Origin of the sequence: Phocaeicola dorei (assembly GCF_013009555.1) — a bacterium.
Taxonomy (GTDB): Bacteria; Bacteroidota; Bacteroidia; order Bacteroidales; family Bacteroidaceae; genus Phocaeicola; species Phocaeicola dorei.
In genome coordinates this window covers 1,161,884-1,392,569 of record NZ_CP046176.1, presented here as the reverse complement: position 1 = coordinate 1,392,569, position 230,686 = coordinate 1,161,884, and the positions used below count along the sequence as shown (strand labels likewise).

Below are 230,686 nucleotides of genomic sequence, written 5' to 3'. Positions count from 1 at the left end.
TGGTGACGATTCTGAAGGCGCATATGATGCCAGAAGTCTATGTCATAAAGTGATTGTTCCATTTGAACGAGAGTACTATCCTAATAGCATTGGAGGTTCAAATGAACCTTTCCTTAATAAGCCAGCCAGGTTTACAAGATTATCAGAAGATAATGCTGTTAGAAGAGGTAATGATATGGAGATATTGAAAATAGTCATAAGAATACTTTCTTCAATCAAATCCTCAAAGTCTGCCTTTTTATATCTTTCTTCTGCCATTTATAACATTGCTCAAATATCTAAAGAAGAAGCAGATAAGTACACACTTCCTGACTTGGATATACCACAGGCTGAATTACCACAAACCACATTGGATTATATCATTGACCTCACAAGGCAATCATTTGAAGGAGAAATATGTCCATTGGTTGTGTCTGCTTTGGAGCATCTATACTACGAAGGTGCAAATAAAGTGGTTCCTCATAAAGTTAATGAAAGCGGCTCTTCCTCTAAGGAAGTGGGAGATATTGATGTATTTACTTCTTCTGATAAATTGCTATCATCTATAGAAGTTAAGGATAAGGACTTTACTAAAGAAGATGTTGAGCATGCGATTCATAAATTTGCATCAAGTAAAATTGAGAAGAGTCTTTTCATTTTTGGTCGTAAAGTCAATTTTGATAGAGATAATGTATTTGAAACTGCTGCAGAACTTGGCAAGCAGGGTTTTTACTGTACAGTTATCTCCATTGAAGATTATGCCAAGATGCGGATATATTCTATAAAACGCAACTTCTCAATTAACGAGTTTGTGAAACTCATGCTTCATTTCGCGCATAAAATAAATGCAAAGGATGAAACAATACAATGGATTAAAGATTGTGCTATCGAATTTGCTTTGTAAGAGAAGATATGTATTACGACGAAGAATTTAACTCGGACACATTGTTGAGAGAGAACGTTGATTTCTATCTAAAACGTGCTCATAATGAAAATATGCTTTACAAGGTAAAAGAGATACTATGTGAAGCCTATAACCATGACATCATTTGTCTATCTCGTTTAATAGAACTTGAAGGCATTCTTGGCTTCGGAATTAGGGAGTACATGTTAAGAGCACCTGGGTATTTTATTTGTGAGGATGCTGAGTATATCAAGACTCTTCCAGAAGTAAATAAGTACGTAGCAAAACAAATTGGGATAAGGCAAAACAAATCTAAATACCCCAAGATTGGTTACGAAAATGTTAGGAGAGCTATTTGTAATTCACGTTAGTAAGTATGCTTTTCTATATTGTTATAAATTGATAATTTTTCAGATATTTTTACCTCATAACAACAGTGGACTCAGTTAAAGAAGAAATGTATCTTAAAAAAGAGATAGAAAAAATATGTGCTGATGCATTTCAAACTGTCGATAATGCAAGGCAAGATTGGGAGCTGCAGAATAATAATATCCCTGAAGCTTTCATGATTGCGCAATGCATCGTCCAAATGATATGCTTGAAGGCTAAAACCATCCTATCAATGACGGAAGGTGTTTGTCTCATCAAAGGAACATGTCGAATAATAGACTTCTCATCGATGCTACCTCTGGTGCGAACCATGTATGAGCTATGTTTCATATTGCGCTGTTTCTTTGTATTACCTGAAACGAGAGAGGAAATGACGATATTGCTTGCAATATGGAAGATTAGAGGTCTTGCTTGTCGACAAAATATGTGCGATATTCCAGATAAATTTTTACAGAAACAGAAACAAGAGAAAGAGGATATTACAAAATTAAGGAATGATGTTAATACGCTTCTTTCAAACTTGGATATTTCAACAGAAGTTAAAAATGACATTAAGAAAATCTTGGAATACAACGGAGATAATCTAAAAGGATTTGTTTTCGTAAAAGAAAATAATAGAATAACGAGAATAGACGATATACATTTTGCAGATGGTTTAAAAATTCTTCCAGAACTACAAAATACTTCATCTTTATATAAGTGGACATCAATGCATACGCATGCATCATTCTTGGGCATATTACAGTTCGGACAGGCATATACATCAACTGGAAAAGAAAGGATTATGAGGTCAATTATCGCAAGTACTTATCTGATTTGTAATACTGTTTTATCTGACTTTAAAATGCTGCTTAACAAAAAAGAGTGCCCATAATGGGACACTTGAAAATTAAGTATGTGTTTCGCATATTACCTTGTCCTCCCAATATCTTGCCTCGGCATGTCGCCCACTATTTCGTCCAGTTCCCTATCCACCTTGGACAGTTCCTCTTTGGACAAAGCATATATGCAGTCAATCGCCAGTCGGTTGGCTGCTATTTTTCTGCGTGCAAGGATGGCTTCTTCACCACCTATGGAGGGGCGGTTTGCACCGCTTGCCTCCAGATAGTTGTTTACTGCGTCACGCATGGTGAACTGTTGCCAGCCCGTTTTCGCCCAATGGATAAGGGCTTCGGCTGCTGCTTCCCTTGTCTTGCTATATTCGTTGTCTGTCATAATGGTATAAATTTGTGTTTACTAAACCAGTTTGATACATATCCAAAGAGTTATTTCCATGAAGATTATTGCCCATGCCACAAAAGCGAAGCCGAACATCCATGCGTAGGTACGTCCGTTGAAGTAAGCACCTTCCTCGATATTGCGGATTCGTTTGAGTTCCTTCTGCTGGTGAGCGAACAGGTCATTTATCCGCTTCTCGTGCTCGTCAAGAGCTTGCTTGAAGGCAGAAATGGCGTTGTTGTTCCGCTCGTCCAACTGGGCAAGTCCTTCATCGTTGATGCCAACTTTGAGGTTGCTTTGTTCAGCTTTGACTATGGCATGGCAGATTCCATCAACGATGTTGTCTGTGCTTCTGTGGGCAGCCATAAGTGCCACTTTCGTTGATTCCAACCTCCGATAGACATTGTACAGTTCTTCCTTTGCCTCATTGAGCGCTTTCTTGGCGGTTTCTATCTCCTCCAGAGTTACCTTGATTTCGTCCTTGCCACTCTCGATGTTCTCGTCCTCCTGCATCTGATTGTACAGGTTGAGCACATCCTGTGTGGCATCTTTCTTGTTTCTTCCCATACCGTTCTTGTCTGAAAAGTTATCGTCTCATGCCTCTCTTTATCGGCTTGCAGAGTGTGTTTGCTTGCATTGCGCAGCGTCTTGCCCATTCACGGTCATCATCGTCCTTATCACGTCCCCAACCACTGCCAGGACTGCCACCGCCACCACAGGACTCAGACATCGATGTGGCAGCATCAAGGTAGTCCATGAAGAGCAGCATCGCCACATTTAGAATGTCATTGTGGCTTGCAGATCCATTCTCAGGTACTTCGATACAACCGTTCATCGTGTCGTATGCAGTTCTTGGCATGACTATGTTGAAACGCTCGCCATCGACTTCAATAATCTTCCTCAATCTGGCTGGAAGGACATGTTTGCCATCATCGACTGTTCGGGACTTACCACTTGGCATTGCCGTGTTTCTGCTGTCCAATGTAGTAGCGTTTGGAACAGGTGACGAAGGTCTTTGACCAACTGCAACAGGGGTTGTCTGTGGGTGCAGTTTACGGAAGGTATTCCCGATTTTCGATGCTGTGAGATTCCTGCCTACACCAAGTTCTGATGCCTTGATGGTCGTTCTGCCGAACTTGAAGCGATAGCCACGCACCCTGCCTTGACCAGTCTTGTCACGGATAAGCTCGATGTCATATCCCTTTGCCTTCAACCGTTCGGCATATTCATCCCAGTCAAAGAACGGCATTGAGCGCAGCACATCCATACATGCTTTGGTCACCTCTGCAATACGCTCCTGACGAATTTCCATGGCATCCTTCCATCCATGATGCTGATTGACGGCTTTCGCAGCCATCACGGCACGCTCACCAATGAACTTCACATCATTGAGATTGCCATCCATGTCGATGCGGTTCACCACCAGATGCAGGTGGGGAATACCACTCTTGGAGTCACGGTGAAGGGCGGCGAAATACTGCGAGTTGGCTATGTTGGTAGGCTTGACCAAAGTTGCAGCCTTGCCCTTCTTCTTCCCGATGTGGTTCACCTTGGAGATGCCATCCATCTCACGGATGAACTCGTCAAGGAATCTCCTCCAGTCTTCCATCGTCCAGTTGCGTGCCTCTTCCTCAGATGGTGAAAGCTCAAAGCGGATGGACGTCAGTTCGATGGGCTTCTTGGCATACCTCTGCTTGAACATGGACTGATGCAGCACCATTTCGTCCCACATGCCCATAGGCGGCAGACCCTCGCTAAGATGGTTGGTCTTGACGATGTCCGCACGGTTGTTCTTGGTTGCGTAATTGGTCATTGCCTGCCCATGCTGAATCGCTGATGCTTTTGCTATCATAACATATCTAAGAATTTGTCCCTAATGCGGCTCAGTTCCTCTATCAGGGTGTTGATGCCTTGAAGCCAACGCTCCATGAAGTCAGCTCTCTTGAATAGTTTCAGTCTCTCAGTCTGTGGCAGGGCATGAAGTGCATTGCGCACATAAACCAGTTCAGACCTTGCCCCGATTAAGCCCTTCAAGGCTTCCTCCTGCCCTTCGGTCATGGGTAGGGAAGGTTTGTGTCCGATGCCTAAGTCATGGAGATAGGTGCTCTTGCTCCTGCCTGACAATCGGGCATTATGCACTACCTCATTGTATTCTTCTTCTGTGAAACGAACGTCAATGTGTCTGGTCTTCGGAGGTCTCTTCTTTGAGGTCTTCTCCGTGGTGTTATTCTTGTCTTTTGCCATTATAGATGGGGATTATAAAGTTTATACTCTGATATAACAGGACAGCCAATGTGAGCCTGCGAACATTCAAGAATGCCAGTAGGAAACGGTGGGCGAAGCGAAACCGTCTGACACTGGTACTTCTTGTTTAGACCTCCGAAAAAACTACGGCTAATAGAAGTGGCGGCTCCTGGATAGCGTGTCTGTCAGGACAGTCAATAGTTGAAATAAGGGAAAAGGAGAAATGACATCATGAGTGCCTTGGGGAGTTGTGTGCGTCTTACTGCTCCGTGTTCTCCTCAAAGAGTCTCTCATCGCCTGGAGGCTGCAAGAGACAGCCCTCGTCATCATAGACAGGAGGCGGCAGCAGTTCAACAGATGGAGTCTCTCCGCCTTGGTTGTAATCATCTTCTGACGGCTGTCCAACCTCATACTCAAAATAGGTATCACCTTTCTCTTCCCTTTGTTTGAAGTCTTGTGGTATCGGAGAAAGATCTGAAAGTCCGTCCCCGATGACACATGGATTAACGGAAGGGGAAGCAGTATTATAAGGGGCATGAACATGGGGCTGCTGAATGTCATTAGTGGCAGGATTGACACAGCTGTCTTTCTGCTGCCCTGTGCCATTGGAAAGATTGCCTCCCGAAGAGTAAACGGTATCGGATGGGACATCGGACACCGGTTTCTCTTGGGTGGCGGAAGTCACGGCTTGACGGTTATAGAAAGGGTTCTTGATGGCTTCCTTGATGCCGTCAACGTACCAGAAGGCGATGCAGAGTATCGTATGAATGGAGGTGCGGTTGTTCCTCTCGGTTGAGAGAATACCCACCTGATTGAACAGTTCCACCACCTTTGCCGCTGTCTTGCGGTCACACTTCCAGAGGGCAGACAACTCAACGGTTGAGATGGCAAACTGCCCGATGGAGAGTGAAGCGGAGAAGCCTGTCTTCTGATAAACACTTGGCTTGATGGAAGCCATAGATACAAAAGTGTCGAAGGCGGTCATGCGGTGGACGCCCTGCCTGTCATCCTTCAAGAAATCGAGCTGCTCCTTGGTCAGCAGGATTCCGTATTTTATGCTTTGGTTACTCATCTTGAAAAACTGGTTATAAGTGAAACGGATTACTCAGCAAAGAGAAAATGAATGTTTATTCTTTTTCCCTTTCGTAAAAAAGTAGATTCCGTGGTTCTATTGTCCATCATGTCATTCTTCTCCATTGGGTAATCTCTCATCCTTGTCCCTCTTAATGGAGGAAGGCTTGTTCTTCTTGCTCTTCTGCAACATTGCCAGATGAGCCTCGAAGTCTGCCTGTTCCTCCTGGGTCGGTTCGTAAGGCTTGTCCCAAGAACCGCCTGACTCAATCCATTTTATCAGCTGGTCTTTGAAGAAGTAGAGCGTGTTGCCTCTCTTGTAGAAAGGGATGCGCCTCTCGGATGTGTAAGCATAGAGCGATGAGACCTTCTTTCGGACAAAGGCACTTGCCTCTCTGATGTCCATAAGAACATGGTTATCCTCGTTCGGAGCATTGCCTATTCTCTGACCAATGTCATCAAGACGAGTCATCATCGTATTGACCTTCGTCAGAAGTTCGCCAACTGCACTGGGCAGTTGGTCGAACGATAGTGATTTGTTATCTTCCATTTGTTATCCTGATTTTGTTATTCACTTATGTCTGGTCACTCTCTGCTTTGGTTGGCATTTTGAGCGAGATACGTTCTGCCGCATCACGTTTGAGTTCGTCCACCACATCGGCATACACCTGTGTAGTGGCAAGATTGCTATGGGTAAGCAGCTTGCTCACGGTGTAGATGTCTGTTCCCTCTGCCAGTTGCAAAGTGGCGAAGGTATGGCGGAAGCAGTGGAAGGTGATGTGCTTCTCAATGCCAGAGGCCTTTATCCACGGCTTGAGGTACAATGCCACTGTACTGTTCGTGAGGTTCTTGAACACCTGTCCTGTACCTCGCTCACCACATAGTTGCAGAGCCTCTTCACTGATTGGGAGGATAGCAGCGGTGGACGTCTTCTTTGTGATAATGTCCATTCCCCAGCCGCCATCAGCCAACTTGACGATGTTCTCCCACTGGAGTCTGATGCAATCAGAGAGGCGAAGACCAGTGAGGCAGGAGAAGAGACCTGCACGGCGAAGGACATCACTCTTGCAAGGAGTCTGAGACAACTGCAACAACTCTTCCTTGGTGAGGAACTGCCGCTTGTTGCCATGAGCCTTGGCACGCACAAGTTTCTTGGCTATGTTCTCTTTGAGCAGTCCGTCTTCGTATGCGATGGCAAGAATGCACTTCAACTTGGTAAGGTTGTTGTTGGCAGTCGTACCCATCATGCGCTTGCCATTGTGCATACAGGCATCCGACAACAGGTAGTCGAGAAAGCCCTGGCAGTACTGAACGGTAAGGTCACAGAAGCGGCACTCGCCATGCGTGTAGTTGTGGAAGTGCATGTAGGCTGTTGCCCAGTTCTGGCTGCTTCCACGTTCAATCATGAGGTTCTTGAAGTATTCCAAGAAACTCTCCTTGCCCTTGTTGCGGTCGAGGAAGCCATATTCCTCATTGATGATGGACTCAGTCCTGCGGCACTTGATGATTTCCGCTTTCTGAATCATACTCTTGTTATACTCCTGCTGGAAGCGTTCAACTGGGTTGGTGTAGATGTAAAGACCAAGGTACTCCCTGCGTGAGAGCTTGCCTGTCTTCGGGTTGCGGACTGGTGGATAGAAATCCAGATAGAGGGAAGTCTGTCCGTTCTTGATAGGTCGTCTCCGCACGGTGACCTTTGTACAAATGTTTGTCATATTGTTACTATTGTATTATTGTTTATGATATGTATCTGTGGATGCGAATAGCCTTCGCTGCAACGCTTTAACTCTCAAATCCGATGCAAAGTTAGATTGCCGTGAAAAGAGAAAAGTAATGATGGCTTCAAATACTGTCTGAATTTAACCTGAATTTGCTTTTGAGTATGATTTTACGCTAAAAATCGGACTTAAATAGGGTTTCAGAAGTGCTTTTTGTCTTATATCCGTTACTCTGCGTTGTGGGTTTGTTTCGACCGACAAAGAAGGCTGTTTCAGACCATTTGCAACGGCATGGGTAGTATATGAGTTTGTTTGTGCTTCACTTCCGCTTAGCCTTGGTTGAAGCACTTTGTTTCTCTGCCTTCTTGCGTGCAGCCTCCCAGTCTGCTTTTAGATAGTAGTTGGCTCTTCCACCTTTGAATTTACGGATTCTCACTCCATGAGTTTCTGCAAATCTGCGTACCTGTGTCTTGCCCAATCCGTAGAGCTTCATAATGTCGAAGCAGGTGTACCAGTCATCGGAAATGTTCTTTCCCTGTTCTTCATTGTAAAGTCCGATGACCCTCTCCACATCTTCTTTCTTGAAGCAGGTCGTTCCCCATGCGTGGACTGATTGTAGTTGGTAGCGGTTGCGGACTTCATAGAATCTGCCATACTTAATATCAAAGGTGCTCAACACCTCTGCCATCGTGTAATGGGTGTCGTGGCTTACTCCATCAGGTGCTATCTCCCCAGCCTTGGGGGTCTTGCGACACTTTGCCAACTTGTTGGCTGAACCTGTTTCGGCATCTTTCAACCTTTGTGCCTTCTTGGGAGTTGTCCCTTCCAACGATAGGGAAGAAGGGAGAACCACCCGATAACCTTGTTCCTTGGCTATTTCAAGGAGGTCTTGTAAATAGATTCTTGTCATGCGCGTACCCAAATTTACGGCTCTGAGTCTGCCTTGGCGAATAAGGCTGCGTACTGTCTTGACGCTGATGCTTACTGCCTGTGCTGTTTCCTCAACGGACATCAGCACGATTGGAATGCGAGTTGTTGTATTCATTTTTACCGTTATTATTTGAATTTTGTAGTGACTCATGGGGGATGGTCCTTAACGGAAACTTTTAAGAGGAAACAAGGGGAAATAAGAGGAAATAAGAACCCTCATTACGAACCGTGTGTCCCTCTGCCCATGGTACAACCGTGGTACAAAATTACTCTAAACGGATGGAACTCGCAATAGGCGTTTGGAGCGTTATGTTAATGAATATATATTGAAAATGAGCAATTTATGACGTTTAGGTTAGTTTTGTTTGGAGTTCTTTTCGATGCGTTTTAGTCCATATGACATGCATGTGGAACGACTTGCCGCTGCCCGAAGGACCCAAACAAAAAAAGTTCGAGTTGTCGGTCAGCTTCTCCTTTCCCTCCTTTCCTGTGATGTCGATGGCTACGGGCACACCTTGGCGGTCGGTATAGTATATCTTCAGCGGGGTGTCCTCATTATGCACGATGCGCTCCTTGTACATCAGACAGGTGGCGGCATCGCCGAGGGTGAGGAATCGGTCGTAGTCGGCATTCATGCCATAGCAGTTGCCGGGGAAAGAGTTGACGAACAGCTCCAACTGGTTGTAGGCCCGCTTGCTGATGTGGATGCCCATGCGCGAGAAGGAGTTTTCGAGATGGTTGGTGCATTTCTGTATGTCGGTGTCGCCGCTCACTGCCACCACGAGGTTGTAGTGGGTATAGACGAGCTGCTTGCTCTCACGGGCTATCACCTCCTGCACACGCTTGATGTCCTCTACAGCCATCAGGTTGCTGGGGTTGGGCATGGAGGCATGGCGGTTTTTCTTCTTGTCGAGTAGGGCAAGCTCACGCTTCTGGTTGGGCACGAACACCATCTGGTTGAACACCACGCAGTCGGCTCCGGGCACGCTATCGACGATGCTCACGAGATCAACGGGCATACTGGTGTTGTTCACCTCGATATTTGCGTAGGGACGGATGACCGACGGCAAGTTGGCATAATCCACATCCACAAGGCTATACACCTTGCAGCTACGGTCCCCCATGCCGATGGTCTCGTCATCGACCTTGAAGTTGGTCATCGACACCACCTTGTCACGGAAGTTCATGGAGAAGAAACGGTCCACATACTCGCAGGCTTCCGTTTTGCCGAGGAATCGGGACTTCACGCCGGCATCCCTCAGCTGGTCGTGCACCTTGCGTATCTTCACCAAGAAGTCACGCCATTTCTTGTTGTCGAACGACATCAGACGGCTCTTCTTGTTCTCCTGTGTGATGGTGAGGTAGCAGACGCTGTCGGTAAAGGGTCTGCCGTTGAAATAGCGGAAGTAACTCTCGCTCAGGAACTCATGATTTCCACCGTTCTCTTCCTTGAATGCCTTCCTCACAAACACGTCCTGCTTGTGCAGCGCATAGCCTTCGCCCAAGGTCTGGGCAAGGGCGGCGAAGAGGTGGGTGAACTCATAGTAGGCCTCGATGTTGGCGGAATACTTCTGCACAGGGTTCTCCATCTTCAGAACAGCGGAGTATTCGCCCGTCTTGGTATAGAGCACGCCGATGCCATCCACTTCCTCGATGGAGAAGTAGATGTCCTGGAAGATGCGCTTGCGCTTCCCTCCCGTGCCGAATGCCTTGACACTGATGGCCATGCCCACGCAGATGGCTGAGAATATGAGTATGATGTATAGGGTCATTGTTCTTTTTCTTTTTTAATCGCAAAAAGGCGGGCGCACCCTCATGCGTGATGCCCCCACCTCCATTCACTTACAATCATTGATAGCTTTCCACTTGGACATAATGGATTCTCTTTTTTGTTTTACACTTTCTTTGAATAGGCATAGATGAATATGCCGTTGTCACTCTTCTTGCTGTGCAAGCCCTTGCGCTGCTTCATGACGATGAGAACGCCACCGACAGCTACGGCGAGGACTAGCAGCACGAGTCCTGCCACGAAACCGAAGATGCAGTAGCCGAGGATGAAACCCGCAACGGCTCCTCCTGCGGTGGCTGCCGCCCAGTAGATGTAGCGTCCCTGCAACCCGAAGAACTCCAATGGACGTTGCAGTCCCTTGAAAATGGGATAATCCGGAAAACGCTCTTGCTTTGTATCTGCCATAACTGTCAGTGTTTTAACGTTCTACATACTCACAATCTCACGCTGCGTTTAACCTCCAATGCCGAAGAACAGAGGCAGTGCCTGGGCTGCTGCAATGAGGAAAATACATGCGCCGACGACCATCATGATCTTCTTTTTCACGTCCTGTTCCTCGTTGTTCATGGCGATGTAAACGCTTATGGCTCCGACAATTGCAACGACACCTGCAATGGCATAGCAGAGCTTCACCACGATAGGTACATACTTGGCAATCTCCTCCGTCACTGTGGTAAGCGCGGTCGTTCCTGCCGAGTAGTCGCCGGCTGCGTTCTGTGCCATTGCTGCGGTGGTGCCGACAAGCAACATCAGGGCGAGCGTTTTCATGCGCTGTGAAGAGAAGAATCCCTTCACCTTCTTGTTAATCCTTTCAAACATTCTTTTTACCTTTTAATTTGTTACACTTTGAGTTATCTTATCTCGTATCACCTGTATCTCAAATCTGATAACCGAAGAAAGCGGGGAAGACGATGGTCGCTCCTATGAGGAACAGGCAGGCTCCCACCAGCATCATGATGTTCTTCTTCACTCCTTCTTCGCCCGTATTCATCTTTATATATATCTGCAAGGCGCTGACTATGACCACGATGCCCGCCACTGCATAGCACAGATAAACGATATAGAGCATCATCGTCACGGCATAGTCATGGGCACTCGCAAGTGCGTCCGCTCCCCAGCTGTAGTCCACGTTGCCACACTTAGCACTGGCCAGAGCTGGGGTTAAAGCGGCATATAATGATAGAAATGCACTTCTTGTTTTTGACATCATATCTCATTATTGAGTGATTCCACCTTGACCATGTCACGTCCATTGTGACGAAGACCGCGGGCGATGATGGTGTTGTTCAATTCTTCCGAATACATGGGGTCGGAATAGGTGGTATTCACTTCCTCCATCTTCTTCTCGATTGCGCTTTGTATCTTTTCAAGCACATGAGGCTTGCTCTCTTCCGCAGTGGCGGCTGCCTCCTCTGTAGGCTCTGCAAGCTGCTTCTCCTCGTAGGCTGTCTCATATTGGTTGTCGCCTACGCTGAAACCACCGTCGCTCTCGCTGACCGCTATCGACTCTTCCTCGTCGGTCATGTCACTGACATCAAACGACTCGCCCTGTGACTTCTCGTCCTTGGGCTTTCCGTACAGATCCTGCACGATGATGACCGTATAGTAGATGACATAGATTATGGTCACGACAATGGCGAATATTACAAATGACTTCATATTTTCAAGTTTGATTTTACTATGGTTTGGCTTATTGCCGATGCAAAGGAACTACCTTTTCTTCAATCTTAAACCGAAATGACTTTCCGCGGAGCCAAATCTTAACTCTAATTTTGATTACACTCGCAATCATACTCAAAAATCAAACTCGAAAGGCACAAAAAAAGCCCTTCCGATAGGGAAGAGCTTGTAAAGAGGGTGGATGAAAAAAATGTGGATGGCTATATGGTCAGGTACTTGCCATGGGAGAAGTCCTGATGTTCGTTAGAGAAAACATAGCCCAACTGGTTGGACAAGCATTGGGTGTTGCCTATCCTGGCATCGATGTTGGTGTGCGAATGTCCGTATATCCAATAGTCTATGCCGCTATCGGTGATATAGTCCTCCAACTCTACGGTGAACGCCACGTTTGCCTTGCTGCCTTGAAACTTTGGGTGGAGCATACGGAACGATGGTACATGATGGGTGACAACAATCTTATGGGCTGCTTGCGAATATGCCACTGCATCCTTGATAAAGGTGAGGCAACGTTCATGCTCAGCATTGAATTGGGCATGGGTCATCAGCTCACCTTTATATAATATACGGCGGAAGTCGCTTATCACTTGCTCGGTGAAGTAAGCGTCCTCCAAAGGAATCCTCGACCAAAGGGTGGAGAGGATGATGTCGGTGTCGCCAATCCTCGCAATACCGTTGTAGTGGCTGAATACATTGGGACGTACCTCCAAGAGATAGCCGTCGGGCAGTGTCGCCACATCATAATATTTGTAGAACTCATGGTTGCCCATGCAGCAATGCACCTCCTTGTAGTTCTCCGATGCCCAGTCCCAAAAGGGATGCTTGGAGTAGTTGTCATCGCCGAGATAGCCGATGTCGCCGGCAAGCAGCAGTATGTCGCCCGTCACCTCCAAGGGGTGGGCTTTCAGATACCGCCAATTGTCGGCAAACTCCAGATGCAGGTCGGATGCGTATTGTATCTTCATATTGGTCATGCTTCTATAAACAATTCATCCAGTTGATCTAACAGTCCGGTCACAAATGCCTCGTCTTGACCGAGTGACTTTGACAATGGTTCTGCGAGAGTTGACCAGTCGGCTCTGATGGAGGCGACAAACTCCCTTATACATGCCACTATTGAAGCAGGAGCCTCAATGTTGTCCTCAGTCATTATGACCACATTTTTCAGGATGTCCGAACGGTGCTTCTTGATGTCTTTGGTGTTCACATGCTTGCCGTCCCGCTTGTCTGCCATGAGATTTAGGTAGGCTCTTGCCTTCAGTGCTATCAAGGCAGCGGAATTGGCATGGCGTATGCCATCAGTCAGTTGGCTGTGTGCGATAGTAAAGTGATAGTAATCATCGTCCATGATGATGGCACTAAGACTCGACACATCTTCATCGGTCGGGATAGGTTCTATGACAAATCCCTTTGGCTCTCCAAGCACGTCGGGGTGGCGTGACAGCAGTTCTATCATCTCGGGATAGCCGTCTTTACCATCAAGGAAACGATACATTTCATACCTTGGTGGCTCACCAGCCTCCTGTTTCCTCTTTTCAGGTCGATAGCCAGCCTCCCGCACAAACTGCCAGAAGCGATTGGCGAAAGCCTCGGTCATGTTCTCTACGATGACTATCATGTCGATGTCGTGTGTGGCGCGTGGACGCACCACGGTATTGGTCATGGTGATGTCACAGGCTGCTCCGCCTATCACCACATAGTTTTCTGAGTATTCCGCAAATGCTTCACGGAACTTGACTAATCCTTCCATTTCTGTTCACTGATTATTCGTTCTACTTCTTTTTCTACTCTCGGATCATCATCATCTCTCAACGAAAGGACAAGGGAAAGGCGATCAACCCACTGGCTTTTGTCGCCCATTTTGCTGACAACAGGGTATTTCCATACCTCTATGATATAGTTGCCGTCATAGATGTTGGGATTCTCCATGACATCAGCCGACTTGACGGCACGATATTCCTTGCTTGTCATCATTATCATCTCTTCCCGGTCACGATTAAGCATGGAATAATGTGCCAGGGCATTGATGCCGCATACGGGGTATTCCGCATCCAAGCGTATGTCATCGCAAAAGATGCGGTTCTCCACAGGTGACAGCAAGACGTTCTGAGCCTTGTCCCACAGTTCCTTGCCCTTCAACTCGAAGTGTACCACCTTGCTGCGCTGTCCGTTCTGAATCTTTTGACACAGTCCTACATCTTCAAGACAGGTGACACCCAACGTGACGCTTTCGTAAGAATATGGAAGCAACGGTGCAATATCCCTTGGCGACATTCCTTCAATACTGCCCACCTGTAGGTGATAGAGTAGTATGTATTGCGCCACAGGGGTCAATACTTCGGCAATCTTCCTGTTGCTTGTCTTCTCCAATGCTATGATGCCTGGCAGATGGGCATATTCCTCGGACATGACAAAGAAGACTCCTTTGTCTGCCAGTCTGTGTCGCTCGTAGGTGGGTCCGGGCGCAAGGATAAACACCGCAGGCAGTCCCAGGGCTTCGGTCAACCGCTTGCCCGTGATGGCGCAAGTCCGTGGAGAGGGATTGCCCTTCTTGGGCTCAACGAACAGCAGGGGCGTGCCTTGGTATGTGCCATCATAGAAACGGTATGAGAGTTTCTCGCCAACCGTGATGCCTTTCAGGCTTTCCTTGGCACGAGGTTCCACCTCAAAGCGTCTGCCCAATATCCTTATTTCTTTTTTTAATTCCATTCTGCTACATTTTAATAATGTATTAAAACGATGCAAAAATAAGGATAATAATTGAGAATCAAGCATGTTTGGGCGAAAAAGTGCAGATTTGATATGTAATTTCAATGCATTTGAGCCATTTTTGCATCAAATGATGGTGTTTTCGTCTTTATAATGTCATTCAGATGCCGTTCGTTTCTTCCTCATCAGATAGTCGTTGACATCCTTGTAGTCGGCATATCTGAAGGACTCGTCCGTCACCCTGTACTCGAATACATTGCTGATGCTCTCAACCGTCTTGCGTCCTGCCTGGTCGTTGTCGAGGAAGCAATGGATGTGGGTGTAACGGTCAAGGTAATGCAATGCCTGTTTGAGGTTGGCGACTGAGTTCAGTATCATATAGTCGCAAGGGCTTTCAACGACAAACCATCGGTCTTGCTGTTTAACGAGGGTCATATAAGCAAGGAAGTCCATGAAGCCCTCAAAGACCAGACAACCGTTTTGCCACTCGTTGAACGTATGGGCAAGCAGGGTGATGTCCTTATGCCCGATGCAGCCCTTGAAATAGGGATTGCGCACCTCATGTCCTTCACTCAGATTGCCAAAGGCAATGCCATAGTAATGTTTTTGCTCAACCTTGTAGTGTATCTCCCTGCAATACATCCTGCCAATGGTGATGTCTATCCGTCGGCTACTGAAATAGGACAGCAGAGAATGGTTGCTCAGTGGGAGCAGCTTCACATCGTTCATCTTGGTTGTCGTGTATTCCTTGGCTGCGATAGCGGTCTCGATTGCCTTATCCACAGTGGCAATACTCTTGGACGCAAGGTAGGCAAGGGCATCGGAAACGGATTGTTTGTTATACATACGCTTTACCAGCTCCACAAGGTCACCGCCCTCCTTAATGGCGTAGTCGTACCACAGGTTCTCCTTCTTGCTGACCTTGAACGATGCGGTCTTCTCGTCCCTGAAGGGTGACAGATACCAGTAGGCATTGCCCTTCTTCTTTTTCAGCGTTACATTCTCCTTGTCTAAGAAGTCTATAATGCTCAGTTTCTTCGATTGTTCAATATTCATTGTACTTTCATTTGTTCGGTTTTACTTTGTCCATGGAAACAGTTTACTTTACCCTTTCTCCTATATAGGCACACCCGTAAACTAAACCATTTGCTAAACTACTTTTCCGCTTCCCAATTCAGCCTCCGATTTCGGTTTACTTTGGCCTTATTTCTTATATATAGGTACGGACGTAAACTAAACTGGTTTCTGAACTGTTTTTATTCCTCTTCATGGAACAGGTCAATCTCGGCAGGTGTATATCCGAAATAGTAATGATTATCCCGCTTCACTATGAGCTTTTGCTCGTTAATCAGGTATTTCAGCATTTTGATGATGACGCTTCTGCCACGCTTAAAGCCAATGTCTGCATAGGCTTGCGTTAATTCCTCCACCATGCGATCGAATCCTTTGATAGGTTTCTCCTTGAATGCAGCCGTCAGCGCCTCGTTATGCTGTTCGGATGTCAAGTCTTGGTAAGTAAACCTTGACGGTTGCTTGTCACCTTCTTCCTTCTCCGGCGTGTGCTCGACAATCTCTGGCAACCCTTCCTCATTGACTGTAAAGGCAAACGGCTTGAACTCCTTCTCACGGATGTGCATCGCCTTCACCTCGCTGATGTCGGGATTGGTGGTGCTCTTGGTGATGACAAGCACCGTCTCTGCCTTGTTGTTCATCTCCGTACCGATATGCCCGCGCACGTTATTGTCGCCCTTGTTCTGATGCAATACGCAATGGATGTGCAGGTCATACTTTGATGACCATTCCATCATCTTGTTGATGACCTCGACCGATTCTCCCGCATTGTTGATGTCGAGAAGCAGGTCTCTGATTCCGTCGATGATGACCAGTCCATAGCTTTGGTCTTGGGCAAGCGCATAGTCTATGACCTCTATCCTGACGGAGGGCGTGTACTCTCTCAGACAGATAAAGTCAAGGTTCTCGTTGTCGATGCTTGTAGGTAGACCAGCGAGCTTCAGGATGCGCTCCAGCACATTATGGCAGTGATAGCGGCTCTGCTCCGTATCTACATACAGTATCTTGCGTTTCCCCTCTGGCAGACTGGCGCGATAGTTCAGTACCTTGCCGTTGGCGAGGGAAGCGGCTACCAAGGCAGACACGTTGAAGGTCTTTTTCGCCTTTGCCTTACCAGTAGAAGCACTGAAGTTGCCCAATGTGGCTATGCTGGAATTATCAACCCATATAATCTGAGGAGGTGTTTTATAAGTATCTGTTGCCTTTATCAACGATTCGCTCAATATGCGATTGAGACGCTGTACTCCTTCCTCTTTTGAGTTAGGCTGTACATGTTTGTTATTTTCTTCCATTTTCATTCTTTCGGATTATCAATTTCTATTTTCGTTACCATTCCAATGACCTCTTGTTTGTTTTGGAGCAGCCACTTGTCGATTTCTTCTCTATTAAAATACAGCATTTTTCCCCTTGGCTTATAGTGTGGAACTTCTTTTGCGGCTGTAAGTTTGTATAGCAGGCTTTCAGAAACACCAATATACTTACATGCTTCGTCAAACCCCAAGACGGTTTTGGTCTGCTTGACCATCTTCTCCAATTCCTCGATTCGCTCTATTAGTTTGTCAATAGGTCCCAAAGCCTCCAAACTGTCTTCTATTGCGACAATTCGCTCATAGAGTCTAAAATGTCTTTCATTCATGTGTCACGTACCTTAATTAAATTGTTTACAGACAGTAGCACGGTTATATTAGCCGTCTATTCTTTCTTTGTGTAGATAGTACATATTCCTCTGCTTCTCTTTGAATCTCGTTCTTCGATTTGCCCTTGGTTCCTTGAAGCCATTCATCTATCTCAGATTTGAGGAACATGATGCGTTTGCCTCTCTTGTGAAACGGTATTTCCCGATTGCTTGTCCAGCAATATATGGTATGCTCTACCGGATGTGTTGGGAGATAAGCACATAATTCAGCAACCGTAAACCATGTTTCTTCTTTTTCTGATTGAACAAGTTCATATATACCATCAATCTTGTCTTCTAATGATGACAGCTTTTTCAGTACCCCCGTTATAGCGTTGGGAATATCTTCAAATCTTATACTATTTTCTTCCATGCTAATTATTTTTTATGATTTTTGATGCAAAGTTATGGGGAGACTGTCACTAAATAGAAAAAGTAACGTGATAGTAAGGCAGTATCAACCAAACTATCACGTTTTTACTTTCATTTAGCAGAATTATTGTGATTTATTCCTCTCTTAATATCTGTTCGATGGATTTGCAGATGGCATATTGACTTGCTGTCATGGAAACGTTTCTTCTTATCCTTGAAAGAGAAGAGGAAAGACAACTTGAAGTTATGAATTTCTCTGTTCCATCCTTTTTGATACTGGTTAAGAAGCGACCTTCTCCCATGACATATTGCCAATTATTGTTTATCAAATGGTATTGAGCCATAGCGTCAAACAGTACGGCTACATTACGTACATTCTTTACACGGATAGATGCGTCCAAGTCGCACTTGAATAGGCGACACAACTCGCTACGCACATCACTGTTGTCGGCAAAATCAAATATGTCGTGACTTTGGACAAGTTCTACCAACAAATCCATCTGTCTGTCTGACAATTGGCATCCCAAAGTGAGGATGGACGATTTCTTTCGGGTAAGGATTGGCAGACCAGTACCCACATGTTGAAGAAACAACTCAATAAGTTCCTGCTTGGAATAATCTTCTTTTTTCTTGATTATTGACACACACTTAGAGTCTCTAAACAAAGTACCAATAATGCCAATTGCCATCTGTCGCGAGTTCTTACAACGTGCACAATCACAGTCAATATATTGGTGACTGCGCTCAAATAGTTCTATGAAGTACTCTGTCTTCATATGATTCTTTTCAGCTTGAAGATACCAACTTCTTGCGATCTCAAACAACTCATACAGTTCTCTGTAGAAGTCTTCTGTACACTCCACATGTTTGTGGACACGCTTGCTCTCTTCAAAAAGAGAGAAGCCAAAAAAGGCTGTCTTTTTTCATTTTTATCTGTTTATTGTTATAAATGTTTGGTTTCCACGAAAGGTTAAAGTGCCAAAACAATAGCATCATTACATAGAATGTTGAAAATGAAAGGCACTAAAAACCACCTGTACAATAAAGGACTTATTGATACAAGTGGTCTTCTATACTAAGTGCTTACAAATGATAATCACTATTCATCTATGTCCAACTTAAAAGCTTCTGTAGCTTCATCTTTCTTCTTGTCAATTACTTTTGCGTAGATTTGCGTGGTTTTTACATTGGTATGCCCTAACATTTTGCTTACGGTATATATGTCTGTACCGTTAGCCAATTGTAACGTTGCATAGGTGTGGCGGAAGCAATGAAAGGTGATGTGCTTGGTAATCCCTGATGCTTTTACCCACCGTTCCAAAGGCCTAGATATCCATGAAGGGTCAGGCAGTCCGGCAAACACCAACAGTTCTCCGTCTTTCTTGCGCTCACCGCAAAGCTTGTATGCCTGTGGCGATATAGGCATGTATTCAACGCCCTTAGTCTTCTGCTGAGTGAAATTGAGACGGTACCCACCATTGTATTCTTCAACCTCTGACCATTTAAGCTTTTGAATATCGCTATGTCGCATTCCTGTCAGTGCAGAGAACAAGGCTGCCCGTTTTAGTATATCATCACACGGAGTCTTTGCCAATATATTAAGTTCTTCCAGTGACAGATACTCTCTTCGAGCACTCTGAAACATGATATTTTTAGCCTTGGCAGCAATATCACAATTCAGATAGCCATCCACGAAAGCTTGTTTGAGTGCCGCCTTGAAGATAGAGAAGTACGTCGATGCCGTATTCCTTGAAATAGTTCCTTTCTTAGAACCACCCTGCGGTGCCTTTATCAAGAAGGAACGGAATGCCTCAATATACTTCATGTCAATCTGCGAGAACTGTATGTAGTCACACTTGGCAAACATTGACAACAGTGTGTGCAATCTGCGCCAGTTGACAACTATCGATTCTGACGCAGTTTCCTCTCTTTCTTTGATTAACTTCTCAATATACTCCAGAACATTGCATTTTGAGCGTTCGCTTTGTTCTGCCATTTCCATTTGCTGGTCAGTAAAGAGAGCCATGTTGTCGTACTCTTTTTGACGCAGGACTCGAACGCCATCCGCATAAAGGCAAGTTTCCATATCTTGCTTGGATTTACACTGAATAACGCCATTGTCATCTCGCTTGGGCTTGTACTTTATTCTACCAGCAACGGCTCGCTCGCTTCGTCGTTTATCCCATATAGGGGTAGTAATAGACCTCCTGAGATATTCACGCACTCGTTTGGGTTTGTCATTTCCCGTCTCATAAACAGGATAAGCTTCAAGATAGATGAACCACTCATCTCTCCACTCACTTTTCTTTAATTTGACGGAGACTTTAGTATAATCTAATCTTTTCATAATGGTTTTATATCTTTATAAAGTTTGTCTATTGATTCCTTGTGAGCATACACATAATTACCGATTTGCCGGGTCGGTATTGAGTATTTTCGTATATGAGCATACACGGTGCTGTCATCCAGATGAAATTTCTTGGAAATCTCACCTATTGTATAGCAATCCTCTGGTTCCATGCGGTACATGGTAACTGGTTTCCTTGGCTTGGTGTCAAGCGGAGACTGTCTTAACGGAAACAGATTCATTAGTTCTCCTTTGCATACAAGTCGTATTCCTTTCTCTGGCTCAATGAAGGAAATCTTTTTCATGTAGATGAGCCTATAAATGGTTGAGCGGCTTGCACCAAACATAGCATACGCTTCCGTTATGCTGATATACTCTTTAGACTTGGGCATATTGCTTACAATCTTGTCCAGTTCAAGTTGGCGTTTTTCTTCATCATGCTTACGCTTCCACGCCACCTTGGAGCATTTGGGTGAACAATACCAGGACTCCAAAGTCCTTGCGAAGAACTCTTCTCCGCACACAGGACATTTCCGTACTATCTTATACTTTGCTACTGCCATAATTCATTCATTTTGTAGTTCTTAATATCTATTCTTCTCATCATATCTACTTTTTCTTACAGGTACAAATAAGGTACAGATGTTTATAATAATAACGCAAAGATAGCAATATTATTGTGTACGGCCAAAAACAAGAAAAGCGTGTAACTCATTGAGCTACACGCTTTCCATTTGATATTGTATTCTTATTTCTCTATGTGCTTATTTCACCTCCTCAAAATCTGCATCCTGAATATCTTCTTTGTTATTAGAAGAAGAACCTTGATTAGCCTGTTGTCCTGCACCTGCACCCGGACCAGCCTGAGCGCCACCTTGTGCACCACTCTGAGCATACATTTCAGCGCTGGCAGCCTGGAATGCTGTATTCAGTTCAGCCATGGCAGTATCAATAGCAGCCAAATCCTGTGCCTTATGAGCATCTTTCAGTTTCTGAAGAGCAGTTTCAATCGGGGCTTTCTTATCAGCCGACAACTTGTCACCTAATTCCTTCAACTGATTTTCAGTAGAGAAAATCATAGAATCAGCTTGATTCAATTTGTCAATCTTTTCACGTTCCTTCTTGTCTGCTTCTGCATTAGCTTCAGCTTCGGCTTTCATCTTTTCGATTTCTTCCTTACTCAAACCAGAGGAGGCTTCGATACGGATAGCTTGTTCCTTACCGGTAGCCTTATCCTTTGCAGATACTTTCAAAATACCGTTAGCGTCAATATCAAACGTTACTTCAATCTGAGGAACACCACGACGAGCTGGAGCAATACCAGTCAAATTGAACTGACCGATTGATTTATTCTGTGAAGCCATCGGACGTTCACCCTGAAGTACATGGATAGTCACTTCAGTCTGGTTATCGGCAGCTGTAGAGAAGGTCTCACTCTTACGAGCCGGGATAGTAGTGTTTGCATCAATCAACTTAGTCATTACACCACCCAATGTTTCGATACCCATTGACAACGGAGTAACATCCAGCAATACAACGCCCTTGATTTCATCTGTCAAAACAGCACCCTGAACAGCAGCACCTACAGCAACAACTTCATCAGGATTCACGCCCTTAGAAGGAGTCTTGCCGAAGAATTTCTCTACTAATTCCTGAACAGCCGGAATACGAGAAGAACCACCTACAAGGATTACTTCATCGATATCAGAGTTGCTCAGACCTGCATCGCTCATAGCTTTCTTACAAGGTTCAAGACAAGCCTGAATCAAATTGTGAGCTAAAGCTTCAAATTTAGCACGGGTCAAAGTCTTAACCAAGTGCTTAGGCATACCGTCTACGGGCATGATGTATGGCAGGTTGATTTCAGTTGAAGTAGAAGAAGACAATTCAATTTTTGCCTTTTCTGCAGCCTCTTTCAAACGCTGCATTGCCATCGGGTCTTTTGTCAAATCCGCACCTTCGTCATTCTTGAATTCCTGCACCAACCAATCAATGATCACTTGGTCGAAATCGTCACCACCCAAATGAGTATCACCATTAGTAGAAAGTACTTCGAACACACCACCACCAAATTCAAGGATAGAGATATCAAATGTACCACCACCAAGGTCGAACACAGCAATCTTCATATCTTTGTGAGCCTTATCAAGCCCATAAGCCAAGGCAGCGGCTGTCGGTTCGTTCACAATACGTTTAACCTCCAAACCTGCAATCTGACCAGCCTCTTTAGTAGCCTGACGTTGTGAGTCCGAGAAGTATGCCGGAACGGTGATAACGGCTTCTGTAACTTCTTGTCCCAGATAATCCTCAGCTGTTTTCTTCATCTTCTGCAGAATCATAGCTGAAATTTCTTGCGGAGTATAAAGACGTCCGTCGATATCTACACGTGGGGTATTATTGTCACCTTTCACTACTTTATAAGGGACACGGGCTATTTCCTTCTGTACCTGATCCCAAGTTTCACCCATGAAACGCTTGATAGAAAAAATAGTACGTTGCGGGTTAGTGATTGCCTGACGTTTTGCAGGATCACCTACTTTACGTTCGCCACCGTCGACAAATGCAACGATAGACGGAGTAGTACGTTTACCTTCACTGTTTGCGATTACTACCGGTTCATTACCTTCAAATACTGAAACACATGAGTTTGTGGTTCCTAAGTCAATACCAATAATCTTTCCCATAATTATATATCTTTATTTATTTGTTTTCAATTAAACTGATTTCTTGGCGAATGGTTCACGAAGGATTTCTTTTTTTCTTTGGTGCACCAACCGCACGTCCTTCATAAAACAAACGGTATGCCAAAAATAAGAATGTGACAAAGGCTGACAAAATGACTGATTTATTTGTTATATGATACTTTTAGATGGATTTATATAAGGCAAGAATGTCAGAATTCCACCAAACAGAATACTTGTCAGCATCCTACCATAATGCCATAAATGCAATCGACCTATTTTCTCGTTTATGAGAAAATAGGCCGACCATATCTATTTGAATGTATATGGATTATCGTTTCTTCAACACCAGCAATTCATTTCCATTTTCACCTAATAAGTATACTTTATTATCTTTCATGCTGAAACTTTTTGTTTCATTCAAAGCATTCAGCACAATAGTTTCAGTTTCCATATCAGGACACATCATCATGGTAGTAGCAACATTGTCAAATCTCAAAGAATTGGGTTTTCCATCTTCCTGCGTTAATGCACCATTAATAGTATTACAGCCCATATTACCGTAAATGCGGCTTTCATCCAAATTAAAACCGATAAAAGGAGTTACCTCAGCCGTACCTACAATCTTCTTTCCATTCACCAATTCAATAACCCATTCTCCTGAAAGATCAGACAGTGACACTTCCGGAGCCGCCTTCTTTTCCAAAGTCATCAACGGCTGACCATCTTGATTACATAGAGTTATCACACTAGGCTTGTCAGAAACCGTCTGGAAAGAAGTCACTTTATCCAATGCACCCAATACCATCTGCTCAGTCTTCATATCAGGGCACATCATGCGGGTACTTCCTATCTGTCCAAACTTCAATGTACCTGGCTTCAGAGAGTCGGCTTCAAAACTTCCCATCATACGGTTACATCCGCTATTTCCATAAATACGTTTCTGAGCTACATCAAAACCAATGAAAGGCATTCTCTCTGTAGATATCTTTTGTCCATCCACCTCTGTAATATTCCATTCCCCATCCAGAGAAGAAACAGACAACATATTCTTTCCACTACCACAAGATACAATCAATGCTCCGGCACAAATAGCCATCATTTCTAATACTAGTTTTTTCATATTATTTTTTTGTTAAATCTGTTAGTTTAGTGTGCAAAACTAACCATTTTATTTTTCACTATAGCAATTATACACAAAAATTTTATACCTTTGTATCAATTTATATATACTAACACTTAAAGCGATGAAAAAGTTTTTAACCATTTTAATTGGGGCAACAAGCTGTAGCTTATGCACTTATGCACAAAACGGATATATAGTCACGACTACTTCACAACAAACAAGTATTTCCGTAGAGTCTTTGGAAAAACAGTTTATAAACGATCATTTCAAGCATTACAACCTGTGTGACTGGACACCAGGCATGAAATTCATGGTGATACCGGAACGTAAAGACATCATTATTCCTCCTTTTAAATCGACGGAGACTAATAAGGAGGTGGATACAGGAGATTTAAAACATAAAATTTTTGAATATCTAGGTTCGGAAATTACCGAACGGGGTTTTGTACATTTTAACTTTGAATGTGAAGGGCAACAATATTATCACGAACTTAAAAACACCACTTTGGAACAATATTGCCTAAAGCCCAAAGCTGGTATCCCTACCCTTGCCTACCTGGGTGATGTGGACATAGCCAAAGAGTTGCTGGAAAGACAAACCTTATATATGCGTACCAACAAAGTACGTATAGATGACCCCAACAGCACATCGGGCTATAAAGAAGTCCCGATTGGTATGAATGAAGAAGTAACTGTAACAGCTGTCAGAGTGGGCAGCCGCGCATACCCTGTAAAAATCGTATTCCAAGACAAGAAAGGAAACACCTACTATCAGCCGGTAGCTATATCAAAGACTAATTGCGGCATGGCAGACAGTGATTTTATTATGGAAAATAAAAATAAATATTTTCCAAATTCATTTAGCTTCAGTGATGCAAATACAAAAAAATCAAAGAACCTGATGAGCAAATATGGGAAAAAACCTGTCTATCTGAAAGCGGAAACGGAATGTCTGGATGAAACAGACACTCCGGTGAGACTTCCCCGATATACACAATTCACCATCAAAAATATAATCTCACAAAACAACTCCCCTTACATCTTTTTAGAGCTGGAAGACATAGATGGAAAGAATTATAAGATAAAAGCTACATTCACCCATACGAGTGTAGTTGATGTGATTTTACAATCAGACAATTATTTTACGGTTCTATTCGGCATAGGTAACTTACGAGCCAAGTATCCGAATATCACAGAAGAAGTTTGGAACATGATAAGCCGCGGTAAGGTACGGAAAGGAATGACAACCGACGAATGTCGTTTGGCTTTGGGTAATCCCATACGCATTCATATAGTCACGGGTGGCCATGAAACATGGTCCTACGAAAGAAAAACATTAGATTTCACCAATAAGAAACTAGATCGTATCAACTAATACCCAAAATATTTTGTTATCTTTGCCCTGTGAACGGTAATGTTTGCCGGGCATTTTATTTTAACAAGAATAAAAAACAGCAAATGGGTAAAGTATTAATTATCGGTGCAGGCGGTGTAGGTACTGTCGTAGCACACAAAGTGGCTCAGAATCCGGATGTATTCACTGACATCATGATCGCCAGCCGTACAAAATCAAAATGTGATGCAATCGTAAAAGCTATCGGCAATCCAGCTATTAAGACTGCACAGGTAGATGCGGACAATGTAGACGAACTGGTAGCCCTGTTTAATAGTTTCAAACCCGAAATCGTCATCAATGTAGCTCTGCCTTATCAAGATCTGACCATCATGGAAGCTTGTCTGAAGGCTGGAGTGAATTATCTGGATACAGCAAACTATGAACCGAAAGATGAAGCTCATTTCGAATACAGTTGGCAGTGGGCTTATAAGAAACGTTTTGAAAACGCAGGACTGACAGCTATACTGGGTTGTGGGTTCGACCCGGGAGTAAGTGGTATTTATACAGCCTACGCTGCAAAACATCATTTTGACGAGATGCACTACTTGGATATTGTGGACTGTAATGCCGGTAACCATCACAAAGCGTTTGCTACCAATTTTAATCCTGAAATCAATATCCGCGAAATTACTCAGAACGGACGTTATTATGAAGAAGGCAAATGGGTGACCACCAAACCATTGGAATACCACAAGGATCTGACTTATCCCAATATCGGTCCTCGTGATTCCTACTTGCTGTATCATGAAGAGCTGGAATCATTAGTTAAGAATTTCCCGACTATCAAACGTGCTCGCTTTTGGATGACTTTCGGTCAGGAATATCTGACTCATCTGCGTGTCATCCAGAATATCGGTATGGCCCGTATTGACGAAATAGATTATAACGGAGTGAAAATTGTTCCGTTACAATTCCTAAAAGCCGTACTCCCCAATCCACAGGATCTAGGAGAAAATTATGAAGGCGAAACTTCTATCGGATGCCGCATCCGAGGCGTAAAGGATGGCAAAGAACGTACTTACTATGTTTACAACAACTGTAGCCATCAAGAAGCTTACAAAGAAACTGGAATGCAGGGAGTGAGCTATACAACAGGAGTTCCTGCCATGATTGGAGCCATGATGTTCCTGCAAGGATTGTGGAAACGTCCAGGAGTATGGAATGTAGAAGAGTTTGATCCCGATCCATTTATGGAACAACTGAACAAACAAGGGCTGCCTTGGCATGAAGTATTTGATGGTGATTTAGAACTTTAAAAAGTGATTAACGGCCCATGGTAAGTAATTCATACCTGCGGCCACAATAACCATAAATCATTAACCACTAAAAAAATGAACATAGGAGATAAAGTCCCAGAAATATTAGGCTTGAACGAAAAAGGAGAAGAAATTCGTTTAAGTGATTACAAAGGAAAAAAGATAGTACTCTATTTTTATCCTAAAGATATGACATCGGGTTGTACTGCCCAGGCATGTAACTTGCGTGATAATTATGCGGAACTGCGCGCCCATGGTTATGAAGTAATCGGTGTCAGTGTGAATGATGCCAAATCGCATCAGAAATTCATTGAAAAGAACGAGCTGCCCTTTACTCTTATTGCCGATACCGACAAGAAGTTGGTAGAACAATTCGGAGTATGGGGAGAAAAAAGTATGTACGGACGTAAATATATGGGTATATTCCGTACGACTTTCATCATCAACGAAGAAGGCGTGATTGAACGTATCATCTCTCCCAAAGAGGTGAAAACAAAAGAACACGCACAACAAATTTTATAAACCAACAGATTTATGGCAAAAAAAGATAACGAAGAAATTCCATTCTCAGCAGCTCCAGGTGCCGGAAATAGTGAAAAACTGAAAGCACTGCAAGCTGCAATGGATAAGATAGAGAAAACTTTTGGTAAAGGCTCTATCATGAAAATGGGTGATGACAACGTACAGGAAGTGGAAGTGATTCCTACCGGGTCTATCGCCTTGAACGCCGCATTAGGGGTAGGCGGCTATCCCAAAGGTAGAATCATAGAAATTTATGGTCCCGAATCATCCGGTAAGACTACATTGGCTATCCATGCCATTGCTGAAGCTCAGAAGGCAGGCGGCATTGCAGCTTTCATTGATGCCGAACATGCTTTCGACCGTTTCTATGCGGCCAAACTGGGAGTGGATGTAGATAACTTATGGATATCACAACCCGATAACGGTGAGCAGGCACTTGAAATTGCTGAGCAGCTAATACGATCATCCGCTATTGATATCATTGTTATCGACTCTGTCGCGGCATTGACTCCAAAAGCTGAGATTGAAGGAGATATGGGTGATAACAAAGTAGGTTTACAAGCGCGTTTGATGTCTCAGGCTTTGCGTAAGCTTACGTCAGCCATCAGCAAAACCAATACAACTTGTATTTTTATCAACCAGTTGCGTGAAAAAATCGGTGTCATGTTTGGTAATCCAGAAACAACTACCGGTGGTAATGCTCTGAAATTCTATGCTTCCGTACGTTTGGATATCCGTCGCTCCACTCAACTGAAAGATGGTGAAGAAGTAATCGGCAACCAGACTAAAGTAAAAGTAGTGAAAAACAAAGTGGCACCTCCTTTCCGTAAAGCCGAATTCGATATCATGTTTGGTGAAGGTATCTCAAGAGCTGGTGAAATCATTGATTTGGGTGCTGATTTAGGCATCATCAAGAAAAGCGGTTCATGGTACAGCTACAACGAAACCAAACTGGGACAAGGACGTGACGCTTCCAAACAAGTGATTCAGGATAACCCCGAACTGGCGGAAGAACTGGAAGGTTTGATTTTCGCAGCACTGAAAGAGCAAGAATAAACCGTTCTCACATATATGCAATATATTACATTCATGACCAGTATATACAAAAACAATACATGTTAATAAAAAAACCGTTTTAACCATAATAATAAGGTTAAAACGGTTTTATCCTTAAACATTATTTCCAATCACAATTTTTCAACTTTTATAAAAGACTTGTATCCCATATTTTACAAAAAGCATCTACTTTTTCAATTCAAATCCTAACATCAGCCCGTCATAAGCTTCAGCTACACTGTTAAGAGTGGCAGCTGTAGAATTTACTTTGGAAGCCGCTCCAGTAATCACCTTTAGAATAGACATCAACTTATCGGCATTAAACACAAGACTCATACTATTGCCTGTCACTGTCACATAAGCTACCGTCTGTATGCCCAACTTACTTTTCATAATAATCGTCTTAGCTTCCTCATCAAAAACATAAGTGCCGCTTACCGTACGTCTTTTCAATATATATGAATAAGTACCATCCTCCTTGAAAATATACTTAATACTAGTCAAACCAATCTTATCATATATAGTCTGTAATTTTTCTTCCACTTCTTTGGCCGCTACCTCTCCACCAGCCTTTGCCAGTAACTGATCACTCTCGAACTGACATTCAGGAGCCTGATAAGACCAAGTCCCCACAATAGAATGAGCCGTAGTAGCCTTGTTACCAATTGCCGCCTTTGCCACTCCTGTCAATATAGATTTCAAATCCTGCGCCTCAGCATGAACAGAACACATACATAAGAACAAAACAACTCCCCACCATTTAAAAACATTCTTTTTCTTCATATACTTAATTACTTATAATATTCAACGACAAAGATAAAACAAAGAGACGAAAAGATAAATAACATCACATTGTAATTTAACAAAATATGCTACGTTATGAAATAGAACATATATAATAGGAAACAAACGATAAAGGACAAGTTACAGCCTTATCACCACATACTTGTCCTTTATTTCAAGAAAATACCTTTTAACAATCTCTTACCTCATCACAGTTATATTACAATAGATAATTCAATCATTCTTATTTCCATTCACTATGTTGCTCCAACATCGGATTCGTATCAATCTCACCTTGCGGAATAGGCCAAACCAAATCTTGCGCACCACGAAGATTACCCCGCGAAACTACTCCAAAGCCATAGAATGACTGGTCTTTCTGCATACGCTTTTGAGCATTTTCAAATTCTCCCCAACGGTAAAGATCTGCAAAACGCAAATCTTCAAAAGCCAATTCCACACGGCGTTCGTGACGTACAATGGCGCGCAATTCTTCTTTATTCAAATTAGTTCCTTCCACTACTTCTACCGCTGGCATACCAACACGAGCACGAACTTCATTAATATATCCTGTTATTTCGGCTTGTGGATAACCACCTTTCTCAATCATAGCTTCAGCAAGTGACAAAAGTACCTCTGCATAACGGATAACATAGAAGTCAAGACTACCGTCATATTCATTAACTGTATCTTCTGGAGTGTACCATTTACGAATACAACAGGTAGAACTTGCCGGCAAATTATTAGTAAACAGTTTTCCGTTCCATTCCATACCAGGTAACATCAATGTACCTTTCATACGAGGATCACGATTCTCATAACGTCCCATATCCGGATTAGCCTTCGTATGGGCTCCTTGAACAAGACTTCCTTTAAATAAAGGTGACTTATCGATGGGCAACCCATCTATACAATAAAAATCATCACACAAGTTCATAGAACCTTCAATAGCATTCATTGGAGCAGACCAACAAACCCCAAAGCAACTTCCTTCACCTAATCCCGGACCTTTAAAATGGACACTCAACAATACTTCTGCTGCCGTTTCATTTTGCTCTTTAAACAAATCAGCATAATTGGCAGCATAATCAGTTCCGTCACCCGACTTAAAAAGCTGCACTTTTCCTACTACATTTTTATAAGCCGTTATTGCCTCGTCCCAACGTTGATTAAAAAGAGCAATTCGTCCCATAATGGCATAACCTGCTTCTTGGGACATACGTCCTTTTTGCGCTTTCCCTATAACTGGTATTTTAGGAATCCAAGTCTTCAAATCTTCCAGCAAGGACGAAATAATCTGGCTACGTTCCGCCTTGGGAGCCTGTGCTTCAGCCAAAGTTAAAGGTTTCGTCAGATAAGGGACATCACGGAATACGGAGGTCAGATTGCAATACATCAAAGCTCGTAATGCTATTGCTTCCGCCTTGTATGCATCTATCTTTTCAGCCTCCATCGGAATACGTTCCACATTCTCTACCAACATATTACAACGCTTAATCACTTCATAATTAGCATTCCAGTACATAGAAAAGCATTCATCGGTAGTGGAAGAAGCACATTTCGAGATAGAACTTCCCAGCATCCAATCACCCCATGTGTGGTCTCCATTATCCGTACTGGTTTCACGTCCTAGAAATCCAAACTTCCAGCCATCAATATTGTCATCATATAAATTCTGGCTCTGCATGGCATCATAGCAAGCTGTCAAAGCCATCAATGCATCCGATTCGGTCTGCCAATAAGTGGTTTGAGAAGGCTGATTCGGAGAATCCGTCTGCAAAAAACTATCTGAACATGCACTGGTAACCAATAACACTCCAGAAAAAAATAAAACTCTGCATATATTTTTTGTACTTTTTACCATAATGTATATCCTCCTTATAAGTTAGAATTGAATATTTAGCCCAAATGAATAAGTGCGCATATTGGGATGTACGTCATTTCTAGCATCACCCGATGTTTTTTCCGGATCCCAGTTTTTCAAAGACGTAAATGTTAAAAGGTTGCTTCCGGCAAAATAAACACGGACACTGGAAACACCCATCTTAACAAGTCCAGGCTGACGGAATGTATAGCCGAATTCCAAGTTCTTCAAACGTAAGTAACTGGAATTTTCTAACCAGAATGAAGAATAAGAATCATTCATAGTATTACCCAATGCCGGCATAGAAGCATTTACGTTGCCGGCAGAATAACGATCCAACCAACGTTCGGTTAAGTTACCGCGAATATCGGTAGAAGTTTCCCAACTGTAACGGTAAATACCTCCCACTCCTTGCCAAAAAGTAGACAAGTCAAAATTCTTCCAAGAAGCTCCTAAATTGAAGCTATAAGAATATTTAGGAAAAGGATTGCCAATAATATCACGATCATCAGCAGTAATATTACCATCATCATTCAAATCAGCATACATAATATCGCCCAATTTAGGAGCCACACCATTTTGTTTAATGACTTCCCCTTTTGAATTAGTACGCTGTAAATCAGCTTCTGTACGGTACATACCAATCGCTTTATATCCAAAATAAGCGCCAATAGGATTGCCAATACGATTGATTGTTTGCCCACTTATTGTTTCTTCCAAACCGCCCATTTCCAGAATTTCGTTCTTCACGTGTGACAAGTTGAAACCTACATTCCAAACCCAATCGCCTTTACTATCCGAGTAATTCACATTCCATTCCCAACCACGATTGCGGACAGCACCCACATTCTGATAAGGAGCATTAAGAGAACCTAAGAATATGCCTGGCATAGCTAATTGCATCAAGATATCAGAAGTTTTCTTATCAAACCATTCAAAAGTAGTCTGTATCCTATTATTAAAGAATCCAAGATCAAGGGCCACATTGATGGAGCGGGTCGTTTCCCATTTGATGTCTTCATTTGGAACAGAAGTCTGTACCATACCAGCCTGTTTGTCCCCACCTTGGTCAAAGAAATAATTTCCGCTTGCGCCCAAAGTAGCCGCATAAGCATAATTACCGATTTCCTGGTTACCCAACTTACCCCATGATAAACGCAACTTTCCAAGGGAGAAGTTTTTATAGTCTTTCATTAATTCTTCATTCGAAAACACCCATCCTCCTGATACGGAAGGAAATGTAGCGTAACGATTGGCTTTAGGCATACGTGATGAACCATCGTGGCGAATATTGAACTCAAACAAATAACGGTCATCATAACCGTAATTCACACGACCAAAAAATGACTGGAGTTTATATTCTTCCGAATTGCCTTTTGCACCCGGATTAATTGTTCCTCCATCAAGTTCATAAATATTTTCTGTAGGAAAGCCCTGTATGGAAGCAGTCGTTTTATAAAAGCGCGAGCCAATAACAGAGTGCCCTAACAACACATTAACATTATGTTTATCAAATTGTTTGTTATAAGTCAACAGGTTCTCACTCGTCCATGTTGCATTGCGATACCAATAATCCTCCTCCTTATTCGTTTCCCCTGCCGCTTTTCTAATATTTCCTTCTGCATCATAACGGGCAGGAGATTTGGGAGAATAAGATTTCGTTGCATTTAAATCAAAAGCATAAGCAAAACTGGTCTGGAACTTCAATCCGTCCCATAAATCAATACCTGCAAAAACCTTACCGTTAAAACGCCAATACTCATTGCTGCGGTGCCCTAAAGACATTGACTCTACAGGGTTCTTCATCAGTTCGGCACTCAATGACGAACCATCTACATAGCCGTAGTGTCCGTTAGAATACATCACCGGCACAGTAGGACGAGTAAACCAGGATACATAACGCATGATTCCACCTTCGCCGGAAGGTGCGACAGCAGGAGTAGTCACATTATTCTTATTACCGGATAAGTTCAATCCAAAAGTAAAACGTTTGTAACGAGTATCAATATTCGAACGAAAAGAAAAGCGTTCTACTCCTGTCTTCATCATGATACCATCTTGATTGGAATAGGCCACCGAAGTCATAAAACGGGTATTCTCATTACCTCCTGATACAGACAGATGATGCTGGTGCATACTAGCATTACGCAATACAGCATCCAGCCAATTGGTATTTGCATAATGATCCGGATCTGATCCGTCTTGCAACTTTTGCAAAGCTTCCGGTGAAAAAGTTCCAGTGCTCACTTCGTTTTTCATCAAAGCCCAATTATAACCATCCACATAATCGGGAACAATACCTGGTGTCTGCAAAGTATAACTACCTGAATACGAAACCTTCACTTTGCTTGATGCCTGTCCCCGCTTAGTAGTGATCAAAATAACGCCATTAGCAGCACGCACACCATAAATAGCTGCCGATGCCGCATCCTTCAATACAGAAATGCTCTCAATATCGGCAGAAGGGATTTCTGCAATTTGTGAAATACTACCTTCCACCCCGTCAATCAACACCATCGGATTATTATTCCCAAAGGTACCAATACCACGAATCCTGATTTCTGGATTATCATTACCAGCTTGTGCACCGTTCTGAGTTAGTACTAAACCTGGCAAACGTCCCTGTAGCAAAGTAGTTGTATTAGCCACCGGAATATCTTGAATATCTTTTGCTGATACGGAAGCAACAGATCCTGTCAAATTCACTTTCTTCTGAGTAGCGTATCCTACCACCACCACTTCGTCCAGCTTTTTAGAGTCTTCTTCCAAAATAATTTTAAAATTATTTTTACTTCCTACCGGCAGGATCACATCCTGATATCCCAAAAAGCTAATCACTAAAGACTGGGAAGGTTGCACCTTCAACTGAAAAGCACCGTCTATATCAGTCACCACTCCCTGCATAGTACCCTGTACCATTACACTAGCTCCTATAATAGACTCACCGGATGAATCATACACCTTACCTGTCACTATACGTTCCTGTGCGTATACCATAAATGAAAATATCATCAGGACGCCTGCCAAAACCACGCGAAATAATTTTTGCCTTTGTCTTTTCATAATTTCAATTTAATTAAGTTAATAGGTTACTTATAATTTGTATTACAACAACAAATATCAGAATAGCTTTATTTCCATTGATAATGACGTACCCAGTCCACTTCCATCTCCACTGGTAAATCCGTAGAGTCCACTGGTCCTACCCAAGTACCTCCTAATTGCATATCAATCAACAAATATTGGGGAATATCAAAAGGAAATTGACCTTCTTGTTCCGTTTCGATACGAGGATAAACAAAATGTCGTTTTCCATTCACATGAAACACCAAACTGTCCGGCCAAAAATCTACCCCATATACATTAAAGTCCTCAGGATTAATGGATGTAGTGCCTCCATGTTTCGGATTATTCTCTATCCCCAATGTATAAGTATAGTGCGAATGCACGGTTTGATAAACAATAGAATCATAATTCAAACGTTCCATAATATCTACCTCTCCTCCCATAGGCCAAACATATTTATCAATTTCATAAGGCAAAGTCCATATAGCCGGCCATGCTCCTCTCGCCCCATGCAATCTAGCTCTTACTTCGATGCGTCCCCGATGAAAAGCATGCTTGTCTTTTGTCCACAATCCCCCAGTCAGATACTTCGCCGTATCTACATCCATATTATCATTCACAATTCCCTTTAATATTAAACAACCATCACGCATTTCATAACAACGATTATCAAATGACTGAGTATTTTGCCAATCAGGTCTTCCGCGAGGTATGCGGCTCCATATTGTGGTATCAGGTTCCGCACCATCAAAATTATCTTCCCACACTAATTCCCATTTCGGTGTATGAGTACAAGCAAGCATACCACATACCGACAATAATAAAAGTATAACATTTTTCATACTACATTAATTTTGGTTCACAAAACTTATTTTAAAAATTTAACTGTGCAAACTTAGTCTATTTATCAACTAAAGAGATCAGAAATTGTATAAATCAAGTCCATTTCTGTCTAATAAGGGGATATTTCTCAATTTTTATTTCTAAAATATCTTAGTATTCTTATTACTTCATACTGAAAAATAATCCTTAAATTCTTATCAAAAGAAAAAAAATGTATTTTTGCAAAAAATAAAAAATACAATGTATCGGACCTTAATTATCATTTTATTCTTATGGGCAGACACAAAATTGTTCTCTTCCGAACACAGTGTCAATTATTCGTTCACCCAGCTCTCTATAGAGCAAGGACTTTCCCAAGCTACTGTCCAATCCATCCTGCTAGACCATAAAGGTACTTTATGGATAGGTACCCAAAATGGATTGAACAGTTATACTCAAGAGGGAATCAAAACCTATCTGCACCATTCAGACGATCCCCACTCTCTACCTAGTAATTATATCAATCATCTGACAGAAGACTCATTAGGAAATCTTTGGATAGCAACTCCCAAAGGGTTAGCCCTTTATGATGCCGAACAGGACCGATTTAATACTACCATTTCCCAAGCGATCTATTCTTCTATCAAAGTAAAAGGTGGAATATGGTTTGGCAGCGAGAATACCATATATTGCTACGACTATCATAGTAAAAAAACAAAGATCATTCACATTAAAAAACAAGAAAAGAAAAAAAATATCAACATGGTAGATTATAGAATCCAAAAAATGGTTTATCTCGATAAAAACAAAATTTTAGTAGGTACCCGAAGAAAAGGAATCTACTCGTACAACTGTCAAACTCAACAATTTAGTCTTTTTATTCCAAGCAGTCCTAACCTGCTGACATCGTTATACATAACTCTTGACCAGCATATTTACACATCCTTTTATGGATCTGGACTATATTGCTATGACCAAACAGGAAAAATCCAAGAACACTATACTCAAACAAATTCCGGATTAAACAACAATTATATTTTAGACATAACAGAACACAATGGCAAACTATGGTTGGCTACAGACGGAAGTGGCATCAACCAATTTGCTCCCCATACTCAACAATTCTCACAACTTCAACATATAGTAGGAGACTATTCTTCCCTACCAGTAAACTCCATCACCTTGCTCTATAAAGACCAAGAAAAAAACTTATGGGCAGGAAGCGTACGCGGAGGCATATTCTGTATTAAAGAAACGTACATTAAGACATATAAAGATGCCGTTTTAAACAATCCCAACGGACTCAGTGAAAAATCAATCATCAGCCTTTACGAAGAAAAGAATGGAAAAGTTTGGATTGGAACTGATGGAGGAGGTATCAACCTATACGACCCTTCTACTGACAAATTTACCCATTTCCCCTCAACCTACGGAGATAAAGTTATTTCCATTGCTGAAATATCTGAATCTGAATTAATGGTTTCTTTGTATACCAAAGGCATTTTCCTGTTCAATAAAAAGACGCAGCAATATCGTCCTTTCACCATTATAGATAAAGAGACCAACTATAAAGAATGTTTTTATGGTTACCTTCCTTTGGCCAATCAAGTGGCAAACAACAAAATATATATAATCAGTCGTAATGCATATGCATATAATACACATAACCACACATTCTCAAAGATGCAAACAGATCGTCACTACGACTTCTCTAATAATGCACTTTGTCTATCATACTCCAACGATAAATTCTCTCTTTTAAAATACGCTCACCAAGCTTTTTGGGTAGATCAACAAAATGACAGTATCCGATTACTATTCGAGTTGGAAAAAAATGAAACCATCACTTCCATGTCTTATGACAACAACGATATAATATGGACCGGAACCGACAAAGGACTTGGATTCTTCGACTTGAAAAGTCGAAAATACCATCGCATACACACCAAACTATTTAATAACATATCCTTCCTCATTGCCGATAGAAAAGGACGTCTATGGATCTGTGCTCAAAATCAACTATATTCTTATATTATCAAAGAAAATAAATTTACTATCTGGAATAGTTCTGATGGTTTCCCATCTAACGAAATTTTATTCGCATACCAAAAACAATCTAATAAGAATTACATCTATCTAGGTGGATCCGAAGGATTGGTAAAAATCAACACAAACATTCCCGAAACTGAAACTCAGATACCAGAAATATACCTGTCCGACATTCTCCTTAACGGTAGTCCTTATTTAAAAAAAATCAAAGAGAATACAATAAACATACCTTGGAACTACAATTCTCTTTCCATCCACCTTCGAATAAAGAACAGAGACATATTCCAAAAATACCTGCTCCGATACATAATTGAAAGTAGAAGCAAACAATTGATTGAAACTTACGATCCAACTTTAAATTTATCCTCTCTATCCGCAGGCAACTACACAATACGGGTTTCTTGCAATACTAAAGACGGGAATCATACCACACCCCAAAAATTGATAAACATAATCGTTACTCCTCCTTGGTATAAGACCAGCTGGTTCATCGGCATAGCCGCCATCTTGTTTATTATTACCACAGCCGGTATAGGCTACATTTATTTCCGACGGAAAGAGAAATATATGAAAGGCAATATGAACCACTTCCTACAAGCTATATTGAACGACATCTTAAAAAACAAAGAAGAAAAAATACCAGTCGAAGAAAACATTCCTGCAACGGAATTATCATCTAATAGGCTAGTAAAAGAAAAAAACGAAAAAAGGATAGAAACAGAACAGTCTCAAAAGAAAAACAGTAAAGAAGATGAGGAATTCATCGCCAAACTCAATATACTTATTAATGAAAATATGGCTGGAGAGGAACTTTCCATTAAGTTTCTCACAGATAAAATGGCTATGAGCAGAGCATCCTTATATAATAAGGTAAAACTTCTAACCGGGTTGGGCGTTAATGACTATATCAATAAACTACGCATAGAAAAATCTGTTTACTTGCTTACAAATACCAACATGAATATCAACGAAATATCTTACGAGGTAGGCTTTTCCTATCCGAGGTATTTCAGTACCTCCTTTAAACAAGTAAAAGGAATGACACCTACCCGATTTAAAGAAGAAAATAAAAGAAACTAATATCAATGACGCAAATGTACGAATTGGGGGCGTAAAATAAACTGTGTCATGCGCTGTTTTTCTTTCAAGCTCATCGGTCGGGGATCGGCCAGCGCCAAGGGGGTGCACCAGCACTCCCGACGAGCGTAAAATTACAACAACTTAAATCTATCTCCAAACTTTATCGCCAGTTGTTGGGCAATGGTGCCCCAATTAGCCAGTGGCATAGTCCATTTCTTGCGTATGTTGCGATAAGCGAGGTAGACAAGCTTCTCAAGGGCGGTGTCATTAGGGAACACACCCTTGTTTTTTGTAACTTTCCGTATTTGCCGGTGGTAGCCTTCAACGGTATTCGTCGTATAAATCATACGACGTATATCGGATGTGAACTGGAAGTATTCAGTGAGCTTTTCCCAGTTGTCCTGCCACGACTTGATGACGATAGGATATTTCTCTCCCCATTTCTGATCTAAATCAAGAAGCTCCGTTTCAGCGGCATCCTTGCTGACTGCACCGTAAACCCGTTTCAGATCTTTAAGAAACTCCTTCTGGTGTTTACTGCCGACGTATTTGATGGAGTTACGTATCTGATGGACGATACAAAGTTGCACTATGGTATCAGGGAATACGCTTTGGATGGCATCCGGGAAGCCCCTCAGACCATCGACACAAGCTATGAGAATGTCGTGTACACCACGGTTCTGTAAATCGGTCAGCACATTCAACCAGAAGTTTGCCCCCTCATTCTTAGAGATGTACATCCCAAGCAAATCCTTACGACCGTCCTTATCTATAGCCAATACGTTGTAGATTGCATGGGTAATGGCACAGCCTCTCTCATCCATGACTTTATAATGAATGGCATCCATCCAGACTATCGGATAAATATAATCCAGGCTACGCGAACGCCACGCTTTTATTTCCGGAAGTACCCGGTCAGTGATGGAACTGATTGTTTCGGCAGACACACGGTTACCAAGATTCTCTTCCATCCAATCGCTTATTTCACGTGTACTATTACCAAGGGCATAAAGGCCGATTATGCGGTCAGCAACACCTTCCGCGAGAATGGTCTCCCGCTTCTTTATAAACTGAGGATCGAAGGTGGAATTACGATCACGGGGGGTAGAAACGGTCACCTCACCCATAGAAGTTTGCACCTGCTTCTGCATCTTGCCATTACGACGGTTGCCACTCATGCGTTCATCCTCGGAAAGATGGGCATCCATCTCACCTTCTAAAGCTGCATTTAAAATGCTCTCCAATAACGGGGCAAAAGCTCCGTCCTTACCCAACAAGGGCTTGCCAGCCTTGAGCTGCTCGATTGCCTTGTTCTTGATCCTTTCAAAATCAAATTCTTCACTCATAAAAAAACTGTGTTAGCAAAGTTAATACTTTATTTGTTTGCTTTGCTGACACAGTTTAAATTACAGCCTCTACGAATTTATTTTAATTTTATTCGTACCACTTACGTCATTCATATTTCAAAAAAAGATCCAAAATTTGAAGTTCTCTCTTATCATAAAACATTTCCTTAACAAGCCTTGAAGCTCATATCCAATCCTTTTACAGAATGGGTCAACGCACCAAAAGAAATGAAATCCACTCCTGCCTGCGCATAGGGTAACATAGTATCGTAAGTAATACCACCAGAAGACTCGGTTTCGCAACGTCCTCCTACTATCTCTACAGCTTTACGAGTATCTTCAGGTGTAAAGTTATCAAACATAATACGATCCACACCTTCTGCCAACGCCTGATTCAATTCGTCAAAATTACGCACTTCCAATTCAATCTTCAAGCTCTTACCCTTTGCCTTACAATATTCTTTAGCACGGGACACCGCATTGTGTATGCCGCCTGCAAAATCCACATGGTTGTCTTTCAGCAGAATCATATCAAACAAACCGATACGGTGATTGCATCCTCCTCCTATCTTTACAGCCATCTTCTCCATGATACGCATACCCGGAGTTGTCTTACGGGTATCCAGTACACGAGTTTTCGTACCTTCCAGTTTCTTCACATATTTATTGGTCATAGTAGCAATGCCACTCATGCGTTGCATGATATTCAGCATCAAGCGTTCTGTCTGAAGAAGTGACTGAACTTTACCTTCCACCATCATAGCCACATCACCCGGTTTCACGTGAGTTCCATCTTGAATGAACACCTCCACCTTCATTGTGGGATCAAAACGGCGAAATACTTCTTTAGCCACTTCAATGCCAGCTAAGATACCTTCTTCCTTAATCAACAACTTTGATTTTCCCATTGCATCTGCGGGAATACATGACAAGGTAGTATGGTCCCCATCACCTATATCTTCAGCAAAAGACAGGTCTATCAGTCTGTCTATTAAGTCTTTTACTACTAATTCGTCCATAATGTTATCGTTTTTTTATGAATTGATAGGCAAAGGTAGAGATTTTCCGTATTTTTGCAAAGTAAACCAGAAAAGAACGTATGAAATTTACATTATTAGTAGTAGGACGCACTATCGAAAAACATTATATCACCGCTATCAATGATTATGTGGAACGTACCAAGCACTTCATTTCTTTCGATATGGAAGTCATCCCCGAGCTCAAGAATACCAAAAACCTGAGTATGGAGCAACAAAAAGAGAAGGAAGGAGAATTAATTCTGAAAGCTTTGTTGCCGGGCGATGCAGTGGTTTTATTGGATGAACATGGAAAAGAATTCCGTTCCGTAGAATTTGCCAACTGGATAGAACGCAAAATGCACACTGTAAACAAACGGTTAGTATTCATCATTGGGGGGCCATACGGATTTGCACCCAAAATATATGATGTAACCCAAGAAAAGATCTCATTATCCAAGATGACCTTCTCACATCAAATGATACGCCTTATTTTCGTAGAACAGCTATACCGGGCGATGACTATATTGAACAACGGTCCTTATCATCATGAATAGAAATATATAGCGGTTAGTGATTAACACCTGCGGCATAATAGCGCAGTCCATTCATCACTAACCACCAATCTCTCCCTATTTTCCAATTTCAAAGTCCACACACACTGGCAAATGGTCGCTATAACCACCATGATATTTCTTTCCCCAATAGGTACGTGATGGAATATTACCACCATATTTTTCATCCTCTTCCAGCAGGAACGGATATTTTAAAATCTGTGCCTTATCATATGAAGTGCGCATACTATCATGCCCTTGTAACAAAAAACCGGAAACAATCAGCTGATCAAGTACTCCCCACTCACCTCGATAACGATAGGTTCCCTCCTTACGCCCGTCCATCAGATTATATAATTTCTTGGCCTGCACTCCACTTTTCGGAGCCACAGCCCCCAATACTTTTGCAATAGAATTATTAGTGGGATAATCATTAAAATCACCCATAATCATTACATTAGGATGCTGACGGATATTCATAACAGAATCTGCCGCTATCTTCAATATCTGCGCCGTAAAAAGGCGGTAGGGTTCACTCTTCTCCTCACCGCCTGCACGAGAAGGCATGTGACACACAAACACATCCAATGTATCTCCGGAAGCTACCTGCCCTGTCACATGAAGTATATCACGTGTAGGCCGACGCTCTATTTCCTTATAAGGAACAGAAATACAGTTTTTCCCTACTAATTTAAAGGTACCACGTTGATAAAGCAACGCCACGTCAATACCACGCTCATCAGGAGAATCAGTCATGACATAGCGATAACCCGCCTCGCGTAATGGCGAGTTTTCTGTCAGATCTTTCAAGCAATGATCATTTTCCACTTCACAAAGTCCCACCAAATCGGGGACATTTTCCTCACCCGTGGCAATAATAACTTTAGCTATCCTAGCCAATTTATCATGATAGCGCGCTTGCGTCCATCCTTTCGGAGCATCCGGCAAAAATTCATAATCATTTTTCAACGTGTCGTGCTGACAATCGAACAAATTCTCTACATTATAGAACATTACCCGGAACGGTTCCTGTGCATACGTCACCCCTACCAGGTAGCACAAACAAAGGAATAGAATTGTTTTCTTCATATAAATTATTTTGTCGGTATATTAACCAATACATCCAGCAAATGACGCCAGAATTTATCTACAGTAGGTATCAGCATACGTTCATCAGGTGAATGAACACCACGCAAAGTAGGTCCAAAGGAAACCATATCCAGTGACGGATATTTCTCAAGGAACAACCCACACTCCAATCCGGCATGAATTGCCTTTACTTTAGGTTCCACACCAAAAAGTTTTTTATAGCTATCTATCGCAATTTTCAAAACAGGAGAATCCGTATTCGGTTTCCATCCTGGATATCCGTCACCAGTTATTACTTCAGCACCTCCCAAAAGAAAAGCAGAACGGATCATCTCGGACATATTCTTGCGTGATGAAAGAATGGAGCTGCGCTGGCTAGTCACTATTTTAATCTTGTTTCCCTCTACCTGTTTGATGGAAGCAAGATTAGACGAAGTTTCTACTAATCCTGGAATATCCTGACTCATGGCATACACCCCATTGTGCACAGCGTAAACAGCTCTCAGAAGATGTCCGGCAGTAGTCATATCTATCGCTTCCTTACAAGGGGATTCAGAAGAGAGTTCGGTTCTCAAGTTCGGTTCCGTCGCAGCATATTCATTCTCCAGTTCTGCAGTATAGATATTCAAATCTACACGAACCGATTCCTTATCCTTCATAGGTACCGCACATAATGCCTGTGCCTCACGAGGTATGGCATTATGCAGGTTTCCACCATCAATCTCACATAAATATAAAATATATTTAGAAGCCAACTGAGTCAGAAAACGATTCAGCAGCTTATTAGCATTCGCTCTACCTTTATTAATATCATCACCGGAGTGTCCACCTGTCAATCCCTTGACCGTTACACGGAAATAGAAATAATCCTGTGGAGCAGAAACAGGCTGATAAGTAAATTCCGCTGTAGTATTTGCACCACCGGCACAGCCGATGAATAATTCTCCTTCATCTTCCGAGTCCAAATTAATCAAAATATCACCAGTCATAAACCCTGGTTTCAATGCAAAAGCACCCGTCAATCCAGTTTCTTCATCCACTGTGAAAAGACACTCTAACGGACCATGCTCTATATCAGTAGCAGCCAATATAGCTAATTCTGTCGCCACACCGATACCATTATCTGCCCCCAATGTAGTACCTTTGGCTTTCAACCATTCACCGTCCACTACTGTGTCAATGGGATCAATTAGAAAATCATGCTCCACATCACTGTTTTTTTCACAAACCATATCTATATGAGACTGCAAAATCACAGTTTTCAAATTCTCCTTACCCGGAGTGGCAGGTTTTTTAATTAATACATTGCCAACTTCGTCTGTCTTAGTTTCTAAACCATGTTTTCTACCGAAGGCTTTCAAATAAGCAATTATTTTCTCCTCTCTTTTCGAGGGACGGGGTACCTGACATATCTCTTCAAAATAATAAAAGACAGATGCCGGCTTTAAATCCTTTTTATTCATAATCATGTTGTTTAGGCAAATTCAGTTTCCAAATTTGCAAAAAATAGTTAAATAATTCTCTTAAATAGGACACTTCCTCTTTTTTAATGAGAAAAGAGAAAGTTAAATCATTGCAAAATTCTATATTTGTTCCGCAAATTTAGTCCGCAGATACGAAATGCTTCAATAAATTTGGCATTTCCCTTGCCTTACACTAACTTTGCACCACAAAAATAATAGAAATGCTTGATACTATCCTTATAACTGTGTTAATAGTTGCTATCTGTATAGCATTATTGTCTATCGGAATCTTTCTAAAAGGAAAGTTTCCAAACACACATGTAAGCGGTAATAAGGCACTCCGTAAAAAAGGAGTAGGATGTGTACAATCACAAGATCGTGAAGCACGCAAGCCTAATAAAAATGCCATAGCCGAAATTGAAAAGCAAAACAAAACGGATAATAATTAATAAACAATACGTGAAAAAGATTATGAAAAGAACAAATTTCATCCTGAATGGATTTCTAGCACTAGCCATCGTGTTAGTGTTTGCACAATGTAGCGACAACAACAACGCTGCAACTTCTTCCACTGCTCCGGCTGTCGGCGTTGCTGGTTCTTCAAACATGAAAATAGCTTATGTGGAAATCGATTCACTGTTGACTAAGTACAATTTCTGGAATGACTTAAATGAAGTGATGATACAGAAAGAAGAAAATATCCGCACTACTTTAAATGAAAAAGCAAAGAAGCTGGATGCTGATGCTAAAGAATTCCAACGCAAACTGGAAAATAATGGCTTCGCTACACGTGAACGTGCTGAACAAGAACAGATGAGACTGATGAAGCAACAACAAGAACTGCAGGCACTGCAACAGAAACTAAGCGACGAACTAGCTTCTGAAAATCAAAAGAACAGCTTGCAGTTACGTGATTCTATCAATTCATTCTTGAAAATTTATAATCAAAACAAAGGATATGATCTAATTATCAGCAATACAGGATTTGACAATTTGCTATACGCTAATCCGGCATACAACATCACACAAGAAATCATTGATGGACTGAATGCACGTTATACTCCCTCTTCTGTAAAAAAATAATAGTTCATCAACCTTATAATACAAGGAAGCGGTGTCAAAACAAAAATGACTGCTCCTAAAAGTTACAGATAATAATTATAACACTTAAAAGGGTCGTATCAAGCTCTGTATGGAGTAATGATACGACCCTTTCTTTAGTCTTTTAGGATGCTCAAATTTCAGATTATAAGTTCATATTTCCAAAAACTAATTTGGACACACCCACTTACTTTTAAACAAAAAACACACTATAAACGTTTTTATTATAATAAAAATAACGAAAGGAAAACATTATGGAAAGATTTGAAGATTTAATCACCTCAAACATCCCTGTATTAGTTGATTTTTTTGCTGAATGGTGCGGACCTTGCAAAGCCATGAAACCTATTTTAGAAGAATTAAAAGGAATAAAAGGGGAAAAAGTAAGAATTGTCAAAGTAGATGTAGACAAACATAAAGAAATTGCTGCATACTATCAGATTCAGTCAGTTCCCACACTAATGATTTTTAAAGACGGTAAGCAATTGTGGCGACAAAGCGGTGTAATGCGTGCCAATGATTTAAGCATAATTCTAGCCCAATATGAATAAAATATGAAAAAAACAATCACGTGTCTTTTATTAACTACCGGATTAACAGGATATCTCAGTGCCCAGACTCCTTTCCGAGATAAGTCAGATAAAAATGAAGGAAAAGTCATACATATGGACAAACAAATGTTCTTGGATAATATATTTGACTACACCTCCGGTTCCACTGACTGGAAATACAAAGGAGAGAAACCGGCAGTTATTGATTTCTACGCCACATGGTGCGGTCCTTGCCGTATGGTTGCCCCTCTGCTAAAAAGTCTGGCCAAAGAATACAAAGATCAAATCGTAGTTTACAAAGTAGATACAGACAAACAAAAAGAATTATCTGCTGCCATGGGGATACAGTCACTGCCCACCATCATCTTTATCCCCAAAACGGGACAGCCGCAAATCATTATAGGAGCGGCCAATAAAACTACTTTCAGGAAAGCTATTGAAGAAGTATTACTGAAAGAATGAGAAACAAGGCCTATACATCTCTAATCTAAATATAGCCAATAAAAAGAGAGGGGACAATAATAATTACTCCCCCTCTCTCCATTTATACTATAAAAATCGTATATTATTTCTTGAAATATCTGTTGTACAAACCTTCAAAACCTTTACCGTGACGAGCTTCGTCTTTAGCCATTTCGTGAACTGTATCGTGAATAGCATCCAAGTTCAAAGCTTTTGCACGAGTAGCAATACGTTTCTTGTCAGCACAAGCACCTGACTCAGCATTCATTCTCTTTTCCAAGTTAGTCTTTGTATCCCATACACAGTCACCCAGCAACTCAGCAAACTTAGCAGCATGTTCTGCTTCTTCCCAAGCATAACGTTTGAAAGCTTCAGCAACTTCAGGATAACCTTCGCGGTCTGCCTGACGGCTCATTGCCAAATACATACCAACTTCCGTACATTCACCCATGAAGTGGTTGTTCAAATCCTTAATCATTTCTTCATCACAACCTTTTGCTACGCCGATAACGTGTTGGTCTGCAAATTCCAAGCCACCTTCTGTTTCTACCATTTCGTTAAACTTAGAAGCAGGCGCTTTACACAACGGACATTTTTCAGGAGCTGCATCACCTTCATGAATATAACCACAAACTGTACAAATAAACTTTTTCATAATTTCTTTTTTTATTAGTTAGTCAATATTTTATTTATTAGTTAGTCATCTACTCTCTATCTTTCTAACTTCTTTCTTTGTCTTCTTTAGAACAAACGGGGCATATACCTTTATAATATTGGTGAATTTCATCCACCTTGAATCCATTCATATCAATTTGCTCTACTTGCTTCACTTCATTACTGTAGGGCAAATCAAATATTTTACCACATTTCTTACAAAGGAAATGAGCATGCAGGGAAGTATCACCGTCAAAACACGCATTCTTTTCATCAATTGTAAGCATTAAAGCTGCTCCATGCTCGACAAAGAGTTTCAGTGTATTATACACTGTAGTCTTGGACAAGGTTGGAATGTCCTTGCATAGCGCCAAATAAATCTCATCGATAGAAGGATGAGTTTTATGGGCCAACAAATAATCCATAATAGCTATGCGCTGTACGGACGGCTTAATGTTATAACTGATAAGATAATCGTAACTCTTCATATATTCCCTTTTTGTAACTATTACAATTTTATTTCATGTGCAAAGATAGATAGTTATTCGCAACAAACAAATAAATCACGTACTTTTTTTTATTTTTTTTATTTAGGGGTATAAATCGGGAAAGAATGATTAATTTTGCAAGTATATATAATAATTAGGTATAATATGAAATACGGTTTTGTAAGAGTGGCGGCTGCCATTCCGATAGTGAAAGTGGCTGACTGCAAATTTAATGCACAACAGATTGAAACTCAAATTGCCATAGCAGACGGGAAAGGAGTACAAATTATCATTTTTCCCGAACTAAGTATTACAGGGTATACTTGCGCCGACTTGTTCGGTCAGTCTTTACTGTTGGAAGAAGCAGAAATGGCTTTAATGCAGATTATGAATAATACCCGACAAATGGATATCGTCTCCATTGTAGGGATGCCTGTGGTTATGAATTCCACGCTGCTGAATAGTGCTGTTGTTTTCCAAAAAGGAAAAATACTGGGTATTGTTCCCAAAACATATTTACCTAATTATAAAGAGTTCTATGAACAACGCTGGTTTACCTCTGCTCTAAACCACCCAGATGGTAATGTACGTCTCTGCGGACAAAATGTACCGGTCAGCGCCAACCTGCTTTTCGACACTCCGGAAACTTGCTTTGGCATTGAAATCTGCGAAGATATGTGGGCCCCCATTCCCCCCAGTTCCGCATTAGCATTGAAAGGAGCGGAAATCATTTTCAATATGTCTGCCGATAATGAAGGGATAGGCAAGCATAATTATGTCCGTTCATTAGTCAGTCAACAATCAGCACGCTGCCTGGCAGGATATGTATTCAGTTCATCCGGTTTCGGCGAATCGACTACAGACGTTGTTTTTGCAGGCAACGGACTGATATATGAAAACGGCACATTACTTACCGAATCTGAACGTTTCTCATTCAAAGAACAGTTAGTCATCAGTGAAATAGACGTAGAGCGTCTTCGTGGCGAACGGTTGACCAATACCACTTTTGCCGCCAATATCGGCAACTGCCCGGGACGTCCCGCCATCCACATCAGTACAGAATTTGTTAACACACGCGATCTTAGTCTTACACGCAGTATAGAAGCCCATCCTTTTGTTCCTCAGGGCAAAGAATTGGATGAGCGTTGTGAAGAAATTTTTGCCATCCAAATAGCAGGGCTTGCCAAACGTTTGGTACACACTCACTGCAAGACTGTAGTAGTCGGTATTTCCGGTGGTTTGGATTCCACCTTGGCACTTTTGGTCTGTGCCAAAACTTTCGACAAATTGAATTTGCCACGAAAAGGCATCATCGGCATCACCATGCCTGGTTTTGGCACTACCGACCGCACTTATAATAATGCTCTCCATCTGATGGCTTCATTAGGCGTTACTATTAAAGAAATCAGCATTAAGGAATCCTGCATCCAGCATTTTAATGACATAGACCACGATATGACCATACACGATGTGACTTACGAAAACAGTCAGGCACGCGAACGGACTCAAATTCTGATGGATGTTGCCAACCAACTGAGCGGTCTTGTCATTGGTACAGGAGACCTTTCAGAACTTGCCCTAGGCTGGGCCACCTACAATGGCGACCACATGTCTATGTATGGAGTCAATGGAAGTATTCCCAAAACATTGGTCAAATACCTGGTAAATTGGGTGGCTTTGAATGACATGGATAATGAATCACGTATTACTCTGCTCGATATTGTAGACACTCCTATCAGCCCCGAACTGATTCCTGCTGATGAAAACGGCAATATCAAACAAAAGACAGAAGATTTGGTAGGGCCATACGAACTGCATGACTTCTTCCTTTATCAATTCCTACGTTTCGGTTTTCGTCCCGCCAAGATATTCTTCCTGGCAAGTATCGCTTTTCGTGATACATACGATGAGGCAACAATCAAAAAATGGCTTACTATATTCTGCCGCCGTTTCTTTCAACAACAATTCAAACGTTCCTGCCTGCCCGATGGTCCCAAAGTGGGATCCGTATCACTCAGTCCCCGAGGTGACTGGCGTATGCCAAGCGATGCAAGTGCAGCTTCATGGCTGAAAGAATGCGAAGAGCTATAAACCATATAAAAAAGTAAGTTAGCTTCAAAGACAAAGTAACTTAACTTAGTTGGGCAAATAAGTTAAGTTACTTTGTCTTTGAAGCTAACTTAAATACATCCCTTGCTTGAGGGTACTTCAAAATAGTAAATATCTCTTCGCACAGCCATCTTTATGGCACGAGCCAAAGCCTTGAAAATACCTTCTATTTTATGATGTTCATTCTGCCCCTCGGCTTTGATATTTAAATTCATACGAGCTGCATCACTCAATGATTTAAAAAAATGAGGAAACATCTCGGTAGGCATCTCCCCTATTTTCTCTCGATGAAACTCAGCATCCCATACTAACCATGCTCTACCGCCAAAATCCAAAGCTACCCGACAAAGACAATCATCCATGGGCAAGCAATATCCGTAACGCTCAATGCCACGCTTGCTGCCCAATGCCCGATAAATACATTCACCCAAAACAATGGCAGTATCTTCAATAGTATGATGTTCGTCCACTTCCAAATCACCTTTTACTTTAATGGTAAGATCAATACCACCATGTTTTCCAATCTGTTCCAACATGTGATCAAAAAAACCAATACCTGTAGAAATATCACACTTTCCGCTGCCATCTAAATTTAAGCTGATATAAATATCCGTTTCCTTCGTAGTACGACGGACCTCCGCTATACGTTCTCCGGCAAAAAGAAATTCAGCGACCTTATCCCAATCTGTAGTAACCAGTACACAATAGGATTCCAGTTCTTTTTCTTTCAGAATATCCATATTATCTTGCAGCAAGATAGCCTTACATCCCATATTTTTAGCCAGTTCCACATCTGTAACACGGTCACCAATAACAAAACTGTTAGCCAAATCATAATCACCGGTAAGATATTTTCCCATCATTCCTGTTCCAGGCTTGCGGGTAGGCACATGGTCTTCCGGAAAACTGCGGTCTATCAAGATATCATCAAAAGTGATACCTTCCCCCTCCAATGTCTTCAACACTAGGTTGTGCACCGGCCAAAAGGCATCCTCAGGAAAAGAAGAAGTACCGAGGCCATCTTGATTGGTAACCATCACAAATTCAAAGTCGAGCTTACTGTGGATAAATCCCAAATTACGAAATACCTTAGGATAAAACTCCAATTTATGGAAAGAATCCAATTGGTAATCAACCGGTGGCTCGATAACCAACGTACCGTCACGATCTATAAACAACGCTTTCTTCATATTTCAACATTCATAATTCTTCAATGCTTCCAACAACATATCATTCTCCGGACGTGTACCAATAGTCACACGCAAACAATCACGACATAAAGAAATATTGGTACGGTTACGCACTATGATACCTTTACCTACCAAATAATTATATATTTTCTTGGCATCTGTCACTTTAGCTAGAAAAAAATTAGCATCCGTAGGATAGATTTTCTCACAACAAGGCAGTTCTACAAATTCATTGACCAAACGCGTCCGTTCTTCCAATAACGACTTTACCCAACGTTCTACCTCATAATGCCGATGCAACATCATAACAGCCTCTTTCTGTGTCAGCAGATTCACATTATACGGATATTTAATCTTACTGAAAATAGAGATGATTTCTTTAGACGCAAAGGCCATGCCCAAACGAATGGCAGCACATCCCCATGCCTTAGAAAAAGTCTGGAAGACAATCAAATTAGGATATTTATCTAAATCGGCAAGGAAAGACGGCGCATCAGAAAAATCGGAATAGGCCTCGTCTATAATCACCAATCCCTGAAAAGTATCCAGCAATTTTTCCATTTCCCTACGATCCAGGTTATTACCGGTTGGATTATTGGGCGAGCAAAGAAAAACCAGTTTGGTGTGATCGTCTGTTGCCGCCAATAGTTTGTCGGCACTGAACTGATAGTTTTCATCCAACAACACCTTGCGATATTCTACATCGTTGACATCGGCACACACCTGATACATACCATAAGTAGGGTCAATAGCCGCTACATTATCCACCCCCGGAATACAGAACGCGCGATATACCAAGTCAATAGCCTCATCACTGCCGTTTCCCAGAAAGATCGTATCGGGGTCTACCTTTTTAATAGGAGCTATCATATTCTTCAGTTCCCGCTGCATAGGATCAGGATAACGGTTATTAGGTGTATTGTACGGATTCTCATTGGCATCCAGAAAAACAGATGCCTCCGCTCCATTATATTCGTCACGTGCCGATGAATAGGGTTTCAAAGCCCAAATATTCGGGCGCGTCAATTCTTTCAAATCTTTCATCTTTATACTGTTTTTAATCTTACGGTTACTGCATTCTTATGCGCACCCAGTTGTTCATTAGCCGCCATCACCTCAATAGCAGGACCGATATTCTGAATACCCTCACCATTAATCTCCTGAAAAGTGATTTTACGGATAAAACTATCCAGGCTCACCCCACTATACGCTTTGGCGTAACCATTGGTAGGTAAAGTATGATTGGTTCCGGATGCATAATCACCGGCACTCTCCGGAGTAAGTGAACCTAGAAATACAGATCCGGCATTGACAATACGCTCTGCCAGTTCCATATAATCCTTGGTCTCGATAATCAAATGCTCGGGAGCATATTCATTCGTCAGAGCAATTGCCTCATCCATATCCCTCACCAAAATCAATTTGCTGTTTGCCAACGACTTTTCGGCTATTTTCCATCTGGTAAGCAAAGCCAACTGGCGTTGTACCTCATACTCCACCTCCTTCATTAATTTCTCAGAAGTAGTTATCAGCATGGCCTGACTATCAACTCCATGTTCCGCCTGTGAAAGCAAATCGGCTGCCACAAATACAGGATTAGCCGTCTCGTCGGCCAGCACTTCGACTTCAGAAGGGCCGGCAGGCATATCTATCGCAACATCCCGCAAAGAAACCTGCTGCTTGGCAGCCGTTACATATTGGTTACCCGGACCGAAAATTTTATAAACCTTAGGCACACTTTCCGTTCCGTATGCCATAGCAGCGATGGCCTGCACCCCTCCTGCTTTGAATATTTTATTTACTCCGGCCAATTTTGCCGCATACAAGATAGCAGGATGAACCTTTCCTTCTTTATCAGGAGGAGTACAAAGTACGATTTCCTTGCAACCTGCAATCTGTGCCGGAGTAGCCAACATCAATACGGTAGAAAATAAAGGCGCCGTGCCTCCGGGAATATACAAGCCCACCTTTTCAATAGCAACAGCCTTCTGCCAACAAGTTACACCAGATACAGTCTGCACCTTTTTCCCTTCAAATCGCTGAGAATTATGAAAAGTATGAATATTTTTCTGTGCCAGCATAATAGCTGCCTTCAATTCAATAGGTACCTCCTTTTCCGCTTCAGCAATTTCCGTTTCAGTAACCCCCAGTAAGTCCAGTTTCACCTTATCAAAACGTTCTTCATATTCCCTCACCGCTTTATCTCCTTCCGTCTTCACTTTATCCAGCACTTCTTTAACCGTATCGCGCAGCGTGTCTGTATTTAATGCCGGACGACGGAGAATTTCCACCCAGTCTTTCTTTTCAGGATATATTATTTTCTTCATACATGTATTCTTTTATAAGTTTACAAATCTCGCCTGACGTATGGACCGGCTATAATATCATTTTCTCAATGGGCAATACCAAAATACCTTCCGCGCCCAATGCCTTCAGTTTTCCGATGATCTCCCAAAAACGTTTCTCGTCAAGCACTGTATGTACCGAACTCCATCCTTCTTGTGCCAATGGCATCACAGTAGGACTCTTCATACCCGGCAGCACTTCGATAATTTCTTCCAAACGCTCTGTCGGAGCATTCATCAAGACATATTTCTTGTCTTCGGCAGCTTTCACCGCTTCAATACGGAACAAGAGTTCATTCAAAATCTCTTTCTTCTCCTCAGACATATTCTTATTGCCTATCAGCAATGCCTCACTTTTCATAACCACTTCCACTTCCTTCAAGCTATTGCTTACCAAAGTCGATCCCGAACTTACAATATCAAAAATAGCATCTGCCAAACTGATTCCCGGAGCAATCTCTACCGAACCGGTAATGACATGAATATCAGAATGAATACCATTCCGTTCCATGAAATCTTTCAAAATGCCGGGATAAGAAGTCGCAATCTTGCGTCCTTCAAACCAAGACAAACCCGGATAGTCCACATCTTTAGGTATAGCCAATGACAAACGGCACTTGCTGAATCCCAAACGTTTAATCACCTCAGCGTCTTCTTTTCTCTCTACAAACTCATTCTCGCCTACAATCCCTAAATCAGCCACTCCACCAGCCACCGACTGAGGAATATCATCATCGCGAAGAAAAAGAACTTCGATAGGAAAATTAGATGACTGTACTAAAAGAATTCTTTTAGAAGCGGAGATTTTAATATCCGCCTCTTGTAATAATGCCATTGTCTCTTCAAACAAACGGCCTTTTGACTGTACTGCAATTCTAAGCATGATTCTATCTGTTTTTTAATTATTAACCGGCAATAAAAAGGGCTTACCGTTTTCGGCAAGCCCTATATCATCATACTACAATATCATCTTAGCCCACCGAGTTATTCGTTAGGAAAATGATGATGATGTGTAGCTGTTCTAACCATAGTCTTTTCTTTTTATTTGCGACAAAAATAAAGTTTATATTTGATATCAGCAAATAATTATCGCAAAAACTTTATTTTTTCTTTCAAATTAAAGGTATTATCTCATCTTGCTCCACCTCGCAGCTCAAAAAATGCATTTCTTCCTTCGCCTTCTCTTGCGGAAAAGTGAAATAAGTGCATAGAGCCTTGGTGCAAAGTTCCTCTTTATTATTATAAATAGCCGCTTCTACAAATACGATATTGCGCTTCCTCTCCTTTATGGAGGCTTTCAATACAATATACGAATCGTTAGTATTAACAGGCTTCATATAACGAGTTTCCATTTTGGACGTAACACCGGTAGTCTGTAGTTTACGCAAAACTACCCATGCACAAATCTCATCCAACAGCACCGCCTGAATACCTCCATGCAACGTATCAATCCACCCCTGAAACTGTGGCTGAGGTTTCCAGATACTGATTACCTCATTCCCGTCTTCATAAAATTCCATCTTCACTCCGGCGTCATTATTAGGAGCACAGCCAAAGCAATTATATCCTTTCATCCCCTTCCAGGGATTGATTATCTTTTTCATAAGCTATCTTTTATAATTCATAATCCACACAAGCACGATCAGCCTTAACCTCTTTCAAGAGGCCGGCAGCAGCTACATGATCCGGATGAACGGCATAGGCATTGACATCTGCCAGCGTATCGAATTCACTATCCAAACAAATATCCCATTTTTCAGCAGAATTGGTATTCAGCCCCACAAATATATGACGGATAAAACCTATCTTGACCGGCAAAGCTTCAATAGCCGCTTTAAAATCATTCATCACTTTCAATTTTTCTTCTTGTGAAAGAGTTTCTTTCAATTTAAATAAAACAATGTGCTTAACCATACTTGATATTTTAATTAATTATCCTACTTTTGTAATTGACACAGGGCTTAAAGTATTTAGCCTGATGCAAAAGTAACAGTTTTGTTTTAAAATACATTCTATTATTATGATAATTATTGGCATAGCCGGCGGAACCGGTTCAGGAAAGACCACTGTAGTTAGAAAAATCATAGAGAGCCTGCCCCTAGGTTCCGTTGCAGTCATTCCACAAGATTCATATTATAATGATCAGTCATCCATTCCCTTGGAAATACGTAAACAAACCAATTTCGACCATCCCGACGCTTTTGACTGGCCGCTCTTTGAACAACAGATAGCCGAATTACGTAAAGGACATCCCATTGAACAACCTACCTATTCTTATATAATATGTACACGCCTACCCGAAACCGTCCATGTAGAGCCTAAGGAAGTCATCATCGTAGAAGGTATCATGAGCCTCTATGATAAAGAGTTACGCGATCTGATGGATTTAAAAATTTTCGTGGATGCCGAACCCGATGAACGTTTGCTGCGTGTGATTACCCGCGACATGGTGGAACGCGGCCATCCCTTGGAAATGCTGATAGACAAATACCGGAACATTCTGAAACCGATGCATGACGAATTCATAGAGCCTACCAAACAATATGCCGACATTATTATCCCCAATGGAGGCAACAACCAAAAGGCCATTGAAATCCTTAAACTATATATTGAAAAGATTTTAGGAAGATGAAAAATGTCTGGCTATTAGTCCTTGCCTGTATATGCATGACAGCGTGCCGCAACCGGCAACAATCTGCCGAAGTGACAAATTATGATTTGCCGCAAATAAAAGACAGCGGAGAATTAGTAGCCCTGACCTTGAACAGTTCTACCTCTTATTTCGACTATCGGGGCGAGCCTATGGGATTCCAGTATGAGCTGGCCGATCAGTTTACCCGCTCATTGGGCGTAAAGCTGAAAATAAAAGTAGCACAGAATGCCCGTGATCTGGTCCATAAACTATTACAAGGAGAAGGAGACCTGATAGCCTATAATCTACCTGTCACCAAAGAGTTTAAAGATAGTGTAGAATTTTGCGGGGAAGATATTATCACCCATCAGGTATTGGTACAACGCAATACTCAAAAAAAGAAGAAAGCACTGAATAATGTGACAGAATTAATAGGGAAAGAGGTCTATGTAAAACCAGGAAAGTATCTGGAACGTCTCATCAATCTGGATAAAGAACTGGGTGGCGGTATATTGATACACGAAGTCAATAATGACAGCATCACCACCGAGGATTTAATCATGCAGGTTTCCAATGGTGAGATAGATTATGCCATCTGTGATAACGACCTTGCCAAATTAAACAAGACTTATTACCCCAATCTGAATATTGACCTGGCTGTCAGTTTTGACCAACGTGCCTCATGGGCCGTACGTAAGACCTCACCGCTACTAGGTGAAGCTGCTACTAAATGGCATCAGGAAAATATAACTTCTCCTGCCTATCAGGCCAGTAGCAAGCGTTATTTTGAAATAAGCAAACGGACACCTCACGGTTCCATCTTGTCCGTCAAAGACGGAAAGATTTCACACTTCGACACTCTATTCAAGAAATATGCCAAAGAAATAGATTGGGACTGGCGTATTTTAGCTTCCCTAGCCTATACAGAATCTAATTTTGATACGACAGCCGTATCATGGGCAGGCGCGAAAGGATTAATGCAGCTCATGCCCCGGACGGCGCGTGCTATGGGAGTTCCTCCCGGTAAAGAACAGAATCCGGAAGAGAGTATAAAGGCCGCTGTGAAATATATCGCTGCCACTTCCCGTTCTTTCAACGCAATAAAAAATGAAAACGAACGGATGAAATTTGTCTTGGCGGCTTATAACGCCGGAATAGGACACGTACTGGATGCCATGGCACTGGCTGAAAAATATGGCAAGAATAAATATGTATGGGATAATAGCGTAGATGACTATATCCTGCTTAAAAGTAATGAAGAATATTTCAATGATCCGGTTTGTAAGAATGGATACTTCCGAGGGGTAGAGACTTACAATTTCGTTAAGGAAGTAATGAGCAGAGGGGAAGTGTATAAAAAGAAAATCAAAGACTGACAGCCACTCCTTTTATTATTTCAGGTGGACTTTAAAAACCACTCCGCCGGAAAAGTAACGGCAGCGGTTGAACTCTATCACCGCATTGATATAATCTTTCCAAAAGCTGTATTCAGCACCTATATTAATTGTACGGGCGTCATATTCAGCCATAAGGTTCAGTTCCAACCGGTTCCGTAGGGTTGAAACTTCAGTTCCATCAGGCTGGAACTAAGGTTTCACCAGATTGTAACTATGGCTTTGTCGGGATGCAACCATAGTTCTGGCGATCCGCAATCAGATTCCCATCAGGCTGTAGTCAGTATCTTGTTCGTTGGTGGACGATATTCTGCCGGTCCGGTTTCCGGGTGCTGTGTGCCTGTATTCCCGCCTTTTCCCAGCGTTTGATCATCCTCCGCCTCCTGTTTCTTCCCCCTCCTACGGACTTTTTGGGGTAGAAAAGAGGTAAAAGTGGTGGCAGCAGCCCTTTTTACCATATAAAAAAAGTGCTGCCACCACCCTATGAAACGTCCTGCTCATGGTGCTTTCAGTGGAAAGAGTGATAGCAGTGGCAGCAGTTTTGCAAAACTCTGTGGTGGAGGTTTTCGCGTAAGATCCGGAATTTCATCTCAAAAGATAAGGACGTTTTTTAAAAAGATCAAGAACTTTCAAAAAAAGATAACGGCCTTTTTTAAAAAGAACAAGAGCTTTTTTAAAAACGTCTTGATCTTTTTACCGCTGCCGGAAATACCGGGAACTTTGCGATCACACTCCATAGAAGTACAAACCCTTTACACACACTTTTTACGATAAAAAGCCAGAAAACGCCCTACTTTATATCAAGCCGGAATATCCTACAAAAAAAGAATATATAGCTGACAACAAGCATGTTATACAGAAATATGCTTCAAAACGTAGTGAGGGCATGAGAGATTAGTGAGGGCATAAGGAAGAGCAACTATTTTTACCACAACTACACAAATTATTCATGATCAACATGTTACATATACAGTGAGAGCATGAGGGCATAAACGCTCCCAACTTTTTTGTGGATTTGGACTGATAACGATGAATAAAATAATGTATCAAGCTATTTTATAACGTTACTTACTTATTCCAAACTACAGGATATTTTCAGGCTTGTCCGGATATTACCTCACCTCTTTCCGCCCTTCATAATACTTTTGCCGAAACGGCGCGGACGGCTGAAAAAATAAATACTTCCTCTACTCACCGACTGGTAGATAAGGTCGGTCTTATCCACATAAACATATCCGTTTTCACGGATTTGACTAAAAGTCTGTATGCCGATAGGGTATTTCATAATTTAATTATTTAGCACATAATATTGTGAAGATAAACCAAACAAACCGATTTCATTCAATCCTGATTAAACATTTTTCATCGCGGACGACTTAGCATAATAAAAAGAGTTTTCATTTTGAACTGAGATTTCGAAAGAACCAACAGCACAAAAAGAAACACCCGAAAGACATTTACTATAAACCCTCCCTTTTCACTTCCTTGCGGAAGCATCAGCGTGGTAAAGTGGTAGAAAATCATCAGAAACGGATACGGAAACGGGTCAGTTTATCCGGATAGGTACGAAGAGAGAAAGTACACCCATGTTTTATCAAAACTTCACGAATAAAAATAAGACCGATACCCTGTCCGTTAGGCTTGGTGGAGAAGAAAGGACTGAACAGTTTGGTTTCCACCTCTTTACTGATACCGGCACCGGTATCAGCAATTTCCAACATCGTAGGTGATACGGAAGTACGGATAAAGATATCTCCTGTTTCCCCGATACTTTCAGCCGCATTCTTGATAATGTTGACTAGTACTTGCTCAAACAGAGAAGTATCCATCATCACTTCAGGATTCTCTTTACATAAATCAAGATGCAGCGTAATCTTACGGTTACGGCAAACCGTTTCCATAAATGTCTTGCAAGCGGCTACGCGGTCATTCAAGTCCACTGATTGTAATTGAGGCTCGGGAATCTTCACCACATTGGCAAAATTTGTGATAAAACGGCTCATGCTGTAGCAACGCTCTATGCAGACTTTCATCACTTCGCGCAAGTCTTCCGTATCCTCCATACATTCCAAAGCGCCATCCACCGTATCAAGAGTAGAGGTAATGCCCGCAGTCGTATTATTCACCTCATGTGCTATCATACGGATCACTTTTTCGTATGCCTTTTTCTCTGCTTTCACCACCTCGGAAGTCAGACTTTCCACCAGAATAAACGGATGAGAGAAGCCTCTGTCAACAAAAGAAAGCCGGGAACAGCGGTAAATCATGGAGTCGCTCAGACGAATTGTTTCAGTAGTATCTTTGGGAATACGTTCTATTTCTTCGGCCAAAGGGGAAGCCAACTCGCACAGCAATCGGCCTCTGACTTCCTCTGCCGAAGAATAATCCAAAAAACGAAGAGCTGCAGCATTTAGCATGGAAATATGTCCGTCCAAAGTCAGTATGACAACTCCCATGGGAGAAGCGCTGACCAGCAGGTCAAGAAAATGATTCTGCTCACGCAACCGAAGGCGCTCGTCTTTCAACTGCTCCATCATGCGGTTGAAAACCAACACAATGCGGTCGGCTTCCTTTTGTCCGACAGGAGTCAGCCTACTGCTGAAATCCTGCTCACGAAGAAGCTCCATACCGTTGCCGATGATATCAAGCGGTTTCACGACTTTGCGATAGAAATAAACCAGAAACACAAGACTGAATGTAATAACTCCCTCTCCTATATAAAACAACGCACCGCGTTCCTTCAATGTAAGAACGAGCAGGATAGTCCATACTGCTGTCAACAGTAATGCTAAAAAAAAGAACAAGAATTTCAGTTTCATATTTTATCCGGTTCCGTTTTTGCTAATCATTCACTTGTATATTGTATTTCTCCAAACGGCGATAAAGAGCAGCCCGGCTGATTCCTAAGGCTACGGCAACCTGTGACATATTATTGTTATACTTCTCAAGCGTTTGTAGAATAGTCTGCTTTTCTATCTCCTCCAAGGTCATGCCTTGCAGATTCGTTGTCACCTTCTGTTCTATAGGATGCTGGTATTGTGATTTAAAATCATCCGCAGTCAATATTTCCTTTCCACTGACCAGCAAGGTACGTTCCACCAAATTCTTTAATTCACGGATATTACCCGGATAAGGCAAACGGCTTAAATAATCCATCGCTTCAGAAGTAAATTCCACTTTGGGAAGACCGTTCGATTCACATTGTTTGTCGGCAAAATGACGGACCAATAAGGGAATATCCTCACGGCGTTCGCGTAATGCCGGAAGATGCACCGTAATTAAATTAATACGATAGAACAAATCCTCGCGGAAGGTGTGTTCCTGCACCATCTGTCGTAAATCGGCATTCGTCGCACTGACCACACGGATATCGACTTTACGGGGACGGCTGTCGCCCAAGACTTCAAAAGTCTGTTCTTGTAACACGCGAAGCAGTTTCACCTGACAGCTTAAATCCAAATCGCCAATCTCATCCAAAAAAATCGTACCTTTATCAGCCAGTTCAAAACGTCCTACCCTGTCGGCTGTGGCATCCGTAAACGCACCTTTCTTATGACCGAACATTTCACTCTCGAACAAAGTATGAGAAATTCCTCCCAAGTTCACTTTCACAAAAGGTTTCTTGCTACGGGGACTGTTCAAATGTACCGCTTCGGCTATCAACTCCTTGCCTGTACCACTTTCACCGGTAATCAAGACCGATGCGTTGGTACGCGCTATCCGCTTGATCGTGGCCAGCACATCCATCAGTGCTTTACTCTTTCCAATGATATGGCTACGGTCAAAGCCGTCATTATCTTCCACCGGAACCTCTGCTTTCTTATCTTGTGAAGTCAGTTCCAAAGCCGTTTCTATCCGTTGCATCAACGCCACGTTGTTCCAAGGCTTGGTAATAAAGTCAAATGCACCTGCCTGCATCCCTTGCACGGCAAGCTGGATACTTCCCCATGCTGTCATCAATATAACGGGAACATCGGGCCGGAACACTTTGACCTGTTTCAAAAGAGTCAATCCTTCTTCACCACTGGTGGACAGGGTGAAGTTCATATCCATCAAGATTAACTGGGGCGCAACCGAACGGACTATTTCAATAGCCTCTTTGGGACCCGGTACGGCCTGCACATCATATTTCGCCCTTTTCAGCATAAAGCTCAGAGAAGAACGAATGGCACTGTCATCGTCTATAATTAATATCATAATGCTGCAAATGTAGAAATTATTATTTTAATAAGTACAAAGACAACCCCATTTTATATTCAAACAGAATTGAATAGTGAAAATCCTATTGTTTGATAATCTTCTCGAAATCGGCATCAATATTAGTATTGGTATTGAAATCCCACAATGTCAAGCTGCGCAACTGGTAATAATAGTACCAATAATAGAACAACTCATTGATATGCTTCTGACGAGCCTCATCTTTCTTTGACTGGGAATCATTCAAATCCAATGTCGAGATTTTACCGACCATGAAGGTTTCCACATTGGTGCTGTAACGTTTCTGGGCAATCTTGTCCGCATCGTCTGCTATCTGCAACTGGGCCTGCTGGTTATTGAACTGTTCTACAAGGATAAACAGATTCTGATTGAAATTCATGGTCTCCTGACGTAGCTTGCTTTCAGTCACATCGCGGTTACTTTGAGCAATCTTTACCTGACCACGACGTTTTCCCCAGTCAAGAATAGGAATTTTAAAACCAACTTCTACAATCTGGTTATCTTTCAAACGGCGGTATGCACTATTAAATTCATTGTCTGTTCCTGTAAAACCTACCTGTGCATAGAGCTTGATTTCACGTAAATTACCTTTCGCCTTAGCCACTTCAAAATCTGCTTCCAACTGGCGGCGACGAATATTGTGCGCAAATGAATTATTGGCAAGTGCTTTGTCCAAAACATCCGGATAGTTCAGCAATACAGTCGGAATCGTCTCGGGAACAACCGGTTCCAATTCCTCATCTTCTCCTAATGCTAGAAATGAACGGAGTTTGAACATATTACTTTTCAAGTTGCTTTCATTTTCAGTCAACGTAGAACGGGCATTCAATACATTCAGTTCCAATTGCAACAAATCATTTTCACTGATCTGCCCCATACTACGCTTTGCCTTAGCCACTTCATACAGTTTATCTGCATTCTTCAGATTCTGTCGGGCGATGCCTACATTTTCCTTAGCCAACAACAAATTGAAAAAATAGTTGATAGTAGTCATGGTTACCTCTTCGGTTGCAGTAAGAAATGCGGCTTTAGCTTCAGCGTATCTCACCGGTTCGATGCGGCGGTTCCATTTAATTGTATTCACTCCGAAAATAGGTTGTTCCAAAGTCAATGCCACAGGAACAGACATATATCGTTTTGATTTATCTCCATCCAGTTGTTTCAAGAAATCAAGAGAGGTATTCAATGAGAGTTTACCACCGGTCAACCAAATATTCTGATCGATAGAAACTTCACCATTCATTTCCATATAATTATTACGTACAAATGTATAAGCACCGTTATCCTGCTGATAAGAATTATACTTCTTATTATAGCTGGGAATAGTGGCTTCAAAATTCATTTCCGGAAGCAAATCCGCACGGAAAGTACGATATTCCCAATAAGCGGTTTTCAGCTCGTTTAAAGCTACGGCCGCATCTACACTTTGCACACGGGCAATAGTAATGGCTTCCTCCAAAGTGATGGCACGTCGCTTTTCTTGTGGCTGCGCTCCGGCAACCAACGATATGCCAAAGGCTAAAAATAGAGATATTACTTGTTTTTTCATTGCGTTATTATTCTTTTTATCAAAGGTAAGGCAAATGGTATGCCAAAAAACTATTTCACTGTTTTATAACACCTTACGACAAAAATGGAGTGTCCGAAATCGGACACTCCATTCATATACGAACACTGCTGATCATGTGACAATGAAATAACATTATTCATTATGCAACGCGTCTGCCGGCTCAATCCCCATCGCTTTCCGGGCGGGGAAATAAATGCCGAGCAAAATTATTATCCCCAACAACAGCATGGCCGACACAAAACAAAGCAAAAAACGTCCCCAAGCAGGTTCCATTAATGTATGCACAGTAAGATCCGCCATCTGCATATTCGCACAAACAAAAACAGCGGGAATGGCAGCCGAAACCAAGAGAAGGATGCCCTCAAGTACATAATAACCAAATACATTCATCCTACTGCAACCTAGTGCCATACGCAAAGCTATCTCACTTCGGTTTTTACGAGTCCGAAACCAGAAAGTACCCAGCATCCCTAAAAATATATTGAAAACAAAGAAAAGGATAACGGCATAGGTAGTATTCAGATAATTCACCGTTCCTTGCTCTATATCGAAAGCTTCCTTCATATCGCCATACGAATTTATATCGTATAAGTAATAAGGGCCGATAGATAATTTCCCTTGCATATCCTGCATAAAATGTTCGGTAAATCCCGGTATGGAATTGGAAGCCACACGCACCGCAATGTGATGCCAATGAGTCAGCGGCGGACTGGGAAGATAAATAAAAGGTTCGTAACGCTCGTACTCATCGGTCTTATGAGCAGGAAGTACCGCCATTACCTTATAATTAGTTTCCGGTTGCACACTATTCAGAAAATAAGGATTGAAACAAGTCTCCCCTACTCCATTGCGTCCGCTAAACAAGGAATCACTTAACGTTTCACTCATCAACACCGGCATGGGGTATTCATTCTTGTCCCAACGCTCCGCCTCAAATGAGCCTGATAATGGCTGCAAACGAAATACCTTGAAATAAGTAGGGCTGACATAACGGATGAAACAGCCTACCACATGGGTCGAATCCGAATGCGGAGCATATCCCTCATACATATTATTTCCCGTATAAGGTATTGTCCCATAATAAAAACAAGCTTCCTCCACCCCTTGATATTGTTGGATTAAATGATAGATTTGTTCCAAATATTCAGCAGAATGACTCATTAATACAGAATCATTTTGCAAAGCCGGCTTAATATTCAATTGAATATCAAAAACATTCTCCGTGTCATATCCTTTAGACTGACGGGCAGCAGCCTCATAATTATAAACCAGATCGATGCTGTACCATAGCAAGATAAGAACAACAATCAATTCAACCCACACCCATACATTGGCGTGCCTCTGGTTCCACATTTGTCTGAATAAACTCTTTATCATTTTTCTTTCCTCCTATTCTCCTTTGATGGTAGTCGCAATATTACGATGTGTGACCATCCATACCGGAATCAATACCGACAATAAATTAAAAACAACACATACGCCGAAAACCAACACAAATAAAGCAGGATGCAACAACAAACCTCCATCCAGACTGATATCTGATAATTCTACCTCGCCGCTACCAAACAACCATACACGTCCCAGCCAAACCAACACACACGAAAACAGATATCCTAAAATTCCACCCAAAAAGACCGTAAACAGATTCTCTAAAAACAACCTCACCATAATGGAAATACGTGATGCACCATACGCCTTGCGAACTGCAATCTCTGTCACACGCTCCTGCATTCGGGCATTGGTCATACCTGAGATATTAATAGCAGGAACAATCAGCAAGACCATCAATAACATACTGTAAACCAACGGTGCACTAATATCTTTTCCACGAAAAAAGGTATATTCCGTATGAGTATAGAGTTCGTTCATCTCGAAAGCATATTCTGCCGTTGAACTATTCAAACGATCCTGCCGATGCTGTACTTCAGTCCGTACCTCTGCAGGACGAGTGTCCGGCAGCAGTTTGAGCAATCCCAGACGGATTCCTCCCAAGCCCCCTGTCCAAGTAGCATAATAGTCTTCATTTTCCAATGAGAAAGGAACAAAAGCATCAGCGTATGCTGTCTGGAAAATAGCATTGACATCTTTCACCACGCCTACCACTTTAGTCGGAAAAAAATTACTTTGATATTCTTTTCCTACCACATCCGTCGTGCCGAAAAGCTGCAAGGCCATACGCTCGGTTACCACACTGACACACCGACGGGCATCATACTCCTCTTGTGTGAAAGGACGTCCCGCTATAAATTCATAATCAAAGAACTTAAACCAGTTATCAGCCACAGGCCGCACAAAATAGTTGAATATCTCATTCGAAGCGGACAAGTTACAAGGGGTCTTGGAAACGCCACGATACCAAGTAACCTCTTTTACACCAGGGAGCTCTGAAAACAATGCTTCAAAAGCCTTGCGTCCCATACCGCTGTTCTGGTTGGTATGATCCTGCTTACGATAGGTCATTCCCGAACCTGTATACATCATATCGCTCCGATCACTTTCCGGAGCCATATCCATTGTACGGAAGTCATAAATCATCACTACCACCATAACAAAAGCGATAGTGACAGCTGTTCCTATAATACTGATTGTAGCATAAAAAGGATTCTGCCGTATCAGATTAAATGCTTGTAATAATAGCTGTTTCATTCGTTTTATCTCTTCATTTTATTTATTCTTCATGTAATGCCTCAGCCGGTTCGATACTCATGGCACGACGGGCAGGGTATCCTATTCCAATGACAATCATTCCAGCAATCAGAATGAAAGTGCCCAGAATTGTAATCGCAAAACGACCTTCCGTAAAAGGCATACGTGTAACTTCCACCAGTTCGGCATATCCCAAATTCCACGCTACGACCAATGCAGGAATAGCAGATACCAACAATAAAAAGACTCCTTCCCCCATCAGACGACCGCAGATTCCCCAACGGGTAGAACCTAAAGCTATACGCAACGCAATTTCGACACGCCGATGCTGTGTCCGGAACCAGAAAGTTCCGATAATGCCTAGAAAGATATTCAGCAATAAGAAAAATATGATACAAAATTGCGTATTCAACTCATTCACCGAATCCGTTTCATAAGCAGTGCGTACATCACTCAAAGGAGTTATATCCAAAAGATATAGATTGCCCACCTGATATTGACGGTCGGCATCCACTATCAAACGGTCTATGAATCCATCATTCTGTCCCTCACGAACACGTAGGCAAACTTCTATATAAACCGTTTCGCCCAAGGATTCCATTACCTCATCTGTCAGGTACACAGCAGCATAACGGGAGCCGTAATCATCCGGAGCTGTAAAATGATCATAACGGACCGGCTCGGTAAGAGCAGCTATAGAAAGGTGCTCCGCCTCCGGCTCATTCCGCCAAACAGGCACCCTACGCCCTAAAAGTTCCTTACCATGCCAAGGTGCATCCTGATAAACATCGGCAATATTCACAGATAAGACCATGCCGGACGGTGTCAGTGCCTCAGCAAGGCTTTCACTATCCGAACCGTCTATATTGCGATAACGGAATACATTAAAATACTCCGGAGTTATCCATCGTTTCAAACTACGTACCGGGACTGTATCCAGATAAAATGAAAAACTGTTTGCACCGTCATTATAAGGTATACAGTTTTGCGAGAGGCTGACTGCTTCCACATCCGGACGATGCGCAAGCCTGTTTACAATTTCATGCAAATCGGCAACATCTTCTTTCATAGTACGGCCAGGCTGATAAGCAGCCGCCTTCGAAGTCATCCGCTCAAAACGAAGAACATACGTATTTTCTATATCAAAGCCCATCGGCAAATTATAGATGCTCAATGTGACATATACCACATCCACAATATACCATAATATGACAAACACCACAAAAAGTTCCATCCACAGAAACGCATTGCTGCGGCGCTCGTTCCATATCTGTTTCAATAAATTCCTGTTCATGATCTAACGTTGGTTTAAAGCGTCCGTAATATTCATGCGCGATGCCCTCCAGGCAGGAATGCACGCTGACAGCAAATTCAAGAGCAGGCAGAAAATGAATGCGGCCAAGAATATCCAGGGACTGAACAACATATCTGCCGAAAGACTGGTTTCTCCTATTTGGGCACGGTTCTCGCTATTGGAAAATAAGAAATCATTCAATAAAAAAGTACATGCATAACTGAAAAGCATTCCTACTGCTCCGGCTATGAGCGTCAATAATAAGTTTTCATAAAACACTTGCCTCAACAAGACATTGGCAGTAGCACCAAATGCCTTCCTCACTCCTATTTCCGACATGCGCTTCCGCATACGGGACAAAGTCATGCTACTAAGATTTATAGCCGGTACCAACAATAAAATGACAATCACCAGCAGGTAGTACAAATAAGCTTCCTTCGCCTGTAACTCTCTTCCCCAGTGACGAAAGATAAAAGAGAAACGATCATCGGGTTGTCCACGATAAAAGATTTCAGAATCCTGCAATCCGTCATTAAATTTCTGACGCAGACGTTCCACCTCTTCTCTGATAGCAGGAAAATCTTTCTCCGAATGTGCCAGAATGACCACACGAAAAGTTCCCATCGCATTGTCATACCAACACTTCCTGGCTATTTCAGTTGAATTGAAAGGTATCCAAATCTGCGCATACGAAGAAACAGCCAGTTTGGATACATCTTTCACAACACCCACTATCGTATAATCGGCCAAGTTAAGTTGGACTGTACGCCCCACTGCTTCTACCGTACCAAATAAATTCCGGGCCACAGAAGCGCTAATTACAACCTTAGGAAGTCCGCTTTCACTATCGGCAGCCGTAAACGGCTTTCCGGCAATAAAATCAAAAGAGAACACTTTCCAAAAAGTATCGTCAGTTTCAAGATTATCCACTGTCATTGTTTTTCCCGCAGGTACAGAAATACGCATCCTGCCTCCTGTAGACACTATAGTTACCGTCTCAGGAACAGTAAGCGCCTTAAAACACTCTTTAGCCACCGTAAGTGACATACAGCCGTTTGATGAATTATCACTAGTATCTCCTTTCTGATGAATAGACATCGCTTTCATATAAAGAGAACGTGAACGGTTCACCTCAGGCACACAATCCGTAATGCGCACTTCCAACACCAAAACGATGACCATGATCATACAAATAGCCAATGCCGTTCCTATAATAGAGACCAAGCTGATGAGCCTATTCTCACGGAGTTGGAAAAAAGCCTGTTTGAAATATAGTTTTATCATGTTTGTGCTATGCTCTAAAATCTTTTAACAAAAAAAGAAATTACTCATTATGCAATGCTTCCGCCGGCTGAACTTTCATAGCCTTACGTGCAGGAATCCAAATGCCTACTACAATCATCAATGCAATCAAAATAAAGGAGATAAGAACTGTTATTATGAAGCGTCCACCTTCAATAGTAGTACCATTCATCCAAGCATTCAATTCACTATTTGCCAGATTCCAATTGATAAAAACAGCCGGAATAGTGGCTATAACCAATAGCAGTAATCCTTCCACCAACTGGCGTACAAAGACACTGTGGTCTGTTCCTCCCAAAGATTTCATCAAAGCAATCTCACCACGTCGTTGCTGAGTACGAAACCAGAACGTGCCCAGCAATCCTAAAAAAATATTCAACAATAAAAAAACCATACCCAAAATATAGCTGCGCATGGAATTGGTTTGTGACTGTTGATAGTTACGACGGATATCATCAAACGAACGCACTTCGGCTATAAACACATTCCCCACCCGATATAGCTTCTCACTATCAGCTTTCAAACGGGTTATAAAATCTTTATCCTGATCTTCTTTTACCCGTACACACAATTCAAGTCCCACATCATACCAATTCTCCGGCAAAAGTTTCACCATACTGTAGCTGTTCCATGCCTGCTCATAATCTGAATACCGGACTACCTCCAACGATGCTCCCAGCGTATAGGTTTCCGTCGTATCTCCAAACAAATAAAACTGTTTTCCTACCAATGGAGTCAAATCTCTTCCGTAACGTTTCTTGTATAAATTATCGGAAGCCAAAAAATTCTTGGGATGGCTAAGCAACTCCGCCAATTGTTCAGGAGTTTCCCCACGAGTACCATGATACTGGAAAACCCGGACAAAATCAGGACTTACTAAACGTCGAATAGTCCATCCCGGCGACTGAAGTGTGTCATATCTAACCTCCGTACCGCTGTTACTCCCATTATAAGGATAAGAATTCTGACCAAAACCAACCGCCTCTATATCCGGACGATATTTAAGACGCTCGGCAAGTCCTTTCACATCTTCCCGCTGCTGCTCTTTTGTCTGATTAGGAATAAAATCAGGACTTTTATCAGTAAGGCGTCCCATTTGTATCAAATAACAATGGGAGATATCAAAACCACGTGGCTCATAGTAAACAGCTGCCTTAACATACATATAATCGACAATATACCACATAACAACACTCACCAACAACAATTCGGTAACAAGCCAAAGATTGGAACGCCACTCATTCTTTATCTGTGTCAATAGTTTCTTATTCATTCTAACTCTTCTTTTAAATTCTTAATTTTTCATCTATTAATGTATCTTTCCTCCCAAAGCATTGACTATGTTAGTACGCGATGCCCGCCATGCGGGAATACCGCTACTAAGCAAATTCAATACAAAACAGAACAACAATGCATAGAGGAAAGTAGATGGTTGCAATAAAATTCTGGAATCAACAGTAGGCGCATTCAGAGTAACACTATAAGGTTGTGCAAACAATATATCAGTGCCCCAATAAGCGAATAATATACTAATGAGCAATCCGATAGCCCCTGCCAACAAAGTGATTACGAGATTTTCCATCACAATCTGCCCCACCATCTCTATGCAGGTACTTCCAAATGCACGACGCACACCTATCTCGGCTACACGCTGACGCAAACGGCTTTGCGTCATGCTGCTCAAATTTATGGCAGGAACCAATAATAGAATAATAAAGATAATGACACGCTCACGACGAGCCGCTTTTAAATCCGGTTCCAAATTGGCAGCAAAAGAAATCGATTGGGTTTCCTGGTCATAAGGACGGTTGCGATCTATCAATGTATACCCTTGATCAGCAAGTATTGAATTATACTCATTCATACGGCGCTTAGCCTCAGCACGAATCTCATCAAAATCCTCACGGTCATGCGCCAACAGAGTTACACTCATCATTCCCATGTGGTTATCACTCCATGTGTCATTAGACAGGTTGGTCGAAGTGAAAGGAATCCATACTTGCCCGTAAGCCATATCGGCAAGAGTTGAAACATCTTTCACTACTCCTACTACACGATAAGGAGCATGACTCAGCAGAAATTCTTTACCTACAGACTGAATAGAACCAAACAAGGCACGTGATATGCTCTCTGTTATAACAGCTACAGGGCGCCCAGCTGTAAAAGTAGCTTCATCATACGGCTTTCCATCTGTAAACTGAAAATCGAACACATGAAAAAATGTATCATCTGTCTCACGCACATCAGCTCCTATCGCAGGCGCACCAGGTAGGGAAACAGGAGTGGACACCGTCATGCAACAATAAACAGTAACAGCCTCAGGAGTCTTCAACGATTTGTATACTTCACGTGCAGTCTGTACACTCATCGGACCATTACTTGTCCCATTTCCCCAATCTTTATGACTGATACTCATATAATGTACATGTAAAAAACGGTTACGATTGGACTCGGGAGAAAAAGGAGCGACCTTTACTTGTTGCATCATCACTACCAACATAATAAGGAAAATACTCAGCGCAGTCCCCACAATACCGATAATACTGATAAGCGGATGTTGGCGTAGTTGTGCCAAAGCTTGCTTGTAATACTGTTTTATCATTTTCGAATTCTATTTTATTATTTTCTTATACACTTTATATCTATACTAGCCAAAGTCATGCCAAAGACACAAAAAACTGAATATAAACATATTATCTTTATTATACACTGTCCGAAAATGAACACCAACTTCATTTTCGCACACGATTTCACTTCCTGATATATAAATTAAAGCAGAGATACAATGTTCTATATTTCCAAATAGATCCCAAATGTATCTCCGTTTTTCATTAATTCCATCTTTTAATAAAATGAATATCTGATTTACTCACCATGCAATGCCTCAGCTGGCTGGATACTCATGGCCTGCCGTGCCGGAAACCAAATGCTGATAGCGGCAATAGCCCAAAGTAACAGAAAAGTAACAAGCCCTCCTATCAGGAAACGTGTGAAACTCCATTCTACAGGCCATGTCTCTACTAAATCAGAAATACCTAAATTATAAGCTACAACCAAAGCAGGAATATAAGCGATGGTTATCAGTAGAAAGCCTTCTCCCATTAAAAGAGTCTGAAGACTGTGCGGCGTAGCCCCAGCAACCAGACGGACGGCCAGTTCTTCACGACGCTGCTGCGTACGGAACCAGAAAGTACCCAATATGGCCAAAAACGCATTAGCTAAAAAGAATCCAGCAATGGCCAAATAAGTATAAAGATCGCTACGATAATCAGCCAGATGTTCATTCCGGTAATAACTCATAGGACGCATATCCGCCAGATACAGATTACCCACACGCAGCTGTTTCTTCATCTCTTTCCGGAATGATTCCACAAAGCCAGGACGGTCGGCATCTGCCTTCACACGAATAAATATATCATGATAAGGAATACTGCCATAGCTTATCTTAAAATCTCCCTGTCCCAACTGTACAATGCGATAAACGGCTTTACTCCAATTGGAATATTCATTATATTTCTGATTCTCGCATACGGCGGCCACACGCACCGAATCTGGTTCATCCTCGCGCATGGAAACCCCACTATGAATAAACCGACCGGCTAGCTCCACTCCTTTTACAGTCATATTATTTATGTCCGGATTCAACAGCCGACAAGCTGTATTTTCCGTCACCACAAAATCATTGGTATGTGATGCCCGCCGGGACAACTCTTCAGGCGAACATTCATCAGCCCCTCTGACACGAAACACGGTAAAATAAGAAGGAGTGACTTCCCGATACATCGCACTGGTCTTCAATGTATCATAAGACATGGTTCCACTACCGTTTTTCCATATATAATGGAAATGCATCAAAGTATAACATGCACTTTCTACTGCCGGATGATGTTGCAGCCGATTATAAAATTCCAAATATTCAGCTGTCACTTCATCATCAGACCGACTTGCTGTGTCACACTCCACGCTTTCATTGGGTAAGACGGCCGCTTGTACATAATATACATGCTCCCAATCAAACCCTAATGATTTCTGTTGGTTCACTACCACAGCATACACATAATCCACAGCATACCACAGTGAAGTAGCAATGACGAACATTCCAGCCATCAGCAACAGATTGGCACGAAGATTATTCTTTATAATAATTAATAAATGAATCAGCATAGCCTTAGAGTTTTTGATTTAACGAATCGACAATCGGAGTATGGGCAACACGCCAGGCAGGAATGTATGCCGAAAGCAAATTAAGCACCAGACAAAAACAAAGCGCCACAAAAAATACAACAGGACTGACCATAGAAACATTCATGGTAGCTGTTGCTCCCCAAGCAGTCTGAAGCAACCAATCACTCATCAGCCACAGACACAGATAAGAAAGTCCAAGTCCCAGCATCCCACCGATTAATGTCAATACAAAGTTCTCGTTCAAAACCTGCCACACCAACTCTCCCTGTGTAGCGCCAAAAGATTTACGAATACCTAATTCTTCCAGCCGACGACGCATACGGGTATGTGTCAATCCGCTTAGATTAATGGCGGGAACCAATAAAATAACAATAATCATAATGCCATATTTCCAATATGCCGCATCCAGATTTTCATACGAGTTGGCAAATTTACGATTCAACTGAGTACGGAAGTTATCCGGTTGCCCCATCAGTTGCAATTCTCTCTCACCCAGTGTCGTATTAATCTGTGCCACTCCACGGGCCACCTCATTACGGATTTTCTCAAAATCATCTGAACTATGCGCCAAGATAGTAATGATATGATTTCCCTGAGTTTCTCCTGCTTCCACCTTATTGGCTATCGCATTCGAAGAATAAGGTGCATAAACCTCACTCCATGCAAACTCACAAAAACGATTTACATTCTCTACTACACCACAAACAGTATAATCAGTAAAATTAATCTGTACAGGTTTCCCAATAGCAGCGTCCACATCTCCATAAAGACGCCTCGCCACACTTTCAACAATAACAGCTTTCTTTATTCCCGACTGAAAGTCAGCCTGGGTAAAAGGTTTTCCCGACAAGTAATGAAATTGGTATATCTTCCAAAAATCAGCATCTGTCAGTAACAACGGTGTATTGACCTCTTCATCAGCTCCTGGAGTACTGACTAATACTTCACCGGCTTCATAAGTAACGCATACAGCTTCGGGAGTTTTCAACGGATAAAAGACTTCTTTAGCCATCCACAATGAAGGTCGGGAATGACCTGCGCTGTTAGGTTCTTTCTTGTCATATACCGTACGCTCCCATTTGACGTAAAGCGAGCGTGAACGATTTACTTCAGGAGCATAGTCCGCCGTTTTCGCTTGATAGACAATTAGAATAACCATTATCAAAGCAATAGCGAGGGCAGTTCCCAATATAGTAATTGCACTTAGTAACGGTTGGTTACGCAATTGATAAATTACTTGTCCTATTGTTTTTTTTATCATTATAGTACCTTTTCATTAATGGTCCGTAGAAAAAATGAAGTAGCCTCCAGTTATTGCACCTGACGGCCATCAAAGAAACGGATAGTTCTTGAAGTCTGTTTGGCTTGTTCTTCATTATGGGTTACCATCACAATGGTACGTCCATCTTCTTTATTCAATTTATGCAACAACTCCATTACTTCAGCACCCATTTTTGAGTCCAAATTTCCGGTAGGCTCATCGGCAAGGATAATTTCGGGATTGCCCACAATAGCACGGGCTATCGCCACACGCTGACACTGACCACCGGAAAGCTGTGTGGGCATGTGGCGCATACGATGACTTAAACCAACACGCTCCAACACTTCTTTTGCCAAACGGGTACGCTCCTTGGCAGCCATCTTTCTATAGAGCAAAGGCAATTCTACATTGTCAATCACATTCAGCGAATTAATCAGGTGGAATGACTGGAACACAAATCCCAAAGTCTTATTACGAAAAGCAGCCAGTTCTTTATCTTTCATACTTTCTACAGAAGTACCGTTTATTTCAATCTTTCCACTGCTGGGAGCATCCAATAACCCCATAATATTCAACAAGGTAGACTTACCGCAACCGGAAGGCCCCATAATACTAACAAATTCGCCTTTAATCACATCCAAATTTACATTTTCCAGTGCTAATGTTTCAATCTCATTGGTACGGTAGATTTTATTGATACCGGTTAATTTAATCATTGCCATAATTTTTCTTATTTAAATTGTTAATCTTATACACTTTTTATTTTTATGAATCAAAAGATATACCAAAGCAATAAACATTTAATTTTCAACAGATTATTATTTAATATATTGTCCGATAACGGACAGTATGATCGTTTTTGTCAGTCGTATTCATCCCACAACACATCTACCGGACTAATACAACTGATGCTGTATACCGGAATAAGAATGCCAACAAGCATTATGAATAATATAAAAAAGTAAACAATCAAAAAAACGACATAGCCTAAGAACAAATTAAATTATGTTCGGGAAATGAGTGAAAAGGAAGAAAAGACACTTCATTTCCCGTAACAATCAATGTATTAATTAAGAGAGAGTTTTATCTTGTTGTTTATGTCATAGCTGCTTCTTATTTCAACTTCAACTTATTCTTGTTTTTGTAACTGCTCATATCGCTGACAACCACCTTGTCACCCGGTTTCAATCCCGATATGACTTCCACATATTCAAAATTACTGTCACCCAATTGAACTTTACGCTTCACTACTTCATCCTTACTATCCTGAACAAATAATTCATATTCACCGCGACCGACATAATAAGAAGCATTCGCCAATCTTAAAACCCCTTCTTTCACGGCATTCATTACATATACATCCGTCTTCAAGCCGGAACGCAATCGCTTGTTATTATCTTCATTCAGTTGTACAATGAACGAAATCACCCCATTCTTACTCAACGGTGTCACACTACTTACCGTTCCTTCCAGTTTCTCATTGCCAATCTTGACTATGGCACGTCCACCTGCTGCCACACGGTCACCGTATGTATCAGCTATTTCACCTTCCACTTTAAAGTGGCTCAAATCAGAAATGATAGCTACTTGACTACCTTCCGCCACCTGCGCACCTACCTGATTATTAATATAGGTAAGAATCGCTTTACGCGGTGAACGAATTTGAGCGTCATCCAATGTACGTTTCATTTCAGCAAGACTCTTTGAGAAAATATTGAATTCCAATTCCTTCACTTTCAAATCAGCCTCTTTTACTTTCGATTCATTTGCGTATTGCTGACGGAGCTGTTCCAATTCCAGTTTTCCTGTATTGAAGTTCAATTCAGCCTGACGAACCTTGTCCGTTGTTCCAGAACCCAAGCTATCCAAATAACGTTCGTTGCGAAGTTCTACCTCCATACGGTTCAATTTCATGGCAGAAATTTTCACTTGCATTGATAAATCGCTCAGATACGTATTATTATTCACTTTCAACTGCTCTAACTGATAACGTTTCATCTGTTCTTCATCCAGCAATTTCTTGTATTCGGTTTCCGTACTCTGCAAATCAAGTTTCAAAATCGGCGTACCTACATCCACGCTGTCTCCTCCCTTACGGTAAACTTCCACGATACGAGTATTAATAGGTGAATTGATAATCTCTTCAAAAGCCGGGACAACCTTACCGGAAGCACTGACACTTACTTCAATAGTTCCATTGTCTACTTCTGAAAACACCAAATCTTTCTTATTGACGCTACTTCGCATAAACGAAATCAATACAGCTATACATACCACTGCCGCCACACCTATTGCACCATATTTAATGAACTTCTTTTTGCGTTCCTTATCACGCACTTCTTTAGGGATTTCTCTGTCCATAACTTATTGTAATTTTATTATTGTCATTTTTGTACTAAAGAATAAACAACATCCGTGCCAAGAAAGCAACTTATTGATAATCAATAACAAACAAAACGTACAGGGTGTCCGAAATCGGACACCCTGTACGTTTTTAAACATCAGTTACCGTACTATAATGACTAACGCAAACGCAATATATCACCTACTTTAGGAGAAGAATCTTCCGGTTTCATCTTATTCATCTTATATAAATTCTTCAGACGAATACCATACTTTTGGGAAATGGAATACATAGATTCTCCCTCACGGACAACATGAACTATGTGTTCCTTATCCGCACGACGATGCTTTTTATCCAAATAAATAATATCACCTGGTTTCAATACATATCCTTTATAAAGATCATTGTATTTCCTCAACTTACGTTGACTGATATCAAATTCTTTAGAAAGTTTTTTAAATGTATCCCCCGGGCGTACCACAATATAAAGTAAATCATTAGCTAAATAAGGCTGATGCGGGTTTGGGAATTCCTTCATCCACTTTATACCATCCTTGGTATCATACTTATGTAATTCATATAATTCAATGATATCAATTAAACGATACGCATAGCGAGGGTCAGTAGCATATCCCGCCTTCTTCAGCCCATGTGCCCATCCTTTATAATCGGTGATTTTTAATTTAAAAAGAGATGCATAACGTGAACGTCCTTTTAAAAATTTAGAATGATCTTCATATGACTCACGAGGGTGCTTATAGGCACGAAAACATTCATTACGGGCATCATCATCATGCCGTACAGTACGACCAGTCCAGTCACCACCACATTTTATACCAAAATGATTATTGGATTTACGAGCCAGCGTACTTTTTCCCGCCCCTGATTCCAATAATCCTTGAGCCAAAGTGATGCTGGCAGGAATACGATACCGTTTCATCTCATCGACAGCAAGATCTTTATACTTATGAATATATTCCTCATACTGCCGGTTACGGGTTTGCGCTTGCACTGTAAAATTACATAGACAACAAAGCAACCCGATTAATATAAATTTCAACGTATGTTTCATCATATAAAACTGTTTCAAAATCGCTACTATACTTTATCCGTTATATATAGTTGCAAACTTACCATTTTTATCCAGCTGTATGCAATCTTTTTAAATTAATTACGAATTTCATTCGAATTCCAAAAGTCCAAAGAAATCCGGACGATGAAAATCCGGCTTCTCTATTTTTATAGGACTCCATGATAAGAAATGAGGCTTTTGCAATTCATCTCCACATTTATAAAAATTAGCTCGTACAACCATTCCATCCAACTTGGTAATGGTATGCTTAAAAAATACCTTATACGGAATCTGCAAAGCAACCTCCCAAGTACATTCTCCTATCTTTTCTTCAAAAGTTTCTCTGCCCAAACTAGCCCAACGCTTCACCTGATCTGTTATTTCAAGAGGAGCCATTTCTCGATTACTACGCTCCGAACCTGCTGCTAAAAGAATCGTAGCGATACAGTTACATTCCAAATTGTAATAAACGCCATCTCTCGCAGGAATAGAGAAAAATTCCACACAGGAATCTGTCCAGACACTACCGTTATCTTCACCGTATTTGGCACGAACACTATCTTCTACTACTTTATAATGAACTAATATAGCATCATTTGTATAGGCTATACGAAAAGAGACTTGAGGTTGATAAGGATATTCTTTCCAGTTCACTATATTAATAGGATAATACATTATGTTCTCATGATCAAATAAGGTCGGTATTTGTTGTGCATCCTGAACTTTGCCACTTAATTTCTTTACTTTCATCATATTATTTTTATTAATTAAATAGCTACTGTTAGCTTCACAAAAATATATACTTCCAATGAGAAAACAAAATAGTGGCTACCATAAACAGCAGCCACTAAAAGAATAAAGCCATAAAGACAATGAAAGTACTATTTTTTCCCATTTCACCCATATTTACTTCTTCACATCGCCCTGTGACATATGTCTTCTTCCATCATGCTGCTTTTTCATTCCTTGTCTTTTTTTCATCTCTTTACGAAATTTATCACCATTGTGTTTCTCCATATTATACATTTTCTGAATTTGTTTAGGAGAAAGAAATTTCCGAAACTCATTATAATATTCCTCACGAATATCCAGTATCTTTCTACTCTGCGCGAAACGTGCCTTAATAGCCTGCTCCACTTCAGCATCTGTAGGGACCGGTTTGGGGATCTGTTTATCGGCGGCCGTTCTATTTGCAACATTTCGACAAACTCCCATATGACGAGTAGCCTGCATTTCTTCCATGTATTGTTTATACACCGGAATAAATTTAGCAGCCGTTGCGTCATCCAATGCCAATCCTTTTATAATTTGATTGCACTGTATTTCCAGCATCTGTTCTTTATTAAACTGCCTTCTTTCAGATTTAGTTTCTTTCTTTTCTTGGGCAAAAAGTGTTACCTGACTTCCCATAACAATGGCTGCCAACACCATTAAAAAAAATTTTGTTCTCATCATTTTTTTGTTTTTAGTGATTAATCAATTTATAAATATATCATTTTCAGACAATTCCACCCATTCTGCTAATTCCTCATCAGACATAGATTCTATATAACGATCCAAAGTATCTGAATAAGAAGAGTCTAAATCCGTAGAAACAATAAGTGAATGAGAAGGCAACTCCTCTGCCACAGGTTGAGATATCGGAAAGAAAAGAACTCCCAACATGACAGCCGCAATAGCTAAAGTAGCCCCAATAATCAATTTTATTCTATTCTGCCTATTAAACCTCTCAGCCTGGGTACGCTCCAATACTTGTTTTTGCATTTTTCCGAAAAAGCCATCAGGGGTACGATAAGGCATCCGCTTCCCAATATTCTTAAAATCAAACTCCTTTTCCATCCTATCTTTAATTATTTATCATGTACTCTTTTATCTTCTCTTTTGCATAATGATAATTCACTTTCAACGTATCCACCTTCGTGTCCGTAATCCTGCTAATTTCTTCATATTCCAGTTCATCATAATAACGAAGATTGAAAACTACCCGCTGTTTTTCAGGAAGCATCAAAATAGCCTGCTGAAATTTCACCGCCATTTCGTTCTCATAATCCACATAATCTGACGCCATCAACTTATTCATTAACTCTTCCTGAACTTCTTCCGCCGAAACAGCTTGTTCTTTACGCATATTCAGAAAACGGAGACACTCATTGGTCGCTATCCGATAAATCCATGTTCCCAATGAACTTTCCTCCCTAAACTGAGGAAGATGGCGAAAGACGCGAATAAAGACTTCCTGCAAAATATCCTCTGCATCCTCATGTGATACAACCAATCTCCGGATATGCCAATATATGGGCTGTTGAAAAAAATCTATCAACAATTTAAATCCCCGTTCCGGGTCGGAAGCCCATACTTCCCTAATTTTATCTTCGTTTATCATCTATTCGTCAAAAGTTTATAGGTTAGAACCACCCGAGAACAAGAAGTTAAAAGTGAAAATAAAGTTTTTACATTAATTATAGATGAAGTTAAAATAATCAATCACATTTCCAACAAGAGAAAAATACAACCAATCTTCCAGAATATGAATTTAAAGATTTCAAACTCAATCTTCCTAACAATAAATTTCAGTTCTTAGAAGAATTACCATATAAACAGTAGGGAAATCCCTAAAAATAAATAGGGAAAAAGATAGAAGAATATACCTTTTCCCAACTTATCTTTGTTACAAACAAAAAAACAAAAAAATGAGAAGATTGAAACAAACATTATTAGCGTTAACCATTTGTACTTTAGTCATCAGTTGCGGTTTGACTACTAGTAGCACTATTATGAAAGTACAGAGAGGGATGTCCCAAGAAGAAGTCAGCCATTTACTTGGAAAACCCGATTTCCGTAGATTCGACAACGGCTCGGAACAATGGGAATACACCAAGACCAATATGTCCACAGCTGCAAACACGGTAATTATTATCGATTTTGTAGACGGAATGGTAACAAACATGGATTCTTTTGAGCCCAACATTACTCCGCCTCCAGTTGCAGTGTGTCCGCCAAATGAAATAATTACGGTAGTTCCACCCAGCCACCCTGATCATTTTGGCCCGCACAGACCAAAACACAAAGCTATGAATCCACATGATTTTGAAAACCTCTATAAAAAAGTAAAAAACAAAGCATTTAAGGACGACCAAATGGAATTATTATCTGTAGGAGTTGTAAACAACTACTTCACCTGTAAACAAACTGCCCGACTCATGTCCATATTTACATGGGACGATGAAAAAATGAAAGTATTAAGAATGGTTTCCAACCGCATTGTAGACCGTGAAAATGGAAAAGAAATCATCAAGACACTGGATTCTTTATTTAAACAAGATGATGCACGTAAAATATTGGGAATCACTGACCGATGGTAATTCAACCTAAACAACACACAAAAACATAAATATATGAGAAAATTTAAACAATTATTATTGCTTGTTATCAGTATAACACTTGTCGGCTGTCATACCACAGGAAGTATCAAGCAGAAAGCATGGAAGGTACAGCAGGGAATGACAACAGAAGAAATAGGCCAACTTCTTGGAAAACCCGATTTCCGACGTTTCGATGGTTCTTTGGAACAATGGGAATATCAGAGCGGAGGAATTGCAACGTCTTGCAAATTTCTAATTATCGAATTTAGAAACGGAAAGGTAACAGGCATGGATTCCTACAATGAAATAGCTAAAGAAACTTCAGTAGGAGACCTATATTCCAGCAAAATATCCCTCCATACCGTTGGTTCAATAGACGATAACGAATTTGAAAAGATATACAATGAAACAAAAAATTCCGTGTTCAAAGATTCAACTCTGGAAAAGGCCATTATAAATAAAAAATTAAGTTGCGCACAATGCCTTAAACTTATGTCACTTTATACTTTTGATAATGACAAGTTAAAAATGTTACAAGTATTGAAAGACCATATAGCTGACACAACAAATTACGATAATATTGTCAACTCACTAGATTTCATTTCAAGTAAAAACAAGGCCAAAGAGATATTAGGAATACCCTAATACAGTAAAAGCAAACGTACCTGTTGCAATAAACCTAAAAAATATTGCAACAGGCACATCTGCTTTACCTCAATCTTCTATTCTGACAGCTGTGCCGCTTGCGGTTACCATCAGCATACTACCACTGTCCCCCACAGTTTCATAATCCAAATCCACCCCAACTACAGCATTAGCTCCCAATAAAGCAGCCTGATCCTGCATTTCTCGTAACGCGGTATCTTTAGCCTGTCGAAGTACTTCTTCATAAGAACCGGAACGACCGCCTACAATGTCACGAATACTAGCAAAAAAATCACGAAACAGATTAGCGCCGATAATAGTTTCACCTGTTACAATGCCATAATATTTGGTTATACGTTTTCCTTCGATAGTAGGTGTTGTTGTTGCTAACATAATCTTTCTCTTTTTTAATTATATATTCATTAGACGCACAAATAAAAGAAAAAGTTGCAACTTTCTCCTTTTTTATCGGTAACCATATTATTCTTTTCACATTCAACTCTGACAAGCAATAAGAAAGTAAATAAATTAAAAACCAGATTTTAGAAAAGAAACATGGGAGATTAAAAACAAAACATTACATTTGCAGGAAAACAAAGAGGAACGTATCATGAAACAAATCAAACTGGAAATAAACATAGAGGCTTGCCATTATAACGAACTAACAGAGAAGGACCGCAAACTGATAGACGCTGCGTGTGAAGCAACGAAAAGAAGCTATGCTCCTTACTCACATTTTGCTGTTGGAGCCGCCGCACTGTTGGAAAATGATATCGTTATTACCGGAACCAATCAAGAAAATGCAGCCTACCCATCTGGTCTTTGTGCAGAACGTACCACTTTGTTTTATGCCAATTCTCAATATCCGGATCAAGCAGTAAAAACACTTGCCATTGCTGCCCGCACAGAAAATGATTTTCTTGACACACCTATTCCTCCTTGCGGTGCCTGTCGGCAAGTATTATTAGAAACTGAAAAACGATATGGAAAACCCATGCGGATACTGCTTTATAGTAAGACTGATATTTATATATTAGAAAACGTAAGTGGACTTTTACCTTTATCGTTTGATGGAAATTATCTGAAATGATACCTACCATCCGTCTGCACAGCCAACAGTTAATAAATCCAGTTTTAAATAATCCGAAAGACCTCGTATCATGGATGGGAAGCATTCAAGCGCAAGATTACACTATGTCCAAATGAGCTATTGGTATCCGGCTAGAGGCAGGAAATCTGCAAACAGTCAATGAGGCACTGGCAAAAGGATATATATTGCGCATTCACGTCATGCGTCCTACTCGGCATTATGTAGCTGCTGAAGATATACGCTGGACACTGAAACTTTCATCCCGACGCATCATTACTGCCAATCACTCTTTTGCCAAGTCCAGAGAGCAAGACATTTCAGTTGACATTTACAACAAAGCAAACCGACTATTAGAAAATCAAAAGAGAATTACTTTCCCTAGCGGAGAAAGAATACCTCACTTTTTCCTCCGAACAGTAAGTAATTTGTAAATGGATTATTTCTGCGTCATCACATTTCAAAAATAATTCATTACATTTACATTATTCAGTATTGCAATATAAAACTCTCAGCCACTTTCAAGAAACGTTCATGACCTTTTTCATTCAAATGTGCAGTATCTGTATTATTTTTGCTGTTCTGAAAATATATTTTTCTAAAATGATCATTATTTGCATAAATTCCTCCTTTTCGGGCGCTGTCAAAAATAGGAATACTATAATTTCCACAAACCTCAATCATAGCATCCACCACTTTCTCAGCATCACTTCCCGCAAAGTTTTTACAGTTCCATCGGGTAAAGAAAAAAATCTTAGCTGTGGGATACTTTTCAATAAGCCCTTCACACAGCATTGCCAGCCTCTCTTTAAATACATCAATACCGCCAATTGAATCCAATTTAAAACCATCATTGTGCCCACCCACAACAATAACATAATCCAAATCATCCGGCATTTCCTTATATCTTACATACATCGCTTCCCCCCAACGCGGGCTACTATAAGCAATGCTGCTGCCGTTCTTGCCATAATTTAAATATTCCATACCATGCTTCTCGGCAAATTTATAATGCCAGGTATTCTTAACAGGTTCCTTATGATTCTTCACATAACTATCTCCAATAATTCCCAAACGTTTTCCTTTCAATTCATCAGTCCTGACGATAACTCCTTTAATAATTTGTTCCAACTGCTTATATACCTGTTGTCCCAAATACTCTGCCGAATGAGCCGTAAAATGAAGTCTGTCATTTAGCAATTCTGCGCCTGACATATCTATCAGGTGCATGTTCGGATCTTCAGCAGCCAATTGCTTCATCGCATTCTCCACTTCTCTGCTGAAATATTTATTACTTCGGGCAACAGTACCAAAAATAAAAGGCAAACGAGAATAATCCTTTCCGGTTTTTTCTGTCAGATGCATACGCACATAAGCCACCATTGTCTTCAAGTTACGGTAATAATCTTTACTTTTAGCATAATCACTTTCCCCCTGATGCCAAAGAAATGCATCTATCTGATAGCCATCCTTCAGCCGGGAAAGAGTTTTGTCTATACACATGTCTATCTCTTGAATGAAAGAAAGCAACAAGGAATTTCCTCCATCAGAAGTTGGCTTAGCCTGTGCCAGCCATTCAGGAGCCGCAGACCAAAAACGTCCCTTGGAAGCATTATAATCAGGTGCAATGGAAGTTCCGCCAACAGCCCATTTCACCACATAAAATTTCTCCTGCAACAACTGCTCCAACCAATAATATGTCACTGCATCAAAAGCCCACATATTATTTTTTCCGCTACGTTTGGCACGAGGCCAGAAAGGAATAAATTCTCCTTTCCCGTCATTCTGAGCTATCTGACAATAACGGTAGGCACCTTCGGTATACGTCAGTGTGTCCGTAGCCAATGCTTTAATATATGCCGGCAAATCTTCATTAGGAGTTCGTCCATCGGTATTAGACTGTCCGGCAGTTATAATCACATGTACAGGATTGGAAGCCATCGTATTCAAGCTAACAGCTGCAAAAATCAAAATCAAAATTAAGTTTTTCATAAGTATCATTTCATGTTTTTAATGGACACAAAAATAATCCTAATTCTAATATAACGACATGGATTATCGTCCATTATCATAGATTTTTGAACTCATTATGATTCATACAGAATGAGAATTGCGGCTAAACCATAAAAAAAGAGCCACAGGAACAATGGCTCCCAATGACTCTTTCTTTTTCAGCTCATATTTATAATTTAATTATCTCCATACATACGCGCACGCATTTCTTTAATATGATCAGAAGTGATGTATTCATCATATTCCATCATCTTGTCAATGATACCATTCGGGGTCAATTCAATAATACGGTTCGCCACCGTTTCAATAAATTCGTGGTCGTGGGAAGAGAACAGCACATTTCCCTTATAAGTCTTCAGATTATTATTGAAAGCCTGAATTGATTCCAAGTCCAAATGGTTAGTTGGAGTATCCAAAATCAGACAGTTCGCATTACGCAACTGCATACGGGCAATCATACAACGCATCTTCTCACCTCCGGAAAGCACATTCACTTTCTTCAATACTTCCTCTCCGGAAAACAACATACGCCCCAAGAAACCTTTCATATAGACTTCGTTACCTTCGCCAAACTGGCTCAGCCAATCTACCAAATTCAAATCACTTTCAAAGAAATCCGTATTATCCAAAGGCAAATAAGCCGTAGTAATAGTAACGCCCCACGCGAATTTACCAGCCTGCGGAGTACGATTTCCATTGATTATTTCAAAAAAAGCAGTCATGGCACGCGGATCACGGCTCAAAAAGACAATCTTATCTCCTTTTTCTACATTAAAATTCACATCATTGAACAATACCATACCGTCTTCAGTTTCCGCACGCAAGCCGGATATTTCCAAAATCTGATTACCCGGTTCACGATCCGGAGTAAAGATGATACCGGGATATTTACGGGACGACGGCTTAATTTCATCTACATTCAGTTTCTCCAACATCTTCTTTCGGCTGGTTGTCTGCTTGCTCTTAGCCACATTGGCACTAAAACGACGGATAAATTCTTCCAACTCTTTCTTCTTCTCTTCAGCTTTAGCCTTCTGGTTCTGCTGCTGGCGAAGTGCCAACTGACTTGATTCATACCAGAAGCTATAGTTACCGGCAAACATATTCACTTTACCGAAATCAATATCTACAGTATGAGTACAAACAGAATCCAAAAAGTGACGGTCATGACTTACCACCAACACCGTGTGTTCGAAATTAGAAAGATATTCCTCCAGCCAAGTCACCGTATCCATATCCAAATCATTGGTAGGTTCATCCAACAACAAGTTATCAGGATTACCGTAAAGTGCCTGTGCCAACATGACACGCACCTTTTCCTTACCGCTCAGTTCCCCCATCAACATATAATGCTTGTCTTCCTTTATGCCCAACCCACTCAACAAAGAAGCTGCATCACTCTCGGCATTCCAACCATCCAGTTCGGCAAACTTCTCTTCCAGTTCAGAAACTTTCAAGCCATCTTCATCTGTAAAATCAGTTTTCGCATACAGTTCTTCACGCTGTTTCATAATGTTCCACAACACAGTATGTCCCATCATAACCGTATCCATGACTGTATATTCATCCCACTTAAAGTGATCCTGGCTCAATACAGACAGACGTTCGCCCGGTCCTAATACCACTGAACCCTTAGTCGTTTCCAGCTCACCTGAAATTGCTTTCAAGAAAGTAGATTTTCCGGCGCCGTTCGCACCGATAACCCCGTAAATATTACCATTGGTGAACTTCATATTTACGTCATTATACAACACTCTTTTACCAAATTGAATGGCCAAGTTCGAAACTGTAATCATCCTAATATACCTTATTTATATAATTATTCTATTTTGAAATTGCAAAGGTAGGTATTTTAATTCAGAAAAGTATGCCAGTGTGGCAGAAATTCCGTACTTTTGCAAAATTATCACTCTAAGGAAACAACTAGGCACGAAATTTGTTAGCAGTAAATTAACCTAAAAGACCTGACTGTTATGAGTAAAAATAAGAAAAACAAAAAGTTTAATAAGAATATGAACCCAACAGAGAAGAACCAACCTCAAGACGAGGAAGTTTTGAAAAATCAGGAAGCGGCAGAAGCTGCCATTGATGAAGAAACTCAGAAAGAAGCAACAGAAGAACTGAACGCTGAAGAGAAGGTGAATAAGGAATTGGCGGAAGCTCAGAAAACAATAGAAGAGCAGCATGACAAATACCTGCGTCTTTCAGCCGAATTTGACAATTACCGTAAACGCACCATGAAAGAAAAGGCCGAATTGATTAAGAATGGTGGAGAAAAGGCCATTACTGCCATTCTCCCTATTTTGGACGACTTGGAGCGTGCTGTAAAAACTTCAGAAACTTCGGATGATGTAAAAGCAATGCGTGAAGGAATTGAGTTGATCTACAACAAATTCCTGAAAGTATTGAACCAGGAAGGACTTCAGAAAATAGAGACTGACGGTGAGAACTTTGATACCGATTATCACGAAGCAATTGCATTAGTCCCAGCTCCTTCTGAAGAGAAGAAAGGGAAAATATTGGACTGTGTACAAACCGGTTATAAGCTGAATGACAAAGTAATACGCCACGCCAAAGTAGTTGTGGCTCAATAAAACAGTATCATAAAACGACATGGCAAAAAGAGACTATTACGAAGTTCTGGAGGTGGACAAAACAGCCACCCTTGATGTTATAAAAAAAGCATACCGCAAAAAAGCAATACAATATCATCCGGACAAGAATCCGGGGGATAAAGAAGCGGAAGAAAAATTCAAGGAAGCAGCCGAAGCCTATGATGTGTTGAGCAACCCGGATAAACGCGCCCGTTACGATCAATTTGGACATGCAGGAATGAGTGGAGCCGCCGGTGGCGGTTTTGAAGGATTCGGACAAGGTATGTCCATGGATGACATTTTCTCTATGTTCGGTGACATCTTCGGTGGACATGGAGGAGGTTTCGGAGGCTTTGGAGGTTTCGGCGGTGGCGGACGTTCCGCACAACGCAAGTTCCGTGGTTCAGACCTCCGTGTAAAAGTAAAACTGAACTTAAAAGAAATTTCTACGGGAGTAGAAAAGAAATTCAAACTGAAAAAGTACGTAACATGTGACCATTGCCATGGTTCAGGAGCCGAAGGAGAAGGAGGAACGGAAACGTGTCCCACTTGTCATGGAACAGGAAGTATCACCCGCACCCAACAAAGCATTTTTGGAATGGTACAATCACAAAGCGTATGTCCACAATGTAACGGAGAAGGGAAAATCATTAAGAACAAATGTAAAGCTTGTGCAGGAGAAGGTATTGTATACGGAGAAGAAGTCGTGGAAGTGAAAATTCCTGCCGGTGTGGCTGAAGGAATGCAACTTTCTGTCAATGGAAAAGGAAATGCGGGCAAACATAACGGTGTTCCCGGTGATTTACTTGTTGTCATAGAAGAAGAATCCCATCCAGACCTAATACGCGATGAAAATGATTTGATTTACAATCTGTTACTAAGCGTTCCGACTGCTGCTTTAGGAGGCACTGTAGAAATACCAACTATTGATAGCAAAGTAAAAGTAAAAATTGAACCAGGCACCCAACCAGGTAAGGTCTTACGCCTAAGAGGTAAAGGATTGCCCAACGTCAATAGTTATGGTTACAGTAACGGTACAGGTGATTTATTAGTCAATGTAAGCGTATATATTCCAGAAACATTGAATAAAGATGAAAAACAAGCACTAGAGAAAATGCAAGAATCGGATAACTTCAAACCGAATACAAGCATTAAAGAAAAAATATTCAAGAAGTTCAAAAACTTCTTCGATTAATTTTTATACTACAAAGTGTCACAGAAAGAATACTAGGTTTTATATCTGCCTGGCATTCTTTTGTGACACTTTGCGGTAAATAAAAACATTTGCCATGAATTACGAAGAAACATTGGATTATTTATATAATAGTGCCCCATTATTCCAACATATAGGAAAAGATGCATACAAAGCAGGATTAGAGAATACTTATCTTTTAGACGAGTATTTCAACCATCCTCATCGCCAATTCCGAACCATTCATATAGCCGGAACCAATGGAAAAGGCTCTTGTTCACATACTTTAGCCGCCATTTTACAATCAGCCGGATACAAGACAGGACTTTACACTTCTCCACATCTGATAGATTTTCGTGAACGAATACGTGTCAACGGAATTCCTGTATCCAAAGAATATGTCATAGACTTTGTAGAAAAACACCGTGTCTTTTTTGAACCTCTGCATCCTTCTTTCTTTGAACTGACTACCGCAATGGCTTTCCACTATTTTGCCCAGAGCCAAATAGATGTAGCCATTATAGAAGTCGGCCTGGGAGGACGAATAGATTGTACAAATATCATCCGTCCGGATCTATGTGTCATAACTAATATCAGTTTCGACCATATACAATTTTTAGGTAATACATTAGCCAAAATAGCCACAGAGAAGGCCGGAATCATCAAAGAAAAGACTCCGGTAGTTATTGGTGAAACCACACCTGAAACCAAACCTATATTTACAACTCGTGCTAAAGAAGTAAACGCTCCTATCTACTTTGCAGAAGAAGAACAGTTATTACACTCCTCCAGTATAAATGAAAAAGGTAAACGAATATATCAAACAACCGACTACCTCAATCTGGAAGGCGAGCTGGAAGGACTTTGCCAACTTAAAAACACCAATACGCTTTTATCTGCCATCCGCCTATTAAAACAAGCAGGTTATCAGCTTACCGAAAGTAATATACGTAAAGGGTTCTCACAAGTATGTGAACTCACCGGCCTGATGGGAAGATGGCAAAAATTAGAAAGTGAACCGACTTTAATATGTGATACAGGACATAATGTAGGAGGAATTTCGTATATCATAGAACAATTAAAACATCAGAAATATGAACGATTACACATTGTAATAGGTATGGTAAACGACAAGGATATCAGTGGAGTATTGTCCATGCTTCCTAAAAATGCCACATATTATTTTACCAAAGCCAGTGTAAAACGCGCTTTATCCGAAAAAGAATTACAAAGCTTAGCGATGCAATCCAGGCTGCACGGAGATGCTTATCCTGATGTAGAAACCGCTGTAGCAGCCGCTAAAGAAAAAGCTAACAAAAATGACTTTATTTTTGTTGGAGGAAGCAGCTTTATCGTTGCGGATTTATTAAAATTTCACGTTTAGTCCGTTCACTTTTATAGAAAAAGTTTGGGAATACCGAAGAAAATCTTTTTATTTGCATTAGTTTTATACATACAATAAAAAGATTTTCAATAACATGATAAACACATCTACTTCCGATGAGAATTTATGTGGCCTGAAACGGGCCGATTTTCAGACAACAGTGAACGGGAAACAAACAGACCTCTTCATTCTGAAAAATGAAAACGGAGCTGAAATAGCTGTTACCAACTATGGTGGAGCAGTATTAGCTATTATGGTTCCGGACAAAAACGGTAAATATGCCAATGTCATTCAAGGACATGATAGTATAACCCATGTAATCAATAGCCACGAACCTTTCCTCAGTACTCTTATCGGTCGTTACGGAAACCGTATAGCAGGAGGCAAATTCATTTTAGAAGGGAAAGAATATTCACTGACTATCAACAATGGTCCCAACTCGCTGCATGGCGGTCCTACCGGATTTCATACCCGCATTTGGGATGCAGAACAGGAAACTCCACAAAATTTGAAATTGCATTATTTATCTGCTGATGGCGAAGAAGGATTTCCGGGAAATTTGGATATTCACGTAACGTACACTTTAAGTAATCAAAATGAATTCATCATTACTTACCACGCTACAACAGACAAAACAACATTGGTAAACCTCACTCACCATGGTTTTTTCAGCCTATCAGGCATTGCCAATCCTACGGCAACCGTTGATAACAACATCGTAACCATTAATGCTGATTTTTATACTCCGATAGATAATGTATCAATCCCTACAGGCGAAATTGCCAAAGTAGAAGGTACTCCTATGGATTTTCGTACTCCTCAAAGAGTAGACAGTAGAATCAATGACCCATTCGAACAGCTAAAATTCGGTGCCGGCTATGACCACTGCTATGTATTAAACAAACGTGAAGCAGGCACACTGAGTTTTGCAGCAAAATGTGTGGAGCCCGAAAGCGGTCGTAGCATGGAAGTATACACTACAGAGCCCGGCGTACAAGTTTATACTTCAAACTGGCATAATGGTTTCGAAGGTGCTCATGGAGCAACTTTCCCAGCAAGAAGTGCCATCTGTTTTGAAGCACAACATTTTCCTGATACACCCAATAAAGGCCATTTCCCTTCTTGTGTTCTACATCCGGGGGAAACTTACAGTCAAGTAACCATCTACAAATTCGGTGTAGAAAAATAATTTTATGAAATAACCTAATTTATAAACTTATAATTTTTTCAAGACCATGAATCAACAAAAACAGAACGGTAATATCATCGCTATCATTACAATGTTCTTCCTTTTCGCGATGATTTCCTTCGTTACTAATCTTGCTGCGCCTTTCGGCACAATATGGAAAAACCAATATGCAGGTGCCAATACCTTGGGTATGATGGGAAATATGATGAATTTCCTTGCATATCTGTTTATGGGGATTCCTTCAGGTAATATGCTTGTAAAAATCGGATATAAAAAAACAGCCCTCATTGCCATGGCAGTAGGTTTCATCGGTTTGTTTATCCAATATATTTCCAGTTTGTTCGGTGCAGATATAGACGTATTCAATTTAGGAGAATATGCCATTAAAATGAATTTTATTATCTACCTGCTTGGTGCCTTCGTCTGTGGTTTTTGTGTATGTATGCTGAACACAGTAGTTAACCCGATGCTAAATCTTTTAGGTGGTGGTGGTAACAAAGGTAACCAATTAATCCAAGCCGGTGGTGCTCTAAACTCATTGTCGGGTACTTTGACTCCGCTTTTCGTAGGTGCCTTGATTGGTTCTGTCACCCCTCAAACAGCTATGTCAGATGTAGCTCCTCTGCTTTTCATCGCAATGGGTGTATTCGTATCAGCGTTTATCGCTCTTTCATTCATCGCTATTCCAGAGCCCCATCTAAGAAAAGCAGGTCATGAAAAAGAGAAATTCTCTCATAGTCCTTGGAATTTTCGCCATACTGTATTAGGTGTAATCGGTATCTTTGTATATGTAGGCATTGAAATCGGTATTCCAGGCACATTAAATTTCTACCTTGCCGACCCAACGGAAAAAGGTGCGGGCCTGCTTGCCAACGGTGCCGCTATCGGTGGTGCTATTGCTGCCATCTATTGGTTGCTCATGTTAGTGGGACGTTCTGCAAGTAGTGTCATCAGCGGTAAAGTAGCTACACGCACACAATTGATTGTTGTTTCCGCAACAGCTATCTGTTTTATATTAATCGCAATCTTCACTCCAAAAGAAATCACTGTCTCTATGCCGGGATATAGTGTAGAAAATGGATTCGAAATGGCCTCTGTACCTGTCAGTGCCCTATTTTTGGTACTTTGTGGTTTATGTACGTCCATTATGTGGGGAGGTATCTTCAACCTCGCTGTAGAGGGTTTAGGCAAATATACCGCACAAGCTTCAGGTATTTTTATGATGATGGTTGTCGGTGGCGGTATTTTCCCATTATTGCAGCAATTCATTTCTGACGCTGTGGGATATATGGCCAGCTATTGGTTAATTATCGCTTTGCTTGCTTATCTGTTGTTCTATGGTTTGATAGGATGCAAGAACGTAAACAAAGACATTCCTGTAGAATAATTATAAAAACATATAGTATTAACTTTAAACTATTAATATCATGGATATAGAATACGTAAGAAGTCGCTTCATCAAACATTTTGATGGTACAACAGGTTCAGTATATGCATCACCCGGACGTATTAACCTTATTGGAGAACATACCGACTATAACGGTGGTTTTGTATTTCCCGGAGCAGTAGATAAAGGTATGATTGCTGAAATCAAACCTAATGGTACCAATAAGGTACGTGCTTATTCTATTGATTTAAAAGACTATGTAGAGTTCGGTTTGAACGAAGAAGATGCTCCTAAAGCCAGTTGGGCAAGATATATTTTCGGCGTTTGCCGTGAAATGATCAAACGTGGTGTAGATGTGAAAGGTTTTGACACTGCTTTTGCGGGTGACGTACCTTTGGGTGCAGGTATGTCTTCATCTGCTGCATTGGAAAGTACATACGCTTTCGCTATCAACGAACTTTTCGGCGACAACAAAATAGATAAATTTGAATTAGCCAAGGTAGGTCAGGCAACAGAACATAATTATTGTGGTGTAAATTGCGGTATTATGGATCAATTTGCATCTGTATTTGGAAAAGAAGGTAGTTTGATCCGTTTGGATTGTCGTTCATTAGAATATCAATATTTCCCTTTCAAACCGGAAGGTTACCGTTTAGTATTAGTTGACTCAGTAGTCAAACACGAATTGGCTTCTTCTGCATACAATAAGCGTCGTCAAAGTTGTGAAGCTGCCGTATCTGCCATTCAGAAAAAACATCCTCATGTAGAATTTTTACGTGATTGTACAATGGAAATGTTGCAGGAAGCAAAAGCCGAGATCAGTGAAGAAGACTATATGCGTGCAGAATACGTCATTGAAGAAATCCAACGTGTACTCGATGTTTGCGACGCTTTGGAAAGAGGTGATTACGAAACCGTAGGACAGAAGATGTATGAAACTCACTATGGCATGAGTAAATTGTATGAAGTAAGCTGTGAGGAACTTGATTTCTTGAATGATGTTGCTTTCGACTGCGGTGTTACCGGTTCACGTGTAATGGGTGGAGGTTTCGGTGGATGTACAATCAACCTAGTTAAAAATGAACTATACGAAACATTCATCACCACTGCCAAAGAAAGATTCAAAGAAAAATTCGGAAGAAGTCCAAAAGTTTACGATGTAGTCATCAGTGACGGTTCTCGCAAGCTGGTATAAAAAATATCTCAAATTCGCTAACATATGAAAAAACCGCTTTGAATCCAAAGCGGTTTTTTTCTTCTTTATGCTATAAAAGTGTAGGAAATACACTTTTATGTTGCACAACATACTCTTTTCATATCCAATGTATTAGTAATAGTGTTACTTTTACACCCAAAATCATATACTCTATTACTAATTAGTACTTTTATATCATGAAAAGCATGAAAAAAACCTTTCTGGGAACCGGTATCGCACTGACATTGTTAAGTGCTTGCGCTCCCAAACAATCTCAAGAAGCACTTACAAAGTCCGGATTAGCCCCCACTAATTATGAAACAATAGTGGATGGCGTAAAACCTGTTAAACTGTATACGCTAAAAAATGCAGCCGGAATGGAAGTATGCGTAACCAATTTTGGCGGACGTATTGTATCTATCATGGTCCCTGACAAAAACGGAAATCTAAAAGACGTAGTGCTGGGTTTTGACAGCATTGCTGACTACCAAAATATTCCCAGCGACTTCGGTGCTTCTATCGGACGCTATGCCAACCGTATTAATAAAGGAGTCATCGTAATAGATGGAGAAACCATTCAACTGCCCCAAAATAATTTTGGCCACTGCCTGCATGGAGGTCCTAAAGGATGGCAATACCAAGTTTATGAAGCAAACCAATTAAACGACAGTACTATGACACTAACTATGAAGTCACCAGATGGAGATGCCAATTTTCCGGGAAATGTAACCGCTACTGTTACTTATGCACTGACAAGAGACAATGTCATCGACATAAACTACAAAGCGACAACTGACAAAAAGACTGTTATCAATATGACTAACCACTCTTATTTCAACTTGAGTGGAAACCCTGCCAATCCAGCCACCGACCATATTCTTTATGTAAATGCAGACAGCATCACTCCCGTTGACAGCACATTCATGACCACTGGAGAAATGATAGCAGTAACAGAAACTCCATTTGATTTCAATACTCCTAAAACTATTGCCCCCGATGTGACTAATTTTGAAAACGAACAAATAAAATTCGGCAACGGGTTCGACCACAATTGGGTACTTAACACGAAAGGTGATATCAACCAACTGGCTGCCAAACTGACCAGCCCCACTAGTGGTATCACTTTGGAAATATATACTAATGAACCGGGAATACAAGTCTATACAGGCAACTTTTTGGATGGAACTGTAAAAGGGAAAAAGGGAATTACTTATCCGCAACGCGCGTCTGTTTGTCTGGAAACACAGCACTATCCCGACAGCCCCAACAAATCACAATGGCCTTCTGTAATCCTGGAACCGGGACAGACCTATCACAGCCAATGTATCTTTAAATTCGGTGTTGAAAAATAATTGTTAAACTTTAAATATTTAATATCATGAATTGGAATTCACATGAATTCATCTGGCTGGACTGGACAATACTGGCAGTCGGCATTGTAGCTGTGATATGGGCGGTATGGCGCTCTGTACAAAAAGACAAACGCTCGCAACAAGGAGCAAGCAGTGAAGATTATCTATTTGGTAAAGGTGAGCCATGGTACATCATTGGTGCTGCTATCTTTGCAGCCAATATCGGTTCGGAACATCTGGTAGGTTTGGCAGGAACCGGTGCCAAATCCGGAGTAGGTATGGCACACTGGGAAATGCAAGGTTGGATGATTCTTCTTCTAGGATGGCTTTTTGTTCCATTCTACCAACTATTAAATAATAAAATGGGCAAAATCATTACCATGCCCGATTTCCTTAAATACCGTTATACCCCGCGTACCGGTTCATGGCTTTCTATCATCACATTGATAGCCTACATTCTTACTAAAGTTAGTGTAACCGCCTATACCGGAGGTATCTTTTTGGAGTTTTTACTTGGACTTCCTTTTTGGTATGGGGCAATCGGACTTATTGTCTTGACCGGCATCTTCACCGTACTGAGTGGAATGAAAGGAGTAATGACCCTCTCAGCTATTCAAACCCCTATTTTAATCATTGGTTCTTTCTTGGTTCTTTTCCTGGGACTGTCAGCCTTGGGAGACGGTAATATTGCTACAGGATGGACAGAAATGATGGATCATGCGCGTAGCGCCATGAATATAGGAGCAGACGGACACGCTTATGGTGCCAACCATATGTTTCACTGGACTGAAGCAGACCCGATGTATCAAGATTATCCTGGATTCTGGGTATTTATCGGAGCTTCTATCATCGGTTTCTGGTATTGGTGTACCGACCAGCATATCGTACAGCGTGTACTTGGACAACGTAAAGGCGAAGATAATGATGTAGTAATGAAGCGTGCCCGTAGAGGTACTATTGCAGCCGGTTATTTTAAAATCCTGCCTGTCTTCATGTTTCTTATTCCGGGGATGGTAGCTGCCGCCTTGGCTGCAAAAGGTGAATTTGATATGTCAAATACAGATGCAGCTTTTGCTGTAATGGTAAAGGATGTTCTGCCTGCCGGTGTAAAAGGTATTGTAACTATTGGATTCATCTGTGCATTGGTTGCTTCACTGGCTGCTTTCTTTAATTCATGTGCCACACTTTTTACAGAAGACTTTTACAAACCCATGTTTAAGAACAAAAGTGAAGCTACTTATGTTATGGTAGGACGTATCGCTACCGTAGTTGTAGTTATCCTCGGCATGGCATGGATTCCTGTAATGATGAGTCTCGGCAGCCTTTACGACTATCTGCAAGGTATACAGTCTCTCCTTGCACCTGCAATGGTAGCCGTATTTGCACTTGGTATATTCTCCAAGAAAATCACTCCGAAAGCCGGTGAAACTGCCATGATTGTCGGTTTCCTAATTGGTATGATCCGTTTGCTGACTAATATCCTCACCAACACCGGAAAAGATGTGATGACCGGCTGGTTTTGGGAAAATACAACTTGGTTTTGGCAGACAAACTGGCTTATTTTTGAAATATGGTTACTTGTATTCCTTTTGTTGTTAATGGTTGTTGTATCATGCTTCACTCCGGCTCCAACCGCCAAACAAGTGGAAGCCATCACCTTTACCGGCAGTTACAAGGAACTTATCAGAAAGAGCTGGAACAAATGGGATGTTATAACCTCTTTAGGTGTAGTTCTGCTTTGCGCACTATTCTATGCTTATTTCTGGTAAACCATAAATTAAAGGCTGTATGCTTTGAATTATCTTGAAGAATACAGCCTGTTAATTTTAAACCGACACTAAACCATGACCACCTATTATAACATAAATCCTAAATTCTATGTATCTGTAGACTGTATCATTTTCGGTTTTGACGAAGGAGAATTAAAACTGCTTCTACTAAAACGAAATTTTGAACCAGCTATGGGAAAATGGTCTTTGATGGGAGGATTCGTACAAGAAGACGAAAGTGTAGACGCTGCCGCCAAACGGGTATTGGCAGAACTGACCGGATTGGAAAATGTATATATGGAACAAGTAGGCACATTTGGCGACTTAGAGCGCGATCCAGGAGAACGAGTTATATCAGTAGCCTATTATGCTTTAGTCAATGTAAATGAATATGACAGGGAACTAGTGCAGCAGCACAATGCCCATTGGACAAAAATAGACGAACTGCCACAGCTCATTTTCGATCATCCGATCATGATTTCCAAAGCACGTGAACTAATGAAGCACAAAGCATCATACAATCCAATTGGTTTTAACCTGCTGCCCGAATTGTTTACCCTGACACAGTTGCAAAATCTATATGAAGCAATCTATGGCGAACCGATGGACAAGCGGAATTTCCGCAAGCGGGTAGCCGAAATGGATTTCATTGAAAAAACAGATTTGATAGACAAATCAGGTTCCCGACGAGGTGCTTATCTTTATAAATTTAATGATAAGGCCTACAGAAAGGATCCGAAATTTAAACTTTAAAATAATGTGCCGATGCAATAATTTGCCAATTGACAAATTAGCATATTGCCACATTACCCAATTATTCATTATGTTAGAAAAATTAAAAGAAAAAGTATTCCGTGCCAATCTGGATTTGGTGAAACACGGACTAGTTATTTTTACATGGGGAAATGTTTCTGCCATTGATCGTGAAACAGGCTTGGTAGTAATCAAACCCAGTGGTGTATCATACGATGATATGAAAGCTGAAGACATGGTTGTAGTAAATCTGGACGGCAACGTGGTAGAAGGTTCTCTTCGTCCGTCTTCAGATACTCCCACCCATGTAGTTCTATATAAAGCATTCCCCGAAATAGGTGGAGTGGTACATACCCACTCCACCTATGCCACCGCCTGGGCACAAGCCGGAATGGATATTCCCAATATCGGAACGACTCATGCCGATTATTTCCATGACGCCATTCCTTGTACCGCAGATATGACAGAAGAGGAAGTAAAAGGTGCCTATGAACAGGAAACAGGCAATGTGATTGTGAAACGTTTCAAGAAACTGAACCCTGTACATACTCCGGGAGTACTAGTAAAAAATCATGGTCCTTTTGCATGGGGAAAAGATGCCAATGATGCTGTGCATAATGCAGTAGTCATGGAACAGGTAGCCCAAATGGCAAGTATCGCTTTTGCCGCCAACCCTCATTTAACGATGAATTCTTTATTAATAGAAAAGCATTTCAGCCGCAAACACGGTCCCAATGCCTATTATGGACAGAAATAAGAAACAAAGAAATTAATAACCCTTTTAAAATATAACATTATGGAAAAAGCATTTGATCAGTATGAAGTATGGTTTGTAACAGGAGCACAGCTTCTGTACGGAGGTGACGCAGTTGTAGCAGTAGACGCTCACTCCAATGAAATGGTAAACGGATTGAACGAATCAGGGAAACTTCCTGTAAAAGTAGTATATAAAGGAACAGCCAATTCTTCTAAAGAAGTGGAAGCAGTGTTCAAAGCAGCCAACAACGATGAAAAATGTATCGGTGTCATCACTTGGATGCACACTTTCTCCCCTGCTAAAATGTGGATTCACGGTCTGCAGCAGTTAAAGAAACCACTGTTACATCTACACACTCAATTCAATAAGGAAATTCCTTGGGATACCATGGATATGGACTTCATGAATCTGAATCAATCCGCCCATGGTGACCGCGAATTCGGACATATCTGTACCCGTATGCGCATCCGCCGCAAAGTAGTGGTAGGTTACTGGAAAGACGAAGACACCCAGCACAAGATTGCCGTTTGGATGCGCGTTTGTGCAGGTTGGGCAGACTCTCAGGATATGCTGATCATCCGTTTCGGCGATCAGATGAATAATGTAGCTGTAACTGACGGTGATAAAGTGGAAGCAGAACAACGTATGGGGTACCACGTAGATTACTGTCCGGCAAGCGAACTGATGGAATACCATAAAAATATCAAGGATACAGATGTAGAAGCACTTGTAGCAACTTACTTTAACGAATACGACCACGATGCTTCATTAGAAGATAAATCAACCGAAGCTTATCAGAAAGTATGGAATGCTGCAAAAGCCGAATTAGCTCTTCGTGCCATCCTCAAAGCCAAAGGCGCTAAAGGATTCACTACTAATTTTGATGATTTGGGCCAAACAGACGGCAGCTACTTCGATCAGATTCCGGGACTGGCTTCCCAGCGTCTGATGGCTGAAGGCTACGGATTCGGTGCGGAAGGTGACTGGAAATCAGCAGCTCTCTACCGCACTGTATGGGTGATGAACCAAGGACTTTCCCAAGGTTGTTCTTTCTTGGAAGATTACACATTGAACTTCGATGGTGCAAACAGTGCTATCCTGCAATCACATATGCTGGAAGTTTGTCCTCTTATCGCCGCTTCCAAACCACGTCTGGAAGTACACTTCCTAGGTATAGGTATTCGCAAGAGCCAGACAGCCCGTCTTGTATTCACTTCAAAAGTAGGTTCAGGTTGTACCGCCACTGTAGTAGACTTGGGTAACCGTTTCCGTCTGATCGTGAACGACGTAGAATGCATCGAACCGAAACCGTTGCCCAAATTACCGGTTGCTTCCGCCCTGTGGATTCCGATGCCTAATTTCGAAGTAGGTGCAGGCGCATGGATCCTGGCAGGTGGAACACATCATTCTTGCTTCTCTTATGATCTGACAGCAGAATATTGGGAAGACTATGCTGAAATTGCAGGTATCGAAATGATCCGTATTGACAAAGATACTACCATCAGCAACTTCAAGAAAGAGCTTCGCATGAACGAAGTCTACTATATGCTGAACAAAGCACTTTGCTAATTCATCCATGAAGAGGGGATGTGTCAAGGCTAATAAGATTCTTGGCACATCCCACCTTATTTTATCATCATTATTGTTGTACCTTAAATTATAGGTTTTAATATGAAATCAGATGCAAAATCAACCATCGAAGCAGGAAAAGCTATTCTAGGCATAGAATTCGGATCAACGCGAATCAAAGCTGTTTTGATTGACCAGGAAAACAAGCCCATTGCCCAAGGAAGCCATAGCTGGGAAAATCAATTGGTAGACGGACTGTGGACTTACAGTGTGGAAGCTATCTGGCATGGCCTGCAAGACTGCTATGCAGATCTCCGTTCCAACGTAAAAAAGCTATATGACACAGAAATAGAAACCTTGGCAGCAATCGGTGTCAGTGCCATGATGCATGGTTATATGGCATTCAATAAAGAAGAAGAAATCCTTGTACCTTTCCGTACATGGAGAAACACCAATACCGGTCCGGCAGCAGCCGCTTTATCTGAATTATTCGTATATAATATTCCTCTGAGATGGAGCATTTCTCATTTATACCAAGCTATTTTAGACAATGAAGAGCACGTAAGTGACATTGACTATCTGACCACCCTTGCAGGTTTCATTCATTGGCAAATTACAGGTCAAAAAGTTCTGGGCATAGGTGATGCATCAGGAATGCTTCCCATAGACCCGGCTACCAAGAATTATTCTGCCGGAATGATAGCCAAGTTCGACAAGTTGGTAGCTCCTAAAGGATACCCCTGGAAACTGACAGATATCCTGCCCAAAGTCTTACCCGCCGGCGAGAATGCAGGGTTCCTTACACCAGAAGGTGCCAAGAGGCTGGACGTGTCGGGCCATTTAAAAGCAGGTATACCTGTCTGTCCTCCGGAAGGAGATGCCGGAACTGGCATGGTAGCAACCAACGCTGTCAAGCAACGTACCGGGAATGTATCAGCAGGCACTTCCTCATTTTCCATGATTGTGTTGGAAAAAGAGTTGTCCAAGCCATACGAAATGATTGACATGGTCACCACTCCCGACGGAAGCCTTGTAGCTATGGTACATTGCAACAACTGCACCTCCGACCTCAATGCCTGGATCAATCTGTTTAAGGAATACCAAGAACTGCTGGGTATACCTGTAGATATGAATGAATTATATGGAAAACTTTACAATCATGCGCTCGCAGGTGATGCAGATTGCGGTGGTCTTATTTCATATAATTATATTTCAGGTGAACCCGTGACAGGACTTGCCGACGGAAGGCCATTGTTTGTACGTTCTGCAAATGACAAATTCAGCCTCGCCAACTTCATGCGTACCCATTTATACGCTTCAGTCGGAGTTCTTAAGATAGGTAATGACATTCTTTTCAATGAAGAGAAAATCAAAGTAGACAGAATCACAGGACACGGCGGATTATTCAAGACGAAAGGTGTAGGCCAGAGAATACTTGCAGCAGCTATAAACTCCCCTATTTCCGTAATGGAAACTGCCGGTGAAGGTGGCGCATGGGGAATCGCCCTGCTAGGTTCTTACCTTGTCAACAATGAAAAGAAACAATCCCTGGCAGATTTTCTGGAAGACAAAGTATTCGCCGGTGATGCCGGTATTGAAATATCGCCAACAGCCGAAGATGTAGCCGGATTCAACACATATATCGAAAACTATAAGGCAGGACTGCCTGTTGAAGAAGCAGCGACCCAATTTAAGAAGTGAGTCAAACAGGTTTAAAAAAGAGCCTCTTTACATGTTGTGGTTTACACATAAAGAGTTATCTTTGCAGATATTAAATAAAATAGCAAGGATAAACCGACTCACTAATAGCATTCAAATTATAATATTATTTTAATATGAACGAAAAGAAACTTATGAACCGTGCAGCGGACAACATCCGTATTCTGGCTGCTTCGATGGTAGAGAAAGCTAATTCAGGACATCCGGGTGGAGCTATGGGTGGCGCTGATTTTGTGAATGTACTTTTCTCTGAGTTTTTAGTTTACGATCCTGAAAATCCGCGTTGGGAAGGACGTGACCGTTTCTTCCTTGATCCAGGCCACATGTCACCGATGTTATATTCCACTTTGGCACTGACCGGCAAGTTCACCATGGAAGAACTGGCACAGTTCCGTCAATGGGGAAGTCCGACTCCGGGACACCCTGAAGTGGACATCATGCGCGGTATTGAAAATACTTCCGGTCCGTTAGGACAAGGACACACTTTTGCAGTAGGTGCTGCTATCGCTGCCAAATTTCTGAAAGCCCGTCTGGGTAATGTCATGGACCAGACTATCTATGCCTATATATCCGATGGTGGCATTCAAGAAGAAATTTCTCAGGGTGCAGGACGTTTGGCAGGTCATTTGGGACTGGACAATCTGATCATGTTTTATGATTCAAACGACATCCAGCTGTCTACCGCTACCGATGCTGTTACCAGCGAAGATGTTGCCAAGAAATACGAAGCATGGCACTGGAAAGTAATTATTATCAATGGTAATGATCCCGATGCAATCCGCACAGCTCTGACAGAAGCGAAAGCCGTAACCGGTCAGCCCACATTAATTATCGGTAAGACCATTATGGGTAAAGGTGCACGCAAAGCGGATGATTCCAGTTATGAACGTAACTGTGCCACCCACGGTGCCCCTTTGGGAGGTGATGCTTACATCAATACAATCAAAAACTTAGGTGGCGATCCAACCAATCCTTTCCAAATCTTCCCTGAAGTAAAAGAGTTGTATGCCAAACGTGCAGAAGAACTGAAAAAAATTGTTGCAGAAAAATATGCAGCTAAAGCTGAATGGACTAAAGCTAATCCCGAACTGGCAGCTAAATTGGAACTGTGGTTCTCAGGCAAAGCTCCGAAAGTAAATTGGAATGCTATTGAACAAAAAGCCGGAGATGCTACACGCAGTGCTTCTGCCAAAGTTCTCGGTGTACTAGCTACAGAAGTAGAAAACATGATTGTTTCTTCGGCCGACCTGTCAAACTCAGACAAGACCGACGGTTTCTTGAAGAAAACACATGCATTCACTAAAGATGACTTCACCGGCGCGTTTCTGCAAGCAGGTGTTTCCGAATTAACCATGGCTTGCTGCTGCCTAGGTATGGCACTTCACGGAGGCGTGATTGCTGCATGTGCTACTTTCTTCGTATTCTCAGACTATATGAAACCCGCCGTACGTATGGCTGCCTTGATGGAACTTCCCGTCAAGTTCATCTGGACACACGACGCATTCCGTGTAGGTGAAGACGGTCCTACTCACGAACCGGTAGAACAAGAAGCACAAATCCGCCTGATGGAAAAACTGAAAAACCACAAAGGGCACAATTCTATGTTGGTACTCCGTCCGGCAGATGCGGAAGAGACCACTGTAGCGTGGAAATTGGCCATGGAAAATACCAGCACCCCCACCGCACTAATCTTCTCCCGCCAGAATATCGCGAATCTGCCTGCAGGAAACGACTACTCACAGGCTGCAAAAGGCGCTTATATTGTTGCAGGTTCCGACGAAAATCCGGATATAATCCTAGTCGCTTCAGGTTCCGAAGTTTCCACTTTGGAAGCAGGTGCAGAACTTCTCCGCAAGGATGGCATAAAAATACGTATCGTATCCGCTCCTTCTGAGGGATTGTTCCGCAGCCAAAGCAAGGAATACCAAAACAGTGTCATTCCCACAGAGGCTAAAGTATTCGGTCTGACTGCCGGTCTTCCTGTAAACCTTGAAGGTTTGGTAGGTGCCAACGGTAAAGTATTCGGTCTGGAATCATTCGGATTCTCCGCTCCTTACAAAGTATTGGATGAAAAGCTGGGCTTTACCGCACAGAACGTGTATAACCAAGTAAAAGAAATGCTGGCATGAAAAAAGTAGGACTGGCATCCGATCATGCAGGATTTGAACTGAAAGAGTTTGTAAAAACATGGTTGACTGAAAAAGGTTATCCATGCAAAGATTTCGGTACATACAGTACAGAAAGCTGTGACTATGCAGATTACGCCCATCCGCTTGCACTGGCTATAGAAGCCGGAGAATGCGGACCCGGAGTAGCTATTTGCGGAAGCGGTGAAGGGATCAGCATGACATTGAACAAACATCAGGGTATCCGTGCGGCACTATGCTGGATTCCCGAGATAGCCCATTTGTCACGTCAACACAATGATGCCAATGTTCTGGTAATGCCAGGACGATTCATAGACCATGAAATGGCTGAAAAAATATTAGATGAATTCTTTAACAGCGGCTTTGAAGGCGGACGTCACCAAAAACGCATTGAAAAGATACCTGTAAAGTAAAATTCACGCAATAATAATAAAAGTAAAAAAAGAGAGGCTTTATAGCTTCTCTTTTTTTTTATTCCTATCTTTGCTTAGATTAAAATATAAAATAAGATATATTACTATGAAGAAAATTCTTTTTTTAATGCTCTTATGCCTGCCATTCATCGCTATGGCACAGACAGATCCCAAATATCTGGCGGGAGCAATAACTTTGGATGACGGTAAAGTTTCTTTCAAAACAGAAATACAGGCACCGTCTTTAACGAAAGACCAGCTATATGAGACAATGCTGAAATGGGCTACAGAACGTTTCAAGCCCGAAGGCAAGTTCAATGCACGTGTTCTTTACACCAATGAAGATGAAGGAACCATTGCAGCAGGTGGCGAAGAATATCTGGTATTCTCATCCTCTGCATTGTCATTGGACAGAACCAGAATTTATTATCAGATGTTTATCACCTGCGGAAACGGAAAATGTGATATCGAAATGACCCGTATCCGCTATTGGTATGATGAAGCTCGTGACGGAGGAGAAAAATACAGCGCAGAGGAATGGATTGTAGACGATATGGCTTTAAACAAATCGAAAACCAAACTGGCTCCCATCTGCGGCAAATTCAGAAGAGAAACAATTGACTTGAAAGACACACTGTTCAAATCCATCCAAGATACATTGGGCAACAAAGTCTTGAACAACTCACAAATTGCAGTTGCTCCTACTTCGGGTGTAACAGCCACTCCGATATCAAATACAACCACAATCATTACCGCCACTCCGGTAACTCCCCCTGCCCAACCGGCTATCATCGGTGGTTCTGAGGGTAATACCGAAATAAAAGTAGCCAATAATGTAACTCCTAGCAAAGAACAAAGCATAGATGACCAAATCAAGGCATCTTCACGTATGACAATTACTGCCGGAAACGATGAACAATTCGAAATTGGTAAAGAATGTTGGGGAGGTTTCGGTCAGTTATTCGGCAAAGAAGTAGCATTCTGCATAATTGACCAATCCAAATCAATGGGCAATATGCTAATGGATCAAAGCGATAATTATAAAATTTCGTTCTACAAGCAAGGTAGTAGTGAGCCGTGGTTGATAGTAAACTGTAAGAAACTGATGAAACAGACAGTTACCGGTGAGGAAGCAAAAAAGATGAACCCCAGTAACAACGGCCAGAAGGCATATAATATGTATGTAGGTGAAGTAATAAAATAATCTTTTCTTCTATATATTTATGCCGTGACAGTTAATTCTATACGATAATACATAAAATATTTAGGGGGGGGGAGATAACCTGACAACTCCCCCTAAAAAACATACAAACGATTTACCATATACTTCCCCCCAAAAATATCATAACAAATACAATTCAAACATATCCCCCCTTTAAGAATAAATAACACCGTTCCTCTATCAACCGTTTCACTTGAAACCATTTCTATAATAATCAAACCATTAGAAGAAATCATTCTTCCATTTTTTCCCTATCTTTCTCTCCTTTTTTTAAATGTTTTTAGCAAGAAAGTCGTTTTTTCTGCTCCAATCTTCCCTTTCATAACAAATAAAGAGTATCTTTGTAAACAACAATGAGACAATCATGCCTTATGACGGAAGAATTACAGGACATAAAGACACTTATCGAACAGGGTGATACGGAGAGAGCTATTCATGCGCTAACTAATTTCATCCGAAACGATGCGCACGTCAACGATGAACCCTATTACTTACTGGGTAACGCCTACCGCAAAATGGGAAACTGGCAACAAGCTTTGAACAATTATTTGGAAGCCATCGAGCGTAATCCGGAAAGTCCCGCCGTTTCCGCCCGTGACATGATTATGAATATTCTGAATTTCTATAACAAAGACATGTATAATCAATAATAACTAACCCATGGCAAAGATTAAAGGTGCTATTGTAGTAGACACAGAGCGTTGCAAAGGTTGCAATCTATGTGTAGTGGCATGTCCGCTACATGTAATCGCGCTCAATGCCAAACAAGTGAATAAAAAAGGATACACATTCGCCCACCAGGTATTAGAGGATACCTGCAATGGTTGCGCATCATGTGCCACAGTCTGTCCGGACGGATGCATTACTGTGTATAAAGTAAAACAACAATAAATGTAACAAATATGGCAGAAGAAGTCGTTTTAATGAAGGGAAATGAAGCCATAGCCCACGCCGCCATCCGTATCGGAGTAGACGGTTACTTTGGCTATCCCATCACTCCCCAATCGGAAATATTGGAAACTCTGGCCGAAGAGAAACCTTGGGAAACTACCGGTATGGTGGTGTTACAGGCAGAAAGTGAAGTCGCAGCAATCAACATGGTATATGGCGGTGCAGCAAGCGGTAAAATGGTAATGACCTCATCCTCCAGTCCCGGCGTTAGTTTAAAGCAGGAAGGCATCTCGTACATTGCCGGTGCCGAACTCCCCTGCCTGATTGTCAATGTCATGCGCGGAGGTCCCGGATTAGGAACCATCCAACCTAGTCAGGCCGACTATTTCCAAACAGTGAAAGGTGGCGGTCACGGAGACTATCGTCTCATAGCCCTGGCACCTGCATCAGTACAGGAAATGGCAGATTTCGTAGGTATAGCTTTTGATTTGGCTTTCAAATACCGCAATCCCGCCATTATTCTAGCAGATGGCGTTATCGGGCAGATGATGGAAAAAGTAGTATTACCCGAACAGCGCACACGCCTGACAGATGAAGAAGTCATTGCCCGTTGTCCGTGGGCCACTACCGGCAGAACCCACCACCGTACCCCCAACATCATTACCTCATTAGAACTCGATCCTGCCGAAATGGAAAAGCGCAATATTCATCTTCAGAAAAAATATGCAGAAATAGAAGAGAATGAAGTACGCTTCGAAGAACTTCACTGCGAAGATGCAGAATATTTGATCGTAGCTTTCGGCTCTTGCGCCCGCATTGCCCAAAAGGCAATGGAAATGGCTCGGGAAGAAGGCATCAAAGTTGGTTTGCTCCGTCCTATTACCCTATGGCCGTTCCCGTCGAAAGCTATTGCAGCACGCGCCGCACAGGTAAAAGGTATCCTCACTGTAGAATTGAACGCCGGACAAATGGTAGAAGATGTCCGTCTGGCTGTAAAATGTAAAGTGCCTGTAGAACACTTCGGACGTCTGGGTGGTATTGTCCCCGATCCGGATGAAGTAATCACTGCACTGAAAGAGAAACTAATAAAATAAGACCGTATGAATATCGATCTGATCAGAAATATATTGAACATACTTTTCATGGCACTGGCATTAGCAGCTGTCATCACTTACTTCGTGGCAAGTGACTTCAAAGTATTCATCTATGTCTGTGCAGCAGCTATTTTTCTCAAGCTGGTGGAATTCTTTATGCGGTTCATGTTATAAACAATAGGAGGAGAAACTATGACAAAAGAAGAAATCATAAAACCCGAAAACCTGGTTTATAAGAAACCGACACTGATGAATGACAATCCGATGCATTATTGCCCCGGATGCAGCCACGGTGTGGTTCACAAGTTAATAGCCGAAGTTATTGAAGAAATGGGCATGGAAGATAAGACAATCGGTGTGTCACCAGTAGGATGTGCCGTATTTGCATACAATTATCTAGACATCGATTGGCAAGAAGCCGCCCACGGACGCGCACCAGCCGTAGCTACCGCCATTAAGCGTTTATGGCCCGGACGTCTGGTATTTACCTACCAAGGAGATGGTGACTTGGCATGTATCGGTACTGCCGAAACTATCCATGCTTTAAATCGTGGTGAAAACATTACTATCATCTTTATCAACAATGCCATTTATGGAATGACCGGTGGGCAAATGGCTCCTACCACTCTGGTTGGCATGAAAACAGCCACCTGCCCCTATGGTCGTGATGTAGCCATTCACGGCTATCCGCTGAAAATGACAGAAATTGCCGCCACTTTGGAAGGCACCGCCTACGTTACCCGCCAGTCCGTACATACAGTTCCCGCCATCCGCAAAGCCAAAAAGGCTATCCGCAAGGCATTTGAAAATTCAATGAATGGCAAAGGTTCTAATTTGGTGGAAATTGTATCGACTTGTAATTCCGGTTGGAAAATGACTCCGCAAGCATCCAATGACTGGATGGTGGAACACATGTTCCCTTTCTATCCGCTGGGTGATTTGAAAAATAAAGAATAAAAAGACAGAAACCATGAAACAGGAAATCATTATAGCAGGATTCGGCGGTCAGGGTGTGCTATCCATGGGTAAGATACTTGCCTATTCCGGACTGATGGAAGACAAGGAAGTAACCTGGATGCCGGCATACGGTCCCGAACAACGGGGAGGAACCGCTAACGTAACGGTGATTGTCAGTGATGAACGCATCTCTTCACCCATTCTCAGCCAATATGACACAGCCATCATACTGAACCAACCCTCATTGGAAAAGTTTGAAGGCAAAATTAAACCAGGTGGTATTCTCATTTATGACGGATACGGAATCATCGAGCCTCCGACACGTAGGGACATACAAATCTATCGTATTGACGCAATGGATGCCGCCAACGAAAAAGGAATGGCAAAGACCTTCAACATGATTGTCTTAGGAGGCTTGCTAAAACTACGTCCCGTAGTATCCATTGAAAGTGTAATAAAAGCTTTACGCAAAACATTACCCGAACGTCACCATCATCTGATACCGATGAATGAAGAAGCCATCCGAATCGGAATGGAGATTATTAAACCTCAGTAAGTTAAAATAACTCTAAACGAATAATAAAAGGAAGAACTTTCCATAGCGGAAAAGCTCTTCCTTTTATTTTTATATTGTATCTTTGCCGCCGTTATGAAAAGAATATTCTCTATTATTTTTTTATTATTCCTGTGCTTCCATACTTCCTTGATGGCACAGCGGACAATGAATACCCTGAACAACCAGTTCGGTTCCTCAGCAAGCGGACTGAACAGAGATCAATATGACCGTAACGGAAACCCCATAGACACGACAGCCGTAGTAGATGCCAGCACAATCCCCATCGGACTGTACTCATGGAAAGTGGACAGTCGTTTTGGCAATGTCACTTATATCCCCGTAGATACCTTGCAGCACGCTTTCCAAAACTCAAATGACATGGGCGGCTATACCGGACAATACAATTACCTGGGAAATTTGGGCTCCCCCCGCCTCTCACGCATCTTTTTTGACCGTCGGGACCCCAGCCAATACTTTTTCACCGACCCATACGACTTTTGCGTACAACGTCCGGAAGATGTCATATTCACCAATACACTTTCTCCATTCACAAACCTGACCTATTACAAAGGAGGAGGCAGCCGTGACGGAGAAGAACGTTTCAAATCCTATTTTGCCATCAATGCAAACAAAAGGCTAGGGTTCGGATTCTACATAGATTACCTGTATGGCCGGGGGCTTTATCAAGATCAGTCCACAGCCTTCTTCAACGGTGGCCTGTTCTCCAGCTACCGGGGAGATAAATATGACATGCATTTCATATTCAACAACGATAACTTGAAGATGGCAGAAAACGGAGGTATCACGGACGACCGGTATATCACCAACCCGCTGGATATGGCAGAAGGCAAAAAAGAATATTCCGCCAACGAAATCCCAACCCGACTGAGTCAGATATGGAATCACAACACCAGCTACCATGCCTTCCTGACACATCGTTACAACCTAGGGTTCTATAAAGAAAAACAGGACAGTGTGGATACGGACTCTGTAAAAATAACGCAGGTATTTGTTCCTGTCACAAGCTTCATACATACACTACAAGTAGACTTGAACAATCGCAAATACATCTCATACGATGACGCACAGAATCAGAAGTATTTTGAACATAACTATCTGGGGACCGACTCTATAGACAAGACGAAGCGTACATCCATCAAAAACACCATTGGCATTGCTTTACAAGAAGGATTCAACAAATGGGCAAAAGCCGGACTTACCGCCTTTTTAAGTTATGAATACCGAAACTTCGCCTTGACCGACACAACAAACATACCGGGACAACGCATTATCAACAACTATAAGGAAAGTTCACTCTCCATTGGCGGCGAACTATCCAAAAAACAAGGAAAACTATTACATTACAATATCCTAGGAGAATTAGCCATAGCCGGTGAAGACGCAGGACAATTCAGCGTAGAAGGCAGAGGGGATCTGAATCTCCGTTTATTCGGAGATACGGTGAGACTGGATGTAAATGCATTCATCAAGAACCAGAACCCCGTATTCTATTTCAGGCATTTCCAGTCCAAACATTACTGGTGGGACAACAACGATTTATCCAAAATAATGAGAACCCGCCTGGAAGGAAAACTAAGTCTGGACAGATGGGGAACCCAGCTGCGTGCCGGAGTGGAAAATATAAAGAATTACACTTATCTGGCCAATACCAGCATACCGGTAAAAGACAGTGAAGGAAATGTCACCGGTTTCAAGAACAATGCAGCCGTAAGACAACACTCCGGCAACATACAAATATTCACTGCAATGTTGCAACAAAAATTAAAAGTAGGAATTTTTCATCTCGACGGTGAAGTAGCCTATCAAAAATCAAGTGAGCAAGACATTCTACCCTTACCGGAATTGTCGGCTTACGGCAACTTGTACATGAAATTCGGTCTCGCCAAAAAAGTACTCCAGATAGAAATGGGAGCAGATGTGCGTTATTTCAGTAAATATTACGCGCCAGACTACTCCCCCGTCATCGGACAATTCTATAACCAGAATCCTAATGACAAAATCGAGATAGGAGCTTTTCCGATAGTCAACGTCTATGCCAACCTGCATTTAAAACGTACCCGCTTCTTTATTATGATGTATCATGTCAATGCCGGTTCGGGAAAATCCAATTACTTCCTGGCGCCACACTACCCAATCAATCCGCGAATGATAAAGTTCGGCCTTTCATGGAATTTCTTTGATTGACGGTCTATATGAAAAAATATCTGAAATACGTTCTGATGGGTATCCTTGCAGCAACCCTATCCTCCATCTTCTTCAAAAAGAAAACGGAGGCTGAAACCAGTCTGCCCCGCGATTATGCAGAAATAGCGGCATCGGGAATCCTGCGTGCTGTTACCGAGTACAACTCAATCAGTTTTTATGCCGACGGCGACACCGTTTCCGGTTTCCACTACGAACTGCTCCATGCTTTTGCACACAGCAAAGGACTGAAACCGGAAATCACTCCCGAAATGAGCTTTTCCAAAAGACTGGAAGGCGTACAAAAAGGAACATACGATATATTGGCCAACAGCACGGTAGTTACCACAGAATACAAAGACTCCCTGTTGTTTACCCGCCCCATTATACTGAACAAACAAGTACTGGTACAGCGTAAACCCGAAAAAGAAAACGATAGTCTGTACATTCACAGCCAGTTGGAACTAGCCCGCAAGACCCTTCATCTAGTCAAAAACTCACCTGCCATTCTGCGCATACATAATTTAAGTAACGAAATAGGTGATACCATCTATATCAAAGAAGTGGAGAAATACGGACAAGAACAATTACTGGCCATGGTAGCACATGGTGACATAGACTATGCCGTATGCGACGAGAGCATTGCCAAAGCTTCCATCAATGATTTTCCACAATTGGATATAGAAACAGCCATCAGCTTCTCACAATTCTATTCATGGGGAGTAAGCAAACATTCTCCAATATTGCTTGACAGCCTGAATTCCTGGTTAAATGATTACGTCAAGACTCCTGCATTCAAACTGTTGCGCAAGAAATATTACAATAACTGATTTTTATCCGGCTGAAATTGCAAAATAGTCCTATCTTTGCAATATAAATTGTTATTATTTTAAGCGGAATGACAAAAAAGTTATTACCATGGTTAAATTAGACAAAGTAAAATGGGGCTTCATCGGTTGCGGAGAAGTGACCGAGAAGAAAAGCGGACCAGCCTTTGCCCTGATCGAAGGTTCAGAGGTAGTGGCTGTAATGAGCCGTGACAAAGAAAAAGCTCAATCATACGCCAAAAGACACAACATTCCCCGCTGGTACTCCGATCCGCAGCAGTTAATAGGAGATGAAGATGTCAATGCTATTTATATAGCCACTCCCCCTTCCTCTCATGCCACTTTCGCCATTATGGCTATGAAGGCAGGAAAGCCCGTGTATATTGAAAAACCAATGGCAGCCAGCTATGAGGACTGCGCACGCATCAACCGCATATCACAAGAGACTGGTATCCCTTGTTTCGTCGCTTACTACAGACGTTATCTTCCCTATTTCCAAAAAGTACGCCAAATGGTAGAGGATGGTGAAATAGGTAATGTCATCAATATACAGATACGTTTCGCCCAGCCTCCCCGTGATTTGGATTACAACAGCACCAACCTGCCCTGGCGTGTACAACCTGATATTGCCGGCGGCGGTTATTTCTATGATCTGGCTCCTCACCAGCTGGATTTATTACAAGATATGTTCGGCTGCATTCTCGAAGCCCAAGGATACAAGAGCAACCGTGGCGGGTTATATCCGGCAGAAGATACGATAAGTGCCTGCTTCAAATTTGATTCCGGTCTGCCGGGATCAGGATCATGGTGTTTTGTCGCCCATGAATCGGCCAAGGAAGACCGTATAGAAATCATCGGAGACAAGGGGATGATCTGTTTTTCCGTTTTCACTTACGATCCCATCGCCCTGCATACTGAAAGAGGACGCGAGGAATTTCTTCCCGAAAATCCCCCTCATGTACAACTTCCGCTCATAAAAGCCGTAGTAGAACACCTGCAGGGAAAAGCTGTCTGTACCTGCGACGGCATCAGTGCGACACCCACCAACTGGGTAATGGACCGTATACTTAATAAACTCTGATTTCCGCCTATGGACATCCGTAAATTATGCCTGCTCTGTCTGTCTTTTCTTTCTGCCTTTAATGTATATGCACAAGCGGAAAAGAAAGACTCGACAGTACAGGACAACAAGGGTGTTCTCATTACATTGACTGACGGAATAGCAACGACTGTCCGCCATACCGGAAGAAAAATAAGGAAAGTAGGAAAAGAATTCAATGCGATTGACACTACCTATATCTCGCCCAACCTTTACAATCTGGCTTTCATGCTGGAATCCAGCAGTTGGTACGAATACTATCGGTTAGGTAGTAAAGGAAACAACGGCGAACAAAGTTTGGGATTCTCCCCCAATGCCAGTTTCAAGCTGGGAGTCTATTTCGGATGGCGCTGGATATTTCTAGGATATTCTTTCGATGTAAAAGATATTTTCGGCGGACATAAAAACAAGGCAAAGAAAACCGAAATGGCACTGAATCTTTATAGTTCCAAATTTGGTGTGGATTTATATTACAGAAAGACAGGAAGCGATTTCAAGATACGTTCTTCCAGCGGTTTTGATCTGAATACTCCCATTAAAAATTTGAATTTCAACGGATTGCAAAGTAAAATCAAAGGACTGAACGCCTATTGGATTTTCAATTATAAAAAATTCTCTTATCCGGCAGCCTATAGCCAGTCCACCAACCAGCGTAAAAGCGCGGGTTCCCTGATGGCGGGCTTTTCTTATTCCCAGCACAACATATCTTTTGATTACGAAAAGCTTCCCGGTGAAGTGAGAGTCCAACTACATGATGCTTTACTTTTCAAGAAAGTGAAATATTCTGATTACAGCATCAACGTGGGTTATGGCTATAACTGGGTATTTGCAAAAAACTGGGTTTCCAATCTTTCACTCTTACCGGCCATTGCCTATAAAAAATCAAAAATAGACGATACACCTAATACTGACAATCATTGGATAAAGGATATCAATTTTGACCTGATAACACGTGCTGCCGTGGTCTATAACACCAACAAATATTTTATAGGAGCTTCGTTGGTGATGCATACATACGACTATCGAAAAAAGGACTTCTCCCTCACTAATACTTTCGGAACTGTCCGTATATATGCAGGATTCAACTTTTGGAAAAAGAAAGAGTTCCGTGATAAATAGGAGGAGGATGACAAAAAACGGAAAGTGAAAAAAGAGAGATGAAGAATCCAATCACATCCATTTGTTCTCACAAGATCCCTCACCATGACTCAAAATGACAGAATCCATGATTACACAACAGAATCCTGACATACCTTCATTCATTAAAGTCTATCTATTTCATCTATAGACAAGCCTGTAGCTTGAACAATAACAGCAATAGGAATATTCAAAGATTTCAAGTTACGGGCTGTAGCTATTTTTTCTTCTTGGCGACCTACCATGATACCTTCCTCACGTCCTTCTACACGACCTTCCTCTAATCCTTCTAATTTAGCGGTACTCAATACATCATTTTGTATCATCAATGCATCCAGATGCCGATCATAAGCCAGTTTATCAGCCTTATTCATATTATAATAAATAAGTTTCTGTCTCGCCTCCTCCAATCCGGGAGTCGTTGTATCCGGACGGATAGTTCCAGTCTTAAGATATTCTATCCATTCTTCCAAAGGAGTAACCGCCACTTTATTAAACTCATTCACACGAATAAGAAAATATTCAGGAAATATTTCGGCAGGCAATTTCCGGATAATAGCCCCTTGTTCTTTAGTGGTTACTTTCAAACAGTCACCAGTATGGACACCGAGGAATGTATTCTGACCATGGTAGAGGTAATCATTTCCTTGGCCAATATCAAAATAAAGAATACTGATAGAATACACTTTCTTGACATTTGCATAAATTCCACCTAAATCTATATGTTCGGTTATTGCTTTTGCTACTCCATAAAGTATTCGTTCAAGATAATATAACTCCCGCGTATTCTGCACTTCCACTAGTATTATTTCATCCTTGCTATTACGGGCTTTAATATCTACCCGGTTGAACTTATCATCCTCCCGTTGCTGGTTACCTTCGCTCTCAAGGATTTCCATGATTTGAATCTTCTCACCCAAAAGTACGGTAAGAAAACCTTCCAGGACACCAAAATTGGCTTTGTTGCGTAAAAGACGCTTGATTGCCCAATCAAACCGTATGTATTTATCTTTCTGTTCCATAAAAACCTCTTTTTACAAAGATAACCCTTTTGTTTGAAAACCAGGATGAAACATTAGCAAAAAATATACCGGAAAGCAATAAAGCATTCCCGGTATATCACAAGTTAATTATATTAGACTCACAATTAATTCTTAGAAACGAGCACCGACAGTCAAAAGCAACTGATGCCGTTCATTGTCCACTTTAGTTGCCGGAAGATCTATATCATCAAAAGCATAAAAGTTTGATTTATACATATCATATTTATATGCCAAATCCGCATAAATTACACTGCCACGGTATCCAAGACCAAACGTAAATGTATTCTTAGACTCCGTATTATTAAAATCAGTACGCGTGCTATATAAAGACAAGGCACTATAAGCATCTTTAGAAAAAGCAGCCGAAGAGTAATTATATCCTGCACGAATGCTAAACTCAGGTATAATCCTCGTTTCCATTCCGATACGGAAAGTATGGACACCTTTCAAATAATTCTCAACGCTGGGCTGATCTCCCAATTCATAACCATCCACATCCTTGAGCTTACTGGAAGAATAATCCTGATATTCATATTCCGCACCTACTGCCACTGCACCCGCAAAAGTAGTACCTGCGCTGACATTAAATTTCCACGGAGTGGTAAGATTATAATCATAGGTCAAATAATCATATTCCGGAGTTACCAGAAAATCACTCAATGTCTGGTTATAGGGTGCCTCACAAGCTAAAATATTAGAAGATAAAGCGGCATTATAGCTTTCTCTTAAATCATACCATGTAGGCGTGTGCACAGCAAATCCCAAACGGAAAGGGGAACTTTCTATAGGCCGTATAATAACACCCAATTTTAAATCCATACCAGTCCCTTCCAGCCTATAATAATTATCCAATGTATACCCCCCATTATCCGCACCGTTATCATCATTCAAATTTTCCGTATAAGAAGTATAACGATCATAATTCACATCATAGACCCCCAGGGTAGCTCCTAAATAGACCCTATCTTCAATATTGAATGAAACATTAAAATCATATTGACTGATACCTCCTGTTTCCTTACTAAAGAAGTTATTGTTAAAACCATTCCACCCCCATGGAGCATGAATATTCTTTTCAGAATCATTAACCCAGTCAACCACACCGGTTCTCACCCCCATTACTCCTAAAACAGGTAACTGATTCCAATATTTGGTATAAGGATTCTTCACATCCAGTATGTCATTAAACTCGCTTTCCGTCAATCCATATCGTTCCATCTCCTGAGCCAGCTGGAAGCTTTGTGACAAATTATCCAACGCCCCTCCCATAGAGAAAAGGCGATTGAAGTTTTTACTTTTATGGTAATTGAATCCGAAATTCACAAAACGCAAAGAAGTATTATTGCCTATCTTATTGCTATAAACAAATCCAATCTGGTCAAATGAAGCGCGCGTTTTGTTTTCATTCATTGACACACCACTAAAGTTACTCTTTGTCGAAGTATTATTAAAACCAAAAGAAATAGACACGTCATTACTACGAAAAATGCCGATACCCGCAGGGTTGGAGCTTATGACAGATATATCACCGCCCAAAGCTCCCATGGCACCACCCATACCAACAAATCGTGCTGTTCCATTCAAGTCATTCCCCAGCAACTTTTCCGCATCATAAGCATTTTGTGCGCTTGCCGTTGTCATTGCCAACAACGCACAAGCGGTTACTATTACTTTATTTTTCATACATCAATTCTATTAAATTCAACTGTCTAGTTTAATCTACCACTTATCTGGTACGCGATCTGCCGCCACCACTTGAACGGGAAACACCGCCACCGGAACTGCGAGAAGCACCACCGCCACTAGAAAAACTACTACGGGAAGAAGAAGTTCCACTACTACGGTAAGAGTTAGACGAACTATTACGAGAAGGACTACTGCTACGAGAGTATGAACTGCTACGAGAATTCGAAACGCCACTATTGTTACGATAAGCGCCACGACTTGCAGCCCCTGTTCTCTGATAAGCAGATCCTGCTGCATTTCCCACACTGCTCCGAGTACTGCTTGGTCTGGTATAGGAAGAACCCCTTCCTTCTGTCGGACGTGAATACGAATTACCCGGACGAACTCCTGCTGCCTGACTTGGTGAAAGAGTTTCTCCGGTACGGGTTCTGATAGCACTTCTATTAGGACGAACCGAATTTACACTGTTAGATCCCGAAACCACTCTTCCTGATGAAGAACCGTTACGTGTTGCGGTACGATAACTATTAGCACTATTACGGACATTTTGTCTGGAATTTCCTACGTATGAATTACGACTATTCCTATCATAACTATTCACGTAATTATTCCGGCTTGGGCGTGAAGAACTATAGCTATTGGTATATCTTCCGGCATGTATCCCCGGGTTACGTCTGCTTGAGCCATACCATCCATGACTACCTCCCCAGTAGCCACCACCCCAACCGTGACCAAAGTAATGCGGATAATAATGGTGATGGTGATAATGGTAGCCCCAATAGCCACCCCAGTAGCCGCCACCCCAATAACCGGGATAGTACCAACTATTGTAGTACCATGGCGAACTCCATCCCCAACTGAATCCCCAACTGGCGCCATATGGATAATTCCAACGCCAATCCCACCATAAGCGGTTCGTGTAAGTGGGAAAGACGTATGCATACAATCCGTCATCATATACATTCCAATCCCATGAAGGCAAACCGTAAACTACATCCCAATAGAGCGGACTGCTTACCGGAATGGCGTAACGGGGATTGCGGAAACGGACGATACGCATCGCGTATTCATAATCGTCTTGAGAACCCTCAAAACCATTAACCCATTCTCCTCTCTCATTCAAAGGTTTCTCCTCAATATACAAGGTATCATTCTCCATCGAGAAATTATTATCACGTGAAGTATAACGACGATTATACTCATCCACATCGCGAACCTTTCCTTTCACATCCTTCACCACCACTGTAGAACCGGGGGCTGCGTAAACAGTAGTCGTGTTCTGCTTCTGCGGAACCACCACTTTCACCTCTTGCTTAACCTCCTCTTTCTTTTCAGCTTTTTTCTTAGGGATGAAATAAAGGTCGTCATCAACGCTTTGCGCCATTGCCAAGTAAGGCAAGCACACCATCATAAGCGAAGCTAATACAATCTTTTTCATACTCGTACCTGTTTTATTTGTTATTCTATCTACTTTTTCTAGTGCAAAGATAGTCAGAGGTTTTACTTCATAACAAAGAAAATCCCTATTAGTTGGTAGGGATTCCCCTATTTCAGTAGCTGAGTTCAAAGATTTTGTTTATTTTTGCAATTGCTATGAAAAGTGGGAGGATACATATACTGCTGCTGTTTCTATTGCTCTGCATCTCTTGCCGCTATGAACAGCAAAGTTACCCGCCACTGATGGAGCGGGCAGTTCAATTAATGGAAACGCACCCGGACAGCGCGCTAGCCTGTTTGGATTCTCTCAGTATATCCACCACCGAATGGCCTGAAGAGCTTCATATATATTACTTATTGCTCACTGTCAAAGCCAAAGACAAGCTCTATATTCCGGTTACTTCCGATACTTTGATTAACCGTATAATTAGTTTTTATGAAGACAAACAGGATGACCCACACCTGATGGAAGCTTATTATTATAAAGGTAGCGCCTATCGGGATATGAAAGATGCGCCACGAGCCGTTGATGCTTTCTTGCGTGCAGCCGAAATTGGGAAAAGATGTTTTAATGATACGCTGAATGGACGCATATACGGGCAGCTTGCCAGCCTTTTTGCCTTTCAAAGATTGTATCATGAAAGTATGGAAGCTACTCAACAAGCTTATAAATATAATTTAGCTTGCCATAATTATAAAGGCATGGCTTTCGGTCTGAGGGACATGGCACGCATATACGATACAAACAACCAAAAAGACAGTGCGGAAATCTATTACCGGAAAGCATACACATTGATGAAAGAAAAAGTTTCTCTGGTTAAAGCTTGCAGCATCGGCGATGAAATGGCCGGTTTTTATTACAACCAAGGGAAAACAGACTCTGCTGAAATTATAGCAAAGCAAGTACAAGTCCACCACCCCAGTTCACTTAGTTATTTAGTACTCGGCGAAGTGTATTATCAAAGGCAAATGTTCGATTCCGCATCAATTTATCTTCAAAAGGTAATTTCTGGAAACAACCTTTATCACCAACGTACTGCATATCGTCTGTTACATCTGATTACAAGGGAAAAAAAGCAATATCCGGAAGCCCATCAATACGCCTCTCTTTGCATCAATGCATTCGATTCTCTTTTTCAGATCACAAAAACCGAAGAGGTAAATAAAATCCATTCCTTATATAATTATAATCTATCTGAACAAGAAAATCAGCGGCTGCAATCGAAGACAGAACGACAGAAACTTTTACTGTTCCAGTTATTGTTTGTAGCAAGTCTCCTGATTGGTATTGTAATTTACCTGCTTCACCGTTTACGCGAACGCCGCCGCAAATATACAATCAGAGAACAACAACTACAACAGATTTTTGCAGAACAGGAAGCCCAAAGCAGCCGGCGCATTCTAGAAAACGAGCAACAGATAACCCTACTGAATGAACAACTTCAATCGGCCAAGTTGGAAAATGACACATTCAAACATTCCCTGCTGGAAGCTCAAGCAAAAAGACTGGGAGCAACCAACGAACAAATACGTGCCATCCGGAACGAACAGGAAATGCGTTTACTCGCCTTCCGACATTCGGACATCTATCTTCATTTCCACCATGCCACCCAAAGTTCCGAAATAACGGAAAGGGATTGGAAACATTTAAGTGAAGCTATAAATAGCACTTTTCCTAACTTTCTGCGACAGCTGTATGCACTCTATCCTCAATTATCCGAACACGAACTACATATCTGCTATTTAATTAAGATCGAACTCAAGAGAAGCATTATCGCAGAATTACTCAACCGTTCTGTCTCTGCCATTACAAATTCTCTTTCCCGCCTCTACCAAAAAATCTATAGCGAGAAGGGAACGGCACAACAAATGGAAGGAATTATCCAAGAATTGTAACGACCCATATGGAAAAATTCATCTGCCAATGGGTAAAAATTGGTATTTTCTCAAGAATGCACAAGCATATATTACTTGTATATCAGCCTGTTATATAAAAGTATAGAAAAAGTAAAATGTATTTTTTCATTTCTTTTCTCCAATAGCTATACCTTTACTATCGTAAAAATAATACGTTGACTACAAACTTGTGTTATAGTATAACGTAATATTGATTACAACTTTTAGAATCATACCTCCGTCTAAATTTATGATTAAACAATATATAATATGTACAAACACATTCCTTTATTACCCAACAGTATGATTACTATGAATACTTTAAAATTATTTTTATGCGTATGCCTGATGCCCGGTTTTTCACTTTACGCTCAAGTTCGCATACATGGTAAAGTAACCGACTTAGACAATCAGCCTTTAGCTTATAGCACAGTCCGGTTATTAAAAACAGACTCAGCCTTCATCTCGGGTACAACAACAGACACATTAGGATATTACCAGTTCACAAATGTACAGCCGGACAAGTATTTGTTAGCATTCAGTACAATAGGATACAAACCGCAAATAATACCGGCAAGTGTTTCAAACCAAGATACACAACTACCTGTAATTACCTTGGAAAGTGACAATGTAATACTGAATGAAGTCGTGGTAAAAGGAAGTTCCTATGTCAGAAAGACTGATCATGTATTGGTCATTCCCGACAAGCAACAGGTGAAACATGCCGGTACAGGCTATGACCTTTTGTACAACTTGATGATTCCCAGCTTGGAAGTGAACAAACGGACAGGGAAAGTAAGCACTTTTGGTGGTGAAGTGGCACTATATATAAACGGAGAAAAAGCTGAATATGAGGAAGTGCAAAACCTACGCCCACGCGATATCAAGAATATAGAATATTATGACACCCCGACAGGAAAATATGCCGGTGATGTAGCTTCCATCAATTATATAACCAAGGAACGAACATCAGGTGGATATGTATCATTAGACGGCAAACAAACCATCGGTTATCTGATGGGTAATTATAATATAGGGACTAAACTGATGCATGGAAACAACAGCTATTCAGTGTTAGGAGGCTATATTACCCAAAAATATGACGGAGTAAAAACCTCAAAAAACGAAGAGATATTATTCCCGGAATATACCACCCATCGAAACACACAAACGACCCAAGCTGATTATCAAAACAACCAGCAATATCTACAATTGAAAGCCAACAATCGTACAGAGAAACATAATATCTCGGCACAACTTTCATTAGTCCACAATGAAACTCCCAAAAATAACAATAGCGAATTACTGGATTATTCCGGTCATCATACATACAGCATATCTTCAGCCAACCAAAAAAAAGAAGACGGACTAAGTCCCTCTGTCAAACTATATGGCAATTTCAACATAACCCCTAAACAGACACTGGAGGTAACGGCCAAAACCGCTTATACACAAAACGATTACACCAGAACCTATACAGAAGGAGAAAATATATCCCTGACGGATGTTGATGAAGAATTATATGCATTCGACTTTTCTACCAGATATAATATAAAATTGGAGCACAACAATTCACTTGGAGCAAACCTGCAGCACCATCATAAAGTCACGTCTTCCTCCTATACGGGTGATTACGACTCTTGGCAACATCTATGGATGGGAGAAACGATGTTCTTCTTAAACTATAACCAGCGTATAGCCAAAAAGTTCTCTATGAATTTCTTACCGGGTTTTTCATGGTTGAATTACAAACTTCATACAGATGCCCGGCAGCAGCATTGGTCACTTAGAATGAATTCCACTTTTATTTATACTATCAATAAATCACAGCAGTTAATGGCCTCTGTCGATATCGGTAACGACCAACCGGACATCAGCTATATCAACAGCATGGATCAAACAGTAGACTTTATACAAATCAAACGTGGTAATCCCCATCTGGATAATACCAAATTATATGTTGTCGGCATCGCCTATAAAGCACAACTAAATCGACTGAATTTTCAAATTTTAGGTGTTTATCAGAAGATTCAGAATAATATATCCACCGATTACTACCTAGAGAATGACAAACTTGTCTCCAGCTTCCGGTCGGACATGGATGTGGAACATTGGAACGCAGCTTTGGATCTTTCCTATCGCTTCTCCGACAATTTACGCGCCAAGTTCAATGCCAGATACTATCATACAATCATTCCCGGAGAATACAACATTACAGACAATAGTGTGATAGCATCATTGGACATAAACTATTACTGGAAAAATCTTGCAATAAATGTATATGGAAGTACAGCGACAAGCCGTATAAACCGTTTCTCTCTTGCGATAGAAAAAAATCCCGCCATTTATGGAACTTCCATCAGTTGGAGTCACAAAGGCTGGCACGTAGAAACCGGTACAGAAAACCCGTTCACCAAGCATAACCGTTATAGGGAATATGCCAATTTTAGTATATATAACTACAGCCAGATACAGACCAGTCGAATCAATCAACGTACCGGATATATCAAAATAGCGTATACCTTTGACTTCGGTCAAAAGACCTCACGCGAAAAGAGCGATATGGATAGAAACATCAATAGTGCTATCATGAAAACAAACTGATAAAACAAATGGAAATTTACGAACAAATATACATTCAAAAATTAGAAACATCCACTGTAAAAGATCGCTATCTGCTGATTTACAACGGACTGTACTATGAAGCCAGCGCACCCGTAGTTGAACTTCTCCTCTGTTTGCAGGAGGAAAAAAACATGGATGAAGCTATTACCAGTTACATAAAAAAGAAAAATCGTATTTTTTCATATACAGAAATAGAAGAAATAAATGTCCCCGACCATGCTTTGCTTTATCTAAAAGACTATACACGGGGAGCGGAAGAACGTCCGTTCACGTACGTTGACGGTAAACAAATCTGGTGGTAAAAACAACTTTTCCTATAATAAGTTGCACCCACTTATGCCCTCATGCCCTCACTATCAGCCATAACCCACTCATTATAAAACCATTACCCATAGTGAGGGCATTACCCTCACTTTTTAATATGCCCTCACTCCTTATCCCCCACATTACGCACTTAAATCATTCATTCACAATATAATGCCCATCCACAGGCTTATAAACCGGTTGTTTGGGAAGTCCCACATTTTTCAGCTTTCCTTCCTCGCACAAGCGGCGTAAATGGCGGCTGGCCGTGCTTTGTGTCATACCGCAAAGAAGCTGGAAACTTTTCCGCTGCACAAAATCACAGGTTGTGAAGTACTCCGTCAGCAATGCGTCAATTTCCTCATCGGTCAGTTTACTGGAATGAAACGAGAACCGGGTACGCTGCACCTTTACCTTTCCCACCTCATCCATCAATAGTTGATCGGGACGGTAAACAATCCCCTTGAGCCTCACCTTCGTATTCTTACGTTTCGTCTTTTCCGTTACCGGCCCGGTACTCACCAGGTTGGGACGGAAGAAACCGATGCCGTCCAGATGCACCTGTTTGCCTTCCGCCAACTCCTCGCCCATGGCACGTGACAGCGCATCGAGCACGGCTACCACATCCGTTTCAGTCAACGTACAATGTTTCTGAATACGGGCACGGAGCTGGGCCGTGCTCACCTTTCCGTTCAGCCGGAGACGCGGGTGCAACGTATTCTCTTCCCCTTGTTGCTCAGGTGATTTGGGATTCTCGTACCAATCAAATAGTATTGCCATACTGTTCTTCTTTTATTAATGAACTTTCAATATCTGTTAATCACGGACGTGATTAAGTTTAACTACCTTTGTGGTTAACTTTAATCACCCTTGTGACTAGACTTAATCACAAGGGTGGCTAACTAATTATAAACATACAAAAATAAGAAAAGAAAAGGTAGAAAACAAATAAGGAACAGGGAAATACGCACTGAGACTAAGAATAAAAACACAGGAAAGAAAGGAAAAAGAAAAAACGGCATTTAATCCGGAAAGCACTTGCAGAATCCGGAAAGAAACCTTACCTTTACTAAAAATATGCACACATAGACACTCGCCAAACGCGGTCTTCTCCACACGACAGAACATCATCTTTTTCCATGGGAGGTACATAAAGCCAAAAAACATTTAAACGAAAGACAAATATGAAAATTACACTCATCAGGAAAGATGAAGAACAGGGGACAGAAGCCTTGTCACTATGCGATTCGGACGCATTCCTCGAGAAAATAAAGACAGAGAACAAAGCAGGACACATATCGGAACTGCGTGAAATACTGCCCCGGCTGACAGGATCGTCCGCCCACTACGCCCATATCGACAAACTGCCGCGTGTCTATCCTGCTGTAGAATATACCCGTAAGCAAAATGGCGAGAAACGCATGAAACATTACAACGGACTAGTGCAGCTGGAAGTGAACCGGCTGGCCGACCAGTATGAGGTGGAATACGTAAAACGCCAAGTGGCACAACTGCCGCAAACCTTTGCCGCTTTCTGCGGTTCAAGCGGACGGAGCGTAAAGATATGGGTACGCTTCGCACGCCCCGACGGCACTCTGCCCACCATACAGGAGGCTCTCCTGTTTCATGCTCACGCCTATCGGCTGGCGGTGACCTGCTACCAGCCCATGCTTCCTTTCGGCATCACACTGAAGGAACCGGACCTGATGCAAAGCTGCCGCATGACCGTGGATGAACAACCTTACTATAACCCTTCGTCCGTCCCCTTCTGCATAGAGCAACCGCTTGCCCTGCCCGATGAAGAGTCTTTCCGCCAACGCAAACAAAACAGCGAAACCGCACTGGAACGAATGACGCCCGGATGTGAAAGTTTACAGACTTTGGCACTGATGTACCAATCGGCACGAAAAAGAGCATTGGCCGAAATGGAAAACTGGAAACGTGATGACGGACTGGAGCCCTTGCTGCCCCATCTGGTAGAACAATGCTTCAAAGCAGGCATCCCCGAAGAAGAAGCCGTGCGGCGTACACTGATGCACTATTTCCACGAAACGAACACGGAAGCCATCCGCATGGCTTTCGGCAACGGATATCGGGAGATGAAAGGCTTTGGCGAGAAAGGTGGCCTCAACAAAGAGCAGGAAGCCACCTTCCGGCTGGAGGAGTTTTTGAAACGACGGTACGAATTCCGTTTCAACACCGTACTGGACGAGGTGGAATACCGCCAGCGGGACTCTGTTCATTTCTATTTCAAACCCTTGGAAAAACGTACCCGAAACAGCATCGCCCTTTACGCCTTGAAAGAGGGACTGCAAGTGTGGGACCGCGATATCGACCGCTTTCTCACTTCCGATTTCGTCCCTCTTTACAATCCCGTAGAAGAATACTTGTGTGACCTTCCCCGATGGGACGGTACTGACCGCATCCGCGCATTGGCCCGGCTCGTTCCCTGTGACAATCCGCATTGGGAAGAACTCTTTTACCGTTGGTTTCTGGGCATGGTGGCGCATTGGAGGGGGATGGACCGTCAGCATGGCAACAGTACTTCGCCTTTGCTGGTGGGTTCACAAGGATTCCGGAAATCCACTTACTGCCGCATCCTGCTACCGCCCGAACTGCGTTTCGGCTATGCCGACAGCCTGGACTTCAGCAGCAAACAGGAAGCGGAGCGTGCCTTGGGACGATTTTTCCTTATCAACCTGGACGAATTCGACCAGATTACGATGAACCAGCAAGGTTTTCTGAAACATCTGTTACAAAAACCGGTGGCCAACCTGCGAAAGCCCTATGGAACCAGCGTACGCGAATTACGCCGCTATGCCTCATTCATCGGCACCAGCAATCAGAAGGATTTGCTCACCGACCCCACGGGAAGCCGTCGCTTTATCTGTATCGAGGTGACCGCTCCCATTGATACCCATGTCACCATAGACTACCGCCAGCTCTATGCACAAGCCATGACATTGCTTTATCAGCAGGAACGTTACTGGCTGAATGATGAAGATGAGGCTGTTTTGCGGCAAAGCAACAGAGAATTTGAGCAAATTTCGCCTTTGGAGCATTTATTCCATTGTAACTTTTCTTCTGCAACCACTGATGAAGAGGGAGAATGGCTGACTGCCATGGAGATTTTCAATTATCTCCAAGAAAACACACGTGATAAGCTATCCGTCAATAAAATAAATTGGTTCGGACGTATTCTACATAAACTGAATGTACCCAAAAGAGCCAGTATCAGAGGTACTTTATACCACGTGGTCAAGTTGGAATAATTTATTTTTCAAGAAATGAGTATGAGGTCAATGCCCTCATACTCATTTATGTTACCATCATCAATAGCACACTCATTATAAGCGAATTATACCACTAATGAGAGTATGAGAGCATTATTGAGAGTAACTTCCTGTTGATATCCTACCGGAATGAAGAAAATAAATAGATGCTGAACGGGTATAAAGAGAGAAGCAATTAATACCGATTCTGCTCTTATTCTCATTTTTTCTCCCTATCTTTGCCACTACCCTTTTTAAGAGTATATAAACCTAAAATAAACAGCCACATGAAACCAGTGAAATTATTTTATCAGGAAAGATGCCCGTTCTGCAAAAAAGCACTGCGCTATATTGAAGAACTAAAAGAAGAACACCCTGAATTCCAACCTATAGAAATAGAAATGATAGAAGAAACCCAACATCCTGATATAGCCGACCAATACGACTATTATTACGTTCCCACGTTTTATGTGGACGGTGTGAAAGTACATGAAGCGGGTATTTTCAAAAATGAGATGGAGGCATTGCTCCGTAAAGTGATAGAATAAACGAAAACGTATGAAATATTTAGAAGTAACCTTTACAACACATCCCTGTAATGAAACAGTGAATGATGTAGTATCTGCACTGGCCGGAGAAATAGGATTTGAAAGTTTTGTAGAATGTGAAGCAGGAGTACAGGCTTATATCCAGCAGACTTTGTTCGATGAGGAAGCATTAAAAGAAATGATTGCGAGCTTCCCCCTGCCCGACACTACTGTGAAATATACCATTAAAGAAGCCGAAGACAAGAATTGGAACGAGGAATGGGAGAAGAACTTCTTTCAACCCATCATCATCGGTGACCGTTGCTGCATTCACAGCACGTTCCATAAAGACACCCCGAAGACTGAGTATGAAATTCTGATTAACCCGCAAATGGCTTTCGGCACAGGGCACCATGAAACGACCAGCTCTATAATCAGCGAGCTGTTAGAAGCTGATCTGAAAGGAAAATCAGTCTTGGATATGGGATGCGGCACTTCTATTCTTGCCATCCTTGCCTCCATGCGCGGAGCCAATCCTGTGACAGCCATCGACATTGACGACTGGTGCGTCAATAATTCAAAAGACAACATTGCACTGAACCATATCCATAACATTACAGTGGAACTGGGAGATGCCAACTTGTTGAAAGGCCGCAAGCCGTTTGATGTAATTATTGCCAATATCAACCGGAATATTCTTCTGGCAGACCTGCCTCATTATGCCGCCTGTATGCATCCGGGTTCAGAAATATTTATGAGTGGATTTTATATGCAGGATATTCCTTTTATCCGCGAAAAAGCGGAAAGTCTGGGAATGGAGTTCGTACACCATCGGGAAAAGAACAACTGGGCAGCTGTGAAGTTCATCATGAAATAATACCATTTTTAAGTATGAAAAGGACTTGATAAAGACAGGATTACCACCAATCACACAGGATTTACATTGATTTATTCGAGGACAAAAGAACGGATTTTCTCTCTTTTGTCCTTTTGTTCTTCTTACCTGAAAATTAGAACCGGAATCAAGTGGTGACAAACGCACGTAGGACGCTGCATTTTATCCAAAGTGACAACACGATCATATCGGTATACAATATTTATACAATCTCCTTTCCGAAAGGAGTAAGTGCCAAGCCCGCCAGCTTGAAATGTTGCAGTCCGAATGGAATACCGATAACAGTGATGCAAAGCAACACCCCGAATGCCAAATGAGAGAGGCTGATCCAGATTCCACCTACAAGTATCCAGATGATATTCATCAACACACTGAGACATCCGCCATCACCGGGACAACTGCGTATTTCCCGCCCAAAAGGGCAAAGAGCCAGCATAGACAACTTCAAAGTCTGGAAACCGAAAGGAATGCCGACGATAGTGATCATCAGCAACAGGCTGGAAACAATATATTCCACGCAGATCAGAAATCCGCCGCAAATCAGCCAAATAATATTGAGCAGTAAGTTCATAAAGCAAATATAGAGAAAGTTTTCGAAACCGCAGGCACAGTATCCTTTATTTCTTTATAGTCATTAATTGCAATTCCTCCAACGAACCGTTGAAAATATTCAAGTCCACCTTCTCACGAATGCCCGGCAACGTACCCACATCCGTATGCTGCCAGAATTTCCATTCTCCCCTGTATTCCACCGAGTCTACATAATAATGGGCTATCCAGTAAGGATAAGAATTGAAGACCGAATCATTCAGATAACGAGTTTTAAACTTATAAGAAGTATAAAGAATAGGCTTCACTTTGTAGTGCTGTTCTATTTTGTCAAGCCACAGTTTAAGGTCACGACGGAGCTGATTTTCGTCCTTGCCTCTCTTCTCGATATCGAGTACGGGAGGAAGGTCACCTGAATCCAGCTTTACGGAATTAATAAAGAAATCGGCCTGACGGATGGGATCTGTTTTCGGATTGTAAAAATGATAAGCCCCACGGATAAACCCATGTGTTTTCGCCGAATCAAAATTGGTGATAAAAGCCTTGTCCCCATAATCTCCTCCTTCCGAAGCTTTCATAAAGACAAAATGAATAGGAAATTTCCCCTGTCGGGTCTGAGTCAGCATTTTCCAGTCTATGTTTCCTTGATAATGGGAAACATCAATGCCATGCACCTGAAAACCCGAGGGCATACATACACCGTATGCTTTAAAGCCATAGCAAGGCTTCCAGCGATAAGAGTAAGGACGGATAAAGAAATAAAAGAAAGCGGCAAGGAATAAAAAAGCAATAAGCCCCGCAATGACATACCGAAGCCATGACGGCATCTCTCTTTGCGGTTTCTTTTTCGCCTTCCGCTGTGTAGCCCGACGGACAGGTTTCGCGGCTGCCTTCTTTTTAACGGGAGCAGGACGTGTGCTTTTCGCTCTTACCATTTTATCCTATTTAGCTGTTTTTACCTTTACCTATTCCCACATACTATGTAATAAAACCCATCGGGAGAATGGTTTTACAATCAGCCCCGATGGGTTTCCTTTATGCTTTATAGAAATAAGAAAGAATTATTTTCCTTGTTCCAACTGCAATGTCTTGGTTGCCTGGTCACAAACTTCTGTAGGACCGAAGTACTGGATAGGACCCGGATATACATAGTCTGTTTCAATAGCCCAACGTTCACGCTGTGCGGCAAACGCCTTGAAAGGAGCACCATCCAATTTTACCAACGCTTTCTGGATAACCGGTTTCATTTCACCGTGACGACGTTCCATGTTCATCATCATTGTGATAGGCACACCACCTGCAATCCATTCTTCGGCAGGAGCAGTAGTGTTACGTACAGAAGACATATAGCCGGTCTTACCGTTGACAATCAACATAGAAGCGGTGTAACCCAACGAGTAGCAATAGTCAGCATCGAAGTTTGACGGAGCAGCGCAACGTCCTTCGTAACCGAAGAAGTGATGCTGAGCGGCAAATTTACCTACATACTTGCCTTCTTCCTTCCACTGAGCCAATTTAACGGCTACCATATCAGACAACAGCTTTTCTGTTTCAATCAATGATACCTGTACGTTTCCGTGCGGATCACGGTCCAAAGTAAGCTGACGTGCAACGCCTTCGGGCAGAGAAGCATAGATTTCCGAGTTTTCCTTAGAAAGCTTGGAGATGATATATTCACGTTGGTGAGATTTCTTGATCAATGCGAACTCTGATGCGTTAGCAGCCAGGAAGTCATTCAATTCAGCGATCAATCTCTTCATTGCGGGAATGAATTCGATCAAACCTTCAGGTATCAACACTGTACCGAAGTTATTACCTTGTGCAGCGCGGTTAGCCACTACCTGAGCAATGTAAGTAACCACATCATCCAATGACATGTTCTTCTCTTCTACTTCTTCTGAAACGATACATACGTTAGGTTGAACCTGCAAAGCACATTCCAAAGCGATATGAGAAGCCGAACGTCCCATCAGCTTGATAAAGTGCCAGTATTTGCGGGCAGAGTTACAGTCACGCTGAATGTTTCCGATTACTTCAGAGTAAGTTTTACAAGCCGTATCAAAACCGAAAGAAGTTTCAATCATCTCGTTCTTCAAGTCACCGTCGATAGTCTTCGGACAACCGATTACCTGAACACCGCAGTTCTTCGCAGCATAGTATTCTGCCAATACACAAGCGTTCGTGTTTGAGTCGTCACCACCGATGATTACCAATGCCTTGATGCCTAATTCCTTGATGATTTCCAGACCTTTATCAAATTGTTCTTCCTTTTCCAGTTTGGTACGTCCCGAACCGATGATATCGAAACCACCGGTATTACGGTATTCGTCGATAATATCGGAAGTCAGTTCCATATAATTATGGTCTACCAAACCACCGGGGCCCAGAATGAAACCATACAGTTTGCTGTCTTTGTTCAATGACTTGACACCGTCGAACAAACCGGAAATAACATTGTGTCCGCCGGGAGCCTGTCCACCAGACAAAATGACACCTACATTGATAGCAGGCATATTGACAGCTTCGCCTTCAACGAACTGAATCAACGGCATACCGTAAGTGTTAGGGAACAAAGCCTTGATGGCTTCCTGGTCAGCAACAGACTGTGTAGGTTCGCCTTCCTTTACTTTTACAGCGCCTTTCAACGCTTTAGGAAGTTTGGGCTGATAAGCAGCTCTGGCAATTTGTAATGCACTTTTAGTCATATTCTATTATTCTATTTAAAGGTGTATAATTTCATTTAGTATTCTCGTGCAAATTTCGCTCTTTTTTCGCAAATATGAAAACGTATACAAATAAAAATGCTACCTTTACCGCGAATTTAGAATTATGTATTAACTTAAAACATTACATTTATGGCAAGTAGAAGAAATTTAAAGAAGAAAATAACCAATATAGCAAGTGATTTGTTTTTAGTCAGTTTGATGGAAGGTGTTAACCGTGAAGTGGTTTGCAACTCTGTACACAATGTGATCAAACTGATTACACGCATCAGCCACACCGAGCCGGGTAACGTAAAAGGATTCTACAAGAAATTGAACGAAGATCTGAACAAAGAAATCAAAGTGGTTGCAGACGAACTGGCTAAAGCTACAAAAGCATAAGATTTAAGGAATGAAAAAAGCTATTTGTAGTTTTATCTACTACAAACTGTTGGGATGGAAGACCAAGGTGTCTGCTCCCGATTATGATAAATATATTATCTGTGCCGCCCCACATACCACCAATTGGGACTTATTCATAGGCAAACTGTTTATGGGAGCTATAGGCCGCGAAACTGGTTTTATGATGAAAAAGGACTGGTTCTTCTGGCCTCTAGGCCCTATTTTCCGCTGGATGGGAGGGATTCCCGTAGACCGTAGCCGCAAGACTTCATTGGTGGACCAGATGATCAAGATTGCCAAATCGAGTCAAAAATTCCATCTGGCTATCACTCCGGAAGGGACACGCAAAGCCAATCCCAACTGGAAAAAAGGATTCTATTATATTGCACAAGGGGCCGGTCTGCCTATTATTCTGGTAGCCATCGATTACGCAAAAAAGTGCATTACAGCCGAAAAGGTGATACATCCCAGCGGTGATTTGGACAAGGATATGCGTGAGATCAAGTTGTATTACAAGAATTTCAAAGGCAAATATCCTGAAAATTTCAGCATCGGGAAAGTAGAATAATCCCCGTCTGTTATAATTCTTTTTAAATAAGGGAACACTGATTATACGGATTAAAACAAAATCCGCATAATCAGTGTCATTGTATCTATTCTCTTACCACGCTCTCATCCCCATCCTCAAAATTATTCTTCTCTATCTTCACATTCCGGGTGTGAAGCAAGTGGAAACGAGTCTTATTATGATGGAAAGCCGGATAATCTGTATTCTGGCGGATCACATTGTTTTTAAAGACCAATCCGTCAATGGATTTTGCAAAAAGAACGGGGCGGTCAAAGGTTTCAAAATAGTTGTCTTCAATCACCACTCCTTTTTCTCCTTTTCCACCATGGAAATATTTCTTCTGATGCTCCAAATCGGGAATCTCAGGATAAATAGAGATAACAGCTTCCGTAAATTGGAACATATTAGTCAATGCATTGATAAAACGATTGTTACGAATCAGCACGTTCCGGCAAGCTCCCGTTTCAAACCAACCATTGCAATCACCACAAAGCAGAATAGCCGTCCCCGAAGTATGGTCAAACAGGTTACGCTCTACTACCGTTTTCAAAGGAGTGCTGAATAAAGTACCCCGTGCGCGATTATTACGAATGACATTATCCGCAAAATAAACTTCCGGACACCAAGACAGGTTTTCAATACCAAAGCCTTCTTTATCCGTAATCTCCGCATCCAAAGGTTCCGTAAAAATAATGCGGTATTCTTTCGCACCTTTCACCGTATCTTTATCGTTAGGCAGGATTTCTTTCACCCGGTTTTTTCCACCGGCCAGTTCCATGGTGACGGAACGTACAAATTGCACCTCATCTCCGTTCACTCCCCACTCGAACCCGTATGCTTGCGGATGCATGTATTGAGCAATCACTGTATGGTCATCAAGGCGTTGCTTGATTTTCAAATAAGTGCCGTGTACATTAATCGCATCATCCATCATTCCTTCATACAGCCCGTTTCGGGAATCAATCTTGCCTCTGCAACTGGAGAAATGAGTAGCATCCGCCTGCGTGGTAAAATAACGAGGATCCTTATCGCCACGAAGACAAACGCTGAATTCATCCAACGTGATATTTTCACATAACTGAGCCAATAATCCCATGCCTTCTGCATAATGCACTTTCACATTCTGCAAACAAGTATTTTTGTCACCGGACAAGAATATACCCGGAGCAGGACGATAATAAGTACGAAGTGCAACCACTGTCCCCGGTATCAACCGGGCGTCTTTCCACTGAGGAGCATGGTAGACACGTGGAGAAACTTCTTTCACCCCTTCCATAGGACACCATAAGTCACTAGTGCGGTATACCAGACGCTTTGTCTTTTCTTCAAAAGCAATCCCTCCCTGGGGAGCACTGGACCAGCCTTCGCCGTATGATTCAAAGAAGCCTTTCTCATTAATGCGGCATTTCACCCATGCGGCAGGTTCAAAAGTAATTCCTTCCTCTCCACTTTTCAACACCTTGACCTGAGTAATGTGGGGAGTTTCAAAATCTATGCTGAAATTACGTAAAGTACAATCCTCTGAACGAAGCAGAGAAAGTGGAAGCATACGGCCATGAAAGATAAAATCGGCACCTTGTCCGTCCACGGTCAGCCCCTTCCAATCCTCCAGAGGAAAACCTACCGTTTTCGGATTATCCTGGTCATGGTTGGAAATATAATACTCACGGACAGCCGCCCCTTCAGGGTGGAAATCGTAACGTCCGGATTCAAAAAGCAGGGTGACCTTATCGCCGGAAGCGACTTGAGTCTTGATGTCTTGTAACGCCTTCTGCAATTTAGCTGAAAGATTCTCGTGTGTGTCCGGTACCAGACCATAATTTCGCATTTCGACTACTTTACTTCCGGCAAAAGCGGAAACAGCGAGCCATACGAAGCAGAAATTAAAGATAATTCGTTTCATTTAGGTTCATTATAGGTTAGTTAGAATGACAAAACTAACAAAAATTCCTAACTTCGCAACCATAAATAAAGAAGAAAACAACATGAAAAAGATATTTTTGTCCTTCCTGCTGGTGATGGTAGGAATATCGCACACTTTGGCACAAGGGTTAGACGCTAATGTGGAACAACGTCTAAAAGATTTCTTCACCCAATATGAAACATCTTACGCCAACATAGGCAAGTGCAAGTTAGGCCGTTATGAAGTCAATCATAACCAAAAGAAACTGGACGTATATGCCAGTTCCAGCTTCGGCTACCAACCGTTCACACCCGAAAACACGGAAGCCATCTACCGGTTACTCAAACAAAGCTTACCCGGCCCTGTAAATTATTACGATATAACCATTTATGCCGATGGAAAATCCATCGAAGACCTGGTTCCCAACTATCTGAGAAAGAAACAGGACAAAAGCCGCTTATGGCAACGGACAGATTATAAAGGTAATCCATGGGTAAAAAATAATTCCCGCCCCTTTACTGCCAGCAAAGGATTAGAAGGCAGACACATCGCCCTTTGGCAAAGCCACGGAAAATATTATAAGAATGACAAAGGATGTTGGGAATGGCAACGTCCACGCTTGTTCTGTACCACAGAGGATTTGTTCACCCAATCATTCGTCATACCTTATATTATACCCATGCTGGAAAATGCAGGAGCCATAGTGTATACTCCCCGTGAACGTGACTGGCAGCGCAATGAAGTGATTGTGGATAATGACATTCATCCCCAAGGTTGCATCTATCAGGAGATAAAAAGCCGGAAAGGTAAATGGAAAACCGCCCCCACCCCGGCATTCGCTCAAAAACGGTTGATTTACAGGGACGGACAAAATCCTTTTGAAGAAGGTACAGCCCGCTTTGCCTCCACCGAGAAAAAACCGGAAAAAGCCTTTGCACAATGGATTCCCCGTATTCCCGAAACAGGAAAATATGCCGTCTATGTGACTTATCAGACTTTACCCGGAAGTGTGAGTGACGCCAAATATCTGGTTTTCCATAAAGGGGGTGTCACTGAATTTCTAGTCAATCAACAAATAGGGGGAGGCACCTGGGTTTACCTGGGCACTTTCGAGTTTGATAAAGGGACCAACGATTACGGCATGGTGGTATTAAGTAATGAGAGTAGACAAAAAGGAGTGGTATGCGCCGATGCTGTCCGTTTTGGCGGAGGAATGGGAAACATATTGCGCGGTGGAAAAACCAGCGGCCTGCCCCGCTACCTGGAAGGGGCACGCTACGCCGCACAATGGTCGGGCTTTCCCTATCCGGTTTACAGTCCCAGTGAAAGTAAGAATGACTATACCGACGATATAAACGCCCGCAGCCGGATAATCAATTATCTCAGCGGAAATTCTGTGTACAATCCAAAGGAGAAGGGATTGGGCGTTCCTTTTGAAATGACCTTGGGAGTGCACAGCGATGCAGGTTTTTCCAAAGAAGATGATTTAGTAGGCACGCTGGGTATTTATACCACCGATTATAATAACGGTGAACTGAATGCCGGCATCTCCCGTTATGCTTCCCGTGATTTGGCAGATATGGTCTTGACCGGCCTGCAACGGGATATCTCCGCCCAATTCGGTATCCGGTGGCAACGTCGCAGCCTGTGGAACCGCAATTACAGCGAAACTCGTCTGCCTGCCGTTCCCTCGATGATTCTGGAACTCCTCTCCCATCAGAACTTTGCCGATTTGAAACTAGGACACGATCCGCGTTTCAAGTTTACCGTAGGGCGTTCTGTTTACAAATCTGTACTAAAATATCTGAGTACCATGCATGGAACGGATTATGTAGTCCAACCTTTACCGGTAAGTAATTTTGCCATTCATCCCGGAAGCAGAAAAAACACCTTCCGACTAACTTGGCAAGCGGTAGACGATCCGTTGGAACCGACTGCCAAAGCACAACAATACATCGTCTACACCCGCCTGGGACATGGTGGATTTGATAATGGAACGTTAGTACGCGGTACTGAATATATCTTCGAAGCCGAACCGGGACTGGTATATAGTTTTAAAGTTACCGCAGTCAACAAGGGGGGAGAAAGTTTTCCTTCCGAAATCCTGTCAGCCTATCAGGCAAAGAAAAGCAAAGGAACAATCTTGATAGTCAATGGATTCGACCGTCTGAGCGGACCTGCTACCGTAGAATCTCCTTTCTTGCAAGGCTTTGATTTGAATACGGATCCGGGGATACCTTATATAAATACGCCCGCCTTCTGCGGAACGCAACAAAGCTTCGACCGTAGCCGCATAGGGCGGGAAACCAAAGACGGGCTGGGGTATAGCGGCAGCGAGCTGGAAGGAAGGTTGATAGCCGGAAATACTTTCGACTATCCGTTCATTCATGGTAAAGCTATCCAGGCAACCGGAGGGTACTCTTTTGTGTCGTGTAGTGATGAAGCCGTTGAAAATGGTTTTGTCCGGCTGGCAGATTACCCCATTGCAGACCTGATATTCGGAGCCGACAGACGTCCCTTCTCCAACACCCTACAGCAGCTGATCACCTCCTACTGCCAAAAAGGCGGCAACCTGATACTCAGCGGTTCATATATAGGAAGTAACATGAACAGTCCCACAGCACTGAACTTCACCGAAAACATATTGAAATATAGTTTCGGAGGCAGTATGCTCAACTCCACTTCGGGAGAAATATACGGAGCCGGCACCCGTTTCAATATCCCCCGTACCATCAATGAACAAACCTATGCCGTACCCGCTCCCGACTGTCTGACTCCGGTGGCTCCGGCTTACTCTGCTTTCGTTTACAATCCGGGAAATTATAGTGCCGGCATTGCCTACAAAGGTACTTATCGTACCTTCGTTCTAGGCTTCCCTTTTGAAAGCATTCAAGGAGTGAAGGAAAGAGCACGGGTAATGAGTGCTATTCTGGGCTTCTTCGGCAGCAAGTGATATTTTTAAACGAAAATAAAAGAACAAATAAGAGGTTATTTCATAAAAACGCCTAACTTTGTCCGTATAAACCATTAAAATTAAACGACTATGTACACTATACAGACTAACGCCTCTGGCACACGTAGCATGGAAATCTCAGAAGAGAACCTGCAAACTATTGAGAAATATGCTTTATTTCAGCATCTAATAGATAGTAACGGTATCGTGGACGAGTCGGTACTGGACAAACTGAAGCTGAATATCCGCTCACTGATAACCAGTGAGGAAGGAAATAATAAAGAACTGCTTGACCTTTGCATTGATGTAATTTATCATAATAACATGAAAGCTTTCGGACTTCATCAACTTATTCTGCTTTATATCCAATGGGAGAAGGAGAAAAATAAGGATGAAGAAGAGATATAACTAACTTATCTCTGTAGCAAAATAAAAAACAATACGTATCATTGAAAGAATACAAACTTACAGACTGGTTGCCGACAACCAAGAAAGAAGTGGAAATGCGTGGGTGGAAAGAACTGGACGTTATCTTGTTCAGCGGTGACGCCTATGTAGATCATCCTTCATTCGGTCCGGCAGTGATTGGAAGATTATTAGAGGCACAAGGCTTAAAAGTAGCTATTGTGCCTCAACCTAACTGGCGTGACGACCTGCGCGACTTTAAGAAGCTGGGACGTCCACGCCTCTTTTTCGGTGTGTCCGCCGGATGCATGGACAGCATGGTAAACAAATACACTGCCAACAAGCGTTTGCGCAGCGAGGATGCTTATACTCCCGACGGCCGCCACGACATGCGTCCCGAATACCCCAGCATCGTTTATACACAGATTTTAAAAAAAATCTATCCCGATGTACCTGTCATTTTGGGAGGTATAGAAGCATCTTTGCGTCGTGTCAGTCATTACGACTATTGGCAAGACTGTCTGCGTAAATCAATCCTGATAGATTCAGGAGCCGATTTATTGATCTATGGAATGGGCGAGAAGCCGATTACGGAACTTTGCAAGAGAATGAAGACATTGGCGGACGCCATCGGACAGCCCCATGAATCCGCTCCTGCAGAAAGTCTTCCGATTCCACATGATATTTTGCAAACAGCCTACATAACCCGTAAGGGAGAACCCATGTGTCCGTCTGATGACACTCAGGAAAAGCCCGATATCGTGCTTCATTCTCATGAAACATGCCTGAAAGATAAAAAGAAACAAGCCGAAAACTTCCGCTTCATTGAAGAGGAAAGCAATAAATACGAAGCCTCCCGCATCTTGCAAGATGTAGGTAACAAAACGGTAGTAGTCAATCCGCCTTATCCTCCAATGACACAAGGAGAGCTGGATCGTTCTTTTGATTTGCCGTATACGCGTATGCCTCATCCCAAGTATAAGGGAAAACGTATCCCGGCGTTTGATATGATTAAATTCTCAGTTAATCTGCACCGTGGTTGTTTTGGAGGATGTGCCTTCTGTACCATTTCCGCCCATCAGGGAAAATTCATTGTAAGCCGAAGCAAGGAAAGTATCTTGAAAGAGGTGAAAGCCATAACAGAAATGCCAGACTTCAAAGGCTATCTGAGCGACTTGGGAGGGCCTAGCGCCAACATGTACGCTATGCGCGGTAAAGAAGAGAAAATATGCCGCCGCTGCAAACGCCCGTCATGTATCCATCCCAAAGTATGTCCCAATTTGAACACGGATCACCGTCCTTTATTGGATATTTACCATTCGGTAGACGCACTTCCCGGTATCAAGAAAAGCTTTATCGGAAGCGGTGTACGCTATGACCTGTTACAATATCAGAGTAAGGATCCGGCAGTAAACCGCAGTACGGCTGAATATACCCGCGAACTGATAGCCAATCATGTCAGCGGGCGTTTGAAAGTGGCTCCGGAACACACCAGCGACTCAGTGCTGCAAATCATGAGGAAACCTTCGTTTTCGCAATTTTATGACTTCAAAAAGACTTTCGACAAAATAAATAAGGAATTGAATATGCGACAGCAGATTATACCTTATTTTATAAGCAGCCATCCAGGATGTACGGAAGAAGATATGGCAGAACTGGCAGTGATCACCAAGAAATTGGATTTCCATCTGGAACAGGTGCAGGATTTCACCCCTACCCCAATGACTGTAGCTACTGAAGCCTGGTACACAGGTTATCATCCATATACGTTACAACCGGTTTTCTCTGCCAAATCACAAAAAGAGAAACTGGCTCAACGGATGTTCTTTTTTTGGTATAAACCCGAAGAACGGCGTGCCATCATCAACGAATTGCGTAAAATAGGACGCGCTGATTTGATAGACAAGCTGTATAGCAAATAAAAGGGTAATGTATCAAATTCACCACAGATCATGTGCAATCTGTGGTGAAATCGTTTTTTAAAGTCTTATTTATCTTTCATCGTGTTTTGATGAAACACAGAAACAGGTCTATGTGTTCCAAGGTACAGATATTGATATTTATTTTCCCCTAAACTTAATTAGAAAAGTACCGCAAATATTAATTGATAAAAATATTGCCTATCCTATTGAATATCATTTATTTTTTCTATCTTTGGGCAAAACCAACTTTTAAATCAATACTGCGTATGGAAACGTATCTCTTCTGGATTGTGCCCATTGCCTCCCTCTTGGCATTGGCACTCGCATGGTATTTCTACAAACAAATGATGCTTGAAAGCGAAGGAACTCCGACAATGGAAAAAATCGCTTCTTATGTGCGCCAGGGCGCCATGTCCTATCTGAAACAACAATACAAAGTGGTAGGGCTGGTATTTCTGGGATTAGTTATTCTATTTTCTATCATGGCATACGGCTTCAACTTACAAAATCCGTGGGTGCCCATTGCTTTTCTTACCGGCGGTTTCTTCTCGGGACTTTCCGGTTTTTTGGGAATGAAAACGGCCACCTATGCTTCAGCACGTACCGCCAATGCAGCCCAGCACTCTCTGAACAAAGGACTGCGCGTGGCTTTCCGTAGCGGAGCTGTTATGGGATTGGTCGTTGTCGGATTAGGTCTGCTCGATATTTCCTTCTGGTATATATTATTGGATTATTGTATTCCGTCAGATACCTTGAATCCTTCCGCCAAATTATGTGTCATCACCACTACCATGCTTACTTTTGGGATGGGAGCCAGCACGCAAGCGCTTTTCGCCCGTGTAGGAGGTGGAATCTATACCAAGGCAGCCGATGTGGGTGCTGACCTGGTAGGTAAAGTGGAAGCCGGAATTCCGGAAGATGATCCCCGTAATCCTGCCACCATTGCCGATAATGTGGGTGACAATGTAGGTGACGTAGCCGGAATGGGCGCCGACCTCTACGAGTCTTATTGCGGTTCTATCCTGGCTACCGCCGCTTTGGGCGCAGCTGCCTTCATTGGTTCGGATGATACTGTAATGCAATTTAAAGCGGTCATTGCGCCTATGCTGATTGCAGCTGTAGGTATTTTACTCTCCATCATCGGTATTTTCGCTGTCCGTACCAAAGAAGATGCAGGAATGAAAGAGCTACTCGGTTCATTAGCTACAGGAACCAACTTAAGTTCTGTGCTGATTGTTGTTGCCACTTTCCTTATCCTTTGGGCCTTGGGACTGGAAAACTGGGTAAACATCTCTTTTGCTGTGGTAGTGGGATTAATAGTAGGGATTGTTATCGGCCGCTCTACCGAATACTATACTTCTCAATCTTATAAACCTACACAACGATTGGCCGAAAGTGGAAAGACAGGTCCGGCCACTGTTATCATTTCCGGTATCGGACTAGGTATGGTTTCCACCACTATCCCGGTACTGGCAGTAGTAGTAGGCATCATCTTATCCTATTGGCTTGCTTCCGGATTTGATTTCGCCAATATTTCCATGGGGCTTTACGGTATTGGTATTGCTGCCGTAGGTATGCTCTCAACATTGGGAATTACCCTGGCTACCGATGCTTACGGACCAATTGCAGACAATGCCGGCGGTAATGCCGAAATGAGCGGATTAGGTAAAGAAGTACGCAGGCGCACTGACGCACTCGACTCGTTGGGTAACACAACTGCTGCCACCGGCAAAGGTTTTGCTATCGGCTCTGCCGCTCTGACCGGATTGGCTCTGTTAGCATCCTATGTAGAAGAAATCCGTATCGGATTAACCCGGTTGGGGCAGACCATTCTGGAATTACCAAACGGCATTACCGTAGATGTTCATAACGCCAGTTTCACTGACTACATGCTTTATTACGATGTAACCCTGATGAACCCTAAAGTGCTAAGCGGCATGTTTTTGGGCAGTATGATGGCATTCCTGTTCTGCGGTCTGACCATGAATGCAGTGGGTCGTGCAGCAGCCCACATGGTAGAGGAAGTACGCCGCCAGTTCCGTGAAATAAAAGGAATTCTGACTGGAGAAGCCGAACCCGACTATGCCCGTTGTGTACAAATCTCCACCAAAGGAGCACAACGTGAAATGGTATTCCCGTCTCTATTGGCTATCATCGCTCCGGTTGCTACAGGATTAGTGTTTGGAGTTCCCGGAGTCATCGGTCTGCTGATTGGTGGGTTGTCCTCCGGTTTCGTGCTTGCCATTTTCATGGCCAATGCAGGAGGCGCATGGGATAACGCCAAGAAATATGTAGAAGAAGGCAATTTCGGCGGTAAAGGAAGTGAAGTTCACAAAGCAACGGTTACCGGTGACACGGTAGGTGACCCGTTTAAAGATACATCCGGTCCCAGTTTGAACATTTTGATTAAACTGATGAGTATGGTTGCCATTGTAATGGCCGGACTGACAGTTGCTTGGAGTTTGTTCTAATAGAAAAGCAGAAAGCCGCTTCAGAGGAGGCGGCTTTCTAACTTTAAAAAAGATTCTGATAAACTATTTTTTAATACTTATCCGGATTTCCATTACTACAAAATGAATGAATATGTCAAAGAAATCACAAACTATTTTTAGTCAAAACATTACAATTGAGTTTGTTCAAGATTTCCATGCATCGCTCCACATTAGACGGACGGATAACCACATGTGCCGTATCTCCCTGAGCAAAAGCATACATATATTCAATAAAGATATTCTCTGCTGCCAGATAGTCCAAAACTTTAGCCAAAGAACCAGCCACATTCGGGCAACTGATACATACCACATCGGTCAGCATCACGGCAAAATTCTCGGCACGAAGTACTTCCACCGCTTTTTCCACATCCGATACAATCAAACGAAGAATACCAAAATCAGTAGATTCCGCCATGCTGAACGCATGCATATTGATATCATACTTTGCCAATGTCTTGGTTACGTCATTTATCCTTCCGGTCTTGTTTTCCAGGAAAACAGATAATTGCTTAATTGTCATATTGCGTACTTTTTCATTTTAAAATTCGGTTGTCTATCACACGTTTACTCTTGCCTTCACTACGGGCAATACTGTTAGGCTCCATCAGCTTCACTTCAGCACTGATAGAAAGAACGCTCTTCAATTTGTCACTCAGCGCTTTCTTCATAGCCAGCATACGTCCCATATCGTCCGAGAAGAAGTCTTTACGGACTTCCACTTGTACCTGCAAAGAGTCAAGATTATTCTTCCTATCCACCACCAGCATATACTGAGGTTCAAACTGCGGCATATCCAGAATAACACTTTCCACCTGAGACGGGAATACATTGATGCCACGGATAATAAGCATATCGTCACTACGGCCTACAATACCCGACATACGAATATTGGTTCTTCCACACGGACATTCACCCTCCATCAGGGAAGTCAAGTCCTTCGTACGATAGCGCAATAACGGCATACCTTCCTTGGTCAGAGTAGTAAACACCAATTCTCCCACTTCTCCATTCGGAAGACGTTCCAGCGTTTCAGGGTTAATGATTTCAGGATAAAAATGATCCTCATTGATATGCGAACCATGTTGTTCCTGGCATTCATAAGAAACACCAGGGCCCATAATTTCACTCAATCCATAAATATTGTAGCCTTTCAAGCCCAGCCGCTCTTCTATTTCCTTACGCATACTCTCCGTCCATGGCTCGGCTCCAAAGGCTCCTATACGGAGGCCGATATCTTTCTTGGTAAGCCCCATACGTTCCACCACTTCTGCTAAATAAAGAGCATAAGAAGGAGTACAGGCAATACCGGTTATACCCAAGTCACGAATCAGACGAACATGCTTTTCCGTATTTCCGGTAGAAGCCGGGATAACAGTCGCCCCCAGATTCTCCACACCATAATGTGCACCCAGCCCACCAGTGAATAATCCATAACCATAACTGACAGAAAAAGTATCATTACGAGTAACCCCATAGGCCGAAAGACAACGCGACATTACTTCGGACCATACGGACAAGTCACGACGTGTATATCCCACAATGGTAGGATTCCCGGTTGTGCCCGAAGAAGCGTGTACACGTACAATTTCCGAAGCAGGAGCAGCCTGAAGTCCATAAGGATAATTATCACGTAAATCCTGTTTGGTAGTAAAAGGAAGTTTTACAATGTCTTCAATAGTCTGAATATCATCCGGAGATAAATCCATCTCCTGCATCTTGTTACGATAAAAAGGGACATTATGATAAACCAGGTTCACCAACTTGTTCAGGCGTTTTCCCTGCAGAGCGCTCATTTCGTCCCGGCTCATGCACTCTTTATTTTTGTTCCAAATCATAATAAATAATTTTTCAATGTGCTAATTAGCCAATGTACTGGTGCACAAACACACCATATGACAATCGGCACATTATCCTATTAGCACATTATTTTCAATGATCTTCATGAAAAGCTCTCATGCGTTCTTCCATCACCGGATAAAGTTCCTCACGCATTCTGGAAGTACAGGCGCGGACACCTTCCTGCTCGCTACCGGTAGTAGAAAGCGAGATGCTGCTTACCCCATAATACAATAACTCCCGGAGCAATTCACCCCCTGTCATATTTCCGTAACCTATGGTAAAGAAGAAACCATCTCCCACCACCTGGGTAGCATCATAATCATATACGATATGGAAACCATTGTCGGTAAATATTTTCTTCATGCGTTCCGCACGACGGGCATATTCGCGGGTATCTTCCACAAAATTGATTTTACCTTCGGTGGACAGACGAAGCATTTCAGCGTATGCATACTGAGTGGAAGCCGTACATCCCGAAGTAATCATATAAAGAATGGAAGCAATCAGCGTAGGACCGAATACCCCTGCATCTTTATACCGTTCTGCTAATGCAGGGAACTGGCGGTCGAACAGTTTGTCGCTGATACATGCCAATGCCATACGCTGTCCGGCATAACTGAATATCTTGGAAGAAGAAAGCATCAGAATATAATTATCCGTATATCTTGCCACAGTGGGCGGATAAGGCGGTTCGAAAGGATGCCCCATATCCCGACGGAAGTCCATGCAGAAATAAGCCAGATCTTCCATGACAATCACATCATACCGGGTTGCCAGTTCACCGATTATCTGCAGTTCCTCCTCTTCCAGACAAATCCATGCCGGATTATTCGGATTAGAATAGATAATCGCTGCTATATCGCCTTTACTCAGGAAACTTTCCAATTTCTCACGCAAGGCCTGTCCACGATAATGATAGATATCAAACTCTTCCCACTCCACGCCGATAATGCGAAGCTGGGATTTCTGAATGGGAAATCCGGGATCAATGAACAATACCTTGTCTTTCCCCGGAATACGCTGCGTACAGGCTATGAACGAGCCGAATGAACCCGCCACCGACCCGGTGGTAGGCACACAAGCGCGCGGAGAGATTTCCAGATTCAAGAAAGCTTTTACAAAACGGGAAGCCTCCTTTTTCAACTCGGGCACTCCTGCAGCAGCCGGATATTGCGATCCGACTCCCCTGTCCAAAGCGGCTTTCTCCGCTTCAATCCCGATCTGATTGGCTGCAAGGCCGGGAGATCCCTGATCCATACGGATAAAAGGAATCCCCGTTTCCTTTTCCAGATACTGGGCTACCAGCAGCACATCACCGATAGTAGCCTGTGCAAGATTGGCGATGTGCAGTTCCTTCACCGCCTTCTCCACTAATTCTTCACTAAATATCTTCATGGCATTACCAGTTCTTTACCGCATTCAAGCCTATATCAAAAGCCTTCTGATTCATTTCAACAATCTTCTCACCTTTTGTGGCAAACACACGCCCTATGCTTTCACGCAACTGTTCCGGTGATACGATCTCAATATACTTCGCAGCCATGCCCAGCAGAATCACATTCGCGCATTTAGGCATACTGTTTTCTTTTGCCATATCCTCTATTTCCAACTTCACCACATGCGGAAGACTTTCCAAAGTTCTCATCAGATCCACTTCTTCAGGATAGTCGGGAATGTTCTTGAAAGGATTAGCAGAAGTAATCACCCAACCTTCTTCCTGCAAGTAAGGCAGATAACGCAACGCCTCCATCGGTTCCATGGAAATAATCAGATCCGCCTCACCCTGAGCGATCAGATCCGAATAAATCGTTTCGTCGGATAGACGCAGATTGGACTGTACATCTCCTCCGCGCTGGCTCATACCGTGTACCTCAGCCTGCTTCAAATTGATGCCTTCTGCCGTAGCAGCTTCTCCTATAATAGTAGCGATAGTCAGGATACCCTGTCCTCCTACGCCCGAAAGTATGATATCTTTTCTCATGCCTTATCTGCTTTTTTCTGTCTTAGTTTACGATTCAATGTCTGGATACATTCTCTGCGCGGAATAATGACAGACACCCCTTTATATTCTATTTCCTCACGAATGGTACGGGTGATTTCTTCCATATTCTTTGGTAATGGAACCACCACACGCACATGTTCGGGTTCTACCCCTAATCCCAGGCAGATCGCCTCGAATTTGTTCGTACCGGCAGAGTCCTGTCCACCGGTCATGGCAGTAGTCAGGTTATCCGAAATCACCACAGTGATATTGGCATGGTCATTGACCGCATCCAGCAGACCGGTCATACCGGAATGAGTGAATGTAGAGTCACCGATAACCGCAATGGCCGGAAATACTCCCGCATCGGAAGCACCTTTGGCCATGGTTATGGAAGCACCCATATCCACACAACTGTCAATAGCACGAAACGGGGGCAACGCACCTAATGTATAGCAACCGATATCACCGAAAATGCGTGCATCCGGATATTCCGCAGCCACCTTGTTCAATGCATCATACACATCCCGATGACCACATCCCTGACACAATGCAGGCGGACGCGGCATCACCACCTGAGGTTTACCAAACGGACGTTTGATTCCCCATCCGATTGCCTCGCCCACATTATCCGGAGTCAATTCACCGGTACGCGGCAAAGTTTCGGTCAGGCGTCCCTTTATCTCATAGTCTGAGGAAAGAATCGCTTTTACCTGCTCTTCCACAAACGGCTGGCCATCTTCCACTACCAAAACATATCCGCAACGGTCTGCCATCGTCCTGATTTCGTCAGCCGGCAACGGATACTGCGAAACTTTCAATACCGGAATATGGCAACCATCCGTATCTGCCTCTTTCACATAATTATAACCGATACCGCAAGCTATCACTCCGAACTCATAATCATATTCGGGATTCAACCCTTCCAGATAATTATAAGGAGATTTGGAGGAAGCTTCTTCCAGTTTTTCCTGCTTTTTCACTAAATCCAGATATTGTTTACGCGCATTACCCGGCAGCAATACCCAGTGGGCACGTTCATGATCAGGATTCAACTGATTTTCCTCACGGATATCGGCTACTTCCACACCGGCACGCGAATGTGCCAGACGGGTAACCACACGCATCAGCACCGGCAACTTCAGTTTTTCCGATAGTGTATATGCGTAATCCATCATATCGTATGCTTCTTGTTGGGAAGACGGTTCCAGCATGGGAATCATAGCAAATTTTCCATAAAAGCGTGAATCCTGTTCGTTCTGTGACGAATGCATGGAAGGATCATCGGCAGCCAGCACCACCAGCCCACCGTTCACGCCGGTTATGGCAGAATTGACAAACGCATCGGCAGCCACATTCATACCTACATGTTTCATACATACCAAAGCACGCTTTCCCGCGTATGACATACCCAATGCAGCCTCCATGGCCGTTTTTTCATTGGTACACCAAGTGCTGTGCAGTTTTCTTTCCTTTGCTAAAGGATTATTCTGGATAAACTCCGTGATTTCAGTGGACGGTGTACCCGGATAGGCATATACACCCGATATGCCGGCATGTATCGCTCCGAGGGCAATTGCCTCATCGCCCAACAATAATTTCTTTTCAGCCATTATCTATTATTTTGTTAATTGTTTCATATCAATGTAAAGGGGTCTGCATCATCCAATACCGGGAATTTCTTCCGGAAAGCCTGCAATGCCTCCATATCTATATCAGCCGATACCGCGCTTTCCCTGCTCCACGGACATTCGGCTATCGTCTTTCCGTAGGGATCGATGATAGCGCTGCCACCCGAATATTCACAGGCAGGATCAACTCCCATGCGGTTCACTCCGGCTACATAACACTGATTTTCAATAGCCCGCGCACGAAGCAGCGCGCTCCAGGCATCCACACGGGGGGTAGGCCAGCTTGCCACATAAAGTATCATGTCATAATCACCCAGGTTACGTGCCCAAACAGGGAAGCGAAGGTCATAACATACTTCCAACAGGATACGTACCCCACGGAAGTTCACCACCACACGCTCCGTACCGGCGGTGAAACGCTTGTGTTCGCCCCCAAAGGTAAACAAATGCTTCTTATCATAATGCTGCACGGCTCCATCCGGATGGACAAAGTAAAAACGATTATAATAATTTCCATTCTCACATACCGCCACACTGCCTGCAATAGCACAATTCCGCTCGGCTGCCTTACGCTTCATCCAGTGAAGTGTTTCGCTGTCGGCGCTCTCCGCAATTCCTTCGGGTTGCGTACAAAAACCAGTGGAAAACATTTCGGGTAAAACAAACAAATCAGAATCCGGCAGACAGCTTATTGCCTCGTCGGCCCTTGCTACATTAGCCTGTGGATTGGCCCATTCTATATTTCTCTGTAGAATTGTTATTTTCATTGTTTTTCATATTATAAGACCCACAAAGGTAACAAATATAATAAGATAGCAAGCATTTTATTACTAACTATTTCCTTTCACGCCCCTTTTTCTTACATGTTTTCATAAATATTCCCTATTTATTCCTCATAAAAAAAGAGTATTCTCGCTATAAGAATACTCTTTTTATAATCAACCATGTCTAAACAAACAACTTGGCAAGATTGGCAAGAAAACAAAAGGAAAGGAATCTATTGACAGAAAGAAAATAGTTCGGGATTCTTCATAGTTTTATCGTCTTCACCTTACCGGGGATAATAGTCAGTCTCACCGTTCCGTCACCCTCTATCTCCACCTTCTGGTATCTGGCTTCCACTACTACCTTGCCGTCCAGGGCCATCAGTCCCCATTGGTATGCATTTTCCTCAAAGGCGCAATAACCACCGACGGGTGGACAAATGTTCCGGTAATGGGGAGGCACTACGATACGTTCACCCAATTTCAGCCCCCACTTCACCCCCATCCGGAAAGGCTGGACATCCCTTATCTCCTCCAGTCTCCGTTGTCTTTTTTCCTCCGCATTCCGCTGCTGCCGCCGAATGATTTCCTCCGCGCGCCGTCCGGCTTCCTCCTTCAGCCTCTGCACCACAGAATCAAAATCCTCCTCTCCGGTTTTAGGTACATTACAGGTTATATATCGCTTCTTTTTTCCTTTTTCCGCATGATAATAGTTCCCACTCTCGTCCATCACCACGATACTACGGTCCGCCAGGTGACCACAACACCAGTACACCTCCTCGTCATCTCCTTCCAGCAGACAGGCAAAAACATCAAAGACCGTAGACCATACCGAATCCACCAACTTGCAGTTTTTCGGAACACGATAGTCGGGAATCTTCAAGTAGAAACCGTAAAAACAAAGACTATCCTTATGCAACCCCTGCGTAGAGGCATAAGCCTTCCGCGTGCGACTATGGAAGGTTTCCCCCACCTTCAGCAATTCCACGTTGCCATAGTCCTCTCCACCATAAGAAAACACTACCGGCTTCTCCCGGTAAGTCCGGCTTGTTTTCAGGTCGATGTAAGAATCAGTACCGTCATCACCCGTGACGCCAAGGAGCTCCCCTTTCATAAACCTCAACCTCCGGCCGCGGTCTATTATTATCTCCGGCTTTCCGGAGTCATCCACAACGCTCACCCGGCCATCTTCCAAACGAACTGCCGCCCGGTTTCCACAGATATCGAACACTTCCCGATACTGAGGCATCATCGTCATTCTGTTTCCACGTTTCAGCCCCCACAGTCCGCTACGCCGGTCATGGAAAGCTTTTAGAACGGAATGTGCCCTCTGTTCTGCCTGTTCCTCTTCTAAATAAAACGAGTTCCGGTTCCTGATAACCTCCAGCAACTGTCCATGTGTCATCACGATTTCCAACTCTTCATCCCGCTTGTCATTCTCCGAGGACGGACAGGACACGGACAGCCTGTTTTCTGTCCTTACCCGGGACAGGGCGTTGCCCATCATCCGTCCCTCGAACATCGCCTCCCAATCCCGGTCACGGACGGGCAGACCGAATATCCGGTGCAGGCCCACATTGTCTATCAGCATACAGGACTCCTTGTCACCAGATTTCCTCAGTCCCCGTCCCACCTGTTGCAGATATTTTACCAAGGAAAGTGTGGGACGCGCCAGCTGCACGAACTCCACATCGGGACAGTCAAAACCCTCGGAAAAGATATCCACATTGACCAGCACCCTGGTTCGTCCCTGCTTGAATCCCTCCACCAGTTCCCTCCGCTCCGAAGCAGGAGTCTTGCTGTCGATAGCTACGGCCTCCACCCCGTGCGCACTGTAGCAGGCGGCTATCTGCCGGGCATGAGCTATACTGACAGCATACACAATTCCTTTTTTTCCGTTGGCATACTTCTCGACACTCTCATACAACCGCCGGATGCTGACCTGGCGGTTCAGCACCTCATTCATTTCCTTCACCTGATAATCTCCGTCCGCCCCACGTTTCTTCAATGAATTTATCATCCGCTGCTCCCTGCTGTTCGCACGGATGGACACGTAATCGAAAGCCGACAGCCAACCTTTTCCAATGAATTCCGCAATGCTCCACGAGGTAATCAGCGTATCAAACAAATCGGTGAAGCCTTTACCATTCAATCGACAGGGTGTGGCGGTCATGCCCAGTTTCCTCGCTTCCGGATATCTCTTCCAAAGTTCTTTGTAAGTCTCCGCCAGTGCATGATGCGCCTCGTCAATGACGATCAGTCCGGGGGATTCCTCCATATTCTTCCAGTTACGTGACAGCCACTGGATGGACAGCACCTTCACCGTTCCGGATTCTTCCGGCATACTGTTTTTCCTCATCCTTCCGTTCTTTCCTGACTTGTCCGGTTCTTTTCCCATTCCATACCGGGCCACGGTTTCCTCTATCTGTTGCACCAGCTCCCTGCGGTGCGCCACTATCCAGACACAGGTACCGGAACGGTGGAGGAATTCTCTCACCACCGCCGCCAACAGATGAGTCTTTCCTGTGCCTGTAGGCATTTGCACCATGACACTCTGATGAAACTCCCACTCCTTAAAGAGCCGGGACTTCATTTCCTGCTGGTAGTCACGAAGACTGTTGTTTTTGCAATACATAGGCGGATGCCGGTCGCCACCGGCAACAAAAGAGGGAAAGGCTGCATGCAGTATTGCACACAGCCTATAGTAAATGTTCGATCTTTATGAATTAATTTTTATCAGCGGCTTGTATTTGATATCGTAAACTGTTCCGCCACTGAATCTAATACAGAACCGATGATAAATAATTGGAAGCATCGTGTACCATCCAGTAAATATAGTCCATCTTATCTATATAAAGATAATTTCTCTCTATGACTTTCTCTAAAGTCTGTATGCTTATCGGGTATTTCTTTAATGACTGCTGCTTCATGGCACGCTACTTTAAAGAAACAAAATCTAACCGGAAATTTCCTAACCAAGTGCTCTTTTTTATTATTTCAGATGGACTTTAAAGACAAGACCACCAGAGAAGTATTTGCAACGGTTCAGTTCTACTACGACGTTGATGTAGTCTTTCCAAAAGCTGTACTCAAAACCCACATTGCAAGTTCTTGCATCGTACTCTGCCATCAGGTTCAAGCCATTCGCAACCTTGCTTATTATAGATGTTTCGGGAAAAGCAAAACGGAAGTTTGTGCCGAATGAAGGACGTTTATAACGCTCCATACCTTTGGCATTACCATATACAAATGCGGCATGAATACCCAATTCACCTACGTTCCGGAAATCCAGATGTTTGGTTACAGCCAGATAATAGCGTGTCGCGTAATTATTGGAACCGCTTGTATTGCCAGACACCAGTTCACCGCCACCATGATCGGCATGAGAAGTGGGATCGTCCAGGCCAAGGACGATTTGCGGTGTCCACTCCTTCCACCATCCTTCCTTCCAAAGACGCAGACGCGCACTGAAAGCCCGGTCCTGATTAGCGAATTTCCCCCAAGACTGTTCCGGGAAATAAGTAAAGCCATGATCCGCATGTACCAATGTACAGATATAGGCCACCTCCAGCCAAGGAAAAATAGTAATATTAATGTAATAATTGAAGGTATACCCCACTTCACTACTACGAAAATGGGTGGATAACGGATGAGTATTCAAATAGTTTCCACCAAACAGGAACGTTTTATCACGCTGCATATCAGCCGTGGGAGCATGAAGCAGTCCGGTAGTCCCTAGCAATGCCTGGGCATCGGCCCATAAGGAAACACTACACAGAAAAACAAGCAATAAGATTCTTTTCATCAAGCTACTCCTTACATATATTCCACATGAACAACAGATTGCCGATAATGTAACGTTTCCACATCCGGCGAGGTTCTTTCAACAACCGGTAGCACCATTCCAGAGAATGTCTCTGCCACCAGGTGGGAGCACGCTTTACCGTTCCGGCATAGAAATCGAAAACAGCACCTATCGTTCCGCAATGGCAATGGATTTTTAATTCATGCCAATGCGTGTACGCCCATTTCTCCTGCTTGGGGGCAGTCATCCCTATCCAGAGCAAATCAGGATTTGCCTTGTTGATAGCTTCAACTATCGCCCGATTGTCCTCTTCCGAAAACTCCGGCTTATAGGGTGGCGAATAGGTTTCCACTTCGATGTTAGGATAATCCACCTTTACACGCCGCTTTATCAATGCCAATACTTTTTCACTGCTGCCCATGAAAAAACATTTCCCTCCGGTCCGGTCCAGCTTGTTCATCTCGAACTCGAACAGATTCCAGCCGGCAATGCGCTCTGTGGGTTTGGATCTTGCATCCAACCAACGGCACGCCTTGACGATACTTACCCCATCGGGGATTAACACATCCCCCTGCTGCAAAGCTTCAGCAAAGAGCCTGTCTTTCTGGGCGGTGTTGTAGGAATGGGCGTTGATAGTATTGATCAGGAGCTTGCCTTCCGGCAAAGCAGCCAACCCTTGGCGGTTCTCCACCAGGGATACGTTTTTTAACTTCAATAACATGAATATTGTAGTTCTAAAATATTATATTATTTTTGTGACCCAACAACGAATACCATGAGCCAATTTACAGAATTTCCATCTATTCATGACCACCTCTATGGAGACAGCGATCATTTGCGTTCTCTTTACGAGATAGGCAGAAGCCTGTCCGACAAGGAACTGCAAAAAGTGATTGTCCAAGTCCGTGCAAAAGGATACCGGGTAGAGAAACTGGAGTTTTACGAATATGCCCCGTCGGACTCTATGCGGCACTTGTTCGTGCGGATGGAAGATGAAGCGGAAAGTATTCCTTACTTTATGCTGGACAAAGAATGCTGGAGTGAGATTGCAAAAGAGATAGTAACTGTTTACAAGTTAACTTCAAGAAAATAGACTTATAATCAATACCATTCATGGCATAAATAGAAGTAGATTTTTCGTCTAAAAACTTAATCTGATATTATATACTTTCCATATACTTCAGAAACAATAGCCCGTGATTTAGGCCAATCTTTCTTTTTTAATTCACTAATCTGAGCCTCTAACAGAGAATTCCTTTTATTTTCATCAGATATTAATTCTAATACTTTATCCGCAAATTTATTACTATTCCCCAATGGAATCATACCCAACGAATTTAAAACACTTTCTTGTCCACCACATTCCATATATATTGCAGGTGTTCCGTGTAATATGGCTTCACAAACCGGCATACCTAACCCCTCATGCAATGATGTTGAGACATATAACCAACACGATTGATATAACTCATGTAATTTTTCAGTATCAACATTAGCAATCCATTCTAATTTCAAATTATCTATTTTTTGAAGTTCTCCCAATACTTTTTGAAAATATATTTTATAAAAATTGCTAGTCGTACATTCTCCAACTATAATAAACCGTATTGTTTTATTGTACATTTTAGCTAAACGTTTTATATACAAAAGCAGATTTATACAATTTTTATTTTCTATTATTCGACCTACATACAAAAGAGTACACTCCGTATTTTTAGAGTATTTTCTATCGCTAACATTGTAAGGTATCAATGGACAACTTTCTATTCTTTTAAAGCCAAAAGGCTTTAAACAAATTCTATTAAAATCACTCACCGTAATCCAATTTGCTTTTCGAGGTAATAGTAAAAGTTGGATATATGTTCCTATTGCACGTAACGATGAAAGAGGATTAGTCAACCAAAAATATTTAGCAGGAGTTATATTATGGTATATAAACACAACTTTGGAATAATCCTCTATATATTTTATGTTAGGATCAAAAACACCATAATGCCAAAAGATAATAGATGTAGATTTTTCTTGAGTAGCCTCTTTTATAATATCTATATAATTATCTGTATCCGGATAAATATAAGTAGACTCAATTCCCCATATTTTTTCAATTAGAGTACCTAAGTATTTAGCATAGATATTTAAAGAATTATATGGAGACGATTTTTTATTCCATTGATAAATATGATTCATCTTTTTAAAAATTTACGAATTACAAGCATAAAGTGAACTACATGTGAGCACAAACGAGGAGATAAATTAAAAGTAAAACACAATAATTTTCTAATCAATGTCCCTGTATATATTATAGTCCTAATATTACGTGTTTTCATTTGTTCAAAGAAAATATTCTTCAACTTTCTCGAATTCGATGTTTCAAGTAATAAAAATATACTAATTATAGAATCTGATAATATCCTTTTATAAAATTTATATGGAGTTTGAAGAAACATATCATGTACGCGAAAACAAACAAAAATAAGATCTTCAATTCTTTTCTCGCTTATAGAGTTTAAAATAGACCCATGTCGACATGTATAATTATAGCAGATTCTACTATAAATTTTAATTCTGTTAATCAATGGAAATACACGTGTATTAAATTCCACATCTTCATAAAGTATTCCCTCCATAAATAAAAAGGAATTTTTCTGTAAAAAACATCTCTTGTAAAGAAAAGCCCATGCAAATAAATATGTAGAACAAACTTGTTCCATAAATTGTACACCATTTATTACATGTGATATTTTATTTCTATACGTACAATAAAACTGAGGTAATTCTATCCCTAATTCACTAACCCTACGCCATTCCATCCATAAAACATCCAAATCATTTGAAGAACATTCCTTATACAAATCATCTAACAAATTGGGCATTATAAAATCATCAGAATCTACAAACCAAATATATTCTCCTAAAGCGACATTAAGGCCTGCATTTCTCGCAGAACTCAAACCTCCATTGGGTTTATCAATAAGTTTGCAATTAGGATATTTTTCTAAATATGGTTGTATAATTTCCAATGAACTGTCAGTAGAGCCATCATTAACAATAATAATTTCATAATCTTCATAAGACATATTTTGTTCTAGAAGACTATTAAGACATCGAGCCACAAAATCCTCAACATTATAAACTGGGACTATTAGTGATATTTTTTTCATTCCAATACTCAATTCCAAATAAAAACAGCCTCAGGATTTAAATAAATAAAACGTCCCCAATATAGACATAAATAAGAACAAGCAATGATTATACATCCTCGCATCAATCCTAAATACCCTTTTGAGCGTAAGGCAACCTGATTTTTTGAAAAAATATAAAGAGAATATCCAAAAGGTATAAACCAATATATATATAATTGCCCAAACATTCTAGCCAATATTTCATATCCATGCACCAATCGACACATAAAAAATGCAAAAACCATAATATTATAAAAACATTGAACTTTTTGTTCTTGACGTAAACAAAGTGCTATATATGATGACATAATAATTGAGCATTCAAATATAAATTGAAAAGATTTGGTTATTATAGATTGTTGAGCACCTTCAAGAATAGAATCCGCACCCAACCAACGATCAGACTCTTCTACATAGTGCAATAAATGATCAGAAAAGAGCAAAACTCCAAAATTTATTCTCTGCAATACCTCTGAGAATAAAGATCCAACATCTATATTCAACAAATAATAAGAAACACTTAGTAACAATAAAGCAATCTCAGCTTTAATTTTTAAATGAAAAAAATAATAGGAAAAAGCAATAAACGGAAATGCAAAAATAGTACCTGAATGAATTAGATTTGCACATAACAAAGCTATTATCATTTTCGACCATTTCTTTTCAAACATAAAATGGACTGCAATAAATATAAAAGGCATCCCTACAAATTGTCGAATCAAATTTTCATGTAATACCAACATCGAAAGAATGGCAAAGAAATACATCCATCTGCCTTCCTTTAAAGAATAAGAAGATATTAAAAAACAAATACCGCATAACAAAATTATTTCATAAACAAACAAAGCACCTGTAAAACTAAAACCAATGTTTTTTAATAACTCATTTAAACAATCAAATAACAATTGTGTACCCTCAAAATATCCAACTTCATAAATATCTTTATAATGCAAATAATCAACTCCTCTATCATATCTTAAAGCTTCAATAAGTGCATAAAACAAAGCAGAAGGAATAAACAATTTAAAAACCTCTTTTCTAGTATGACATTTATCGTTTTTAATACTAAAATACAATAATAGAAAGAAAGCCAAAGAATACAGAAATATGTGGTCAATTCCAGACATATCTATTATTTTTTATTGAGAATTTAATCAGCTATATAAAACCTATACATAAAGAATTATCACTTGTAATTTTAAATAAGAGGGTATCTTCAAAATCCGATTCTATAATATGCATATTATCTTATACCTATGAGCATTCGAAGACAATCATCCACTTTATCACTAAATTTTATTATTCCGATTGCCAATCTATAATATTCCAAATTAGCTAAATAATACCCTATTCGATGATAAAATCTAATTTGAAACGCCTCCAAACATGTATTACTCTCCGGCCACAGTTCCCTCCACAAATTGAGATTCCTTAAATTCTTATTTACTAAAAATGCTTTTTTCAGATAAAAACATCTACGTAAGAAGGGTATATGATATGATGAATAGATACCTTGCTCCTTAAAAAAAGATTCAACAAGTAAACATGCACTAATCATATCTTCCAATTGCTTCATTGTAGTATGATGAGATACAGAATTCATATAAATAGCATAATGATAAAATGCCTCTTCCACATACGATACCCGATGTGCGAAACAATGCAACCTTACAGAAGTGCACAAATCCTCCCACATACTTATCCCAACAGGAAACTGAATATGATTATCCTCATACAAGCTTTTCCGAACCAAAGCCCCCCATACACTGGAATGGAGCTTCCCCACCAGCATCTGTTCCACAATGTTACCCTTATACCTGAAAGGATTCTGATTGTAACGGATGCGTTTACCTCGTTTTTCCTCATAATAATCACACATCACAATATCAGCATTGTCTTCACGAGCTTTTATGTATAGTTTCTCATACATATCAGGATCTACCCAGTCATCACCATCGCAATAAATGACATATTCTCCACCGGCTGCTTCAAGCCCCGTATTACGGGCTGCACCGGAACCCATGTTTTTTTCATGAGAAATGATTTTTATATCTGACTTCCGTTGCGGATATTCATCTATGACAGACTGCAATACCTGAATACTATGATCCGGAGTACAGTCATTCACAAAAATATATTCAATATCCTGCATTGTCTGGCAGAATAAAGAGCGAGCACAGCGTTCTATATATTTTTCAACTTTATATATAAGAACGATAACACTTACTTTATACATGTTATCTGCTTGCATTTTATTAGCTTTCCTTTTTTAATAATTTTCTAATTGAGTCCCTTAGGAAAGAATACACTGGTAATAAAAAAGGATGCTTACAAATCGTTCTATATATACTTATTTTACCTTTATGTTTATAAATATCTTCAGACAAAATTTGTTTAATAAAAGAAGTATCATTGAACAAACGATTCTTATTATAGAAACTTGTGCCTATCACATAATAAATATAATCATAGTATTCAGATGCACAATTTTCAAAACAAGAATTGACTTTTTTTAATTGCTCTCTGATTCTTTCAAATAAATAAATCCATTCGCATTCAGACATCGTTTTCGAATGAGATATCGAATTTAAATTATCAGCCGTATAATTGTATGCTATAATATCATTAAAAATGCCTACCCTTTCACATTGCAAACCAATACAGACATTCATAAACAAATCCTCGTTAAGAAAAATCTTTTTAGGTAAAGAAAATGCAACTTCCACATCCAAACATGAGCGTCTAATAATTTTACACGCAGGACCTATAATACATTTGTTGGTCAACAATTGTTTAACATAGCCTATCTTATCAAACAAGCCTTCGGCTACATTCAAATTTTTCCTTTCTACTCCATTACATATATCATTACTGCTTCCCAAAACTACGTCAAGATTTAAAGATTTAGCTTTATCATATAAAGCGGATAAAGCTAGAGGAGGCAAACTATCATCAGAATCTACTAAAGCTATATATTCTCCTTGTGCTAACTTACACCCCATTTTTCTTGCTGTATTTACCCCTCCATTCTGCTTATGAACCACACGAATACGGGCATCCTTACATGCATATTCATCACAAATCTTTCCACTGTTATCAGAACTACCATCATCAATCAACCAAACTTCAAAATCAGCAAAAGATTGATTCAAAATACTCTCAATACATTTAGGTAGATAATGCTCCACATTATAAACAGGAACTATTATTGATATTATCGGATTACTACTCATAATAACTTATACTTTGTTCAACAAATTAAAAGAGTGCTTACGCAAATTCTGTAACCTTCTATTTACATCTTCCCAATCTATCCCTATACAATTTAAATCTATATTTTTATTACCATTACAACTATACAAAGCCTTCTCCAATCCAAACATTTTCAACAAAGATTTAACTCTAGTCAAACCTCTGCCCTTATTTCCCACAACCACAAAAGGTTTATGAAACAATATAGAAAACACACAAGCATGAAAACTATCTGTAACAACCAGTTCCGCATCCATAAAGCCTCGCAACCATTGTTCCACCGGCGGCTGGATACGCTCAGCCAAAGGCGCGCTCCAATCATCCACACGTGAATTTCCACGGAAAGGAATCAACCCCGTCTCATCGGCCAACCGTGATATCAGATCAGTTATCAATTCCGTCTCATCCAAGATATAGCATAACAATGTACCTTTGCTTTTAGGAACATCCGCCCTTTTCACCAAATCTACATAATCCTGAACATCCAAAAGCATAGTGGGGTCTAACACATGGCTGGCATTTACTCCCAAAAACTTACGACACAGTTCCACTGCCGATTCCTCACGAACACTTACCACATCAAATTTCCGTAATAATTCCCTACAGCGTCTTGTCTGTCCGGCAGTATATTCCCAATCGCTTGTTCCAAAAGAAGCCGCATACGCCATTCGTTTGACATTCCAGTCCCTTGCAAAGTCCAGATACGCATTCTCTATTTTAGTCGGATAGTACATAGGACGCCAAACCTGGTCACTGCCCACCACAAAAGCATCGAAGTTATTTTCTTTAAGATCCAGTAATTTTCCGACTTCAAAATAATGAATGTATTTATCTATAAATTGTAAAGTATGTTGACCGACAATCGGATATACACGATTATAGTACGATTCAAAAAAAACGTGCTCATTCCTACCTAATATATATTTCCTTATCATCCGTTTAGGATAAGAATAAGGCCATTTCCAGACAGGTAATTTTGCTTTATTTGGTGTAGTTATCACCGAAACTTCATGCCCCATCCGTTCCAACACCGTCTGCAACGCATACGCTTGAAGTATCCCTCCATAATTAGTATGGAGAGGCAATGTCAATATTCCAATTCTCATAATTTAAATCCGCTTACCATCTACCCCTCACAACTTCTCTTTCTTCTCCCCCGCCAGATACTCCCACGAGTTCTCCGTCACCACATTCCACCATTCCCGTTTCACCGCCTCTATCTCTTCGTCCAGTCCGCAATCGCCATAGTCCTCGACCAAAGGATGCATGATAGTAGCATAAAAATTCAAATTGTCAGTTTACCGTTAAGAGCCCTGTAATAACTACGATCCGTCATGTGGATGGATTTACAAAACTCCTTTACATTGACACCGCTGGCTTTTCTAAGGGCTTTGATGCTGTCGGCCAACTTCTTCGTAGAAAAATTCCTGTCTTTCATCTTTTTTCAGTTTAAATATCGTTAATAATACTGTCTGTCTCCTAATTGTCTGTCCACAGTGGACAGACGCATCTGTTTTTTCCTTTATAACTTCACCGCCATTATTACAAAAACAAAGTGCACATGGCTATAAAAGCATTGAAACAAAGCGTCTCCATCAGCGAAACGCAGAAAATGATCCACCAGTGGAAAAGACGGGGAGTGAACGATCCTACCATCACCAAGTTACTGGATCTCTACCTGGGAATACCTGCTTACATGAACTCTCAAGGCATCTATCCGCTCTGCAATTTCTATGACCTCCGGTTGTCACTCCGCTTTTCGTACACATCGGCGCTGGTGGCCGCAGTGACAAACTGCCAGTCTTTCGGAATGATATGGGACGAGGCGCACACCAAAATCATTGCATTTTACTCACCGCTATGGTATCACAAAGAGGATGGAAAACCGATGGAACCACCGCAGCATCCTGCGCGGAAAACACCGCAGGATGCTGCTTTTAATAATAATATAGTATATAATATAAATAATATATATCCTCCGGAGGATTCCCATCAGGGATGTTCCGCCGGAAACGGAGTGCCAAACGCGAAGAAAACGGATACTCCAAGGCCCCCTTCGGAAATTCCTCAGGAAACGCCTGACAACGGAAAAACTTCACCGGCCCCGTCTCCCGCTACCGATTTCTTCCACCGGCTCAACACCAGTCCCGAAGAAAAGCAACGGGTACTGGTCCCGCTCATCAACAGCATAGCCGCCGATCATAGCTATACTCGCCCCAAGGCGTTACAAGGGCTGGTCATCCTGGTAAACCAGTTTCTCATCCCTTACTTCGATGCTGATCCCCGCTTCTCCCGAAACTCGCACACGGGAAGAATCATCTGGCTGCAAAACCTCATGAAGACGCGCCACGGACAGTCGCTGATGAAACAAGCCATCGCCCGGCTGAGCAGCGAGCTGAGCAAAAATCTGGAGGAAAAACGCAGGAAACTCCGTGAGTTCCGTCCCATATCCCCTTTCGAGTGGAAGGAACCCGACAAGGACATCCGCTACTATGACGACCCCATAGACGGAAAAGTGGAAATACCGGAGGACGCACCGCCGCGCCCTGCCCACACCGCCATCTGGAATGTGCTGTCCGAAAAATGGGTAGACCTCAATGGTTAGTGATTGACGGCTGACAATCAGTGGCCAATGACCGGTGAGGCTGCACACGGACCGTCCGGCATCTATTTTCTAATTTTCAATTCTTAATTTTTTAATTTATTCAACATGAAACCCTATTATTCCCTTTCGGACTTTCCCGACCGCAAGAATGCGGGAAAGAATTTTCTTGCCCGGTGTCCCAAATGCGGTACCATGCATCTGTATATCTCAAAAGCCAAAGGGCTGTATCATTGCTTCTACGCCGGATGCGAATTCAATGGCATCCTGACTGATTATTGCAAGGACAAGCGTCCCATGTTCTCTTACCCCAAAGAAAAGTCGTCCGATCGAACCGGAACATGCCCACCCCCCGGAACGCGCCACCTCACAGGCAACCTGCCGGAATATCGAAATGCGACAGAAAACAACGTGAACGAAGTCCCCATGCTGCCAGGCGACTACAAAATCCTATCCCCCGCCGTGTTGCAAAAAATCAAGCCGCTGGACGAATCGCCCGAGTGTACGGATCCTGACCAACTGGCAGCACGCCGTTATCTGGCCGATCAGGGCATCTCTCTCGCCACAGCCATCGCAACGCATATCGGCTGCCTGCGTCATTACTGCATCACCAAGAACAGTGAGGACAAACGCGAACAGGCTTCCTCCGTCTTTCCCTGCATCGCCTACGTGAACTACGTGGACGGACGTCCCGTTAATGCCAAGTACCGCTCATGCAGCCCCTCGCCATCCGCAAAGACCGTTACCGCTGCCAACGCCTCCGCAGTATCCGGAGAGATAGAAATTCCGGACGGAACAACGGAAGAATCTCCCGTAACCTACAGCAAATTCTGGAGTCAGGATTCGCCCACCAAACCATGCGCTCCCTACAACATAGACTGCATCAATCCGCTGTTGGTAGAGGAAGAGACCATTCCCCGACTCATTATCGTAGAAGGTGAAAAAGATGCGTTGGTACTGATGGAAGCAGGATACCGCCACGTCATCAGTGTGCCCTCGGGAGCGGCAAGCGACCTGGCGAAAAGCTTCGAGGCATTCACTTCCTGGCTGGACCAGGTGCAGGACATCGTGATCTGCGGTGACACCGACCTGCCCGGACGCACACTGGTGAAACATCTGTCCGACTACTTCGGAGCACGCTGCCTTTTCACCACCCTGCCCGGAGGGTGCAAAGACATAGGCGATGTGATGAATCTTTACGGCACCGAAGTGGTGCAAAGCGTCATAGAAGATGCCTGTGCCTGCCACACCACCGATATCATCACTGTAGAACAACGCAGGGAAGAGGTGATGAACGTGCTGCACGGCAAATACGACCACGGCTACAGCGTGGGCTACGGCCCCTTGACCGACCGCGTTTTCCATCCCACCGACACAGGCGGCCTGATCATCATGACCGGTATGCCCAACAGCGGAAAAACGGATTTTCTGAACGACCTGACCAGCCGCATCATGCGCGACACGGAACGCTTCGTATGCTACCTCTCTTTCGAGGTTCCGGACAAGGACAAGCATATAGCACACCTGATACACCTGCTGCTGGGCAAAGCCAACACCACCGCCTATACCGACGAGCAGCTGACACCCTATATTGATTTTCTGAACACTCACATGATTCATCTGGATATGCACGAAGTGCCGCCCACTCCCGGAAACATTCTGCACCGGGCCGATCTGGTACGCCGCAGGCAGCCATTGAAATATCTGGTGATAGACCCTTATCTTTTTGTAGAGGCGCAAAGTGGAAAAGGCGAGACCGAAACCCAAAGCATCAAGTCGATGCTGACCCGTTTTCAGTCGTGGGGGCGCGAGAACCATATCTGGGTAATCATCGTGGCTCATCCGCGCAGCCTGAAGAAAATAGACGGAAAGAACGCAATGGAGGACATCAACATGTACACCATATCCGGCAGTGCCAATTGGGCGAATCTGGCCGATTTCATCCTCTCCATCACCCGTATAAACGAACCCGACCGTGCCTTCACCCGCCTGGATGTGCTGAAAGTGCGCGACCAGGAACTGTGCCGCACGGGAACCGTGTACTACACCCGCCAACCCTGCGGACGTTATGAAGAGCATGAGAGCGAAGAGGAATGTAGTAGTAACAATGGTTAATCCATACGGTGATGTCGCCTCACATATACGTCTGTGTGAGGCGATACATACGTATGCATAGGTCTGCACATACTGACGTGTAGAACCAAGCATACGGACGCCCAACTCCTACGGTCTTCCCAAATAATGGAAAATCAACCCCACTTGTACCGAATTGAAAATACGCTGTCTGTCCGCATAGCCCGAATCGAGCAAAGCCTGATAAAGCGGCTTATGATGGTGTATCCAGGCAGAAAGGCGGTTCAACGCTGCCACAGGAGTGATATCGGGGGCATATCCCATGGCCAAATCCCGTTTGTAATAAGGCTTCACCGGCCATTCGCCCATATACGTTTCTTCTTCGTTCATTACATTCACTTTTTTAAAACGTTTCTATTATCCGTAAATATCCAGCTATTACAACTCCTTTGCAGCAAGCTTATTCACAGAGATTATCTATCAAAGCAAATGTAACAAAAACAGCTCACATATAAAAATATATCAAAACCTTTAATTCACTTTATTTCATTCTCCGCCACAATGTGTCACACACCTTCATGTCTGTTTATTTCCCTTCATATCCACACCTTTCCGAAGTGTTATCTTTGTCATGTTCAATTCATATTAATCATTTAACAACAAAATCATTATGGCATTAAATTACAGTGTTTCATTACGTCCCAATCCGCTGGACAAGGATGCGGCTCCCAAAGCTTACGCCACCTCACAGATCAATGGCGAACTTACCTTGAAACAACTCAGCAAACGTGTTTCTTCACAGACTACCGTGAGTCGCGCCGATGTGGTGGCCGTTCTCACCGCTACTGTAGACAATCTGCTGGAAGCCCTTACCGAAGGAAAGCAGGTGGATTTCGGTGAACTGGGCAAGTTCCGTCTCCAGATAGCCAGTATAGGAACGGAAAAACTGACGGATTTCACCGCCGCCCATATCACCGGAGTCAATATCCAATATGTTCCCGGAGAGGATTTAAAAACCATCTTCGGCGCACTGGAATTCCAACCTGTAGCCAGCCGTGCCGCACAAGCTGCCGCACTGCGTGCCGAAAAGGAAGGAAAAACCGTGGCAGACCTGCTGAAGAGCAAAAACGAACCGGAAGTCTAAATCTTTAATGTATCACACTTAAAACTTTATCCTTTATGGAAAATCAGAAAAGAAAATCTACTTGGAGCACCATCCTGAAAGTTATCATTGCAGTGGCAACTGCTATAGGCAGCGTCATAGGTATACAAAGTTGTATTTAACCGGCCGGTATGCGCAAGATAACATTGATCATCATCCATTGTTCCGCCACCCCCGAGGGGCGGAACCTGGATTTCGAGACCTGCCGCCACGACCATATCCACCACCGCGGTTTCAAGGATATCGGTTACCATTTCTACATCACGCGCGACGGCGGGATTCACCGCGGACGCTCGCTGGAGCGAATCGGAGCGCACTGCAAGAACCACAACCGGCATTCTGTCGGCATCTGTTATGAAGGGGGCTTGTCTGCCGGCGGCATACCCGCGGACACACGGACACTGGAACAGAAAGCGACCCTGCTGGCCTTGCTCCGGGAGTTGCGGGCTGTCCTGCCCGAAGCAATCATTGTAGGACATCGGGATTTGAATCCGCTGAAGGGATGCCCTTGCTTTGATGCGGTGAAAGAGTATGCATCCTTGTAAGAGTTGGAAGAAACCGCTTGAAAGCGGTTTCTTTAGACAAATTTATTCAGCAGACAAAGAGTGGTGCGCTAAATAAAACCGTAATTATGGCAATGCATAATTCAAGAATCTGTATATGTCAAACATAACCAGTCTATACCTAACAGAATATAAAAATGAAATTTTATTCTTAACCATATTGATTTTCAACTAAAAGACAAACTGTTTCCTCAACATTCAACTAAATGTAAATCGTCCAACACCCTTTTAGTGAAAACTTTACGTCCCATTGCATTCAAAAAGAAAGAGTTGAAGTATAATTCATCTTTTTGCAAATCACTTTCCTTACTATAATCTAATATCAACACTTCCCGGTTTACTTCCTTTAGATAAGAGTAAATATAATTTTGCTCAAAAGTGCGCGTATAATACTTGGCAAGATGTTTTGTTACCGGTGGTATTACATACACAGGGCGATATCCACGTTCAACACAAAAATCCACAAGATCTCGCATAACAGAAATCCGATATTCTCTACCTTTCATGTTCTGAGGGGTTAACGGAGCATCAAAATCCGCTATGGAGAACTGCCTTTTCCATCCGTCAATCCACCTTTTGGCATCCCTGTCCAATTGTTCCGCATTCATTGCATTTACAGGAACCATGGCCTTAGCGAATCTGTCAATAGTTTCCTCACGCCTCAGTATAAACTTTATCAGAGCTTTGATTGCAGGTTTGCCGAATAATATCGGATAGTTAGCATAACGACATGCCTTTTTGTAAAGATAGGGTTGTATAGGTTCACCTTGAGTATCTATCTTGAGATATTTCACAGCATCCATCAGACCGGTTTCTTTATTAAGTCCTGTAAAAGGCATTATTGTAATTATAACATTACCGCCTTTACACAAGATAGAATGATAACATCGCAAAAGGTTAAAGTCTTCAACCAAAGTTTGAGGCTGTTGTGCCCAATTCATTGCTTTAATCGGAAGATTTGAAAAATCAAACGCCCATTTTGCTCCACTGCTTCCAAGTACCACTACATCAAAATTGCGTTCATTATGAGTACGATACCAAGTATTATCCGGATATACCTGATGTTCTGTATCCACAAATATTCTACTATACCATTGGGTCTTCTTAATGAGAAAACATAATGTAATAATACCTATAAACCTCTTTATGTTACTTTTTATGTTCATAATCTAATGTTTCAGAAACCAGGACAACTAGCCGATTCAATATGATATTTATAATCACAATTCATCGAATTAATAGCTGCCATATCCCCTCCAGTAAGTTCAAAATCCCAAATGTCAAAATTTTCCTCCAAGCGTTTAATATTTATGGATTTAAAGCAAGGAACAGACTGATGCTGATAATGCCAACGAAGAATAACCTGACCAACACTTTTACCTGTACGGTCAGCTATAGCTTTGAGTATTGGTGAATTTTTAATAGGATCAATCATACGACAAAGTGGTGAATATGCCTGAATGACTATATCGTGCGCACGACAAAATGCAATAATATCATCAGCTGTACGCATCGGATGATGTTCAAACTGAACACAATGAGGCGCAATGTCAAAACCTGCCTCCCAAAGTTTCTTAAAATGACGCACATGATAATTTGCCATACCAATAGCACGCACTTTACCACTTTGATAGACTTTCTCCATTTTGTGATAAGTATCAATATAATAATTCGGATAAGGCCAATGCATAAGCCAACAATCCACATAATCTGTTTGAAGATTCTTGAGTGACACGTTTATCTGCTCTGCGATGTTCCCTAAACGTTGCTGCCCGTTACCTATTTTTGTTGTTATGAAAATATCTTCACGTTTTAAACCTTGTTCTGCAAGGCATTCTTTGAGCACTTTTCCTACGATATGCTCATTTCCATAGTCACGAGCCGTATCGAATGCTCGAAAACCAGTTTTTAACCCGGCTGAAACCACCTCTTTCATCGTAGAATAGTCCATCCAGTTAGTAGACATAATGATGGGGGGAATCTCTATGCCATTATAGAATTTTATTGCACACATTCCTACTTCTTAAATATTCTTAGAATCTTATTTAATGCACGTTGAGGTAAACCAAGCACTTTTTGCAAAATCATAATAATTTTATCTTGGTATACACTCTTCTTATAATAATATATCGCTTTATAAGGCACAGAATATTGACGGGCAAACATTAATTCAACCATTTCCTGATAGAAATAATTGTGTTTCCTTTCACGGAATACTTTAACAATATATTCTCTTTTTCTTGAATAATATTGAGACAATTCAAATATATTACCGTAAGCCGCAACGCTTCCCAATACTATATCAAGAGTCAACAAGGTACGGAGACATTTATCACACCACCCACAATTGATTTTTGTTTTATTTTCAAGAAAAGCTGTATTATGCCAAATTTCCTTTGCTGTCTGATCTGCCCAACAAACTTCAAGATATTTATGGGTTAAAGGATTACGACTAATGTATTCAGTCTTTTGTACACGTGTCATTCCTGGATTGGAAAGTATCATTTCAAAATTATTTGTGCTCAGTAAAGGTACAAAAGCACATTCTATATGAGATTCATCTATGGTACTTATTTCAGATTGTTCAACAGAGTATGAAGATGCATAAATATATTTTCCAAATAATTTCTGGAGAGCCATGGCACAACTCGCTGTTCTTTGTACAAAACTTTGTAACAATGATACTCCACAATATTTATAGAATGCATTAAGATTTGAATTTATTCCAATAACAGGAAGACCAGTTTCTTCGGAAAAGGACCTTAATGCGGCAACCTTGCTCCTGAAATCCTTTTCAGCCCCCTCTAAATCATAATCTCCAAACTGACCTGAGTTAAAAATAGTAAGATGCGTTACACCATATCCTTTTACAACATCAGATTCCATATGTTTATATAAAGAAGACATAGAATCAACACCTAATGAACAGCCACACCCTACACCTTTTCCATTATAAATAATATCATCTCTAGTTTCTGCTAAGACTTTTATAATCTTACTTTCAGGAAGCACCTTTTGCCATATAGGTTGAAGAGTATTATGCACATTGAAAAGAAGCCTTGAAGAAACAGGTGCGTCAATCTTTATATCTTGCTTGGAATGCATTGCAACAGCCAAGACAACAAGAAGAAAACTATCAGCATAATCGTCACAAAGATACTGACCGTATTGTTTTTCAACAGAATACCATAATTCAGTTTGCAGATTTCTTGACTCATCTTTTACTATTGAAACAAGAAATATCTCATTTCCACGTTCTTCTATATAAGGTTTTGAAATGTAAATCATAATATATATACTGATTGTTTATAATTCTAACTAACAAATATTTGCCACTTAATTCACACACTAATAAATACAATTCATATTCATTCAAATTATTACAGTTCCGTTTTTCTCACTTTCCCATAATTTAATTCTGCAAATTTTATATTACACAAATAAAATCAATGTTTTCAATGATCATAATAGGCTTCTTATTTTATTAGTTACTTCTATTAAAATCTTCCTCCTTACATCTCTATTTAACCCCATAGTATATACACATACAAAAATACAAATAGTACTTATCGATGTTGTAAATATTAATCGTTCCCAACCTGCATCTAATAAAAGAACAATTATCACTGATGGCAATGATGCTAAAAGCAATATTGCAATAGAACGTAAATAAACATCAAAAAAATAATTCCACATGCTATACTTCTCAATTTTATATAATGAATAAGCTTCTAAATATGAACTTATTATAGCACTGGCTGTATGTATATAAAAACATGACCACACAGGTAATCCCGACCAATAAAGAATATAAATCAAAGGCAAATAAGTAAGCGCATTAAACAAGCCACTTGAAAGATTTAAAAACTTTACATCACCAGTTGCATGAACACCTTGTATCATGGGTCTGGCGAAAGTTCTGAATAAAGCAATAGAAACAATACATCGCAAAAACAATGATGTCCATACGGGCACTTCTTTCAGCCAAATACTTAAAATAAAATCTGTTTCTAATAATATAGGAACAGCTACCAATGACATCAGAAAAAAGCTATACCTTCCACCTTCATATATCAACTGAAAAAATCTTTTTTTATTATGTGCCGCATAAGACTTAACTATTTGAGGTTGAATAGAGGTCATAAAATTGGTTGAAAATGTTAGTATAGCATTATCAACTTGGTAAGCAATCATTCTTGCAGCATTGACTGCTACTCCAAAAAATAGGTTTATAAGTATATTCAATCCCTGATTATTCCCATTTGCACAAAATGATCCAATGAAATCCCATAAAGAATAAGAAAGCATATTTTTATAAATACTTTTATCCTTACACAAGGATAAATGACTTTCTGGAAAACACTTATAACAGTAAAAACGATAAAATATTTGCAACCCGATATTCCATGCAGCCAAAATTGCTGCATACGCAATCAAATTGTCTGTTGTTGGTATATACAATAAGAAAAACACTAATATTAATTTAAAAACAGCCTCAGCAACACCCACATAAGCATAAATATTCATACGCTCGTGAGAGATGACACTTGCACTATATGGCACTTGTGTCAAACTGAACATACATGTCAGTATAGAAAACTGATACACAATATTTGCAGCTATCTCTCGGCCCTCAGGTATATTCATCTCATTATTCACAAACCATAAGCCAACAGTTTCCATTAATACTAACAAAATAAAAGCCAATGCCAAATGCATTGCAAACGACGCACTGAACGTTTTCTTTAATTTTTCTTTATTACCAAAACCTAATTCATAAGTCAAAAAACGGCTCGTACCCGTAGACAATGTTCCATTTATAAATGTGAACATAACCACAATGCTTCCAATTGCGCCATAAAGTCCATAGTCATTGACTCCTAATGTCTGAAGAATAATTCTTGAGGCATATAGATTAGTTGCCATCATAAAAAAGGAACGAATATAAAGAAATATCGTATTCTTAACTATCGTTTTATTTGATCCTTCCTCTGCCATAACTTAATACTCAAATCCTTTCTTTTTACAATAGTCAATCACCTCCTGTGTACGTACGCCAAATATAGGTCCTGTACAGATCTGTTCACCAAATACACCTGGTTGCGAACTATTCAATTCTATGATGACAGGCTCATTCTTTTCATTAAAACATACATCCCAACCTATAAATTTGCAAAGTGAGAAACAAGATGTATGTATACATTCAATCTGCTTTAACAATGAAGGTATCTGTTCTATGACTCTATTTTTAAAAACAATACCATTATACTCATAATACTTATTTAATTGAATGTCATAACCAAAACTCTGAAAAGTTCCATCTGAATAAACCCCTATCATAATTCCGCCACTTCCCCAATTATCAACATTCATACCACTTTTTCCAAAACGAAAAACGATAGATAAAATGGAAAACACGCCATTGAGATAAAGTGATGTTATCCGAAAAGTATTTATACTGCTTTCATTAAATATAGCTGTTGAATGATGCTGCCGCACACATTCTTGTATAACAAAGTCTCGATTCCGTTCATTCAAGACACGAACAACTTGTGCTTTCTTATCCTTTTCTGAAAGATTAGACAAATCCAACTTCTCAACACTTTTTCCTCCTGCAGAATCAACTGAATCTTTAACGATCAAGACATTTTCACGGATACAAAGACTAACAACGTCCTTAAACATAAGTTGATTCATCTGTTCATTATAATATTCTTGATCAACACAACGAATTATACAACGAGGAAACTTAAGACTGCCATTCACTAAATATCCTAAAAGACTTTTATGTTCAAACAATTTTGTATAACGATAATTATTCAGTGTACGTGCTACTAAAGGCAAATAAGTCTGATGACTCATATAGCGAGGGTCAAAGCCGCAAAGTTCCTTGAATACTCCATATTCTGCAAATGAAAGTCTTGGATTAATACCACCCCATAAAACTTCCACAGCACGTTTCTCTGAAAGAGATAATTCGCCTTGCATGGATACGGGTACATTCACCATATTATAGAATTCTTCCCTCATCTGTTCGCTGTATATACGTTTATTACACAAATAATCTTTTATATAACGTCTTATTAACCGTAATATGGCTTTTATAATTTTCTTCATATCAATGTACCCAAGTAATATTTTCTGATATAACCTGCGCCGGGTTTCCTGAAGCCAAGCTATGCGGAGGAATGTTAGACGTAACCACACTATTGGCAGCTATAACTGAGCCTTCGCCAATAGTCACGCCTTTCATTATAACAACATTGGAACCTATCCAACAAAAATCACCAATAATTACAGGAGCGGAGTTTGTGTACCCTGCCTGCACAATAGTATGGCCACCATTATTATCACGAATCCAGACATCCCTTCCTATATAAGTTTCCTTACCAATGGATATTTTTTCAGCACACACTATCTGTAAACCACTATTGCAATTACCGGAACCAAAGGACAATTCAGCGTCTTTAAAAACCTGAATATCGGAATTATACATAAAACTACGAGAACCTTTGATATTCAATCTTGCATTGGTATCCATGAATAACCGTGTCTCGGCCTTGGACTTTCTATTCTTTTTTACTCCTATATTTAATATACCGTTATTGATTTTTATTTTTGCACCTTTATGCAAATCAATGGCACAATGAGCATACACATTAATTTTTCCCGACACGTGGCAGTTAAGTTTCCACAAAAGATTTCTAATAAAATGGCATGGATGTATCATGCTTTTCAACAGATACTTAATGGACTTCTTTAAAAGAGTTTTTTTGCCAACGCCATGTTTTTCTTCCGGAAAATACTTGGCAGCCAGTTCATCAAACCTTAGTGTATCCATTTCACGAAACATAGCAACCCGGTTAAGATTCTTAGGCTCTGTACAACAATTTCCCATGACAGGTCCACGGTTTCCTAAAAGCACATTTTCAAGAGTGAACTCTTTCAACTCCATTTTCGAGCGAATAGTTTCAACGAATTTTATGCCTTTGTCTGTATTAGCCAGTATCATGGATGTCCCCAAATTATGATCTAATGAGGGGTCAATCTTATCAATTCCCCAAAAATCACCCATTGTAATGTCTGAAATTCTAGGAATGCCTTTAAACTTGCAGTCATAGCATGAAGGCCGTTCAAAATAATTGCCGTGATATCCTCTACGATAATGGTCTTCATGACCTTCACCATAATACACTTTCCCATTATCAAACACCACTTTGCGTGCTAATGACCGCCAACCATGATCTTTGTTCTTGGCTTTGATATAAATGATTTTTCCTCCATGCGTTTCTTCCAGATAATCAAGATATTTGCGATAAGCCTTTGGTGAATTTGTAGCCCGGCATAGGAAATCTACAATTATCAAATTTTCGTAATCTCTTACCAGATAGGTCCGCAATGCAGCCATTTGGCAAGGAGATCCACATGCCAAGACCTTCTCGCCCGCTACAAGCAGTTTTTTAATTTTCCTATACAAACCTTCCGCATTACTCTGAACATATTTGCTGGAACGTAACCGGGGTAAATCCCGCTTGTTATTGGATATATAATTGGATACAGACCAGTCATCATTAAAGACTGCTCCGGAAACATAGCCGTTCTGCTTATAAATATGATTAGCCAAAGCCGAAAAGACTCCTCCTGATGTGGAATCAAAACGTATGGTTACATTTTTATGAAAGCCACCATACACTTTGGGATATTGCTGTCCGTGCTTTTTTGCTTTTTCCAAATTAAGAATCGGACAAACGCGCTCACAAAGATGACAATCCGTACACAGGACGGTATCTACCACAGGATACCAAAAGCCTTCTTCATCTGTCTTGAAACTGATTGCTCCCTGATTGCAAATATCTCCGCAAGCATTGCATCCGCAACAATCTTTTTTGTCTTTTATATCAATCATTCTTCAATAAATTCCGTTGAATCTTACCATTAGAGGTTTTCGGTATACAATCTATCCATTCATAGATTACAGGTATTTTATAGGCTTCAAGTTTACCTGAAAGTTGCTTCGTGATGAAATCAAAGGTAAGTTCATTATTACCCTTAACTACAAATGCTTTCACCACTTCACCCAATATTCCTTCCGGATCTCTTGTACCTACACAAGCACAATCTTTCACTCCGGCTATCTTAAGTATTTGCTCGTCAACTTCTGTAGGAGCGACCTTTTTGCCTCCTACATTTATAAGTTCTTTGATTCGTGCCTTTATTGATATGTATCCGTCAGAATCAATCGTTCCACTATCTCCTGTACGGAAATAACCCTCAGAATAGAAAGATGATGTAGGATTCGTATTAAGATACCCTTTGGTTACATGGTCTCCCTTAATGCAAATTTCACCTTCTTCTCCACAAGGCAAAACCTGTCCCTGATCATTAAATATTTGTATATCAGTATTCGGGGAAGCTTTACCTACTGTTGACAATTTGTCGCTATCGGCATGAAACTCCATAAAAGCACTTCTGGACGCTTCTGTCAATCCATAATGCATGGTAATACGAGTGGTGGGAAGAAGGTGGGCCAGATGCCGTTTGTCATCTTCCGAGATATAGGCACTGCCCATTTCTATATATCTTAGTTGTTTGCCATAATGGCCCAATTGATCGCCAGACATCTTTTGAAGAAATTTCCATGATGCGGGAACCATGGTAAATCCGGTGATATTCTCTTCTTCTATCGTCCGGTATATACGCTTGACATTTACAAATGAACCCAACAAATGTAATGTCTGACCATTGGACAGACAACACCTGACTCTACCAAGTCCAAATGAATGACTTACCGGTAAAGCTAACAATTCTATATCATCGGATGTATTACCTATGTAAGCGTTGATGTTTAGAGCTGCAGCAGCCTCATTCTTATAGGTAAGCGGAACTCCTTTAGGAACACCTGTTGTCCCCGTAGTAAATAAAATATCCGCCACTTCTTCATTGTCAGGAAAATCAGTTGACTGTTTAGAATAATCAACCGGCATTTCCTTGAATTCCTTTAAAGATATCTTTGTAAGAGAAGTTTCTTGTTTATCAAACCCAATGATACAAAATGGTTTAATAACATCAGCGATATATTCAAAACGGGTGGGGTTCGTTTCTACATCAATCGGGGTTACAATCAATCCGGCTAAATGAGCACCAAAATAAGCATATAAAAACTCTATTTGTTTACCTGCTGCAAGTATGACTGTATTCCCTGCCGTATAATCAGGAAGTGACTGAAAAAAAACTTTTGCTGCAATAATCCGTGATACCAATTCACTATATGTCGCAGTGTCTTTTCCACTCTTCACGGCTAACTTATCAGGATGTAAGGTTGCTTGTTGCCATATTCTTTGTTCTATACTAAGCATCATAACTAAAATTAAGCTTCTTTCATTTCCTCCACCAAGGATATTAGATCAGAAACGTCCTCCAATTCTGCTAAATCTGATGCGTTGAATTTTATATTATAGACTTTCTCTAATTCCGCAATAATCTGAAGATGATGCATAGAATCCCACTCCGGAAGGTCACCTACTGCGGTATCCATCTCAATATCACAAACATCTACTTCTAAAATATCAGCTATAATCTTTACTATTTCTTCTTTCATTATGAAATATATTAATAGATATAATTAATTATCAATCCCTAGATGCAAAGAATTCCGATATCAGAACATGATTCTGCATAGAAAACCAGCAAAAACAACTAGTCTATCTTCTCAAACGGAAATGCATGAAGATAGCTCACTGCCACCGTCATATTTCCGAAAGCGAACACCAGCCGGGTATTCCGGTGTAAACGCATGATGCATCCCTCCTTCCCCCGAAAAACGCCACCGGTAATACGGATTTTTTGCTTCTTCTGAAGATAGTCCTCCAAAGGACGGTTCATCAGTTCGATATTGTAAGGCATGGATTCGTACAGATAGATAAATTCCTCCATCTGGCTTTGAGGGATGACAGCCGCACGATGCGTGTTATAGTCCGTCACCAGATACTGGCGGGGAAGCATGGCAGACAGAATACGCTCCAACTGATCCAAGGGAGCACAGACAAACAGCCAGCCATTACCTGCAATTTCCTTCTCGTCCGTCAAAGTATTCAATTTTTGGGTGGAACCGGTAGCAAAAGCCTCTTTCACCACCCGGGCTGAGTCACGGCGGGCAGTATATTCCTCCTTAGTATAAGCACATTGCTCGAAACGTTTCCTATGATCGGCAGCTGTATAGGAAAACACTTTGAAACAGAAAAATTCCTCCTCTACACTCCCCGATAGAGTACGGAACCGGACAGCTTTCCTACCGCTGAATACACTGATATAGCGTTTCAGCTCTTTATTAGACAGATACAGATAATACCAACTGAGTTCCGGGTATTCCTTTCCTATTCCCGCCAATGGCGTGACTCCTTCATTTGACCCCAGGTCTGAGCCGGAAGCGATTGAACTGCAGAGCAGTAACTTAGGCGCTTCGCTCGTTATGTTTTGATTGTCTGACGGGAGTACTTTTACAGATTCCGCATCGCTCTTTATTGCCATCAAAACATTACAATTTAAGTTCATAATCTTGAAATATAAGGCTCAGGCAAGCCCTTAAATTTCTTCTTTTTGGAGGGGTTCTCTTCATAAGAGAACCCCAATTTGCTGCAAATATACGTATAATTCTTCAATCTGAAAGTTTTCGCATTAGAAAAAGTGTCTTCAAATTGGCTTAAGAATGATTATTGTTTGCAAAGGTTTTAATTCTAAGGAATATTATGTACCACATTATCAATTGATTAAGATGAATTGGGGTTCTCTTATGAAGAGAGCCCCAATTTGTTGCAAACATTTAAAACAAGAAAATTTTGATTATCAGACTATTATATCATAGACCAACTTACCGAAATTTATTCTTCACATTCAGATTCCCGTAATATCATTTAAGATTGGATTTATTGGCAACTTACAGACAAGTACCTTTCAATAAAACAATACATTAACAAAGTAAACACGATTTAGGATACACCCTTTAATTAAGACACTTCACTGTGTCCTGCACATATAAACAGCCGACCGTACTGTCATAAAAAAGAGGAAGCGTCCTCTCCCGAGATTACGCTTCCTTCATCCATACTAATTAAATCTTAACTTTGCAGTCTGAAGACTACAGGAACAGTGTATTTCACCCTCACTGCTTTTCCTCTTTGCTTGCCGGGCTTCCATTTTGGCATGGAACTGATCACGCGGATTGCTTCCTTGTCCAGATACGGATCCACGCTCTTCACCACTACCGGATTCAGAATCTCGCCATGAACACCCACAATAAACTGTACCACAACCTTACCTTGAACTCCCTGCTCGGCACTGACGGTAGGATATTTGATGTTTTCGCTCAGATACCTCATCAAATCAGCATTACCATTACGAAATACCGGCATTTCTTCCACCACCACAAATTCCACATTTTCTTCCACTACTTCTTCGGGTACTTCAACGGGAATCGGTATGATAACAGGAGCATCCGTAGGGTCCGAAGCGGCAATATCGGTTTCTGTTTCCGTCGATTGATTATCCACTATATTGAGCTCTTCCGGATTGACGGCAGCCGGCGGAGGCGGTGGTAGCAGAGGTTTATCCTGATTGTAGGTTACAGGAACTAATTCTTCAAAGAAATCCGGGTCACTGACTAGATCACTGATCGTGTAAGTTACATTACGTTCAGTCCATTCGAACGAAACAAACATAAACGACAGCGTCACAATGAGACCCATGAACAGCCAACGGGACTTGCCCTTTTCAAGGTCGGCTCTTCGTGTTTTTTTCACTTCCATAACAAGTGTTTTTTAAATTAGACAATATGTGAGTAAAAATCTCAGTGTCCGCTTTTAAACTGGAAGTAAGATAGTTAAAATATAGATAAGTTAAAAGAAAAAGGAGCGTCTTATATTATTTTTTAATATAAAACACCCCGAATTCAAATCCGTTAAACAATTAATTAAAAATCAGCTGTTTATTTAGTTAATATTCAATTTTACGTTAACATATCCTGCTTACTCTACAGCAATGCAGGTTTCTGCCGAACCATCGGTTGGTTCATCTCTTCTACGAAAGAAATCCGCCAATACAGACATCTTTTATCACAGACTCACCATCTCCTGCAGAATACCTACCGCAGTCTCTACCGTTTCCACATTCTTGACTACCATACTACGCTTGCCGTTCTGCTCACGCAAATTGCAGTAACGCGGATTCTTGCTCATGTAATCAATCACCTTGCCAAAAGCCGCACTTTGATAATAAGGACTTTCCTGATTACTGATAAAGAACAAAGTCATTCGTCCGGCTTTCAAGAATACTTTTTCCACCCCCAACCGTTTAGCCAATCTGCGCAAAGGTACGATACGCAGAAGTTCCAGCCCTTCGGGAGGAACCTTTCCGAAACGGTCCTCCAACCGTGCCTTGAAAGCGAGCAGGTCCTTATCCAATTCCAATCCGTCCAGTTCACGATAAAGCAACATACGTTCGCTGCTGCTGGGGATATACTCATTAGGGAAAAGCAATTCCAAATCACTTTCCACCTGACATTCATCCACAAAGTTCTCGCCACTGATTTTCTCTTCTCCCGCTGCCTGCAACTCCTCTGCGTAAAGATCGGCAAACTCATCCTCTTTCAATTCCTTCACCGCTTCAGCCAATATCTTCTGATAAGTTTCATAGCCCAAATCGGCAATGAAACCACTCTGCTCCGCCCCCAGCATATTTCCTGCTCCACGGATATCCAAATCCTGCATGGCTATATGAATACCGCTGCCCAGATCACTGAAATTTTCAATGGCTTGAAGACGACGCTTTGCCTCAGGAGTCAGTGAAGTCAACGGAGGCGCCAACAAATAACAGAATGCTTTTTTATTGCTTCTTCCCACACGTCCACGCATCTGGTGCAAATCACTCAAGCCAAAATTCTGCGCCTGGTTGATGATAATCGTATTGGCATTCGGTATGTCAATGCCACTCTCGATAATGGTGGTTGCCAGCAGCACATCATAATCATAGTTCACAAAGTCGAAAATAATCTTTTCCAGCTTTTCGGGCTCCATCTGTCCATGACCTATGCAGACACGGCAATCGGGTATATTCCGCTTGATCATGGCTTCCAATTCTACCAGATTCTGTATGCGGTTATTGACAAAGAATACCTGTCCGTTACGGCTCATTTCAAAATTGATCGCTTCCGTTATGATATCTTCATTAAAGGTATGCACCTCTGTCTGAATGGGATAACGGTTGGGAGGCGGAGTCTGAATAACAGAAAGATCACGGGCGCCCATTAACGAGAACTGCAAAGTACGGGGGATGGGGGTAGCGGTCATAGTAAGTGTATCCACATTCACTTTCATCTGACGCAACTTCTCTTTCACACTTACTCCGAACTTCTGTTCCTCATCAATGATCAGCAATCCTAAATCTTTGAACTTAACGCTTTTACCGATGATTTTATGTGTACCGATCAAAATATTTATTTTTCCATCCGCCAGTTCTTTCACTATTCTGGAAACATCTTTCGTACTGCGGGCACGGCTCAAATAATCCACCTTACATGGAAAATCTTTCAACCGTTCGCTAAAAGTCTGAAAGTGCTGATAAGCTAAAACCGTAGTGGGAACCAGCACAGCCACCTGTTTGTTATCTGTCACAGCTTTGAAAGCGGCACGAATCGCTACTTCGGTCTTTCCGAATCCCACATCACCACACACTAAACGGTCCATAGGGCGATCGCTCTCCATATCGGCTTTGGCATCTTGGGTCGCCTTCAACTGATCGGGGGTATCCTCATAGATAAAGCTTGCCTCTAATTCATGTTGCATAAAACTGTCGGGACTATACGAAAATCCTTTTTCCTGTTTACGTTGCGAATACAGTTTGATCAGATCACGAGCTATATCTTTGATTTTACTCTTGGTACGCTCTTTCATTTTTTCCCACGCACCGGTTCCCAATTTGTTCAGGCGGGGAGTTTCTCCCTCCTTCCCTTTATACTTGGATATTTTATGCAGGGAATGAATGGAAACAAATACCACATCCTCATTCTGATAAGTAAGTTTAATCACTTCCTGAGTGGTATTTCCATTCGGAATGCGTACCAAACCGCCAAAACGACCTACACCATGATCTATATGTACCACAAAGTCACCCGGCTCAAACTGGCTCAACTCTTTTAAGGTCAACGCCACCTTACCGCTACGCGCCTTGTCGCTACGAAGATTGTATTTATGGAAACGGTCAAAAATCTGATGGTCTGTAAAAAAGCAGCTTTTCAATACATTATCTGTAAAGCCCTCATGTAAAGTCTTGTTGACCGGAATGAACGTGATATGATCACCACGCTCCTCAAAGATATCTTTCAGACGCTTTGCCTGCTTCTCACTATCGGTACATATATATAAGGTGTAACCTCGTTTCTGATAATCAGTGAATGAAGTGCTTACCAAATCAAAATTCTTATGAAAAATAGGCTGGACTGTCGTATCGAAAGCCAACGTAGCCTGTGGAGTTCCTGTAGGTTTGTTACCAAATTCAATCCGTTTGAATTCCAAAGCCCGTACTGTAAATTCCGCCCCGTCTATCAGCTTCAGTTCCAAATTCATCAGTTCCGTCTTCTCTCCCTCGTATGCGGCAAGCGCCTGAGGAGAGAGTGCCTCCTCCCGTACTACCTGTATTCTTTCACGTACCCAAAGAAAATCTTTCATTGCCAGAACTGTTTCCCGAGAAATGAATTCAAAGAAAGACACCCCGCTCTTGTCGGCGGCATTCGTCAGCTCGGGCACGATGGCAATGCTCTGTTTCTTCTCTTTCGAAAGCTGGTTTTCCACTTCAAAAGTACGGATGCTGTCTACCTCGTCACCAAAAAAGTCAATACGGTAAGGATACTCGGAAGCAAAAGAGAAGACGTCAATAATACTACCGCGTACAGCATATTGCCCCGGTTCATAAACATAATCTACATGCTCGAATCCGTAACCGGACAGCACTTCCGTGATAAACTCTGTGTCCACATGCTCACCCACACCAAGTTTTAACGTCTTGTCCATCAGTACCTTTTGTGATACCACTTTCTCCGCCAACGCTTCAGGATAAGTCACCACACATAGCGGATCGCCTTTCTGTAAACGGCTCAACACTTCCGTACGCAGGATCTCATTGGCTGCATCTTTCTGCCCATATTTAACAGCCCGACGATACGAGGATGGAAAGAACAAAATATGCTCATCACCGTTCACCTGTGTCAGGTCATGATAAAAGTAACCCGCTTCCTCCAAGTCACCCAGTACAAATACAAATGTCTGTTTATTCTCTCTAAGAAAGGAGGAAACAAATAAAGCTGCCGCAGAAGCATATAATCCTCCCAGGAAAATAGTCCTCACTGAGGAATCTTCCAATAACGCAGCCAGTCCCTTAGTGTTAGGATGACCAGCATAAATACGTTGCAATTCCGAAATATCCATATCTTTTTTTAAGATGGGGACAAAATTAAAGAAATATCTGATTACTTCCTCCTTTTTTTGCCAACTATTCAAGATTTTCCTATTTTTGTACGCTAATATATAACCCCATGGAAACAAAAGCAATAAACACAAAATTGAAAGGACACGCACGTGTAGATGTAGCTGATGTGCTACGCGGACTGGCAGTGATGGGAATCATCATCCTGCACTCTATCGAACATTTTAATTTCTACTCATTTCCCTATACAGCCGGACAAAGTGCGTGGCTGAACTTCTCGGACAAAGCCATTTGGAGCGGGTTATTCTTCATGTTCGGCGGAAAAGCATACGCCATATTCGCTTTACTTTTCGGTTTTAGCTTTTTTATTCAAGATGACAACCAACGCCTACGGGGCAATGATTTCCGTCTACGTTTTTGTTGGCGGTTAATTCTTCTTTTCCTGATAGGTAATATCAATGCCAGTTTTTTCACAGCGGAAGTGCTGGTCCTTTATTCTTTAGTAGGTTTCATCCTGCCACTGACTTGCCGGCTGAAAGACAAATGGATATTTGCATTGGCATGTCTGCTATTAATCCAGCCATTGCCGCTTTATTATGTAATACGTGCCTGCTTCGATCCGGAATTTGTTACTCCGGCCATCCCCACCCGCAGCTTCTGGAATGCAACTTTTGCAGTGCAAAGCAATGGTAATTTTCTGGAAACCATCCGTGTCAATTTATGGGAAGGACAGTTGGCAAGCCTTGCCTGGGCCTGGGATCACGGACGGGTATTCCAAACAGCCGCCCTCTTCCTGCTCGGTATGCTGATAGGGCGCAAGGGACTTTTTTTGAAAGAGCACTTGAAGGTATGGAACAAGGTACTTGCAGGCTCACTCGTCTCATTTTTCCCTTTATATGGGTTGGGCAATATGCTACCAGACTTTATCACAAATAAATCCATTCTGACCCCTCTTTCACTAATCATCACCTCGCTTTCCAATTTTGCATTTATGCTGATTCTGGTATCCGGTGTCGTCTTCGCTTTTTACAAGACAAACTTACACGACGGATTAATGAAAATAACGCCATACGGAAAGATGAGCCTTACCAATTATATCACTCAAAGTATAGTAGGTTCTATGTTATACTACAACTGGGGATTTGCATTGCACAATCAGTTTGGTATCACAGCCAGCTGCCTGGCAGGAATAGTTTTCTTCATCTTGCAATTCTCTTTCTGCCGCTGGTGGATGAATCATCACTCTCACGGTCCGATGGAATATATATGGAAACGGGCAACTTGGTTGAAATAAATCGAGAACCGAAGTCTGCCGGCATTTGTTTATAAAAGACATACAAATAGAACTTTAAAATATGCGCGAAGAAATCATAAAACTATTAGACCAATATCGGTTAAAAGAAGCATTATTCCAAATGACAGGATATGCCACACATACTTCCGACTGGCAATTAAAGAATGAGCTAGAAGCCCTGCAAACGTCATACGACCTGATGCTGCAATATACTTCAAAAGGGATGAAAGATCCCAATAAGGTAGAAATATACCATAAAATGTTGCGCACGGCATACGAACTGACCGACCGTATCCATATAGCCGTACAGGCAACACAAAATTATGGAGCCTATTATGACACAATGCGCACTTTTGTCCAAAGCCCTCCCCACAGCTATGCCGAATTACAAATGCAATTGGAGGCATATACAGAAGATATGGCTACAGCCCCATTGATATATACCACCGAGGCCAAAAGAAATGAAGAAATGGATGCCATGAGAAAACGTCACGAAACAGCCGTAGACGAATTATTTGAAAAAATATGGGTATCCACCCGGTGGAGTGAATCGGAATATGCTGAAGCGCAAATTTTGTTCAACTCACTATTGATCCAAGTCAACGACCTTTCCATAATGGTCAGCGCCGTCACCATGAGCCTGCTGCAAATATTCGACATCCGCAAGTTCATGTTTCTATTGAACGCCTATACCCATCAGGATACCATGCTGAATCAGCGGGCTATTGCAGGGATCGCACTAACATGCTACTATTATGAAAAGCGTATCCTTCAATACCCTGAAGCCGTGTCGCGCATAAATGAACTGAATGAAAATACCGAGTTCATCAAAAACCTGCATCATATCCAGATTCAATTATTGCAATCTTCCCGTGAAACCCGAAAGATAGACAAGAAAATGCGTGAAGAAATCATTCCCGAAATGATGAAAAATCCCAAACTTAATTTGGAAGGACTGGATGAAGATGCCGAAGATCATAATCCGGAATGGGAAGAATGGATTGACCGTTCAGGCATTACCGATAAATTGCGCGAATTAGGTGAACTGCAAATGTCCGGGGCGGATGTGTATATGAGTACCTTTTCACAGCTGAAACAATTCCCGTTTTTCCGCAAAATTTCTCACTGGTTCTATCCTTTTGACCCCCAATATCAGGATATCGCCAAATTATCTCTCGGAAATGACGAACAAAAAATCTCTCTGCTCAACATTTTGATGAACTCGGATGTATTCTGCAATTCCGACAAATACTCTTTTTGTTTTACCATGTTACAAATGCCGGAAAGCCAAAGAAATCTCATGCAGCAACAATTGAACGGACAACATGAGGCTTCTGAAGAACTGAAAGAACGTTTAAAAGAAATGTCACAATCAAAAGCTCGCGCTGAATTCGTGAGCCGGCAATATATTCATGACCTCTACCGTTTCTTCAAATTATGGTCAAGAAGACATGAAATACATGACATTTTTGAGGACACTCTAGACTTATGGAATAAAGAAACATTGTCTCAAGCCTTGTTGCACAAAGATTATATCAACAAGCTGGCAGATTACCTATTCACACACGACGACCTGACAGAAGCCGGGATTCTCTATGATAAATCAATTGAATTATACAATCGTAAAAATGCTGAATTATGGCAGAAAGCAGGTTTCATTTATCAGAAAATCGGTTCCTATAAAAAAGCGATAGATTATTACCTGCAATCAGATCTGCTGATCCCTGATAACGCATGGAATAACCGCCATTTGGCACAATGTTATAGAAAAGAAGGAAACTACCAACAAGCTTTGGAATATTATAATAAGGTGGAACAAGTACAGCCTGACAATCTGAATCTGACGCTACAAATAGGACAATGCTTAATGGCACTGGAACGATACGATGAAGCACTGGCTTATTTTTTTAAAGTGGAATATCTGGATAAAAAACCACAGAATGCCCGACGCGCCATAGGATGGTGTTCCTTCATTACCGGCAACCATCAACAAGCCAAGAAATATTACGACTTGCTGATATCCGAGCCCAAACCCATTATGGAAGACTGGATGAATGCAGGACATGTGTATTATATCCTGAATGAAACAGAAAAATCAATAGAATATTATCGCAAAGCCCAGGAACTATGCGGCAGTCATGACGAGTTTGTCCGCCTTTACCAAATAGATAAGAAAGATTTGATAAAGCAAGGCGCCAATGAAGTAGACTTGTTTATACTTCCCGATGAATTAATTTAAAGGATTATAAGATAAATCTATTCGGGATAGAAGTTTGGTATAATTATATAAAACTTCTATCCTGACCGGATTCTCATCATCCAGACGATAATTGGCATGCACATTATAAGTGCTTAAACCATGATTCATACAATATCCGATATCATTAGGTAAGGCTGTTCTATTCCTCAACTGCCCAAGATTCAATAAAAAATAGAAGAAACTATCCACCCCATCATAATCAATCACATAAGCCTGTAAATTCAAATTCGCCTGATAGTTAATGTTATTATCATAATTATAATAAGTATGACAACTAGACACACTATCATTTGCTTCAGTAAAAACAGTCATTACTTCCTTCAACCGTCCCAATTGATCAAAAACATATTTTCCTTGCACTTTTCTCAAGAAACGATAATCGGAAGTAGCACGATAATCAGAATTGATAAAAATAGTATCTCCTTTATAATCATAGACAGTCTGTTTATCAACTTCATAAACCTCCTCTTCTACCTTCAATATACAACGGGCCCTACTTTCCCTCGCCTTGCCTTTTCCCATTTGAAACGTAACATTGCAAAGCTTATTGCCGGTATTCAAACAATCCATCTGTCCGATTGTGATTTGGTCGCCCTCATACCTTACCGGGGTATCTCCATACTTTATAATTTTACCATCACGATCATATTCCAATTTCAAAACTTGTTCTTCCTCTCCTGTCAAATCGGTGACCTTAGTCACATACATGTCAGCCATTTTTTCTTTACATCCTCCAACAACAAACAAGAGAATTAATAAAGAAATATATTTTACAAACAACTTCATTTTCATAAGTCAAGCATCATCTCTATGCAAATAAAATAAAAAATATTAGAACTAAGCACAATTTGGAGCTTTTTAACTCAACTTCTTTACCCTCACGCTGTTTTAAACAGCAATTATAATAAGAAGTGAAATATGGAATGGATTATACATCTTTTGAGACAACATTCAGAACTGGCGATTTTTCTGACAATCGCCGCAGGCTTCTGGATTGGAAAAATGAGAATAAAACAATTCAGTTTGGGAATCGTCACCAGTGTATTGCTAGTAGGGGTATTAGTGGGACAGCTTAACATTACAATAGAAGAACCGGTGAAATCCGTGTTTTTTCTTTTATTCCTTTTTGCCATCGGATATAAAGTGGGACCACAATTCTTTCGCGGACTGAAAAAAGATGGTTTACCTCAAGTAGGATTCGCCGTACTCATGTGCGTAGGTTGTTTGGTTATCACTTGGTTATTAGCTACCTTAATGGGATATAATGCCGGTGAAACAGCCGGGTTACTGGCCGGAGCACAAACTATCTCTGCCGTCATAGGGGTAGCGGAAGATACCATAAACGGACTCAACATAGCCTCTTCCCCAAAAAGTGATATGATTAATATCATTCCCGTGGCATACGCTGTAACTTACATTTTCGGTACGGCAGGCTCTGCCTGGGTCCTCTCTTCTTTAGGTCCTAAAATGTTGGGAGGATTAGAAAAAGTGAAAGCCGCCTGCAAAGAGCTAGAAACCCGAATGGGTACCAGCGAAGCAGACGAGCCCGGATTTGAACAAGCACGCCGTCCGGTAGTTTTTCGCGCTTACCGCATAGAGAACGATTGGTTTGGCAACGGCAAGACCGTTGACCAGCTAGAATCCTATTTTATTTCACAAGGGAAAAGATTGTTTGTTGAAAGAATGCGACATGGATCTTCCATTGTCAATGATATTATTCCCGGACAATTATTACAAAAAGGAGACGAAGTGGTACTGAGCGGAAGAAGAGAATTCGCCATTGGTGAGGAAGACTGGATTGGAGAAGAAATCGTCGATCCCCAACTGCTTGATTTCCCTGTGGAAGTACTCCCTGTCATGATACACAAAAAGCCATATTTCAACCAAAAATTGGACTTCATACGCCGTCAAAGCTTTATGCATGGAGTCAGTATACGCCGTATCAAACGGGCAGGTATTGATATCCCTGTTTTCGCACAAACCACTATCGACTGTGGAGATACTCTGGAATTGGTCGGTCTGAAAAAAGAGGTGGAATCTGCTGCAAAAGAACTAGGATATATAGACCGCCCCACCAATGCCACAGATATGACATTTGTAGGACTCGGCATTTTACTAGGAGGTATCATCGGGGCACTTGCAATCCATATCGGCGGAGTACCTATTAGCCTGAGCACTAGTGGAGGGGCCCTGATAACCGGATTAGTATTTGGCTGGTGGCGCAGCAAACGCCCTACCTTCGGACAAATACCGGAATCCTCTTTATGGGTGCTGAATAATGTAGGCTTGAATATGTTCATCGCCGTAGTCGGCATTTCTGCAGGACCCAGCTTTGTACAGGGACTAAAAGAAGTAGGTCCTATGTTATTTATCATAGGTGCGTTGGCTACTTCCTTGCCTTTATTATTAGGGCTGATTCTAGCCAGATATGTATTCAAGTTCCATCCCGCCCTCTCTTTGGGATGCACGGCAGGAGCCCGTACTACCACTGCTGCATTGGGTGCCATACAAGAAGCAGTAGGCAGCGAAACGCCTTCTTTAGGATACACCGTGACCTACGCCGTAGGAAATACACTACTCATCATCTGGGGAGTAATCATTGTATTATTAATCAACTAAAAAAACTAAACTCATACATTATGGAATATTTAAGTAATAAAAGCAGCGTTGCCCGAATGGACAAGAATTTGGAAAAGATCAGCCCTTTCGAATTAAAAAACCGTTTGATTGAAATGGCAGATGAAAGTGTGAAGAAAATGGCACACGTCATGCTGAATGCAGGCAGAGGTAATCCCAACTGGATTGCAACGGAGGCTCGTGAAGCATTCTTTGCCTTGGGCGGTTTTGGCATTGAAGAGTGTCGCCGGGTCATGAACATGCCCGAAGGCATTGCCGGTATTCCTCAAAAAACAGGCATAGCCCAACGTTTTGAGGAATACCTGAAAAAGCATGAAGGAAATGCGGGGACAGATCTATTGAAACGTACCTATAATTATATGCTGATGGAACATGCAGCCGATCCGGACGAGTTAGTACACGAATGGACCGAAAGTATTGTAGGCGACCAATACCCCATGCCTGACCGCATCTTGAAATATACAGAAATTTTAGTACAGGATTACCTGAATCAGGAAATGTGCAACGGGCAACCCCCGCAAGGCAAATTCGATTTATTCGCCACCGAAGGCGGAACAGCAGGGATGTGCTATGTATTTGACTCGCTGGAAGAAAATTTCCTGCTACACAAAGGAGATAGTGTAGCATTGATGGTTCCTATCTTTACACCCTATATTGAGATACCCGAATTGACACGTTACGATTATGATGTGCTCAATATTCCTGCAAATACTCTAAATGAAGAAGGGCTTCATACCTGGCAATACAAAGTGGAAGATATCAATAAACTGCGAGACACGAAATACAAAGCCTTGTTTATTGTCAATCCAAGTAATCCACCCAGTTATCAGTTAAGCAAAGAATGTGTAGATGCCCTGAAAGACGTAGTAACACGCTGGAATCCCAATCTGATGATTATAACAGATGATGTATATGGTACTTTTGTCCCTGGATTCCGCAGCCTGATGGCTGATTTGCCACAGAACACAATTTGTGTCTACTCTTTCTCCAAATATTTTGGAGCGACCGGTTGGCGCCTTGCTGTAATTGCCTTACATGAGAAAAATGTATTCGACAGAATGATTGCTAATCTGCCCCGCAAACGAAAAAGCGAACTAGCCAAACGCTATGGCAGCTTGAGCATGCAAGTAGAAAACATTAAATTCATTGACCGTATGGTAGCAGATAGCCGTCAAGTAGCCTTGAACCATACAGCAGGACTGTCCTTGCCACAACAAATGCAGATGTCACTCTTTGCTTCTTTTTCATTGCTGGACAAAGAAAACACGTATCGTCATGCCATGCTTAATTTAATCCATACCCGTCTGAAAGCATTATGGGACAACACAGGGTTCATTCTCCCCGACGATCCACTAAGGGCTGGTTATTATTCAGAGATAGACATGCTGGTATGGGCCAAAAAATTTTACGGAGATGAATTCGTACAACATCTGCAGACAACTTATAATCCATTGGACGTAGTATTCCGTCTTGCCAATGAAACAGGACTGGTCGTATTGAATGGTGGCGGATTCGACGGACCCGAATGGAGTGTACGTGTATCACTTGCCAACCTGAACGAGAAAGATTATATCAAAATCGGACTCAGTATCCGCAGAATTCTGAATGAATATGCTGACAAATGGAAATCTGAAAAGAACTAAAAAATTAAGAACGTCCGCCGTGAAGTCTGCTTGACCTAACCGGCGGATCTCTTTTTTATATAAAGGTTTTTTGGATTATTTATTCCAAACCTTATCCCTATTTTAAAATAAAATCCCTAGCTTTGCAGATCGAAAAAGGAATTAGATTATGAAGCATATACGGAGCACTTTTTTTCTTCTAACCACTTTATTTATAATGGCTTCATGTGGCGAAGACCGCAGTGGGGAATACTATGCATTAGTTGGAGAGAATTTATGGATAGAGCAAATAATGAAAGAGCATTATTTGTGGTATGACAGTATTCCGGCAATAAAGGAAACGGACTATTTTGCCGAACCGGAAAACTTCCTGCAAAAATTGGTTTATACCAAGGCACAAAACGGAAAAGGAGACCCGTATTCGTATATAGAAACAAAAGAAACTTCCGATGCGGCCCGTTCCTACCTGCAACGTACTTCTACTTACGGATTTGATTTTGAATTAATGACCGATCCCACCGGAATCTCATCACACGTATTTGCCCGTATTTTATTCGTACTGCCCAATTCACCAGCCTCAGAAGCCGGATTGGAACGAGGGAACTGGATATCAGCCATTGGCAAAGAAGAGCTAACCAACAATAATTACGGATATCTGATGGAAGGTGGCAATACAACTTTCGCCAGAGAAAGCTTGGTTTTTGATGAGGAAGGTAATTCCAGCTGGATTGCAACAGATACAGTCAAAGTAGCAGCATCACGACCCGTAGAATTGAATCCGTTCTATATAGATACCATATATGAAGTATCCGGAAGAAAAATAGCCTATATGGTCTACAATGAATTCAGTACAGGCCCCAATAACCAGGCAACAGATACAGAATACAGGGAACAAATGAAACAGATATTCGCCCGGTTCAAAGGGCAGTCACCCGATGCTTTTATTCTGGACTTACGATACAATCCCGGTGGTTATCTGAGTTGTGCCACAGATTTAGGAAGTTATCTGGCACCCGCAGTAGATCTAGGGAAAGTATTTTGCACAACTTTGTATAATAATATCAGTGACCCGCAAAAAGTTGATTTCCCCCTCAACACAGGACTTGCTTCTGAAAACTTGAATTTAAGCAAGCTTTATGTACTAACAAGCAAATTTACTGCATCGGCTTCAGAAGCTGTCATAAATTGTCTCCGTCCATATATAGGCACAGAAAATGTAGTGGTAATAGGTGAAACGACTGTTGGCAAAAATGTAGCCATGGAACCATACCAAGATGAGCGTTACAACTTTATTTTATGGCCGGTAGTGGCATACGTTCTCAACTCGGCAGGACAAGCCAACTATGTAAATGGCATCACCCCCGATTTCACATTGAGCGAACGTAACCTCATCTCCCCTCTCTACCCACTGGGAGACACCCAAGAGTATTTATTGAAGAACACCATAGCTTATATTACGACAGGAAGTATGCCCGACCTGCCACAAGCAGAAGAACAAGTATCAAAAGGAAAAATTATCTATAACTCACTGATTCGAAGAAGTATGAACGGCATACGGCTACGGTAGTCTGACTTATCCAGATACAACGCCCCATTTATTAAAGACCATGTTTAATGCATTTTAAACATGGTCTTGTTTTTTTCTGAAAAGAGAACTTATTAAAAACAAAACGGGCATAACAGATGTTATGTACCCAAATAACCATTAAAAACCTGACTTAACAATGAAAAAAGTATTTATTGCAGCAGCTTTGGCTGCCATGATTGTTTCCTGTGGCTCTAAAGGAAACAAAAGTGCTGAAATAATAGCCGAAAGTGAAAGTGACTCTATTTTCGCTGTGAACGACAGCACACTGGGTGAGTTACAAACATATAGCTATGAAGGTATTCTGCCAGCTGCCGATGCCGAAGGAATCAACTATCAACTGACGCTTCAGGAGGCAGGCCAAGACTCACTGGGAACGTACAATCTGACGACCACTTATTTAGGAACAAAAGATGGTAACCAGGCATTTACCGACAGTGGTACAGTTGTAACTATTATTGGAATTCCTAATGACAGCACCGCTATCGTTTATCAATTAGTTTCCGCTACTCCGGGACACGAAAAGACAAACTTTTTGGCAGAGGGTGACAGTGCACTGACAATGATTGGCAAGGACTTCAAGAAAGCTGTTTCTAAACTAAATTACACTTTAAAAAAGAAACTCTAATTAACCCGGCAGCAAAAAAATTCACTAAAGAACAGACTGTTAGTGAACAAAAACATAAGCTGGCCGTTGTATGAGAGAAACTAGACGAAAACAATTAGTATTAACTTAAACAAAAACTTGACATGAAAAAATTAATTCCTATCCTACTGGCGGTCTTTGCCTTGGTATCTTGCGAGAAAGACCCGGACATGGACAAATTGGACAATGAGTATCTGGTATTCACCAGTCATGACACTAGTACTAAATTCAATGATTTCAGTACTTATTATATCCCTGACAGCATCCTGATCATCGGTGACAAGAAAGACCCTGAATACTGGAAGGACGAGAATGCACAGACCATCATCAATGCATTCAAGACTAAGATGAACGCTGCCGGCTACACCGCAGTTGATAAAGACGACGCCGACCTCGGTCTACAGGTGAGTTATGTAGCAAGTACTTACTATTTCCATGGCTACTACAATGACGGTCCTTGGTGGGGCTATTACCCCGGTTATTGGTATCCCGGATACTGGGGCGGCAATTGGGGAGGTGGATGGTACTATCCCTATCCTATCACTTACAGCTATAGCACTGGTTCATTGCTGGCCGACATGATTAATTTAAAAAATGCTCCGGAAGGACAAAAAGAGAAATTAACTGTTATCTGGAATGCATACATCAGCGGGTTGCTGGGTGGAAGTGGCAGTTTGAATGTAAACCGTACAACTACTGCCATCAACCAAGCATTCACTCAGAGTCCTTATCTGAAAAAATAAACGTAAGTGAAACAAGTATTCATTTAAAATAAAAAGGAAATATGAAAACTATAAAATATTTTACTCTCAGACTGATGGCGGTAGCCGCTATCGCCATAGCCTTTGCCCTGCCGACAAAAGCACAGGTAACTCCGTTTACCTATTTCAATGTAGACTGGCAGTTCAACGCTCCTATCAGCAATAACTTTGCAAACAAAGCAAGCGGTTGGGGTATGAACTTCGAAGGTGGATATTATGTACTACCGGATTTGTCAATCGGTGCCTTCATCAATTATCATACCAACAATGAGTATATTTCACGTCAGACATTACCAATCAGCAATTCGGCAGCCCTGACAACCGACCAGCAACATTCCGTATTTCAGTTGCCTTTCGGTTTCGCAACACACTATCGCTTCAGTGACGGTGCATGCCAACCTTATATCGGATTGAAGCTGGGTGCCAACTATACCAAAATGTCCAGTGACTTTTACATTTACGAAGTGAAAGACAACACTTGGGGTTTCTATGTATCACCAGAAGTCGGTGTGAATATCTACCCTTGGACAAACAGTATCGGCTTCCATCTGGCAGCATTCTACAGCTACTCTACTAACAAGGGAACCGTATTTAACTATGATATGGATAAATTAAACAATTTCGGTTTCCGCCTTGGTGTGGCATTCTAAAGATTTCTAAACTATTCTGTTAAATAGGGGGATTATCCGTGCGCCAGGCAGGGGTAATCCTCTTTTTTTAATTAATAAAATTAAATTCTGACGGGAGTGTTAATATAATAGTTACTTTTGTATGATATTTATTCAGCTAATACAAAAAATGTATGGAGAAATCCGATAGTATTATTATTATACCCACCTATAACGAAAAGGAAAATATAGAGAACATTATCCGGGCTGTATTCGGACTGGAAAAATTCTTCCACATATTGATTATTGAAGATAACTCACCAGACGGCACGGCAACTATTGTCCGTAAACTGCAAACAGAATTCCCCGACCGTCTTTTCATGGTTGAGCGTAAAGGTAAATTAGGGCTGGGTACTGCTTACATTGCCGGATTCAAATGGGCGATAGAACATCAATATGATTTTGTATTTGAAATGGATGCCGACTTCAGTCATAATCCGAATGACCTGCCAAGGCTGTATAACAAATGTGCCGTTGAAGGCTATGATGTAGCTATCGGTTCACGCTATGTCAGTGGTGTGAATGTAGTGAACTGGCCGATGGGGCGTGTGCTGATGTCTTACTTCGCCTCCAAATATGTACGGATTATCACCGGATTACCCATACATGATACTACCGCCGGATTTAAATGCTATCGCCGTGAAGTCTTGGAAACAATCGGTCTGGACGGCATCCGTTTTAAGGGGTATGCATTCCAGATTGAGATGAAGTTCACTGCTTACAAGTGCGGATTCAAGATAGCCGAAGTTCCTGTGATTTTTGTCAATCGCGAATTAGGTACTTCAAAAATGAACGGAAGTATCTTCGGCGAAGCTGTACTAGGAGTCATTCAATTAAAACTGGGTAGCTGGTTCCGCAAATACCCACAAAAGAAAACAGTATGAAACGTACATGGATAAAGAATGCACGGATTGTGAATGAAGGCAAGATCTTTCACGGTTCGATAGTGATTGAAAATGAAGTCATAGCTGAAGTGCTGGCAGAAGAAACAGTTCCCGCCCAGCCTTGTGGAGAAATAATAGATGCGAAAGGCTATTATCTAATACCGGGAGTAATAGACGATCATGTACACTTCCGTGATCCGGGACTGACTCACAAAGCCGACATACATACTGAAAGCACAGCGGCGGCGGCAGGTGGAGTCACCAGTTTTATGGACATGCCCAACACCACTCCGCAAACTACAACCTTGGAAGCTTTGAATGCCAAGTTTGCGGATGCGGCAACCAAAAGCATCGTAAACTATTCATTCTATTTCGGAGCAACCAATACGAATGCGGATGTACTCCCCACACTAGATAAAAACCGGGTATGCGGTGTTAAATTATTTATGGGAGCCAGCACGGGAAATATGTTGGTAGACCGCATGGAAGTACTTAGAAAAGTATTTGCCAATGCAGGGATACTGATTGCAGCACATTGTGAGGAACAATCTATAATCAGCGCCAATACAACAGCCTTCAAAGAAAAATATGGAGAAGATCCTGATATAAAATACCACCCACAGATACGTAGTGCGGAAGCATGTGTATATTCTTCCTCATTAGCCATCCGGCTGGCAAAAGAAAACAATGCCCGCCTGCACATCCTGCACATCAGCACCGCACAAGAACTGGATTTGTTTGAAGACAAACCCCTGAGTGAAAAAAAGATTACTGCGGAAGCTTGCGTGTCACATCTATACTTCTATGACAAAGATTATGAGGCATTGAAAGGACATATCAAGTGCAATCCGTCCATCAAAACTTTAGAAGACCGGAATGCTTTGCGCAAAGCATTATCCACCAACCGCATAGATGTAATAGGTACAGACCATGCCCCTCATTTGCTGAAAGAAAAGGAAGGTGGGGCATTGAAAGCCGTATCGGGTATGCCGATGATACAGTTCTCATTGGTCGCCATCATGGAATTAGTACGCGAAGGCGTATTAAGCATGGAACAATTGGTTCAAAAAATGTGCCATGCACCGGCCGAATTATATAATATTGAAAGACGCGGTTACCTCCGCCCCGGTTATCAAGCTGACTTGGTACTAGTAAATCCGGATCATGAATGGACTGTAACAGCCGATTGCGTTTTAAGCAAATGCGGATGGAGTCCGATGGAAGGACAAAAATTTCATTCACGAGTAGAAAAAACATTCGTCAATGGTGACTTGGTTTACAGTGACAACAAAGTAGATGAAAGCCATCGCGGACAAGAATTAAGATTTAAAAGATGATTGTAGATTACAAGATTCACGAAGTCAGCGAATATATTAATTGGATTTATTTTTTCCACGCATGGGGGTTCCAGCCCAAATTTGCCGCCATCGCGGACATACATGGGTGTGATTCATGCCGTGCCATGTGGCTCACTAGTTTTACGGAAGAAGATCGTCCGAAAGCCAGTGAAGCCATGCAGCTTTTCAAAGAGGCAAACCGGATGTTGAACCAGCTGGACGCAGTGTATCAAACTCATGGAGTGGTCAACATCATGGATGCTAATGCGGATGGAGATGATTTACTGCTGAATGGCAAGCGTTTCCCGCTTTTGCGCCAACAAGCCGCAAAATTGAAAAAAGATGACCCATTTCTATGTCTGAGTGATTTTGTACGTCCTCTGTCCTCGGGGATTACAGATAAAATCGGAGCATTTGCCACCACGGTAGATGCAGAGATGGAACAACTTTATGCAGAAGATGACTATAAACGTATGTTAGCACAAACGCTATCCGACAGGCTGGCGGAAGCTACTGCAGAAAAGCTACACGAAGATGTACGCAAAAAACTTTGGGGGTATGCACCTGATGAAAATCTAAGCGTAAAAGACCTGCATAATGAAAAATATCAAGGGATACGTCCTGCTGTGGGTTATCCCTCCTTACCCGACCAGTCCATCAATTTCTTATTAGACGAGTTGCTGGATATGAAGCAAATAGGAATTTCATTGACCGAGAATGGTATGATGAAGCCCCATGCCTCTGTATGCGGACTCATGTTTGCTCATCCGGCCTCCCGCTATTTCTCCATCGGAAAAATAGGTGAAGACCAATTGGCAGATTACGCCGCCCGCCGGGGTATGAGTATAGAAGAAACTAAAAAGTTTCTCGCCGCCAATCTATAAAAAACGAATAAATTATGATGCTGATAAAATTATTTCTGTTTTTTCTAGTGCTACTGATATTGCCCGATATGTATATATACAAAGCATATATACGCCGTGTTTCCCAAAAATGGACACATTGGGCCTATTGGCTTCCCAGTCTGTTTCTTTTATTGGGAATGACATTAGTCTTTTCTATACACGAGCCACGTCCGGATTCCATGCAGCGACTTAGCAATTTCTTATTGATTTTTCTTTGCTTCTCCGTACCCAAGGCACTTTTCGTCATTGTTATCCTGTTTATGAAGCTCCTATATATCATCTCCGGCAAAAAACTGTATGGAGGATATGTAGCGGGAGGATTGGCTTTAGCCTCTTTAGTATATGTAGTATATGGAGCAACCGAAGGAAAACAACATTTTCAAATCAGGGAGGTAACCATCAGTTCCGATGAACTTCCTAGCGGTTTTGACGGCTACCGCATTGTACAAATATCTGATATCCATTCCGGTAGCTGGACCGGCAACAGTGCTGCCTTACAGAAAGCTGTAAACCTCATTAATGCACAACATGCCGACTTGGTACTTTTTACAGGTGACTTGGTCAATAACGTGGCAACGGAATTGGACGAATTTATCCCTATTCTAGAACAGATAAAAGGAAAAGACGGAGTGTATTCCGTTTTAGGCAACCATGACTATTCTCCTTATATAAAATGGGAAACAGAAGAAGCTCAAGAAGCCAATCTAAACAGCTTGAAATCCAAACAGGCTGCAATGGGATGGAAGATGCTCAATAACGATCATGTCATTCTACATCATCATGGAGACAGTATAGCCTTGGCAGGTGTAGAGAACAGCGGAAATCCCCCATTTCCCAATCATGGAGATCTGCAGAAAGCATTAAAAGGAACGGAAGGAATGTATAAAATATTAATGAGCCATGACCCCACTCATTGGCACAGAGAAGTCTTGCCGGAAAGTGATGTACAGCTAATGCTTTCAGGACACACCCATGAAATGCAATTCAGCCTGTTTGGCTTCTCTCCTGCCAAATTCGTATATCCCGAACACAACGGTTTATACCAGGAAGGAAAACAATCCTTGTTTGTCAATATCGGTTTAGGCTATCTGATGTTTCCTATGCGCCTTGGAGCATGGCCGGAAATTACTGTAATCACGTTACATAAAATATAAAATAGTTTTTCTATCTTTGTACAACTAAAATTCAGACAAATGAAAGTACTATATATTTTATACCAACTATTCATAGCACTTCCCATTTTGCTGGTATTAACCATACTTACAGCAATAGTTACCATTATTGGTTCATGGATAGGCGATCCGCATTTTTGGGGATATTATCCGGGAAAGATATGGTCACAGCTTTTCTGCTATGTATTACTTATTCCTGTCAAGGTAGTAGGACATCCGGAAGTACTTAAAAAAACATCCTACGTGTTTGTAGCCAATCATCAAGGATCTTTCGATATCTTCCTTATTTATGGTTTTCTGGGACGAAACTTTAAATGGATGATGAAAAAAAGTCTGCGCAAAATGCCTTTCGTCGGCAAAGCCTGTGAAGCTGCCGGACATATATTCGTTGATAAATCCGGTCCCAAGAAAGTAATAGAAACCATAGAACATGCCCGTCACGTACTACAGAATGGAACTTCTCTAGTGGTATTTCCCGAAGGTGCACGTACTTTTACCGGGCACATGGGATATTTTAAGAAAGGCGCTTTCCAACTGGCGGATGATTTGCAACTTCCCGTAGTACCACTCACTATTATCGGCTCCTTTAATATTCTTCCCCGTACCGGCGGTTTTATATCCTGGCATCCTATGACATTAGTCGTACACAAGCCCATTTATCCGCAAAGCCAGGGAATGGAAAACATCAAAGCGACCATGGAAGAGGCTTACAGGGAAATTGAGAAAGACTTACCTGAAAAATATCAAGGAAAGATAGACAATCCAGACCAAGACAGATAAAAAAGGCTCCTCATTAATGGGGAGCTTTTAATTTTTCCATATTCGAACGGGCTACCGTCACATACTCCTTTACCAAGGAGTTGTTTTTAAATCGGTCAGGAGCCTCCTCTATAATTTCCTCAATCAAGGGAGTCATGACAGGATAAGGAAAATTGCTGCACAACATAATGAAAACACCCGGTCCCAATACATTATCATAATTCTTCTGGATAAACTCCTTAGCCAATGCATTCATTTCAGCAGCCAGTTTCTCACGTTCTCTCGTTATCTCACGTTGAATTTCATCCGGCGCTTTTCCATCCATAATCATACGGCTCTCCTGACGCTCCAGCTCGTACGCTCTGTCGTCCAAAGAAGTCTTTTTTCCCACAAAATCATACAGACGATCATTCAACGGAGTTCCGGTAACTACAATACGGGCATTGTCGATACTGATGGATATTTTTCCTTTTTCAATGACAAAAGGCATGATACTCTCATCATCCATATACAAGGATGCCATTGAAGTAGAATCGGTTATACCTTCCATCTTGAACATTCCATGAATCACCTCTGCCGAATCAATACTCAGCATCCGGTCTCCACTAGGAACTTTTACAAATAGCATTTTCCCATCCAGACGAGAAACAGAAGAACTACCTTCTATCTTATACTCACTGGCACATGAAGTAAAAGCCAATAAAGATACCACAGAGAAAAAAAGTTTATTCATGCTTATCTACGCCCCATTACTATTTTTCGCATACAAAGGTACAATCTATAATTTAGTGACAAAAACATTTTATTAAAATTTAAAACTAAATAGAAGATTATTACCGAGAAGGCAATTTATAGTGCAAAGTTCCCTCTTTTTTTCTATTTTTGTAACCGATATAAGGATAAAGAAATAACAATTAGTACACAACATGAAAAAATTCAAACTTTTATTGCTCGCATTGATGTGTGTAGCATTCTTGCCGTCGAAGGCAGACGAAGGTATGTGGCTGTTGCAACTGATGCAAGAGCAGCATTTGGCAGACCGCATGAAAGCACAAGGCTTACTGCTGGAAGCAGACGACATTTATAACCCGAACCGCGTTTCATTAAAAGATGCAGTAGGCATTTTCGGAGGAGGATGTACCGGTGAAATCATCTCACCGGACGGACTGATCCTGACCAACCACCACTGTGGCTACGGAGCGATACAGCAACATAGCTCGGTAGAACATGACTATCTGACTGATGGTTTTTGGGCAAAAAGCCGCAAAGAAGAGCTGCCGACTCCGGGATTGAAGTTCAAATTTGTAGAACGCATTGTTGATGTCACAGATAAAGTAAACAATAAAGTAAAATCAGGCGAAGTAAAAGAAGAGGAAACCTTTGAATACGACTTCCTAAAAAAACTGGCCGACGAGGAACTGAAAGCCAGTGACCTGAACGGGAAAGCAGGTATCAGCGCACAAGCTCTGCCTTTCTATGCAGGCAATAAATTCTATCTGATTTATCTGAAAACCTACAGCGACGTACGCATGGTTGCCGCTCCACCTTCAGCCATCGGTAAATTCGGTGGTGAAACAGACAACTGGATGTGGCCCCGTCATACTTGCGACTTCTCCGTCTTCCGCATTTATGCGGATGCCAACGGCGAACCGGCAGAATATAATGAAAACAATGTTCCTCTGAAAGCCAAAAAGCATCTGGCTATCTCCCTGAAAGGTATTAACGAGGGTGACTATGCCATGATTATGGGATTCCCCGGAAGCACCAACCGCTATCTAACTCAAAGTGAAGTGAAACAACGGATGCATTCCACCAACGAACCCCGTATCCGCATACGTGGTGTGCGTCAGGATGTACTGAAGAAAGAAATGGCTGCCAGTGACAAGGTACGTATCCAATACGCCAGCAAATATGCAGGTTCCAGCAACTATTGGAAAAACTCTATCGGTATGAATAAAGCCATTATCGACAATAAGGTATTGGAAACAAAAGCAGGACAGGAAGCCAAGTTCGCAGCATTTGCTAAAGCCAAAGGCAACACCGATTATGAAAAAGTAGTCAGCGAAATTGATGCCGCCATCGAAAAGAGTAATCCTATTCTTTATAACTACACCTGTTTCCGTGAAGTCTTTCAAGGAGGTATAGAATTCGGCACTCCTTATCTGATTCTGGACAAGCTGAAAGAAGCAATCAAAAATAAAGATAAAGAAGCGATTAATAAAAATATTGAAACGCTGAAAAAAGTATATGCCGATGTACATAACAAGGACTACGATCATGAAGTAGACCGCAAAGTGGCCAAAGCTCTGTTGCCCCTGTATGCCGAAATGGTTCCTGCCGATGCCTTACCTGCCTTCTACACCACCATCCAGAAGGATTTCAAAGGGAATTATGATGCATACGTAGACCATTGTTATGACAATTCCATCTTCTCCAACGAAGCGAATTTCAATAAATTCATCAAGAAACCTACCGTGAAAGCCATAGAAAAAGATCCGATGACAGCATATGTACGGGCTAAATATGACTTGATGAACAAGCTGGGAAACGAACTGACCGAATCTATGAAAGGCATGGACTTATTACATAAAACTTATGTACGCGGCCTGTGTGAAATGTATTCACCGGAACCCAAAGCCCCGGATGCAAATTTCACTATCCGCCTGACATACGGTAATGTGAAGTCATATAACCCTAAAGACGGAGTACATTATAAATACTACACCACACTGAAAGGTGTCATGGAAAAAGAAGATCCGACCAATCCGGAATTTGTTGTTCCCGCCAAACTGAAGGAATTGTATGAAGCAAAAGATTTCGGACGTTATGCATTACCTAACGGTGATATGCCTGCTTGCTTCCTGACTACCAATGATATTACCGGCGGTAATTCAGGTTCTCCTGTCATCAATGGTAACGGCGAGCTCATCGGTGCTGCTTTTGACGGTAACTGGGAATCACTGAGTGGTGACATTAATTTCGACAACAATCTGCAGCGTTGTATCGCAGTGGACATACGTTATGTATTATTCATCATCGACAAACTGGGCGGATGCAAACACCTGATTGACGAAATGACTATTGTTGAATAATGAAAAAGACACTATTACTCTTGCTATTTACCCTCACAACCCTTGCCGGCCATGCCGACGAGGGGATGTGGATGCTGACTGATCTGAAAGAACAGAATGCGGCCACCATGTATGATATGGGACTGGATATCAGCATTGATAAAGTATATTGTCCGGACAGCATCAGTCTGAAAGATGCTGTAGTGCATTTCGGAGGCGGTTGTACCGGTGAAATCATTTCTGCTGAAGGTCTTGTGCTGACCAATCATCATTGCGGTTACAGCTATATCCAACAACACAGTTCAGTAGAACACGACTATCTGACTGACGGCTTCTGGGCTATGAGCCGCAAAGAAGAACTTCCCTGCAAGGGGCTGACTGTCACCTTCATAGACAAAATTCTGGACGTCACTCCTTACGTAAAGAAACAACTGGCCAAAGATGAGGACCCAGAAGGACTGAACTACCTGTCCCCCTCCTATCTGAGCAAAGTAGCCAAACGTTTTGCCGAACAAGAAAAGATAGAAATCACTCCGTTCACCGCTTTGGAACTAAAGCCTTTCTACGGAGCCAACCGCTATTACTTGTTTGTAAAGACCATCTATAAAGATGTCCGCATGGTAGGCGCTCCTCCTTCTTCCATCGGAAAGTTCGGAGCTGACACCGATAACTGGATGTGGCCCCGTCACTGTGGCGATTTCTCCATGTTCCGCATTTATGCAACACCCGACGGTAAACCGGCTGACTATAACGAAAGCAATGTACCTTTGAAGGTGAAAAAACATCTGACCATCAACCTGGGAGGAATCAAAGAGGGAGACTTCACTTTCGTAATGGGATTCCCCGGACGCAACTGGCGATACATGATTTCGGACGAAGTGGAAGAACGTATGCAGACTACCAACTTCATGCGTAAGACCATCCGCACCGTACGTTTGAATAATCTGCTGGAAGAAATGCTGAAAAGTGATAAAGTACGCATCCAGTACGCCAGTAAATACGCTTCATCAGCCAACTACTGGAAAAATGCCATCGGTATGAACGAAGGGCTGGTTCACCTGAAAGTACTTGATACTAAAAAGAAACAACAGGAAAAGCTTCTGGCTTATGGACGTGAAATGGGTACAGACGCCTATCAGAAAGCCTTCGACGCTATCCGGGAAATCGTGAGCAAACGCCATGATGCCGTATATCATCAGCAAGCCATTTATGAAGTTTGCAAACTGGGAACGGAATTCTATAAAATTCCTTCTACAGATAAAGTCCTGCAAGCATTGAAAGAAGGATATAAAGTACCTCACGCCACTAAAGAAATCAGCCCGCTGGATCATGCATTAAGCAAACTGAGCAAACAGGCTGATAAATTTTTCAATAAAGATTATAATCCCGAAGTAGACCGCAAAGTTTCCAAAGCTTTGCTGAAAACTTACGCAGAATTAATTCCGGCCGGACAGCGCATCAGTATCTTTAAAGTAATAGACAAAGAATTTAAAGGAAACATTGACGCCTTTGTCGATGCTTGTTTTGATACATCCATCTTCCGAAGCCGTGAGGCCTTCAACAGCTTTGTGGCAAAACCGGATGCCAAGACATTGGAAAATGACCTGATGGTGCAATATGCCAAATCAGTAGACCAAGGTTATGCAGATACCGATGCAGCCATGAAAGCTGAAACCGACGCTTATAATCTGGCCCATAAAACTTGGGTGGAGGGCATGATGAAGCTGAAACAGCATGAAGGTACTCCTATTTATCCGGATGCCAACTCCACGTTACGTCTCACTTACGGTAAAGTAGGTTCATACAGCCCCAAAGACGGTGTAGAATACAACTATTACACCACGCTGAAAGGAGTGATGGAAAAAGAGGATCCGAACAACTACGAATTCGTGGTTCCGGCCAAACTAAAGGACCTGTATAACAAGAAAGACTTCGGACGCTATGCCATGAAGAATGGTGAAATGCCCCTCTGTTTTGTTACAGGAACAGATAATACAGGAGGTAATTCCGGTTCCCCCGTTTTCAATAATAAAGGAGAATTGATCGGTACCGGCTTTGACCGCAACTACGAAGGACTGACCGGTGACATTGCTTATAATCCCCAGTTACAACGTGCAGCCTGTGTGGATATCCGCTATACCTTATTTATTATTGATAAGTTTGCAGGAGCGAAACACTTGGTAGATGAAATGACCATTGTGGAATAACAATACCGGACAACTATTTTTTAGAACGCGGACAACATGTAACAAGTGTTGTCCGCGTTCTCCTATTTTTCACAAGATAAGCCTCTGATAAACGCGGACAAAAAAATGACACAGATTCCTTAACGTTTCTCCTTCTCCAACTCCTGCGGAATACGGAAAGCCGTATAAAGTTCCAGGACAGCGGCAATGGAAAGACAAACAATCCATTCGTTACGTTTCATGGTAAACATCAATACTCCTGTAAAGACCAGTGCGACAGCCCCGAAAATCTGCTGTCTACGCAAACGCTTGATGATAAAATTCCTTCCATCATAACGATTCCCCATCACCTGCACATAGCCGAACATCACAGCACCCAGCGTATACAGATAAGGCGCAAGCTCCCACCGGGTGATTTGCAACACCGCACCTGCCAGCAGCAGGACTGCCCCTACCATCGAAATTATATTATAAGATTTACTCATTCTTCAAACACAAAAATATCCTCGTCAGGCTTCTTCATCAAATACTTCTCGCGTGCTATTTTCTCCAAAGCCTCAGGATTCGTGGTCAGTTCCTTCAGTTTCTCCGTATCTTCCTCATATTGCTTTCTGTATTTCTCTATCTCACTATTCAGCGCGCTGATCTCACTGCGATGCTTTACCCGCTGAATCAAGCTGTTCTCATCCAGAAAACCAATAACTACAATAAAGATCAGCACCGTAATCATATACTTATGGCGCCGGATGTAGTTCCAAATAGTCAGCAATTTGCTCATACAAAGAATCCCTTTTTTGATTTTTGCAAAGATAGAAATATTTCAAGCAATCCTACCCATAAAAACGGATAATTTATGTACTTTTGCAGAACTCATATTAGAAAAAAGAACTCCGCTTATGGAAAATTATATCGTATCGGCACGAAAATATCGTCCCGCTACATTCGAATCGGTTGTGGGACAACGCGCGTTGACCATCACCTTAAAAAATGCTATTGCCACCGGCAAGCTGGCACATGCCTACCTGTTCTGCGGACCGCGTGGAGTGGGAAAAACAACGTGTGCACGTATCTTTGCCAAAACCATCAACTGCCAGACCCCCACTGCCGAAGGCGAAGCCTGCAATCAGTGTGAGTCTTGTCTGGCATTCAACGAACAGCGTTCTTACAACATACATGAGCTGGATGCCGCCAGCAACAACTCGGTAGAAGATATCCGTTCGCTGATTGAGCAGGTACGTATCCCGCCACAAATCGGCAAGTACAAGGTATATATCATTGATGAGGTCCACATGTTGTCGCAAGCCGCCTTCAATGCTTTTCTGAAAACATTGGAAGAACCGCCTCATCATGCCATCTTCATCCTTGCCACAACGGAAAAGCATAAGATACTGCCGACTATTCTGAGCCGTTGCCAGATTTATGACTTCAACCGCATCGGCATCAAAGACACTATCGACCATCTGCAATACGTTGCCAAACTGGAACATATCAACGCCGAACCCGAAGCCCTGACTGTCATCGCACAGAAAGCCGACGGTGGTATGCGCGACGCTCTTTCCATCTTCGACCAAGTAGTCAGCTTCACAGGTGGGAACATCACTTACAAAAGTGTGATTGAAAACCTGAATGTCTTGGATTACGAATATTATTTCAAGCTGACCAATTTGTTGCTTGAAAACAAAGTTCCCGAATCCATGCTGCTTTTTAACGACGTATTGAAAAAAGGATTTGACGGCAGCCATTTCATCACCGGACTATCCTCTCATTTCCGGGATTTGCTGGTGAGCAAGGATCCTTCCACCCTGCAATTGCTGGAAGTAGGCGCCGGTATCCGCGACCGCTATAAAGAACAAGCACAAAAATGTGACCAGAAATTCCTGTACCGTGCCATGAAGCTATGCAATGATTGTGACCTGAACTATCGTGCAAGCAAAAACAAACGTCTGCTGGTAGAACTGACACTGATTCAATGCGCCCAACTCACTCTGCCCGACGCCGATGATGCAAGTGGTGGGCGTGGCCCTAAGAAGATATTAAAACCCCTATTTACGCAGCAAGCGACTTCCACAGCCGCCACGCAGCCACAGCCTCAGGCTAAAGCTGCCGCTGCACAGACCGCAGCAACCGCCGTTCCTCAACCACAGGGTACAAGTACAACCGGCAGTATGAACGCAAGCCGTCCAAGCCCGCTGCCTCAGACCAGAGAAGAGAAAAAAATCCCGGTGTTCAAGGCGGGCTCACTCGGTATATCCCTGCGCCGTCCTTTGCACGAACAGCAAGCTGCGGAAAAGCAAGAAGCAAAAGCGGCAAGCACCGCTGTCCAAAACGATGCCACATACGAAGATTATATTTTCAATGAAAAAGATCTGGACTATTACTGGCGTGAATTTGCAGCCGCCCTGCCCAAGGAAGAGAAGGCTAACTCCGCACGAATGATGAACATGCATCCGCATTTGTTGAATGACACGACTTTTGAAGTGACAGTAGACAATGATATGGTGGAAAAATATATGGTACAATTGATACCATCGGTTCAGAATCATTTACGCGAACGACTGCACAACCGGAAAATCACCATGACGGTACGTGTCAGTGCCCCTACCGAGAACATCCGTGCTTACAGCCATGTGGAACGTTTCCAGATGATGAGCAAGAAAAACCCGAATCTGCTGAAATTAAAAGAAGCACTGGGATTGGAGTTATCATAAAACCTATAAATATAAAAAGATACCGGGAAATCCTTCAAATCCTTCATAATTACACAATATATTGTTTTTCAATGTGTTGTCATGAAGGATCTTGAAAGGAACCCTTCATAAATGATTCATTGAGCGTAAGCTATACTTTTCCAGCCTTTGCGTCAATCAATTTAGATCCATAATAATATCCCAATTAGATTGTTTTACATCCATTATAAAATCAATCTGCCTGAACTACGGATACTGTCTATTATTCACCTTTTGTATTCACCACTTTCTGCATTATCATTATCATCCATACAGATAGTACAAAAGGTGCAGTCAGAGTAGTAATTCCCAACTTGATCCCTGCAAACTGCAATACAACGGACAGCAAGACTGAACATAAAGCCCATACAAAGCTTTTCCAAGTTTTGCCTCCTAAAGCCAAAGCACACAATACACCATTATAGCCCATCAATCCCATATTCAACATTTCCGGATCTATCCCCCAAAATACAGCAAAAAGAACAGGAAGAAGTGTCCCCAGCGCAGTATAAAAAGTTCCAGTCCATGAATTAACCCCAATACCAGCCAAAAAGAACAGTCCGGTCAATAAATTTTCTTGAAACATGACCTGACCAATACCTAAACAAAAAGCCTGAACGTAATCAACCTCCCGCACAGTATCAGATACCGTTTCGGAAACCAGCAATAAATCCGGCGTTATCCAAGTACAGATTCCCAATAATATCCACACAGAAAAAATGAAAGGAGCAGTAAATCCGGGAAGTGAATGCTGCCGGCTGAAAAGCCGTACTATCCAAGTAGAAAAACATGAAGCTACCGCCATGAGCAGCAAAGACCACAAAGACAGCTGCATGAAAACTCCGACTGCTATACCTATCAATGTGCCGTTAAAACCATACAGTCCATTCTTTATATCGTCACGTCCATAACCTGAGATACAAGCCGCCAACGTGCTTATTATATTACCGCCTACCGCTAATACTCCCAACTGCCACGAGTTCAGAAAAATTCCGACCAACATTAACAAACCGGACAACGCATTATTCTGAAACATGACTTGTCCTATTCCACGCCCTAAAACAAGCAACGAATCATATATCGAAATTGTCTTCATAAATCAAATTACCGGATTCCAATTTAACATAAGCTCCTTGAAAAGATGAAGGAAAATACTAGAAAAAGAAAAATTCTTGAATCGTTCAAATTCAAGAATCTACAACTTTAACTTTTCTACTTTCGCGGAGAGACGGGGATTCGAACCCCGGATACCCTTTTGGGGTATACACGCTTTCCAGGCGTGCCTCTTCAACCACTCGAGCACCTCTCCTTTTTTCGGAGTGCAAAAATAGAACAAATTTTCAGAACCAGCAAATATTTGAGTCCACAATCTCTCTATTCATTCCAAGAGATACAACTATAAATCGTGATTACGCATCCGATACTCCGCCAATTCCTCATACTTAGTACCCGGACGGCCGTAATTACAATACGGATAAATGGAAATACCACCGCGCGGAGTAAAAATGCCCGTCACCTCAATATATTTAGGATCCATCAGCTTAATCAAATCTTTCATGATGATATTCACGCAATCTTCATGAAAATCGCCATGATTACGGAAACTAAACAAATACAGCTTCAAGCTCTTGCTCTCCACCATTTTCACATCAGGCAGGTAGGAGATACGGATTTCCGCAAAATCGGGCTGTCCTGTAATAGGACACAGGCTGGTAAATTCGGGACAGTTAAAACGTACCCAATAGTCGTTTCCGGGATGTTTGTTCACAAAGGACTCCAACACTTCGGGAGCATAATCTTGCCTGTACTCGGTCTTCGACCCGAGAAGGGTCAATTCATCTTTTCTTTCCATTAAAGTTATTTTTTTCATATTCATGTTTTCTCTATCATACCTTAGAAAAGAAATTCTCTCCCCGCTTCGAGCAGATCGTTTCACTAGAGTGATGAAGTTGTACCACTAAAGTGATGAAATTTCTTCACTCTAGTGATAAAACTTGCTCACTAAAGTGAAACAATATACTCGGCAAAAAGAAAACACCTTTCATACAAGGAGAAAACACATTCATTTATCCTATCGTTTCTCTCTTTCCGCCTTTATCTCCAGATACTTTTCCAATCCTTCACGACGGAGCTTACAGGCCGGGCAATGACCGCAGCCATCTCCCTGTACGCCATTATAGCAAGTCAACGTTTCATGCCGGATCAAATCGAGCACGCCCAATTCGTCCGCCAACGCCCATGTTTCCGCTTTATCAATCCACATCAGCGGAGTGTGAAGCACGAACTGCTCGTCCATGGCAAGGTTCAACGTCACATTCAGTGACTTGATAAAAGCATCCCGGCAATCAGGATAACCGCTGAAGTCTGTCTGCGACACACCGGTCACGATATGATTGATCCCCAATTCGCGTGCATAGACAGCTGCAATGCTCAGAAAGAACAAATTCCGCCCCGGCACAAACGTATTAGGGAAACTATCGGCAGGCTTCACCTCATCCATCGTTATCGTAGTATCTGTCAGCGAATTTTTACCCAGGTTGCCTATAAAGGAAACATCCATCGCTTTAAACTCCACACCTGCCTTTCCGGCAATAGCACGGGCCAGCTCCACTTCCTTCACATGCTTTTGTCCATAGATAAAACTTAAAGCATACACTTTGCGGAAATGTTTTTTTGCCCAAAACAGGCACGTGGTTGAGTCCTGCCCTCCGCTGAACACAACCAATGCGTCACTTTTATTCATTGTTGATAATTTTTCAATTTACTAATGTGCCAATTGCTGCGCTATGTGGATATGCTGCGCCATATACCGCATGGTAATTGGCTAACCGGCACACTGACACATCAGCAACTTATTAAAGTTCTTTGATTTTTAATACATTGTATGAGATATGCTCATCAAAGACATCACTGCCATCCACCTTCTTGATGTAATTTACCACACGGATGGTAACAGGCAGGATAATAATTTCATAGAGTGTCTTGAGCACCGCCTGAATAACCATCATCTTTATCAGTTCACCGGCAGGCATCAAACCTCCGAAGGCAACAGGAAAGAAAATCATGGAATCGGCACTCTCACCCACCAAGGTAGAAGTGATAGCACGAAGTGAAAAGTTCTTTCCCCCCGAGGCCAGCTTCATTTTACTCATGACATAGGCATTCAGAAAAGAGCCGACCAAGAAAGCGGTCAGACTGGCTACAGCGATGCGGGGCGCCATGCCGAAAACGAAGTTGAAGCCCTCCTCTCCTTCCCAAAACGGAGCTGCGGGCATCAGAATGGCAAGCTGCCCCAAAGCTACCACCATGAAATTCATGGCAAAGCCCATCCAGATGATAAGACGTGCCTTGCGGAAGCCCCATACTTCGGCTATACAATCATTGATAATGTAAGAGATAGGAAATACAACCAATCCGGCAGTTGCCGTAATTTTCCAGATCTGGACTACTTTGGTCTCCAATAAATTTGCTGCGACAAGACATACACAAAACAGTATGCCAAGCAACATGAACGATACAGATACAGTGTTATTATTCTTCATTTCTCCTGTTTTTTACGTGGTGTTCTAGAATACACGACCGCTATTCACGGCATCATACGTCTATTTTTTAATTCGGGGTGCAAAGATAGAAATTATTTCCGAGTTAACCGGATATAACTGCATTAAATATTCTTATCAAGAAGAACAGCCTCATCAAATAATTACTTTTTCTATACTTCCTTGATTGCCAAACAGTATGGAACAGTGAAAGATGAAGCGTCATAAACAGGTGGGTATCAGTGAAAACGATTAGAGGGGCAGATTGAATCCACCCCTAAAAGACAGGATAAAAAATCCTTTATTCAAACAGGGCAATCGTCTTCTTTATAATTTCGATACACTCCTTTAACTGTTCCTCTGTAATCACCAATGGCGGAGCAAAACGAATAATATTCGTATGTGTCGGTTTGGCCAGCAAACCGTTTTCGGCCAATTTCAAGCAAATTTCCCACGCCAAATCCTTCGTTTCATCATTATTGATTATCAACGCATTTAACAATCCCTTGCCCCGGACAAAAGAAGCCACACGAGATGTTTCACACAGTTTTCTCATCTCTTCCCGGAATATCAATCCCAGTCTGTATGCCCTGTCCGCCAACTGTTCGTCCCGTACCACCTCCAGTGCCGTAACAGCCACTGCCGCAGCAATAGGATTTCCGCCAAAAGTGGAACCATGTTGTCCCGGACGGATAACATCCATCACTTCATTGCATGATAATACTGCAGAAACAGGACAGGCCCCACCCGATAAAGCCTTTCCCAAAATCAGGATATCCGGATGAACATTCTCATAGTCACAAGCCAGCAATTTGCCTGTACGGGCAATGCCGGTCTGCACTTCATCGGCTATAAAAAGTACATTGTGGGCACGACACAAGTCGTAACATTTTTTCAAATACCCCTCATCGGGTACATAAGCACCTGCTTCTCCCTGAATGGGCTCAACCAGGAATCCGGCCACATGGGGATGTTCGTCCAGCACTTTCGCCAGCGCTTCGGCATCATTGTAAGGAATCACAACAAAGCCGGGAGTAAAAGGTCCGTAGTTATTGTAAGCGTCCGGATCAATGGAGAAAGAAACGATAGTGGTAGTACGCCCATGAAAATTATTCCGGCATACAACGATTTCCGCCGTATCCTTGGGAAGCTTTTTTACTTCATACGCCCATTTGCGGCAAAGCTTCAATGCGGTTTCTACCGCCTCGGCTCCCGTATTCATCGGTAAAACCTTGTCATATCCGAAATAACGGGTGACAAATTCTTCATACCGTCCCAACTGGCTGTTATAAAAAGCGCGTGAAGTCAAAGTCAGCTTTCGCGCCTGTTTTACCAACGTATCAATAATACGCGGATGACAATGTCCTTGGTTCACCGCCGAATAAGCGGAAAGGAAATCATAATATTTCTTTCCTTCCACATCCCATACAAACACACCTTCTCCTTTATCCAATACCACAGGAACAGGATGATAATTGTGTGCTCCATGTTTGTTCTCAAGCTCCATTAATTGAGCTGCCGATAATTTTGCATCCATAAGCTTTTTATTATTTAATGTTTTTCTTTCTTCAAGAATATTTCCGCCATCATGCAACGGGCACTTCCTCCTCCCAGCGTTTCAATGGTAGGGATGGGCATGGGAAGCAACGCGTTATACTTAGACAGCCGTTGTAACTGGCCTTCATCCAACGAATCGTAAGCACTTTGAGACATCACTAGAAACAATGCACCTTTCCCGTTCTCCACCTGAAGCATATTTCCGGCAAAGTGATGCATCTGTTCCTCGGAGATGGCGATGATTTCTTTCCCTGTCTGCCGCAAGATGTGGCAAACCTGCTCACGCTCTTCCACGTCATCAATGCTGTCCAGACAAACGACCGCATAATCTGTTGCCACACACATCATGACGTTGGTATGATAAATGGGCAGACGTTGTCCGTTTACAGTCTGATAGGCGCGAAAGGGCACTGGAATAAAGTTCTGTTCCTTGCAGAACCGACCCAATAATGCTTCGTCCACCCGTTGCGACAAAGCCGCGTATGCATAACGGTTCACTCGGTCCAGAATGATTCCCCCGGTCCCCTCCAGGAAGCGGTTTTCTTCCTCAAAACCTGTATAATCTACCTTCCGACGGATGCTGAACCCCTCCGACTCTATCCGCTGCAAGATATCCGCCCGTCTTTCCGCCCTGCGGTTTTCCGCAAACATAGGATACAGCACCACCGTTCCGTCGTCGTGAAAGGACACCCAGTTGTTCGGAAATATGGAATCCGGAGTATGAGGTATCGGGGTATCCTGCACCACTATTACCTCTATGCTGTTTGCACGCAACTTATCCACCATGCCCCGAAATTCCTTCAAGGCACAAGCTTGTACTGTCTCACCTGCCGCAACTGTCCGCTGCTGGAAATAATTGTTGGCCGCTGTTTCTTCATTGAACCCGAAGGCTACGGGTTCCACCATCAAAATGTGGTTTGTTGTTTGTTTAGTCATTTTCTCGGATTAATGGTAAGGTGGAGCAGCGCAACAGTCCGCCCATCTTAGATATTTCATAATAAGGTACACGCTCTACCGTCATTCCCCATACCTCTTCCATAAAGGTATTCAGGCGGATAAAGTTCTTTTCAGAAACCACCACCTCAGGAGAGATGGAAAAGACATTCGTATTCATATAGTACATCTCTTCCCGCGTTATTTCAAATACATTCTCCCTGCCGAACAAATCGAGCAGAGTATGATAATCCTGAGGATACATAAATCCGTCCTTATAAATAATCGCATGCCCTTTCCCTACCGGCATAAAGGTACAATCCAGATGCAGAATCCCCGCACGTGGATCTGTATTATGTTTTTTCAGCTCCAAGGGGATGAATATCTTCCCCGGACAGATTTCTTTCAGAAAGGAAAAAGCATATCGGTTGGTACGTGCCGTCTTCATCTGCGGATAATCGGGCTGGGTATAAAGGCCTACAAACACAATATTATTGTAAAGCACCACATCACCTCCCTCTACGTGCGCCTTTTCGGGAAGGTTGAAAATCTTGTTATAAGCTATCTGATTATAGACCACTTCGTAAGCTTCCTTCTCATCTTCCCTGTTGGGGATGATGTTGGAAACAATAATCTTGTCGTCAATCACAAACCCCACATCACGGGCAAACACCTGATTACAATTCTCCAGTGTCCACGGGCGATAGACCTGTACCCCATATTTCAACAATACGCTTTCAAAGCATCTCATCTCTTTGAAAATATCTTCTTCATGGGGATATATGTTATGCAATACGGACTCGTATGACTTGGCGTCATAAGTTTCTTCCAGCGTGGGGACCTTCCCTATGGAACCGGGTTGTCCAAGCACCACAGCTTTCAATGTAGAAGTTTCATTCTTTACGTTAAGCTGCATAAATCTAATATATTTATGCAAATATAAGAAGTTTACTCAACTAAACAAATGAATTGCCCGAATAATTCTACCTTATTGATTTATCAATTATATTTGCAACCGAAAAAAGAAGGTAATATGAAAAAACAAGAACTTTATAACAAGGTGATCGCTTATTTTCAAGAAACGATACCTGTTGCCGAAACTGAACTTCATTACAATAACCCATTCGAGTTGTTGATAGCCGTTATCCTGAGTGCACAATGCACGGACAAACGGGTAAATATGATCACCCCTCCTCTTTACCGGGATTTCCCGACTCCTGAGGCACTGGCCGCTTCGACGCCGGAAGTGATTTATGAATACATACGGAGTGTAAGTTATCCCAACAACAAGGCAAAACATCTAGTAGGCATGGCGCAAATGCTGGTGAAGGATTTTCATAGCGAAGTACCGGGAACATTGGAAGAACTGATTAAACTGCCGGGAGTGGGACGCAAGACGGCTAATGTCATTCAAAGTGTAGTATTCAACAAAGCGGCCATGGCAGTAGATACACATGTGTTCCGCGTGAGCCACCGCATCGGACTGGTTCCTCAAACCTGCACCACACCGCTGGCTACCGAGAAATATCTGATGAAGTATATTCCGAAGGAGATTGTGCCCACCGCACATCATTGGCTTATTTTACACGGAAGATATGTTTGTATGGCACGGACACCGAAATGTTCGGAATGCGGATTGAACGGATTGTGCCGGTATTCGTTGAAACCGGCTTTATAAACTAATTCTCATTCCATCGTATGCAAAATGCACATGCGGCGGCAATAACCGTTCAGCATCAGCATGTAATCCCATATGATGACTCATGTGAATAAAATAAGTTTCCCCGGCTCCTATTCTTTGTGCATTGTCCAAAGCCTCCTTCAAATTCTGGTGGGTATGGTGAGGCTGGGGACGCAATGCATTCATTACCAACACATCCAGTCCTTGCAACAAATCATATTCAGCCCCGGGCATCGTCAGCATATCGGTAATCCATGCCATCTTGCCGATACGGTATCCCAAAATGGGCAATTTGCCATGCATTACCCGAAGAGGTGTCACTTCTACTTTGTTTCCTTCGGGATTGCCGATAATAAAAGGAGAACCGGGAACAATTTCCTCTAATGTAATACGGGGAACTCCCGGATAAAGATGTTCGGCAAAACAATAAGGAATACGCTGGCGTAAACGCTCTGCTGTATATTGTTCGGCATAAACCGGCACATCACGAAAACGACAGAAAGGACGCAAATCATCCAAGCCTCCTACATGGTCATAGTGTTCGTGAGTAATCAAAACACCGTCCAACGGTTTGAAATCGTTCAACCGTATCATCTGTTCACGGAAATCAGGACCACAATCTATCAGAATCCGGAGCCCTTCCGTTTCTATCAGTCCCGAACAACGCAAACGGTTGTCCCGGGGATCGCTGCTGGTACATACCGGACATTTGCACCCTATTTCGGGTACTCCCGTAGACGTTCCGCTGCCTAGTATTGTAATCTTCATATTATACTTTATATAAAATTCACTTCGGGAGAGATAGCTACCCCGAACTTTTGAAGCACAGACTCCTGTATCCGTCTGGCAAGAGCAATCACTTCATCTCCCGTAGCGCCTCCACAGTTCACCAAGACCAACGCCTGTTTAGAATGAACACCCGCGCGCCCTATTTGTTTGCCTTTCCAGCCGCAACGGTCTATCATCCATGCAGCAGGAATCTTCACCCGATTGCCATCCACTTCATAATGTGGCATATCAGGATACTGTTGCTGTACTATTTCAAACTGCCTGCGTGGAACAATCGGATTCATAAAGAAACTTCCGGCATTTCCCTGCACCCGGGGATCGGGCAACTTGGCTTCACGCACGGCAATAATCACCTTCCTTACATTCTCCAATGCCACCTCACCTCCTCGCTTTTCCAATTCGCCACGCACATTTCCATACTCCAGATTAAAAACCGGCTGCTTACTTAAACGATAAGTGACGTAAGTCACTATATATTTACCTTTCAAATCTTTCTTGAAAATGCTTTCACGATAAGCATAACGGCATTCCTCTTTGGTAAAAATCCGTTTCCTGCCGGTTTCCACCTCGACGGTTTCCACACTTACAATCAAATCTTTTGCCTCAACACCATACGCACCGATATTCTGAACGGCAGAAGCACCCACTTCACCGGGAATCAATGACAGATTTTCAGCACCATACCAACTGTTCTTCACGGTATATGCCACAAAATCATCCCACACCTCACCGGCTCCTGCCCTTACCTCTATTTCCTGTTCGTTTTCAGTAACCACCTCATACCCCCGGATAGCCGAATGCAGGACAGTCCCTGCATAATCACCTTTAAAAAGCAAATTGCTTCCTCCGCCGATATGCAACCAGTTACCGGCCATCAGGTTTTTATCCGACAAGATGGATTGCAGCTCTGTCACCGATTCATATTCCACAAACAAAGATGCCTTCACATCCATACCAAATGTATTATGAGGCAACAGAGAATAGTCTTTTATTTCCTTCATTTACAATCAAATCAATCGCTCAGATCCTCAAACTGCATCAGTTTCCATAGACCGTGCCGCCGTTCAAAATAGAGCGTATTATTAAATCCATTGCCAAAACCTTTCATTTCAATCACTTTCGTATTGGAATGCACATTCTCGTTCTGGCCATAGTTCACATTTGTCAAATTCTCACGAGGCAACACAGGCTGGAATGCGAACCATTGTCCGGCCTCCAAAGTCGTTTCCAGTATCTGAAACTCGTCTTCGGGATCAGCAGTCACAAACTTCAACGGTTCGTGCAAACGTGACAACTGGAAAACAGAATCATTGGCAAAACGTTCATAAAACTCAAAGAAGTCCTCCTTACCGGTATCCTCTCTCGGCATATCCGCGAAATCTATGGCTTCCAGTTTCCACAGCCCCTTCAGACGCTCAAAATAATACCGCTTGATTTTTCCCTTCTTCAAGTAAATCCATTCTATCTTGACACTGGTAAGCCCCGTATCTTTCTCCATTTCCATATCTTCCGCCTTATCGAACAGAACTGTATAGGCATCTTGCCGGCTGAATAAAGGATCGTGTTTCCATTGGTCCTTTTCAATGTGCTCTTTCTTTTCCATTGTATAATACGGCAAAGGGAACACGATGCGTGACAATTGTAACTTTTCATCACTGGCAAAATTGTAGAAAAAGTCGGCAAAACTTTCGTCGGCCGTAGCGGGAACCATTGGTTCTTCCTCTACCGCAGCCATCGCTTCTGTTGTGTCCGGGGGTGCAGTCAGCGAATCAATCTCCTCAGTAAGCGTCTCGAAGGGGTCCATTTTCTTTTTTCCACCTCCACAGGAGCTTATCAGCATAAGCAGACAAACTCCGATTATTAGTTTTCTCATTTTCTATATTTAGAAAAAATCGATGCAAAAATATCGTTTTTTTTAGTTTTCAGCAAAATATATGGGTTTAATTCGCTAACTTTGCGGTCATTAAAAAATAAAGAAGAAACTATGTTAGCTAAAATAGAACAATTACTTCAGGAAATTGAAGGCTTGCAAGCAGCCAATGCGGAAGAATTGGAAGCCTTGCGCATTAAATATCTTAGCAAAAAAGGAGCGATTAATGAGTTGATGGCAGACTTCCGCAACGTACCTGCCGAGCAGAAAAAAGAGGTGGGCATGAAACTGAACGAGCTGAAAAACAAGGCTCAGGAACGTATCGCTACATTGAAAGAAGTTTTTGAAACCCAAGATAACGGTGCCGCCGAAATGGATCTTACGCGTACGGCTTATCCCATCGAACTGGGAACACGCCACCCGCTGAGCATTGTAAAAAATGAAATTATTGATATATTCCATCGACTGGGCTTCAGCATTGCCGACGGTCCCGAAATAGAAGACGACTTGCACGTATTCACTGCCATGAATTTTGCCGAAGACCATCCTGCACGTGATATGCAAGATACTTTCTTCATCGAAGCCAGTCAGGAAGATGTGAAAAAGAACATCGTGCTTCGCACTCACACTTCTTCCGTACAGGCAAGAGCTATGGAACATTCGCAACCTCCTATCCGCATCATCTGTCCGGGACGTGTATACCGCAATGAAGCGATCAGTTATCGTGCCCATGCATTCTTCCATCAAGTGGAAGCACTCTACATTGACAAGAATGTATCATTCACTGATTTAAAGCAGGTATTGCTATTGTTTGCCAAAGAAATGTTCGGCGAAGATACTCAAATCCGTTTGCGTCCGTCCTATTTCCCGTTCACCGAACCAAGTGCCGAAATGGATATCAGTTGCAATATTTGCGGCGGAAAAGGTTGTCCGTTCTGTAAAGGCACAGGCTGGGTGGAAATTCTGGGATGTGGTATGGTGGATCCGAATGTATTGGAAGCCAACGGCATTGACAGCAAAGTTTACTCAGGCTATGCGCTAGGTATGGGTATTGAACGCATCACCAACTTGAAATATCGTGTAAACGATTTACGATTATTCTCTGAAAACGATACTCGCTTCTTGAAAGAATTCGAAGCAGCCAATTAATAATGTGTCAATGTGACCATGTGCTGATATGCCAATTGCCATGCGGAATAGAACGCGGTCAATTGGCATATTAACATATTGCCACATTAGCATATTGATACATTGACATATTAGCACATTATTGCTCATGAAGGACAAGCTGATTACCAAAAATTATATAGAAATACTGGCAGCCAATTTTCTATTATTCTTTGGATTCTGGTTACTGATGCCTGTATTACCTTTCTACTTGGCGGAAGTTTTCGACGCTAACAAAACAACTATAGGGGCCGTACTTTCCTGTTACACCATTGCCGCCCTGTGCATACGGCCTTTCTCCGGCTATCTGTTAGATACCTTTGCCCGCAAACCGCTTTATCTGTTGGCTTATTTCACTTTTACCGCCATCTTCGGAGGATATCTCATTGCAGGAACACTCACCTTATTTATTTTATTCCGCATTATACACGGAGTATCGTTCGGCATGGTGACAGTCAGCGGAAATACCATTGTCATTGATATCATGCCTTCTTCACGCCGTGGGGAAGGATTAGGATATTATGGGCTGGCAAACAATATAGCCATGTCCATCGGACCGATGACCGGACTCTTCCTGCATGATGCAGGAGCAGACTATACGCTTATCTTCTGTTGCTCATTAGGTTCCTGCCTGATAGGATTTCTCTGCGCCTCATTGGTAAAGACCACCTACAAACCTCCTGTAAAACGAGAACCTATATCATTGGACCGTTTCATTTTGCTTAAAGGAATACCGGCAGGTTTCAGTTTGTTATTACTATCCATCCCTTATGGCATGACCACCAATTACGTTGCAATGTATGCCAAACAAATAGGTATCCAGGCATCTACCGGTTTCTTTTTCACCTTTATGGCATTGGGAATGGCAGTTTCCCGTCTTTTCTCCGGACGCCTGGTAGACCGGGGAATGGTTACTCAAGTTATTGAAGCCGGCCTGTATCTGGTCTGCTTCTGTTTCTTCGGTTTGAGTTCATGCGGATGGCTGACAACATGGAGTCTGCAATGGACCACTTATTTTCTGTTCACCATAGCTCTTTTACTAGGTATTGGGTTCGGAACCATGTTTCCTGCCTATAACACGCTGTTTGTGAACTTGGCCCCCAACAACCAGCGTGGTACGGCAACCAGCACCTACTTAACTTCGTGGGATGTAGGTATAGGCGCCGGCATGTTATTGGGCGGATATATAGCAGAAATAGCCACCTTCAAGATGGCTTATCTATTCGGAGCTGCACTCACTGTTATCTCGTTATTTTATTTTAGAAGCAAAGTGGCCCCTCACTTCCACCAACATAAGTTGCGCTAATCTTTATATGTCAGCACCATGATATGGGAAAGCCGATCGTTTACAACTGACAATTGGGTTGAAAGAATAAACGAATGGAATAAAGGAGCATTTTCCAACAGAAATGCCGGCAAATAAGGCTCGAAACGTTCCGGGTTGCGGGAAATCTTGTTCATGTCCGCCACAAGCATAAAGGCTGCGTCACGTGAAAGATTAGCTACACATTCATTGAACAATGTCCTGCTATTTCTTTCATATGCCTCTTCCATATAATCTGCCATGGAATCTTTATCAGCAGAAATAATCAAACTATCTTCCCTTATATCTGGAATATTTTTCAATTTTTCGGCCATCTGGTTCACACAACCGCATGAATCAGGCATAAAAGTATCTCCAGTGAGATACACCACATCGCTGTTCATGTGAAAATCAAACTCACTCCAACAGCTACTATTATCCTGCAGGAAAGGCATAGACGGTGTACGTCCGTATAAAGTCAGGAAATTATGCGTTTTCTTTTTCTGCATCGCTTTGGCAAACACGGGATCATTGCTCAATGCTTTCTCCTCATCCTCACGCGCATCAATCACTTTCTCTATCAAACTTTTCTGATAACTCACCACATAGAACCCCGCCTCACTATAGACAGCTAGAAAATCATTATTGCCCAACGGATAGACTGCTATATTTTTTCCTCTGTATTTTTCTTTTTTAGGTGAAAAACTTCCCGGAGTTCTCTCTAACAACATATCTCCCAATGTTTCCTTATCATCAGCCCCCATACGGAAATATACCACCTGGTCACGCGGAGTACCCGGAGAATGGAAACTGACCACCACCCGGCTCATCTTACTGCTCAGACCATGAGCAGTATTAGTGGTATATTCGTTCAAACCTCCCAACACATAATTAAATAAACCGGGAAACTGGAAATTACCCAATTCTTCAGAATAATTCAGTTGAGGAAATTCATTCAGAAAATAATTAATATTATCACTCTCCAACACACCGATGCAATCAGCCGGTACAAGTGAGAAGAGATTGATCTCACGACTCTTATCCGTCAGGCTTAATTTAGCAAAGCCGTAAAAGCCCACAGCCGTACAAAACAATACCACTGATAGCACCATACCCAACTTGGCAACTGTCCGCAATCTCATACCCTACCTGTATTTATATTTTTTTTGCAAATATAGCAAATTATTTAAGGAAACAAACAAAAATCTTCAAAATTCCACCTTCTTTCTTATTATTCATAAATGGTTCCGGTAGAAAGTTCCAACGCTCCCCATTTAATCATAGCGTTAAATAACCTAACAAAAGAATAAGAAGATAGTTCTTCCGGCCGGATATTTTTTTCTTTTATAATTCCGCTGTCAATCAATGCTGTACGGCAAGTTCCTCTCAACAAAGGTAATTTAGGTGTAAACCAATCCTTACCATCAAACAAGGCAATATTAGCTATGGAAGTATCAGTCAGCAGTCCGCGTCTGACAATTAAAATATCATCCCGTTCTCCACGGCAGGCAAAAAGCCGGTTTAAAGCTTCCCTGTCTGTACTTTTATAAGTATAATCTATATCATCCGAATAAACCAACTGCAAAGAATGTACCGGACGCATCTGATAGGCTTCATAACTAATTTCTTTTATTCCACCGCCATCATAAATCACCCTACATTTCATTCCGCTCATCTCCGGTGTCAATTTCAGGTATTCACCTAATTCTATGCCGGCACAGTCTGGCCAGAAATGATGAAGGGTATTGTTCAGTCTTTCATTATGATAAGACAAATTACACGCTTTTCCTTGTTCTATCCGTATAGTTTCAATAAATGGGTACATAAATCTTCTGTATCATTTCATTATATTCACTTTGTAAATCACTCTTTGAAGTGATTCCTCCCCCCGCCTTATAATAAAGATTCTCTCCTTCCTGTTCTAAAAAACGGATCATCACCGCACTGTCTAAAGTCCTGCCGTCACAATAGCCCATTATACCCGTATAAAATCCACGCTCATAACTCTCCGCTTCTTCAATAATATCTATCGTCTTGGATTTGGGCGCTCCAGTTATGGAACCGGCCGGTAACAAACGAAATATAATATCTCCTATATGCGACGGGTAATCATCGGGCAAGACACCACATATTTCGGAGCTTGTCTGAAAGATAGGCCCCTTATTGGTTTCAAGCCGGTCACAATAACGATACCGGACAACTCTCACCTGTTCCGCCACCATACTCAAATCATTACGAATCAGATCTACAATAGTAGCATGTTCGGCAGTTTCTTTAGGATCATCCATCAACAGTTTTTCCGCATCAGGTAAGGTAGCGTCAATCGTTCCTTTCATGGGGAAAGATTTTATCTCGCCATCTTCTATACGAACAAAAATTTCGGGTGAGAAACAGACCAATTTATCTTTCAACCAAAGTCTATAAAGCGCTTTGGAGTACCGGAACACATCCTCCAAAGTAAGATTAGTACTGACAGGAACTTTGCAAGTCAAATTAGCGAGATAGCTGTTACCTGCCAGAATATTCCGTTTTACGATTTCAAAAGCCTGCCGGTAGTCTGCCAAAGACATTGGAACAAAGTTCCAGCCTATCCGCCCACTGTAACTTTCTGTTACAGTATCCACATTTTTCACTCCATTAAAGTTATAACGGCAACGGGTAGAATCAATCCGGCTTATTTCCTCTATCAAAGAACACTGCTGTTTATAATCTATAATAAAAAGGAAAGGCTTCCGGCTACCCGCCAACTCATTCATACGTTTTATAGCTTCCGGTCTTTTATATTGTTGCATTTTAGCTGTTAAATTATCTTGTAACAATCATTTTTCAAGGGGAACAAAGTTAAGAATTTAAAGTAAACTGTTATCTTAACATAGAGAAATTCTTTCTTTTACTTGTTTTACTCAATAAGAGATGTAAAGTCAGAACAATAATGCCAGTGACGGTAAAAAATTATGCCGGGAACATCTGTAAAGACAATCCCCGGCTTTTTAATATACTTCAGGTATCCTTCCTTAAAGAGAAAGCTGATTTTCTGAAAAAGGACATACCTTTCCCTACAAAAGAAAAGAAAATCAAGTTTTAAATGAAATGCTAATCACTTAACATCATAATAAATTATCAATTTTCAAACTATTTTTTCAAGAACTTCTCGGCACGTCCCGGAGAAAATAATTCCCACAATGAAGCCACTGTCCATCCCGGAGCAAAAATATCATTATAATAGCCTTTACCATTCTTACCGTAGTCCCAGTTAGTATGCTGGACAACCTCCGGATAATATCCTGTTTTGGCAATACCACATCGATGCCCTTCATAGGGTAACAACTGACGCATTGATGTACTGATTACCTGAGAAAAATCCGAAAAACGCTTTTCATTATATTCTTTTGCCAACCAGTTCAATACGTCAGCGAAATCAAAGATAAAGACATCAATATGGTTATTTTCTACAGAAACATTTCCCCAGCCTCTAGTTTTCAACCCTAAATCACCCAACATCTGACCGGGGGCAAAAGGGACATCCCATGTATAGTACCATGACAATGCAAAATAAGCTGCCTTCCTCGCCAACCCAGCATAATGGGCTCGTTCAGCTCCTTTTGTAGCTAAAGCCAGATAGTAAGCGGCAGTTGACGCATACAAAGATGCCTCTTTATCCTCGCAATTAGCATCCAAAGTAGAAGAAAAATAATCGGACTTCGAAATCAATTCCTTTTCCAAATACTCCACCGTATGTTTTGCACTTGCCAAATACCGTTTATCCTTAAAATATTTATATCCCATAACCAATGGCAAAGTTGCCGAAGGGGTACTTCCCCCACTCTTGTCTACAATAGAAAAGTCATCTTTAAACTTACGAGGAAAACTACCGTCCTTATTTTGTAAATGCAGAAACATATCCAACATACTTTTTATACGCTTTTCCCACTCAGGATGTTTACGACCTTGCAGTCTTTCGTAATTCAAAAAATGAAGCAGGGCATATACCCCTTCAGACTGACGGCGGATACTATGAACAGACTCTACAAAATTACGCCTATAATGTACTACTTCATTAAAGAAACCCGTTTCCGAAAATCCATTCTGCAAATAAGAATCAAAAATTTTATAAGCATTCGTCACCAAATCCGTACGACGCTGCTGTTCTCCATATTCCAATGCATTAAAAGCATTCAACAAAGTACGTCCCACAAAACCCACTTCGGCAACATCCGTTTGGTCACAAGTAGCCGTACGCAATTCCACCCCCGAATAATAATGAGTAGGAGTATTTCCGACAAAGCTTTCCACGAAGAAATTACTCATCACTTCCTTCATTTTCTCAGGAGAATAAGGTGTATTTACAATTTGAGGACAGTTTGTATCATAAGAATATTCCCAAATATGCTGCACACATTCTGAAAAATCAGCAATTTCCGACTCATGTAATTCCCAAGTCAGAGAAAGACTCTCACCTTTACGTAATAATTGATAGACCTCAACCGAAGGAGCCAATGTCAATTTACGAATATAAGTTTTAGGAGCTTCCTTGTAAGGAAACCCAAAAGACAAAGAAGCGATACCCGAGAGGTTTTCAAATCCTGTATAACCTATAGAGGTTTTACCAGACAATATCACTTCCCCTTCCTTATGGGTAGTCAAAGCATCCGAAGCCATATTATCCAGCCGGATAACAGAATATGTTTTCCTATTCTTTTCATCAAAAATAGCAGTCAAGGGAGTACTTAAACGGTCTTCACGGACCAACCAGCTATCCGAGGTATGAAAAGACGGCGCTTCTTGAGGAGAACGCAAGTTACGACGATACCAAAATCCAGGCATATAAAACAAACAATCATCATGATGACAACCAGTCATTACCTGCTCACCAAAATTGAAATAAACATCATCCAATGCAGTCATAAAAATGACAATACGCTGGTTGCCGTCTTTTTCTTCAACATTCTGATAAATCACCACAGGTAATTTATCGGCCGCCACCCACTGATATTCAAAATTACTATTATCCAATTGCTGCAAAGTCAGCGGATACCGCTTCGCATCATTACCAGGCACTTTCAAAGCAATGGAAGCCGAAACATTTTCCGGTGTATAGTTCACAGCTTCCGCACAAGTCATTCCTGCCAGACACACCACACTACATACAAAGTTTTTCCAATTCATATTTTTATGTATTTATTAATTACAATACAGGTTTTTCCGATTTCAATGAGGGAGAATCCGTAGCTACCACAGGCCATCCGTCTTTCCAACTTATTTTATCCATCATCAAAACACGCCCTTCAGGATGCTTTGTGGCCACTGCATGATAAAATACCCAATCATTACCCACTTTATCAGTCACAATCTCCGAATTGTGTCCTGTTCCCACAAACGAACTATTCTTATGAATCAACACTTCATGTTGGTTATCCATCATTGTCCTCCCGTTCTTATCAACATAAGGTCCAAACAAATTTTCTGAACGAGCAACTACAGTAGTGTAAGTGCTATTCAATCCTTCACAGCAAGTCCCTATGGAAGCAAAAAAATAGTAAAAACCTTCTTTTTTATGAATATAAGTTCCTTCATAAGCTGTACCAGCCACCTGCCGAGGCTTCTCCCCTTGTTTTACTGAAAGACCGTCCTCACTTAATTCAATGCCATAAATGCCCCGAAAGCTGCCCCAAAACAAAAATTTCTTTCCGGCATCTTCTATATAGAAAGGGTCAATAGAATTCTGTACATTAATCTCGTTACTCCGAAACATCAGACCATGGTCTTTAAATGGCCCCGAAAGTTTGTCTGCCGTAGCGCAACCGATACCACAGGTCCACTCACCTCCCCATTTAGACATAGAATAATAAAGTACATACGTATCACCTATCTTATTAATATCCGGAGCCCATAAGCCTCCACCCGGTTCAAAATCAGGACGCGTTCGATCCGTGAATGCTGTACCTACCCATTCCCAATTAATCAAATCCTTGGAACGATGGATCGGCAAATTACGAATATCTTCGGTTGCATACAAATAATAATAACCATCACCACCTTCTATAATAGTAGGATCGGGCAGACTATAATCTATCACCGGATTCCGGTAATAGCTGGTTTTATCACCATCAGGCATTTCTTCTTGCGCAGACGATGATGAGCAAGACACCAAACAAAAGCAGATAGACAGGATCAAATTTTTTCTCATTGCAGTAATTTAGGAGTTATATATTCTTTACTGATTCTCATACGGTCTGTTCCATTCACATTCTCAAAATTTACCGTACCAATATACATAGCACGCGGATGAATATTACTTTTATCTTTGTGGGCATGGAATACAATACGAAGTTTTCCCTCTTTATCAGTGAACATGGCGCTATGCCCTACACCTACCAACCCACCAGGATTTTGCAATAATGGATTTTCGTCGTATTTAGCCCATTCCCCCATTATATCGGTAGCTGTAGCACAACCTACACCATAGAATGGACTTTCATAACTATTCGCAGAATAAGTCATATAATAAATTCCATTGTGTTTGAGAATATAAGAACCTTCATTGACTCGAGGCCACACTTCCTCCCAAGCCTGTGAAACATGAATACAAGGGCGCATCGTTTCTTTCTTAAGGGTTATCAAATCTTTTTCCAACTCGGCTATCCATACATTATTCCCATCATTAAAACGGACAAATGACAAATAAGGAGTACCGTCATCATCCATGAAAAAAGAATTATCAATACATTTCTCCTCAACAATCATAGGTTCTTGCTTATTTTGTATAAATGGTCCTACAGGGGAATCTGCCACTGCTACACAAATATGCTCATCTGCCGAATAATACATATAAAATTTACCATTCACTTCATATACTTCCGGTGCCCAAAACCAACGGTCTGCCCATGAATCCTTCTTATTCAAAGCCAGCCCTTTATATTTCCACGTTTTTAAATTATCCGAGATATAAACCTCTATTCCTTCATCCGAGTGAGTACCATAAGCATAATAAGTCCCATTGTGCAACAATATAAACGGGTCACCCAGTGGAACAGGTATTTCCAGCTCTTCCACAATTATTTCATTCACATTCTTATATTCTGAGGAACATGACTGACAAGAAGTCAATGTCCCCAACATCAATAACCAAATAAAAATCAATTTTTTTTTCATAATACTAGTCAGTTTCCTATATGATAATACAATATTCCTTTATATACCGGAGAATAATTTCCAGAACAAAATCCTACACAAGAAGCAGGATAATGAATATCCAATCTCCCTAATTCTCTTCCGTCAACAAAAAGATAGAGCTTATTTCCCCTTCTCACCGCACGGAAATTATAAGATTCCTTTAATTGTTCTTGAATTCCCAACTTATAAATATGCCGTTCCAAATCCTGAGCGTCTTTATTAATAAAACGAATACCTTCCGTTTTTATCGGAGTAAAAGACAAACGATTATAAGCCGGATGCTCTGCCACCGTCGCCCCGCTGTTATTCAATGGATACCATTCTCCCTCATTCAAATATTCTATTGTAAATTTACTAAACATATCGTCTACAAACTCCGCCTTATTCCCTACTTCATGACGGTTCAGGTAAAGGGCATTTATCCATGAAGGCGATATAAAACGATAACATTTTTCGACAAAATCAGTATACTTCACATCAGGATAAACCATTTGTAAATGTTCCAACGGATATTTTTTATCAAGTATCTGTTGTCCTTGTTTTACAACTACCACTTCCAGCATACGCGTGATACCATTAAATTGAGCTTTTACATAGTTATCTTTATCCACATAAACCGGATAGCTTCCTGACATCTTACAATCGGACAAACCTGAAAGTTGAAAACTAAATTCATAATGATCAAGAAAATCACCTTTCAATATTTCTGAATGTTCTTTTAACTGTATCCGGTCATCATCAAATCCGATAGTATAAGTCACCCCTTCGAACAAAGCTTTTTTAGTCCGATCAAATACTCCGGGAACACCGGGTTCCGTCACAGGAATAATCTTTATAAACAGATGTTTTTGAGGAGATGGTATTTCATCCAACCATACTTTTAAACAATCCTGATTACGTTCAATACGTAAATGATGATAAACACCCCAACGAAAATCTTTAGGCAAAGTGAAATATTCCTCCTTTTCTTTACCATTAATAATGGTACGCAAATACCAATTGTGGTTCTTTGTATCGAAACCGATATAAGCATTATTATCCACATCTTTCCACCACGCAATGATACCAGCATCTCCATCTGTTTTGACTGCTGTTTCAAACATATAAGTTGTAGAAGGTTTCACTTGTTGCAGCACTCCAAAAGAAGGTGTTTCCCCTTTCATTGAAAAAGTGGGCAAAGAAGGTTCCGGATGATAGCCATCTGTACAAGGACCGGTTATTCCTTCAACAAATAATGTTTTATTAAAGAAATGAACACGGTTAATATACTGCCCCCTACGCTCATTATTTTTATTAGCCATATATATAAGCCACCATTCAAATCCATTGGGCCCCCTTAAAATATTAGGTTGTCCCGGGGTCATCAAAATATCATCCGCTGTTTCACTCCTCATATCAAACAAAGAAACATCAAAAAATTGGGCACGCCCTTTATTTGTTTCTACAGCAAGCAAGTTCTCTCCTTTTTTCAGAAGCTCTCGTTGCTTTTCATCAAGGTTTACCATACAATAATCCCGTCCCTGTTTTTCGTAAATCAATGTTCCATTCAAATATATTTTTGTATCTCCGTCATGAGCAACCCTGAGTGCTAAATTTCCCACCTGTTTGCCAACAAAAAAAGATTTACGTAACCACAATGAAGGAGATGTCCACCAAGTACCTAAATGACGAGTGGTAGATCCTTTTATCTCTTTAGATGAGAATCCACATTCTCCTTTCTTCCAATCGGAAGCCTGATATACCGGAAGCATCCAACCGACTCCAGGATTATTTTCTGTATAATCAAACAATGGCTCATAAGTGATGCCATATCGTAAAAGATCCACATAATTCTCTTCCAGTAGAATTTGATTAGAATTTACTACCGGATAGCTATATTTATTCCCATTTTGAAAACTTAAAGGTGAGTCTGCCTCCGCAACCCCCAATTGATAATTCCCCCACTCAGTAGAGGTATGATTGGCATTATACATCAAATAGTATCGGTCTCTGTATTTCATCACCCAAGGTCCCTCTGCCACTCTGTTATCCATGGTCTCCCATGTATCCGGCAATGATGCAAACAAGCACACTGGTTCTCCGGCAAATTCCGCCGGATTCTTCATTTTACGTCCCCAAATAGTATTTCCATCAGTAAAACGCACCATATACATATATAATTGTCCGTCATCATCTTTAAAAACCTTAGGATCAATGCGATTATCCATCCAAGTTTTTTTATCAGGCTCTATATAGGGCCCCAACACATTTTTACTTTGAGCATGTACAATGTGAACAGCATGCTTATCCTTACCCCAATAATTGACAGACCAATATAAGTGAAAATCACCATTCAAACAAAACATATCATTGGCGTGAATCTGCTCATTACCGGCACCACTTCCTTTACTCCAGCCATTATCCATAGTCACGACATGAACAGGTTTACCCCAATGAACCAAGTCGTCGGAAACATAAAAATCCCCATTGGTAAATACTCCACCTATATAATACTTACCATTATATTTCATCACACCGGTATCCGCTACTCCGGGAAGCACCGGATTCTGTATGTTTTGCGCGAATAAAGTACCGCAACAAGCAAAAGCACAGAAGATCAGTATTTTTTTGCAGACAAGCATAAATGATACTAGTTAAATAAAGACTATGCCGGAAGTATTATAAAAAGAAAAAACACTCCGACACAGTCTTTCTTTTTTATTAATAATTAGGATTCTGAGTTAGTTGAGGAACATCATCAATCTTACTGATTTCAACTTCCGATGTAGGGATAGGCATACGTTTGTGTTTGCCAATCACAAAATTGTTGAAGTCCTTGTCACGAGCTTTCAGCTCGTCAATACCAGCCTGTGAATCAAGCAATCCCCAGCGCTTCAAATCCGCCCAACGCCAGCCTTCGAAACAAAGTTCCAAAGCACGTTCCATCTGAAGACGTTTGATAAAGACCTCCTTTGAACTTAAACAATCCTTCCACCGACTATCTTTCAGTTTGGATAACCCTGCACGTTCTCTTACCTTATCAACATAAACAGCCGCATCAGAAGCCGAAGTTCCAGTTTCAACCAAACACTCCGCATAACTCAATAAAACATCAGCATACCGCATAATACGATAATTATTACGTGCGAAATAGTCTTCACGTTCACGATAGTAAGAAGTATTGTATTTGCGAATATAACAATCCTCTGTATCCTGTCCCCACTCATCAAACCATTGTGACGCATCTTCATTGGCATAGTATTTTTTTGACTGATCAGGAAAATCATCTCCAAAATGTTTATAAAGAATACTATTGTATAAACGCAAGTCATTTCTGCCATCAACCCTTCTCTCTTTCAAGAACTCATCTACTAGCCAACGACGCGCTTTACCATCGCCCCAACCCGTACCATGAGTGCCACCGGGTGCATAAAACTGAGTACGCTGGAAACCAAAGGCCATACTGGCATCATTGCCTGTGCCCCCCTTATTTTGATCATCAAACTGAATTTCAAATATTCCCTCCTGATTATTTTCATTCAAATCGGTAAAATTGTCTTCACGGTTATCAAGCAAACCATACAAAGAGCCTTCCCTATCAATCAGCCATTGCAACTGTTCTTTGGCCCTATCATATTTATGTTGTTGCATATAAGCCTTGCCCAACAAAGCTTTAGCAGCACCTTTTGTCGCTCTGCCTAAATCTGCCGCATCCCATGCCTCCGGCAAATTCTCCATTGCAAACGTAAGGTCTTTTTCTATCTGATCCCAAATTTCCTGTTCTGAAGCGTCCTTAGGTATGTAATCAGCATTTTGAGGTTCAAGAACTAATGTCCCTTTCTCCCACAAAAGATTTATCTGAAAATACCACAGAGCACGCAAAAAGGAAGCCTGTGCTAAAAGTTGGTTCTTTTGAACCTCATCCATTTCAATCGCAGGCACATTAGCCAAAACCTGATTACAACGAAAGATCCCTACATAAAAATGCTCCCAATGTACCTTATTACCCTCATAGAAATCATAATTATTATAAAGAAAACGCGTCCAGTCACCTAATTCTATCCAAGGAGACGAACTCCATCCTTCATCTGATGACAGATCGTAACGAAAAGACAACCAACGCATCCAAGTCCCTTCTTTATATAAGAAACTGTAACAAGCATTTACTCCAGCTTTTGCATCATCCGCCGATTTCCAAAAAGTAGTATTGGTTACTTCATTCGGATTTTCTATATCCAATAAACTTGAGCTGCATCCGGTAGCACACAAAGCCAAGACACCAGCAAATAAAAATCTATATATTTTCTTCATATCAGTATACTAATTTATAAGTTAAAAGGTCAAATCCAAGCCAAACATAACAGAACGAGTATTAGGATATGAAAAACTATCCGTTCCACTATTCCAAATATTAGTGTTTATAAAATCAGGATCAAGCCCGGAATAGCCTGTAAAAGTGAGCAGATTACTACCGGTAGCATAAAAACGAAGTTTGTCAATACCCAAATTCTTCAACCATTCCTTTTTAAGATTGTATCCGATAGAAATATTTTTCAGTCTGAAATAAGAACCGTTTTCAAGGAAACGATCCGCATCCCATGAATTACGTTGGTCACCATAAATTATACGTGGCGTATCAGAATTCTGATTTACCTGATAAGGTTCTTCTCCCTTCTTGAAGCGAAGATAATTGGAATTGTCCGAGAACAAACGTCCTTGCCATTTGGATACATTATAAATTTTATTACCAAATTGCCCATTCCACATCATACTGAAATCAAAGTCTTTCCATTCAGCATTCAAGACCAATGACATTTGCATCTTTGCCCACGGACTTCCGCAAAATTGACGGTCATCCGCCGTAATCTGTCCATTATTATCCGTATCAATATATTTCACATCACCTAATTGCGGACGTTTCCCGGAAATCATAATAGGTTCGCCATCAGGAGTTACATAATTATCTATTTGTTCTTGTGTTTTAAAAATCCCATCGGTTTTATACAAAAAGAATTCTGCCAACGGACCATTCAATCTCGTTCTTGCCTGACCTGAATCAATAAAAGGTTTTTCATATCCTAAACTTAATACTTTATTACTCAAAGTTGTAATATTCAACAATGCACCATATTTGAAATCTGAAACTTGATCTTTCCACCCCAAGCTCAATTCAAATCCACGATTGCGCAAACTAGCCGCATTTGCTTTAGGTGCCCCTTCTTGATTACCGGTAGAGATGGCAATAGGCATTTCCGTCAAAACATCCTTAGTTTTTGAATGATAATACTCGGCACTGAAAGTCAAACGTGAATTGAGAAAACTAGCGTCAAAACCAATATTTACAGTTTCTTTGGTTTCCCAAACAAGATTGGTATTCACTAATTTTACTTGAGTGGCTCCAGGTACAATAGCTCCACCAAATACCGTCACAATGCTTTGATTAATAGTACCAACATAATCCCAATCACCGATAGAAGCATTACCCAAACGCCCCCAATTTCCCCTGATCTTCAAATCATCAATCCAAGGTACCTTAAAGAAACTTTCCTTAGAAATTCTCCAGGCAGCAGAAACAGAAGGAAAATTACCCCAGCGATTTTCCTTAGCTAAACGAGAAGTACCATCCCGACGGAAAGTAGCTGTCAGATAATATTTGTCATCATAAATATAATTAACACGTCCCAAATAAGAGATCATGGCATTCTCACTAATACTATTAGTGTTCTGTTGGTTACTTTGTCCAGCATTTAACACTGTCAGATAATCACCATTACCTAACATAGGAAAATTAAGGCGGGAAGCCCATAACCCCTCCCACTCATGATGTTGGTAAGTAGTACCTAATACTGCATCGACATGATGTTTTCCAAAATCCTTGTTAAAATTCAACGTGTGTTCAATCAGCATATTATAAGTATTATCACGTGCTTTCTGGCTCTCCGGATCACGATATTCCTGATTTTGTTGCCAATTACCTTCACCACGAAACCATGAATTTTCATAGAAATACAAGTCAACGCCCCCATTGAACTTATAAGAAAGAAACTCGAAAGGTTTGAACTCCAACCACAATGAACCATTCAGACGATTTTGTCTCATATGGCGTTTTTCCAAATTTTCACGTGCAATGGGATTTACACCGAAAGTATTATATTTAGCCGCATCTCCATATCCATAACCACCTGGATTATTCTCATCATAAACCGGAATAGTAGGCATCATACGTAAAAAGTCATTATAAGTATTTGTCTGGTTCGGATCTGTATTAGTTAATGAGTAGGCCAAGTTCTCACCGAATGAAAACCAACCTTTTTTCCCCTGTGTGTTAACACGGAAACTATAACGATCAAATGTATTTCCATAAGATACACCATCATTATTATAGTAACCAGCTGAAACAAAATAACTACCCGAATCTCCACCACCGGATAAAGATACATTATAATCCTGTACCAAAGCTGTCTTCAATACCTCATCCTGCCAATTGGTATCATATTCGGAATGCTTCTGAGTTGTTGTTATGGAGGCTATACCATCTTTTATCGCTTCTTTATAAGCTATATCATTATATTTAATGTACTCTGCCGCATTCATCAAATCAAACTTCGGACTCCATTCCAATGTTTCTTTCACACTTACATTCACCTTCATAGGACCACTCACCCCTTTCTTAGTAGTAACAATAATCACCCCATTAGCAGCACGAGAACCATATATAGCGGCAGCGGAAGCATCTTTCAAGATCTGAATAGATTCAACGTCAGCCGGATTAAAGTCAACTCCCGGATCAGTTATCATCCCATCGACCACCCACAACGGAGCATTATTACTTAATGAACCCACACCACGAATTTGAATAGAAGCATCCTCACCTGCTCTACCACTACTACGAACGTTTACACCTGTAGCAAGCCCCTGCATCTGACTGACAAGTGTTCCAGCTGAGCTTTTTTTCATCTCTTTGGTATCAACTACTGCTACTGCACCCGTCAGATCAGATTTCTTCACAGTCTGATAACCAATTATAACCACCTCTTCCAAAGCCTTGGAATCATCCTTCATTATCACATGCAAAGGTTTTCCCTTGTAAACAATCTCTTGGAGGGTCATCCCTATATATGAGAAAACCAATGTTTGTCCATTTTCTCCAGTAAGAGTAAACTTACCATCCAAATCAGTAGTAGTACCGGTAGAAGCACCCTTAATAACCACATTCACACCAATTAAAGGCAGGTTGTCTGTGTCTACTACGGTTCCGGTCATTGTTATGTTCTGCGCATAAGCAGTCATCGTAAAAATAGTCAGAAAGAAGACTAATAATTTTTTAATCATTTTTTATAGAATTAGATTTGTAAAATTGTGCGGAGATTTCAGTTCCGCTTTTTAATTAATCCACAAGTATGTATCATAAATATACATACAACAGATAGAATTTGAAGGTCACATTCTTGTTATGTCATAGGCATTTCTTTTTTCACAGTATTACATGAATCATATTCTCAACTTTTTGTGATGCAAATGTATTCCAAACTCCCCGGATGTGCTAGAACTATTCAACCAATTAATAGAATAATACATTCAAAAATCGCCCTCAGAATAGTTCCTGAGGGCGATTAGTTCTATTATTCTATTTCATGCTCCGAAAAAAATCATTTCACAAAATCTTTTGGTAAAATACCAAATT

206 protein-coding genes, 1 tRNA gene and 3 pseudogenes (2 of these 210 cut by a window edge) are annotated in these 230,686 nt (G+C 41.8%); 82 read left to right on the top strand and 128 right to left on the bottom strand.

Annotation, left to right across the window (positions count from 1 at the left end):
* The 3 genes from GKD17_RS05465 to GKD17_RS05455 all read left to right on the top strand — a co-directional run.
* Positions 1 to 883, top strand: partial view of a restriction endonuclease, SacI family gene (locus GKD17_RS05465; protein WP_007837383.1) — the 3' portion only. 197 nt of this gene lie to the left of the window's left edge; 883 of the gene's 1,080 nt are visible here — the last part of the coding sequence; its start codon lies off the left edge, out of view; the stop codon is at positions 881 to 883.
* 8 nt (positions 884 to 891) lie between these two features.
* Positions 892 to 1,254, top strand: a complete 363-nt coding sequence (locus tag GKD17_RS05460; RefSeq protein ID WP_007837381.1) for a hypothetical protein — start codon at positions 892 to 894, stop codon at positions 1,252 to 1,254.
* Positions 1,255 to 1,319: 65 nt separating this feature from the next.
* Entirely contained in the window at positions 1,320 to 2,147 is an 828-nt protein-coding gene (locus GKD17_RS05455) for a DUF5677 domain-containing protein (RefSeq protein ID WP_007837375.1), read from the top strand.
* 35 nt (positions 2,148 to 2,182) lie between these two features.
* On the opposite strand, the gene GKD17_RS05450 is transcribed toward GKD17_RS05455, so the two are convergent.
* The 25 genes and pseudogenes from GKD17_RS05450 to GKD17_RS05330 form a co-directional block, all read right to left on the bottom strand.
* A complete protein-coding gene (locus GKD17_RS05450) occupies positions 2,183 to 2,488 on the bottom strand; it encodes a hypothetical protein (RefSeq protein ID WP_007837373.1) in 306 nt (101 codons plus the stop codon).
* Positions 2,489 to 2,509: 21 nt separating this feature from the next.
* Positions 2,510 to 3,058 carry a hypothetical protein gene (locus GKD17_RS05445; RefSeq protein ID WP_007837371.1) on the bottom strand — a complete coding sequence of 183 codons (549 nt, stop codon included), beginning with the start codon at positions 3,056 to 3,058 and terminating at the stop codon, positions 2,510 to 2,512.
* Between the two features lie 19 nt (positions 3,059 to 3,077).
* A complete protein-coding gene (locus GKD17_RS05440; RefSeq protein ID WP_007837369.1) occupies positions 3,078 to 4,343 on the bottom strand; it encodes a relaxase/mobilization nuclease domain-containing protein in 1,266 nt (421 codons plus the stop codon).
* Complete coding sequence (locus GKD17_RS05435) at positions 4,340 to 4,735, bottom strand: plasmid mobilization protein (RefSeq protein WP_007837368.1); 396 nt, start codon at positions 4,733 to 4,735, stop codon at positions 4,340 to 4,342. Before GKD17_RS05435 ends, GKD17_RS05440 begins: the two co-directional genes overlap by 4 nt.
* 259 nt (positions 4,736 to 4,994) lie before the next feature.
* Positions 4,995 to 5,807, bottom strand: coding sequence for a hypothetical protein (locus tag GKD17_RS05430; protein ID WP_007837366.1), 813 nt, complete (start codon positions 5,805 to 5,807; stop codon positions 4,995 to 4,997).
* Positions 5,808 to 5,918: 111 nt separating this feature from the next.
* On the bottom strand, positions 5,919 to 6,212 hold the full coding sequence (locus tag GKD17_RS05425) for a helix-turn-helix domain-containing protein (RefSeq protein WP_235778246.1): 294 nt from the start codon (positions 6,210 to 6,212) through the stop codon (positions 5,919 to 5,921).
* 169 nt (positions 6,213 to 6,381) lie between these two features.
* Positions 6,382 to 7,521: a site-specific integrase gene (locus GKD17_RS05420; RefSeq protein WP_032936483.1), complete on the bottom strand. Its 1,140-nt coding sequence runs from the start codon at positions 7,519 to 7,521 to the stop codon at positions 6,382 to 6,384.
* 322 nt (positions 7,522 to 7,843) lie between these two features.
* Positions 7,844 to 8,569, bottom strand: coding sequence for a helix-turn-helix domain-containing protein (locus GKD17_RS05415; protein WP_050764898.1), 726 nt, complete (start codon positions 8,567 to 8,569; stop codon positions 7,844 to 7,846).
* A gap of 259 nt (positions 8,570 to 8,828) precedes the next feature.
* A pseudogene (locus GKD17_RS05410) lies at positions 8,829 to 10,226 on the bottom strand (TraG/VirB4 family ATPase); the annotation flags it as partial.
* A gap of 122 nt (positions 10,227 to 10,348) precedes the next feature.
* A complete protein-coding gene (locus GKD17_RS05405) occupies positions 10,349 to 10,648 on the bottom strand; it encodes a DUF4133 domain-containing protein (RefSeq protein WP_005816074.1) in 300 nt (99 codons plus the stop codon).
* Between the two features lie 48 nt (positions 10,649 to 10,696).
* Positions 10,697 to 11,062, bottom strand: a complete 366-nt coding sequence (locus GKD17_RS05400) for a DUF4134 domain-containing protein (RefSeq protein WP_007837354.1) — start codon at positions 11,060 to 11,062, stop codon at positions 10,697 to 10,699.
* A gap of 58 nt (positions 11,063 to 11,120) precedes the next feature.
* Positions 11,121 to 11,453 carry a DUF4134 domain-containing protein gene (locus GKD17_RS05395; protein WP_005812854.1) on the bottom strand — a complete coding sequence of 111 codons (333 nt, stop codon included), beginning with the start codon at positions 11,451 to 11,453 and terminating at the stop codon, positions 11,121 to 11,123.
* Positions 11,450 to 11,902, bottom strand: coding sequence for a hypothetical protein (locus GKD17_RS05390; RefSeq protein WP_005812857.1), 453 nt, complete (start codon positions 11,900 to 11,902; stop codon positions 11,450 to 11,452). Before GKD17_RS05390 ends, GKD17_RS05395 begins: the two co-directional genes overlap by 4 nt.
* A gap of 221 nt (positions 11,903 to 12,123) precedes the next feature.
* Positions 12,124 to 12,894, bottom strand: coding sequence for a metallophosphoesterase (locus GKD17_RS05385; RefSeq protein ID WP_007837351.1), 771 nt, complete (start codon positions 12,892 to 12,894; stop codon positions 12,124 to 12,126).
* Positions 12,891 to 13,571: a hypothetical protein gene (locus GKD17_RS05380; protein ID WP_225710357.1), complete on the bottom strand. Its 681-nt coding sequence runs from the start codon at positions 13,569 to 13,571 to the stop codon at positions 12,891 to 12,893. Before GKD17_RS05380 ends, GKD17_RS05385 begins: the two co-directional genes overlap by 4 nt.
* Positions 13,572 to 13,657: 86 nt before the next feature.
* Positions 13,658 to 14,629, bottom strand: a complete 972-nt coding sequence (locus tag GKD17_RS05375) for a hypothetical protein (RefSeq protein ID WP_005812863.1) — start codon at positions 14,627 to 14,629, stop codon at positions 13,658 to 13,660.
* Between the two features lie 156 nt (positions 14,630 to 14,785).
* On the bottom strand, positions 14,786 to 15,685 hold the full coding sequence (locus GKD17_RS05370; RefSeq protein ID WP_005812865.1) for a toprim domain-containing protein: 900 nt from the start codon (positions 15,683 to 15,685) through the stop codon (positions 14,786 to 14,788).
* Between the two features lie 200 nt (positions 15,686 to 15,885).
* Positions 15,886 to 16,992, bottom strand: coding sequence for an AAA family ATPase (locus GKD17_RS05365; RefSeq protein ID WP_005812867.1), 1,107 nt, complete (start codon positions 16,990 to 16,992; stop codon positions 15,886 to 15,888).
* A gap of 2 nt (positions 16,993 to 16,994) precedes the next feature.
* Complete coding sequence (locus GKD17_RS05360) at positions 16,995 to 17,336, bottom strand: helix-turn-helix transcriptional regulator (RefSeq protein ID WP_005812869.1); 342 nt, start codon at positions 17,334 to 17,336, stop codon at positions 16,995 to 16,997.
* 43 nt (positions 17,337 to 17,379) lie between these two features.
* A complete protein-coding gene (locus GKD17_RS05355) occupies positions 17,380 to 17,748 on the bottom strand; it encodes a helix-turn-helix domain-containing protein (protein WP_004320284.1) in 369 nt (122 codons plus the stop codon).
* 133 nt (positions 17,749 to 17,881) lie between these two features.
* Positions 17,882 to 18,523, bottom strand: coding sequence for a hypothetical protein (locus tag GKD17_RS05350; RefSeq protein WP_005812872.1), 642 nt, complete (start codon positions 18,521 to 18,523; stop codon positions 17,882 to 17,884).
* A gap of 323 nt (positions 18,524 to 18,846) precedes the next feature.
* On the bottom strand, positions 18,847 to 20,094 hold the full coding sequence (locus GKD17_RS05345) for a site-specific integrase (protein ID WP_005812874.1): 1,248 nt from the start codon (positions 20,092 to 20,094) through the stop codon (positions 18,847 to 18,849).
* Positions 20,091 to 20,657 carry a hypothetical protein gene (locus GKD17_RS05340; protein ID WP_005812876.1) on the bottom strand — a complete coding sequence of 189 codons (567 nt, stop codon included), beginning with the start codon at positions 20,655 to 20,657 and terminating at the stop codon, positions 20,091 to 20,093. Before GKD17_RS05340 ends, GKD17_RS05345 begins: the two co-directional genes overlap by 4 nt.
* A gap of 201 nt (positions 20,658 to 20,858) precedes the next feature.
* On the bottom strand, positions 20,859 to 22,778 hold the full coding sequence (gene dnaK, locus GKD17_RS05335) for a molecular chaperone DnaK (protein ID WP_007837345.1): 1,920 nt from the start codon (positions 22,776 to 22,778) through the stop codon (positions 20,859 to 20,861).
* A gap of 328 nt (positions 22,779 to 23,106) precedes the next feature.
* Positions 23,107 to 23,898, bottom strand: a complete 792-nt coding sequence (locus tag GKD17_RS05330) for an META domain-containing protein (RefSeq protein ID WP_007837344.1) — start codon at positions 23,896 to 23,898, stop codon at positions 23,107 to 23,109.
* A gap of 124 nt (positions 23,899 to 24,022) precedes the next feature.
* On the opposite strand from GKD17_RS05330, the gene GKD17_RS05325 reads away from it, so the two are divergent.
* The 4 genes from GKD17_RS05325 to recA all read left to right on the top strand — a co-directional run bounded on the left by GKD17_RS05325 (position 24,023) and on the right by recA (position 28,131).
* Positions 24,023 to 25,276: a hypothetical protein gene (locus GKD17_RS05325; RefSeq protein ID WP_007837341.1), complete on the top strand. Its 1,254-nt coding sequence runs from the start codon at positions 24,023 to 24,025 to the stop codon at positions 25,274 to 25,276.
* Between the two features lie 83 nt (positions 25,277 to 25,359).
* Positions 25,360 to 26,553 carry a saccharopine dehydrogenase family protein gene (locus GKD17_RS05320; protein WP_007842483.1) on the top strand — a complete coding sequence of 398 codons (1,194 nt, stop codon included), beginning with the start codon at positions 25,360 to 25,362 and terminating at the stop codon, positions 26,551 to 26,553.
* Positions 26,554 to 26,628: 75 nt separating this feature from the next.
* Entirely contained in the window at positions 26,629 to 27,075 is a 447-nt protein-coding gene (bcp, locus tag GKD17_RS05315) for a thioredoxin-dependent thiol peroxidase (RefSeq protein ID WP_007837334.1), read from the top strand.
* A 12-nt stretch (positions 27,076 to 27,087) separates the two neighbouring features.
* Positions 27,088 to 28,131, top strand: a complete 1,044-nt coding sequence (gene recA, locus GKD17_RS05310) for a recombinase RecA (protein ID WP_007837333.1) — start codon at positions 27,088 to 27,090, stop codon at positions 28,129 to 28,131.
* 186 nt (positions 28,132 to 28,317) lie between these two features.
* Here recA and GKD17_RS05305 read toward each other — a convergent pair whose 3' ends face one another.
* The 4 genes from GKD17_RS05305 to GKD17_RS05290 form a co-directional block, all read right to left on the bottom strand.
* A complete protein-coding gene (locus GKD17_RS05305) occupies positions 28,318 to 28,914 on the bottom strand; it encodes a DUF4923 family protein (protein WP_007837332.1) in 597 nt (198 codons plus the stop codon).
* A gap of 244 nt (positions 28,915 to 29,158) precedes the next feature.
* The gene (locus tag GKD17_RS05300; RefSeq protein ID WP_007837331.1) at positions 29,159 to 30,778 is read right to left on the bottom strand and encodes a RagB/SusD family nutrient uptake outer membrane protein; all 1,620 of its coding nucleotides are present in this window, start codon (positions 30,776 to 30,778) and stop codon (positions 29,159 to 29,161) included.
* 21 nt (positions 30,779 to 30,799) lie between these two features.
* Positions 30,800 to 33,841, bottom strand: coding sequence for a SusC/RagA family TonB-linked outer membrane protein (locus tag GKD17_RS05295; protein WP_007837330.1), 3,042 nt, complete (start codon positions 33,839 to 33,841; stop codon positions 30,800 to 30,802).
* Positions 33,842 to 33,909: 68 nt separating this feature from the next.
* Entirely contained in the window at positions 33,910 to 34,686 is a 777-nt protein-coding gene (locus tag GKD17_RS05290; protein WP_007837329.1) for a glycoside hydrolase family 16 protein, read from the bottom strand.
* Positions 34,687 to 34,927: 241 nt separating this feature from the next.
* Here GKD17_RS05290 and GKD17_RS05285 point away from each other — a divergent pair, with 241 nt between their 5' ends.
* The gene (locus GKD17_RS05285) at positions 34,928 to 37,795 is read left to right on the top strand and encodes a two-component regulator propeller domain-containing protein (protein WP_007837328.1); all 2,868 of its coding nucleotides are present in this window, start codon (positions 34,928 to 34,930) and stop codon (positions 37,793 to 37,795) included.
* Between the two features lie 131 nt (positions 37,796 to 37,926).
* On the opposite strand, the gene GKD17_RS05280 is transcribed toward GKD17_RS05285, so the two are convergent.
* Both GKD17_RS05280 and nadC read right to left on the bottom strand, forming a co-directional pair.
* Complete coding sequence (locus GKD17_RS05280; RefSeq protein ID WP_007839275.1) at positions 37,927 to 39,141, bottom strand: IS256 family transposase; 1,215 nt, start codon at positions 39,139 to 39,141, stop codon at positions 37,927 to 37,929.
* A gap of 167 nt (positions 39,142 to 39,308) precedes the next feature.
* Complete coding sequence (nadC, locus tag GKD17_RS05275) at positions 39,309 to 40,160, bottom strand: carboxylating nicotinate-nucleotide diphosphorylase (protein WP_007837327.1); 852 nt, start codon at positions 40,158 to 40,160, stop codon at positions 39,309 to 39,311.
* 80 nt (positions 40,161 to 40,240) lie between these two features.
* Here nadC and rlmH point away from each other — a divergent pair, with 80 nt between their 5' ends.
* Positions 40,241 to 40,714, top strand: a complete 474-nt coding sequence (rlmH, locus tag GKD17_RS05270; protein ID WP_007837326.1) for a 23S rRNA (pseudouridine(1915)-N(3))-methyltransferase RlmH — start codon at positions 40,241 to 40,243, stop codon at positions 40,712 to 40,714.
* A gap of 75 nt (positions 40,715 to 40,789) precedes the next feature.
* Here rlmH and GKD17_RS05265 read toward each other — a convergent pair whose 3' ends face one another.
* Both GKD17_RS05265 and GKD17_RS05260 read right to left on the bottom strand, forming a co-directional pair.
* Positions 40,790 to 41,800, bottom strand: a complete 1,011-nt coding sequence (locus GKD17_RS05265; RefSeq protein ID WP_007837324.1) for an endonuclease/exonuclease/phosphatase family protein — start codon at positions 41,798 to 41,800, stop codon at positions 40,790 to 40,792.
* A 5-nt stretch (positions 41,801 to 41,805) separates the two neighbouring features.
* A complete protein-coding gene (locus tag GKD17_RS05260; protein WP_007842471.1) occupies positions 41,806 to 43,263 on the bottom strand; it encodes an aminoacyl-histidine dipeptidase in 1,458 nt (485 codons plus the stop codon).
* A gap of 221 nt (positions 43,264 to 43,484) precedes the next feature.
* Here GKD17_RS05260 and GKD17_RS05255 point away from each other — a divergent pair, with 221 nt between their 5' ends.
* The 4 genes from GKD17_RS05255 (at position 43,485) to trxA (GKD17_RS05240) (ending at position 45,377) form a co-directional block, all read left to right on the top strand.
* Positions 43,485 to 43,712, top strand: coding sequence for a hypothetical protein (locus tag GKD17_RS05255; protein WP_007837320.1), 228 nt, complete (start codon positions 43,485 to 43,487; stop codon positions 43,710 to 43,712).
* Between the two features lie 22 nt (positions 43,713 to 43,734).
* Positions 43,735 to 44,346, top strand: a complete 612-nt coding sequence (locus tag GKD17_RS05250; RefSeq protein WP_007837318.1) for an OmpH family outer membrane protein — start codon at positions 43,735 to 43,737, stop codon at positions 44,344 to 44,346.
* A gap of 272 nt (positions 44,347 to 44,618) precedes the next feature.
* Positions 44,619 to 44,915 (top strand): thioredoxin, encoded by a 297-nt coding sequence (gene trxA, locus GKD17_RS05245; RefSeq protein WP_007837316.1) that lies wholly within the window; start codon positions 44,619 to 44,621, stop codon positions 44,913 to 44,915.
* A 3-nt stretch (positions 44,916 to 44,918) separates the two neighbouring features.
* Positions 44,919 to 45,377, top strand: coding sequence for a thioredoxin (gene trxA / locus GKD17_RS05240; RefSeq protein ID WP_007837314.1), 459 nt, complete (start codon positions 44,919 to 44,921; stop codon positions 45,375 to 45,377).
* A 103-nt stretch (positions 45,378 to 45,480) separates the two neighbouring features.
* Here the strand turns inward: trxA (GKD17_RS05240) and GKD17_RS05235 are convergent, their stop codons facing one another.
* Positions 45,481 to 46,032 carry an NADH peroxidase gene (locus tag GKD17_RS05235; RefSeq protein ID WP_005846285.1) on the bottom strand — a complete coding sequence of 184 codons (552 nt, stop codon included), beginning with the start codon at positions 46,030 to 46,032 and terminating at the stop codon, positions 45,481 to 45,483.
* A gap of 64 nt (positions 46,033 to 46,096) precedes the next feature.
* Positions 46,097 to 46,519 (bottom strand): Fur family transcriptional regulator, encoded by a 423-nt coding sequence (locus GKD17_RS05230; protein ID WP_007837310.1) that lies wholly within the window; start codon positions 46,517 to 46,519, stop codon positions 46,097 to 46,099.
* 165 nt (positions 46,520 to 46,684) lie between these two features.
* Between GKD17_RS05230 and GKD17_RS05225 the strand changes: the two genes are divergently transcribed.
* Positions 46,685 to 48,610, top strand: coding sequence for an NAD(+) synthase (locus GKD17_RS05225; RefSeq protein WP_007837308.1), 1,926 nt, complete (start codon positions 46,685 to 46,687; stop codon positions 48,608 to 48,610).
* Positions 48,611 to 48,699: 89 nt separating this feature from the next.
* On the opposite strand, the gene hisB is transcribed toward GKD17_RS05225, so the two are convergent.
* The 6 genes from hisB to GKD17_RS05195 form a co-directional block, all read right to left on the bottom strand.
* Positions 48,700 to 49,818: a bifunctional histidinol-phosphatase/imidazoleglycerol-phosphate dehydratase HisB gene (hisB, locus tag GKD17_RS05220; RefSeq protein WP_007837306.1), complete on the bottom strand. Its 1,119-nt coding sequence runs from the start codon at positions 49,816 to 49,818 to the stop codon at positions 48,700 to 48,702.
* Between the two features lie 3 nt (positions 49,819 to 49,821).
* Entirely contained in the window at positions 49,822 to 50,862 is a 1,041-nt protein-coding gene (gene hisC / locus GKD17_RS05215) for a histidinol-phosphate transaminase (RefSeq protein ID WP_007837304.1), read from the bottom strand.
* A gap of 2 nt (positions 50,863 to 50,864) precedes the next feature.
* The gene (gene hisD / locus GKD17_RS05210; RefSeq protein ID WP_007837303.1) at positions 50,865 to 52,145 is read right to left on the bottom strand and encodes a histidinol dehydrogenase; all 1,281 of its coding nucleotides are present in this window, start codon (positions 52,143 to 52,145) and stop codon (positions 50,865 to 50,867) included.
* Positions 52,146 to 52,194: 49 nt separating this feature from the next.
* A complete protein-coding gene (gene hisG, locus GKD17_RS05205) occupies positions 52,195 to 53,046 on the bottom strand; it encodes an ATP phosphoribosyltransferase (protein WP_007837301.1) in 852 nt (283 codons plus the stop codon).
* Between the two features lie 229 nt (positions 53,047 to 53,275).
* Complete coding sequence (locus GKD17_RS05200; RefSeq protein WP_007837299.1) at positions 53,276 to 53,767, bottom strand: PaaI family thioesterase; 492 nt, start codon at positions 53,765 to 53,767, stop codon at positions 53,276 to 53,278.
* Positions 53,768 to 53,777: 10 nt separating this feature from the next.
* Positions 53,778 to 54,077: a Dabb family protein gene (locus GKD17_RS05195; protein WP_007837297.1), complete on the bottom strand. Its 300-nt coding sequence runs from the start codon at positions 54,075 to 54,077 to the stop codon at positions 53,778 to 53,780.
* Between the two features lie 106 nt (positions 54,078 to 54,183).
* Here GKD17_RS05195 and udk point away from each other — a divergent pair, with 106 nt between their 5' ends.
* The gene (gene udk / locus GKD17_RS05190; RefSeq protein ID WP_007837295.1) at positions 54,184 to 54,795 is read left to right on the top strand and encodes a uridine kinase; all 612 of its coding nucleotides are present in this window, start codon (positions 54,184 to 54,186) and stop codon (positions 54,793 to 54,795) included.
* Entirely contained in the window at positions 54,792 to 56,171 is a 1,380-nt protein-coding gene (locus GKD17_RS05185; RefSeq protein WP_007837294.1) for an MltF family protein, read from the top strand. Before udk ends, GKD17_RS05185 begins: the two co-directional genes overlap by 4 nt.
* Positions 56,172 to 56,186: 15 nt before the next feature.
* Here the strand turns inward: GKD17_RS05185 and GKD17_RS05180 are convergent, their stop codons facing one another.
* The 21 genes and pseudogenes from GKD17_RS05180 to GKD17_RS05080 form a co-directional block, all read right to left on the bottom strand.
* A complete protein-coding gene (locus GKD17_RS05180) occupies positions 56,187 to 56,324 on the bottom strand; it encodes a hypothetical protein (protein ID WP_007837293.1) in 138 nt (45 codons plus the stop codon).
* A gap of 134 nt (positions 56,325 to 56,458) precedes the next feature.
* Positions 56,459 to 56,647, bottom strand: a complete 189-nt coding sequence (locus GKD17_RS05175; protein ID WP_007837289.1) for a hypothetical protein — start codon at positions 56,645 to 56,647, stop codon at positions 56,459 to 56,461.
* 677 nt (positions 56,648 to 57,324) lie between these two features.
* Positions 57,325 to 57,474, bottom strand: a pseudogene (locus GKD17_RS05170) (AAA family ATPase); the annotation flags it as partial.
* Between the two features lie 238 nt (positions 57,475 to 57,712).
* The gene (locus GKD17_RS05165) at positions 57,713 to 59,008 is read right to left on the bottom strand and encodes a sensor histidine kinase (protein ID WP_007837280.1); all 1,296 of its coding nucleotides are present in this window, start codon (positions 59,006 to 59,008) and stop codon (positions 57,713 to 57,715) included.
* Positions 59,009 to 59,030: 22 nt separating this feature from the next.
* Entirely contained in the window at positions 59,031 to 60,386 is a 1,356-nt protein-coding gene (locus tag GKD17_RS05160) for a sigma-54-dependent transcriptional regulator (RefSeq protein WP_007837279.1), read from the bottom strand.
* An 85-nt stretch (positions 60,387 to 60,471) separates the two neighbouring features.
* A complete protein-coding gene (locus GKD17_RS05155) occupies positions 60,472 to 61,956 on the bottom strand; it encodes a TolC family protein (protein WP_007837277.1) in 1,485 nt (494 codons plus the stop codon).
* A gap of 153 nt (positions 61,957 to 62,109) precedes the next feature.
* A complete protein-coding gene (locus tag GKD17_RS05150; RefSeq protein ID WP_007837275.1) occupies positions 62,110 to 63,354 on the bottom strand; it encodes an ABC transporter permease in 1,245 nt (414 codons plus the stop codon).
* 12 nt (positions 63,355 to 63,366) lie between these two features.
* A complete protein-coding gene (locus GKD17_RS05145) occupies positions 63,367 to 64,623 on the bottom strand; it encodes an ABC transporter permease (RefSeq protein ID WP_007837273.1) in 1,257 nt (418 codons plus the stop codon).
* Between the two features lie 22 nt (positions 64,624 to 64,645).
* Positions 64,646 to 65,917, bottom strand: a complete 1,272-nt coding sequence (locus GKD17_RS05140) for an ABC transporter permease (RefSeq protein WP_007837266.1) — start codon at positions 65,915 to 65,917, stop codon at positions 64,646 to 64,648.
* Between the two features lie 3 nt (positions 65,918 to 65,920).
* On the bottom strand, positions 65,921 to 67,201 hold the full coding sequence (locus tag GKD17_RS05135; RefSeq protein WP_007837264.1) for an ABC transporter permease: 1,281 nt from the start codon (positions 67,199 to 67,201) through the stop codon (positions 65,921 to 65,923).
* Positions 67,202 to 67,241: 40 nt separating this feature from the next.
* Positions 67,242 to 68,492 (bottom strand): ABC transporter permease, encoded by a 1,251-nt coding sequence (locus GKD17_RS05130; protein ID WP_007837259.1) that lies wholly within the window; start codon positions 68,490 to 68,492, stop codon positions 67,242 to 67,244.
* Between the two features lie 36 nt (positions 68,493 to 68,528).
* Positions 68,529 to 69,821, bottom strand: coding sequence for an ABC transporter permease (locus tag GKD17_RS05125; protein WP_007837257.1), 1,293 nt, complete (start codon positions 69,819 to 69,821; stop codon positions 68,529 to 68,531).
* 263 nt (positions 69,822 to 70,084) lie between these two features.
* The gene (locus GKD17_RS05120) at positions 70,085 to 71,383 is read right to left on the bottom strand and encodes an ABC transporter permease (protein ID WP_007837255.1); all 1,299 of its coding nucleotides are present in this window, start codon (positions 71,381 to 71,383) and stop codon (positions 70,085 to 70,087) included.
* A 4-nt stretch (positions 71,384 to 71,387) separates the two neighbouring features.
* Positions 71,388 to 72,665 (bottom strand): ABC transporter permease, encoded by a 1,278-nt coding sequence (locus GKD17_RS05115; RefSeq protein ID WP_007837253.1) that lies wholly within the window; start codon positions 72,663 to 72,665, stop codon positions 71,388 to 71,390.
* 50 nt (positions 72,666 to 72,715) lie between these two features.
* Complete coding sequence (locus tag GKD17_RS05110) at positions 72,716 to 73,387, bottom strand: ABC transporter ATP-binding protein (RefSeq protein ID WP_007837252.1); 672 nt, start codon at positions 73,385 to 73,387, stop codon at positions 72,716 to 72,718.
* 391 nt (positions 73,388 to 73,778) lie between these two features.
* Entirely contained in the window at positions 73,779 to 75,026 is a 1,248-nt protein-coding gene (locus GKD17_RS05105; RefSeq protein WP_007837250.1) for an efflux RND transporter periplasmic adaptor subunit, read from the bottom strand.
* 161 nt (positions 75,027 to 75,187) lie between these two features.
* Positions 75,188 to 76,084 (bottom strand): glucosaminidase domain-containing protein, encoded by an 897-nt coding sequence (locus tag GKD17_RS05100; RefSeq protein WP_007837249.1) that lies wholly within the window; start codon positions 76,082 to 76,084, stop codon positions 75,188 to 75,190.
* Between the two features lie 105 nt (positions 76,085 to 76,189).
* Complete coding sequence (locus GKD17_RS05095) at positions 76,190 to 76,831, bottom strand: carbohydrate-binding family 9-like protein (RefSeq protein WP_007842451.1); 642 nt, start codon at positions 76,829 to 76,831, stop codon at positions 76,190 to 76,192.
* Between the two features lie 156 nt (positions 76,832 to 76,987).
* Positions 76,988 to 77,536, bottom strand: a complete 549-nt coding sequence (locus GKD17_RS05090) for a hypothetical protein (RefSeq protein ID WP_007837223.1) — start codon at positions 77,534 to 77,536, stop codon at positions 76,988 to 76,990.
* 21 nt (positions 77,537 to 77,557) lie between these two features.
* Complete coding sequence (locus GKD17_RS05085; protein WP_007837221.1) at positions 77,558 to 77,920, bottom strand: hypothetical protein; 363 nt, start codon at positions 77,918 to 77,920, stop codon at positions 77,558 to 77,560.
* Between the two features lie 7 nt (positions 77,921 to 77,927).
* Positions 77,928 to 78,464 carry an RNA polymerase sigma factor gene (locus tag GKD17_RS05080; RefSeq protein WP_007837219.1) on the bottom strand — a complete coding sequence of 179 codons (537 nt, stop codon included), beginning with the start codon at positions 78,462 to 78,464 and terminating at the stop codon, positions 77,928 to 77,930.
* A gap of 307 nt (positions 78,465 to 78,771) precedes the next feature.
* On the opposite strand from GKD17_RS05080, the gene GKD17_RS05075 reads away from it, so the two are divergent.
* Complete coding sequence (locus GKD17_RS05075) at positions 78,772 to 79,443, top strand: DUF4476 domain-containing protein (protein WP_007852934.1); 672 nt, start codon at positions 78,772 to 78,774, stop codon at positions 79,441 to 79,443.
* Positions 79,444 to 79,476: 33 nt separating this feature from the next.
* Positions 79,477 to 80,088, top strand: coding sequence for a DUF4476 domain-containing protein (locus GKD17_RS05070; RefSeq protein ID WP_007837213.1), 612 nt, complete (start codon positions 79,477 to 79,479; stop codon positions 80,086 to 80,088).
* A gap of 69 nt (positions 80,089 to 80,157) precedes the next feature.
* Here GKD17_RS05070 and GKD17_RS05065 read toward each other — a convergent pair whose 3' ends face one another.
* The gene (locus tag GKD17_RS05065; protein WP_005846220.1) at positions 80,158 to 80,481 is read right to left on the bottom strand and encodes a heavy metal-binding domain-containing protein; all 324 of its coding nucleotides are present in this window, start codon (positions 80,479 to 80,481) and stop codon (positions 80,158 to 80,160) included.
* A gap of 217 nt (positions 80,482 to 80,698) precedes the next feature.
* On the opposite strand from GKD17_RS05065, the gene GKD17_RS05060 reads away from it, so the two are divergent.
* Positions 80,699 to 81,178, top strand: coding sequence for a cytidine deaminase (locus tag GKD17_RS05060; RefSeq protein ID WP_008652806.1), 480 nt, complete (start codon positions 80,699 to 80,701; stop codon positions 81,176 to 81,178).
* A pseudogene (locus GKD17_RS05055) lies at positions 81,175 to 81,534 on the top strand (DNA glycosylase AlkZ-like family protein); the annotation flags it as partial. The gene GKD17_RS05060 and the pseudogene GKD17_RS05055, both read left to right, overlap by 4 nt.
* A gap of 130 nt (positions 81,535 to 81,664) precedes the next feature.
* Here the strand turns inward: GKD17_RS05055 and GKD17_RS05050 are convergent.
* The gene (locus tag GKD17_RS05050) at positions 81,665 to 83,176 is read right to left on the bottom strand and encodes an SGNH/GDSL hydrolase family protein (RefSeq protein ID WP_007837208.1); all 1,512 of its coding nucleotides are present in this window, start codon (positions 83,174 to 83,176) and stop codon (positions 81,665 to 81,667) included.
* A 188-nt stretch (positions 83,177 to 83,364) separates the two neighbouring features.
* The gene (locus GKD17_RS05045) at positions 83,365 to 84,984 is read right to left on the bottom strand and encodes an ABC-F family ATP-binding cassette domain-containing protein (RefSeq protein ID WP_007837207.1); all 1,620 of its coding nucleotides are present in this window, start codon (positions 84,982 to 84,984) and stop codon (positions 83,365 to 83,367) included.
* 177 nt (positions 84,985 to 85,161) lie between these two features.
* On the opposite strand from GKD17_RS05045, the gene grpE reads away from it, so the two are divergent.
* The 25 genes from grpE to GKD17_RS04920 all read left to right on the top strand — a co-directional run bounded on the left by grpE (position 85,162) and on the right by GKD17_RS04920 (position 112,575).
* Positions 85,162 to 85,782, top strand: coding sequence for a nucleotide exchange factor GrpE (grpE, locus tag GKD17_RS05040; RefSeq protein WP_005846211.1), 621 nt, complete (start codon positions 85,162 to 85,164; stop codon positions 85,780 to 85,782).
* A 19-nt stretch (positions 85,783 to 85,801) separates the two neighbouring features.
* Positions 85,802 to 86,977, top strand: a complete 1,176-nt coding sequence (gene dnaJ, locus GKD17_RS05035) for a molecular chaperone DnaJ (RefSeq protein WP_005846209.1) — start codon at positions 85,802 to 85,804, stop codon at positions 86,975 to 86,977.
* A 94-nt stretch (positions 86,978 to 87,071) separates the two neighbouring features.
* Positions 87,072 to 88,358 (top strand): bifunctional folylpolyglutamate synthase/dihydrofolate synthase, encoded by a 1,287-nt coding sequence (locus tag GKD17_RS05030; protein WP_007837206.1) that lies wholly within the window; start codon positions 87,072 to 87,074, stop codon positions 88,356 to 88,358.
* 94 nt (positions 88,359 to 88,452) lie between these two features.
* The gene (locus GKD17_RS05025; RefSeq protein WP_007837204.1) at positions 88,453 to 89,547 is read left to right on the top strand and encodes an aldose epimerase family protein; all 1,095 of its coding nucleotides are present in this window, start codon (positions 88,453 to 88,455) and stop codon (positions 89,545 to 89,547) included.
* Between the two features lie 46 nt (positions 89,548 to 89,593).
* Positions 89,594 to 90,934: an MFS transporter gene (locus tag GKD17_RS05020; protein ID WP_007837202.1), complete on the top strand. Its 1,341-nt coding sequence runs from the start codon at positions 89,594 to 89,596 to the stop codon at positions 90,932 to 90,934.
* A 40-nt stretch (positions 90,935 to 90,974) separates the two neighbouring features.
* Positions 90,975 to 92,129: a galactokinase gene (gene galK, locus GKD17_RS05015; RefSeq protein ID WP_007837201.1), complete on the top strand. Its 1,155-nt coding sequence runs from the start codon at positions 90,975 to 90,977 to the stop codon at positions 92,127 to 92,129.
* Between the two features lie 197 nt (positions 92,130 to 92,326).
* A complete protein-coding gene (locus GKD17_RS05010) occupies positions 92,327 to 93,481 on the top strand; it encodes an aldose epimerase family protein (protein ID WP_007837200.1) in 1,155 nt (384 codons plus the stop codon).
* 26 nt (positions 93,482 to 93,507) lie between these two features.
* Positions 93,508 to 95,250 (top strand): sodium:solute symporter, encoded by a 1,743-nt coding sequence (locus GKD17_RS05005; RefSeq protein WP_007837199.1) that lies wholly within the window; start codon positions 93,508 to 93,510, stop codon positions 95,248 to 95,250.
* Between the two features lie 75 nt (positions 95,251 to 95,325).
* Positions 95,326 to 96,003, top strand: a complete 678-nt coding sequence (locus tag GKD17_RS05000) for an NUDIX hydrolase (protein WP_005846195.1) — start codon at positions 95,326 to 95,328, stop codon at positions 96,001 to 96,003.
* A 70-nt stretch (positions 96,004 to 96,073) separates the two neighbouring features.
* On the top strand, positions 96,074 to 96,760 hold the full coding sequence (locus tag GKD17_RS04995) for an L-ribulose-5-phosphate 4-epimerase (RefSeq protein ID WP_007837198.1): 687 nt from the start codon (positions 96,074 to 96,076) through the stop codon (positions 96,758 to 96,760).
* Positions 96,761 to 96,799: 39 nt separating this feature from the next.
* Positions 96,800 to 98,329 (top strand): L-arabinose isomerase, encoded by a 1,530-nt coding sequence (gene araA, locus GKD17_RS04990; protein WP_007837196.1) that lies wholly within the window; start codon positions 96,800 to 96,802, stop codon positions 98,327 to 98,329.
* 102 nt (positions 98,330 to 98,431) lie between these two features.
* A complete protein-coding gene (locus GKD17_RS04985) occupies positions 98,432 to 100,030 on the top strand; it encodes a xylulokinase (protein ID WP_007837186.1) in 1,599 nt (532 codons plus the stop codon).
* Between the two features lie 134 nt (positions 100,031 to 100,164).
* Entirely contained in the window at positions 100,165 to 102,177 is a 2,013-nt protein-coding gene (locus tag GKD17_RS04980; protein WP_007837185.1) for a transketolase family protein, read from the top strand.
* Entirely contained in the window at positions 102,174 to 102,608 is a 435-nt protein-coding gene (rpiB, locus tag GKD17_RS04975; protein WP_007837184.1) for a ribose 5-phosphate isomerase B, read from the top strand. Before GKD17_RS04980 ends, rpiB begins: the two co-directional genes overlap by 4 nt.
* 106 nt (positions 102,609 to 102,714) lie before the next feature.
* A complete protein-coding gene (locus GKD17_RS04970) occupies positions 102,715 to 103,812 on the top strand; it encodes a DUF4468 domain-containing protein (protein WP_007837183.1) in 1,098 nt (365 codons plus the stop codon).
* 371 nt (positions 103,813 to 104,183) lie between these two features.
* Positions 104,184 to 104,480 carry a tetratricopeptide repeat protein gene (locus GKD17_RS04965; RefSeq protein ID WP_007842434.1) on the top strand — a complete coding sequence of 99 codons (297 nt, stop codon included), beginning with the start codon at positions 104,184 to 104,186 and terminating at the stop codon, positions 104,478 to 104,480.
* 10 nt (positions 104,481 to 104,490) lie between these two features.
* Complete coding sequence (locus GKD17_RS04960; protein ID WP_005846178.1) at positions 104,491 to 104,721, top strand: indolepyruvate ferredoxin oxidoreductase subunit alpha; 231 nt, start codon at positions 104,491 to 104,493, stop codon at positions 104,719 to 104,721.
* Between the two features lie 11 nt (positions 104,722 to 104,732).
* On the top strand, positions 104,733 to 105,815 hold the full coding sequence (locus GKD17_RS04955) for a 3-methyl-2-oxobutanoate dehydrogenase subunit VorB (protein ID WP_007837179.1): 1,083 nt from the start codon (positions 104,733 to 104,735) through the stop codon (positions 105,813 to 105,815).
* Between the two features lie 6 nt (positions 105,816 to 105,821).
* Positions 105,822 to 105,989: a hypothetical protein gene (locus GKD17_RS04950; RefSeq protein ID WP_007837178.1), complete on the top strand. Its 168-nt coding sequence runs from the start codon at positions 105,822 to 105,824 to the stop codon at positions 105,987 to 105,989.
* A gap of 18 nt (positions 105,990 to 106,007) precedes the next feature.
* The gene (locus tag GKD17_RS04945) at positions 106,008 to 106,772 is read left to right on the top strand and encodes a thiamine pyrophosphate-dependent enzyme (RefSeq protein WP_007837176.1); all 765 of its coding nucleotides are present in this window, start codon (positions 106,008 to 106,010) and stop codon (positions 106,770 to 106,772) included.
* Positions 106,773 to 106,785: 13 nt separating this feature from the next.
* Positions 106,786 to 107,328, top strand: a complete 543-nt coding sequence (locus GKD17_RS04940; RefSeq protein WP_007837174.1) for a 2-oxoacid:acceptor oxidoreductase family protein — start codon at positions 106,786 to 106,788, stop codon at positions 107,326 to 107,328.
* A gap of 93 nt (positions 107,329 to 107,421) precedes the next feature.
* Positions 107,422 to 109,533: a putative porin gene (locus GKD17_RS04935; protein ID WP_032936478.1), complete on the top strand. Its 2,112-nt coding sequence runs from the start codon at positions 107,422 to 107,424 to the stop codon at positions 109,531 to 109,533.
* A gap of 8 nt (positions 109,534 to 109,541) precedes the next feature.
* Positions 109,542 to 110,360, top strand: coding sequence for a transporter substrate-binding domain-containing protein (locus GKD17_RS04930; protein WP_007837160.1), 819 nt, complete (start codon positions 109,542 to 109,544; stop codon positions 110,358 to 110,360).
* Between the two features lie 88 nt (positions 110,361 to 110,448).
* Positions 110,449 to 111,438 (top strand): Gfo/Idh/MocA family protein, encoded by a 990-nt coding sequence (locus GKD17_RS04925; protein WP_007837159.1) that lies wholly within the window; start codon positions 110,449 to 110,451, stop codon positions 111,436 to 111,438.
* 9 nt (positions 111,439 to 111,447) lie between these two features.
* Positions 111,448 to 112,575: a DUF4421 domain-containing protein gene (locus GKD17_RS04920; RefSeq protein ID WP_007837158.1), complete on the top strand. Its 1,128-nt coding sequence runs from the start codon at positions 111,448 to 111,450 to the stop codon at positions 112,573 to 112,575.
* 143 nt (positions 112,576 to 112,718) lie between these two features.
* On the opposite strand, the gene GKD17_RS04915 is transcribed toward GKD17_RS04920, so the two are convergent.
* The 3 genes from GKD17_RS04915 to GKD17_RS04905 form a co-directional block, all read right to left on the bottom strand.
* Positions 112,719 to 113,615, bottom strand: a complete 897-nt coding sequence (locus GKD17_RS04915; RefSeq protein ID WP_007837157.1) for an Rpn family recombination-promoting nuclease/putative transposase — start codon at positions 113,613 to 113,615, stop codon at positions 112,719 to 112,721.
* A gap of 132 nt (positions 113,616 to 113,747) precedes the next feature.
* Positions 113,748 to 115,319: a hypothetical protein gene (locus GKD17_RS04910; protein ID WP_007837156.1), complete on the bottom strand. Its 1,572-nt coding sequence runs from the start codon at positions 115,317 to 115,319 to the stop codon at positions 113,748 to 113,750.
* A 43-nt stretch (positions 115,320 to 115,362) separates the two neighbouring features.
* A complete protein-coding gene (locus GKD17_RS04905; RefSeq protein ID WP_008652833.1) occupies positions 115,363 to 116,760 on the bottom strand; it encodes a hypothetical protein in 1,398 nt (465 codons plus the stop codon).
* 155 nt (positions 116,761 to 116,915) lie between these two features.
* On the opposite strand from GKD17_RS04905, the gene GKD17_RS04900 reads away from it, so the two are divergent.
* From GKD17_RS04900 to GKD17_RS04890, 3 genes are all read left to right on the top strand, one after another.
* Positions 116,916 to 118,655, top strand: coding sequence for a tetratricopeptide repeat protein (locus GKD17_RS04900; RefSeq protein WP_227216126.1), 1,740 nt, complete (start codon positions 116,916 to 116,918; stop codon positions 118,653 to 118,655).
* A gap of 270 nt (positions 118,656 to 118,925) precedes the next feature.
* Entirely contained in the window at positions 118,926 to 121,259 is a 2,334-nt protein-coding gene (locus tag GKD17_RS04895) for a TonB-dependent receptor (protein ID WP_032936473.1), read from the top strand.
* Between the two features lie 8 nt (positions 121,260 to 121,267).
* Positions 121,268 to 121,582: a hypothetical protein gene (locus tag GKD17_RS04890; protein ID WP_007837151.1), complete on the top strand. Its 315-nt coding sequence runs from the start codon at positions 121,268 to 121,270 to the stop codon at positions 121,580 to 121,582.
* Positions 121,583 to 121,739: 157 nt separating this feature from the next.
* Here GKD17_RS04890 and GKD17_RS04885 read toward each other — a convergent pair whose 3' ends face one another.
* Entirely contained in the window at positions 121,740 to 122,363 is a 624-nt protein-coding gene (locus tag GKD17_RS04885) for an HU family DNA-binding protein (protein WP_007837150.1), read from the bottom strand.
* A gap of 404 nt (positions 122,364 to 122,767) precedes the next feature.
* Between GKD17_RS04885 and GKD17_RS04880 the strand changes: the two genes are divergently transcribed.
* The 3 genes from GKD17_RS04880 to prmA all read left to right on the top strand — a co-directional run bounded on the left by GKD17_RS04880 (position 122,768) and on the right by prmA (position 126,259).
* Positions 122,768 to 124,855, top strand: a complete 2,088-nt coding sequence (locus GKD17_RS04880) for a BT4734/BF3469 family protein (RefSeq protein ID WP_007837146.1) — start codon at positions 122,768 to 122,770, stop codon at positions 124,853 to 124,855.
* A 287-nt stretch (positions 124,856 to 125,142) separates the two neighbouring features.
* A complete protein-coding gene (locus GKD17_RS04875; RefSeq protein WP_007837142.1) occupies positions 125,143 to 125,403 on the top strand; it encodes a thioredoxin family protein in 261 nt (86 codons plus the stop codon).
* Between the two features lie 10 nt (positions 125,404 to 125,413).
* Positions 125,414 to 126,259 (top strand): 50S ribosomal protein L11 methyltransferase, encoded by an 846-nt coding sequence (gene prmA, locus GKD17_RS04870; RefSeq protein WP_007837140.1) that lies wholly within the window; start codon positions 125,414 to 125,416, stop codon positions 126,257 to 126,259.
* 220 nt (positions 126,260 to 126,479) lie between these two features.
* On the opposite strand, the gene GKD17_RS04865 is transcribed toward prmA, so the two are convergent.
* The 3 genes from GKD17_RS04865 to GKD17_RS04855 all read right to left on the bottom strand — a co-directional run bounded on the left by GKD17_RS04865 (position 126,480) and on the right by GKD17_RS04855 (position 129,531).
* Positions 126,480 to 126,848 (bottom strand): YccF domain-containing protein, encoded by a 369-nt coding sequence (locus GKD17_RS04865; RefSeq protein ID WP_005846143.1) that lies wholly within the window; start codon positions 126,846 to 126,848, stop codon positions 126,480 to 126,482.
* A 46-nt stretch (positions 126,849 to 126,894) separates the two neighbouring features.
* Positions 126,895 to 127,761 carry a glycoside hydrolase family 25 protein gene (locus GKD17_RS04860; RefSeq protein WP_007837136.1) on the bottom strand — a complete coding sequence of 289 codons (867 nt, stop codon included), beginning with the start codon at positions 127,759 to 127,761 and terminating at the stop codon, positions 126,895 to 126,897.
* Between the two features lie 126 nt (positions 127,762 to 127,887).
* Positions 127,888 to 129,531: a diphosphate--fructose-6-phosphate 1-phosphotransferase gene (locus GKD17_RS04855; protein WP_007837134.1), complete on the bottom strand. Its 1,644-nt coding sequence runs from the start codon at positions 129,529 to 129,531 to the stop codon at positions 127,888 to 127,890.
* A 150-nt stretch (positions 129,532 to 129,681) separates the two neighbouring features.
* Here GKD17_RS04855 and GKD17_RS04850 point away from each other — a divergent pair, with 150 nt between their 5' ends.
* Positions 129,682 to 129,930, top strand: coding sequence for a hypothetical protein (locus tag GKD17_RS04850; protein ID WP_007837131.1), 249 nt, complete (start codon positions 129,682 to 129,684; stop codon positions 129,928 to 129,930).
* Positions 129,931 to 129,940: 10 nt separating this feature from the next.
* The gene (locus GKD17_RS04845) at positions 129,941 to 130,498 is read left to right on the top strand and encodes a lysophospholipid acyltransferase family protein (protein WP_007837128.1); all 558 of its coding nucleotides are present in this window, start codon (positions 129,941 to 129,943) and stop codon (positions 130,496 to 130,498) included.
* A gap of 85 nt (positions 130,499 to 130,583) precedes the next feature.
* On the opposite strand, the gene glaB is transcribed toward GKD17_RS04845, so the two are convergent.
* Positions 130,584 to 132,401, bottom strand: a complete 1,818-nt coding sequence (gene glaB, locus GKD17_RS04840) for an alpha-1,3-galactosidase (RefSeq protein ID WP_007837126.1) — start codon at positions 132,399 to 132,401, stop codon at positions 130,584 to 130,586.
* Positions 132,402 to 132,483: 82 nt separating this feature from the next.
* Between glaB and GKD17_RS04835 the strand changes: the two genes are divergently transcribed.
* From GKD17_RS04835 to GKD17_RS04820, 4 genes are all read left to right on the top strand, one after another.
* The gene (locus GKD17_RS04835; protein ID WP_032936469.1) at positions 132,484 to 135,354 is read left to right on the top strand and encodes a golvesin C-terminal-like domain-containing protein; all 2,871 of its coding nucleotides are present in this window, start codon (positions 132,484 to 132,486) and stop codon (positions 135,352 to 135,354) included.
* Between the two features lie 90 nt (positions 135,355 to 135,444).
* Positions 135,445 to 135,762, top strand: a complete 318-nt coding sequence (locus tag GKD17_RS04830) for a hypothetical protein (RefSeq protein ID WP_007837119.1) — start codon at positions 135,445 to 135,447, stop codon at positions 135,760 to 135,762.
* Positions 135,763 to 135,803: 41 nt separating this feature from the next.
* The gene (locus GKD17_RS04825) at positions 135,804 to 137,681 is read left to right on the top strand and encodes a YgiQ family radical SAM protein (RefSeq protein ID WP_007837113.1); all 1,878 of its coding nucleotides are present in this window, start codon (positions 135,804 to 135,806) and stop codon (positions 137,679 to 137,681) included.
* Between the two features lie 266 nt (positions 137,682 to 137,947).
* Positions 137,948 to 140,152, top strand: a complete 2,205-nt coding sequence (locus GKD17_RS04820; RefSeq protein ID WP_007837111.1) for a sodium-translocating pyrophosphatase — start codon at positions 137,948 to 137,950, stop codon at positions 140,150 to 140,152.
* 124 nt (positions 140,153 to 140,276) lie between these two features.
* On the opposite strand, the gene GKD17_RS04815 is transcribed toward GKD17_RS04820, so the two are convergent.
* From GKD17_RS04815 to GKD17_RS04775, 10 genes are all read right to left on the bottom strand, one after another.
* The gene (locus GKD17_RS04815; RefSeq protein ID WP_007837110.1) at positions 140,277 to 140,693 is read right to left on the bottom strand and encodes an ACT domain-containing protein; all 417 of its coding nucleotides are present in this window, start codon (positions 140,691 to 140,693) and stop codon (positions 140,277 to 140,279) included.
* 13 nt (positions 140,694 to 140,706) lie between these two features.
* Positions 140,707 to 142,008, bottom strand: coding sequence for a phenylacetate--CoA ligase family protein (locus GKD17_RS04810; protein ID WP_007837108.1), 1,302 nt, complete (start codon positions 142,006 to 142,008; stop codon positions 140,707 to 140,709).
* A gap of 94 nt (positions 142,009 to 142,102) precedes the next feature.
* Positions 142,103 to 143,407 carry an aminotransferase class I/II-fold pyridoxal phosphate-dependent enzyme gene (locus GKD17_RS04805; protein WP_007837106.1) on the bottom strand — a complete coding sequence of 435 codons (1,305 nt, stop codon included), beginning with the start codon at positions 143,405 to 143,407 and terminating at the stop codon, positions 142,103 to 142,105.
* Between the two features lie 4 nt (positions 143,408 to 143,411).
* Entirely contained in the window at positions 143,412 to 143,993 is a 582-nt protein-coding gene (locus GKD17_RS04800) for an indolepyruvate oxidoreductase subunit beta (RefSeq protein ID WP_007837105.1), read from the bottom strand.
* Entirely contained in the window at positions 143,990 to 145,606 is a 1,617-nt protein-coding gene (locus GKD17_RS04795; protein ID WP_007837104.1) for a thiamine pyrophosphate-dependent enzyme, read from the bottom strand. The genes GKD17_RS04800 and GKD17_RS04795 overlap by 4 nt, the downstream gene beginning before the upstream one ends.
* A gap of 23 nt (positions 145,607 to 145,629) precedes the next feature.
* Positions 145,630 to 146,391 (bottom strand): amidohydrolase, encoded by a 762-nt coding sequence (locus tag GKD17_RS04790; RefSeq protein ID WP_007837103.1) that lies wholly within the window; start codon positions 146,389 to 146,391, stop codon positions 145,630 to 145,632.
* Positions 146,392 to 146,653: 262 nt separating this feature from the next.
* Positions 146,654 to 149,023, bottom strand: coding sequence for a DEAD/DEAH box helicase (locus GKD17_RS04785; protein ID WP_007837102.1), 2,370 nt, complete (start codon positions 149,021 to 149,023; stop codon positions 146,654 to 146,656).
* Positions 149,024 to 149,168: 145 nt separating this feature from the next.
* The gene (locus GKD17_RS23155; RefSeq protein ID WP_007837098.1) at positions 149,169 to 149,318 is read right to left on the bottom strand and encodes an AAA family ATPase; all 150 of its coding nucleotides are present in this window, start codon (positions 149,316 to 149,318) and stop codon (positions 149,169 to 149,171) included.
* A gap of 62 nt (positions 149,319 to 149,380) precedes the next feature.
* Positions 149,381 to 150,193, bottom strand: coding sequence for a YjbH domain-containing protein (locus tag GKD17_RS04780; RefSeq protein WP_007837097.1), 813 nt, complete (start codon positions 150,191 to 150,193; stop codon positions 149,381 to 149,383).
* A gap of 4 nt (positions 150,194 to 150,197) precedes the next feature.
* Positions 150,198 to 150,914 (bottom strand): WecB/TagA/CpsF family glycosyltransferase, encoded by a 717-nt coding sequence (locus GKD17_RS04775; RefSeq protein WP_007837096.1) that lies wholly within the window; start codon positions 150,912 to 150,914, stop codon positions 150,198 to 150,200.
* 54 nt (positions 150,915 to 150,968) lie between these two features.
* Between GKD17_RS04775 and GKD17_RS04770 the strand changes: the two genes are divergently transcribed.
* Entirely contained in the window at positions 150,969 to 151,286 is a 318-nt protein-coding gene (locus GKD17_RS04770) for a hypothetical protein (protein WP_007837095.1), read from the top strand.
* Positions 151,287 to 151,342: 56 nt separating this feature from the next.
* Here the strand turns inward: GKD17_RS04770 and GKD17_RS04765 are convergent, their stop codons facing one another.
* The 8 genes from GKD17_RS04765 to GKD17_RS04730 all read right to left on the bottom strand — a co-directional run bounded on the left by GKD17_RS04765 (position 151,343) and on the right by GKD17_RS04730 (position 158,065).
* Positions 151,343 to 152,380: a glycosyltransferase family 4 protein gene (locus GKD17_RS04765; protein WP_007837094.1), complete on the bottom strand. Its 1,038-nt coding sequence runs from the start codon at positions 152,378 to 152,380 to the stop codon at positions 151,343 to 151,345.
* Positions 152,377 to 153,354, bottom strand: a complete 978-nt coding sequence (locus GKD17_RS04760) for a glycosyltransferase (RefSeq protein ID WP_007837093.1) — start codon at positions 153,352 to 153,354, stop codon at positions 152,377 to 152,379. The genes GKD17_RS04765 and GKD17_RS04760 overlap by 4 nt, the downstream gene beginning before the upstream one ends.
* Before the next feature lie 8 nt (positions 153,355 to 153,362).
* Entirely contained in the window at positions 153,363 to 154,502 is a 1,140-nt protein-coding gene (locus GKD17_RS04755; RefSeq protein ID WP_007837092.1) for an EpsG family protein, read from the bottom strand.
* 116 nt (positions 154,503 to 154,618) lie between these two features.
* Positions 154,619 to 155,611 (bottom strand): glycosyltransferase family 2 protein, encoded by a 993-nt coding sequence (locus GKD17_RS04750; RefSeq protein WP_229103390.1) that lies wholly within the window; start codon positions 155,609 to 155,611, stop codon positions 154,619 to 154,621.
* A gap of 19 nt (positions 155,612 to 155,630) precedes the next feature.
* Complete coding sequence (locus tag GKD17_RS04745) at positions 155,631 to 156,608, bottom strand: glycosyltransferase family 2 protein (protein ID WP_007837090.1); 978 nt, start codon at positions 156,606 to 156,608, stop codon at positions 155,631 to 155,633.
* Between the two features lie 6 nt (positions 156,609 to 156,614).
* A complete protein-coding gene (locus GKD17_RS04740) occupies positions 156,615 to 157,733 on the bottom strand; it encodes a polysaccharide pyruvyl transferase family protein (protein WP_007837089.1) in 1,119 nt (372 codons plus the stop codon).
* Positions 157,734 to 157,760: 27 nt separating this feature from the next.
* Positions 157,761 to 157,916, bottom strand: a complete 156-nt coding sequence (locus GKD17_RS04735; RefSeq protein ID WP_153880868.1) for a hypothetical protein — start codon at positions 157,914 to 157,916, stop codon at positions 157,761 to 157,763.
* A complete protein-coding gene (locus tag GKD17_RS04730) occupies positions 157,913 to 158,065 on the bottom strand; it encodes a hypothetical protein (RefSeq protein ID WP_007837087.1) in 153 nt (50 codons plus the stop codon). The genes GKD17_RS04735 and GKD17_RS04730 overlap by 4 nt, the downstream gene beginning before the upstream one ends.
* 123 nt (positions 158,066 to 158,188) lie before the next feature.
* On the opposite strand from GKD17_RS04730, the gene GKD17_RS04725 reads away from it, so the two are divergent.
* Both GKD17_RS04725 and GKD17_RS04720 read left to right on the top strand, forming a co-directional pair.
* Positions 158,189 to 159,232, top strand: a complete 1,044-nt coding sequence (locus GKD17_RS04725; protein WP_007837086.1) for a hypothetical protein — start codon at positions 158,189 to 158,191, stop codon at positions 159,230 to 159,232.
* Positions 159,233 to 159,337: 105 nt separating this feature from the next.
* Positions 159,338 to 161,344, top strand: a complete 2,007-nt coding sequence (locus GKD17_RS04720; RefSeq protein ID WP_007837085.1) for a toprim domain-containing protein — start codon at positions 159,338 to 159,340, stop codon at positions 161,342 to 161,344.
* A 108-nt stretch (positions 161,345 to 161,452) separates the two neighbouring features.
* Here GKD17_RS04720 and GKD17_RS04715 read toward each other — a convergent pair whose 3' ends face one another.
* The gene (locus GKD17_RS04715; RefSeq protein WP_007837084.1) at positions 161,453 to 161,692 is read right to left on the bottom strand and encodes a DUF4248 domain-containing protein; all 240 of its coding nucleotides are present in this window, start codon (positions 161,690 to 161,692) and stop codon (positions 161,453 to 161,455) included.
* A gap of 280 nt (positions 161,693 to 161,972) precedes the next feature.
* On the opposite strand from GKD17_RS04715, the gene GKD17_RS04710 reads away from it, so the two are divergent.
* The 3 genes from GKD17_RS04710 to GKD17_RS04700 are packed head-to-tail and all read left to right on the top strand — an operon-like array spanning position 161,973 to position 163,009.
* A complete protein-coding gene (locus GKD17_RS04710; RefSeq protein WP_007837083.1) occupies positions 161,973 to 162,446 on the top strand; it encodes an HU family DNA-binding protein in 474 nt (157 codons plus the stop codon).
* Positions 162,447 to 162,481: 35 nt separating this feature from the next.
* Positions 162,482 to 162,586 (top strand): smalltalk protein, encoded by a 105-nt coding sequence (locus tag GKD17_RS04705; RefSeq protein ID WP_007842386.1) that lies wholly within the window; start codon positions 162,482 to 162,484, stop codon positions 162,584 to 162,586.
* A 9-nt stretch (positions 162,587 to 162,595) separates the two neighbouring features.
* Entirely contained in the window at positions 162,596 to 163,009 is a 414-nt protein-coding gene (locus GKD17_RS04700; RefSeq protein WP_007842378.1) for an N-acetylmuramoyl-L-alanine amidase, read from the top strand.
* Between the two features lie 209 nt (positions 163,010 to 163,218).
* On the opposite strand, the gene GKD17_RS04695 is transcribed toward GKD17_RS04700, so the two are convergent.
* From GKD17_RS04695 to mfd, 11 genes are all read right to left on the bottom strand, one after another.
* Positions 163,219 to 164,103 carry a hypothetical protein gene (locus tag GKD17_RS04695; protein ID WP_234215570.1) on the bottom strand — a complete coding sequence of 295 codons (885 nt, stop codon included), beginning with the start codon at positions 164,101 to 164,103 and terminating at the stop codon, positions 163,219 to 163,221.
* A gap of 101 nt (positions 164,104 to 164,204) precedes the next feature.
* The gene (locus GKD17_RS04690; RefSeq protein ID WP_229103391.1) at positions 164,205 to 164,978 is read right to left on the bottom strand and encodes an aldo/keto reductase family protein; all 774 of its coding nucleotides are present in this window, start codon (positions 164,976 to 164,978) and stop codon (positions 164,205 to 164,207) included.
* Between the two features lie 65 nt (positions 164,979 to 165,043).
* Positions 165,044 to 166,315: a hypothetical protein gene (locus tag GKD17_RS04685; protein ID WP_007837077.1), complete on the bottom strand. Its 1,272-nt coding sequence runs from the start codon at positions 166,313 to 166,315 to the stop codon at positions 165,044 to 165,046.
* A gap of 174 nt (positions 166,316 to 166,489) precedes the next feature.
* Positions 166,490 to 168,025 carry a lipopolysaccharide biosynthesis protein gene (locus tag GKD17_RS04680; RefSeq protein ID WP_007837076.1) on the bottom strand — a complete coding sequence of 512 codons (1,536 nt, stop codon included), beginning with the start codon at positions 168,023 to 168,025 and terminating at the stop codon, positions 166,490 to 166,492.
* Between the two features lie 3 nt (positions 168,026 to 168,028).
* Positions 168,029 to 169,057, bottom strand: a complete 1,029-nt coding sequence (locus tag GKD17_RS04675; RefSeq protein WP_229103392.1) for a sugar-transfer associated ATP-grasp domain-containing protein — start codon at positions 169,055 to 169,057, stop codon at positions 168,029 to 168,031.
* 88 nt (positions 169,058 to 169,145) lie between these two features.
* Positions 169,146 to 170,933 carry a Coenzyme F420 hydrogenase/dehydrogenase, beta subunit C-terminal domain gene (locus GKD17_RS04670; RefSeq protein WP_007837073.1) on the bottom strand — a complete coding sequence of 596 codons (1,788 nt, stop codon included), beginning with the start codon at positions 170,931 to 170,933 and terminating at the stop codon, positions 169,146 to 169,148.
* A complete protein-coding gene (locus GKD17_RS04665) occupies positions 170,926 to 172,383 on the bottom strand; it encodes a class I adenylate-forming enzyme family protein (RefSeq protein WP_007842377.1) in 1,458 nt (485 codons plus the stop codon). Before GKD17_RS04665 ends, GKD17_RS04670 begins: the two co-directional genes overlap by 8 nt.
* An 11-nt stretch (positions 172,384 to 172,394) precedes the next feature.
* Positions 172,395 to 172,625, bottom strand: a complete 231-nt coding sequence (locus tag GKD17_RS04660) for an acyl carrier protein (RefSeq protein WP_007837071.1) — start codon at positions 172,623 to 172,625, stop codon at positions 172,395 to 172,397.
* A gap of 98 nt (positions 172,626 to 172,723) precedes the next feature.
* Entirely contained in the window at positions 172,724 to 173,554 is an 831-nt protein-coding gene (locus GKD17_RS04655) for a hypothetical protein (protein ID WP_007837070.1), read from the bottom strand.
* Positions 173,555 to 174,141: 587 nt separating this feature from the next.
* Positions 174,142 to 174,828, bottom strand: coding sequence for an energy transducer TonB (locus tag GKD17_RS04650; protein WP_007837069.1), 687 nt, complete (start codon positions 174,826 to 174,828; stop codon positions 174,142 to 174,144).
* A gap of 306 nt (positions 174,829 to 175,134) precedes the next feature.
* Positions 175,135 to 178,500: a transcription-repair coupling factor gene (gene mfd / locus GKD17_RS04645; RefSeq protein ID WP_022185803.1), complete on the bottom strand. Its 3,366-nt coding sequence runs from the start codon at positions 178,498 to 178,500 to the stop codon at positions 175,135 to 175,137.
* A 107-nt stretch (positions 178,501 to 178,607) separates the two neighbouring features.
* Between mfd and GKD17_RS04640 the strand changes: the two genes are divergently transcribed.
* Together GKD17_RS04640 and GKD17_RS04635 are read left to right on the top strand one after the other, a co-directional pair.
* Positions 178,608 to 179,792, top strand: coding sequence for a DUF418 domain-containing protein (locus GKD17_RS04640; protein ID WP_007837067.1), 1,185 nt, complete (start codon positions 178,608 to 178,610; stop codon positions 179,790 to 179,792).
* A 61-nt stretch (positions 179,793 to 179,853) separates the two neighbouring features.
* Positions 179,854 to 182,031, top strand: a complete 2,178-nt coding sequence (locus GKD17_RS04635; RefSeq protein WP_007837066.1) for a tetratricopeptide repeat protein — start codon at positions 179,854 to 179,856, stop codon at positions 182,029 to 182,031.
* Here GKD17_RS04635 and GKD17_RS04630 read toward each other — a convergent pair.
* Positions 182,023 to 182,844 (bottom strand): hypothetical protein, encoded by an 822-nt coding sequence (locus tag GKD17_RS04630; protein WP_007837064.1) that lies wholly within the window; start codon positions 182,842 to 182,844, stop codon positions 182,023 to 182,025. The genes GKD17_RS04635 and GKD17_RS04630 overlap by 9 nt on opposite strands.
* A gap of 126 nt (positions 182,845 to 182,970) precedes the next feature.
* Between GKD17_RS04630 and aspT the strand changes: the two genes are divergently transcribed.
* From aspT to GKD17_RS04575, 11 genes are all read left to right on the top strand, one after another.
* Positions 182,971 to 184,671, top strand: coding sequence for an aspartate-alanine antiporter (gene aspT, locus GKD17_RS04625; protein WP_007837062.1), 1,701 nt, complete (start codon positions 182,971 to 182,973; stop codon positions 184,669 to 184,671).
* 20 nt (positions 184,672 to 184,691) lie between these two features.
* A complete protein-coding gene (locus tag GKD17_RS04620; protein ID WP_007837060.1) occupies positions 184,692 to 186,332 on the top strand; it encodes a bifunctional aspartate transaminase/aspartate 4-decarboxylase in 1,641 nt (546 codons plus the stop codon).
* A gap of 148 nt (positions 186,333 to 186,480) precedes the next feature.
* The gene (locus GKD17_RS04615) at positions 186,481 to 187,878 is read left to right on the top strand and encodes a S41 family peptidase (RefSeq protein ID WP_007837059.1); all 1,398 of its coding nucleotides are present in this window, start codon (positions 186,481 to 186,483) and stop codon (positions 187,876 to 187,878) included.
* A gap of 157 nt (positions 187,879 to 188,035) precedes the next feature.
* The gene (locus GKD17_RS04610) at positions 188,036 to 188,524 is read left to right on the top strand and encodes a copper resistance protein NlpE N-terminal domain-containing protein (RefSeq protein WP_007837052.1); all 489 of its coding nucleotides are present in this window, start codon (positions 188,036 to 188,038) and stop codon (positions 188,522 to 188,524) included.
* 122 nt (positions 188,525 to 188,646) lie between these two features.
* Entirely contained in the window at positions 188,647 to 189,285 is a 639-nt protein-coding gene (locus GKD17_RS04605; protein ID WP_007837051.1) for a DUF4136 domain-containing protein, read from the top strand.
* 41 nt (positions 189,286 to 189,326) lie between these two features.
* Complete coding sequence (locus GKD17_RS04600; protein ID WP_007837050.1) at positions 189,327 to 189,953, top strand: outer membrane beta-barrel protein; 627 nt, start codon at positions 189,327 to 189,329, stop codon at positions 189,951 to 189,953.
* 152 nt (positions 189,954 to 190,105) lie between these two features.
* The gene (locus tag GKD17_RS04595) at positions 190,106 to 190,855 is read left to right on the top strand and encodes a polyprenol monophosphomannose synthase (protein WP_007837048.1); all 750 of its coding nucleotides are present in this window, start codon (positions 190,106 to 190,108) and stop codon (positions 190,853 to 190,855) included.
* Positions 190,852 to 192,192, top strand: coding sequence for a dihydroorotase (locus GKD17_RS04590; protein ID WP_007837046.1), 1,341 nt, complete (start codon positions 190,852 to 190,854; stop codon positions 192,190 to 192,192). Before GKD17_RS04595 ends, GKD17_RS04590 begins: the two co-directional genes overlap by 4 nt.
* On the top strand, positions 192,189 to 193,076 hold the full coding sequence (locus tag GKD17_RS04585; RefSeq protein ID WP_007837036.1) for a vitamin B12 dependent-methionine synthase activation domain-containing protein: 888 nt from the start codon (positions 192,189 to 192,191) through the stop codon (positions 193,074 to 193,076). Before GKD17_RS04590 ends, GKD17_RS04585 begins: the two co-directional genes overlap by 4 nt.
* A gap of 14 nt (positions 193,077 to 193,090) precedes the next feature.
* Entirely contained in the window at positions 193,091 to 194,251 is a 1,161-nt protein-coding gene (locus GKD17_RS04580) for a metallophosphoesterase (RefSeq protein WP_007837034.1), read from the top strand.
* A gap of 39 nt (positions 194,252 to 194,290) precedes the next feature.
* A complete protein-coding gene (locus GKD17_RS04575; RefSeq protein ID WP_007837033.1) occupies positions 194,291 to 195,049 on the top strand; it encodes a lysophospholipid acyltransferase family protein in 759 nt (252 codons plus the stop codon).
* 13 nt (positions 195,050 to 195,062) lie between these two features.
* Here GKD17_RS04575 and GKD17_RS04570 read toward each other — a convergent pair whose 3' ends face one another.
* The gene (locus GKD17_RS04570) at positions 195,063 to 195,761 is read right to left on the bottom strand and encodes a DUF4369 domain-containing protein (protein ID WP_007837031.1); all 699 of its coding nucleotides are present in this window, start codon (positions 195,759 to 195,761) and stop codon (positions 195,063 to 195,065) included.
* 193 nt (positions 195,762 to 195,954) lie between these two features.
* Between GKD17_RS04570 and GKD17_RS04565 the strand changes: the two genes are divergently transcribed.
* Positions 195,955 to 198,120, top strand: coding sequence for a S46 family peptidase (locus GKD17_RS04565; RefSeq protein WP_007837029.1), 2,166 nt, complete (start codon positions 195,955 to 195,957; stop codon positions 198,118 to 198,120).
* Positions 198,120 to 200,306: a S46 family peptidase gene (locus tag GKD17_RS04560; RefSeq protein WP_007837027.1), complete on the top strand. Its 2,187-nt coding sequence runs from the start codon at positions 198,120 to 198,122 to the stop codon at positions 200,304 to 200,306. The genes GKD17_RS04565 and GKD17_RS04560 overlap by 1 nt, the downstream gene beginning before the upstream one ends.
* A gap of 119 nt (positions 200,307 to 200,425) precedes the next feature.
* On the opposite strand, the gene GKD17_RS04555 is transcribed toward GKD17_RS04560, so the two are convergent.
* Both GKD17_RS04555 and GKD17_RS04550 read right to left on the bottom strand, forming a co-directional pair.
* Positions 200,426 to 200,743, bottom strand: coding sequence for a hypothetical protein (locus tag GKD17_RS04555; protein ID WP_032936633.1), 318 nt, complete (start codon positions 200,741 to 200,743; stop codon positions 200,426 to 200,428).
* A gap of 23 nt (positions 200,744 to 200,766) precedes the next feature.
* Positions 200,767 to 201,063 carry an FtsB family cell division protein gene (locus tag GKD17_RS04550; RefSeq protein WP_005846067.1) on the bottom strand — a complete coding sequence of 99 codons (297 nt, stop codon included), beginning with the start codon at positions 201,061 to 201,063 and terminating at the stop codon, positions 200,767 to 200,769.
* Positions 201,064 to 201,181: 118 nt separating this feature from the next.
* On the opposite strand from GKD17_RS04550, the gene GKD17_RS04545 reads away from it, so the two are divergent.
* Positions 201,182 to 202,993, top strand: coding sequence for a DNA polymerase III subunit gamma/tau (locus GKD17_RS04545; protein WP_032936460.1), 1,812 nt, complete (start codon positions 201,182 to 201,184; stop codon positions 202,991 to 202,993).
* A 241-nt stretch (positions 202,994 to 203,234) separates the two neighbouring features.
* On the opposite strand, the gene GKD17_RS04540 is transcribed toward GKD17_RS04545, so the two are convergent.
* From GKD17_RS04540 to GKD17_RS04505, 8 genes are all read right to left on the bottom strand, one after another.
* Positions 203,235 to 204,107 (bottom strand): urea transporter, encoded by an 873-nt coding sequence (locus tag GKD17_RS04540; RefSeq protein ID WP_007837021.1) that lies wholly within the window; start codon positions 204,105 to 204,107, stop codon positions 203,235 to 203,237.
* A 125-nt stretch (positions 204,108 to 204,232) separates the two neighbouring features.
* Positions 204,233 to 204,320: transfer RNA gene (locus tag GKD17_RS04535), tRNA-Ser, on the bottom strand.
* 87 nt (positions 204,321 to 204,407) lie between these two features.
* The gene (queF, locus tag GKD17_RS04530; protein WP_005846060.1) at positions 204,408 to 204,863 is read right to left on the bottom strand and encodes a preQ(1) synthase; all 456 of its coding nucleotides are present in this window, start codon (positions 204,861 to 204,863) and stop codon (positions 204,408 to 204,410) included.
* A 219-nt stretch (positions 204,864 to 205,082) separates the two neighbouring features.
* Positions 205,083 to 205,754: a 7-cyano-7-deazaguanine synthase QueC gene (gene queC, locus GKD17_RS04525; protein ID WP_005846058.1), complete on the bottom strand. Its 672-nt coding sequence runs from the start codon at positions 205,752 to 205,754 to the stop codon at positions 205,083 to 205,085.
* 112 nt (positions 205,755 to 205,866) lie between these two features.
* Positions 205,867 to 206,553, bottom strand: a complete 687-nt coding sequence (locus tag GKD17_RS04520) for a queuosine precursor transporter (protein ID WP_007837016.1) — start codon at positions 206,551 to 206,553, stop codon at positions 205,867 to 205,869.
* 298 nt (positions 206,554 to 206,851) lie between these two features.
* Positions 206,852 to 208,087: an ornithine--oxo-acid transaminase gene (gene rocD / locus GKD17_RS04515; RefSeq protein WP_005848693.1), complete on the bottom strand. Its 1,236-nt coding sequence runs from the start codon at positions 208,085 to 208,087 to the stop codon at positions 206,852 to 206,854.
* A gap of 14 nt (positions 208,088 to 208,101) precedes the next feature.
* Positions 208,102 to 209,043, bottom strand: coding sequence for a citrulline utilization hydrolase CtlX (gene ctlX, locus GKD17_RS04510; protein WP_007837013.1), 942 nt, complete (start codon positions 209,041 to 209,043; stop codon positions 208,102 to 208,104).
* Complete coding sequence (locus GKD17_RS04505; protein WP_005846048.1) at positions 209,036 to 209,956, bottom strand: dimethylarginine dimethylaminohydrolase family protein; 921 nt, start codon at positions 209,954 to 209,956, stop codon at positions 209,036 to 209,038. The genes ctlX and GKD17_RS04505 overlap by 8 nt, the downstream gene beginning before the upstream one ends.
* Positions 209,957 to 210,073: 117 nt before the next feature.
* On the opposite strand from GKD17_RS04505, the gene nth reads away from it, so the two are divergent.
* A complete protein-coding gene (nth, locus tag GKD17_RS04500; RefSeq protein WP_032936629.1) occupies positions 210,074 to 210,718 on the top strand; it encodes an endonuclease III in 645 nt (214 codons plus the stop codon).
* On the opposite strand, the gene GKD17_RS04495 is transcribed toward nth, so the two are convergent.
* The 3 genes from GKD17_RS04495 to GKD17_RS04485 are packed head-to-tail and all read right to left on the bottom strand — an operon-like array spanning position 210,713 to position 213,383.
* Complete coding sequence (locus GKD17_RS04495) at positions 210,713 to 211,489, bottom strand: MBL fold metallo-hydrolase (RefSeq protein ID WP_007837009.1); 777 nt, start codon at positions 211,487 to 211,489, stop codon at positions 210,713 to 210,715. The two genes, nth and GKD17_RS04495, sit on opposite strands and share 6 nt — an antisense overlap.
* 8 nt (positions 211,490 to 211,497) lie before the next feature.
* Positions 211,498 to 212,511, bottom strand: coding sequence for a UDP-N-acetylmuramate dehydrogenase (gene murB, locus GKD17_RS04490; RefSeq protein ID WP_007836996.1), 1,014 nt, complete (start codon positions 212,509 to 212,511; stop codon positions 211,498 to 211,500).
* A gap of 11 nt (positions 212,512 to 212,522) precedes the next feature.
* Complete coding sequence (locus GKD17_RS04485) at positions 212,523 to 213,383, bottom strand: DUF4348 domain-containing protein (RefSeq protein WP_007836994.1); 861 nt, start codon at positions 213,381 to 213,383, stop codon at positions 212,523 to 212,525.
* A gap of 111 nt (positions 213,384 to 213,494) precedes the next feature.
* On the opposite strand from GKD17_RS04485, the gene pheS reads away from it, so the two are divergent.
* Together pheS and GKD17_RS04475 are read left to right on the top strand one after the other, a co-directional pair.
* Complete coding sequence (gene pheS, locus GKD17_RS04480) at positions 213,495 to 214,529, top strand: phenylalanine--tRNA ligase subunit alpha (protein ID WP_007836992.1); 1,035 nt, start codon at positions 213,495 to 213,497, stop codon at positions 214,527 to 214,529.
* A gap of 127 nt (positions 214,530 to 214,656) precedes the next feature.
* Entirely contained in the window at positions 214,657 to 215,853 is a 1,197-nt protein-coding gene (locus GKD17_RS04475; RefSeq protein WP_007836988.1) for an MFS transporter, read from the top strand.
* Here the strand turns inward: GKD17_RS04475 and GKD17_RS04470 are convergent.
* The 10 genes from GKD17_RS04470 to GKD17_RS04425 all read right to left on the bottom strand — a co-directional run.
* Positions 215,850 to 216,992, bottom strand: coding sequence for a hypothetical protein (locus tag GKD17_RS04470; protein WP_007836986.1), 1,143 nt, complete (start codon positions 216,990 to 216,992; stop codon positions 215,850 to 215,852). The two genes, GKD17_RS04475 and GKD17_RS04470, sit on opposite strands and share 4 nt — an antisense overlap.
* Positions 216,993 to 217,081: 89 nt before the next feature.
* Positions 217,082 to 217,675 carry an aminotransferase class IV family protein gene (locus GKD17_RS04465; RefSeq protein ID WP_007836969.1) on the bottom strand — a complete coding sequence of 198 codons (594 nt, stop codon included), beginning with the start codon at positions 217,673 to 217,675 and terminating at the stop codon, positions 217,082 to 217,084.
* Entirely contained in the window at positions 217,659 to 218,642 is a 984-nt protein-coding gene (locus GKD17_RS04460) for an aminodeoxychorismate synthase component I (protein ID WP_007836967.1), read from the bottom strand. The genes GKD17_RS04465 and GKD17_RS04460 overlap by 17 nt, the downstream gene beginning before the upstream one ends.
* 340 nt (positions 218,643 to 218,982) lie before the next feature.
* Positions 218,983 to 221,016, bottom strand: coding sequence for a glycoside hydrolase family protein (locus GKD17_RS04455; protein WP_007836966.1), 2,034 nt, complete (start codon positions 221,014 to 221,016; stop codon positions 218,983 to 218,985).
* A gap of 19 nt (positions 221,017 to 221,035) precedes the next feature.
* Positions 221,036 to 222,037, bottom strand: a complete 1,002-nt coding sequence (locus tag GKD17_RS04450; RefSeq protein ID WP_032936459.1) for a family 43 glycosylhydrolase — start codon at positions 222,035 to 222,037, stop codon at positions 221,036 to 221,038.
* Positions 222,034 to 223,002, bottom strand: a complete 969-nt coding sequence (locus GKD17_RS04445) for a glycoside hydrolase family 43 protein (protein ID WP_007836962.1) — start codon at positions 223,000 to 223,002, stop codon at positions 222,034 to 222,036. Before GKD17_RS04445 ends, GKD17_RS04450 begins: the two co-directional genes overlap by 4 nt.
* Before the next feature lie 8 nt (positions 223,003 to 223,010).
* Complete coding sequence (locus tag GKD17_RS04440; RefSeq protein WP_007836961.1) at positions 223,011 to 225,644, bottom strand: family 43 glycosylhydrolase; 2,634 nt, start codon at positions 225,642 to 225,644, stop codon at positions 223,011 to 223,013.
* Positions 225,645 to 225,723: 79 nt separating this feature from the next.
* Complete coding sequence (locus tag GKD17_RS04435; RefSeq protein WP_005839127.1) at positions 225,724 to 227,313, bottom strand: RagB/SusD family nutrient uptake outer membrane protein; 1,590 nt, start codon at positions 227,311 to 227,313, stop codon at positions 225,724 to 225,726.
* Between the two features lie 21 nt (positions 227,314 to 227,334).
* Positions 227,335 to 230,334 (bottom strand): SusC/RagA family TonB-linked outer membrane protein, encoded by a 3,000-nt coding sequence (locus GKD17_RS04430; RefSeq protein ID WP_007836958.1) that lies wholly within the window; start codon positions 230,332 to 230,334, stop codon positions 227,335 to 227,337.
* A 317-nt stretch (positions 230,335 to 230,651) separates the two neighbouring features.
* On the bottom strand, positions 230,652 to 230,686 hold the 3' portion of the coding sequence (locus GKD17_RS04425) for a hybrid sensor histidine kinase/response regulator transcription factor (RefSeq protein ID WP_007836950.1). It continues 3,916 nt past the right edge of the window; 35 of the gene's 3,951 nt are visible here — the last part of the coding sequence; its start codon lies beyond the right edge, outside the window; its stop codon occupies positions 230,652 to 230,654.

Bases quoted from the DNA above. Each gene is read 5' to 3' on its own strand.
- prmA (WP_007837140.1), top strand. From the start codon at position 125,414: ATGAAATATTTAGAAGTAACCTTTACAACACATCCCTGTAATGAAACA.
- GKD17_RS04765 (WP_007837094.1), bottom strand. From the start codon at position 152,380: ATGAATCATATTTATCAATGGAATAAAAAATCGTCTCCATATAATTCT.
- GKD17_RS05045 (WP_007837207.1), bottom strand. From the start codon at position 84,984: ATGATTACAGTTTCGAACTTGGCCATTCAATTTGGTAAAAGAGTGTTG.
- GKD17_RS05050 (WP_007837208.1), bottom strand. From the start codon at position 83,176: ATGATACTTATGAAAAACTTAATTTTGATTTTGATTTTTGCAGCTGTT.
- GKD17_RS04755 (WP_007837092.1), bottom strand. From the start codon at position 154,502: ATGTCTGGAATTGACCACATATTTCTGTATTCTTTGGCTTTCTTTCTA.
- GKD17_RS04810 (WP_007837108.1), bottom strand. From the start codon at position 142,008: ATGATTTGGAACAAAAATAAAGAGTGCATGAGCCGGGACGAAATGAGC.
- GKD17_RS05305 (WP_007837332.1), bottom strand. From the start codon at position 28,914: ATGAAGAAAAAGAATGTTTTTAAATGGTGGGGAGTTGTTTTGTTCTTA.
- GKD17_RS04700 (WP_007842378.1), top strand. From the start codon at position 162,596: ATGCGCAAGATAACATTGATCATCATCCATTGTTCCGCCACCCCCGAG.
- rlmH (WP_007837326.1), top strand. From the start codon at position 40,241: ATGAAATTTACATTATTAGTAGTAGGACGCACTATCGAAAAACATTAT.
- GKD17_RS04635 (WP_007837066.1), top strand. From the start codon at position 179,854: ATGCGCGAAGAAATCATAAAACTATTAGACCAATATCGGTTAAAAGAA.
- dnaK (WP_007837345.1), bottom strand. From the start codon at position 22,778: ATGGGAAAGATTATTGGTATTGACTTAGGAACCACAAACTCATGTGTT.
- GKD17_RS05115 (WP_007837253.1), bottom strand. From the start codon at position 72,665: ATGATAAAAAAAACAATAGGACAAGTAATTTATCAATTGCGTAACCAA.
- GKD17_RS04900 (WP_227216126.1), top strand. From the start codon at position 116,916: ATGAAAAGTGGGAGGATACATATACTGCTGCTGTTTCTATTGCTCTGC.
- GKD17_RS05360 (WP_005812869.1), bottom strand. From the start codon at position 17,336: ATGAATGAAAGACATTTTAGACTCTATGAGCGAATTGTCGCAATAGAA.
- GKD17_RS05260 (WP_007842471.1), bottom strand. From the start codon at position 43,263: ATGAATAAAAAGGATTTAAAGCCGGCATCTGTCTTTTATTATTTTGAA.
- GKD17_RS05130 (WP_007837259.1), bottom strand. From the start codon at position 68,492: ATGAATAAGAAACTATTGACACAGATAAAGAATGAGTGGCGTTCCAAT.
- GKD17_RS04740 (WP_007837089.1), bottom strand. From the start codon at position 157,733: ATGAGAATTGGAATATTGACATTGCCTCTCCATACTAATTATGGAGGG.
- GKD17_RS05445 (WP_007837371.1), bottom strand. From the start codon at position 3,058: ATGGGAAGAAACAAGAAAGATGCCACACAGGATGTGCTCAACCTGTAC.
- GKD17_RS05020 (WP_007837202.1), top strand. From the start codon at position 89,594: ATGAATCAACAAAAACAGAACGGTAATATCATCGCTATCATTACAATG.
- GKD17_RS04730 (WP_007837087.1), bottom strand. From the start codon at position 158,065: ATGAAAGACAGGAATTTTTCTACGAAGAAGTTGGCCGACAGCATCAAA.
- GKD17_RS04795 (WP_007837104.1), bottom strand. From the start codon at position 145,606: ATGGCTGAAAAGAAATTATTGTTGGGCGATGAGGCAATTGCCCTCGGA.
- GKD17_RS04850 (WP_007837131.1), top strand. From the start codon at position 129,682: ATGGCAAGTAGAAGAAATTTAAAGAAGAAAATAACCAATATAGCAAGT.
- GKD17_RS05235 (WP_005846285.1), bottom strand. From the start codon at position 46,032: ATGAAAAAGTTTATTTGTACAGTTTGTGGTTATATTCATGAAGGTGAT.
- grpE (WP_005846211.1), top strand. From the start codon at position 85,162: ATGAGTAAAAATAAGAAAAACAAAAAGTTTAATAAGAATATGAACCCA.
- GKD17_RS05155 (WP_007837277.1), bottom strand. From the start codon at position 61,956: ATGAAAAAACAAGTAATATCTCTATTTTTAGCCTTTGGCATATCGTTG.
- GKD17_RS04710 (WP_007837083.1), top strand. From the start codon at position 161,973: ATGGCATTAAATTACAGTGTTTCATTACGTCCCAATCCGCTGGACAAG.
- GKD17_RS04640 (WP_007837067.1), top strand. From the start codon at position 178,608: ATGGAAACAAAAGCAATAAACACAAAATTGAAAGGACACGCACGTGTA.
- GKD17_RS04575 (WP_007837033.1), top strand. From the start codon at position 194,291: ATGAAAGTACTATATATTTTATACCAACTATTCATAGCACTTCCCATT.
- GKD17_RS04680 (WP_007837076.1), bottom strand. From the start codon at position 168,025: ATGGCAGAGGAAGGATCAAATAAAACGATAGTTAAGAATACGATATTT.
- GKD17_RS04470 (WP_007836986.1), bottom strand. From the start codon at position 216,992: ATGAGATTGCGGACAGTTGCCAAGTTGGGTATGGTGCTATCAGTGGTA.
- GKD17_RS05390 (WP_005812857.1), bottom strand. From the start codon at position 11,902: ATGAAGTCATTTGTAATATTCGCCATTGTCGTGACCATAATCTATGTC.
- GKD17_RS04915 (WP_007837157.1), bottom strand. From the start codon at position 113,615: ATGGAACAGAAAGATAAATACATACGGTTTGATTGGGCAATCAAGCGT.
- araA (WP_007837196.1), top strand. From the start codon at position 96,800: ATGGAAAAAGCATTTGATCAGTATGAAGTATGGTTTGTAACAGGAGCA.
- GKD17_RS05425 (WP_235778246.1), bottom strand. From the start codon at position 6,212: ATGGACATCAGAGAGGCAAGTGCCTTTGTCCGAAAGAAGGTCTCATCG.
- GKD17_RS05385 (WP_007837351.1), bottom strand. From the start codon at position 12,894: ATGACCAATATGAAGATACAATACGCATCCGACCTGCATCTGGAGTTT.
- GKD17_RS04665 (WP_007842377.1), bottom strand. From the start codon at position 172,383: ATGCTTAGTATAGAACAAAGAATATGGCAACAAGCAACCTTACATCCT.
- GKD17_RS05395 (WP_005812854.1), bottom strand. From the start codon at position 11,453: ATGATGTCAAAAACAAGAAGTGCATTTCTATCATTATATGCCGCTTTA.
- glaB (WP_007837126.1), bottom strand. From the start codon at position 132,401: ATGAAACGAATTATCTTTAATTTCTGCTTCGTATGGCTCGCTGTTTCC.
- GKD17_RS05025 (WP_007837204.1), top strand. From the start codon at position 88,453: ATGATAAACACATCTACTTCCGATGAGAATTTATGTGGCCTGAAACGG.
- GKD17_RS04820 (WP_007837111.1), top strand. From the start codon at position 137,948: ATGGAAACGTATCTCTTCTGGATTGTGCCCATTGCCTCCCTCTTGGCA.
- GKD17_RS04720 (WP_007837085.1), top strand. From the start codon at position 159,338: ATGAAACCCTATTATTCCCTTTCGGACTTTCCCGACCGCAAGAATGCG.
- GKD17_RS04705 (WP_007842386.1), top strand. From the start codon at position 162,482: ATGGAAAATCAGAAAAGAAAATCTACTTGGAGCACCATCCTGAAAGTT.
- GKD17_RS05265 (WP_007837324.1), bottom strand. From the start codon at position 41,800: ATGAAGAAAACAATTCTATTCCTTTGTTTGTGCTACCTGGTAGGGGTG.
- GKD17_RS05175 (WP_007837289.1), bottom strand. From the start codon at position 56,647: ATGGTAAAAAGGGCTGCTGCCACCACTTTTACCTCTTTTCTACCCCAA.
- GKD17_RS04725 (WP_007837086.1), top strand. From the start codon at position 158,189: ATGGCTATAAAAGCATTGAAACAAAGCGTCTCCATCAGCGAAACGCAG.
- GKD17_RS04620 (WP_007837060.1), top strand. From the start codon at position 184,692: ATGGAATATTTAAGTAATAAAAGCAGCGTTGCCCGAATGGACAAGAAT.
- GKD17_RS04595 (WP_007837048.1), top strand. From the start codon at position 190,106: ATGGAGAAATCCGATAGTATTATTATTATACCCACCTATAACGAAAAG.
- GKD17_RS04485 (WP_007836994.1), bottom strand. From the start codon at position 213,383: ATGAGAAAACTAATAATCGGAGTTTGTCTGCTTATGCTGATAAGCTCC.
- GKD17_RS04585 (WP_007837036.1), top strand. From the start codon at position 192,189: ATGATTGTAGATTACAAGATTCACGAAGTCAGCGAATATATTAATTGG.
- GKD17_RS05090 (WP_007837223.1), bottom strand. From the start codon at position 77,536: ATGATGAGAACAAAATTTTTTTTAATGGTGTTGGCAGCCATTGTTATG.
- GKD17_RS04455 (WP_007836966.1), bottom strand. From the start codon at position 221,016: ATGAATTGGAAAAACTTTGTATGTAGTGTGGTGTGTCTGGCAGGAATG.
- GKD17_RS04650 (WP_007837069.1), bottom strand. From the start codon at position 174,828: ATGGAAGTGAAAAAAACACGAAGAGCCGACCTTGAAAAGGGCAAGTCC.
- GKD17_RS05180 (WP_007837293.1), bottom strand. From the start codon at position 56,324: ATGGCTGAATATGACGCCCGTACAATTAATATAGGTGCTGAATACAGC.
- hisC (WP_007837304.1), bottom strand. From the start codon at position 50,862: ATGAAAGATTTGAAAGAATTGACGCGCCCGAATATTTGGGCTTTGAAA.
- GKD17_RS04670 (WP_007837073.1), bottom strand. From the start codon at position 170,933: ATGATTGATATAAAAGACAAAAAAGATTGTTGCGGATGCAATGCTTGC.
- galK (WP_007837201.1), top strand. From the start codon at position 90,975: ATGGATATAGAATACGTAAGAAGTCGCTTCATCAAACATTTTGATGGT.
- GKD17_RS05430 (WP_007837366.1), bottom strand. From the start codon at position 5,807: ATGAGTAACCAAAGCATAAAATACGGAATCCTGCTGACCAAGGAGCAG.
- GKD17_RS04630 (WP_007837064.1), bottom strand. From the start codon at position 182,844: ATGAAAATGAAGTTGTTTGTAAAATATATTTCTTTATTAATTCTCTTG.
- GKD17_RS05460 (WP_007837381.1), top strand. From the start codon at position 892: ATGTATTACGACGAAGAATTTAACTCGGACACATTGTTGAGAGAGAAC.
- GKD17_RS05280 (WP_007839275.1), bottom strand. From the start codon at position 39,141: ATGAGTGAAGAATTTGATTTTGAAAGGATCAAGAACAAGGCAATCGAG.
- GKD17_RS23155 (WP_007837098.1), bottom strand. From the start codon at position 149,318: ATGAAGCAGCAGTCATTAAAGAAATACCCGATAAGCATACAGACTTTA.
- GKD17_RS04920 (WP_007837158.1), top strand. From the start codon at position 111,448: ATGGACATCCGTAAATTATGCCTGCTCTGTCTGTCTTTTCTTTCTGCC.
- GKD17_RS04600 (WP_007837050.1), top strand. From the start codon at position 189,327: ATGAAAACTATAAAATATTTTACTCTCAGACTGATGGCGGTAGCCGCT.
- GKD17_RS04940 (WP_007837174.1), top strand. From the start codon at position 106,786: ATGAAACAGGAAATCATTATAGCAGGATTCGGCGGTCAGGGTGTGCTA.
- GKD17_RS04745 (WP_007837090.1), bottom strand. From the start codon at position 156,608: ATGAGTAGTAATCCGATAATATCAATAATAGTTCCTGTTTATAATGTG.
- GKD17_RS04715 (WP_007837084.1), bottom strand. From the start codon at position 161,692: ATGAACGAAGAAGAAACGTATATGGGCGAATGGCCGGTGAAGCCTTAT.
- GKD17_RS05300 (WP_007837331.1), bottom strand. From the start codon at position 30,778: ATGGTAAAAAGTACAAAAAATATATGCAGAGTTTTATTTTTTTCTGGA.
- GKD17_RS05165 (WP_007837280.1), bottom strand. From the start codon at position 59,008: ATGAAACTGAAATTCTTGTTCTTTTTTTTAGCATTACTGTTGACAGCA.
- GKD17_RS04835 (WP_032936469.1), top strand. From the start codon at position 132,484: ATGAAAAAGATATTTTTGTCCTTCCTGCTGGTGATGGTAGGAATATCG.
- GKD17_RS05415 (WP_050764898.1), bottom strand. From the start codon at position 8,569: ATGAATACAACAACTCGCATTCCAATCGTGCTGATGTCCGTTGAGGAA.
- GKD17_RS04815 (WP_007837110.1), bottom strand. From the start codon at position 140,693: ATGACAATTAAGCAATTATCTGTTTTCCTGGAAAACAAGACCGGAAGG.
- GKD17_RS05345 (WP_005812874.1), bottom strand. From the start codon at position 20,094: ATGAAAAGATTAGATTATACTAAAGTCTCCGTCAAATTAAAGAAAAGT.
- ctlX (WP_007837013.1), bottom strand. From the start codon at position 209,043: ATGACTAAACAAACAACAAACCACATTTTGATGGTGGAACCCGTAGCC.
- GKD17_RS04675 (WP_229103392.1), bottom strand. From the start codon at position 169,057: ATGAGGGAAGAATTCTATAATATGGTGAATGTACCCGTATCCATGCAA.
- GKD17_RS04560 (WP_007837027.1), top strand. From the start codon at position 198,120: ATGAAAAAGACACTATTACTCTTGCTATTTACCCTCACAACCCTTGCC.
- bcp (WP_007837334.1), top strand. From the start codon at position 26,629: ATGAACATAGGAGATAAAGTCCCAGAAATATTAGGCTTGAACGAAAAA.
- mfd (WP_022185803.1), bottom strand. From the start codon at position 178,500: ATGGATATTTCGGAATTGCAACGTATTTATGCTGGTCATCCTAACACT.
- GKD17_RS05160 (WP_007837279.1), bottom strand. From the start codon at position 60,386: ATGATATTAATTATAGACGATGACAGTGCCATTCGTTCTTCTCTGAGC.
- GKD17_RS05065 (WP_005846220.1), bottom strand. From the start codon at position 80,481: ATGTTAGCAACAACAACACCTACTATCGAAGGAAAACGTATAACCAAA.
- GKD17_RS05125 (WP_007837257.1), bottom strand. From the start codon at position 69,821: ATGATAAAACAGTATTACAAGCAAGCTTTGGCACAACTACGCCAACAT.
- nadC (WP_007837327.1), bottom strand. From the start codon at position 40,160: ATGGACGAATTAGTAGTAAAAGACTTAATAGACAGACTGATAGACCTG.
- GKD17_RS04945 (WP_007837176.1), top strand. From the start codon at position 106,008: ATGACAAAAGAAGAAATCATAAAACCCGAAAACCTGGTTTATAAGAAA.
- GKD17_RS04660 (WP_007837071.1), bottom strand. From the start codon at position 172,625: ATGAAAGAAGAAATAGTAAAGATTATAGCTGATATTTTAGAAGTAGAT.
- GKD17_RS04565 (WP_007837029.1), top strand. From the start codon at position 195,955: ATGAAAAAATTCAAACTTTTATTGCTCGCATTGATGTGTGTAGCATTC.
- GKD17_RS04805 (WP_007837106.1), bottom strand. From the start codon at position 143,407: ATGAAGATATTTAGTGAAGAATTAGTGGAGAAGGCGGTGAAGGAACTG.
- GKD17_RS04855 (WP_007837134.1), bottom strand. From the start codon at position 129,531: ATGACTAAAAGTGCATTACAAATTGCCAGAGCTGCTTATCAGCCCAAA.
- GKD17_RS05080 (WP_007837219.1), bottom strand. From the start codon at position 78,464: ATGATAAACGAAGATAAAATTAGGGAAGTATGGGCTTCCGACCCGGAA.
- GKD17_RS05375 (WP_005812863.1), bottom strand. From the start codon at position 14,629: ATGGAATTAAAAAAAGAAATAAGGATATTGGGCAGACGCTTTGAGGTG.
- GKD17_RS05320 (WP_007842483.1), top strand. From the start codon at position 25,360: ATGGGTAAAGTATTAATTATCGGTGCAGGCGGTGTAGGTACTGTCGTA.
- GKD17_RS04785 (WP_007837102.1), bottom strand. From the start codon at position 149,023: ATGTATTGCAAAAACAACAGTCTTCGTGACTACCAGCAGGAAATGAAG.
- GKD17_RS04430 (WP_007836958.1), bottom strand. From the start codon at position 230,334: ATGATTAAAAAATTATTAGTCTTCTTTCTGACTATTTTTACGATGACT.
- GKD17_RS04460 (WP_007836967.1), bottom strand. From the start codon at position 218,642: ATGCAACAATATAAAAGACCGGAAGCTATAAAACGTATGAATGAGTTG.
- GKD17_RS04685 (WP_007837077.1), bottom strand. From the start codon at position 166,315: ATGATTTACATTTCAAAACCTTATATAGAAGAACGTGGAAATGAGATA.
- GKD17_RS04830 (WP_007837119.1), top strand. From the start codon at position 135,445: ATGTACACTATACAGACTAACGCCTCTGGCACACGTAGCATGGAAATC.
- GKD17_RS04780 (WP_007837097.1), bottom strand. From the start codon at position 150,193: ATGAAAAGAATCTTATTGCTTGTTTTTCTGTGTAGTGTTTCCTTATGG.
- GKD17_RS04570 (WP_007837031.1), bottom strand. From the start codon at position 195,761: ATGAATAAACTTTTTTTCTCTGTGGTATCTTTATTGGCTTTTACTTCA.
- GKD17_RS05330 (WP_007837344.1), bottom strand. From the start codon at position 23,898: ATGAAAAAACTAGTATTAGAAATGATGGCTATTTGTGCCGGAGCATTG.
- GKD17_RS04615 (WP_007837059.1), top strand. From the start codon at position 186,481: ATGAAGCATATACGGAGCACTTTTTTTCTTCTAACCACTTTATTTATA.
- GKD17_RS05110 (WP_007837252.1), bottom strand. From the start codon at position 73,387: ATGGCAATGATTAAATTAACCGGTATCAATAAAATCTACCGTACCAAT.
- hisB (WP_007837306.1), bottom strand. From the start codon at position 49,818: ATGAAGAAAGCGTTGTTTATAGATCGTGACGGTACGTTGGTTATCGAG.
- GKD17_RS05030 (WP_007837206.1), top strand. From the start codon at position 87,072: ATGAATTACGAAGAAACATTGGATTATTTATATAATAGTGCCCCATTA.
- GKD17_RS05355 (WP_004320284.1), bottom strand. From the start codon at position 17,748: ATGGAAGAAAATAGTATAAGATTTGAAGATATTCCCAACGCTATAACG.
- GKD17_RS05285 (WP_007837328.1), top strand. From the start codon at position 34,928: ATGTATCGGACCTTAATTATCATTTTATTCTTATGGGCAGACACAAAA.
- GKD17_RS04925 (WP_007837159.1), top strand. From the start codon at position 110,449: ATGGTTAAATTAGACAAAGTAAAATGGGGCTTCATCGGTTGCGGAGAA.
- GKD17_RS05195 (WP_007837297.1), bottom strand. From the start codon at position 54,077: ATGGTTAAGCACATTGTTTTATTTAAATTGAAAGAAACTCTTTCACAA.
- GKD17_RS05230 (WP_007837310.1), bottom strand. From the start codon at position 46,519: ATGAAGAGTTACGATTATCTTATCAGTTATAACATTAAGCCGTCCGTA.
- GKD17_RS05435 (WP_007837368.1), bottom strand. From the start codon at position 4,735: ATGGCAAAAGACAAGAATAACACCACGGAGAAGACCTCAAAGAAGAGA.
- GKD17_RS04495 (WP_007837009.1), bottom strand. From the start codon at position 211,489: ATGAAGATTACAATACTAGGCAGCGGAACGTCTACGGGAGTACCCGAA.
- GKD17_RS05145 (WP_007837273.1), bottom strand. From the start codon at position 64,623: ATGAAACAGCTATTATTACAAGCATTTAATCTGATACGGCAGAATCCT.
- hisG (WP_007837301.1), bottom strand. From the start codon at position 53,046: ATGCTTAGAATTGCAGTACAGTCAAAAGGCCGTTTGTTTGAAGAGACA.
- GKD17_RS04950 (WP_007837178.1), top strand. From the start codon at position 105,822: ATGAATATCGATCTGATCAGAAATATATTGAACATACTTTTCATGGCA.
- GKD17_RS05070 (WP_007837213.1), top strand. From the start codon at position 79,477: ATGAGAAAATTTAAACAATTATTATTGCTTGTTATCAGTATAACACTT.
- GKD17_RS04770 (WP_007837095.1), top strand. From the start codon at position 150,969: ATGAGCCAATTTACAGAATTTCCATCTATTCATGACCACCTCTATGGA.
- GKD17_RS04540 (WP_007837021.1), bottom strand. From the start codon at position 204,107: ATGAAGACAATTTCGATATATGATTCGTTGCTTGTTTTAGGGCGTGGA.
- GKD17_RS04885 (WP_007837150.1), bottom strand. From the start codon at position 122,363: ATGGCAATACTATTTGATTGGTACGAGAATCCCAAATCACCTGAGCAA.
- GKD17_RS04435 (WP_005839127.1), bottom strand. From the start codon at position 227,313: ATGAAGAAAATATATAGATTTTTATTTGCTGGTGTCTTGGCTTTGTGT.
- GKD17_RS04985 (WP_007837186.1), top strand. From the start codon at position 98,432: ATGAAATCAGATGCAAAATCAACCATCGAAGCAGGAAAAGCTATTCTA.
- GKD17_RS05255 (WP_007837320.1), top strand. From the start codon at position 43,485: ATGCTTGATACTATCCTTATAACTGTGTTAATAGTTGCTATCTGTATA.
- GKD17_RS05105 (WP_007837250.1), bottom strand. From the start codon at position 75,026: ATGGACAGAGAAATCCCTAAAGAAGTGCGTGATAAGGAACGCAAAAAG.
- GKD17_RS05000 (WP_005846195.1), top strand. From the start codon at position 95,326: ATGACCACCTATTATAACATAAATCCTAAATTCTATGTATCTGTAGAC.
- GKD17_RS05185 (WP_007837294.1), top strand. From the start codon at position 54,792: ATGAAAAATGTCTGGCTATTAGTCCTTGCCTGTATATGCATGACAGCG.
- GKD17_RS04960 (WP_005846178.1), top strand. From the start codon at position 104,491: ATGGCAAAGATTAAAGGTGCTATTGTAGTAGACACAGAGCGTTGCAAA.
- GKD17_RS05100 (WP_007837249.1), bottom strand. From the start codon at position 76,084: ATGATGAAACATACGTTGAAATTTATATTAATCGGGTTGCTTTGTTGT.
- recA (WP_007837333.1), top strand. From the start codon at position 27,088: ATGGCAAAAAAAGATAACGAAGAAATTCCATTCTCAGCAGCTCCAGGT.
- GKD17_RS05450 (WP_007837373.1), bottom strand. From the start codon at position 2,488: ATGACAGACAACGAATATAGCAAGACAAGGGAAGCAGCAGCCGAAGCC.
- GKD17_RS04880 (WP_007837146.1), top strand. From the start codon at position 122,768: ATGAAAATTACACTCATCAGGAAAGATGAAGAACAGGGGACAGAAGCC.
- trxA (WP_007837314.1), top strand. From the start codon at position 44,919: ATGAAAAAAACAATCACGTGTCTTTTATTAACTACCGGATTAACAGGA.
- queC (WP_005846058.1), bottom strand. From the start codon at position 205,754: ATGAATAAAAGTGACGCATTGGTTGTGTTCAGCGGAGGGCAGGACTCA.
- GKD17_RS04895 (WP_032936473.1), top strand. From the start codon at position 118,926: ATGTACAAACACATTCCTTTATTACCCAACAGTATGATTACTATGAAT.
- GKD17_RS04890 (WP_007837151.1), top strand. From the start codon at position 121,268: ATGGAAATTTACGAACAAATATACATTCAAAAATTAGAAACATCCACT.
- GKD17_RS04655 (WP_007837070.1), bottom strand. From the start codon at position 173,554: ATGGCAATAAAGAGCGATGCGGAATCTGTAAAAGTACTCCCGTCAGAC.
- GKD17_RS04995 (WP_007837198.1), top strand. From the start codon at position 96,074: ATGTTAGAAAAATTAAAAGAAAAAGTATTCCGTGCCAATCTGGATTTG.
- GKD17_RS05440 (WP_007837369.1), bottom strand. From the start codon at position 4,343: ATGATAGCAAAAGCATCAGCGATTCAGCATGGGCAGGCAATGACCAAT.
- nth (WP_032936629.1), top strand. From the start codon at position 210,074: ATGAAAAAACAAGAACTTTATAACAAGGTGATCGCTTATTTTCAAGAA.
- GKD17_RS05085 (WP_007837221.1), bottom strand. From the start codon at position 77,920: ATGGAAAAGGAGTTTGATTTTAAGAATATTGGGAAGCGGATGCCTTAT.
- GKD17_RS04845 (WP_007837128.1), top strand. From the start codon at position 129,941: ATGAAAAAAGCTATTTGTAGTTTTATCTACTACAAACTGTTGGGATGG.
- GKD17_RS04750 (WP_229103390.1), bottom strand. From the start codon at position 155,611: ATGTATAAAGTAAGTGTTATCGTTCTTATATATAAAGTTGAAAAATAT.
- GKD17_RS05005 (WP_007837199.1), top strand. From the start codon at position 93,508: ATGAATTGGAATTCACATGAATTCATCTGGCTGGACTGGACAATACTG.
- GKD17_RS04955 (WP_007837179.1), top strand. From the start codon at position 104,733: ATGGCAGAAGAAGTCGTTTTAATGAAGGGAAATGAAGCCATAGCCCAC.
- GKD17_RS05405 (WP_005816074.1), bottom strand. From the start codon at position 10,648: ATGGCAGATACAAAGCAAGAGCGTTTTCCGGATTATCCCATTTTCAAG.
- GKD17_RS04545 (WP_032936460.1), top strand. From the start codon at position 201,182: ATGGAAAATTATATCGTATCGGCACGAAAATATCGTCCCGCTACATTC.
- queF (WP_005846060.1), bottom strand. From the start codon at position 204,863: ATGGAAAGAAAAGATGAATTGACCCTTCTCGGGTCGAAGACCGAGTAC.
- GKD17_RS04605 (WP_007837051.1), top strand. From the start codon at position 188,647: ATGAAAAAATTAATTCCTATCCTACTGGCGGTCTTTGCCTTGGTATCT.
- GKD17_RS05075 (WP_007852934.1), top strand. From the start codon at position 78,772: ATGAGAAGATTGAAACAAACATTATTAGCGTTAACCATTTGTACTTTA.
- GKD17_RS04930 (WP_007837160.1), top strand. From the start codon at position 109,542: ATGAAAAAATATCTGAAATACGTTCTGATGGGTATCCTTGCAGCAACC.
- GKD17_RS05095 (WP_007842451.1), bottom strand. From the start codon at position 76,831: ATGAAAGTAAAGAAATTAAGTGGCAAAGTTCAGGATGCACAACAAATA.
- GKD17_RS05295 (WP_007837330.1), bottom strand. From the start codon at position 33,841: ATGAAAAGACAAAGGCAAAAATTATTTCGCGTGGTTTTGGCAGGCGTC.
- GKD17_RS04520 (WP_007837016.1), bottom strand. From the start codon at position 206,553: ATGAAGAATAATAACACTGTATCTGTATCGTTCATGTTGCTTGGCATA.
- dnaJ (WP_005846209.1), top strand. From the start codon at position 85,802: ATGGCAAAAAGAGACTATTACGAAGTTCTGGAGGTGGACAAAACAGCC.
- GKD17_RS04980 (WP_007837185.1), top strand. From the start codon at position 100,165: ATGAACGAAAAGAAACTTATGAACCGTGCAGCGGACAACATCCGTATT.
- GKD17_RS04580 (WP_007837034.1), top strand. From the start codon at position 193,091: ATGATGCTGATAAAATTATTTCTGTTTTTTCTAGTGCTACTGATATTG.
- GKD17_RS04965 (WP_007842434.1), top strand. From the start codon at position 104,184: ATGAGACAATCATGCCTTATGACGGAAGAATTACAGGACATAAAGACA.
- GKD17_RS04690 (WP_229103391.1), bottom strand. From the start codon at position 164,978: ATGGACTATTCTACGATGAAAGAGGTGGTTTCAGCCGGGTTAAAAACT.
- GKD17_RS04935 (WP_032936478.1), top strand. From the start codon at position 107,422: ATGAAAAGAATATTCTCTATTATTTTTTTATTATTCCTGTGCTTCCAT.
- GKD17_RS04800 (WP_007837105.1), bottom strand. From the start codon at position 143,993: ATGAGAAAAGATATCATACTTTCGGGCGTAGGAGGACAGGGTATCCTG.
- GKD17_RS05325 (WP_007837341.1), top strand. From the start codon at position 24,023: ATGAAAAAGTTTTTAACCATTTTAATTGGGGCAACAAGCTGTAGCTTA.
- GKD17_RS05120 (WP_007837255.1), bottom strand. From the start codon at position 71,383: ATGCTGATTCATTTATTAATTATTATAAAGAATAATCTTCGTGCCAAT.
- GKD17_RS05060 (WP_008652806.1), top strand. From the start codon at position 80,699: ATGAAACAAATCAAACTGGAAATAAACATAGAGGCTTGCCATTATAAC.
- udk (WP_007837295.1), top strand. From the start codon at position 54,184: ATGATAATTATTGGCATAGCCGGCGGAACCGGTTCAGGAAAGACCACT.
- GKD17_RS04775 (WP_007837096.1), bottom strand. From the start codon at position 150,914: ATGTTATTGAAGTTAAAAAACGTATCCCTGGTGGAGAACCGCCAAGGG.
- GKD17_RS05250 (WP_007837318.1), top strand. From the start codon at position 43,735: ATGAAAAGAACAAATTTCATCCTGAATGGATTTCTAGCACTAGCCATC.
- GKD17_RS04860 (WP_007837136.1), bottom strand. From the start codon at position 127,761: ATGGTAAGAGCGAAAAGCACACGTCCTGCTCCCGTTAAAAAGAAGGCA.
- GKD17_RS04610 (WP_007837052.1), top strand. From the start codon at position 188,036: ATGAAAAAAGTATTTATTGCAGCAGCTTTGGCTGCCATGATTGTTTCC.
- GKD17_RS04865 (WP_005846143.1), bottom strand. From the start codon at position 126,848: ATGAACTTACTGCTCAATATTATTTGGCTGATTTGCGGCGGATTTCTG.
- GKD17_RS04760 (WP_007837093.1), bottom strand. From the start codon at position 153,354: ATGAAAAAAATATCACTAATAGTCCCAGTTTATAATGTTGAGGATTTT.
- aspT (WP_007837062.1), top strand. From the start codon at position 182,971: ATGGAATGGATTATACATCTTTTGAGACAACATTCAGAACTGGCGATT.
- GKD17_RS04970 (WP_007837183.1), top strand. From the start codon at position 102,715: ATGAAGAAAATTCTTTTTTTAATGCTCTTATGCCTGCCATTCATCGCT.
- GKD17_RS05370 (WP_005812865.1), bottom strand. From the start codon at position 15,685: ATGAATATTGAACAATCGAAGAAACTGAGCATTATAGACTTCTTAGAC.
- GKD17_RS04440 (WP_007836961.1), bottom strand. From the start codon at position 225,644: ATGCTTGTCTGCAAAAAAATACTGATCTTCTGTGCTTTTGCTTGTTGC.
- GKD17_RS04790 (WP_007837103.1), bottom strand. From the start codon at position 146,391: ATGAAAATAACAATTCTACAGAGAAATATAGAATGGGCCAATCCACAG.
- GKD17_RS05290 (WP_007837329.1), bottom strand. From the start codon at position 34,686: ATGAAAAATGTTATACTTTTATTATTGTCGGTATGTGGTATGCTTGCT.
- murB (WP_007836996.1), bottom strand. From the start codon at position 212,511: ATGAAGGAAATAAAAGACTATTCTCTGTTGCCTCATAATACATTTGGT.
- GKD17_RS05200 (WP_007837299.1), bottom strand. From the start codon at position 53,767: ATGAAAAAGATAATCAATCCCTGGAAGGGGATGAAAGGATATAATTGC.
- GKD17_RS04550 (WP_005846067.1), bottom strand. From the start codon at position 201,063: ATGAGCAAATTGCTGACTATTTGGAACTACATCCGGCGCCATAAGTAT.
- GKD17_RS04450 (WP_032936459.1), bottom strand. From the start codon at position 222,037: ATGAGAAAAAATTTGATCCTGTCTATCTGCTTTTGTTTGGTGTCTTGC.
- GKD17_RS05365 (WP_005812867.1), bottom strand. From the start codon at position 16,992: ATGGAAGAAAATAACAAACATGTACAGCCTAACTCAAAAGAGGAAGGA.
- hisD (WP_007837303.1), bottom strand. From the start codon at position 52,145: ATGAAGAAAATAATATATCCTGAAAAGAAAGACTGGGTGGAAATTCTC.
- GKD17_RS05400 (WP_007837354.1), bottom strand. From the start codon at position 11,062: ATGTTTGAAAGGATTAACAAGAAGGTGAAGGGATTCTTCTCTTCACAG.
- rocD (WP_005848693.1), bottom strand. From the start codon at position 208,087: ATGGATGCAAAATTATCGGCAGCTCAATTAATGGAGCTTGAGAACAAA.
- GKD17_RS05135 (WP_007837264.1), bottom strand. From the start codon at position 67,201: ATGATAAAACTATATTTCAAACAGGCTTTTTTCCAACTCCGTGAGAAT.
- GKD17_RS04505 (WP_005846048.1), bottom strand. From the start codon at position 209,956: ATGCAGCTTAACGTAAAGAATGAAACTTCTACATTGAAAGCTGTGGTG.
- GKD17_RS05340 (WP_005812876.1), bottom strand. From the start codon at position 20,657: ATGGCAGTAGCAAAGTATAAGATAGTACGGAAATGTCCTGTGTGCGGA.
- GKD17_RS04905 (WP_008652833.1), bottom strand. From the start codon at position 116,760: ATGAAAAAGATTGTATTAGCTTCGCTTATGATGGTGTGCTTGCCTTAC.
- GKD17_RS05140 (WP_007837266.1), bottom strand. From the start codon at position 65,917: ATGAACAGGAATTTATTGAAACAGATATGGAACGAGCGCCGCAGCAAT.
- GKD17_RS05010 (WP_007837200.1), top strand. From the start codon at position 92,327: ATGAAAAGCATGAAAAAAACCTTTCTGGGAACCGGTATCGCACTGACA.
- GKD17_RS04875 (WP_007837142.1), top strand. From the start codon at position 125,143: ATGAAACCAGTGAAATTATTTTATCAGGAAAGATGCCCGTTCTGCAAA.
- GKD17_RS04475 (WP_007836988.1), top strand. From the start codon at position 214,657: ATGAAGGACAAGCTGATTACCAAAAATTATATAGAAATACTGGCAGCC.
- GKD17_RS04590 (WP_007837046.1), top strand. From the start codon at position 190,852: ATGAAACGTACATGGATAAAGAATGCACGGATTGTGAATGAAGGCAAG.
- pheS (WP_007836992.1), top strand. From the start codon at position 213,495: ATGTTAGCTAAAATAGAACAATTACTTCAGGAAATTGAAGGCTTGCAA.
- rpiB (WP_007837184.1), top strand. From the start codon at position 102,174: ATGAAAAAAGTAGGACTGGCATCCGATCATGCAGGATTTGAACTGAAA.
- GKD17_RS05350 (WP_005812872.1), bottom strand. From the start codon at position 18,523: ATGAAGACAGAGTACTTCATAGAACTATTTGAGCGCAGTCACCAATAT.
- trxA (WP_007837316.1), top strand. From the start codon at position 44,619: ATGGAAAGATTTGAAGATTTAATCACCTCAAACATCCCTGTATTAGTT.
- GKD17_RS04445 (WP_007836962.1), bottom strand. From the start codon at position 223,002: ATGAAAAAAAAATTGATTTTTATTTGGTTATTGATGTTGGGGACATTG.
- GKD17_RS05150 (WP_007837275.1), bottom strand. From the start codon at position 63,354: ATGATAAAGAGTTTATTCAGACAAATGTGGAACCAGAGGCACGCCAAT.
- GKD17_RS04465 (WP_007836969.1), bottom strand. From the start codon at position 217,675: ATGTACCCATTTATTGAAACTATACGGATAGAACAAGGAAAAGCGTGT.
- GKD17_RS04910 (WP_007837156.1), bottom strand. From the start codon at position 115,319: ATGAAAAATAAAGTAATAGTAACCGCTTGTGCGTTGTTGGCAATGACA.
- GKD17_RS04555 (WP_032936633.1), bottom strand. From the start codon at position 200,743: ATGGTAGGGGCAGTCCTGCTGCTGGCAGGTGCGGTGTTGCAAATCACC.
- GKD17_RS05225 (WP_007837308.1), top strand. From the start codon at position 46,685: ATGAAATACGGTTTTGTAAGAGTGGCGGCTGCCATTCCGATAGTGAAA.
- GKD17_RS05420 (WP_032936483.1), bottom strand. From the start codon at position 7,521: ATGACAAACATTTGTACAAAGGTCACCGTGCGGAGACGACCTATCAAG.